Below are 227,947 nucleotides of genomic sequence, written 5' to 3'. Positions count from 1 at the left end.
CGGTGTCGCCGTCGTATGCGTCAACGTACGCCGCACGACACACGTCCCGCAGCGTACTGATGATGCGGCGTCAGGCAGGTGGTTTTCGAGACCCACCCCTACCCGGCGTTCTCTCCTACCCGGTGGTTCTCGCCGCCCGGGCAAACGAGAGGCTGTCCGGGCGGGCTCGTCCCGGAGCGGACCATGCGGGCGCCCTGTCCGGCCACGACGAGCGTCTGACGAAGCTTGCCCCGCGCGCCCGCGCCGGGATCGGTCAGATGTAGCCCTCCCCGAGGGCATAGGCCACGGCGTGGCTTCGATTGCGCAGGTGCAGACGGGTGGTGAGGTTGTGCAGGATGCCCTTGACCGTGCGTTGCGAGTAGGACAGCTTGCTCGCGATCTCGACCGTGTCCAGCCCCTCGGCGATCAGCCGCAGCACGTCGACCTCGCGCGGCCCCAGCCCCGGGGGGGGCGAGGCCGGGGTGGTTGGCGGCGCCGCGGTGCATCATCCCCACCTGGTTCATGAGGCGACCCAGCAGATCCGCCGGAAGATTGCCGTCCCCGCGCGATGCGTCGAGGACAGCCCGCACAAGTCGCTGCGCCGTGGCCTCGCGACGCCAGACCACGGCGCCGACGCCGCACTCGATGGCGCTGAGCAGTTCGTTGCCGCGCAGCAGACTCACCACCAGGACGGGCCGGACACCGTCGCCGCGCACGAGCTTGCGCAGTCCCGCGGCGGTCGCGTCGTCCAGGGTCTCGGCAACCACCACCGCCATCACACCCGGTGGGGCGGTGTACTCCTCGTTCTCCTCGTTCTCCTCGACGAGATCGATCACCGCATGCTCGCACAGTTGGCTGACGACGCCTGCGCGAGAGATGGGGTCCTGGGCATGCACCAGGACCGGAACTCGCTTGCGTCTCGGCTGAGTCGATTCAGCCGCCCTGGTGTCGTCCGAAGTCCCCATCATGTCGTCCCCACCCATCTCCGCCCCGTACCTGGCGAACCTGTTTCATCCGCTGCAACGAGCGCGAGTCGAGGGCGGTTCAATGGGCCGGATGTCTCGGCCGACAGTGAGACGACAGTCACCGCCCCACTAGACAACCGGCAGGGGCGGGAAGTCGGCCGCAGTCACCTGTCCCGGTTGGTTCTGGCCCTTGACCTTGCCCGCGTGGAGGGCGGCGAACATCGCGGCGTCGACCTTGCCCGTCGCCGGAAGACCCAGGTTGCGCTGGTAGGAAGCGACGCGATCGGCGAAGCCACCGTCAGCGGAGTTGCTCGCCCGGTTGTCAGCGCTCTTCAGGTAGTGGATGTTGGCCCGGACGTAGGAGTCCATCGCCTTGACGTCGTTGGTGTCGTACTGCACGTTGTCGGCCCACAGCAGGATGCTGTTCAACCAGACGACCTCGGGGTTCTTCTTCCCCGGCTGAAGGGTCGAAGTGCTGTCGCCGAAGTGGGCCATCAGCAGCGCCGTCATGGTGGCCCGGCCCAGGTTGCCGGCCCCGTCCGTCTTGATCGTGACACCGTCGTTGCGCTCGTCGTTGGCCTTCTGGAAACACTTGATGGCCTGAACCGTCGCCGCGTCCATGACGCCGAGCCGGTGGTCGCCGGTGAGCCGGCACGGATCGGACGCCCTCGCGGTCTCCATCCTCACCTGGGCGAACTGAACGAAGAGGTTGGGACCGTCACCACGGCGAAACGGCAGCGGTCCGCTGGGCGCCGCCTTGTCCTCCTGTTCCGGGGCCGAGCCACCCGAACCACCGGAACCTTCGGAACCACCGCCCTCCCCCGAACTCCCGCCGGGGTCGGCGGCGGTGTCGTCGTCGGCGCCGTCGGGCAGCGCCTCCTGTTCGGCATCCGAAGCGTCCGGGGACGGCAGTTCACTCGCCGGGGGCTCCGGACTGGGGAGAACGGTGGTGGAGACCTCTTCGCTCCACTCCGTCGCGGAGCTGCGTACCTGGGGCTGGTGGCCGAACCACAGGACGGCGAAGGTGATGGCGAGGGCGAGGGCGACGCTGAGGCAGGTGGCGAGCCAGCGGGGAAGGAAGCCCCGCTGGACGAAGGTGCCGTCCACGGTGCGGGGGTCCGTCCCGGAGCGCCGTACGGCGAGGGTGTAGGGCCGTTCTTCCTTCGATCCGAACCAGATCGTCTCGCGGGGCTTCAGCGTGACGTGCACGAAGGCGGCGCGTCCGGGCTCGATCTGGACATTGGCGGGGCGGATGTCGTACGCGAGCTGGTCGTCGTTCTCGGAACCGATGGAGGCCGTCAACTTGGTGTTGCCGAGGTTGTCGATGGCCAGCTGTGGCCGTCCCCGGAAGCGTCCCTTGACGGTGGGCGGCACGAGTTCGGCCCGTACCTCGGTGAACGCGGTGATGCTGAGATTGCCCTCGACGACCGTGGTGGCCTCAGGATGCACGGTGGGGACGATCCGTACGGCGTACGGATTCGCCCCCGCGGTGGCGTCGGGACTGCGGGGCGGTGAGAGAGTCAGCTCCACGGTGCCGGTGGTACCGGGGTAGAGCCGCAGGGTCTGCGGCTCAACGGTCGCCCACGGCGCGACGTCGCCGACCGGTTCGAAACGGTACTCGTCGACGATGTCGCCGGTGTTGCGTACCCGAAGCCGCACCGTCGTGCTGGCGCCGGGGTCGACGAGGGCGGAAGCGGGTTCGAGGGAGGTCCAGAGGCTCACCGGCCGACGATACGACGCCCCCTGAGAGGCAGTCAGCGATCTTGTGGGCAGGATCGCCGGGCTAAAGGGGCGGGTTCCAGAGCCCGTTCGGCCATCAGGCCCTCGCACTGCCCCACCGGCAGGGTCTCCACGTGGTGCCAGGCCCTCGTGGCCGCCTCCTGGACGATGTCCTCCGCCTGGTGCCAGTCGCCTCCCAGGAGACGTGACGCGAACCGCAGCAGATCCTTGCCGTGGTGTTCGTACAGTTCCCGGACGAATGTCTCGCAGTCGGAGCCCTCTCGGGTGGGCGTCATGTCGCCGTCTCCGCCACCAAGTCCATGACCGGTCACCTGCTGGGCGGCGCGGGTGGTATCGAGACGGTCGCCACGGTGCTGGCCCTGCGGCACCGGACGGCGCCCCCGACCATCAACATCACCGACCGCGACGACGAGATCGACCCCTCCCTGCTCTCCTCCCGGCCCCGTCCGCTCCCCGGCGGACCCCTCGTCGCCCTCAACAACTCCTTCGGGTTCGGCGGCCACAACGTGGTCCTCGGCTTCCGCGTCGGAGGCTGACACCACCCCCGCCGGCCGGTGACGGGCGGTGCCCGGGAAGTTCTTCAGTTCCGCGGCCCCGACCCGGCCCTCGGCGAAGACCACGCAGGTCATGGGCCGTTCGCCCCACTTGTCGTCGGGCACTCCGATGACGCAGGCCTCCGCGACGGCGGGGTGGTCGGCGAGCCGGCGCTGAACGGGATGATCAACGGCAGGAGCCAGTTACGTAAGGTGTCCATGGTGGGCTCGAGCCTAGATCGACACGTCGACCGGGTGGATCTACCCGGGGTAGGAGATCATCTCTACCCAGAGATAGGTGCGCCGTTCATGCCGCGGGGCGACGTGATCGCCGGCAGCCGCGGGGAACCTTGTGCCATGACCTTTTCAGCGCCTGTTCCCCTCCCTCCGCCCGCTGTCCCCGCTGCGGGCGAACCTCACCCCTACCATCGGCTGGCCCACGCCACCGGCCGCCACCGCTGGTGGCGGCCTCTTGTCGGCACCGTCATGGTGATCGTGGGCTGGATACTGCTGTTCATCGTGACGGACGCGTTCGCCTACGGGTTCGGCACGGCCAAGGGATATCCCGAAGACGGCGACGGTGGTATCGACTTCGGCCCGGTCGTCAACACCGCTCAAAGTCTCGCTTATCTCGCTGTCGCGATACCGGTCGTCCTGCTGACGGTGCGTTGGGCGGGAAGACGACCGGCCGGCACCATCTCCTCGGTGGAAGGGCGACTGCGCAAGCGCTGGCTGGCGCTGTGCGTCCTGGTGGCCGTGCCCGTGGTGGCGCTGACCATGGCCGCCATGCTGTTCCTGCCCGTCGGCGAGACCTCCGGCACCGGAGACGACGTCTGGGTCGGTCTTTACCGCTACCTGCCCATCCTCGGGATGCTGGTGGTGCTGGTGCCGCTTCAGTCGGCCGCCGAAGAGTACGTGTTCCGTGGCTGGCTGTTGCAGGCGGTGGGCGCGTTCTTCCGTTCCCCCTGGATCGCTGTGCTGCCCCAGGCGGTGCTCTTCGCCGCAGCGCATGGCTGGGGCACCACCGCGGGGTTCCTGGACCTCGTCGTATTCGGTGGGATCGCCGGATGGCTGACCGTCCGTACCGGCGGACTGGAGGCTGCGACAGCCCTGCACGCGCTGAACAACCTGGTGTCGTTCGCGGTGGGCGCGGCCTTCGTCGGCGGGTTGGACTCCGACGAGACGGCGGCCGACCTGCCGTGGCAACTGGCGGCCATCGACACCACCATGATCGTCGTGTACGCCGCGGCAGTGTTGTGGCTCGCCCGGCGCCGCTGGCCGCATGGTGCGTTGTCCTCGCCCTCCGCTCCCCCTGCTGACAAGTTCCCGTACCCCTACCAACTCGCCTATGCGCCCCCGGCACCCGAAGGGCAGCAGCATGGGGGCAGCGCCGGGGAACCGACAGACCCGGCCGTGGCGCAGGCCCACCCGCGGACGGCCTGGCACGCGACGGACGGCACGCGGCCATGAGGACGAACACCGCATACATTCCCCACCGGGCCGACCGGGCCGACCGGGCGACCACACGGGCACCCATGAACGTCATGACCCATACCGAGCTGCGGTTTTCCCTTCTGGGTCACGTCGCGGTGAGCCGCGACGGCACGCCTCTCGAACTGGGGCCGCCTCAGTGCCGCGTGCTGCTCACGCGCCTGATCGTCGCGCAGGGCCGCCCGGTCGGCATGGAGACGCTCTGCGATGACCTGTGGGCCGGTAACCCACCTCGCGCAGCGGCCTCCGCCATCCACGCGCACATCAGCCGCCTGCGCCGACTGCTGGAACCACGAGGGCTGACGTGCGCACCCCATCAACCGCTGACCAGCGGGCCGAACGGATACGCGCTCGTCATTCCCGACCAGGCCCGGTGCCCTGATGCAGACCGGGATCCACACCGGCGCGGTGGCGGCCGCCCAGGACCTGACCGCCGACCAGCCTCTGCGAGAGACAGCGTGGGAGATGCTCATCCGAGCCCTGTACCTGGCAGGTCGCCCCGCGGAAGCGATACACGCCTACGAGCGGGTGGGCCGGCTGCTCATGACGGAACTGGGCCTGCAGCCGTCCCCGGCCCTGCGGGACCTCTCGCTCGCGATCCGCCGCCGCGACCGGCCCGCCGCGACACCGCACGTACGCGGCGTGGGCCAGGGCCTGTTGGGGATGTGCTGGTCATAGCTACTCGTTTCAGGTCTGGTTCTCGCCGCCGTCGACGTACAGGTTGGCTCCGAGAATGAAGCTGCTCTGCCCAGAAGCGAGGAAAGCCACCACGTCGGCGACCTCGTCCGGGCGTCCGATCCGGCCCAGTGGGACAGCTGCGGCGAACTGTGACTTGGTGAGGGGTGTGTCTCCCGCGGCCACGGCGTCGAGTCCAGGAGTGTGCGCCTGAAAACCACACCCGGGTCGAATGTCGAGCAACTCGTGCTCGGCGGATGCGAGTTGCCGACTGTCCGCTGCACCGCCCTCGGCACGGCCCACGTAGTGGCGTTCGACGCCGGCTGCTCACCGAACGATCCACGCAGGGCCGTACGCCCGGGTCCCGCACAGGTAAAGGGCCTGGGCCCGCTCAATCGGCGGCACGGGTACGAGCGCCGCGCCCGCCGTTGCCGATGAAGAAACTCAGTAGTGCGGTGACCGCGCTCACCACCGCAAGCCGTACGCTCCACTCCCCCACGACCCCACCCCCGATGTTGCCGAGTTCAGGCAGTCGGAGCAGCACGGTGCTGAGCGGATAGGTGAACAGACAGACGCTCAATACCATCCAGAACGGCGGTTCATTGGTCATCGTCAAGGTCGTGGAGGCGCAGATCACGACGATGCAGAGGGTGATGATGAATGCGGTGAAGGTCATGACCACCAGCATTCCGGTGACCGTGGGCCCGATCGTCAGCCGTCGGCAGGAAAGGCTTCTCTACCCGAAGGTAGAGAAGACAAGGAGCAGCCGGGCGACGTGCTGTTCAAAACGGAGCGCCAGTGATGCGCAGGGAGGTCGACCGTAACTGGGCCGCCGCTCTGGGATCACGGCATCCTTGCCGGCGCCCCGATCAAGAGTCGTAGCGCTTGGTCACCACCATCGTCGTCCCTGCGAGCACTGTTCCCGTTGGGGTCTCGGCCCACTCAGCAAGCAGCAGCGGCTCTCGTCCACGGACTCAGCAAGCAGCAGCGGCTCTCGTCCACGGACTCAGCAAGTCGGCGATCTCGTCGGCAGCCGGTGCAGCCGGTGCAGCCGGAAGAGCACAGCCGATCAACGGGCTGCCTGTTGCACTGGTGTGGTCTCCGTACTCTTCGTCAGGATCATCCGGCTCCCAACGCCCGATCTCGATCTCCCACGAAGCGTCGTCATCGCCGGGTTCCGGCGCTTGGACCGTCAGGCAGAAGCCATCAGAGTCGTACGGCTCCGCAAAGAGCTGATAGCTCGGGTCATCCAGCGCAGCCCACATGCCGCCGCCCTGGGAGTGCGCCGTGACCAGCAACCGGAGGGGCAGCTCACCATCGGAGAGCGCTGCGGCGGGTGGAGCGACAAGGCAGCCCGGCCGCTCCGGCGGCGCCAAGGGCCTCCGGTACACCAACGCGCCCGCCGCCGAGGGCGGCGAGTAGAGCCCCTCAACCCCGTTTCGGAGCAAGGCTGCGGTTTCACCTCGATCCGAATCCGGTTTCGCCCCCGATATTGTTCCCGCGCTGCAGAGTTTCGAGTTTCGAGCCAACCGCGAGCACCGCACTGCGGGCCCGGAACGGCCACCTCGGAGACCCGTCCGCCGCCGAACTCGCGCGACCCCGGAGGCAAGTGAGGAGCAGTGAGGCCTGCCAGTGCTGACGCTTCAGGGTGATGGAGTCCACGATGATCAACGACAAACTTGACCGTGAGTAAGAGGGTGTCTCACGTGGCAAGTTTCGCGAGCTTCTTGTAGCAGGTCAGGGCGGCGGCCATGGCCAGGCCTCGGCTCTGCCAGTCGTTGCGGACCACGTACGGGATCTTGAGACCACGAGCAGCCCATGGCAGGCTCATGCCGCATGATCGATGAGTTCGCGAAAGACAACCTGCACGGGAGACTGCGGCGGGACCGCAGGGCGCTGCTCTGGAAACTCGACGGCTTGTCCGAATACGACGCCCGCCGACCTTTGACAGCGACCGGGACCAACCTCCTCGGCCTGGTCAAACACGTGGCCACCGTCGAGGCCAGGTACTTCGGCGAGGTCTTCGACCGCCCTTCCCCGGAACCGCTGCCCCGGTGGCAGGACTACAACGGCAGCGATCTGTGGGCGACCGAGGACGAGACCCGCGATCAGATCATCGGGTTCTACCGGCGCACGTGGGAACACGCGGACGCAACGATCAACGAGCTTCCCCTCGACGCCCCCGGCCATGTGCCGTGGTGGCCGGAGCCTTATCCCAACACGAACCTGTTCGCCATCATGGTCCATGTCCTCAGCGAGTCCGTCCGGCATGCCGGGCACGCCGATATCCTGCGCGAGGGCCTCGACGGCCGGACCGGGTTGCGCGCCGAAAACGAGCAGCAGATCGACGAGGAAGCCCGTGCAGCCTACTGCGCGAAGATCGAGCAGGCCGCCAGGTCGGCCGCACCAATCAAGGCTTAGAGGTTGTCTCACGTGACGTGATGTTCGTGCGTCATGATGCCGGTCGTGGGTGCTGATCTATCGAAGCGTCTGGTTCCTGATGAACTCTGGGAGCCGGCCGCCCCGTTGCTGCCGTCGTTCGCTGCCGTCGTTCGCTGCCGTCCGCAAGGTGGTGGGACCGCTCCGTGTGACGAGCGGGCCGTGTTCACGGCAGTGGTGTACGCGCTGACCAGCGACTGTGCCTGGCGGTATCTGCCGCCGACGTTCGGCACGTCGCCCGCCACCGCGCATCGCCGCTTCACGATGGACCGAGGCCGGCCTGTGGCGTCGGCCGCACAGGGCGGTGCTGGACGAACTCGCGGCCCGGGGCGAGGTGGACTGGACCTCGCCGATCGTCGACGCGGCCTCCGTTCGCGCCAAAAGAGGTCCGCGCGATGTACGACAGCGGCAGGACGATGAAGGGCCGCACGATTCGGATGACCGGCTTCGTCACCAAGGACGGCGACACCTGGTACGTGACCCGCCTGCTCATCTCCTGCTGCGCGGCCGACGCACGACCCGACAAGATCGAGATCCGCGGCATCGACGCCCGGCCCACCGACGCCTGGGTGACGGTCACCGGGACCTGGCACCCCAAGGGCAAGCTCGGCTCGATGTGAACTCCGCGAGGGTCAGGTCGACCGGGTCGCCCTTCGGAAGCGCGGGGAACCTGCCGATGCCCTGGGCCGCGTACTCGGCTGCGGCGCGTTCGGCGCTGTACGAGCCGAGGGCGGGCGGTGGGAAGAGGAGCAGGGCGAGAGCGGGGATGGTGAGCAGCCAGGCAACGCGGTGGCCATGGCTGTGGTCGTGGTGGCCGTCGTCTCCCCGTCATCGGAGTCGTGTTGATCGCCGGCTCCGCTCGTGTCGTCGTCGGCGGACGATCGGGCCACCCGGACCGCCGCCGCCAGCCAACCACCACGCCACGAGCACACTGCTCACCAGCGCGACCACAAAGGTCGCCGCCGAGAACCGCCAGAGGAGGAAGGCCAGGGCGGCGGCCGGAGCGACCCCGCGCCGCATCAGGCTGTCTGCCACGGGGACGGACGCGCACTCGCAGCCCGGCAGCACGACACCGGCCGCGCCCGCGACGGGGACGGCGAGGGCGGGGTTGCGGGGCAGGAGCCGAGTGAAGACCCGCTCGGGTACGAAGGCGTCGATCGCCGCCGACACCAGCGTCCCGAGCACCAGCAACGGCACGCCCTGGACGACGATCGCTGTGAAGACCGTCCACCAGGCGGCCACGGCCGGGGTGCAGAGGCCCCCGTCTCATCGCGGCCGTCGGAATCGCGCCAACGTAGCGCCCGCTGGAGGTTACGAGGGCCGACTGCGCCGGGAGAACATGTACGCCGACCGTCGACGTGTGGTGACCCGTCGGCGCAGAGCGAACGGCCCTCGCCGGGAGTGTCCGGTGAGGGCCATCGGAAAGGTGTTCTCAGTGGGGTACGGGCGTTGTCCGGGTGTGACTGGCTCGACTCTGCCGCGCAGATGGAGGGTCGCGTTCTCGCCGTGGCTGCACCCGAAGGCGTACGCACCGCGGTGGTGCGGGCGCTCGGGGCTCCCGACTCGGCGTTCTGGCAGATCGACGTGCCGCCCTTGACCGCGACGGAGTTCAGCGGACGGTTCGAGCACTGGAACGTGCGGCTCGGCCAGCCACTTGGTCAGTCGGCGGCTGATGCGGGGCGGTCGCCGGAGACGTCGTAGCCCAAGGCACCGGTGAGCGTGTCGTGCCACCGGCGGTGAGGGGCTGCGGCCCGCGCGGCCGGCGCCGCGTCAGAAGTTGTCCACGAGCCAGGTCGCCGCAACCAGCAACACGGCAGCGGATGCCAGCACCACGATCGCCTCGGCAACCCGACGGGGAATCCTGTTCATCGCGTCCCACCTCACCTCGGGGCCTGGCAGGTTACTACCCCGAGATGCGGTACCCACCCGCGTCCACATGTCCGCGGGTCCGCCTGGATGAATTGGTCCGATTCGGGTAGCCCAGCCACACGGCGACCCCGAAGGTGGAGTTCCATGACCTCTGCGACAGCACGCATGGCCTCGGCGGTGGTCGCCGCCGCCGCCCTCGCCCTCACCGGTGCCTGCGACAGCGGCGGTGACGGGGGCACACCCGAGACGACACGGCCGCCCGCCTCCGACTCGTCCGGCTCGACGCCGGCCAGCGGATCCCCGTCGGTCTCGGTGTCCCCGACGCCGACCGGTACGGCGCCGGAGGACCCGGAGGAGGCCGAGCAGGAGATCAGGCAAGCCTGGCGGGCCTTCTTCGACCCGGAGTCCTCCCTGGAGGAGAGGAGCGCAGTCGTCGAGAGCGGTGAGCAGAACGCCCTGATGATCGACAACCTCTTCCTCGACCCGCTCGGCAGTCGCCTCCGCGCCGACGTGACCTCGGTGTCGTACACCACGTCCGAGGACGCCACCGTCACCTACACGCTCACCCGCGACGGCCGCCGGCTGGACACCGGCGGCCCGGGGGCCGCGGTCGTCCAGGACGACACCTGGAAGATCGCGCTGGACACGGTCTGCTCACTGACGCGACATGCCGAGGACGCCCCCGAGGCGCCGAGCTGCGAGTGACCTGCCGGGCTACGCCGCCGACGCGTAGTGCGCCGACGCGGCGGCGGCCAGCCGGGGCGAGGCGAACCGCGTGCCGCACACGAACCGCAGCACCGGCCCGAACGACCCGACGGCCGGGAGCCCGGTGAAGTAGCCCGCCGCGTACAGCACCCGCCGTCGGCAGGTGTCCATGCCGCGCAGCAGCGCCGCGGACAGCACGGTCAGCAACAGATGACCGGCCACCCGGCGTGCACCGACGACGGCCACACGCCGTGCGCGGGAACCGTGAGCGCGTCATCGGCCCGGACGAACCAAAAGCCGACGACCGCCTGCGCGGCGACCGCCGGCATCAACTGCCGTATCAGCGGCTTGTCGTGACCGGCCCCCGGCAGCGCGAGGCCGAAGAGGACGAGAGCGGCGAGCGTCCGCACGCTCCACGAGGGGTTGGCATCAAAGGCCAGATGATGCACCGTGCCCGCGACCGCCGTACCGAGCACGGCGAACAGCCCCGCCCGCACAGCCGCCACCGGCACCACACGCGGCCTCCGGCTGTGGCGGCACACACCAGACAGATACACCGAACCCCCCATGACCCGCCATCATGAGGCGTACAGAACGTCCGTGTCACCACCGCGTCCGGTACCGACACGGCCACCGCCCGAGCGTCGCCGGTCAGTTCACCACCAGCCGGGCCAGCGCGGCTGCCAGACCGATCCCGGCACACACGCCCAGGGTGCGCAGGACGCTCCAGCGCAGCCGGAAGATCAGGACGACGGCGACGACCGCGATCCCGAGGGCGACGGGACGGAAGGTCGTCAGGTCCGGGACGGCTAGGGCCCGAAGGTGTGGTCGTCGACGGTGGTGAAGAGGGTGTGCTCGGCGAAGTAGAGCGCGAGGTTGGCGATGACGCCGACGACGGCGGCGGTGATGCCGCTGAGCGCGGCGGAGACATGGCGGTTCCCGCGCAGCCGCTCGATGTGGGGGGCGCCGAGGAAGATGAACAGGAAGCAGGGCACGAAGGTGACCCAGGTCGTCAGCAGCGCGCCGAGCAGGGCGGCCACCCAGGGGTTCAGCGAGCCGGGATCACGGTAGGCGCCGAGGAACGCCACGAACTGGACGACCATGATGAGCGGGCCTGGTGTCGTCTCCGCGAGGGCCGGTCCGCGCACCATCTCCCCGGCGTTCAACCACCCGTACGTCTGCACCGCTTGCTGAGCGACGTAGGCGAGCACCGCGTAGGCGCCACCGAAGGTAACCAGGGCGGTACCGGAGAAGAACAGCCCTTGGGTGGTGAACACGCTGCCGGTGCCGGTGAGTACGGCGACGGCAGCGACCGGAACGGCCCACAGCAGCAGGCCGATCAGCAGGATGCGCGTCGTACGGCCACGGCTCGGACGCTCGTGGTGCAGCGCGTCGTCGGGAATCAGGGGCGCCGGTCCGTCGTCGGCGGAACCGTGCCCGGCGGGTTTGAAGACGCCCGGCGCCCAGCGGGCGATCAGCCACCCGGCCAGACCCACGACGACGATCACCCTGTCCATGATCGGCGAAGACGAGCACACCATGACCGTCACCATGCCGGTCTTCGACGGGCTGTACGAGTACTACCGCCGGGCGGCGCTGCTGGGCCGCGAACCGGCGTGACGGAAACGCAGCAGGGCTTCGGCCTTATCCGCCGCTCCGACAACACTGCACTGACGCCGACGACAGCCTGCGCTATCTAGACGTCGACCACATCAACGGCCTGCGGTACCGCGTCGACCCTGACGTGCTCATTGAGGACGTCAGGGTCGACGCCAGAAAGCTGATCAACGCGAGCAAGGCCATGTGCTTCGCCCTGAGCGAGGCGAGGCTGAGGGCGGTGCGCTGGGCCGTTTTCAGTGCGGGCCGTTGATCTCGCCAACTGGAGAGGACCTCTCCAACTCGCCCGCGGCGGATTCCCCTACCGACGGGCGAGGCTCCACCACCCCGGCCACCTCCCCGTCGGATCAGACCGTGAACTCCCGGATCACCACGTTCCGGAACACCGCCTGCCCGTCGATCGTGAACAGCGCCAGTGCGGTGTCGGACGGGTCGGGGAAGGCCTCGGTCGAGTGCACGTACCGGCCGTCGTCGACGAACATTTCGACGGACGTGCGGTCGACGAGGATCCGCAGGCGGACCGTGCCGGCGGACAGGTCGAACGGCGTGCGGCTCTCCTGCCAGCGGCCGGAGGTGTCGGGGCTCACGGTGTAACCGCGGTTGACGAAGGCGTAGCCGCCGTAGACCCCCGCGTCGATGTGCCGCCCACCGTCCGACGACCGCCGCAACTGGAGGCCAGCGCCCACCAGTTGGTCCCAGGTGATCTCACAGGTCAGCTCGTACGCGGTACCCGTGTAGTCGAGCGGTCGTGTGCCGTCGACCGCGATGTCGCCGAGGTCCACCGTGCGCGACACATGGTCGTCCAGGGCCGCCACCGGCTGGGACGCCAGGTAATACGTACCCGACGCGTGCTTCAGTCGTACCTCGCGGACGATCGAGTCGGTGCCGTTGAAGCCGTCGCACTCGATGGTGGGCGTGGTGTTCGCGTAGTCCCAGTGGTTCATCCAGCCGATCGCATACCGCGCGTCAGGGTCCAGGACCCCGCTCGCGTCACGTTTGTCGAAGGTGACCGCCGCGTACCAGTCCCAGCCGTGGTCCAGCCACTGGGGATCGGACGCGTCGGCGGTGAAGGTCGTGCCGTCGAAGGAACCCGTCCAGTACGCGAACGTGCTCGGCAGCCCGGAGCCCTTGCCGTTGGCGCTGACGCCCAGCACCCACTTCCAGGTCCCGTCGTCCGCCCTGATCCGGAACAGGTCGGGGCACTCCAGGACGCCGATGCCGCCCTTGATGAAGCCGCCGACGTACGTCCACGCCTTGAGGTCGGCGGAGTGGTAGAAGCCGACTTTGTCGTTCTCGGCGAGCAGCATCACCCACCGCCCGCGCTCCTCGTCGCGGATCACCTTGGGGTCGCGGAAGTCCCGTACGCCGGGGTTGGGGAGGACCGGGGCGGTGCCGTGGTTCGTGAAGGTGCGGCCGTCGTCCGTCGAGTAGTACAGGTACTGGGCCTGGGTGACGTCGCCGGGCGCCATGGTGGCGAGGACGATCACCGCGCCCGCGCCGAAGCCCGCCGTGTCGTCCGTGTCGACCACCGCCGAGCCGGACCAGACATCGCCGTTGGGCGTCGTGTCCTTCGGCACGGCGATGCCCCGGTCGGTGAAGGCGACGAGGTCGGTGCTGGTGGCCAGGCGCCAGGTGGTGCCGGCCGTCGTGCCGCCCGTCGAGTAGTCGGGGTTGTAGAGGTAGTAGTAGTGGTACTCGCCGTCGATCCAGATCGGGCGCTGCGGGTCGTTCATCCACTGGTCGGGGACCGTGAAGTGGTACTCGGCGCGGTAGCTGCCCGTGCACGCTGCCGTCGCCTCGCGGGGCACCGCCACCGCCGGTCTCACGAGGTCCGGCAGCAGAACACCGGCGGCGCCGACGGCCGAGGCCGTCAGCAGCGACCGCCTGGACAGTGTCTCCCCCGGTCCGAGCGAACTCCTCTTCATGCCACGCATCGTGCGGCTCCCTTCCCCGACGTCGTCGTCGGGACGCGGCTCATGGGACCGGAACCGTATACCTAACTCGTTAAAGGTCAAGCCCCCGCGCACCGGCCGCTCTTCGTAACCTCCCATCCGCGCACATCCCTTGACAGAGCCGCAGCGGGGTTCTCATCATCATGAATCAAACTTTGGCTAACACGAGTTAGGCTCGCCGATGACCGACTCGCTCCTCTCCCGACGGGCCCTGATGCGCTACGGCGCGTACGGCGCCGGAGCCGCCGCTCTCGCCGGTGTCGCGGCCGGCTGGGACCGCCTCACCGCCGCCGACATCCCCGGCCGCGACGACGGCTCGCTCGTCATCGCCACCCTGGGCTCCGCCTTCAACCCCGAGGCGCAGCGCGCCCTGCGCGACGGATTCCGCGAGGTCCACCCCGACATCAGGATCCGTATCAACCCCGTACAGGCCTACGACTGGTCGGACTTCTTCTCCAAGATCCTCACCCAGATCGCCGCGGGTACGGCACCCGACCTCGTGTACGTCGCCACCGAGGGCGTGCAGCTCTTCGCCCGGCGGCTCGGCGTACCGCTGGACAGGTGGGCGAAGCGGGACGCGGCCGAGCTGCGCACGTACTTCGCCGACGTCCATCCCTCGCTGGTCGAGTCGATGATGTACGAGGGGAGCCTCCACCAGCTGCCGGTCGAGTTCAACGCGGCCGACATGTACCTCAACAGCCGGGTCCTCGAACGCGCGGGTGCCGACCTCCCCGACGACGACTGGACCCACGACGACTTCACCACGCTGCTGCGAGCGATGAAACGCAGCAACGGCGACCGGTTCACCCCGTACTTCTGGACCAACCGGCTGTGGGGCGGAGTGGTCCCCTGGCTCTTCGCCAACGACACCAACCTCCTCACCGAGTCCAAGGCCCCCGGCGGCGACTGGCTCTGGAACTCCTTCTATCCCGAGGCACAGCGGCGCGGCCGGGGCGGCGGCTACCGGTGGACGACACCCCTGGCCGACTCCGACCGCGTCGCGGAGGTCTACGACTACCTCTCCTCCCTCGTCCAGGAGGACCTGTGCACCCGGCCGGAGGGCGGCGACGGCCGCAACCTCGTCGGCGTCTTCTCCACCGGCCGCGTCGGTGTCACGCCCGCGGGCGGCTTCTGGGCGGGCGGCCTGCATCAGGCGGGCATGAAACCGGCCGACTACGACGTGCGGTACTTCCCGCGCCGGCGTACCCGGCGTCACCAGTTCGGCGCCGCCGGGTACGCGATGCTGCGCACGTCGAAGATGCGGGACGAGGCCTGGGAGTTCATCAAGTACACCGCCCGCAAGGACGTGATGACCCAGCTCTTCGCGGCCAACCAGACCACTCCGGCCCGCCGCTCCATGGTCGACGAGGCCCGCTACCGGGAGACAGGACCGGCCCACTGGCAGGTCTTCTACGACACCCTCGACAAGATCCCCACCAGCGGCCCGATCCCGGCCCCGCCGCAGGTCAACGAGGTCGAGCAGCTGCTGATCAAGCACACCGGAACCGCTCTTGCGAGCCCCGGCGCGGTGCGTCCCGCGCTGCGCCGGCTGCAGGGGGACCTGGAGAAGGCCATGGAGCGTGAAGTGTGACGAACACCGAGATCAGGCCCGTAGGACCGGAGCCCGCCCGCACCCGCAAGAGCCGCGGGAACCGCAGGACCGGTCAGACCCGTAAGGCATCCGAGTCCACGGCCGCCACCACCATCCGCACCCGGGGCACCCGCCTCCTCGCCGTACTGTTCCTCGCGCCCACCGTCGTCGGCATCGTCGTCTTCACGGTCGTACCGATCGTCGGCTCGGTCGTCCTCAGCCTCTTCCAGTGGGACGTGATCGACGACCCGCGGTGGGCCGGAGCGGCCAACTACCGGGAGATCCTGACCGATTCGACGGTCCTCGTCTCCTTCCGCAACACGCTCGTCTTCATGGCGCTCGCAGTCGCACTCCAGTTGCTGATCGCGCTCGTGCTGGCGATCGCGGTGAACGGCCGGATGCCCAAGTGGCTGCGGTCCGTGTTCCGTTCGGCGTTCTTCTTCCCGCTGGTACTGTCCGCCGCGTCCATCTCGGTGGTGATGAAGTACCTGTTCAACCAGGACTTCGGCCCCGTGAACTGGCTCCTCGGCACGGTCGGTATCCCCTCGGTCCCCTGGCTGACCTCGGAGAACGGGGCGATGGCGGCCGTGGTCCTGGCGTACGTCTGGCAGCAGTTCGGCTTCTCGTTCCTGCTGTTCGTCGGCGGCCTGAACACCATCCCGAAAGAGGTGCACGAGGCGGCTTCGCTGGACGGCGCGAGCGGGGTGCGCAAGCACCTCGCCATCACCCTGCCGCTGCTGTCGCCCACGCTGCTGGTGGCGTCCGTGGTCGGCATCATCAACGCCCTCCAGGTCTTCGAGCAGCCGTACGTCCTCACGGCGGGCGGTCCCGGCGACTCGACGCGCACGGTCGTGATGGTCATCTACGAGACGGCCTTCGAGCAGCTCCGCTTCGGCGAGGCGTCCGCCGTGGGCGTCCTGCTCTTCGCCCTGATCATGGCGGTCACCGCACTCCAGTTCCGGCTCAGCCGGCGTTACGTCCACTACCAGTGAGCCGGGTGAGTCAGATGAGTACGAGTTCCCTCTCGGGTTCGGTATCGGGTTCGGCAGCGGGTTCGATGCCGGGTCCCCGCACGAGCCCCACCGCGTCACGCGTACGGCACGGCCTGGCGCCCTGGGGCCGGATCGCAGGTCTGGCGCTGTGCGCCCTGTTGACGCTCGGCCCGGTCATCTGGACGGTGTCGACGTCACTGCGCACGCCGGCGGAGTCCTTCGACCTGCCGCCGGAGATCATCCCCACGGACCCCACCGTCGACGCCTACCGCGGGGTCTTCGACCAGATCGACGTCTGGCTGTACGCACTGAACTCCACCCTGGTGACCGCGCTGATCGCGGCCGGCCAGATGATCACCGCGGGCCTGGCGGGCTACGCCTTCGCCCGCCTCGAATTCCGCTTCAAGAAGCCGCTGTTCGCGCTGGTCCTGGCCACGATGATGGTGCCGTTGCAGGTCACGATGGTCCCGGTCTTCCTGGAACTGAAGACGATGGGTCTGACCGACACCCTGCTCGGCCTCATCGTCCCGGCCTTCCCGACGGCCTTCGGCACCTTCCTGATGCGCCAGTACTTCCTGGGCATGCCGAAGGACCTGGGCGAGGCGGCGATGATCGACGGCGCGGGTCCGTGGCGCGTCTTCCGGTCGGTGTACGCCCCCTTGGCGGCCCCCGGTCTCGCCATCGTCGGCGTGCTGGCCTTCAACTACCACTGGAACGAGTTCTTCCGGCCGCTGATCCTCGAAACCTCCACCGAGAACCTCACGCTGCCCCTGGGCCTGGTCTCCCTCCAGGGCAACCTCGGCACCGGCTCGGTCTCCGTCGTCCTCGCCGGAGTCGTCCTCTCCATGATCCCCGCCGTCGTCGTGTTCGTCGTCGGCCAGCGCCCTCTGCGCGAGGGCATCACATCCGCAGGAGTCAATCGTTGAGTTCCGTGAGCCGGTCGACCGACGCCAACAGCCCGCGTTTCAGGGTCCGCCCGCCGGCCAACTGGATGAACGACCCGAACGGCCCGTTCCGCTGGGGCGATCGATACCACCTCTTCTACCAGCACAACCCCGACGCCCCCGTGCACACGAACGTTCACTGGGGCCACGCCTCCAGCCCCGACCTCGCCCACTGGGACGACCACGGGATCGCCCTGCGCCCCACGCCCGACGGCCCGGACGAGGCGGGCTGCTGGTCCGGCTGCGTGGTGGACGACGGTGGTGTACCGACAGCGGTGTACTCCGGGATCGACCACGACCACCAGGGCCTGAGCGCGATCTGTCTCGCCGTGGCCGAGGACGACGGCCTCCAGAAGTGGAAGCAACTGCCGGTGCCGGTGGTCGCCGGCCCACCACCCGGCCTGGACGTGACGATGTTCCGGGACCCTTTCGTCTTCCGCTTCGCCGGACGCCGCTGGGCGCTGATGGGCGCCGGCCACGCCGACGGCACCCCGTCCGTCCTGGTGTACGACTGTGAGGACCTGTACGACTGGCGGTTCGCCGGGGTCCTGCTGGACGGCCGGGACCCGGCGGCGACCCGCGCCTTCGGCAAGCGGGCGATCGGTTGGGAGTGCCCGCAGTTGTGGGCGACCCCCGGGGGCGACTGGGTGCTGGCGGTGGCCCTGTGGGACGGCGACCCGCTGAGCACCGCGTACGTCACGGGCCGTCTGGTGGAGCAGGCGGACGGTGGACCGAGGTTCGCGGCCGGTACGGGCGGCGGCCCGCTGGACCTCGGCCGTGACTTCTACGCCCCCTCCGTCCTCCAGGACACGGAGTCCGGCCGCGCCCTGCTCTGGGGCTGGTCCTGGGAGTCACGCCCACCCGAGGAGGTGGACCGCGCGGGCTGGTCCGGCGTCCTCACGGCACCCCGGGTGATGGACACCCACGAGGACGGCACGCTACGGGTCGTACCGGCTCCGGAGCTCGAACTACTGCGAGCGGCCGTCCCGTTCACGGCCGCACCGGGACCGCACCGGCCACTCCCCCGCGCGTACGACCTGCTGGTGACCGCCCGTTCGGCGGCGACCGTGGGTCTGCTGCGGGCCGCGTCCGGGGCCGAACTGACCGTGCGACTCGATCCGGCATCCGGCGCGGTGACCCTGGACCGCACGGCCTGGCCACGCTCCCGCCCGGACGGCACGGCCCCCCTGGTCCTGCGGACCCCGCCGGGCGAGACCCTCACCGTACGGATCCTCGTGGACGGCTCCCTGCTGGAACTGTTCGCGGGTGACCGGGCGACGGCCACGGAACGGGTGTACCGACGGGACGACGACATCGCGGAGCTGACCGTGACGGGCACGGACGTCGAGGTCACGGGCTGGGAGCTGGTCCCACCGAACCCCGCGTGACGACGGGGCACTCCAGCCGCCGGGTGGTGACCGGCGGCGCGGTCCCGCTGTCGATGGCGTCCAGGAGCAGGCGGACGGCCGTCTCTCCCATCGCGCGATGGGGCAGAGCGACCGTGGTGAGGGGCGGGCTGAGGAAAGCCGCCATGTGTTCCTGGTCGTCATAGCCGACGACGGACAGCTCGGCGGGCACGTCGAGGCCCAGGCGCGCGGCGGCGTGCAGGACGCCCGCGGCGACCCGGTCGTTGTAACAGACGATCCCCGTGGGCCGCCGGTGGGCGGGAACACCGTCCAGCAGCCGCAGCGCGCCCTGGTACCCGGCGGCGATCTCCCCTCCCGTCCGCATGATCCAGTCCTTCTCGGCGGTCAGCCCCACCGTCCGCAGCGCGTCCCGGAAGCCGCGCAGCCGTTCCGCGGTCGCGATGTCGTCCAGACCGCCCACCAGGGCGACACGGCGGTGGCCCGCGTCGAGAAGGACGCGCGCGGCGCTGCGGCCACCGGCCCGCTCGGCGGGGATGACGGCCGGGAGGGAGCCGTCCTCGGGGAGACAGTTGGCGAGCACGGCGTACGTGCGGTGCAGCCCTTCCGGGACTCGGGCGCGGCGCAACGACAGCGCGGCGTAGATGATCCCGTCGACCCTCCGGTCGAGCAGTTCGGCGACAGCCGCGTCCTCGGCGACCGGGTCCTGCCCGGAGTCGACGGTGAGCACCAGGTGCTCACTGCTCCACGCCATGTCCATGGCCCCGCGCAGCAGCAGCCCGGCGAACGGCGAGGTGGCGATCTCGTCCGTGACCAGACCGATCACGGCGGTACGACTCCGACGCAGGCCACGGGCGACCGCGTTCGGCCGGTAGCCGAGCTGTTCGGCCGCCTTGCGGATCTTCTCCTGCGTCTCGGCGGAGAGGTTGCCCTGGGCACGCCCGTTGAAGACGAAGGACACGGCCGTGTGTGACACCCCGGCAAGCCGGGCGACATCCCGCGAGGTCGCCCGCTCGGCCCCGCCACCCCGCGACTTCTCGACCCCGCCCATGCCTCGTCCCCGCCGACTTTGCCTGATCAGGCAAAGCCTACCCGCGGGAGATGCTGCGGAGCCCGCCGCCGCAGACCGAAGGGGACACCGGGGTGGAACAGCCGCTGACCTCGGCACGCCCGGGGTGCAGGTCGCCGTGCGACCGTGGACGTCCGACCGCCGTCCCTCGCAGCTGGCAGCACGCCTCAACGAGACTCGGCCTCGACCGCCCCCGACAACCGTCGAGGGCTCCCTGCGAGCCCGCTTTCTCTCGGGGCCGTCTCCGCACCGCCTACCGGCCATGGCCAAGGCACATCCCGAGCAGTCCACGACCAGAGGACCCCATCGAACTCTTCGACCGCATGCCGCCGCCGGACCGGCGGGCGTTCGACGTACTGAGGGTCGACGTGCGCACCGGAGACGGTACCGAGAAGGCACGCCCGCGCCGTCGGGGTCCACCGCCTGTGGCGCGACGGCGGCTTCGCCGTCGCGCCCTCCTCGCCGGCTTCCTCGCCGACTCCTACGGCATCACCACCGCGATCTGGACCGTCGCCGCCCTCACCGCCGTCTCCGGCCTGACCGTCGCCGTCCGCATGTACCTCGGGCCGGTGACGAGCCGACGGCCGTTACAGTTGCCGTCGAAAGACGGGGGCGGCTGTGGACTTCGGGGTATTGGGCCCGCTGACGGTGTGGCGGGCCGGCGTACCGCTGGAACTGGGCACGCCGAAAGGGCGGGTGCTCCTGGCGGTCCTGCTGTGCCGGCTGGGCCGGTCGGTCGCCGGTGATGCGCTGGCGGAGGCGCTCTGGGGCGAGGGACAGCCGAAGAGTGCCGCCAAGAACGTGCAGACCTACGTCCACCGGCTCCGGCAGCACCTGGGGGATTCGGGACGCATCACCAGGGAGGGCCAGGGCTACCGGCTGCGTGTCGACCGTGACGAGCTGGACGCGGCGCGTTTCGAAGATCTGGCGGGCGTGGCCCGCGCGGCGCTGGCGGCCGGTGATCTCGATCAGTCGCGTCGGCTCTTCGACGAGGCCCTGGGCCTCTGGCGGGGACCCGCGTTCGCCGGGATCGCCGACGTCCCGGCGCTGACCTCGGAGGCCGCTCGCCTCGACGAGCTGCGGCTCGGCGTACTCGAAGAGCGGATCGACGTCGGCCTTCGGCTCGGTCGGCACAGCGAGCTTCTGGGCGAGCTGACCGCGCTGACGATGGAACACCCGTTCCGCGAGCGGATGTGGGCCCAGCTCATGCTCGCGCTGTATCGCTGTGGCCGACGGGCGGACGCGCTCCTGGCTTATCTCCAGGCCCGTGACGTCCTGGCCGAGGAGACCGGTCTGGAGCCCGGGCAGAAGTTGCGGGACCTGCACCAGGCCATCCTCGGCGAGGATCCCGCGCTGGACCCGGCGATCGCGACCGAGGAGCGGGAACGCCGGAACGCCACCAGCGCCCGTATGCTGCCTCCGGCGCTCGGCGACTTCAGCGGGCAACAGACGGAGTTGGCGCGGATCGAGGCAGTGCTCCGCGAGGACCGCGCCGCCGATGAGCCGGCCGCGGTGGTGACGATCTCGGGCCCTGGCGGGGTCGGCAAGACCGCGCTCGCGGTGCAGGCCGGGCATCGCCTCAGGTCCGCGTACCCCGACGGGCAGCTGTTCGCGGCGCTGGCCGGTGCACGTACCCAGCCGGTCGCCCCGGCCACTGTGCTCGGTCGCTTCCTGCGTGCGCTGGGAGTGCCCGCCACCGCCGTGCCGGACGATCCGGAGGAGCGCACCGATCTCTACCGGGGCATGCTCGCGGAACGCCGGATCCTGGTGGTGCTCGACGACGCGTTCGACGAGGAGCAGTTGGCTCCCCTGCTGCCGGCGAGCGGTACGTGCGGTGTGATCGCCACCGGCCGCGTGCGGCTGGGCGGTCTTGGCGGCGCGCACCGGGTCGAGCTCCGCGAGATGTCCGAAGCCGACAGTCTGGCCATGCTGCGCAACAGCTCGGACGACCGGTTGGCCTCGGCTACCCGGGCGGAGCTGTCCGACCTGGTCCGGCTGTGTGCGCGGCTGCCGCTCGCGCTGCGGATCGTCGGGTCGCTCGTGGTGTCACGACCGCATTGGCGCCTGGCGGACCTCGTGTCGCGGTTGGCGGACGAACAGCACCGGCTGGACGCGCTCCGCTATCGCGATCTCGAAGTGCGGGCCAGTTTCGGGCTGAGCTACGAGGGGCTCCGGCCCGAGGCACGGCGGCTGTTCCGGCTCCTCGGTCTCCTGGAGGCACCCGATTTCCCGCTCTGGGCGGCTGCCGCCGCGGTCGACACCGAACTGCGCGCAGCCCAGGAACTCCTCGACGAGCTGGTCGACGTCCACCTGCTCGACGTCACCGGAACGCCGAAGGGTCAGGCGCGTTACGGCTTCCACGACCTGATCCGCGCGTACGCAAGGGAACGCGCGGAGGTGGAGGAGCCGGCGGAGGCCCGGGACGAAGCCGTCGTCCGCGTCCTCAGCGCCCTCCTGGCCCTCACGGACATCGCCGACCGTGACCACATGGGACAGAACATGTTCCAGCGGGACGCCGACCGGTGGCAGCCGGCGCGGGTGGAGGCAAGCCTGCCGCCTTCCGTGCCGCGGATGGAGTTGCTGGATTCGGAGCGTATCCCGTTGGTGGCGGGTGTGCGGCAAGCCGCGGAGCTGGGCAGGGACGAGCTCTGCTGGGAGCTGGCCGTGGGCGGGCACGCGCTGTTCGAGACGGAGCGGTACTTCGACGACTGGCAGGAGTGCTACGAGACGGCGATGGGCCTGGCCAAGGCTGCGGACAACATGCGGGGCCGGGCCAGACTGCTCATCTCGATGGCCGGACTGCGCTACACCCGGCGTCGGTACGGCCCGGCCGAGGAGGCCAACACCGAGGCCATGGGTCTGTTCGAGCGGATCGGGGACGGGCGGGGCTACCTGGAGGCGCTGAGTAACGCACCGTTCTTCCTCGTGCCCAACGGACGTTTGACCGAGGCGATCACGACGGGCCGCGAGGCCTACGAACGGCTCAACGCCAGCGGGCAGGCTGCGGCGGCGCTGCACGCGTACTCACAGGTTGGCCTCGCTCATCTACAGGCGGGCAGGCCAGAGGTCGCGGTAGAGGTCCTCACGGAGATCGTCGCCGGGGCGAGGAAGGAGGGGATCCGGACCCTGATCGCGCGGGACACCTACTGGCTCGGCCAGGCGCAGCTCGCACTCGGCCGTCATGCGGAGGCTGAGGAGTCGTTCACCGAGCTGACCGCGTATGCCCGGGACGTCGGGTCATCGGGCGCGTTCTACACGGCCCACGCCTGGGGCTGTCTCCACCTGGCCCGAGGTGAGTACGCCGACGCGCGCCGCCGTCTCCTCGAAGGCGTCGAGGTCGCGCGTGCACTCCATGACCCCATGTTCGAGACCCGTGTTCTCATCGACCTGCTCGATCCCCGCCTGTACGACCGCCATGATCTGCGAGTCGCGATCGGCCAGGGGGAGCACGCGGTCGAGGTGGCCCGGGGTATCGACTACCCGTACCTGCTCGCGGGTGTGCTGGAAAGGCTCGCCCGGCTGCGGGCCGCGGCGGGAGACGACACCGCCGCGAGGCACCTGGCCGACGAGGCGGCTGCCGTGAGAGCCAAGATCCGCTGAGCCGTACCGCGCAGCTCGTATTCCCGGCGTGTGGCCGCCGTATTCCGGGAGCTGCCACTGTGCGCGTCAACGACGAAACGCCGTCGGGAAGCCGCTCTGGCATGTCCGGCTGTGTGGTCGGTCATTTCTCGAAACCATCGACCGTTCCAAGCTGCCGTATCGGACAGCTCTCGTTACCAGTGAGGTAGTAGTAGTGCACAAGGGACGTATCGTGTTCGCGGCTGCTCTGGCCACCATGGGGCTCGGGCTTTCGGCCTGCGCCGGCGACGGGGAAGAGCCGGTGGCGCAGGATTCGCCGGCGGCGTCAGCCCCGGCCTCGTCCGGGCCGAGCAGCGAGAGCCCGACTGCCGACAGCGGTGACGACAGTGCCACGCCGGCCGAGGGTGACGTCACCGCGCCGGGCACGGAACTGAAGGTCGGCGACAGGGCTGTCCTGCCCTTCGAGTACACGAGCGAGAAGAAGGGCACCATCGCCGTAACCGTCACGGCGATCGAGAAGGGCGCCGAGGCCGACATGGCCGCCTACGGTGAGAAGGCGAAGGGAATGACGCCCTACTTCATCAAGATGAAGGTGGAGAACGTCGGCGGCACCGACCTGTCCTACGCGTCGCTGAAGCTGGACGGTGTGCTGGAAGGTGGCGCCGGGACGGGCGTCGTACTGATCGGTGACATCCCGGGCAAGTGCGACCGCGAGAGCGCGCCCACCGAGTTCACCACCAAGGGTGCGTCGTACGAGACCTGCGCGCTCAGCGCCACGAAAAGCTCGCCCATCATCGGCGCCTCGTTCGAGGAGGGCGACGCGTACCGCGACAGCCCGGTCGTCTGGACCAACTGAGAATCGGCGCCGGCCTGTACCTCGCCGGCCCGACCGCTGCGGCCGGTCCAGGTCGCCCTCGTCCGGCCGGCCGGCCATGTCGTCCGGCCGGCCGCAGCGGCACCCTGACCGCCATGCCGGGCGGCCGGTTGACCGGACACCCGCTCGTTTGACAGGCCCGGGCGTCGCTTGCTTCCAACAGCGGCAGGACGGCGTGCGTGACGCGCACGACGCCGAAGACGTTTGTGACGTCCGTGGTCAGCATGTCGGACCCGGTGACCTCGCCGACCCGATCAAGCTTGCGCGCGCCCACGATCCCGGCGTTGTCGACCAGGACGTCGAGGCGGCCTGCGCCCGCGCGGACGGATTCAGACGGCGGCTTTGACGGAATCCTCGTCGGTGACGTCAAGCCGAACGAAGCGGGCGCCGAGCCTCTCGTCCGCCGTCGGCCGCGGTGGGCATCGCGTGCCCCGACGTAGTTGCGGGATCGCGCCGGTCCAGAGCACCGGCCAGGCGGCCAACCCTCGCGGCCGCATCCCCGCTGACGGGATCGCGGCTATGGTCCGACACAGGACGCCCTGGCACCAAACGCGCGAGCAGCGGATTCAGTCCGTTCAGCCCGAGTTGGCGTTTCCGCGCTCCAACAGGAACGTTTCTACAGGTCAGAGACCTACAGAAGTGGGGCGGGTGGGACTCAAACCCACGGCCGACGGATTATGAGTCCTTTGAGGATATTGGCGGCCCTTGCCGATCAACGCTCATCTTTGCCGTTTTCTCAGGTCAGATGTGCTGATCAGTGTCAGTCCTGAGTGCTGCCTGTCGATCTGTTCCTGTCCTTGTGGCCCCTCGATGGCCCCTGACGGTCTTTGAGGGAGACGCTTACCACCGCAGCAGCCGCGGCCGCCCCGTTCAGCCAATGGAATGGAACCTTCGAACGTCGACTCGATAACCAGCGGATTCGTGGTTCGCAAGTGGATCCCCATGCTCTGCCGGGAAGTCGTAGAACGCCAGCAGCTCCTGCCGATCGTCGGTGATCTTCGCGTTGGTCTTGGGCCACTTCGCGCCATAGCTTTTGGCGAGCGTAGGCCAGGAGCAATCACTCCACCCGGCTTACGACCACAGCTACCCCCCTGGTGGTACACCGTCAACCACCTTGGTTGCAGGCGCAGTTCAACCCCTGGTTGGGCGAGAGGGAGCAGCCCTTCCAGCTAGCTTTCCATGCACCCGGGCAACACCGGGCGGGCAACTGCACCACCGCTGGGGGACGGGCTCTCCTGCATTCGGGAACTGAAGGGACCTAGAAATGAAGCGACAGCTCATGAGTACGTTCGCCATCCTGACCTTGGCCGGCTCCGGCCTCGTGGTCACGGCGAACAGTGCCTCCGCCGCCGCGTCCGCGCTCACGTGCGTGAAGGTGTTCGACGACGGCAACACGGCCGGGATCAAGTGCACCGGCGGCGCCTTCAACGGATTCGCGAAGTGCAGAAACGGCAGATACGCGATTGGCGCCACTGCGGCTTCCGGGACCACGTCCTACGCATACTGCACGAGCTACAACTCCTCACTCGCCAGCCCGCGTGTTTGGGGCGGAAGCCAGGCGTAGTTGTGGGCCAACAGTAGGGCAGCCGACTGCGTGCCGGCTCGCGCGTCAGACGGTGCCCGGCGCTGACGGACGGGGACGCCCGGAGCTCTGCCGGAGCCCTGGTCAGGGAGAATGCGAAGTGCCCTTTCCCGGCAGCTCGAACTCCGGGAAGGGGCACTGTCGTAGGGGAAGTCGTCCATGAGACGGCGTCGGGCCCCGCTTCGATGCGTCGAGGATCACCTCCCACGCCCCGCGCCAGGCCGCGAGGGCCCGGTGGCGGTCGCGCTTCTTGCCGCTCCCGGGCGCCTTTGACGACATGGCAGTTCCAAGAGCTCAGGTGTTGTCCGTGCTCCAGGCTGCGGGGCCGCGGGAGATCAGTCCGGTCTCGTACGCGAAGACGACCGCTTGGGCCCGGCTGTTCAGCGTGAGCTTGCTCATGCAGCGGTGAACGTGTGTCTTGATGGTCGCTGGGCTGAGCACGAGTCGCTTGGCGATGTCGGCGTTGGACATGCCCGCCCCGACCAGCCCGAGGACTTCTAACTCCCTGGGGGTCAGCGTATCCAGCCCGAAGTGCGCCTCGGGCGCGGCCGGGCGGAGGGTGTAGGTCTCGATGAGTCCTTTGATCACTGGGGCACTGAACAGCATGTCGCCGGCGTGCACGGTGTCGATGGCGGCGAGCAGCCGGTCCGGCGGAGTGTCTTTGAGCAGGAAGCCGCAGGCACCGACCTTGAGCGCACCGTAGACGTACTCATCGAGGTCGAAGGTGGTCAGGACGAGGATCTTGGGGAGCGGGGGCGCGGCCTGGGCAAGGATGCGCTCGGTGGCGGTGATCCCGCTGATGCCCGGCATCCGAATGTCCATGAGGATGACGTCGGGTCTGGTCCGCGCGGCGATCTCGATGGCCTCCTCGCCGTCCTGCGCCTCGCCGACGACGTCGATTCCCGGTGCGGCCCGCAGGAGTGCGACAAGTCCCGAGCGGATGAGGAACTGGTCGTCCACAACGAGCACTGTGGGCATGCGTGATGTCGCCTTCCTCCCGGCTGCCCGGCCGGGAGCCGAGGCACTTCCTCACCTGTCGCGGGCCACGGGAACGGTCAGTGCGACTTCGAACCCGCCCTGCGGGCCGGGGCCGGCGGTCACCGTCCCGCCGTAGATACCGGCCCGCTCGCGCATGCCGATCAAACCATGGCCGGCGGGCCCCACGGTAGCGCCTGCCAGAACTGGCGCCTGACCGTCGTCGGCCACCCGGACGCGGACCGCGGCCTCGTCGTAGTGCACCGTGACGCTCGCGTTCGCCGCCGGCGCGTGCTTCATGACGTTGGTGAGAGCTTCCTGGATCACTCGGAAGACACAGAGATCGACGCCCGGCGGCAGCGCGAACGGGGCGCCCGTGATCCGGACGTCGACGGGGACGCCCGCAGCTGTGACGCGCCGGGCCAACTGCTCCAGCCGCCCGAGCCCCGGGGTCGCGGTGGGATCTCCCGTACCCTCCTGGGCGCGCTCGGTCCCTTCCCTGAGCACGACAAGCATGCGGCGCATCTCCGCCATGGCCTCGTGGGCGCTGCCCGCGATGGTCTCCAACGCCTCGCGGGCCGTCCTCGGATCGGACATGAAGACGTATCCGGCCAGGCCTGTCTGCACGGAGATCGCAGACACGTGGTGGGCGACCACGTCGTGCAGTTCACGGGCTATGCTCATGCGCTCGGCCATGACGGCCTGCTGCGCCTTCTCCTCCTGTTCCAGGCGCAGTTGCTCGCTGAGCACCGCGAGGCGCTCGCCGCGCTCCGCGAGCCGACGGGACCGGTCGCCGGTCACCCACAGGACGGCGACCGTCACGGTCACGAAGACCACGCTCTGCGGGCCGATCCCGGGCTCGGCGAGCCGCGTGCCCCACAGCAGCACGAGCAGCGTCCCCGCGGCGGACTTCGCCACGACCCTGCGCGGGCACTGCGCCGCGACGGTGTAGAACGCCAGGCCCAGTCCGCAGACGACGACCACGTGGTAGTACCCCAGGGTCATGTAGCACAGCGTGCAGGCCGCCGTGCCGATGAGCACGGTCAGGGGAGCCCGGCGGCGCACGGCCAGCGGAAGATAGACCAGGGCGATCAGCACGTAGGCCCATACATCGGTTTGCCGCCAGTAGCCGTGCGAGTTCGGCCAGTTGCGCAGCATGGCGCCCATGATGCCGAGCGACACCACCGAGTAGACGATGTCTGCCACCTGTGGGAAGGCCTGGCGAACCGTCCCGCCCCACGTGCGCTGCACGAACATCGTCCGAGCGTAGGCCCCAGGCCACCGCTCCACCCGGCTTTCCACCACAGCTACACCCCAGGTTGTACACCGGCAACCGGTCCGGACGGGCTCCCGGCATTCGCTGGGCCACTGGCCAACCGGGTGGCCCTCCTGGAGCTGCCGGCCGTCAAGCGGCGAAGGCCGAGGTGCACGCTTCCCTGGCCGGAGGCCGGCTTGGACGACTCGTGGTTCCGGATCTCCGCGCACATCAACGAGCACTGTGGGCAGGCGTGGTGTCGCCTTTCTCGCGGCTGCCCGGCCGGGAGCCGAGGCACTTCCTCACCTGTCGCGGGCCACGGGGACGGTCAGTGCGACTTCGAACCCGCCCTGCGGGCCGGGGCCGGCGGTCACCGTCCCGCCGTAGATACCGGCTCGCTCGCGCATGCCGATCAAACCGTGGCCGGCGGGCCCCGCGGTGGTGCCGACCAGAACTGGTTCCTGTCCGTCGTCGGTGACGCGGACGCGGACCGCGGCCTCGTCGTAGTGCACCGTGACGCTCGCGTTCGCCGTCGGCGCGTGCTTCATGACGTTGGTGAGAGCTTCCTGGATGACCCGGTAGACGCACAGGTCGGCGCCCGGCGGCAGTGCGAACGGGGTACCCGTGATCCGGACGTCGACCGAGACACCCGCGGCTTCGACACGCCGGGCCAACTGCTCCAGCCGCCCGAGACCGGGGGCCGCGGTGGGGTCGCCCGCCCCCTCCTGGGCACGCTCGGTCCCTTCCCTGAGCACGACCAACATGCGGCGCATCTCCGCCATGGCCTCGTGGGCACTGCCCGCGATGGTCTCCAGCGCCTCGCGGGCCATCTTCGGATCGGAGGTGAAGACGTAGCCGGCCAGGCCGGTCTGCACGGAGATCACGGACACGTGGTGGGCGATGGCGTCGTGCAGTTCACGGGCTATCTTCATGCGCTCGGCGATGACGGCCCGCTGGGCCCTCTCCTCCTGTTCCAGGCGCAGTTGCTCGGTGAGCACCGCGAGGCGCTCGCCGCGCTCCGCGAGCCGACGGGACCGGTCGCCGGTCACCCAGGTGACGGCGACCATCACGGTCACGAAGGCCACACTGAAGGGGCCGCTCCCTGGCTCGGCGAGCCGCGCGCCCCACAGGAGCACGAGCAGGGATGCGGCGGCGCACTGCGCCGCGACCCTGCGCGGGCACTGCGCCGCGACGGTGTAGAGCGCCAGGCCCAGTCCGCTGACAACGACCACGTGGTAGTAGGCCAGGGTGAAGTAACACAGCACGCAGGCCGCCGTGCCGATGAGCACGGTCAGGGGAGCCCGGCGGCGCACGGCCAGCGGAAGATAGACCAGGGCGATCAGCACGTAGGCCCATACATCGGTTTGCCGCCAGTAGCCGTGCGGGTCGGGCAGGTTGCGCAGCGCGATGCTCGAGATCCAGACCGACACCACCGCGTAGACGATGTCTGCCACCTGCGGGAAGGCCCTGCGAACCGCCGGGCTCCACGTGCGCTGCACGAACATCGTCCGAGCGTAGGCCCCAAGCGATCGCTTCACCCCGCTTTCGACCACAGCTACACCCCAGGTTGTACACCGGCAACCACCCTGGTTGCAGGCGCAGTTCAACCCATGGTGGGGCGAGGGGAAACAGCCGTTCCAGCTAGCTTTCCCTCTACCGGCGGCACCACGGCATCGCAGCTCCCCACCATGTGGCGAGCCGCGATTGGCCGCGTGGTCCGCAACACCAAGGGAAGGAAACCCAAAGTGTCCAGATCGAAGATCCGAACGACGGCCGCGGTGACCGGCTGCGTGATCGCCCTGGGCGGTTTCGCCACAGCCACTCCGGCTTCCGCAGCGCCGTCGGCGCCGCACGGCGGCACGCGGGCCGGCGTTGTGCAGGCAGCCACCGCCGCGTCCTTCACCGGACGAAGCGATTACTGCGACAGCTATGTGTGCGGAAGCGGCACGTTCACCGACTCCAACTCCAAAAGGAACCTCACCGGTTCCATGTCGGTGAAGTTCCCCTGCAACAAGGGTGTGACCAGCGCGCGTATCCGCCTTGTCACCAATGCGCCCAGCGGCAAGCGGTACGGCGGCTGGCACACGACCCAATCGTGCGGCCAGTACGCAGTCTTCGGGAATCTCGCGTGGACCCAGAGCGAACCGATCTACGCCTGGGCCATTCAGGAGAGCCGAAGCGGCGGCGGTACCGCAACCGGGTCCTGGGTCTTCCTCTAGACGTCACAGGGGAAGCCCCAGCGGGACCTTCCCCGTGGTCTGTGCGATTCAGGCGTGAGCGGGGCCCTGCCAGTGTCATGCAGGGGCTGCGAGCGAGGGGACGGCGGCAGACACCTCACGATGCCAACGCGTCAAGCCGCGGCCACGAGTTCGGTGGGGAAAGCAGTGTGTTCGTCGAACAGCTTGCGGTGCTGTCGCATGACGCGGGGGTGAGGCACTGCGGGCCGGAAGCTTGGTAAGCCGGAAGCATCGGGTATCCAGGCATACGGGGCCGATTCTGGTCATCGACGCTACCGGGCAACAGGGTGGCGCGACCGCTCGGTACCTGCTCGAACGCGCTCGGCAATACACGCCCTGGTGAGGGGCGGCGCGTTTTCCGGACAGGCGGAACCGCCCGCCGCCGTCCAGCTGGAGGAATCTCAGGGCAGGTCCTGGGGCGGCGAATGGGAAGCACGACCTCCATTGTCTGCGTGCCGTCACGGCCACGCAGGAACGGGAGTTCAGCGATCTCCTCGCCGCATCATCACATTGGTTGGTCGCGCATTCGGACCACATGACCGCACACGGGGGATGATCATGCGTACTGCGCACAAGAGCTGGAAGACCTACGCCCTGGGAGCCGCGGCCCTCACCGCCCTCCTCTCCGCCACGGCCTGCGAGCCGGACGGCACGAACAACGGCACGGGCACCATCACCTCGTCCGCCACCCCGAGCGCGACCGCCTCCACCCAGCCCGGCGGGGGCACCGGCACGGGCGGCGGCTCGCAGGACTCGGGCGGCGGCTCGCAGGACTCGGGTGGCGGCTCGGGGAACTCCGGTGGGTCGAGCAGCACCGTCGGCGAGAGCGCCACCGCCTGCAGCGGCGCGAACATCTCGGTCGCCACGACGGTGTACCCACATGACTCGGTCCGGCACCTCCTCCTCACGGCCACCAACACCGGCGACAAGGAATGCACTCTCTACCGCTACCCGATCGTCCGCTTCGACAACGGTCGCGAGGATCAGGTCGGCCCGATGGAGTCCGAGATGAAGGCAGTCAAGATCGGGCCGGGCAAGAAGGCATACGCGGGCATGCTCCTCTTCCGTACTGGCGCGCCGACCGAGGCCGTGGAGACGATGACCGTCAGCCTCCAGGGCCGCATCTCCAACGCCGATCCGGACAGCGGGCCGATCGAGGTCCCGCTGCCCGACGAGGCCAACTTCCTGAACATCGACGACAACCCCGCAGTCTCGTACTGGAACGTCAGCCGTGAGAAGGCCGAGAACTACATGTTCAAGGCCGTCGGCGGCAACTGACCCTCGCCCGAAGACCGCTCCCGGCCTCCAACAGGTCGCAGCGACCACGGCTTGCGGCTACAGACGGGGCGGCATCCTCAATGTCGACCTGGGCTGTGTCCCGCTCCTCGATGATGAGCGGATGGACGTGCTCTTTTCCTGGCCGATCGACTGCCTAAAGGACAACGGTTCTACGACTGGGCCGTCGTCGATCTCGTCGCCCCGACGCCGGGCAGCCACCAGCTCCCGATCCGCCGCAGCCGCACCACCGGTGAACTCGCCTATTACCGCTGCCACTCCGCCGAGCCAGTCCCGCTGACTGTGCTGGTCAAGACCGCTGGCTCGAGGTGGCGTGTGGAAGAGACCTTCCAGGCCGAGAAAGGGCTGGCGGGACTCGACGAGCACCAGGTCCGCCGCTGCCGCTCTTGGACCCGCTGGGTCACCCTCGCGATGCTCGCCCACGCCTTCCTCGCGGTAGTCCGTGCCGACGAACACGCCCGCAGCCCCGTCCGGGACGGCCTGGTCCCGCTGTCCTGCAACGAGATCCAGCGCCTGTTCATCACGGTCGCCGTCCAGCCTCGCCACGACATGGCCTACCGGCTCGACTGGTCGCACTGGCGGCGGCTCCATCAGCAGCGATCCCTCACCAGCCATTACCGGCGACAAGCCGCGTCCCAGACATGAAGATCGCGATGTACAGCTGGAGTATTGGATCGCTGATGAGACGTCTGGCCGACCGCGCCTACGGGTGCGTGTCCGTGATCGCGATGACCTCGTCGAGGTGGTCCAGGGCGGCCTGCAGGTCGTCGATCTTGGCCTGGATGCGCTCGCGCTCGGCTCGCAGCATGGCTCGTTGCCCGGCGTCGGTGTGCCCGGCGTCCCAGCACGGCAGGAGTTCGCTGATCCTTCGGCTGGTGAGGCCGGCGGCGAACATCTGCTGGAAGAAGCGGACCAGGGCGATGGCGTCCTGCCGGTACAGGCGCTGGCCGGACGGGCTGCGCTCCGCGACGAGCAGCCCTTGCTGCTCGTAGTAGCGCACCGCGCGCACTGAGACGCCGGCACCTCGTGCCACCTCGCCGATGCGGATCAACCGCTCGGCTGCGGCCACTGTGACAGTCATGGTGATTCCTCTCACCCCTGGCCTGACGACCAGCACTTGCCTCTGACGCCAGCGTCAGGTTTTAGCGTACCGGCCATGGATATCAACAACTCCGTCGCCCTTGTCACCGGAGCCAACCGCGGCCTGGGCCGCGCCTTCGCCCAGCGCCTGCTCGAACGGGGCGCCCGCAAGGTCTACGCGACGGCCCGCCGACCGGAGACCGTGGACCTGCCCGGGGTCGAGGTGCTGCCCCTCGACATCGCCGATCCCGCATCCGTGAGGGCCGCCGCCGAGGCCGCCCCGGACGTCTCGCTACTCATCAACAACGCGGGAATCAGTACGGGGACCGACCTGGTGACCGGTTCGCTGGACGCGGTGCGGCACGAGCTGGAGACCAACATGTTCGGCCACCTGGGAATGATCCGGGAGTTCGCGCCGGCGCTCGCCAGGAACGGCGGGGGCGCGATCGTCAACGTCCTCTCCGCCATGTCGTGGTTCGGGGGCAAGGGCGCCAATGCCTACCACCTGACCAAGGCCGCCGCCTGGGCCATGACCAACGGCGTCCGCCTGGAGCTCGCCGAGCAGGGCACGCTCGTCACAGCGGTACACCTCGGCCTGGCCGACACCGACATGGCGGCGGGCTGGCCCGTGGACAAGATCGCTCCGCCGGACCTGGCCGACGCCGCGCTCGACGGTGTCCAGGCGGGCTCCGCCGAGGTCCTCGCCGACCAGTGGAGTCGGGACGTCAAGTCCCGTCTGCCGCTGACGCCGGAAGAGTTCAACGCCGCAATGGACCGCGCCCTGGCGGCGCTGATGGCGGCCTGAAGGGCCCCTCGGGCCGCACGGACTTCGGTCGGCTGCTTCGAGCGGGACGATCGCAAGGCACCCAGCACGGGGCCAGGCAGTGAGGACCTTCTTCACGTTGACCTTCGATGGACTCGACGACGGCTTCATCGTGAAGATCGTCGGCTGAGCTCGGATGCGCCGGCAGTGGGCCGATGACACCGGCCCACTGCCGCTACGGGCAGCTCACGATTGCGCGGGCCAGAACTGCACGAGGTAGCGCTCGAGACCGTGTCCGGTGCCTTCGCCCTCCGACAGAGCCGCAGCGGCATCCCGGCCCGTACAGCTGACACGCACCCGCCACGATCCGCCGGAATCAGCCAGCGTGATGAGGTCCTCGGAGCGGCCTGTGTGCATGGACCACACGGCGACCTGACCTCTGGTCGATGTGAAGTCGGCGTCTGCTTGCTCGTCCCAGTCGGTCAGATCCTGCTGGGGCGGAGGCCCGTCCCACACTTCGACGTCAACGGTGGCGGTGTGCGTGTGACCGCCGCTGGTGATGTCCAGCCGCCCGGGATGGGTGCTGAGAAAGACGTCGAAGTCGAAGTCGTCCGGAAAGGAAACCGGCAGGTCAGTGTCATCGCTTTCCTGGAGCCCGAAAGCGTGGAACCCCACGTAGGCATCGACCTGCTGCTGCCGGACAAGCTTAGCCACGGACACCCCCTCAGCTCACTCAACAGATCACTCTCAAGACCCCAGCTTGATCCTTAGTGGTCGGCGCCGGAAGCCTTCGGGGTGAGCCGAGTCCCAGGCGGAGGCGGCATTGAAGAGGGTTCCGGCCGCGGTCGTGCGGGCATAGAGGACGGAAGCTGAGTCAAAGACGACTTGCGGTGGCACTCCGGCTGAGCTGAGTCAGCGCCGGCGTCCTAGAGCGCGTCCACGGCGCTCACCTTCCAGCCCTCGGAGGTGCGGGTGAGCGTCATCCGCACCCGGTTCAGATCCATGCGGGACCCCGTCACCTGGGTGCTCGTGGTGACCTGGTTGACGAACAGCAGGACCACGGCCTTGTCCGGTCCGGCCGACACGACGGACGCCGCAGGCCGGCCACCGCCTGTGGGTGCCGTCACCGTCGCCTTCACCACGCCGTGGTACTTCCTGGCGGTCGGTCCCACGACCGTCGTCGTGGTCCTGCGGTACTCGTCGCGAAAGGCGCCGGTCAGATGGGTGCGGGCCCGGGCGAAGTCCCGGTCGAGATGCCGGTAGTCGTACGACAGGACGACGGGCGCCGCCTTCCGCGCGGCCGCGAGCGCCTCTCCCCGCGCCTGTTCCGCGCGCAGCCCCTCCCGGTACTGCCGGCCGAGCACGGCGAGGGCGACCAGACCTCCCACGAGCACGACGCAGAGCGTCATCGTGAGCAGCCGTCGCCAGGGCCGTCGTACGGACGCGCCCTCCTCCGGCACCGCCTCGGACTCAGGCACCTGGTCCGGCTCCGGGGCCGGCTCCGGCGGGTCGTCCCACCCTCCCGGAGCATCGATCACCACCGTGCGCCCGGAGTACCGCTCCTCGGCCCGTGGTGGTGCCTCGTTGGCGGGGTCCTCCACGCGTCGGGTGCGCTTGGCCGCCGCGCGGGCGGCCGCGGTCATGGTGCGGCGGGCGGGGGAGCCGGCGCCGCGGCTTCGCGAGGTCGTGTTCACCACGGTCTTTCTCCTCAACTCTGGTGCCTGCTGTTCGTACGGGAGGCCGGTCGTCAGCCCACGAACTCGACGTCGGAGGTCAGCCATTGGCCGTCCTTGAGTACGAGGTCGAGCTGGAGCCGGTAGGTGCGCGCCTCTCCGTCGGGCACGGCGGTGTTGGTCACCTTGCTGTCGGCGACGACCAGAACCCGGGCGGACCGGGTGTCGGACCGCACGATGCCCGCTTCGAGGACCTGCCCCTCGGACACGGACTTGTTCTCGGCGACCAGTTCGGTCAACTGGTCGGTCTGCGCGGCGAACTGCTCCTTGAAGTCGCCGGTGGCGCTCTTGAGCACGTTCCCGCTGTCCCGGTCGTAGTGGCGGTAGTCGAGCGAGGTGAAGTTCAGCGCCGACTGGCGGGCCGCCGCCAGGACGTCCTGCCGCCGCTGCTCCGCCGCGCGCTGCCCGGACAGCCCCACGGCCAGCCAGACCGACAGCGCGGTCGTCAGGACGGTCGCGACGACGAGTCCGGCGGACAGCGCCCTGTGGCGCCCCCGCTTCCCACCGCCGACGTTCATGCCCTCGGTCTTCCCACCGCCGACGTTCATGCCATCGGTCCGACGAGTAGCCATTGCCACGACTCCTTTCCGAAGACGGTCTGTTCGCCGCCCGTCGAGCCGATCTCGACGGGTGTCCCGTCCGGGCCGGTGGCGGTGCCGGTGTCCGGGTCGTACGGGGTGACGTATGCGGCCCGTTCGGCGCCGTACGAACCCGCCGACGCGCCGGGGGCGTTCTGCGCGCCGCGCACCGAGGTGTCGCTGCCGCGCGGCGCCGTGCAACGTGCGTCGGTGTTCGCCGGGCGCGTGCTGGTGTCGGCGGGGTCGCGCCGCCGTGTCCCGTCGTACCCCTGGGTGCACGGCGGCGGGTCGTCGGCGCCGAGGACGAGGCCGAAGTGGGTGGTGCCGTCGCCCGGGACGACCGTGTAGCTGCCGGCGACGACGACCGGGAAGGTGACCAGGGCCTGTTCGACTCCGGGCAGCCGCGCCACGGTGACCTGGCCGCCGCTGATGAGGTTGGCCAGCAGGACCGGCAGGTCCGGCCGGGTGGACTTCAGCAGGGAGTCGATCTCCTGTGCGGCGGGCACCGCGTTGTCGATCAGCCGGCGCAGGTCCCCGTCACTCGCCTTCAACTCAGCCGTGAGCGCCGCCAGATCGCGGGAGAACGACTTGATGGCCGAACCCTGGTCGGACTGTGTCTTGAGTACCGTCCGCGAGTCCTCGATCAGCGAGATCGTCTCCGGGAGCGTGTCCGACGCCGCCTCGACGAGTTCGTTGCCCGAGTCCACCAGCCGGCTCAGCCGTGGCCCGGTGCCGGAGAAGGCCTTGCCCAACTCGTCGACGGTGGTCCGCAGATCGTCCTTGCCGACCGAGTTGACCAACCGGTCGAGGCTGACGACGAGGTCGGTGGTGGGCAGCGGCACCCGCGTGCGCTCGCGCGGTATCGGGCTGCCGTCGAGCAGGTACGGTCCGCCGGTCCGCCGCGGTTGCAGATCGACGTACTGCTCCCCCACCGCCGAACGGTTGGCGACCACCGCCAGGGTGTCGGCCGGAATACGGGGTGCGTCGTCCTCGATCTCCAGGGCCACCGACACCCCCGAGCCGGACAGCCGCAGCTCGCCCACCCGGCCCACCGGCACCCCTCGGTAGGTGACCTCGGCGCCGGAGAAGATGCCCCCGGACGCGGCGAAGTCGGCCCGCACGGTGTAGCCGCGGTCGAGGACGTCGTCCACCAGGCCCGTGTACTCGGCGCCGACGTACGACACCCCCACGCCGGTGAGGACGGCGAAGGCGAGCAGCTGGGCCTTGACCGTACGTGTGATCACGGCTGTATTCCCTTCAGCATGAGCTCGGCGAGCGCGAGGTCGATCCCCGCCGGGAGGCGGCCGGAGTCCCCTCGGGGGCCGTAGCCCGCGGTGCACACCGGCGGGCACAGCAGGTCGTCGCCGTCCGTGGGCGCCGAAGGCTCGACCGGAACCTCCGGGGCCTTGGGCAGCGCGGTCGGCGTCGGGACACCGGGCACGTCCGGGAGGTCCGGCAGGTCCGGGAGGTCCGGGGTGCCGGAGCCTTCGTCACCCTCACCGGAGCCGCCGGACTCGCCGGGCTTGTCCGTGACGTTGCCGTAGATGCCCGCCAGGTCGAGGTCGGCGGTGACCGCGAGGTTGACGTAGTCGCCCTCGACGGCGTCGACCACGTTGCGCGGGAATGGATAAGTGGTCAGCAGCTCAAGGGAGTTGGGCAGGTCGTCGCCCGCCTTGTCGAGCTGCTGCAGGATCGGCCTCAGCTGCTTGAGGTTGGCGACGGTGTCGTCCCGCGAGGCGTTCACGACGCGGGTGCCGGTCTTGCCCAGCTTCGACAGGGCGGTGAGCATCCGTGTCAGGTCACGGCGCTGGTCGGCGAGGACCTTCAGCGCGGGCGGCAGCGTGTCGACGGCCTCGGCGATCGTCTTCTCCTCCTTCCTCAGCCGCTTGGCCAGCCGGTCGATGCCCTTGAGGGCGCGGACGATGTCCGCGCGCTGCCCGTCGAGGCCGCCGAGGAACGTGTCGAGTTCCGTGAGCAGGGACCTGACCCGGTTCTCGCGGCCCTCCAGGGCCTTGTTGAGCTCGACGGTGATCGTCTTGAGCTGGGCGACGCCGCCGCCGTTGAGAAGCGCGGACAGGGCGGACAGCACCTCCTCGATCTCCGGGTTGCGTCCGCTGCGGGACAGCGGGACGCGGTCGCCGTCGCGGAGCCGTCCGACGGGCGCGGTACCGACCGGCGCGGACAGCGCCACGTACTTCTCGCCGAGCATGCTGGTCTGGCGGAGATCGGCGACCGCGTTGGCGGGCAGCTTCACCGAGTCGGCGACGCGCAGTCGGACCCGGGCGTGCCAGCCGACCAGCTCCACCTTCTCGACCGCGCCCACGGTGACGCCATCGACCTTGACCGCCGACTGCGGCACCAGGTCCAGTACGTCCCTGAACTCGACCGTGACGTGGTAGGCGCGGCCGTCCGCCGCCGCTCCTCCGGGGAGCTGGACGTCGTACCAGCCGTTGAACCCGCAGCCCGACAGCAGCAGCGAACCGGCGGCCGTCCACGCGACCATCCGTCCCCTGCGCGACACGCTCACGTCTCGCCTCGTACGCGGGCTCATGCGTCGGTTCGTAGGCGGGCTCATGCTCGGGCCTCCAGGATTCCGCCGAGCGTTCGGTCGACCGTGCCCGTCGTGGCGGGGGCCGTCGGTACCTCGGGCAGGGAGTCGAAGAGCTTCTTCAGCTCCGCGCAGTCGGGGTTCTTGCCGCCCTCGTCCCCGATCGTCTTCAGAAGGGAGCACAGGAGGGAGGCCGGGTCCTGCGGCTCCTCGGGGTTGTTGCGGGTGTCGAGCGTGCCGGCGGAGGCGTTGTAGGCGTTCTGCAGGTTCGACAGACCCGTGGGGGCGACCTCCAACAGCTCCTCCAGCGCGGCGCGTTGGGTGACCAGGACCTTGGTGACCTTGCTGAGGCCCCGCACGTTCGAGGTCAGTGACTTCTTGTTCTTCTTCACGAACTCCGACACGTCGCCGAGTGCCGCACCCAGGTGCTCCAGCGCCGCCGCGAGGTCCTTGCGCTCCCCGGCGAGCTGCTCCGCCACGTCGGCGAGGCTGCCGTTGAACGACCGGACGCGTCGGTCGTCGGCCGCCAGCGCGGCCGTGAACACCTGGAGGTTCTGTACGGTGCCGAACAGGTCACCCCGCCCGTCGGACAAGGTGGTGACGGCCTGCGAGAGATCCTCGACGGTCTGGTTGAGGTTCTCGCCCTGGCCTTCGAGGTTGTCCGCGCTCACGCCCAGCAGCCGCGACAGGGAGCCGTCCTTGTTCGCGCCCTTCGGGCCGAGCGCCTCGGACGTGGTGTGCAGGCTGTCGAAGATCCGGTCCAGCTCGACGGGGACGGCCGTGCGCGACTCGGGAATGACGTCGCCGTCCCGCAGTACCGGGCCCTTGCGGTACACCGGCAGCAGCTGCACGTAACGGTCGCTGACGACCGAGGAGTTGATGATGGCGGCCTGCGCGTCGGCGGGCAGCCTGCGGCCCTCCTCGTACTCCAGCTCGACGCGCACCCGGCTGCCCTCCGGGGTGATCCGCTTGACCTCGCCGATGCGGACGCCGAGGACACGGACGTCCGAGCCGGGGTAGATACCGACGGTGCGCGGGAAGTACGCCGTGACCCGGACGGCCTGGGGGCGCGGCCACAGTACGACCGCGAGCGCGGCGAGGACCGCGAGCGCGGTGAGCAGTGCCAGGGTGCGCGGGACGGACGGGCGCCTGGTCATCGTGAGCCTCCCGTACGTGGCACCACCGGGGCGGCGACCAGGTTCTGGACGTAGGAGTCGAACCACTGGCCGTTGCCGAGGGTGTTGGTGAAGACCCGGACGTAGGGCGCGAGCAGCTTGACGCTCCGGTCCAGGCTCGCCTGGTTGCGTTCGAGCATCCTGACGAAGGTGTTGAGGTTCTTGAGCGCGGGCCCGATCTCCTCCCGGTTGTCCTCGACCAGGCCGGAGAGCTCGATGCCCAGCAGGGCGGAGTTCTTGAGCAGTTTGTGGATCGCGGCGCGCCGCTTGCTGATCTCCTTGAACAGCTTGTCGCCGTCCTTCACCAGCGCGGAGAAGTCCTCCGAGTGGTCGGCCAGGACCCCGGTGACCCCGTTCGCGTGGTCGAGGAGCCCGCGCAGCGCCTTGTCGCGCGAGGCCACCGTCCGGGAGATCCGTGACAGTCCCTTGATGGAGGCCCGGACCTCCGCGGGCGAGTCCTGGAAGGTGGTGGAGATCGTGTCCAGCGCCTTGGCGAGCTGTTCCGCGTCGACCTCCTCCGTCGTGGTCGTCAGGTCGCTGAAGGCCTGCACGACGTCGTACGCGGACACCGTCCGCCGCAGCGGGATCTCGCTGCCCGGCTCCAGTTGGCCCGGTCCCTTCGGGTGCAGCGCCAGGTACTTCGCGCCGAGGATCGTCTTGACCCGGATGGACGCACCGGTCCCGGTGCCGAAGTCCGGGTCGTGCTTGACCTTGAAGGTCACCTTGACGTGGTCGCCGTCGAGATCGACGTCCTCGACCTTGCCGACCTTGACCCCGGCGATCCGCACCTCGTCGCCCGGCTTGAGGCCGCCCGCCTCCGAGAAGGCGGCGCTGTACGTCTCGCCGCCGCCGATCACCGGCAGGCTGTCGGCGTTGAACGCGGCCACGGTCAGCAGCGCGAGGGTGGTGAGGCCGACCGCGCCGACGACGACGGGGTTGCGGTCCCGGAACGGCTTCAGCCGCGGGCGGCCCGCCTTCCGGGGCAGCCTGATCCTCGGCAGCCTCGGTGGCAGAACGCGCACCTTCACGAGAGGCTCGGGGCGTCGCTTCCCGCGCGGGAGAAGCCGCGGCTTCGGCAGTCCGAGCAGCTTCGACAGCCCGGGCAGCCTCGGTGGCAGGACGCGCACCTTCATCAGGGGCTCGGGGCGGCGGCGCCGCGTCCTGCGCGGCACGATGCGGATCCTCATGCGCCGCACCTCGCCCGCGCCACGTGGAACTCGGGGGTGAGTACCTGCTCCGTCTTCGGCAGCACGATCCGTCCGTCGAAGTCGCAGAGGTAGAAGTTGAACCACGAGCCGTAGGACGCCGTCCCCGTCAGCTCGGTGAGCTTGTTCGGCAGCCGCTTCAGGACGCCCTCCACGGTCTTCTCGTTCCTGTTCAGCGTTCCGGTGAGCTCGCCCAGCCCGGCGATGTCGTCCTTCAGCGGCGGGCGGGCGTCGTGCAGGAGCCCCGACGTGGCCTCCGTGAGGTCGCCGATGCTCACCAGGGACTTCCCGATGGGCTTGCGGTCGGTGGACAGTCCGGAGATCACCCGCCGCAGTTGCTTCAGCAGCCCGGAGAAGCGGGCACCGCGCCGGTCGAGCGTCTTCAGTACGGAGTTGAGGTTGTCGATCACGGAGCCGATCAGCTCGTCGCGGTCGGCGAGCGTCGTGGTGAGCGACGCCGTGTGCGCGAGCAGGCTGTTCACCGTGCCGCCCTCGCCCTGCAGGGTTTTGATGATCTCGGTGGCGAGCTGGTTGACGTCACTCGGGCTGAGCGCGGCGAACAGCGGCTTGAAGCCGTTCAGCAGCGCGTTGAGGTCCAGCGCGGGCTGGGTCCTGGACAGCGGGATGGTGCCGCCGGGCCGCAGCCGGGTGCTGTCGCCGACGCCCTCGGTGAGCGCGATGTACCGCTGCCCGACCAGGTTCCGGTAGCGGACGACCGCGCCGGTACTGGTGAGGAGTGGGCGGTCCGCGATGACCGTGAAGGTGACCTCGGCCAGCGTCCGGTCCTTGATCCGGATGCCCTCGACCTCGCCGACCCGCACCCCGGCCACGCGGATGTCGTCGCCCTCCTCCAGGCCGGTCACATCGCTGAACACCGCCCGGTAGGTGTCCTTCGGCGCGAAGGAGATGTTGACGATGGTGGCGGCGAGCAGGGCCGTCGCCAGGATCGTGACCAGCGCGAAGACGCCGAACTTCACCAGCGGGGCGGCGGCTTGACGGGCTCCTGTGGTCCTCATGCGACGCTCACCGCCGTTCCCCTGGCCAGCGGGCCGAACAACAGGGTCGCGACGGGCGGCACCTCGTCCGCCGGTACGCCCAGGACGGGGGCCACGAGCGAGCCCACGGCCCGCTGCTCGGCCTCGGTGGCGGACACGTGGGCACCTCCGGGCAGGGCGCCGCCCGAACCGCCGGGCGACGTACCGTCGTTGAGCTCCGTGTGGGGTGCGGGCACCGGTGGACGGGGCAGCCCCCGGCAGTCCGGCCCGGACCGCTCGGCGTAGCGCGGCTCCTCGCCGGGCTCGTACGCGGCCTGCGGGCGTACGACTTCGAGGGTGATCCGCATCCGGCCGCCCCGGAACGCCTCCTCGGACGCCTTCTCCTGCCGGACCAGGCCTTCGAGGAGGCAGGGGTACTCGGGTGAGTAGCGGGCGAACAGTTCCAGGGTGGGTCGGGAGACCCGGCCCAGCGTGATCAGCCGGTCGCCGTTCGTGTCGAAGAAGTTCTCACCGGTGCCCGCGACGGTCGCCGTGGTGCGGAGCGCGGCGGCCAGCCGGTCCTTCTTCTCGACGACCGTGCGGCTGGTGGTGACCGTGTTCCGCAGGATCCGCATCAGGTCGGGCGCCGCGTCCCCGTACACCTCGGCGACATCGGCGAAGCGCGAGATGTCCTCCTTGAGGGCCGGCAGATGCGGGTTGAGGCGGCGCAGATAGCTTTCGACGCGGGTGAGGTTGTCTCCGATCCGGTCGCCGCGGCCCTCCAGCGCGGTGGCGAACGCCGAGAGTGTGGCGTTCAGTTCGGCCGGCTCGACCGTGCGCAGCAGCGGCAGCAGGTCGTTCAGCAACCGCTGCAGTTCCATGCCCGCCTTCGTACGGTCCTGGGTGATGACGTCCCCGGCGCGGATGGGCCGGGCCGAGGAGCCGCGCGGTGCGACGAGGTCGACGTACTTCTCGCCGAACAGCGTCTTGGGCAGCAGCCGGGCGTGCACGTCCGCCGGGATGAACGCGACGTGCTCCGGCTTGAGCGCGATGTCGAGGGTCGCCTTCTCGCCGTCCGCGCGCACCGCGCGGACCTCGCCGACCAGCAGCCCGCGCAGCTTGACGTCGGCGCGCGGATCCAGCTGGTTGCCGAGGCTGCCGGCCTCCAGGGTGATGCGCACCACCGAGGTGAACGCCTGCTGGTAGACGGCCACGGCGAGCGACAGCAGCAGCGCGAGCACGGCCACGAAGGCGACGCCGTACAACCGAAGTCTCAGTACTCTCATCGACCTCACCCCGCGATCCGTACGGTCGTGTTGGCGCCCCAGATCGCGAGGCTCAGAAAGAAGTCCAGGACGTTGATGGCGACGATCGAGGTCCGCACCGCACGGCCCACGGCGACGCCGACCCCGGCGGGTCCGCCGCTCGCGTAGTAGCCGTAGTAGCAGTGCACCAGGATGATCAGTACGGCGAAGACGATCACCTTGCCGAAGGACCACAGGACGTCGACGGGCGGCAGGTACTGGTGGAAGTAGTGGTCGTACGTGCCGGTCGACTGCCCGTAGTAGACGGTGGTGATGGTGCGGGCGGCGAGGTAGGAGGACAGCAGGCCGATCACGTACAGCGGGATCACGGCGACGAAACCGGCGACCATCCTGGTGGTCACCAGGAACGGCAGCGAGGGCACGCCCATCACCTCCAGGGCGTCGGTCTCCTCACTGATCCGCATCGCTCCGAGCTGTGCGGTGAAGCCGGCGCCGACCGTGGCGGACAGGGCGAGTCCGGCCACCAGCGGGGCGATCTCCCGGGTGTTGAAGTACGCCGACAGGAAGGCCACGAAGTTGGAGGTGCCGAGCTGGTTGAGGGCCGCGTAGCCCTGGAGGCCCACCTCGGTGCCGGTGAAGAACGACAGGAAGGCGATGACGCCGACCGTGCCGCCGACGACGGCCAGTGCCCCGCGCCCGAAGCTCACCTCGGCGAGCAGCCGCACGATCTCCTTCTTGTAGCGGCGCAGGGTGCGGCCGGTCCACGCGAGCGAGCGGCCGTAGAAGGAGAGTTGGGTGCCCAGCTCCTCCAGCGAGCGGAGCGGGCGGTCGAGGAGTCGTAGAGGTCGCATCGTCGGTTCCCTCAGCCCCTCTGCGGGACGACTTGGAAGTACACCGCGGTCATCACGAAGTTGGTCACGAACAGCAACATGAAGGTGATCACCACGGACTGGTTGACCGCGTCGCCGACGCCCTTGGGTCCGCCCTTCGCGGTGAGCCCCTTGTACGAGGCGACGATCCCGGCGATCGCCCCGAACACCAGCGCCTTCACCTCCGCCGCCCACAGGTCGGAGAGCTGGGCGAGGGTGGTGAAGGACGCCAGATACGCGCCGGGCGTGCCGTTCTGGAGGATCACGTTGAAGAAGTAGCCGCCGGCCACGCCCACGACCGACACCAGGCCGTTGAGCAGCACGGCCACCACCATGGAGGCCAGTACGCGGGGTACGACCAGCCGGTGGATCGGGTCGATGCCGAGTACCTGCATGGCGTCGATCTCGTCCCGGATCTTGCGCGCCCCGAGGTCCGCGCAGATCGCCGTACCGCCCGCGCCCGCGATCAGCAGCGCGGTGACGATCGGCGAGGCCTCCCGCAGGACGGCGAGGACGGAGGCGGCACCCGCGAAGGACTGGGCGCCGAGTTGCCGGGTCAGGCTGCCTATCTGGAGGGCGATGACGGCCCCGAAGGGGATCGACACGAGGGCCGTGGGCAGGATCGTGACGCTCGCGACGAACCACGTCTGCTGGATGAACTCCCGCGCCTGGAACGGCCGTCGGGGGATGGTCCGCACGACGTCCAACGCCATGGCGAAGAGGTTGCCCGAGTGCCGCAGCGCTCCGGTCGGCGACAGGCTCACGCTCCGGCCACCTCCCGCCGACGCGGTTCGGCCTCCCGCTTGGCGATGGCCTCCCAGCGGGGCGGCCTGGTGATGCCCGGACCCGGCAGCAGGCGGGGAGGCAGCTCCTGACTGCCGGGCGTCGTGGTGTGCTCGCCGTCGCCGAGCTGTGCCAGCTCCTGCTCGACCTGGGCGGCGTCCTTCTCCTCCGCCATACCGATCGGCCCCTGCATCCGGCCGTTCAGAAACTGGCGTACGACGGGCTCGTCGCTGGTCAGCAGTTTCTCGCGGGGGCCGAACATCACCAGCTCACGCCGGAACAGCAATCCGATGTTGTCCGGCACCTGGCGGGCCGAGGCGATGTCGTGCGTGACGATCAGGAAGGTGGCGTCGATCTGCGCGTTGAGGTCGATGATCAGCTGGTTGAGGTAGGCGACGCGTACGGGGTCGAGGCCGGAGTCGGGCTCGTCGAAGAGGATGATCTCGGGGTCCAGGACCAGGGCCCGTGCCAGCCCGGCTCGCTTGCGCATACCACCGGAGATCTCGCCGGGCAGTTTCCCCTCGGCGCCGATCAGCCCGACCATGTCCATCTTCTCCAGCACGATGCGCCGGACCTGGCTCTCGGACTTGCGGGTGTGCTCGCGCAGCGGGAAGGCGATGTTGTCGTACAGGTTCATCGAGCCGAACAGCGCGCCGTCCTGGAACAGCACCCCGAACAGCTTCCGCACCTCGTACAGGTCGTGCTCACGGAGCTTCGTGATGTCCCGCCCGGCGACCTTGATCGAGCCGCGTTCCGGCTTCAGCAGCCCGACGAGCGTCTTGAGGAACACCGACTTGCCCGTGCCCGAGGGGCCGAGCATGACCGATACCTCCCCGGCGGGCAGCGTCAGCGAGACGTCCTGCCAGATGACCTGGTGACCGAAGGACTTGGTCAGCCCTTCCACACAGATCTCGACACCCATCCGGTTCACCCTTCAGCCGTGGAGCAGCTCCGACATCTGCTCTACGGGGAGGGGCGGGGCGTCCGTCGCGCGAGGCCGATTTTTTTCGGACGGGTTTGCAGACGGGTCCTCGGACGGGTTCGCGGACGGGTTTGCGGACGGGTCCTCGGACGGGTTCGCGGACGGGTTCCGGACGGCTGGGCAGGCGGTCTTACGAGTCGCCGGACCTGCGCGTTTACGGGAGCGCGGTCGCGGTGGGGAGGGAGAGGGGAGCGGACGGTACGACGGGCGTGTCCGGAACCGACGACATCGACGACACCGACGACACCGACGACACCGACGGCCTCGACGTCACTGAGGGGACGGCGGACTCGACCGGCACATCCGATGCATCCGGCATATCTGGGACATCGGGGACATCGGGGATGTGCGGTATGTCTGGCGTGTCCGGCAGCTCGGGCACGCCCGGGACCTCGGGAACCTCAGGAACCTCGGGCGCCGGCAGCCCCGGAAGCAAGGGCACCGAGGCCTCGGGCAGGGGCGGCACGGACAGCGGCAGCAGCGATCCGTCGTCGGGCGCGGATCCCGCCGGACCGTCGCCGGGAGCCGCGGCCGACTCGGGCGACGACTCGCGGGGCTCCGGCGCGCGCACCCGGCCGTCCCCGTCGGTCGTGAGCGCCTCCGGGGGCCCGGACACGGAGGGCCGCGGAGCAGCCGGACCGTCCCCGCTCCCGTCGAGCGCGTACGGCAGCACGAACCCCGCCACCGCCAGGGTCGCCGCCGTCGAGGCGACGGCCACGGCCTGTGCCCTCCCGCCTCCCCGCGGCCGTCCGCGCCCGAGCAGAAACAGCACCACCCCGAGCGTCCCGGCCAGCGAGGCGCGCAGCGTCCGCCGGGCCCGGGCGAGCAGCGACTCGACGGTCCGGTAGCTCAGCCCCATCTCCGTGGCGACCTGGCCGACGTCCAGGTCCTCGGACTTGAGCCGCAGCGCCTCCGCCTGCCGGGCGGGCAGCTCCCCGCTGCGCACGGCCAGCCACCTCGCCTCGGCCCGGTCGCACACCGCCTCCTCGACGGGCACCGGGCCCGGTGCGATCAGCGTGGGGCTGGTGCGCACCTCGGCCTCACGGTTGACCTGCCGGTACCGGTCGACGCACAGCCGCATGGTCACGGTCGTCAGCCAGGCGCCGAGGCGCTCGTCGTCGAGGTCCGGGCGCTCGGCGGCGCGCAGCATCGCCTCGTGCACGGCGTCCTCGGCGTCCTCCGGGCTCATCGACCTGCGCCGGGCCACCTTGAGCAACTGCTCTCGGTGGCTCCACATGTGCTGCCAACGGTGGTGGTCCGCCTCTGTCCCGGCAGGCAGGGCCGCCTCTGCCCCAGCCGCTGTGGCCGCCTCTGTCTCAGCAGGCATGTCCGTCGCCATGAGGGCCCCTTCGCGCTCACTCCGCCGTCTCGTGCCGTCCGGCGGGGGGCGACATTACCGCCCGGTATCCATGGTTGTGGAGGGGGCCGGGCGCATCGTGTCCCCACCGTTGCCGGTCAGTGGGCCGGCACCGGGCAGTACGTCGTCGCCGGGCAGCTCCACGCCCGGATCGGGTACGGGGAGCGGCGGCTCCTCCCCTCCGGTCGCCGGACGAGACGGGCCGGGAGAGGAGGAGGGGGAGGGTGAGGGCGAGGCGGGCGGTGTGGACGGCGTCGTGGACGGGCCCGCGCCCGGGCGCTCGGACGCCTCCGGCGAGGGTTCGTGTGTGCTGCTCGCTCGCGACGGTTCCGGTCGCGCGGACGACCCGGCGCTCTGGTCCGGCACCACTCGATGCCCCACCAGGAAGTACGCGTACCAGGCCCTGACCGTCCGCAGATAGGCCGCTGAGTGGTTGTATCCGAGGATCGCCCGATCCAGGTCGGCCGGGTCGGAGAGGTCCCGCCCGCCCGCGCACAGATAGCGCCCGGCGGCGAGCGCCGCGTCGAAGACGTTGTTCGGATCGGCCCGTCCGTCGCCGTTGCCGTCCGCGCCCCAGCGGGTCCAGGTCGACGGGATGAACTGCATCGGGCCCACCGCCCGGTCATACGCCGTGTCCCCGTCGTACCGGCCGCCGTCGGTGTCCCGGATGACCGCGAAGGCGCCGCCGTTCAGCCGGGGGCCGAGGATCGGTGTCACGGCCGTGCCGTCCGAGGTCACCCGGCCGCCATGCGCCTGCCCCGACTCCACCTGGCCGATGGCGGCCAGCAACTGCCATTCCAGCCGGCATCCCGGTGCGGTGCCCGCGAGCTCCGACTCCGCGCGCCGGTACGCGGCGAACACGGTCGCGGGCAGTGCACCGCCGACCGGCCCCACGGCCGTGTCCTCGTCGGACTTCGCGGCCCGCAGTGGCGGAAGCTGGGTGCGGTACGGGGCGTCGCCGGACACACTCGGCCCGCGCTCGGCGCGCGCCGCGTTCCGCGCCGGCTCCGCGGCCTGTGCCGAGGTCCCCGGCGCCTGCGAGGCGGTCAGCGCGGCCATCGCCGCCGCCGCGATCGCCGTACATCTGGTCCCTCTGAGTGCCCCTCTCGCCGTACCGACCGTCCTGAACAACCTGCGCACCGCCACTTCGCGGCCCCTCCCTGTGCGGATTCCGTCCTCTGCTCTACGCGGGCGGTCGGCACGTCCGTCGCCGGAGGATGAACAAGAGGAGGAGCAAGCAGGGGAGCAGTGTCGTCCGCCCTGGAGGGTTCGCGACGACCAGTCGGGGCATGCGCCGGCATCGGTGGCCGACCTGCCTCCCTGGAAGGAATCCGGGGATCCGGGCCGACTCACGCCGGAACAGGGAGGGACCAGGACAGCGTCCCGCTGTCCTCGTGAACCCGCGCCGGGCTCTTGGCCCGCGCCGTGGTCCAGGTCCCGCCGTCGGCGAAGACGAACAGGCGTAGCACCAGGAAACGTCCGATTCCGGTGAGCGCGGCGGCGCCGAGGTAGACGGCCTGCTCGAGCAGGATCCCGGCCGACGGCTGCACCGCTTGGAGTACGAGCATCGCGGCGCACGTCACCACGTAGGCGACCGAGGCCGACCCTGCGGACTGCACGTGCTCGCGCCATCCGGCATGCCGCCCGGCCCCGAAAGTGAAACGGGCGTGGAGCTCTGTGGCGAGGAGGGTGGAAGCGACGGTGATCAGCGCGTTCGCCACCACCCAGGGAACCAGCCCGGCCAGCAGCGCCACGGACGGACTGGAGGCGACCCCGACACCGCCGCCGCACAGCACGAACCGGGCGAAGGCGCCGAGCGGACCAGGAACAGCCGGGGGCCGGCACGCGTCGTCCTCGCGGGCCCCCACCTGCTCCGCACGCCGCGCTCTCCTCGTCCGAGCGGCCGTACCGCGTCGCATCGCCTCCGACGCAGCTCTTGCGCTTGATCGGTGCCCCAGCATCTGCTCTCTCCGTTTTCGGTGACAGGAGCACCGTCGCGGAACTTCGTGACAAATCTGTGAGCCGGCAATGATCGACGGCTGAGCTTTCACGGTCGCCGGCACCGGGCCGACCACGAAGGGCGGAAGGTGGCGCGCGGTCGGGGCCCGGCCGGTCGATGACACGCAGCCACAGAAGAATCCCCACGCCGGCTCAGGTAGCGGTCCCGGTGGCCGCCACGGCGGGTGGATCGCTTCTGCGCCCGGGGCGGGACAGCCGGCGCTGCACGGCTTCGGCCAGCTTGGAGAGGCTGAAGTTGACCAGGATGAAGATGGTTCCGATGACGAAGAACATCTGCAGCGGGTTCTCCAGCGTCTGGACGGCGATCTGGCCCCGGCGCAACAGCTCTTCGTAGCTGATGATGAAGCCCAGCGACGTGTCCTTCAGGACGACCACCAACTGCCCGATGAGCACGGGGAGGGTGATCCGGAAGGCCTGCGGGAGCAGAATCAGCCGCAGGGTGGCGCCCCGGGTGAGGCCGATGGCGTACGCGGCCTCCGCCTGTCCCTTGGGCAGGGCCTGGATGCCGGCGCGGATGACCTCGGCGATGACGACCGAGTTGTAGAGCGTCAGGCCGATGACGAGGAACCACATGGTCGGCAGGTCGATGCCGATCTCCGGCAGGACGCGGGCGGCGAAGAAGACGGACAGCACCACGGGGACACCGCGGAAGAGTTCGATGAACCCCACGACCGCCCAGCGATACCACGCCGCGGCCGTGACCCGGGTGACGGCGAGCACGCTGCCCAGGACGAGGGACAGCACGATGGAGACGGCGGCCGCCTGCAGAGTGGCCGTCAGGCCGCCGCCCAGGAAGTCCCAGACCAGCCCGAACTGCGGATCGGAGGGGTTGACCAGAGGACTCCATTTGGCCTCGTCGAGCTGCCCCTGCCGGGAGAGCCTGGCGACGACGAGGGCCAGCACGGCGGCCAGCGCCGTCAGCAGGGCGGCGGTGCCCCGGCGGATCCGCCGACGGGTGCGCGGACCCGGGGCGTCGTACAGGACATGGGTCGCGGTCATCGGGCGATCGCCACCTTGCGCTCCAAACGGCTGAGCAGGAATCCGAAGGGAAGGATCAGCAGGAGGTATCCGGCGACGACGCCGGTGAGGGTGGGCAGTGCGGGAAGGCCCCGGGACGAGGTCAGGGTGTCGGCCACGCTGAAGAGTTCGCCGCCGACGCCGAAGGCGCCGACGATCGCCGAGTTCTTAATCATGGCGATCAGGGCGTTGCCCAGCGGCGGGACCATCGATCGCAGGGCCTGCGGCATGACCACCAGCCGCAGGCCCGCGCCGAAGGTCAGGCCGACGGCGCGCGCCGCCTCGACCTGGCCGGCCGGTACCGCGCCGATCCCGCTGCGTACGGCTTCACAGACGAAGCCGGACGTGTAGCAGATCAGCCCGGCCACCCCGAACCAGAAGTAGCTGCCGTGAAGGCCGACTTCGGGCAGACCGAACGCCATGAAGAACAGCACGACGGTGAGCGGGCAGTTGCGCACGCACTGGACCCACAGGGCGCCCAGGCGTTGTAGCAGCGGCACCGGGGAGACCCGGGCCACGGCGACGGCCATACCGAGGACGAGCGAGCCGATGGCCGCGTAGACGCAGATTTCTATGGTCTTCAGCCAACCGGACCAGAAGAGCCCCGCGTTGTCGACGATCACGTTCATCGGGACTCCTCCGTGGATACCCCGGCCTTCAGACCGGGGAGGAAACGGACTCCTGCGGAGCAGGGCAGAAGAAGCCGGTTCCCCATCAGGGCGGACCGGCGTCCGCCGGTCATCAGTCGACACCTTTGCCTCACATGCAATCTGATAGCGTGTGAGGTGTGACGCAGCAGGTCAAGCGGGCGTTCAAGTACCGCTTCTACCCCACCGACGAGCAGGCAGCTGAGCTGTCGCGCACGTTCGGCTGCGTCCGCCTCGTGTACAACAAGGCGCTGGAGGAGCGCACGCGGGCCTGGTACGGCGAGCAGCGCCGGATCTCCTACGTGCAGTCGTCCGCCGCACTGACGGAGTGGAAGAAGACCGAGGACCTGGCCTTCCTGGCCGAGGTGTCCTCCGTCCCGCTCCAGCAGGCGCTCCGTCACCTCCAGACGGGGTTCACCAACTTCTTCGCCAGGCGCGCGAAGTACCCGCGCTACAAAAGCCGGAAGAAGTCCCGCGCGTCGGCCGAGTACACCCGCAGTGCCTTCACGTGGCGCGAGGGGCACCTGACGCTGGCGAAGATGGCGGAGCCTTTGGACATCCGCTGGTCCCGTCCCCTGCCGGAGGGTGCGGAGCCGACGACGGTGACCGTGTCCCGCGACGCCGCGGGGCGCTGGTTCGTGTCCATGCTGTGCGAGGACACCATCGTCCCCGCCCCGGCCACGGCCGACGCCGTCGGTGTCGACGCGGGTGTGACGTCCCTGGTGACACTGTCCACCGGGGAGAAGATCGCCAACCCCCGGCACGAGCGCCGCGACCGCGTCCGCCTGGCGAAGGCGCAGCGGGAGCTGTCCCGCAAGGCCAAGGGCTCCGCGAACCGGGAGCAGGCCCGCCGGAAGGTCGCCAAGGTGCACGTCCGGATCGCCGACCGGCGCCGGGACTTCCTTCACAAGCTGTCGACTCGACTCGTCCGTGAGAACCAAACGGTCGTGATCGAGGACCTGACCGTCCGCAATCTGCTGAAGAACGGCAGGCTCGCGCGCGCCATCTCTGACGCGGCCTGGACGGAACTCCGGCACATGCTGGAGTACAAGTGCGCCTGGTACGGGCGCGAACTCGTCGTGATCGACCGCTGGTTCCCCAGCTCGAAGCTGTGCGGGGCCTGTGGCACGGTCCGCGGGAAACTGCCGCTGAACGTCCGCGAGTGGACGTGTGAGTGCGGCACCGTGCATGACCGCGACGTGAACGCGGCACGCAACATCCTGGCCGCCGGGCTGGCGGCGTCTGCCTGTGGAGACGGTGTAAGACCTCAACGGGAGTCCTCCCGGACGGGGCAGTCGTCGGTGAAGCAGGAAGCCCAGCGGGCGACCGCTGGAATCCCCCGCCTTTAGGCGGGGGAGGAAGCCAAGTGTCTGCTCCGAATCGCACAGCTAGGCGCGGATCACTCGCAGGGGCCGAGTTGGGGAAGGGCCGGGACCTCCGGAGCCGCGTCGCCGACGGAGTCCTTCCATGCCTTCGCGTAGCTGCCGTCCTCCTCCGCGTCGGTGAGCACATCGTTGACGAACTCGCAGAACTCGACGTCGCCCTTCTTGATGCCGATGCCGAAGGGCTGGTCGTAGAAGGTCTCACCGACGGTCCTGAACTTGCCCTTGGAGGCCGAGACGAAGCCGAGGAGGATGGCGCTGTCGGTGGTGACGGCGTCGACCTGACCGGTGCGCAGGGCGTCGGCGCACTTGCTGTAGACGTCGAACAGGACCAGCTGCTTGCCCGGGTCCTCGAGGTACTGCTTGATGTTCTCGGAGTCGACGGAGCCGGTGGCCGTACACACCTTGAGGCTCGCGTCCTTGAGCGACTCCGGGCCGGTGATGTCCTTGTTGTCGCTCTCGACCATCAGGGTCGAGCCGGCGTCGTAGTAGGGACCGGCGAAGGTCACGCGCTTGCGGCGCTCGTCGTTGATCGTGTAGGTCGCGGTGATCAGGTCGGCCTTGCCCTGCTCCAGATACTCCTCCCGGACCTTGGACGGGGTCTCGACCCAGGTGATGTCTCCGGGGGCGATGCCGAGTTCGCCTGCGATGATCTTGGCTATCTCCACATCGAAGCCGGCCGGCTTGCCGTCCAGGCCCTTGAGGCCGAAGAGCGGCACATCGAACTTCGTACCGATCGTCATCTTGCCGGCGGCGGACAGCTTGGCCATCGTGGTGCCCGCCGCGAACGTGGGCTTGGCCGTGGAGGAGCCGGCGGTGTTCTCCGATCCGCTTCCGCCGCACGCGGAAAGGCCCAGGGCCAGGGCGGCGGTCGTTGCGATCATCGTGAGGGCATGTCTGTGCTGGGTCATCGTGTTTTCCCTTGGGTGATACGAGGGTGTGGTGGACGGGAGCCCGGGATCAGTGGCTGAGGATTTTCGACAGGAAGTCCCTGGCGCGTTCGCTCTTCGGCGCCGAGAAGAAGTGGTCCGGCCGCGCCTCCTCGACGATGCGGCCGTCGGCCATGAAGACCACCCGGTCGGCAGCGCGACGCGCGAAGCCCATCTCGTGGGTGACGACGACCATGGTCATGCCCTCGCGGGCCAGGGACGTCATGACGTCGAGGACCTCGTTGACCATCTCCGGGTCCAGGGCCGAGGTGGGCTCGTCGAACAGCAGTACCTTGGGGTCCATGGCCAGCGCACGAGCGATGGCGACCCGCTGCTGCTGCCCACCTGAGAGCTGGGCGGGGTACTTGTGGGCCTGGGCGGCCACCCCGACCCGCTCCAGCAACTGGAAGGCACGCTGCTCCGCCGCGGCCTTCGCCGCCTTACGGACCTTGACGGGACCGAGCGTCACGTTCTCCAGCACGGTCTTGTGCGCGAAGAGGTTGAAGGACTGGAAGACCATGCCCACGTCGGCCCGCAGTGCGGCCAACTCGCCGCCCTCACTGGGCAGTTCACTCCCGTCCAGGGTGATGCTCCCCGATCCGATCGTCTCCAGTCGGTTGATCGTGCGACACAGCGTCGACTTTCCCGAACCGGAAGGGCCGATCACCACGACGACCTCTCCCCTGGCGACGTCCAGATCGATATCGGCCAGGACGTGAAGCGCCCCGAAGTGCTTGTTGACCCCGCGGAGGGACAGCAGTGGGGACAAGGAAGACATGAGCTGCTACCTAGCTGTGAGGAGGACGGGTCACCAGCAGTGGTGGGACCGGAAGGCCATTGGTCCAACCTGTCGGACCAATGGAAGGTCTGCCAGTCGCCTCTGTCAAGAGTCGCCGTCGAATTGCTCGTGACGCTTGTGTTACAGGTCCGGTCAGAGCGGACCAAATGCGCATGACCCTTACGATGCACCTCTCTCCACAACCAGGAAGCAGACGCCAATTGAGGCCGTTGGCCCTACCGGTCCAGCCAAGCTAGGGACCCAAAACGCTTTGCACAACAGTCGCGCGGATCCGCTTCGCCGCAGCCCTGAACAGGATCAACCGAGCGGCCGTCGCCCACCACTCGATCGAACGCCTGGAGATCGCCCTTGACCTCCGAGGGGACCGTAGGCAGGATTGGTACTACCGGTTGGGCCAATTAGCGAGGTGCCCGGCCCGGAGCAGAGGAAAGAGATCGCCTCAGTGAGTGCCAGAGCAAGCGCGCCCCCGCGTTCCCACTTCCCGGCGGCGGAGCAGTTCCTGTACCTGGACGCCGCTCACCAGACCCCGCTGTCGGTGCCCGTCCGTACCGCCCTCGACGCCTTCTACGACGAGGCACTGGAGTCCGCCGGCCCGAAGAAGCGCTGGCTGGCACGGCTGACGGACGTGCGTGCGCGGCTGGCGGCCTTCCTGGGAGTGGGCGCCGGCGAGATCGCCTTCACCAAGAACACCTCGGAAGGCCTCAACATCGCCGCCCACGGCCTCCACGTGGAGCCGGGTGACAACGTGCTGCTCCTCGAGGGCGAACACCCCAACGTCGCGTACGCCTGGCTCAGCCGGCAACCGGACGGGCTCGAGGTGCGGATGGTCCCGCAGGACAGGCGGAAGAAGTGGGCCGACGCCGACACCTTCGCCGCGTACGTCGACGACCGGACCCGTGCGATCGCCCTCTCGCATGTGATGTTCCACAACGGTCAGCGCAACGATGTGGCGGGCATCGCCCGACTCGCTCGCGCACACGGGGCCGAGGTCGTGGTCGACGCCATGCAGTCCGTCGGTGTCCTCGACGTCGACGCCCGCGCGCTGGGGGTCTCGGCGCTCGCCGCCGGCTGCCACAAGGGCCTGCTGGTGCCCCAGGGGCTCGGTCTGCTCTGCACTCCGTACGGGGCGAAGGGGCTGCGACCCACCTACATGGCGCTGGCCGGTGTCGCCGACCCCGACGAGCACGTCGTCGTCGGAGCGGGACGTGTGGAGCCACGCAGCGACGCCCGACGTTTCGAGATCGGCAACTTCAACCTCCCGGCGATCCACGGGCTCGCCGCCGCACTGGACCTCATCGAAGGCCTGGGCGTCCGTGACATCGAGCGACACGTACTGGATCTGGGCGACCATCTCATCGCGCATCTGGACGACCTCGGCATCGCCCTGGTGGGGCCGCGGGAGCGCGCACACCGCTCGCACATCCACGTCCTGGACCTGCCCGCGTCACGGTGGGCGGATTTCCTCGCCGCCGAGGGCGCCCGGCTCTCCTCCGTACGCGACGGCATCCGGGTCTCCTTCGGCCTGTACAACAACACCGACGACGTTGACCGGTTGGCCGCACTCCTGCGCCGTGGACTGCGGACCCTTCCGCACCGCGGTGCCGCCTGACGTACCCATCCCTTGACCCGAACCAACTGGAGCGATCCCGTGACCGCCCGCTCGAGGACGGCGAGAATTTGGTGCGTCCCCGGGACCCGGCCGACCGGTGAGACCGGCCGGGCCCGGGAGCCTTCCCTATCCCTGGCCCAGCCCCTGCAGCACCGGATAGTCGTGATAGTGCCGGCTCGTCGCCTCGTACACCGCGACCACGTCCTTGTCGCGGATCGCCCTGACCAGCGCCCTGTGCACATCCAGCGAATACGCGCCGATCGCCGGGGTGTACCGGGTGTGCAGCAGCCATTCGTGGCTCTGGTGCTTGATGGTCAGCTCCTTGACCAGGGTGACCAGCAGCGGCGTACGCGATGCTGCGGCGACCGCCCGGTGCAGGTCCATCGTGGTGCGCAGATAGCTCTCGTAGTCGTCCTGCTCCAGATGCTCTTCCATCTCCGCCACGAGAGCATCCATCTTGAGCAGGTCCGACCGGGTCGCCCTGCGGATCGCCGTCAGGGCACTCGCGAGCTCCAGCGCCTCGCGTGCCTGCAGCAACTCGGTGATGTTCAGCGCGGCGACGAGCCCGGCGTCGTTCTCGTCACGGGCCGGGCCTTCCGGCTGCGCGATGTAGCTGCCGTCCCCGAGCCGGGTCTCGACATGGCCGCTGAGCTGGAGCACGGCGAGCGCCTCGCGAATGGCATTCCGGCTCACGCCGTACTCACTCGCCAGGTCCCGCTCCGAGGGCAGTCGCCGGCCGACCGGAAGTTCTCCCTCCCGGATCCTCGCCAGCAACGCCTCCGCGACGAGCTCCGGCTTGCGCCGACGGCCCTGCGACTGCTGTGACGCCATGGACTCCTCGCACCCTGCCATCGGTAGGACCAACTGGTAGGACCAGCTTTCCACGTCGTCCCACCATGGTCAACAGGCGGCCCGGGGAGAGAGCGTGGTCCTCCCGCGCCTGGACGCTGGGCCGTAGCATGCTCGCTGACGTTCGCAGCCGTTGGGACACGCCCAGCCTGGCGTCAGGTCGGCCGCGTGGTGAGCGGCTGCTCCGGGGGGGGAGTCGGTGACCGTGTGGACCACCACACGCCGGAGCCGGCCTTGGCTCAAAGGGGCGCCGTACATGAGTGGGCAGGGAACCGGTGATCCTCGGCTCGACTTCGCGGCGGAGCTCACCCGGCTGCGTCGCCGACTGCCGGACGTCTCGGACGGGGCCCTGGCCCGGCGGGCCGGCGCGGTGGTGCTGCCGTCCGGGCGCCGGGTCGCCGTCAACGCACGTCGGCTCGGCGAATGGACCGGCGGACGATCGGTGCCCCGCCAGTTCGAGGCCGTCATGGCCTTGGTGCGCACCATCGAGCAGGCGGCTGGTGGCCCCGCGGCCGACCGGACCGCGGTGGCGCGCTGGCAGACCCTGTGGCGCGCCGCGCGGGAGTACCGGAGCGGTGGCCCCACCACCGGATCGCCAGAGCCGGCCACCGTGCGGCCGCGGGAGACGGGGGCCCGGTCGTCATCGGGCGTCCGCCTGGCGATGCCGCCGCGCTGCGACGGCGTGACGAGTTCGCCGAGCGCATCGACGAAGGTCTCGCGGACGATTCCGTACGGCGGATCCTGCTCACCGGTGCGGGCGGCGTCGGCAAGTCGCAGCTGGCCGCGGCGGCGTTCCACCGTGCCGAGCGGCGCATCGAGTTTCTGCTCTGGGTCGCCGCCGACAACCGTGCTTCCGTCCTGGACGGTTATGCCCGCGCCTGGAGCGCGCTCTCACGGGCCAGCGTCACCGGCGACGGCGCCACGCCCGGCGTCGGCCCCGGCAGTGACGACGAGACCCAGGCTGACCTGTTCCTCGCCTGGCTGCGGTCGACCGGGACTTCCTGACTGGTGGTCCTCGACGATGTCGACGACCTCGGCGAAGTAGCCGGACTGTGGCCGGCCGGAGACGCGGGCCGGACCCTCGTCACCACCCGCCGACGGGATGCCACGCTGCTCCGCCCGGGCGTCCGGGTGATCGGCGTCGGCGTGTTCACCGTCGATGAGGCCACCGGGTACCTGGCTGACCGGCTGTCGCTGGATCCGGACCCCGCCGCCGGGACGCACGAGCTCCTGACGCACCGTCCGGAGGATGTGGCCGCTCTCACCGCGGTGCTCGGCCGCTTTCCATTGGCCCTCTCCCAGGCGGCGGCCTTCCTCATCGACACCGGCATGGATCTTCCCTCGTATCAGAGCCTTCTGGCCGACGAGCGGGAGAGCCTGGCCGGGCTGCTCCCGTCGTCGTCCCCCGCCGACGAACACGGCGGTACGGTCACGAGTACCCTCCAACTCGCCCTCGTGCGAGCGGAGTCACTGGCTCCGCCCGGGGCCGCCCGTGCCATGCTCGAGTTGATCTCCATGCTGGCGCCCGACGGTATTCCGGAAGCGGTCCTGCTCGGCCCGGCGGCCCGCGCCTGGCTCGGCGGTGACCACCTCGCCTCGCGGGGTGAACACGCCGAGCGGGGAAGCCTTCCCTCGCGAAGCAACCTCCTCGCATTGCGCGCCCTGCACCGGTTGAGTCTCGTCACCCACCGGGGACCGTCCGGCCCAGCCGTCGTCGAGGTGCACTCCCTCGTCCAGCGGGCGGTCCGCGACGGCGTACCGGTGCACCACCGCGCGGGAATCGCCACGGCGGCCGCCGATGCCCTGGAAGAGGTGTGGTCCGCGCCCGACTGCGCGCCCGAGACGACGACCGCGCTGTACCGCTGCGCCGAAGCACTGCTGGCGCACGCCGACGATCACCTCTGGTGCGACGGCGGCATGCACCCCGCTGCTCCGCAGGCTGGGGCCGCACCTGGCCGGCCTGGGCCGCCACGACGCGGCACGGACCATGACGACGGAGCTCGCCGACCGGGCCCGGCTGCGACTCCCCGCCGGACATCGGGATCTGCTGGCGCTGCGGGCTCAGGTGGCCCAGGCGGAAGGTGACTTGGGGAACGCCGCGGCGGCCGTACGGTTGCTGGAGGAGCTCCGGCGCGAGGCGGAGGACGGTCTCGGTCCGGCCGACCCGGACACGCTGTCCATCCGGCTGCACGAGGCCCGCCTGCGGATGGAGTCGGGTCTGATCATCGCCGCACTGGCCGACTTCGTCACCCTGGCCGCCGAGGCGCGAGCGGTGCTCACCGCGGACGATCCCCTGGTGACGGCCGCCGAGGAGCATGTCGCCCTGTGCCGCGGCCTGTCCGGGGACGCCGTCGGCGCCCGCGACGCCTACGCCGCGCTCGCCCGGGTCCTGGAGCGCGGCCTCGGACCGCGGCACCCGTCGACGCTGCGGGTCCTCGCCGACCTCAGCCGGTGGATCGGGGAGACGGGTGACGTGCGGTCGGCCGTCGCCACGTACCAGAGAGCGGTGGACGGACTGGTCTCCGTCCTCGGACGACTGCACCACGACACTCTCATCGCTCGCCACAACCTCGCCTACTGGCACGGGATCGCCCGAGACCACGATCTGGCGATCGAGCAGTTCGTCACGGCGGCCGGCGACGCCGAACTCGCATTGGGCGCCGAGCACCCCACCACCCTGACCTGCCACACCAACCTGGCCTTCTGGCGTGGTGTCGCCGGAGACACCACCGCGGCAGTGGAGCGACTTGAGCAGCATCACCGGACGGTCGAGCGGGTATTCGGCGCCCGACCACCCACGCTCCCTGCGTATCCGGCAGCAGCGGGCCGAACTGCTGTACCGCGGCGGGGGGGCACACCACGGCGGTGGACCAACTCACCACCGTGCTGGCCGACACCGTGCTGCGCCGCCTCCAGGCAGCCCTGGACAACGAAGAGGTGCGGCTGGCCGGACGCGAACAGGTGGAGTGAGCCGAGCCCGACACCCGCCCCCGCCTCGCCCCGCCTCGCCTCGCCTCGCCTCGTTTCAAGCCCTACGAACAGGACCCCAGGTCATGCCCTCCAGCCTCATCGACGTCCACGCCCACCTCCTGCCCGACTTCTACGTCCAGCAGGCGACGGCAGCGGGCCACACCCACCCCGACGGCATGGGCAGTTGGCCGTCATGGTCCGTGCAGGCACACCTGGACCTGATGGACCGCAACGGCATCGAGACCGCGATGCTGTCCATGTCCTCCCCCGGCGTGCACTTCGGCGACGACAAGGCGGCCCGTCCCCTGGCTCGGCGCGTCAACGAGTACACCGCCGGGCTGACCCGGGACCACCCGGGCCGCTTCGGCAACTTCGCCTCGCTCCCCCTCCCGGACGTGGACGGCGCGCTGGAGGAGATCGCATATGCCTTCGACGAACTCGGCGCCGACGGCGTGGCCCTGCTGAGTCACACGCACGGCGTGTACCTGGGCGATCAGCGCCTCGACCCGGTCTTCGCGGAACTCGACCGCAGACAGGCCGTGGTCTTCCTGCACCCCACCTCACCGGTGTGCTGGGAACAGTCCGCGCTCGGCAGACCGCGTCCGATGGTCGAGTACATCTTCGACACGGCCCGCACCGTCATCGACCTGGTGATGGCGGGCGTTTTGACACGTCACCCGAACATGCGGGTGATCGTCCCGCACTGCGGCGGCACGATTCCCGTCCTCGCCGACCGCATCAACGAGTTCATGAAACTCTTCCTGCCTGCGCAGCAGCCGCCCACCCCCGACGCTGTGCAGCAACTGCGCGGCCTGTACTACGACATGGCGGGCACTGCCTTCCCACGCCAGGTCCCGGCGCTCCTCGAACTCGTCGATCCGGACCGCGTGCTGTACGGCAGCGACTACTGCTGGACGCCTCCCCCACTGGCCGACGCCCATATCGCGGCGATCGACGCGGCCGAGTCACCGGTGGACGGGACCACATGGCGTTCCCTGACGACGGCCAACGCCCAGCGCCTGTTTCCGGGGAGGAGACGGTGAACGCAAACCGCCGCCTCATGGATGTGAGACCGGTTGCCGCGGGCACGCCGACAACCCGCTGGACCACTCGCAAAGATAAGGACGGGCAACCACATAAGCCCGGACCCGAGGATCCGCACGAACCAGCGGTGAAGCCGTGAGCAGACCGGCTTCACTGCGGCGGGTGGCCGGAGCTCACCCGCGCCTGCTCGATGCCGCCGTCGCCACGCTCGCGGGTCGTGCCGACCTGCTGCCCCCCAGCTACTGGTCAGGGGAGGCAGGGGTGACACATAGGTCTCGTCACCGAGGGGTGTTGCCGCACCTGAGCGGAGTGCGGGTGGAGCAAGTGAGCCCAGAGGGCGGGGTGTTGCGCATCGTGGCCGCAACCCCGGAGTGGGCTCCGATGCCGGTCGGCACATGAGGCCCTTCGGTCGGATCATTCTGTCGCAAGATCGTTCCTACCAGGGGCCTTACATCTGCCTGAACTTGGGGATGCCGCAGATCGCGCGACGCACCTCGCACTCACGGACGGTGGCCGAGGGTTACCGGGAACAGCTCATTGGAGACGAAGAGTGCGCTCGTTACCTTTCGTCAGCGCGGGCGCGGATCCCTTCATTCGAACAGTATCCGGTTCCGTCTCGCTTCAGGCATAGCAGCCCCAGCAGTCGACCGAAATCATCGACCACCGCCAACCGACGTCGCGCCTCGAATCTCATCGCTGTTGTAGCAGCATCAAGTGGGTACGACGCCTGCACCGTTCTGCCGACGAGAGTTCCGAACTCCGTGACGGCCGCGGAGTTGTAGGCGGCTTCGGGGATGTCCGGTCGCTCGATCGTCGTGATGAGCCGTCCGTCCGAGTTGACGACCAGGGCCATGTGGACGTGATCGTCGCTGAAAAGAGCTCGGAGGTCGTCCACCCTGGAGAGCGGTCCCAGGGTCTTGGGACAGGTGACCATGACATCTGCAACGCGACTCCGCACAGCGGATTCATAGGTCATGGATCTGCCCGTGACGCTGCTCATTACAGGTACCTGTACTTCATCTTCGATTCCTCACCTCACGGTATTGCTCCGAAACTGAAATGTCTTCTTCCGCGACACCCGCAACGGTGTGGGTGCGTGCCCGAACTCGGCGGATCCGAGGACGGTTTCGCGACCCAGCACCGGCTCACCGACTTGACCAGTGGTCGGGTGATCGTCTTCGGTCAGGACCAGTCCGCGCATGGTTCCGGCGGCCGGGCGACTCGGGGTCGCCGGCTGGGTAGCGCCGTCAGCGCGGCGCGGTGACCGTCGACGGAGAGCAGGACCACCGGTGATCATCCGCCACTGATCGGTGGCAGCACAGCGATCTCGTCGCCGTCCTCGCACGGGGCGCCGTGCATCTCGTCGTTCAGCATCTCTCCGTTGAACCACACCCGTGAGTTAGCCAGCACGTGGGCGAACTCACCGCCGTAGCGCCGGCGTGCCTCGTCGAGCACCTCGCCGAGCGTGCCGCCGGGAATCACGTCGCGCCCTCGGCCCGCCGCCTCCCGCGCGGCCGCGAACAGCAGCATTGTGGGCATGAGCCAATCTCCCCTTCGTTCCAGGTCACCCGCCGATGTAAGACATCTCCACCCGATCACCGCGTGAGGGTGCGCGGCGTCCGCGCAACTCCGAATAGCGGTCCTCCCGGGCGCCCCAGAGTGCGCGCACGGCGGAGCACAGTTCCTCGTCGGAGGCGCCCGCTCGCAGCAACGCCCGCAGGTCGGTCCCGCCGGAGGAGAACAGGCACGTGTGGACCTTCCCCTCGGCGGACAGCCGGGCTCGCGTGCAGTCCCCGCAGAACGGCCGCGTCACCGAGCCGATGACACCGATCTCCCCGGCGCCGTCCCGGAAGCGGTAGCGGGTGGCCACCTCACCGACGCCGGTCGCGTCGAGAGGTTCGAGCGGGTAACGGCCGTCGATCAGGCGCACGATCTCGGCGGCGGGCAGCACCTCGCCGAGCTGCCACTCGTTCGTGGCTCCTACGTCCATGTACTCGATGAAGCGCAGGATGTGGCCGCTGCCCCGGAACCGCTCGACCATCGGCAGCACGCACCCGTCGTTGACTCCCCGCTTCACCACCATGTTCACCTTGACGGGGTTGAGGCCGGCGCGTGCGGCCGCGTCGATCCCGTCGAGGACCCGGCGCACCGGCACCGCGGTGTCGGCGACTGCCCGGAACACGGCGTCGTCGAGCGCGTCCAGGCTCACCGTCACCCGGCGCAGCCCGGCCTGTGCGAGGCGCTCCGCGAAGGCCGGCAACAGCAGCCCGTTGGTCGTCATCGCGAGATCGAGCCCGGGTACCGCGGCGAGCAGCGCCACGAGGTCCGCGACGCCGCGACGCAGCAGCGGCTCACCCCCGGTGAGCCGGATCTTGCGCACGCCGAGGGAGGCGAACACCCGCGCCAGGCGTGCGATCTCGTCGAAGGTCAGCAGGTCGGCGGGCTCCAGGTAATGGTGCCCCGGGCCGAAATGCTCGCGCGGCATGCAGTACCGGCATCGGAGGTTGCACCGGTCGGTGATGGAGATCCGCAGGTCGCGAAGGTGACGGTACCGGCGGTCGGTGACAAGCTGGATCATCACGCCGCCGGTTCCGGGTTCCGGGCGAGGCGCCAGCGACTCGCCGCGACGGAGACGTCGTCGATCCGGTTCCCGGTCGCCACCCAGCCGCTCGTACCGTCCCCGCCGTATTCGCGTTTCCACACCGGAACGGACTCCTTGAGGACGTCGATGCAGAAGCGGGCCGCGGTGAACGCCTCGCCGCGGTGCGGTGCGGAGACCACGACCAGGACGCTCGCCTCGGTGACCGGCACCGGCCCGACGCGGTGGAACAACGCCACGCGCCCGAGGGCGGGCCACCGGTCCCGGGCGGCGAGGGCGATCTGCCGCAGGCGCGGCTCGACATGCCGGTCGAACGCCTCGTAGTCGATCCCGACGATCCCGGTGCGGTGGCCCTCCAGGTCGTCGTTGTGGTCGCGCACCGTGCCGGTGAACGTGACGACCGCGCCGCAGTGCGGCACGGTCGCCCATTCGATCGCCTCGGCGACCGGGACGCGGTCCTGGGTCAGGGCCACTCGGACGTCCTCGACCGGTTCTTCCGGACTGCGGATCTGATCATTCACGACGGCTGTCACGATGTGTTCCCTCGCGTTCTGGACCGGCACTGGCGTTCATCCTCACCGGCCCGGGCCTGCCGTACCGGACTCCGTGCGACAGGCATTTGACCGGCGACGACGGGTACGTGCCGCTGAATCAGGGTTTTCCGGTTATTTACACGGCAACAACGATCCGCCTCTGGACATGGCCGACACTCTGGTGCACAAGTACTCGTGCAACGCCGAGCCGAGTGGACACGGGATACGAGCGAGGTAGGCCATGACGGTGGTGGGCTCGAACGAGACGAACACCAGCCGGCGAGAGGTCTGGCGGGAGCTCCTCCGGGACCATTTCGTCAGCCTGGACGTGGACGTCGAGCGGGACGGCGGCACGTTCGACGGCGCCGTGCGCAGCGACTTCCTCGGCCACCTCCGGGTGTCGGGAGTCCGCTCGGTGGACCAGGACGTCCTTCGTACGAAGGAACTGCTGCGGCGCGACGGCGACCGCTACCTCCAGGTCTGCCTGGTCCGCCGCGGTGCGGCACGTGCCGAGCAGGACGGGCACGACGCGGTGCTCCGCCCCGGCGACTTCGTCGTCTACGAGACGGAGCGGCCCTTTCACTGGTCGCTTCGCTCGGGTGCCGGCTCCCCCTGCTGGGACATCGCCGTCTTCACCTGGCCCCGCGACACGATCCGGCTCAGCGACAGCGAGTCGGCCAGGCTGACCTGCCGGACGCTGGACGGCGGCAGCGGTATCACCGGGGTGCTGAGCAGGATGCTGACCGACCTGCTCGTCGAGAAGCCGGTCGTCAGCGAAGGGGGTGCCATCCGGATCGCCGACGAGATCGGCGACCTGGTGGCGACCATCGCGACAGAGGCACACGGCTTCGGCGCCGGCACCGACCGCCGCGCGAGCCTGCTGCGGCAGATCGACACCTACATCGCGGAGCATCTCGGTGATCCGGACCTGTCCCCGGAACGCGTCGCGCAGGCGCACTTCGTGTCGACACGCCAGCTCCAGCGGATGTTCGCCGGCCGGGGACAGATGGTGTCCCAGGTGATCCGGCGGCAGAGGCTGGAGCGGTGCCGGCGCGACCTGCTGACCCACCGGGGAGGCGAAGCCACCCTCACCGAGATCTGCGTCCGCTGGGGGTTCACCGATCTCGCCGTGTTCAGCCGGGCGTTCCGCGAGGTGTACGGCACTTCGCCGACCGCCTACCGCGCTCGGGCCCGCGCGTAGGGGCCGCTCACAGGCCGTCGCTGGAGTGCCCCGGCACGGTGCCCAGCGTGGGATCGACCACGGGCGCGAGGTGGTTCACGGCGAGTGCGGCCTCGCCGAAGCCGACCGAGATCAGCGCGACCTTGCCGTCGTAGTCGGCGATGTCGCCGGCGGCGTACACGCGCGGCCGGCTGGTGCGCATGGTCCGGTCGACCGCGATGTGCCGGCCCCGCATGTCGAGCCCCCACGTCGCGAGCGGGCCGAGGTTCGCGACGAAGCCGAGCGCGGCCACCACGGCGTCCGCCCGCAGGCTCTCGGTCGCGCCGGTCTCGAGGTTGCTCAGCTCCACCTGTTCCACGCGGGTCTCGCCGCTGATCCGCTGTACCTCGTGCGGGGTGTACAGCCGCACCGACGACGTGCGCAGCAGCCGGACGCTGTGCTCGTGTGCCCGGAACCGCGGCCGGCGGTGGACCAGCGCGACCGAGCGGGCGAGGGGTTCGAGCGCCAGCGCCCAGTCCACCGCGGAGTCCCCGCCGCCGACGACCACCACGTCGGCGCCGGTGAGTTCGGTCGGCTTCGGCACGAAGTAGCGCAGGCCGCGGTTCTCGTACTCGGAGCCCGCGGGCAGCGGGCGCGGCGTGAAACTGCCGATCCCGCCGGTGACCAGTACGGCCTTCGCCGTCACCACGATGCCCCGGTGGGTGGTGACGGCGATGCCGTCCGCCGTGTCCTCAAGGGCCTGCGCGGTGTGGCCCAGCAGGTACCGGGGCTTCGCCTGCGACGCCTGCCGGACCAGGGCGTCGACGAGGTCCTGCGCCTTCACGGCGGGGAATCCGGCGACGTCGTAGACCTTCTTCTCGGGATACAGCGCCGCCATCTGGCCGCCGGGCTGTTCGAGCGCGTCGATCACCGTGACCGACATGCCCCGGAACCCGGCGTAGTAGGCCGCGTAGAGACCGACCGGCCCGGCGCCGACGATCAGCAGATCGCTGGCGTACCCGTCGGCGCCGCAGCCGGTCTCGTGCTCAGCCTTCACCGGTGGCACGCCTTTCCCGCAGCAGGGGGTGGTCGACACCGACGGGTCCGCGCGAGGACGCACCGCCGGCCGCGTCCTCGTGCTCTTCGAAGAACTCGACGGCGGCCGTGGTGAACGGGGCCAGTTCCACGGGAATCCTGTGCTCCCAGTGGATCGCGTCGCTGGGGCAGACGGTCATGCACTTCCCGCAGTCGACGCATTCGTCGGGGTGGATGTACATCATCCGGTCCCCCTGGTAGATGCAGTCCACCGGACATTCCTCGACGCAGGACTGGTCGAGGATGTCCACGCAGGCGTCGGTCACGACGTAAGCCATGGTCAGGCCTTCTCTATCTGGACGAGGGTGTCGGAGAACGTGGGCGCGTTGCCCAGGTCGGCGAAGGCGGTGGGGTTCAGGGACGCCATCGTGGACAGCGACTTCGTGTGCATACGCCAGCCGCCGTACGCCGACACGGCGACGCCCGCCAGGACGGACTTGTCCGCCTTCGCCTTCACCACGAACGAGCCGCGGTCGTTGAACACCCGCACGTCGTCGCCGGTGGCGATACCGCGCTCGGCGGCGTCGTCGGGGTGGATGAGGACGGTGGGCTCGCCCTGCACGCGCCGGTGGAGCGGCAGGTTGGCGCTGCTGGAGTTCAGGTAGGCATGCGGCTTCGGGGTGACCAGGTTGAGCGGATGCCGCGCGGCCAGTTCGGGGTTCGCGCGCGCCGATTCGCGAGGCGGGATGTAGTGCGGCAGCGGATCGACCGGCGTGCCCGGCTGGTGGTCGTTGGAGCCTTGCCGGAACAGCGGGACCACGAAGTTCCCTACGGCTTCCGCGATGGAGGACTTGAGCTCCACCTTGCCGGACGGGGTGGGGAAGTTGCCCTCCGCGTAGGGGGCGTACTGGTCCGGCGGCGGCACGGTCAGCCGCTGCCAGCCCTTCTCCCGCAGTGACTCGAGGGTGATGCCCTGCATGGCGGGCGCCGACCAGTCGAACGCCTCGGCGATCATCTCCTCGTCCGTGCGCCGGAACACCGGCTCGGTGAAGCCCATGCGCGCCGCCAGCCGCCGGAACAGCTCCGTGTTGGGCACGGCTTCGCCGAGCGGCTCGATCGAGCGGTGGTTGTAGGTGACGTAGAGGTGGCCCCAGGAGAACATGATGTCGTCCTGCTCCAGCTGCGTGGTGGCGGGCAGCACGATGTCGGCGAACTGGGCGGTGTCGGTCATGAACTGCTCACTGACCACGGTGAACAGGTCGTCGCGCCGCAGCCCCTTGATCAGCCTCTCCTGGTCCGGGCACACGACCACCGGGTTGGAGTTGTAGACCACCAGCGCCTTGATCGGCGGGTCCAGTTCGAGACCGCCGGTCAGCGCCTGCCCCAGCAGATACTGGTTCACGACCCGCTTGCCGGGTTCGAGCATCTCCGGATGCATCATCGCGCCCCAGTTGACCGGGAACGCCCACAGCGGCAACTGCAGAATCCCGCCACCGGGCTTGCGCCACGCGCCGACCAGCCCGGGCAGGCAGGCGAGCGCCCGTACCGTCTGGCCACCGCCGGCGTGCCGCTCGACGGCCACACCGATCCGGATGACGGACGGCTGCGCGGTGGCGTACGCGCGGGCCAGCTTACGGATGTCCTCGGCCGGAACGCCGGTCTCCTCGGCGGCCCACTCCGGTGAGTACTTCCGTACGCGCTCGGCCAACTCCTCATATCCGACGGTGTAGTCGGCGATGTAGTCGTCATCGGTGAGTCCCTCTTCGATGATCACGTTCATCATCGCCAGCGCGAGGGCACCGTCGGTGCCCGGCCGGATCGGGATGTGCCAGTCGGCCGCCTTCGCGGTACGGGTCTTCACCGGGTCCACCACGACCACGGTGGCGCCCCGTTTGCGGGCTTCGGCGATGAAGGGCCACAGGTGAAGATTGGTGCTCATCACGTTGCAGGCCCAGATGAGGATGAACTTGGAGTGGACCAGGCTTTCGGGGTCCACTCCCGCACAGTCGCCGATGGTCATCGTGTACGCGGTGCACGAGCCGGAGTCGCAGTAGGTGCGCTCGGCGATGGTGGCGCCCAGCTTGGCGAAGAAGGGGTCGCCCACGTTGAGGCCGTTGAGGATCCCCTGCGTGCCGAGGTAGCTGCACGGCATGACGGCCTCGGGCCCGAACTCCGCGGAGATCGCCCGGAACCGGTCCGCGATCTCGTCCAGCGCCTGGTCCCAGGTGACCCGCTCGAACTGTCCGCTGCCCTTCGGCCCCGTACGCCGCATCGGGTACAGCACACGGTCCGGGCTGTACACCCGGTCCAGATAGTTGTCGACCTTCACACACAGGCCACCGCGCGTGTACGGGTGCTCCCGGTCGCCGGTCACGCTCACGGCCTTGCCGTCCGTGACGGTGATCCTCATCGCGCAGGTGTCGGGGCAGTCGTGCGGACACGCACCCCGCACCTCGACAGTACCGGTCGCTGCTGTTGCGCTCATCTGTCTTCCCCTCGGATCGTGTCTGTCTCGATCGTCGAAGTTCCGGCAGCCGGCGGGTAGGCAACAGGCGACAGGCTCTTGGCCAGGCGCGACAGACCCGGGTCACGCGTCTGTGCGCTGACGGTCCGTCCGCGGGCAGCGTCGCCACGCCTGGGCCGTGGTTGCCGAGGTGTCCAGTCACCGGCCTGACGAAACCGAGACCGTCCTCGTCGCCTTCGTCGCGCCGCAAGACCCGCTCGCAGCGCCCCTCCGCGCGCCGATCAGCTCGGCTTCGAGTCCGGTGCTCAAGCTGGTCGGCTTCGGCACGGCAGAAGCCGTGGCGGGCGAAGACGACGCGAACATCGCCGCCGACTCTCCCACCCCGCCAGCAACGCTTTCCGCCCCCTCGCCATCCTCCACATCACGTGATCAAACCGGACACAACCCCTTGCGTACCGGTCCTGCGGCGAACAGGCTCTCGAACGTGCATTTGCTCGGTTCGGCAACGAAAAGACCACCAGGCAGAACCCGCGGGAGCACGGTTGGTCCCGCCGCCATCGACACGCTTCCCCGGTACCGTCGGCCTCAGGATGGCCTCAATTCATTGCCCTGTCGCAGCAGAGCCGACCAGAGCACGTCTCACCAGCCACGCATCCGCGCGCATACGTGCAGGTCAGAGGAACGTCAGCCGACGCAGACCAACCTGGCCCCAAACTCGCGAGCAGCGGATTCAGTCCATTCAGGCAAAGTTGCCGATCCGACAGGACAAAATGAACGTTTCCGCAGGTCAGAGCCCTGCTGAAGTGGGGCGGGTGGGACTCGAACCCACGGCCGACGGATTATGAGTCCTTTCGCGATCTTCCATACCCGCTTCAGTCTTGCTTCGATCTTCCTGTTTTCGCAGATCAGAGGGCCGAGGGCGAGCAGACCCTTCTTCGGTCTTCTCGCTCTTTCCCAATCCTTCCGTCCACTACGCGTCCACTGAGCGCCCCTACCCAAGCCCGACCAGGAGCTCTGCACAGAGGCTCCGCCAGGAAGACCCACGTCACGTTGTCGACGACAAGAAGGGTCCAACTGCTGCGCAGCGGATTTCCTTTCCAGCGGGCGGAGGCTCCGCCCCTCCGACCCACCCACCGCCGCCGGAGGCCGGAGGCGGCCGAGGACCTGGATATCCACCCTGGGACGCTGCACAGCTGGGTGTCGCGGGCCCGGCGCAACGAGTCGCCGTCGTCGGACTGGCCGGTGGCCGACATGGATCACCGACCTCTACAACACCGGCAGATCGACGGTGGGTAGCAGGCCGTCGGTGGTGTCCTGTGCGGCGAACAGTGCCGTCAACCGCTGTGCGGAGGCCGCGAGATCAGGACGCACCTCGGCCCGCCGGGCCAGCTCGGCACTCTGCAGGCGGGCGTTCCACTGGACACGCCGTCCTGAGTCGAACAGAGCGAGGGGCCTCCACGTGGTCGGATCAGAAACCGACGGGACTGTTTTGGCGAGCTGGACGGTCCCGCCCGCCAACCTCACCGCACAGCGTCAAATCGAGAGCACCCAGGAGCCGCCAATACCCCACTCCAGCGGACGTGACCTCGACGAACCGAAGATCTGCCCGAATGTGTTCGACCTGCTGCTTCGCTGGCTCGCGGTGGGTCTCTCTCTTCGGAAAGGGCCTCTGTCACAGCAGTGCCACAGTGTCCGTTGGGCTCTCGGTGATGCTCCTGGCAGCGGTAACTTGCCGCTGTCGTCGTGCTGTTGGACATCAAGCCGGGGGCGCACACAGCCGAGCTGCAAGCGTCACCCGCGAGGGAGCCTGGGTGACGCTGTTGAAGGACGATCCCACCGAAGTGGGTGGCTACCGGCTGGATGGTCGGTTGGGCGCGGGCGGGATGGGCGTGGTGTATCTGGCCCGCTCGCCCCGCGGACGCACGGTCGCCTTGAAAGTCGTCCGCCGTGAGTGGGCCGAGGACCGGGAGTTCCGGTCGCGTTTCGAACTTGAGGTGGCTGCGGCACGGATGGTGCACAGCCGTTTCACCGCGCCGGTGGTCGACGCCGACCCGCACGCGCCGGAACCGTGGATGGCCACCCTGTACGTGCCGGGCGAGTCCCTGGCCGAGCGCGTGGACCGGCAGGGCCCGCTGGGGAATGACGAGTTACTCCGTTTAGCCCGGGCTCTGGCCGTTGCGCTGCATGACATCCATCGCGCGGGCGTGGTCCACCGCGATCTCAAACCGGGGAACGTCCTGCTGACCTCGGACGGCCCGCGGGTCATCGACTTCGGCATCGCCCGGGCCTTGGACGGCCACCCGTTGACCGAGACGGGGCAAGTGGTCGGTACGCCGGCGTTCATGGCACCCGAACAGTTCCTCTCCGGCAAGGACGCCGGGCCGGCCGCCGATGTGTTCGCCCTCGGGTGCGTGCTCGCCTTCGCAGCCACCGGGCGCAGCCCGTTCGGTGCCGACAGCCCCTTCGCTGCGGCCTATCAGGTCGTCCACGAAGAGCCGGACCTCGCCGACGTACCTGACGGTATCCGCGCGGTTGTGGCGGACTGTCTGGCCAAGAATCCGGCCGACCGCATCGGCGTCGGCGAGATCCTGGCGGCTCTGGGCGCTGCCTCTACGCCGTCCCCCAGAGCTGCCGCGTGGACGGCTGTGGTGCGCGCGGCGTGCGCGGGAGTGCTGCGGAGGGCGACCCGGCCCGTGCCCGCCTGGGTGGCGGGAGTGACGGCCCTGGCTGTTGCGGCCACCGGCGGGACCATCGTGGTCGCCGACGGGATGCCTGCATCGTGGCTCTCGTCGCAGACCGCCGGCACAGAGCGGGCATACTCGGCGCCCGCCGGGTGGAGGCCATGGGAGACGAAGATCCGCCACGATCTGGGCGCGTCGGAGGACTGTATGCCCGGCCCGGACGCCATCTACTGCGAGGTCGGCGACCGGACTTTGCTGCGCCTCGACGCGGACGACGGCTCGATTTCCTGGCGGCACGCGATCCCCGTCCATGAAAGTGGGGAGGACACGGATGGCGACGGACGGCCGGACGCCCACGTGTACCGCGCCGCCGTGGAGCTCCTGGGCATCTCGGACGACACCCTCCTTTTCACCCAACACGACGGCGACTACAAACGACTCCGCGCCGTGGACACCCGCACTGGAGAGACCCTGTGGACCAGGACGTTCAAGGAAGTCGTCCGGGAGATCCGCCTGTCCGGATCCATGTTCTTCCTTGTCTTCCAACGCAGGGTCGAAGCCGTCGACCTCGCCACGAGGACCGTCCGGTGGTCACGGACGTTCCCCCGCCTCCCGTACCTGTTCGCGACCGCGCACGGCCTCTACCTGACCACAGCAGAAGGCTCGCGCACCACCGTCACCGCGCTGGACAGAAACACCGGCCGGTCGCAGTGGAGCACAACCGCAGACGGTGAACTGCGCTACCAGGCATCGACGCCTGACGCCCTGTACTTCAAGGTCCCGCTTGGCGGGCCCGAAGGCGGCGCTCTGGTCCGCTTGGACACCCGTACCCGCGAGGTCACCATCGCTCTCCCACCTGATCCGACGGCTCGTAACCAGCTCACGCATCGGGCGGTGGCTCAGGACGGCATCGTGTGCCTGGCCCACCACAACGGAACTGTCACCGTGATCGACGACAAGACCGGCGCGAAGCAGTGGCGCACCAGTATCGGCGTTCGTGTCTCCGCACCGCCCACCATCGTCGGCCGTCACATCTACCTCGCCGCTGGGGACGTCAGCGTGGTTGCCCTTGACGCCCGCACTGGAGAACAGCTCTGGCAACACCGCCCCCGCCGCGGCGGCAACGGCATAGGCCCCTGGTACCGCTCGCCGGTCATGGCCACCAGAGACCACCTCTTCGCGGTCTCCCGACAAGGCAGCGTGTACACGGTCGGCGTCACCCAGACACCATGAGGAGAATCCTCATCCCGGCCTGCTCGACAGCTTCATCACCGAGACCGGGCACATCCCACCCCCGACATGACGTCACCCCGGGCCGAAATCCTGACAAGCACGCCTGGGAGGACGCCGAACAGCAGACATGAGCGAACGATCGCGGCGAGCTGAGCGCGGGCTCGCAGCATCGCCTGGCGGCCGCGCTCAGTCCACGGCCGTACGGCCGTGGACTGAGCGCGGCGCGTGGGAGCGGCGTCGGCTGGACGGGGTGTCTTGGCTTGTTGGGTGACAGGGATACCGGGGCAGCGGTAACACGAACCTGAGATTTCCCAGGTGCCGACGGCTATGACCACTTTCGGTTCGGGTTAGGGAGGCGCATCGTGGCCAATGCCTTGGGAACCCGAGCCAAGACGATGTCTTGAGGAGCCCGAGTGGCGTCCGCGAGATCCGGCTCGCCCAGCCAGTTGGTCGCAGGAGGCCCTCCCGCCCGAATCCGCGCCACGGTCCTACTGCGTGTCGGATCGGGATGCGTCGTTGCTGTGATCATGTGACCGACGTGCGAACCCGGCAGGGTAGGGAGGCGATCAGGCGACAGAATGCCAGTGCCAGAGCTGGTTGCCCTTGTTGGCCGGTCCGCACAGCCAGGTCTGGACGACGTTACTCAGGCCGTTGTCCTCCACGTCGAGGCATTGGTTGCTCCAGGTTCGGTTTTGCAGCTGGAACCAACCGTTGGCACGCTGGATGAAGAACCAGTTCTGGTCCCGCAAACCGTTGCAGCCAAGCATCTGCACCTGGGAACTCTCGTTGAAGCCGGTGAGGCATTTGCCCGCCGCGTCCGCGTCGTGGCTCTTGACGGTGTAGTAGCCCCCGCCGACCGATACGAGGTTCCAGCCCTGGTGAGCGTTCTTGTGGCACCCGGCCATGACCACGTCAGCGCCCCTGCCGGTGTTCGTGATCTCGAGGCACTTCCCCGAGGTGTCGCCGTCGCCGTTGATCAGCCGGCCTGCCACTGCCGTCACACCGACCGGGGAGTCGGCGTCGGCAGTGGCCGGGACACCAGCCATCAAGGCGAACAGCGGTGCTGCGGCGAGGGCGATACCGAGTCGCCCTGTAAGACCCTTCATGTGCGTTGAGTCCTTCCTGAGGAGAGTACGTTTTGGCTCCTCCCGGGCAGCCGGCCGCGACAGCGACGCTGCGGGATTGACGGCGAACGTATCGGCGGGCGCATTGTCCAGCGACGACTGGGAGTCCTGGACAAACAAACGGCTGGGGGTGCTGGACAGACCGGGGGAGGCCCGGCTCACCTGGTCGGCTCGTCGAGGTGGATGGCGCGTTCCTCGAGTGCCAGGTCCCAGGTGGTGTGGTCCTGGGAATTGGGAGGACCTTGTCGATCGGTTCGCAGGGTCGGCACTCCCCCATGCGTACAGTGCCGTCGTCGTGTGAGCTGACGCAGCGTGCGCCGGAGACGAAGTTCGCGCTGTCGACGACGCGCCGAAACCGTAGAGGACGAAGGACGGGCTGCTGTCGCAGGGTCTTTCAGATCTGGACGATGGCGTCGTTGCCGCTCGTGGCCAGCAGACGGCCGTCCAGACTGAAGACCACGCTCCACACCGGCATCGCGCCGCCGGCCCGTTCCCCACCGAGACCGTGCCGTCGAGGCTCGCGGCCACCTTCCGCTTCCCGTCCGGGCTGAACACCGGCGTCCACACGTCGTCGTGGTGGCAGGGCAAACCCACCGGTTCCCGCAGGGTCTCCGAACTGCCACGCCCGTATTACGCCGTCCCCATCGCTGGTGGACCCGTACCACCCGTCGGCGCTGAACGAGATGCCACAGATCTTGCCCGTGTGGCGGGAAACCGCCTCCCGCACCTGTGACTCGAACATGGCCTGTCACAACCGACCTCCTTCTCGGGCTACTGCACACACCGGGCGAAGATGTCTGCCCGCGCACCGAGCACACGATCCTGACCCGGTCGTCCTGTCCCGGTGCGGACGCCACTGGTCGAGTGCTGAACTGCTCGCTCCGAACCGTCAAAGCCAGTGCTGGATCGGTCCGCAGGCGTCGCAGTGCCAGAGGCGGACCGTGCCGTCGCCGTGGGACGTGGCCAGGTGCCGGCTGTCGTCGGCGAAGGTGACGCTCTCCACGGATGTGCCGAAGTCCTCGAAGGTGAGGGCTTCTCCTCCGGTGTGGGTGCGCCAAAGGCGTACGGTGCCGTCCTTTCCGGTGCTGGCGATCCAGTCGCCGTCAGGGCTGAAGGCGACGTACCACACGAATCCTTGGTTGCCCCGTAGGACGAGTGGATCCCGGTGCTGTGTGAGATCCCAGATGCGTACGGTGCCGTCGTCGGCGCCGCTGGCCAGGTGGTGGCCGTCGGGGCTGAAGGCGACCGTCCACACCAGCCCCCGGTGCCCGCGCAGGACGTGCAGGTGACGCCCGTTGCGCGCGTCCCGGATCCGCACGGTGCCGTGCGTCTTCTCGTGCCCGCCGGTGGCCACCTTCTGTCCGTCCGGGCTGAAGGCCACGGACCGGAGGTTGGTGCCGTCTGCGGAAGGGCGGACGAATGCCGGGCGGTGGCCTTCGGTGAGATGCCAGACTCTCAGGGTCGCGTCACCGTCGATGCTGGCGACCCGTTGTCCGTCGGAGCTGAGGGCCACGGACCATGCGCCGTCCTTGTGGCCGTTCAGTACCGCCACCGGTTCGGTGCCACCTGTGAGGTCCCAAATCCGTACCGTGCCGTCCGCGCCGGCGCTGGCTGCCCGCCGTCCGTCCTGGCTGACGGCGAGGCCGAGGACCTCCCCGTCGTGCCCACGCAGCACGCGCACGGCGCGCTGTCGCGCCGGATCCCAGATGCGTACGGTGCCGTCCTCGCCGCCACTGACGACGGGCCGTCCGCCCTGGCCGCCCGCGTCCACGGTCCATGCCGCGCCCTTGTGGCCGCGCAGCATCACCGGGTCACCGGGACCGCGCGGATCCCAGATCCGTACAGTGCCGTCCGAACTGGCCGTGGCCAGGTGGCGACCGTCCGGACTGAAGGAGGCGGCCCAGACCACGGCCTTGTGGCCGCGCAGGACGAGCGGATTCCCGCCGCCGGAGGGATTCCAGACCCGGATCGTGGCGTCGTCACTGGCGGTGGCCACCAGCTGTCCATCGCGGCTGAAGGCCGCACCTTCCACCGTGCCGCTGTGCCCGCGCAGCACGACCGGGTCCGCCTTGCCGTCGGTGTCCCACACCCGGGCCGTGCCGTCAATGCTGGCGCTGATGAGCCGTGTGCCGTCGGGGCTGTAGGCGAGGTCATTCGTGTCATGGCCGTGGCCACGCAGCACGGTCAGTACGCGCCGTCCCGACAGATCCCAGATGCGTACCGTGTCGTCGTGGCCGCTGCTGGCGAGCCGTCGCCCCTGCGGATCGAACGCCACGCCCACCGCCGCACCCTTGTGCCCGCGGAGGATGGTCGGGGTGCCCTGGCCCCGGGCGTCCCAGATCCTCACTGTCCCGTCGTCGCCCGCACTGGCTACCTGCCGCCCGTCCGGACTGAACGCGACGGTCCATACCGGACCCTTGTGGCCCTGGAGCACCAGCGGCTTGGCGGTGCCGCCCACGGCCCACACCCGTACCGTGCCGTCCAGGCCCGCGGTGGCCAGGTACCGCCCGTCAGGGCTGAACGCCGGGCTCCACGCCTCGCCTTCGTGCCCACGCAGCACGCGGGGTGTGCTGCCCGTGACCCGGCCGTTGGCCCACTGCCACACCCGCACGGTGCCGTCCGCGCTGGTGTCGGCCAGTTGACGTCCGTCCGGGCTGAAGGTCACGCCGAGGGCCCGGCCGCGGTTGCCGGGGAGCTTGGCGATCAACCGGTCGTCGGCCACGGCCTGACGCAGCACCGACTCAGCCTCCGCGGTCGGCGCCACCGTATAGGCCTGCCGGGCCAGAAGCCGGGCCTGCCGAGGGTCGGCCTCCAGCGCGCTGCGCGCCTCGGCGGCCAGTTGTCGGGACGTGGCTCGGCTGCGCTCCGCCGCCGTCCGCTCCACCTGCATCAGCGTCGCGCCGGCCAGGGCGCCCACCACCGCCACCACTGTCGCCAGCACGGCCGCGCCGAGCCGCACCCGTCTTCGGCGGCTCCTCTGTTCGTGCGCGCGGCGGGAGCGGCAGGCGTCCAGGAAGGCCCGCTCCGCGTCGTTGAACCGCTCCAGACCGCGCCCGTCCCAGGACCGAAGGCGGGCCCCCTGGAACAGATAGCCCTCATCCCTGCCGTGCTGCTCCCACTCGGCCACGGCCTCGGTAAGCCGGCGGTGGGCACGCAGCAGCTCGCGGTCCTCCGCCAGCCAGGCGCGCAGTCGCGGCCAGCTGCGGATGAGAGCCTCGTGCGCGACCGTCACGGATTCCTCGTCGGCCGTCACCAGGCGCGCCGCGATCAGCTGGTCCAGTACGACGGACACCGCCTCCCGATCCGAGCCGCCCAGCAACTCCGCACGGGGTGCCCGCCTGCGTGTGTCCTCCGTACCCTCGCCCAGCGCGGTCAGCCGTACGAACAGATGGCCGCAGAGCCGCTGTTGTACGGCATCGAGCGTGCTGTAGACCCGCTCGGCGCTCTGCGCGATCGCCCCGCGCACCCCGCCCGCTGCCCGGTAACCGGCCGCTGTGAGCGCCGTCCCCCGCCGTCTGCGCCAGGTCTCCAGTAGCGCGTGCGAGACCAGTGGCAACGCCCCGGGCTGGCCGAGGGCGTCGCTCACCACGGCCTCGACCAGTTCGGGCTCGACCTTCACCCCTTCCCGCTTAGCCGGTCGGGTGACGACCTGGCGCAGATCGGCCTCGTCCATGGGTCCGATCAGCACTTGCCGGCCGTCGAGCGCCGCCACGAGGTCGGCATGTTCCGCGCAGCGGGCGTAGAAGTCGGCCCGCACCCCGAGCACGACCCGTGCCCGGGGTTCCCTTGCAGCGGCCAGGAGCAGGGCGACGAATCGTGTGCGTTCCCGCTCGTCCCCGCAGAGTGTGAAGACCTCCTCGAACTGATCGACCACGATCAGCAGGCGCGCCGTCTCGGGGAGACCGGTCAGGATCTGACGGACGGTGAGCCGGATTCCCTCGGGACCGGCGGTCAGCGCGTCACACAGCGAACTCGCCGCGATGTTCTTCAGGTTCGCCAGATGGATGGCCAGTTCCTCCACCGGGCGCTCGCCGGGCACGAGCAGTACGGTCGGCCAGTCCCGGCCGCCCTCGACGGCTCCCGCCCGGACCGCGGGCAAAAGGCCCGCCCTCAGCACCGAGGACTTCCCTGCCCCGGAGGCACCGAACACCGTCAGAAACGCGGTCCCGCCCAGCCGGGCGCACAACTCCCCCACGAGCCGCTCGCGCCCGAAAAAACGATCGGCGTCTCCCGGCTCGAAGGTCGCCAGTCCCAGATACGGCGCGTCTGCCGCCGCGTCAACGGACTCGGCGGACTGGGCAGACTGGGCGGACTGGGCGGAGGCCAACTCGGCGGCCAGCCGCCGCCACCGCTCCTCCCACGCCTCCCGGTCTCCTCCGCACGCCTCCACATACGCCAGCGTGACGGCCAGGCTCGGCACTTCCCGCCCACCGGCCGCCTCGGACAACGCCGTCACCGAGAAATGCGCGCGCCTGGACAATTCCCGGTAACTCAGCCGCCCCGCGGCCACCCGTAACTGCCGCAGCTCCCAAGCGAACTGCTCAAGCGGCCCCGCCTTGGGATCCAGCCCACGCTCAGGACGCCCCACGGCCAACCCCCATGGTCAGGCATTGTTTGTCCACCATGGCATGCCCATGCTGGACAACCTCGTCGCGACTATACCTAGGACGAGCACCACGGGCACCACACCAATCGTCCACATCTTCTACACGCAAGACCGCGCGACGCATCACACGAGGGGAGAAGCGCGGAGGCGATAGGCCGGGATCCCGAAGGGGGTTGGGATGCCGACGGCGAAGGTCTCTACGAGCCACTTACCGGCGGCCGAACGATTCGACTCCTGGCGCGATCTCACGGCCGACACCCGGACGCCCGGCGCGCGCGGCACAGTGATCACGCATCGGATTTCATGGTCCACAGCAGGTGCAACACCTGTACGGGCCTTGGCGGGTAGAACGCCGCGATCCACCCCTCCCACCATCACGAGAAAGGGATAGCCACCCGTGAGGAAGACATCTCGCCGTACAGGTCTCGCCCTGGTCCTGGGGTTATGCCTGTCACTGGCCACAGTCGGCACCTCGGCCGCCTCTCCCGGGGCCGTACCGGCGCAGAACTCGTCCCTGTCTCCGACGTCCGCAGCCGCCTGCCCGACGCAGGGGCAACGGTTCAAGACGCCCACCACTGGCGACAAGGTCTACTTGGTCGGTCCGGACAGGGTGTACCACATCCCCAACTCCACCGTGTACTCCAATCTGTGGGCCAGTTGGGACGGCATCGTCACCGGTGACCGGACATGCTTTGGTACCGAGCGGCCACTGAGGGACGGTCAGCTGATCCAGCCGAGCGGCAGCGCCGCCATCTACATCTGGGACCAATGGGAATACGTGGACGACGAGTATGGCGCTTGGCGCCGGATCGCGAACTGGTCCACCTTCACCACCAAGTACAAGTTCGACCCTGCGGCGATCCGGTCTGCGACGCCCCTAGTCATAGGTCGCGTCTGGACGTAGAAAGCAGATCGGGCGCCCTCCTTCCGGGGAAGCGCCCGATCCACCAACAAGGTCAACGAGGCGCACCTGCGGTTCGGACTGGTCGATCACCGCCTGACGTTAGCCTCGCGCTTTCACGGGGCGAGCTGTCCACCTGGTGATCAAGAAAGTAGAAAGTGCCTATGACCAGCGAGAATTAGGATTGCTGAGGTCCTTGTTCCCGCCACCGCCGGAGGCACTTTCCAGGTGAAGAAGCATATCGGGTCCTACCCGCGTGTCCGTGTCGAGGGCGGCGGCGTCGCGGCCGTCTCACAGGCCGGTGCGATGCTGCTGGTCGAGACGGTCCGCAAGTCGGATCTGGATGCGGCTATATCGGCGGCCTTTGTGCCCTGCGCAAACCGCGGGCGGTGCACGATCCGGGCAAGATTCTGCTGGATGTCGCGCTCGCGGTCGCGCCGGGGGGACTAAACGCACTTTTCCTGCTTGGTATTTATAACCCCAGTGAAGTTTGAGAGTTGGATGCATATTTACCGGGAATTTATTTCTGGTATTTGAGAGCGGATTTGCACGCCCTGGAGATCGATGCTCGCGTAGCGCCGCAGGAGCTGCACACTGCGCGGAGCACGGCCGGAAGGGAGAATCGAGGCGTTCGACTTGCCGGGGCCGAAGGCGCTGCGGCCGGGGAACGCCGGCGGGCCCGGCTTCGGCACCGTCGTGGCGCCGGGCCATTTCGGCATCGGACCAGGGTCGGTGTGCTTGTTCTCGGGCGTCTGGCCGTGGCCGTAGTGCCCGCCTTCGGTCTCCCAGGTGTGCTCGCTGCGGTTCGCCTCCCAGGTCGGGGAGCCCATCGGCCATACGTCCGGGACCCCCCAACTCCGCGCCCAGGCCAGGATCTTGTCGAGACCCTTGGCCGGGGTGTCCCGGACGGTCGCGTACGTCCGGCCGTTCACCCGGCAGTGGGGGAAGAAGAGCGTTCCGACCTGGAGACACACCCGTCCGGTGCGGTTGGTCCGGGTACCGCCTGTGGTGTCGACGAGCGACTTGGACCGGCTGTTCGCGGGATAGAACTGGGCGGTCCTGCCGGTGAAGGGGTCCCAGAGGAGATGCGGTGCAGCTCCCTTGCCGCCGTCGGTGAAGTACTGCACGAGCCTGTCGAACGGCACCAGGTCAGCCGGCTTGGCCGCCGTGGCGTTCTTGTCCCAGGTGATGTGCCAGATGACGCGTGGGTCGTACTGGGTGTCGGTGGGTGCGGTGTCGGTGGGTGCGGTGTCGCTCGGCGCCAGGCAGCCAGAGATCAGGCATGGCGCGTTCCTAGTGCCGCGTCAGCCAAGGTTTGCCCGTCAAGGAGCGGCGTCCGGTGCGTGCTCTCGGCGTGCCGGCCGGAAGTCCTCGTACTGGACGTACTTGGGCTTTCGGCCGGTGCGGCGGTGGGGGCCCCTCCCGTTCGAGCGAAGCCGAGAATGGGGGAGCGTGCCGGGCGTCGCGACGGGGCGAACCTTGGCTGACGCGGCACTAGTTCTCCCCCGCGCCCGATGTGCTGAGCCTACAGTCCGAGCTTGCCGGTCACGATGGCGACGATCACTCCAACCGCTACGGGGGCGACCAGGGCAGTCACGGCCAACCGCCTTACGTTGCGGGCCTCTTGGCGTTCCGTCTCGCGCTCGCGCTTCATGGCGGCGATGTCATCCTCGACGGCCTTGATCTTCAGCTCGTCCGTGCGCCGATCCGCGTCGTACTGGATCTTTGTCACCATTTCGGCGAGCCTCGCGCCGAGAGCGGCGAAGTCGGCGCGCAGGTCATCGCGCATGTGCTGCATGGCCCGCAGCAGTTCCCACGGGGTGGGGTCCTGGCCCTGGGGCTCGGTCACGGTGTCGTCCTCCATCGCGGCCCCGCGCCGTGGAGTTCAGTCTAATACTCCAGCCGTAGATCGTGATCTTGCCGGTGGTGTGACCGTTGTCCGGCTCGGTGGGCGGCGCGGGCCGCGGAGAGACTGCGACTGCTCATCCGACGCAGTCGCCAGTGCCGGGTGCGGCCCCATGCCCCTCTGCAAGAATCGTTCGTGGCAGACCGTGCCCGCCCCGGCCGGGCCTGCAAAACCGTGGGATACGCTGGCATCCCATGGCAATAAGCACCGCACTGTGGTCCTTCGCCCTGGTAGTAGGGCTCCTCACGCTCACCCCCGGACTCGACACCGCCCTCATTTTGCGGACGTCGGCCCTTGGCCGACGGAAGAAGGCCTGGGGAGTCGTCCTGGGTATTCAGACGGGAACGCTCCTGTGGGGCGCTCTCACATCCCTGGGTGTAACCGCACTTCTCACGGCCTCCCATGTCGCCTACACGGCCCTGCGCTGGGCAGGTGCCGCCTACCTGGTGTGGATGGGTGCACGCATGCTCTGGGCCACCCTCAAAGGGCAACCCACGCCGGACGCGGATGAGGTAGCAGTTCTCTCCGGCGTGGACTCGATGGGCGGCGGCTGGCGCCAGGGAGCGCTCACCAACCTCCTGAACCCGAAGATGGGCGCGTTCTACGTCGCCGTTCTGCCTCAGTTCATCCCTCCCGGGACGAATCACTTCAGCATGGGACTCCTGTTCACCGCCGTACACATCGCCGTGGGCCTCGTCTGGTCGACCGTGCTGATCGGCTGCGCCCGCCTCCTGCACGGCTGGCTACGCAAGCCACAGGCGCGCCGCCTGCTGGACCGGCTCACCGGGACCGTCATCGCAGCGTTCGGGATCCGCCTGGCCTTCAGCAACTGAGAGTCCGCTTGCAGATGGGTTCTGAGCGCCGCGCGGGCCGATAGGGGCGCTCAGTCACGGGTGGGCTGCTGCGGGAGCGCGTACGGCCACCGTTGATCATCGTGACTTGTGTGGAGTAACGATGAGACGGTGGCCGCAGGCCACAGCATAGATCCCGCTCGTTGGCGGGAGGCGTTCGAGGTGGCCATGGGCCGTATCGCGGGCCGGTTCGCGCGGGTCGAACCCCGACGCCGGGCCAGGCGGTTGGTGCTGGGCCCGCTCTCGGACCTGCCGCGCAAGAACTGCTGGACGATCGCCGAATGGGCCGGGGACACCACTCCGGACGGACTGCAGCACCTGCTCGGCCGGGCCAAGTGGGACGCCGACGCCGTCCGCGACGACGTGCGCGGCTACGTGGTGGAGCACCTTCACGACGACCAGGTGGTGCTGGTGGTCGACGAGACCGGGGACGTGAAGAAGGGCACCCGCACGGTCGGCGTCCAGCGTCAGTACACCGGCACGGCCGGGCTGATCGAAAACGCTCAGGTCGCTGTCTACCTGGTCTACGCCGGTCGGCGCGGGCACGCCGCGGTGGACCGGGAACTGTACGTTCCGCGTTCTTGGACCTCCGACCCCGACCGCTGCCTCGCTGCCGGACTCGGCAAGGAGACGTCATTCGCCACCAAGCCGGAGCTGGCCGCGCGCATGGTCGCCCGGTTCCAGGACGCCGGCCACCGGGCCGCATGGGTTGCGGGCGACGAAGTCTACGGCGGCAACCCCAAGCTGCGAGGCGTGCTGGAGGAACGCGGCACCGGCTACGTCCTCGCGGTGGCCTGCTCGCACGAAGTCACCACCGGCGCGGGGAAGTTCCGCGCCGACACCCTGGCCCAGAAGATACCCAAGCGGGCCTGGCAGAAGCTGTCCGCAGGGACCGGGGCGAAGGGCCACCGCTTCTCCAACTGGGCCGTCATCGACCTCGCCGACCCCACCCCCGGCAGCCGCCAGTTGCTGATCCGCCGCAACCGCACCACCGGCGAACTGGCCTACTACCGCTGCTACTCTCCCCGCCCGGTGCCGCTGGCCGAGCTGGTGCGCGTCGCTGGATCAAGGTGGCGGGTGGAGGAGTTCTTCCAGGCCGGAAAGGGCCTAGCCGCACTGGACGAGCACCAGGTCCGCCGCTACACGTCCTGGTCCCGCTGGGTCACCCTGGCCATGCTCGCGCACGCCTTCCTCGCCATCGTCCGAGCACACGAACACGCCCGTCACCCCGCATCCGACGCCCGCATACCGCTCACCGGCAACGAGATCCAGCACCTGTTCATCGCGCTCGTGGTCCGCCCCGCCCTGGACGCTGTCCACCGGCTCGGCTGGTCCGACTGGCGACGCCGCCACCAAGCCCGATCCCAGACCAGCCACTACCAGCGACAAGCCGCTCAAGCATGAAGATCACGATCTACGGCTGGAGTACTAAGAGCCGACGCTCGGCCGACGCCCCAACTTCCGCCCCACTAACCCCTGCCATATCGCCATGTTCAGCGACGGCAAGGAGGGGAATCGTTCGTCAACGAGCTTCGGGAACAACACCACGATCAAGCCCCCTGCTCAACGCGATGAGAACTGCGGCTTCTGACATCTGGTAACCCGCGGGTGGCGGAGGTCCAGCTCGGTAGCCTCCCAGGACGGCGAGTTGGGTAACAGCTTTATCGCGGGCTGTAGTTGGAGATAGCTCGGGCGGGTATGGTCTAGATGCCATTTAGGCCAGATTGGAGCGGGCGGTGGAACAGGGACGGTCCTCGGAGGTCACCGCAAAAGGGGACACCGTCGGGGGTGACTTGGTCGATTTCCGCCACAGCACGTTCCACGGACCTGTACTGGGAGTCCAGCACAATTACTACGCGCGGCCCCGGCCTTCAGCTGCGTGGCCACACCAGGTTGGGACAATCCCTCCGGCGGCGGCCAGTTTCCAGGTGCGCGCCGAGGTTGCCCGTCTGGCCGAAGCACTTGAGGAAGGCAACGCCGCAGTTGCTACACAGGCCGCGCCGACGGGGGTGGTAGTCGGCACCGGCGGAGTGGGTAAGACCCAGCTCGCCGCCGACTATGCACGCACCTCCTGGGAGGCTGGCGGCCTTGACATTCTGGTCTGGATCACCGCCAGCGATCGCCTATCTGTGGTGACCAATTACGCCCAGGCAGGCGTCGAACTGTGTCAGGGAGATCCTGAGAACCCTGAAAGTGCCGCGCGGACGTTTCTTGCGTGGCTGGCTCCGAAGGGTGGCCATCGGGCGAGCCGCTGGCTGATCGTCCTGGACGACGTTGCCGACCCGGACCATCTGCGCGGCCTGTGGCCGCCCGCCAGCCCGTACGGCCGAACCCTGGTCACCACCCGCCGCCGGGATGCCGCCTTAAGCGGCCAAGGCCGCCGTCCGATCGAGGTCGGTCTGTTTACCGCGGCCGAATCTGTCGCCTACCTGACCGCCTCCCTGGCCCCACTTGGTCGCAGTGAACCTGTCGATCAGCTCGCCGCTCTTGCCTCAGATCTTGGATACCTGCCCCTGGCCCTAGCCCAGGCCGCCGCCTACCTCATCGACTCCAACGAGACTGTGGCCGCTTACCGCGCCCTGCTGGCCGACCGAACCACTACGCTCACCGACGCCACCCCGGACCGCTTACCCGATGACCAGGTCCTCCCACTCGCCGCCGCTTGGTCCCTGTCCATCGACCGCGCCGACTCCCTCCGCCCCGTCGGCCTGGCCCGCCCCATGCTCCACCTACTTGCCCTATTGGATGCCAACGGCATCCCAGAGGATGTGCTGACCTGCGCCCCCGCCCTGGCTCATCTCTCGCAGTACCGCACGCAAACCAGCCAGAATCTGGCCGCGGAAGCCGTCTCCTCCCGCGACGCGGTGCAAGCACTGCGCGCACTGCACCGACTCAGTCTCATCGATCACGCCCCTACAACGCCGCACCAGACCGTACGTATTCACCAACTCATTCAGCGCGCCACAAGAGACACTCTCATTCCCGAACAGCAACACCAGTTCGCACGCACCGCGGCCGACGCCCTCATGGCCATTTGGCACGACAACGAACGTGACACGGCTCAGGTCCTGCGCGCCAACGCCGAGGCTCTCATCCGGCATGTCGAGGAAGGTTTGTATCGGCCTGATGCACATGACCTGCTGTACCGCTTCGGCCGAAGCATCGGGGACAGCGGGCAGGTAGCCGTCGCCGCCAGCTACTTCGAGCAGCTGTCACGCACCGCCATCCGTCATCTGGGCCCCGACCATCCGGACTCCCTCACAGCCCGGCACAGCTTTGCACGCTGGCGGGGAGAGGCCGGGGACCCCGAGGGTGCTGAGGCTACCCTGGTACACCTCCTCGACGACATGCTGCGAGTACTGGGACCAGACCACCCCCACACCCTCACCACCAGGGCCAGCCTCGCCGACTGGAGAGGCGAGGCATGGGATCCTGTCAGTGCCGCAGCCGCATTCACGGAGCTGCTCGACGACATGCTGCGGGTACTGGGACCAGACCACCCCCACACCCTCACCACCCGAAGCCAACTCGCCCGCTGGACAGGGGAAGCCGGAAACCCCGACAGCGCCGCAGCCGCATTCGCAGAACTCCTCGACGACATGCTGCGGGTACTGGGACCAGACCACCCCCACACCCTCACCACCCGAAGCCAACTCACCCGCTGGCGGGGAGCAGCAGGCGATACAAGGGGTGCCGCAGCCGCATTCACGGAGCTGCTCAACGACATGCTGCGGGTACTGGGACCAGACCACCCCCACACCCTCGCCACCCGAAGCCGACTCGCCCGCTGGACAGGGGAAGCCGGAAACCCAGGCAGCGCCGCAGCCGCGTTCGCAGAACTCCTCGACGACATGCTGCGGGTACTGGGACCAGACCACCCCCACACCCTCTCTACCCAAAGCCAACTCACCCGCTGGCGAGAAGAGGCCGCCGATGCTGTACTCGCCGAGAACAGCGCGAATGTGTCAGCACGTGTTGCCGCCGATGACCAGGACATGCAGACATCGGCACAGCCAGAAGACGACGACGTATTCCAGCGCATCTTCTCCCAGTTCAAAACCCAGCGCCCCCCATGGGCTGCCGCCGACGGCCAGGTCATGGAGACATCGGCGCAATCAGCAAGCGATGAAGTATTCGAGCGTATCTTCTCGCAGTTCAAAACCCAGCACCCCCCATGGGATTTCGCGGATGACCAGGACATGCAGACATCGGCACAGCCAGAAGACGACGACGTATTCGAGCGTATCTTCTCCCAGTTCAAAACCCAGCGCCCCTCATGGGAAGCCTGAATATGAGTTCTCCACACGCACTTGAATGAGACCGGATGAATAACACTCAGCCTGCGAGACGGATCAGCGGTTGGAGGCCGCCAGGCGCAGCCGGTGACCAACACGTAGATACTGGCCGCGAACGGCGTCTCATCACGCGTGGTCGCTGTTCCGCTGCCCTGCGGCTGCACCTTCGACGCAGGGATCAACGGCTCCGCGATCTCCCATAAGTCCATCCGTAACAATCCAACTCCACGCACTTCACCCCATCACACATAGGACACAGTCCTTAACTCGGCGCGATGAAGCGCAGATAGTGATCGGCTGGGCGCATTGCCCGCACTGGCCCCGATAGATGGGAAGTTCGGGGTTCTCGAAGTAGACGCCTTCGAAGGGGATTCCTGCAGCTCGGCAGCCCGCTGTGTGGCAGACGGCGGTGAGCGTCGCGGACGGCCAGTCGGCGACCTCTGTGGGATAAGGCTCGATCATCTTTGTCAGCTCCCGACGATGAGGTACCAGACGGTGGTGTTGGTGGTGTTCGCACGATTGATCCACACGGTCAGACCGCTCGCCGTGACGTTGGTGGCGGAGCATTCCGCTACCGTGCCGGGCACGGCCGAGGAGGCGGTGACGAAGGCGCGATGAATTGTGCCGGAGACGTTCAACCCGCTTACGGTGATCGACGTCGGCGTATTGGCAACGGGGGTGATCGTCACGACGCCGGTGATGATGTTCGGGGCTCGCAGGACCCCATCTGCGAAGGTCATCTGCCGCGTGCTGCTGTACCAGGTGACGCCGGCGCCCTTGATCACCATGGAGTGGTAGCCGCCGCCCGCGTTGCTGCCACGCGCTCCGTACAGGGTGATCGCGGAGTCGTCGTTGAGGCCGCCATTCTGGGCGGTGACGTGCGCGTAGCCGTCGAGTTGGTCGGAGGGCTCCAGTCGTGCGAGGCCCTTGCCGTTCAGTTCCGGGGAGCGGAGGGTGACGTCTGTCCTGGAGCTGGCCACGAGGGGGACTCCAGAACGACCTCGGGCTGCACCCACGTCCCCATGTCGATGACCGAGGCGCGTACCCGGCCGGGGGCCGTCTCGGACGACGAGTCCGAGAACATATCCAAAGCGGGCTGGAAGTCGGACGACGGGTTGAGGACCAGGCGTCTGCCGTTCGCAGCCGTGCGTACGGTCGCGCCGGTAACGACCTTGCCATTGATCGCGTCGGCGTCCAGCTTGTCAGCGGTGATCGCCCCGGCCTTGATGTGGCTTGCCTCGATCGAGCCGGCCGCGATCTTCGTGGCCGTGACCGCGTTGACGGGATCTTGTCGGTGGTAACGGACAAGGCGTTCAGCTTGTCCGTGGTGACGGCGAGCGCGGCTAAGCGGCCCTGGGGAAGTCCCGTGCTGGACGAGGTGGAGTGCGGCCAGGTAGATGGTGGCGGTTTTGCCGCACCCCCGAGCGGGTGCACGAAACGGGCTGTCGGCCTTCCCCTGCGGTCAGCGGCCCATTGTGGTCGGATCCGCGAGGACGGCGGCCGGTCCGGTCATGAACGATCTGACGGCCCCGAGGCGACCTGTATCTCAAGGAGCGGTTCGAGCTGGGCGGCCCACTCCGGGTGCATGGCGGCCTTCTTCTCGTGCAGCGCCATGATCTCGCCGGCCAGCTCCGGAGCCATGTCGTCGGAGAGGTCGGGGCCGATGGAGATCTTGGCCAGGTGCGGGATGATCTCGGGGTCTCCCGCCAGGTGAACCGGGTCGTGCATGTACCGCTCGAGGGCCGCCAGGTCCTCAATGCCCACGCAGTAGGCGTGGGTGAGGCCATCGGCGGGATCGCCCAGGCTCTGCCCGACGGTTGCGAACGAGACCGACTCGACGGACGCCGTTCGCCGCATCAGCGCGAGCACCTGGGCCTTCTGTTCCTCGGTCGTCCCGTCCTTGAAGGCGAAGCGCAGCGTGTGAACGATCATGGTTTCCCGTCCCTTGATTGAACCAGTTAGTTCAGTAAATCTTCCTTATTGGTATTGCACTTAGAATGAACCCATGGGTTCAACAGCGTCAAGCGGGGGCAGTGGCGTCTCGCGCGGGCGGGTCGACAAGCGACAGGCGATCCTGGACGCCGCGTTCGCCGTCTTCGCGCGGCGCGGATACGCACAGGCATGCGTCCAGGAGATCGCGGAGGAGGCGCGCGTCGCCAAACCGACCGTCTACAGCCACCTGAACGACAAGGAGACCCTCTTCCGCCGCACCATCGAGGCAGCGGCCGACACTCTGATGGCGGAGAACCTCGCGGTCGTCGAGCGGCTGCGCGAGCGAGCCCCCGACGATGACCTGCGTGTGGCGCTTGCGGACCTGGCCCAGCGGCTGCTGAGGATTTGCTGCGGTGAACGCGCCCGCGCGCTGCGCTGGTTGACCTACGCGCAGGTGGCGCGATTCCCCGACCTGATCGAGACCGTGCAGGAGCACACCGCGCACCGTCCCCGCGCGGCGCTCGCCGATCGGCTGGCCCGCCTCTCGCTCGCCGGCCGCCTGCGCCCATGCGACCCGGAGCAGGCCGCCGAACACTTCTTCGCCCTGCTCACCGGCCCTTTGGAGTCCCGCTCCCGGCTGGGCACCCGTCGCGTCCCCGCCGCTGAGCTCCGCGTCATCGCGGATGCGGCCGTGGACGCCTTCCTGCGCGCGTACGGGAGCGACTGAGCGGTCTGTCGGTGATGTCGGCTGCAGTTCGGGTACGAGGTGGGCAGGGAGGGGCTGCCATGCCGAAGATCCTGCGCGTGAAGTTGACGCTTGATCAGGAACGTGAGGTGCGTGAGCGTCTGCGGGCGCGTGATCTCGCGCCGCATGCCCGGCTGCGTCTGGAGTGCATCCGGCTGATTGCGCGAAGTATGACCGCGCCCCAGGTTGCTGATCTGCTCGAATGTAACAACGTCACCGTGCGAGATGCGGTCCACCGCTTCGAGGACGGTGGATTCGAAGCCCTGGCCGATGCCCCGCGCCCAGGCCGCCCGCCCTCGATCACCCGCGAGGACCGAGAGGCCCTGGCCGCGTTGCTGGATGAGTCCGCGTGTCATGGCCGTACCTGGACAGCCGCAGCACTGTGCGACTGGCTGCGGGCCGAACGCGGGGTGAGGGTCGGTGCGGCCTGGCTGACCGAGTTGCTCCACCGGGACGGGTTCCGGTGGAAACGAACGCGGGACACCCTGCGGCACAAGGCCGACCCCGTCCTCCAGCAGGCCGCACGGGCCCAGCTGGAGGACTTACGGCCTTACGGCTGGCGGCGGACACCGGCGTAAGCGACTTGTACTTCCTCGACGAGAGCGGGTTCGCGCCGACCATGCCCACTGGATACACCTGGTCACAGGCAGGGCAGCGGGCCGTGGTGCCACGTGAGGACAAGAAGGGCCGGCGCGTGAACGTGCTGGGAGCCCTGTCGGTGGGACAGGGTGCCGACCTGGTGTGGGAGAAGACCTGCGGCAAGATCGACGCGGCCATGCTGCTGGAGTTCGTGTGCACGAAGCTGGCTGGTCTGCCCGGCGGGGCTGCGGGACTGGAGGAACCGCCCGCGGGCTGGAAGCGCGCCCGTCCCTGCACCGTCGTCCTGGACAACGCCTCGGCACACGTGGCCAGGGCGTTCAAAGGCCGCCGCGAGGAGCTGGCCGCGGTCGGTGTCGAACTCTTCTACCTGCCGCCCCGCAGCCCCGAGCTCAACGACATCGAGCGGATATGGCGCTCGGCGAAGTACGAGGACTACCCCGAGCGCGTCCACACCACCGCTGAGGCAGTCGGCAACGCCGTCGACCAGGCTCTCGCCCGACAACGCACACGCATCAAAGGATCAGCAACGAACTTCAGCAAAGCCGCTTAGTTTCTCCGCTGTGACGGCCAAGGCGACAATCTTGTCGGCGGTTATTACTCCGGCGAGCAGTTTGTCGGTGGTGATCGACGCAGCCGCGATCTCGGATGCGGTGATCGCGTTTGCCGCGATCTCTCGGCCTGTGATGGCGTCGGCGGCCACTTTCCCGGCGATCACCGAATCCGCGGCGAGCGACGCGGCTGTGACGGAGCCGCTGACCAGGTTGGTGGAGTCGACCGTGCCGGTCTTGAGCGCCTCGATGGCGACGGTGTCGACCTGCATGACGGCCGTGGAGCCGGAGAGGCCCATCGAGCTGTAGTTGAGCCAGAGGTAGGGGGTGACGTAGCGGACGGCTTCGTGGACGGTCCCGGGCTGGTGTCACCCAACCGAAGCCCCTGGTCTGGACGCCCGAGCGTGTCGAGCACTGGAAGCACACGGGCGAGAAGCCCGGCCCGGTCATGGTCTGGACGCCGGAGCTGACTGGCCAGTTCCTCGACTCCGTCAAGGATGACTGGCTCTACGAGCTCTGGCATACCTTCATCTTCGTCGGCCCCCGCCGCGGCGAGATGGCCGCCCTGCCCTGGACGGAAGTCAGCACCGATGCGCTCTGGATGCGGATCTCACAGCAGATCGTCGAGGTCGCCTACCAGCTGTACGGCGAAGCTCCGAAGGCCGACAGCATCCGCACCGTCACTTTGAGCCTGGAGTCCGGCGACAACCTCGTCCGCTTCCGCGCCAAGCAGGAGCGCAAGCGCCGGGAGTGGGGCGACGCCTACGTCGAGACCGGCCGCGTGTGGACGCTCGAGAACGGCGAGGCACTCCATCCCGACTGGATATCCCGCCGCTTCGCCCGTCTCGTGGAGCTCTCCGGTCTGCCCCCGGTCCGCCTCCATGATCTGCGCCACCTCGCCGCCACTCTGTCTCTGCTCGCTGGGAACGACATCAAGGTGGTCCAGGAGAAGCTCGGCCACTCCTCACGCCAGATCACCTCCGACACCTACACCAGCGCGCTGCCCGAGATGATGCGGGCCGAGGCAGAGTCGGTCATGGCCGTCGTTCCACGTGACGTCCCCTTCAACGTCGGCACCCCTCTGGTGGTCCCGGAGACGGTCTGGCAGGACTGCCTTGCAGTCCTCTTCGCCCACGGCGCCCGCCAGTCGGGCGACACCTGGGCCGTAGGCGCGCAGACCCGGCCGGACTCCGATCTCCTCGGCATGGTCACACTGGCTGGCCGAGGCCAGGACGACGCCGCCAACGCGGCCGTGAGGTGGATTCGCGACCACTGCGCCGCGAACGACCTGGAGCTGGTCCGGGTCGAGAACTTCAACAACCACTACCCGGACGAGCAGCGGTCGGACTTCTCGCTCACGCGCTTCACCGTCGGCCGCTCGTACGTCCCGGGCCCGGACGCCTGGGAGCTGCCGAAGGGCCTGCCGCCCGGAGCGGTGCGCGCTGCCCGCCGGTCTCGCAGCAGCGGCCAGAAGGCCGCTTGAAGCCCCTCAGTCCACTGATCCGGCGTCGTGTCCACTACACGTCCACTGGATCTTGATCTAAGCGGACGAGCGGGGGCCACCACCTCCGGGCGATGACCCCCGCACATACGTTTCCACAGGTGGGAACGGTTCTGCTCGTGTAGTGAGTGGTGGGGCGGGTGGGACTCGAACCCACGGCCGACGGATTATGAGTCCTTTGAGGATCTTGGCGGCCCTTGTCGATCAGTGCTCATCTTGGCCGTTTTCCCAGGTCAGACAGGGTTTGGCGCCTCATTCCTTCTCGGCCCTTGTCAGTCTTTTCCGATCCTTGTCTCCAACCTGCGTCCCGAACGCGTCCCGGGTGGACAAGTCCAGCTGGCGCAACAGCCGTCGTCCCGGCTGAGAGACAGGCACCAGAACCGAGGGCAGCGGATTTCCCTTCCAACGCGCGAAGGCTCCACCCCGGCAGTCGGACGCTGTTGGTTAATTCGGGGGCGGCTCTTACTCGGCCCCGCTGAGCTTTGGCTCTGCGGGGCCGAGTGCTGCGAAGTGGCGGGTGCGGGTGCGGGTGCGGGCCCGGGGCGTTCCGGTGAGATGGGCGTCGATGCGGGCGAGGTTGATCGCGGCGCCGGTGAGCTGGTGCTGGAGGCTGGTCTTTGCGACGCCGCGGTAGCGGGATCTGCGCAGGCCGCAGCGTTGGACGCCCTGGGAGATGGTGCCCTCCACTCCTGCGCGGGTCTTGTAGCGGTCCTTCCAGGCGTCGGGGTCCTAAGCGGGGGCTCCGTGTTGTCCGGAGCTTCCTGCACGCACGCAACCTGAAACATTTCAGGTACACCACGCGACGAAAGCTCTACAGACTGGCGGCCAGCCCAGTGAGATGCACATATGACGCAGCCACACAAATCGGGGGAGTACTCGTGACTGTTGTACGACGTTTGACCGCTCTGACCGGAAGCACCGTTCTGGCAGTAGCGGGTTTGGCCACGCTGTCAGCTACCCCAGCCTCCGCTGCGACGTGTTACGGAGGAGCGAAGTCCTACACCCTGGCTGACGGCAGCTACGCCTACCCGAACGAGAGCCCCAACACATCATCAGGCTGGCTCACGACTTCGAGCCGCTGCGCCGACATCAACATCAAGCCCAAGCGCGACGTCCGCGTCCGTGCCTGCTTCAAGTCGAGTTCGGGCACAATCACCTGCAACGCTCTCAGGGACGCTGACGAGGGCGTGTGGACCGTGGTCGCATCAGATGTGTTGGATGGTACGAAGTTCAGGATCTCGTTCACGACCCATGGACCAGACTCCGGGTCCTACGCCGCCTAACGGCCCCGAGGTTTGTACTGATCTGTTCGTGCAAGCCCCCGCCGGCACCGGATGCTGTTGGCGAATTCGGTCGACGACCACCAATTGGGTTGTGGGTCTCAGCGACACGCCGTGACCGCGGCGTGTCGCTGAGACTGAACGCACAATCGCCGGCGGCTCTACGGGATTCGCCAACAGCATCCGGCAGTCGGGGTGGAGCCTCTATGACCGGTGTCGCTGGCCAAGACGTCTACACAGAGCATAACCAGCCTTCGGGCTGACCGTCCTTCAAGGGGCCCCACGCTATTGGGACGACTCGCTCTCGACGGTGAGTACTCCTTCCACCCCGCGAAATAGTTGCCGCCACACGGATCACCTCCGCTTGAGCGGAGGTGATCCGCGCGCGTCGCCGTAGATAGAGGGGATCAGTGCGTGCTCTCCGCGCGAGCGGAGGTGATCCGGACATCTGGCGCCACATGATCAGGCAGCACTTGTGCTCTCCGCGCAAACGTCGTCGGCCAGGGCCCGGGCGGCGCCCTCCTGGACATCGAGCGCCTCGAGCAGGGGCTGGGTGCTGGCCGGACTCCTTCAGTGCGGAGGGGCCCGCCGCGCGTGCGTGCGGCGGGCCTCTCTCTCGGCTTGCTGGTGGCAGGCTCAGAGCTTGACGATCATCTTCCCTACGCTCTCGCCCCGCATCATCGCGAGGAAGGCGTCCAGGGTGTTGTCGAGGCCGTCCCGCACGGTTTCGCGGTAGCGGAGCTTGCCCTCGGCGAGCCAGCCGCCGACCTCGCGGACGAAGTCGGGCTGGAGGTCCAGCTCTTCGCTGAACATGAATGCCAGGATGTCGGAGCGCGTCACCAGCAGGTTCCACAGGTTGCGCGGCCCGACGACCTTCTCGTCGTTGTACTGGGAGACCATCCCGCACAGGACGATCCGTGCGTGCAGCTTGAGAGCGCCGATCGCCGCCTCCAGGTGCTCGCCCCCGACGTTGTCGAAGAAGACGTCGATGCCATCCGGCGCCGCGTGGGCCAACTGCTCGGCGACCGGCCCGTTCTTGTAGTTGAAGGCCGCGTCGTAGCCGTACTCCTCGATCAGCAGCTTGACCTTGTCGTCGGAGCCCGCGCTGCCTATGACGCGTCCGGCACCCTTCAGCTTGGCGATCTGGCCGACCTGGCTGCCGACTGCGCCCGCCGCGCCGGAGACGAAGACCGTGTCGCCCTCCTTGATCTTCGCGAACCGCTCGAGCCCGATGTACGCGGTGAGGCCGGTGACGCCGAGGGCGCCCAGGTAGGCGGTGAGCGGGGCCAGATTCGGGTCCACCTTCTGGGCGGTCGCCGCGTCGAGGACCGCGTGGTCGCGCCAGCCGAGTACGTGGACCACGTGGTCGCCGGGCGCGAAGCCCTCGGCGTTGGACGCGAGGACGCGGCCGACCGCGGGGCCGTCGAGCGGTGCATCCACGTCGTAGGGCTCGATGTAGGACTTCTTGTCGCTCATCCGGCCGCGCATGTAGGGGTCTACCGAGAGGTACTCGTTGACGACCAGGAGCTGCCCGGGGCCGAGCGCGGGGAGTTCCACCTCGCGCAGCGAGAGGTTCGACGCCGTCGGCCAGCCCTCGGGGCGGGCATCCAGGTGCCAGGCGCGGGCGGTGGTGGGCAGGGTCTGCTCGGACATGTGGATCAAGTCCCTTCGGAGAGAGTGCTACTCGAGGAGGTAGTGGTCGTGGGGGGCGTGGCCGTGATCGCGTCCGACGACGACGGAGCTGTTGCGCCTGGTGGGGGCGCGGGTGCCGCCGCTTTGTCCGTCGGAGCGGCATCGGCTGCGGTAGGCCCGCCTGCACCTGTGTGGCATGTTGTGCGCGCCGTTCGAGCTGATGACGAGCACGGTTTCCTCAAGTCAGGGGTGTGCGGGGTTCAGAAGGCGGCCGGGGCGGCGGTCGAGAGGTCGGCAGCAGGGCCGTCGGCCTTGGACTGGCGGGGCATCAGGAACGCGAGGACCGCGGCCAGGGCGACCGCACCGGCTCCGACCCACAGCGCCGGGACCAGACCGTCGACGAAGCGCGTAGCGGACTCGTAGCCGCCCTGGGCGGAGAAGACCGCCGCCAGCGACGCGACTCCGATGGCTCCGCCGACCTCACGGATGGCGTTGTTGGCGCCGGAGGCGATGCCCTCTTCCTCGGGGCGGACGGTGCTCATGACGAGGTTCGCGGACGGGGCGAAGAACATTCCCATGCCGATTCCGCAGACGATCAGCGCCGGCAGCAGGGAGGTGTACGACACGTCAGGTTCGACAGCCAGCGCCCAGAGCCCCAGGCCCACAGCGTTGAGGGCCATCCCCACCGCGACGACCGGTTGGCCGCCGATGCGGTCGGAGAGCGCGCCTGCGAGCGGCCCGGCGATCATGGGCATGGCGGTCCAGGGCAGCATCCGCACCCCGGCCTCCATCGGCGAGTAGCCGCCGACCGTCTGCAGGTACTGGCTGAGGAGGAAGATCGACCCGAACATGCCCAGGAACATCAGCAGGCTGGCCGCGTTGATGGCACTGAACGAACGATGGCGGAAGAGCCGCATCGGCAGCATCGGGTGCTTGACGCGCTGTTCCCACAACACGAAGCCGACCAGCAGGACCGCGCCGCCGATCAGACCGACCAGGACCGGGGCGCTGGTCCAGCCGTCGATGTTGCCGCGGATCAGGGCGTAGACGATGCCGAACAGGCCGCCGCTGGCCAGGACCGTGCCGACGGGGTCGAGGCTCGGGGTGGGGCCGTGGCTCTCCTTGAGACGCAGCAGGGCGAGCGGCATCAGGATCAGCCCGATCGGGACGTTCACCCAGAAGATCCACTGCCAGGAGATGTGCTCGGTGAGCGTGCCGCCGATGAGGGGTCCGGTGGCGACGGCGATGCCGCTGGCCGCGCCCCAGATACCAAAGGCCACGCCACGCCGCTCGGCCGGGACAGCGGCCGAGAGCAGGGTGAGTGTCAGGGGCGTCACGATGGCGGCACCGACGCCCTGCACCGCTCGGGCGGCGATGAGTTCGTTCATCCCCGGTGCGAGCGCGGCCGCGGCGGAGGCGGCGGTGAAGATGCCGAGCCCGAGGACGAACAGCCGTCGCCGCCCGAACCGGTCACCCAGCGAGGCGCCGAACATCAGCAGGACCGCGAAGGTGAGGGTGTAGGCGCTCACCGTCCATTCGAGGTCCTCAAGTCCGCCACCGAGGTCCTCACGGATCGAGGGCAGGGCAGTGGTGACGATCAGGTTGTCCAGCGCGGTGATGAACCCGGCCACGCTGGTGATGACCACGGCCCAGATGGCGGAGCCTCTCCGGGCGGGCTGCTGGTGTTGCTGCTGTGACATGACTTTCCTAGGTCAGACGGAACGAGTGACAGATCAACAGAGGGCATGGCCCTCGCCATGTCGTCCTCAATCCGGTGGGGGGGCGCGCAGTGATCACGCCCGACGCTACGGGCGGAAGGCCGCAAGCGGATCTGTCACCCCATCTGTCAAGGGGTTGCCAAGCGGCGGTGAACAGGCGGTGTCGTGAGTAGCCCCGGCCGCGGTGGGCCCTTAATATTTCAAGCAAATGAACCTGTATGGACGGCGCCAGGAGCAGGCAGCCCTCGACCGGATCCTTGACGCCGCTCGTCAAGGCGCCGGGGCGGCTCTGATGGTGTGGGGCGAGCCGGGTATCGGCAAGACCGCCCTGCTCGACCACGTGGCCGAAGCAGCTGCCGGCGACTTCACCGTCGTGAGATGCCGGGGTACCCGTCTGGAGTCGGGGGTGGCGTTCGCCGGCCTGCACGAACTGCTGTGGCCGGTGACGGACCGCATCAGCACACTCCCCGAGCCGCAGGCCAACGCCTTGAACGGGGCGCTCGGCATCAGCGGTGACGTGGCGGACCCGTTCCTGATCAGCGTGGCGGTACTGACGCTCGTCGGCGAGCTGGCCGGGCAGCGGCCGGTGCTGATCGCCGTCGACGACGCCCACTGGCTGGACGAGCCCTCCGCAGGATGCCTGGCCTTCGTTGCCCGCCGCCTGCGCGACGAGCCCGTGGCCATGCTCCTGACCGGACACGACGATCCTGTCGAGGGACCGTGGGAGGAGCTGGCGGCGATGGAGGTCCTTGGGCTGGACGACGAGGACGCCCGGCTGCTCGCGGCTGCCGTCGCTCCGCACGCGGACGAGGCGGTGATCCGCCGCACGGTCCGCGCGGCGGCCGGCAATCCGCTCGCGCTCCAGGAACTGCCCACGTCCATGGCGGCGGGCGATATCTCGACGCACCCTCTCGCCGGTGAGCAGATTGCCGTCGGGCCCCGCCTGCGCCGCGCCTTCCGTGCCCGCATCGAGAGGTTGTCCGCGCCCGCCCGCACCGCGCTGCTGCTCATCGCCGCCGATGACCGCAGCGACCGGAACACCGTGTGCCAGGCGAGTCTCGTGCTCGGCCTCGACTCGGTCGCGTGGGACGAGGCCCTGCACTCGGGCCTGCTCACCACGCGTCCGGACGGTCGTATCCGCCTGCGCCACCAGCTGATGGGGGCGGTGGTCTACGAGGAGGCGCCGCCCGCGGACCGGCAGGCGGTTCATCGCGCGCTCGCCTCCGTGCTGACCGGCGAGAACGCCGACGAGTTGCGCCCGTGGCACCTCGCCGCGGCTGTGGAAGCCGCGGGCGGACCTGACGGGGAGGTGGCGCGGCTGCTTGAGGAGTCGGCCGATCGAGCCTGGGCACGCGGCGGCTGCGCCACGGCCGGCCGTGCTCTGCGACGCGCGGCGGCGCTGTCCCCCTCCACGGACGACGCGGCCAGGCGGCTGGCTCTCGGAGCGAAGGCGGCCTGGGCGGCCGGCCAGGCCGATGTGGCGCGGGACATGCTGGCGCGGGCCGAACGGATCTCCTCCGAAGTCGAGGTCGCGGACCTCAGTGAGGGCTTGCGTGGGCTGATCGAGTTCACGCACGGCCATCTCGAAACCGCCTGCGGTCGGCTTGCCCGGGACATGGAGCGGGTGGCCGATCCCGAGCAGGCGTTCACACTCGGCATCATGGCGCTGTGGGCGGCGTGGGCGGCCGGGCACGGCGAACTGCAGCGCGAGGCTCTCCACCGGCTCGAGCGGCGGCTCTCGCAGGGGGACTTCCCGAACGCCAGTCTGCTGCCGTTGCTGCGCGCATGGTGGACGGAGGACCAGGACTGCGGCGCCGATGACCGCGACCAGGTGGTGGCTCTCAGCGGTGAGGGCTTCGGCCGGCTCAGCAACAGTTCCTGGCTTCTGATGCCACCGGCGCCGCTGGGAGTGGCCTGGGGCATCGAGCACGTCCTGGGGGAGGGCCTCCACCGCGGGATCGACACGCTTCGGCACACCGACCAGGTGACGGCCCTGACCCAGGCGCTGGCCCAGACCGTGACGGTCGACCTCGCGCAGGGAGCCTGGGCCCTGGCCGAGGCGAACACCATCGAGGGACTCCGAGTGGCGCAGGAGATCGGCGACGAACACTCGGCGTCGCAGTACCGCAACTGTCTCGGATGGCTGGCCGCCGTGCGAGGCGATGAGCGGACCGTCGCGGACCATGCCGCCCGGACCATGGAGCTCTGGATGCCGCGCGGAGGGCGCGTCTTCAGCGCGGCCGCGCAGTGGAGCCTCGGTATGTCGGCGCTCTTCGGCGGCCGGGCCGAGGAGGCTGTGGGCCGCCTGGTCCGGCTGACCGAGGACGGGCACCACGCGGCGCACCCCACCATCGCGCTGCTGGCCGCGCCGGACACCGCCGAGGCCGCGGTCCAGGCCGGGCAGCGGGCGACGGCCGAGGAACAGGCGCGGCTGCTGCGGCGGTGGGCCGAGCGGTCCAACGCCCCCTGGGCGGTCTCCGCGCTGCACCTTGTCCATGCCCTGCTGGAGTCCGGACCGGAGGCGGAGAAGCACTTCCGGCTCGCGCTGGATGTCCCCGGAGCCCAGTCGCGGCCCTTCGCCTACGCCCGCACCCGCCTGCTCTACGGCGAGTGGCTGCGGCGGGCCCGCCGCCGTACCGACGCCCGGGCACAGCTGGCGGAAGCCGCGGAGACTTTCCGGCGACTCGACGCGGCCCCTCTACTCGCCCGCACCCGGGCCGAACAGGAACTGAGCGGGCAGCACGTGCGCCGCGACCCGGCACCGGACCGGGACGCCGCAACGGTCCTGACCGCGCAGGAGGCGAGAGTCGTACGGCTGGCCGCGGAGGGCCTCACCAACCGGGAGATCGGGACACAGCTGCTGATCAGTCCTCGTACGGTGGGCTATCACTTGGCCAACGTCTTCCCCAAGCTCGGCATCGTCTCGCGCGCCGACCTCGCGCGCGTCGATTTCGGGGACGGGCTGCGTCTGATGGACTGACCGGCTGTCTCTCGGGACCGACTGAGTGGACGGCTGATGCCCGGCACGGCCGCCCTTTGACGGGTGCTGTCGGGCACACCACCGCTGACCGATACGGCCACTGCCATGAAATGAAAACCTGCCGAGCTGCTTGTCGTCAGCGGCCTCGACCAGTTCGTTCACCAGGGCCGCAGCGGTGGTGTGGCGGACGCGGTACCCAGGGCGATCAGCAGGTGGGACTTGTCGGTGCCGGAGTCCCCGATCAGACACAGCGGGTAGCCCTTGGTGATCCAGTCGCAGGTGGCGCGGTTGTGGATGACGGCCGGGTCGACGTTGGGGTTAGCACGGTACCGGGCACGGTTTCACCGTCCAGGCCGAACTCCCTGTAGAACGAGCGTCATGATCCGTGTCCTGCTGATCGACGACCAGCCGCTCATCCGAAGCGGCTTCCGCGCGCTCCTCGACCTCGAAGACGACATCGAGGTCGTGACCGAAGCCGCCGATGACGAAGAGGGCTCGGCGCTCGTCAAGGAGCATCTGCCCGACGTCGCGCTCATCGACATTCAGATGCCGGTCATGGACGGCATCGAGGCGACCCGGCGCATCGCCGCGGATCCGGGCCTGGCCGACGTGCACGTCGGCCTGCTGACCAACCACGGCATGGACGAGTACGTCTTCGAAGCACTGCGCGCCGGCGCCGCCGGGATCCTGGTCAGGGACATCGTGCCGGAGGACTCCGCGCCGACTCCCAGCAGGGCGCTCACCACCCCAAGTTGAACAAGGCCTGTTGGTGACCGGCCCACCGGCCTGGCCAGTCGAACCGCAGGGCTCCACGCAAGAGGGTCGCGTAACCCATCGGGGCAGTTTCCTCTTCGGGCCGTTTCCTATATCCATCGGCACGCAGGCCGCCGACGCCCCTGGACGACATCACTGATCGAGCGATACGAAGGCGACAGTGCCCCACAACACGATGAACAGCCGAGGTCGCCCTACCCGCGCCCACGCACCCGCCGTGCCGGTATCCACACTGCCTCCACTGCCGGCCCGGTGCTCGACTGCCGCGCTGGGGACAACAACCCGTGCCGCGCAACCCGCAAACGGGACAGCGAGTCGGCGTGGAGACACCGTCGGCCTGGACACGGCTGCGTCGTCCCGGTCCCTGTCCGGTCCCTGGACCTTGGTATCGAGCCTCAGGGCAGTCGCCCGGACGGCGAGCGACAACCACGACCACCTACTTCGCCGCAGGTCAGAGGGGTTGGAGCTCCCCCGAGCGCCGGCGGTCTCCAAACTTGCGAGCAGCGGATTCAGTCCGTTCAGGCAAAGTTGACACTCCGACAGCCAAAAATGAACGTTTCCGCAGGTCAGAGCCCTGCAAGGGTGGGGCGGGTGGGACTCGAACCCACGGCCGACGGATTATGAGTCCGCTGCCCTGCTCCACGTCGAAACTCGCTCCTCCCAGGCTTCCCGGTCGTCGGCATGCAGCCAGCCGACCATGAAGCTGCTGACAGACCTCCTGCAGGATTCTGCAGGCGAGCCAAGCCCAGGGGGAACAGTTCCCCAACCTCGCTCCTTGCCCCATTCGGTGCGGCCGGACTTTGCCCCTACAGTCCCACCAGGGCACCTAACCGAGGAAGCTCAATCGGACCTGACGGTTGGGATTGTCCCTGTTCGTATCGACCAGGCACACCGACTGCCAGGTCCCCAGTTCCAGCCTCCCGCTGATGACCGGCAGGGTGGCGTGGGGTGGGACGAGGGCGGGGAGGACGTGGTCGCGGCCGTGGCCGGGGGTGCCGTGGCGGTGCTGCCAGCGGTCGTCGGCGGGGAGGAGGGTGTGGAGGGCGGCGAGGAGGTCGTCGTCGCTGCCGGCGCCCGTTTCGATGATGGCGATGCCGGCCGTGGCGTGCGGGACGAAGACGTTGAGGAGACCGTCCCGGCCGGCGGCAGCCTCGCGGAGGAACGCCTCGCAGTCGTGGGTGAGGTCGACGACCCGTTCACGGGAGCCGGAGGCGACGTTCAGGACTCGGGTGGTGAAGGCATCGGACATGGTTCCATTTTCGCGCACCACGACGGCGTCGCGCGGGAGTGACCGCCCGCGCCGGAGCAGGCCCATCCGGCGAATGACCGCCCGGACCGGGAGCGGCCCACGCGGTGATACGCGGCGTCCACTCCGCGAGACGCCATTGACCATGCACAGGCAGGCTGGCTAATTTCGCCGCATGTTGCGTTCAGCCCTGCTCACTTCGCGCGGTCACATCGACCTGCTGCGGGTGGCCTCCGCCGCGTGTCGCCGCGGCTGCTGACGCCTTTTCATCCCTCTTGGCCTGCGCGCCGAACCACCCGCACGTCTGACGCCGTCCTCGGTCCCCGCTCCTCTCCGCCGGAAGCCCTTGGCTTCCGTCCGGGACCGATCGTCCGTTGAGGCGGATCCACCGAGCGATCCGTTGACCGGCGTCGGACGCGGCGGCGCCGCACGCCACCCCCGCCCTTGTGCCACCGGCGCTCTCCTCCCCCTGGAGCTCTCATGAGCATCAGCCATGCCCCACCCGGCTCACCCGAGCCGGATATTCCGGATAAGCCCCATGACACAAACGACTCTCAGGGCTTTGCCAATTCTGCCGATTCTGCCGGTTCTGCCGGTTCTGCCAGTTCTCTAGGGGTCGGACTCGGTCTCGAACCCCTCGATCTCGAACCCATCGTCCCCAGTTCCTCCCGCCGCACCCGCGTCCCCCGCTGGCTGCGGCGCACCTCCGGCCCCCTCCTGCTGCTCGCCCTGTGGCAACTCCTCAGCACCACCGGCGTGTTGACCGCAGACGTCCTCGCCTCGCCGGGGCGGATCGCGCGGGTGGCGGGTGATCTGATCGGCGACGGTTCGCTGTCCGCAGCGATGGGGACGTCGCTGCAGCGGGTCGCGCTCGGGCTGTTGTTCGGGACCGTCGTCGGCACCGGACTCGCCCTGGTGTCAGGGCTGTTCCGGGTCGGCGAGGACCTCGTGGACGCCAGTGTGCAGATGCTGCGGACCGTCCCGTTCGTCGGTCTGATCCCGCTGTTCATCATCTGGTTCGGCATCGGCGAGGCCCCGAAGGTCGCGATCATCACCCTCGGTGTGTCGTTCCCGCTCTATCTGAACGTGTACGCCGGAATCCGCGGTGTCGACTCCCAGTTGATCGAGGCCGGGGAGTCGCTCGGGCTGTCGCGCTGGGGGCTCGTACGGCATGTGGTGCTCCCCGGCGCGCTGCCGGGCGCCATGACCGGTCTGCGGTACTCCCTCGGCATCGCCTGGCTCGCGCTCGTCTTCGCGGAACAGATCAACGCGGACGCCGGTATCGGCTTCCTCATGGTGCAGGCGCGGGACTTCCTGCGGACCGACGTGATCGTGGTCTGCCTGATCGTCTACGCCTTCCTCGGCCTGCTCGCCGACTTCATCGTCCGCTCCCTCGAAAGGCTGCTGCTGCAATGGCGACCGACGTTCACCGGCCGGTGACCACGAACGAGGCCCACCCGGCCCCCGCCGCGACCACGCACGCCCCCGCCCCCGCCCCCGCCGTGCACGTAGAGGGCCTCACCCGCTCCTTCGACGGCCGTGCCGTCATCGACGATCTCCGACTCGACATCCGGCCGGGCGAGTTCGTCGCCCTCCTCGGCCGCAGCGGCTGCGGCAAGTCCACCCTGCTGCGCATCCTCGCCGGGCTCGACCGCGACATCGAGGGCACCGTCCTGGTGCCGCGTCGCAAGGCGGTCGCGTTCCAGGCGCCGCGGCTGATGCCCTGGAAGAGGGTGTGGCGGAACGTCCTCCTCGGTCTGCCGGGCAGGCCCGCACGCGCCCTCGCCGAGCAGGCGCTCACCGAGGTCGGCCTGGAACATCGCTCCGGCGCCTGGCCGAAGACCCTCTCCGGTGGCGAGGCCCAACGCGCCTCCCTGGCCCGGGCGTTGGTACGCGAGCCCGATCTGCTGCTGCTCGACGAGCCGTTCGGCGCCCTCGACGCGCTCACCCGCATCAAGGCGCAGCGTCTGGTGGGCGAGTTGTGGCAGCGGCGCGGCTGCGCGGTGCTGCTCGTCACCCATGACGTCGAGGAGGCGGTACTGCTCGCCGACCGCGTCCTGGTGATGGACGAGGGCGTGATCGCGTACGAGACCGAGGTCGGCCTGGACCGGCCCCGCGACCTCACCGACCCCCGGTTCGCCGAGCTGCGCGGCCGGCTCCTCGAACGGCTGGGCGTCGACACCGCCGCCGAAGCCGCCTGAACTGCCCCCCGAGTACGGGGGTCGCTCGCTCCCCCGGTGACACCACCTGCCTCCGCTGCCCCACCTGAACCAACCGAACGGAATCCCCATGCGACGAAGTCTCGCGCCCGCCCTGCTCCTCCCCCTGGCCCTGCTCCTCTCCGCCTGCGGCGGTAGCTCCTCGGCCGACACCTCGATCGGTGGCGGAACCGACGGCAAGGGCTCGCTCACGCTCAACGTCGGTGACCAGAAGGGCGGTTCGGAGGCCATCCTGCGGGCCGCCGGAGAGCTCGACGATCTCGACTACAAGATCAAATGGTCGACGTTCTCCTCGGGCCCGCCCCTCCTGGAGGCTGTCAACGCGAAGGCCGTCGACATCGGCGGCGTCGGCAACACCCCGCCGGTCTTCGCGGCCGGGGCCGGCTCCAGGATCACGGTCGTGGCCGCCTGGCACGGTACGTCCCAGGGCGACGCCATCCTCGTACCGAACGACTCGAAGCTGACGAAGCCCGCGCAGCTCAAGGGCAGGTCCATCGCCGTGGCCCAGGGCTCGTCCGCGCACTACCAACTGGTCGCCTCCCTCAAGGACGCCGGGCTGACCTTCGGCGACGTCGAGGTCAAGTACCTCCAGCCGGCCGACGCGCTCGCCGCGTTCACCTCCGGCAAGGTCGACGCGTGGGCGGTGTGGGACCCGTACACCTCGCAGGTGCTCAAGGCGAAGCAGGGGCGCGTGCTGACCACCGGCGACGGGATCACCAACGGCCTCACCTTCCAGGTGGCGGCGCCCACCGCGCTCAAGGACAAGAAGAAGTCAGCGGCCATCCAGGACTATTTGGAGCGGCTGCGGCGCGCCTACACGTGGGTCTACTCCCATGAGGACGAGTGGGCGCAGGTCTGGGCGAAGGAGACCGGGCTGCCCGAGGACGTGGCGCTGGCCGCGGTGAAGCGTACGTACACCACCCGGATCGCGGTGGCCGTCGACAAGCCGCTCATCGCCTCCGAGCAGGAGATCGCCGACGCCTTCACCGAGTTGAAGCTCATTCCGAACGAGGTCGACTTCGGCGACTTCACCGATCCGCGGTTCAGCGGCGGCCTTCCGCCGTCGACCACCGCTCCCCGCCCCTCGGAAGGGTCGTGACATGACCGTCCATCTTCACTGGTTCCTGCCGACGGGCGGCGACGGCCGTACCCTCGTCGACCGGCACGCGTACGCGCCGAACGCCCTCCAGGACGGCCGGTCGTTGCCCGGGGTGCGTCCGCCGGACATCGAGTACCTCGCGCAGATCGCCAAGGCGGCCGAGCAGTTGGGCTTCGAGGCGGTGCTCACGCCTACGGGTACGTGGTGCGAGGACGCCTGGCTGACCACGGTGGCGCTGGCGCAGCACACCGAGCGGCTGAAGTTCCTGGTCGCGTTCCGGCCGGGGGTGATCTCGCCGACGCTCGCCGCGCAGATGGCGGCGACGTACCAGCGCATCACGCGCGGACGGCTGCTGCTCAACGTCGTCACCGGCGGCGACTCCGCCGAGCAGCGCCGTTTCGGCGACCATCTCGACCACGATCAGCGGTACGCCCGTACGGACGAGTTCCTGTCCGTCGTACGAGGGGTGTGGGGCGGGCAGCCGTACGACTTCGACGGCGTCCATTACCAGGTGGAGGGCGGGCTGACCGCGCTGCCGCCCGACCCGGTTCCGCAGGTCTTCTTCGGCGGTTCGTCGGCGGCGGCCGGTCCGGTCGCGGCCCGGCACGCGGATGTGTATCTGACGTGGGGCGAGCCTCCGGCACAGGTCAAGGAGAAGATCGACTGGATCCGGTCGCTGGCCGAGCGGGAGGGGCGTACGGTCCGGTTCGGCATCCGGCTGCACACCATCTCGCGGGACTCGTCGGCGGAGGCGTGGTCGACGGCGAACCGGCTGCTCGACGACCTCGACGCCGACACGGTCGCGGCCGCGCAGTCGGCGCTCGGGCGCAGCGAGTCGGTGGGTCAGCGGCGGATGCTCGCCCTGCACGGCGGCTCCCGGGAGGAGTTGGAGATCCACCCCAATCTCTGGGCGGGGGTCGGTCTCGTCCGTGGCGGTGCGGGAACCGCGCTCGTCGGCAGTCATGCCGAGGTCGCGAACCTGATCGAGGAGTACCACGCACTCGGCGTCGAGCACTTCGTGCTCTCCGGGTATCCGCATCTGGAGGAGGCGTACTGGTTCGGGGAGGGCGTGATTCCGGAGCTGGCGGCGCGCGGTCTGCTGACGGGCGCGGGCACGGCGGCGGGGGCGCCGCTCCTCGTGGCCGGGGGGCGCTGACCGCCGGAACCGCCAGGTCCCACGCCCTTGCGCGAGGCCTTCGCTGCCCGGGGGAAGATGAGAGCCCTTCCCCCGGTTAGTAGAAGCGTGAACAACATGCGCGAGGTCGAGGTAGTCGTCATAGGCGCTGGTCAGGCCGGTCTGGCCGGCGCCTATCACCTGCGGCGATCCGGTTTCGAGCCGGAGCGCGACTTCGTGGTGCTGGACCACTCACCCGGTCCGGGCGGCGCCTGGCAGTTCCGGTGGCCTTCGCTGACGTACGGCAAGGTGCACGGGATGCACGCGCTGCCGGGCATGGAGCTGACGGGTGCCGACCCGGCCCGCCCGTCCGCCGAGGTCATCAGGGAGTACTTCGACGAGTACGAACGCACCTTCGACCTGCGGGTGCGGCGTCCGGTGGACGTCCACGCGGTGCGGGAGGGCGAGGGCGGGCGGCTGCTCGTGGAGACCTCGGACGGCACGTGGTCGACGCGGGCGCTGATCAACGCGACGGGTACGTGGGACCGGCCGTTCTGGCCGCGCTATCCCGGTCAGGAGACCTTCCAGGGGCGGCAGTTGCACACCGCGCAGTATCCGGGGCCGGAGGAGTTCGCCGGGCTGCGGGTGGTCGTGGTGGGCGGGGGCGCTTCCGGGACGCAGCATCTGCTGGAGATCGCGCCGTACGCCGCCGCGACGACGTGGGTGACGAGGCGTCCGCCCGTCTTCCGCGAAGGGCCGTTCGACGAGGGCGTGGGGCGGGCGGCGGTCGCCATGGTGGAGGAGCGGGTGCGGCAGGGGCTGCCGCCGAAGAGTGTCGTGTCGGTGACGGGGCTGCCGCTCAACGACGCGATCCGGCAGGGCATCGCGGACGGCGTCCTGGACCGGCTGCCGATGTTCGACCGGATCACGCCCGACGGCGTGGAGTGGGACGACGGCCGCCGCGTGGACGCGGACGTGATCCTCTGGGCGACCGGCTTCCGCGCCACCATCGACCACCTGGCGCCGCTACGACTGCGCGAACCCGGCGGCGGCATCCGCGTCGACGGCACCCGCGCCGTCGCCGATCCACGGATCCACCTCGTCGGCTACGGCCCGTCGGCGAGCACCATCGGCGCCAACCGCGCCGGCCGCGCGGCGGTGCGCGACATCAGGCGACTGCTGACGGGCGAGCCGGTCGCCGCCGCCTGACGCTGACGTTCTGGACCGACTCGGTACGGCCGCCCTGGTCCTGTACGCACCGGTACTGAGGCCTCCCGGACCCGCCCGGTACGCCCCAGGTACGGCGGCCTCCCCGGACAGCCCGTACACGCCCGGTACGGCGGTCCCCCAATCCCGCGCCCTGTACGCGAAAGCGGTCCCGGTCCTCAGCCGGCCCCCTGCGGGGAGGGCTCGGAGCTCGCCGACGACTTCTTCCGGTTCTGGTTGAACTCCGCGACATTGCGCAGGTGCTCCTCGTAGTTCGCCGTGAAGCGGGTGTCGCCCGGTTTGACGGTGACGAAGTACAGCCAGTCGCCCTGCGCCGGATTGATCGCGGCGCGCATCGCCTCCTCGCCCGGGTTGGCGATCGGCGTGGGCGGCAGGCCCATGCGCTGGTACGAGTTGTAGGGGCTGTCGATCTTCGTGTCGTCGATGCTGGTGTCCAGCGTGGTGCGGTTCAGCGCGTAGTTGATGGTGGAGTCCATCTGCAACGGCATGCCGCGCGCCAGGCGGTTGAAGACGACCCGGGCGACCTTGCCCATGTCCGCCTCGGTGGCCGCCTCGGCCTGGATGATGCTCGCGACGGTGACGGCCTGGTAGACGTTCATCGCGTTGCGCTGGGCCCCGGCCGTGATCTGACCGCCGTTGAACTTCTTGTGCGCGGTTTCGACCATGAACGTCAGCAGGGACTCCGGGGTCGACTTCTCCTTCAAGGAGTACGTCGCCGGGAAGAGATAGCCCTCGGGGTTGCCCTCGGCCTCGGCCGGGAGGGTCAGCTTGGCCTTGGCCAGGGACTTCTTGGTGGATCCGGCGGGCAGGGCGAGGGCCTTGTCGACGGCTTCGTAGACCTGGCCGGAGCGCCAGCCCTCCGGGATCACCAGGGATGTGGGGCGCTCGGCCTCGCCGTCACCGCTCTCCACGATCAGCAGCGGCACCGCCACGGCGGTGGCCGCCACGACGGCTCCGGTCGCGATGAGGGCGGCCCGGCCCCGGCGCGTCAGTCGAATCGTGCTCCGTGGCGGAGTGTTCATCTGCATGCGGGCACGGTAACCCGCATATCACCTCAAAACCGGCATATCTTCATCTTGTCGGCTCCAGTTTCGGTGTCTGGCCCATCTCTCGGGCCGGCTTCACCCGTGCGTCCCGCCGTACGAGTGCCGCGTACCGCCCGCCCCGTTCCAGCAGTTCCTCGTGCGTGCCGCGTTCGACCGCGCGGCCGGCGTCCAGGACCACGATCTGGTCGGCGCCGCGGACGGTGGAGAGCCGGTGGGCGATGGTGACGGTGGTGCGGTTGGCCGAGAGCGCGTCGATGGCCTCCTGAACGGCGTGCTCGGTGCGGGTGTCCAGGGCGCTGGTCGCCTCGTCGAGGATGAGGACCGGCGGGTCGCGCAGGATGGTGCGGGCGATGGCGAGGCGCTGCTTCTCACCACCGGAGAACCGGTGGCCGCGTTCACCGACGACCGTGTCGTAGCCGTCGGGCAGGGCCGCGATGTGGTCGTGGATCTGGGCCGCCCGTGCCGCCGCGTACAACTCCTCGTCGGTGGCGTCCGGCTTGGCGAAGCGCAGGTTGTCGGCGACCGAGGCGTGGAAGAGGTACGTCTCCTGGGAGACGACGCCGATGCCGCGGGCCAGTGTGTCGAAGTCCAGGTCGCGCACGTCGACCCCGTCGAGGGTGACGCGGCCGCCCGTGACGTCGTACAGCCTCGGTACCAGGCAGCCGAGCGTGGACTTGCCGGCGCCGGTCGGCCCGACGACGGCGAGGCTGCCGCCGGCCGGGACGGTGAGGTCGATGCCGTCGAGGATCGGGCGCCCGTTGCTGTCGTTGCCGTGGTCGTCGCCGTCGTAGCGGAATTCGACGTTCTCGAAGCGGACTTCGCCCTTGACCTGGTCGAGGTGGACCGGGCGCTCGGGCTCGGTGATGTCGATGGGCAGGTCGAGATACTCGAAGATGCGCTGGAAGAGGGCGAGCGAGGCCTGGATCTGAACGCCGGTGGACAGCAGGCTCACGGTCGGCCGGAACAGGTTCTGCTGGAGCGAGACGAAGGCGACGAGCGTGCCGACCGAGACGGACGGGCCGCCGAGCTGGAGTGCGACGCCGGCGGTCCAGTAGATGACGGCGGGCATGGCGGCCATGACGACGGTGATGATCGCCATGCGCCACCGCCCGGCCATGTTCGACCTGACCTCCAGGTCGACGAGCCCTTCGGACTCCTCGGCGAAGGACTTGGTGAGCGAGTCGGCGCGGCCCATCGTGCGACCGAGGAGGATGCCGCTGACGGAGAGCGACTCGGTGACCGTCGCGGCCATGGCGGCCATCTGCTTCTGGCGCTGGGTGGTGATCTTCTTGCGTTCGTCGCCGACCCGGCGGCTTATCCACACGAACAGCGGCAGCAGGAGCAGGGTGACCACGGTGAGCCGCCAGTCCAGGGCGACCATGGCGACGACGGTGGCGATCACGCTGGTGGAGTTGGAGACCAGGGAGGTGGCCGTGGAGGTGACGGTCGCCTGCATGCCGCCGATGTCGTTGGCGATGCGGGACTGGACCTCGCCGGTGCGGGTCCGGGTGAAGAAGGCGAGCGACATGCGCTGCAGCCGGCCGTAGACGGCGGTGCGCAGATCGTGCATGACGCGCTGGCCGACGGTCGTGGAGATCAGCGTCTGCAGGACACCGAAGATGCTGGTGAGCACCGCGCTCAGGATCATGCCGAGCGCGAGGAGGCTCAGCAGGCCGGTGCGGCCCTCGGGGATCGCGGTGTCGAGAATCTCCTTGAGGAGGAAGGGCGTGGCGACCGAGGCGAGCGACGCGGCGCCGACGAGCAGGCCCACGATCGCGAGCCGGCCGCGGTAGGGCCGGAACAGCTTCAGGATGCGGGGCACCTGCCGGGGCTGTTCCCGCGGGTCGTCGGGCGATGCCCAGGTGGGTTCGTTGTCGGGGTGCATGGGCTCCTACGGGAGGTGAGGTGAAACGGACTTACGGAGCTTAGCTCATTGTTACCTATGCTCACAATGAACAAGGTCCTGATATTGTTCCCCGCATGACCACCCCCGACGCCGACGGTCTGCTCGCCGAGCAGTTGCTGCGGCTCACCCGCCGTGTGCACCGCATCCAGAGACGCCATCTCCAGCAGAGCGGGCTGGAGATCACCCCGGCGCAGTCACGGCTGCTGCGCGCCCTCGCGCACTACGACACGCCGCCGCGCATGGCCGATCTGGCGGAGCGGCTGGAGGTCGTGCCCCGGGCCGTGACAACCCTGGTCGACGCGCTGGAGGAGAGCGGCCGGGTGCGCCGGGTGCCCGATCCCACCAACCGGCGGGTGATCCGGATAGAGGTCACGGACGAGGGCCGCAAGGTCCTGCGGGAACTGCAGCACGCCCGGCGGTCGGCGGCGGAGGAGATCCTGGCGCCGCTGCGGGACGATCAGCGGGGGGTTCTGGGCGGGTTGCTCGACACGCTGGTCGACGGGGTGCCGGGGGCGGAGCGGCGCTGCTGAATCGATTCCTTGGGCATGCGTATTTCCTTGGGCATGCGGAAGGGGCCCGGCGCGGGGTGCTGCGCCGGGCCCCTTCTCGTCAGGGGGGCCGAGATCAACCGGCCTTGGATCGCCTCGGGGTCGCCTCGGGATCGGGGAGGACCTGTCAGCCGACCTCGGGAGCAGGCTCCTTGGCCTCGGCCTTGGGCTGCGCGGGTATGGCGGCTCCCTTGGTGGTGCTCACGGGAGCGTCGGAGGAGTCGGCGTCGCCGGCCGCGCCTTGCGGAGCCTTGGATCCGCCCTCGGGAGCACTGGATCCGCCCTCGCCGGATTCGCCCTCGCTGGGTTCGTCCTCTTCCTCCACGAACTGGATCTCCCCGTCCAGCATCTTCTTCGCCCGGTCCGTGTCCAGCGCGCCCTCCCACTTCGACACCGCGAAGACGGCGACGCAGTTGCCGAGCAGGTTGGTCACGACGCGCATCGAGTCCATGATGCGGTCGACACCGAGCAGGAGGGCGACCGCGCCGGCGGGGATGGCGCCGAGCGAGGAGGCGGTCGCCGACAGGGCGAGGAAGGCCGAACCGGGGATGCCGGCCATGCCCTTGCTGGTCAGCATCAGGACCAGGATGACGGTGATCTGCTGGCTGAGGCTGAGGTCCACACCCACGGCCTGTGCGATGAACAGGGTGCCGATGGAGAGGTAGATGGACGCGCCGTCGAGGTTGAAGGAGTACCCGGTGGGCAGCACCAGACCCACGGCGTCGTCACGGGCGCCCGCCTGACGGAGCTTCTGCATCATGCGCGGCATGACGCTCTCGCTGGAGGCGGTGCCCAGCGCGAGCAGCATCTCCGCCCGGGTGTAACGGACGAACTTCCACAGGCTCAGCCCGGTCATCAGCTTCAGCGCGACGCTCAGCAGCACGAGGAACACGGCGGCGACGGCGTAGCAGAGGATGATCAGCTTGGCGTAGGTCTTCATCACGCCGAGGCCGTACTCGCCCACCAGGTGGACCATCGCGCCGAACACGGCGAGCGGGGCCAGCTTCATGACGAAGCCGACGATCGCGAAGATGACCTCCTGGGCCTGCTCGATGGCGGGCAGGATCTTGGGCACCTTGGTGTGGCCGAGGTGCAGCAGCGCGGCGCCGGTGAGGCAGGCGAGCACGAGCACCTGGAGCAGCGCGTTCTCGGCGAACGCGCCGATCGCGCTCTGCGGCAGCGCGTTCAGGATGAACTCGCCGGTCGTCGGCAGCTCACCGCCGGCGGTCTTCGCGTCGACCGCCGAGGTGTCGAGCTTCGACGGGTCGACGTTCATGCCCGAGCCGGGGCCGAAGACGTTCGCGGCGATCAGACCGATGAGCAGCGCGGCCGTGGAGGCGACCTCGAACCAGATCAGCGCCTTGAGGCCGATCCGCCCGAAGGCCTTCAGGTTGCCGGCCTTGGCGATGCCGACGACGACCACGCAGAACACCAGGGGCGAGATGACCGTCTTGATGAGACGGATGAAGCCGTCGCCGAGCGGCTGGAAGGTCGTGGCCGTGTCCGGCCACAACCTTCCGACGACGATTCCGAGCACAAGCGCGACACCTACTTGTGCGAACAATGAGGTACGCAGCATGCGTGCGACGCGTCGCGGCAGGGACGGTACGGACTGCGGCACGGGCACTCCTCCGAAGGGACTTTCTGTCATGCGGAAAAGCGCTTCCGCGCCGATCACTATCGGGGAGTTGCCGCTCGTGGGGAAGACCGCCGTGTTTCGTTGAGGTAAATCATCGAACAGACGCCACATCGCACGCATACGGCATCAACAGCCCATTCGATCCTCCGTCAGCACTCCCTGTACGGAGACCAGCGAACGGTCGTAACAGCCGCCCGATCCGTACGCTCGGTAACGCTCACTCGTCGTCCCGACCGCATGCCGCTGGTCGCGCGGTACGAACGCCGTGTACGTGGCGTCACCCGTGTAGGTGTCGTCGAGCCGGGACCACGCCGTGCGCCGTCCGCCGCGCGTCTCCGTGACCGTCGCCCGGTCGCCGAGCGTGAGCACGGTCCGCAGCCGGTCGCCCGCGCCGAGCGTGGTCGTTCCGTCCATCGTGTACGACCGCTGGGTGCGCGTCGTCCGGGCCGGTCCACGTCCGTCGACGGTGACCGTCTCGTCGTCGCTCCACCGCGCGTCGAGAGCGTCGGGGTTCTCGCCGTCCGACCAGGTGTGCGTGGAGGTGTTGCCCAGGTTCCGGCGGACGGTGGTCGTCACCCGGCCGTGCGAGGTGTCCAGGTAGCCGGCGACGGTCAGCCGATGGCCGCCCTCGGTGTCGAGCCGGTGCTCCGTGCCGGGCGTGTACGTGGACGAGTTGACGAAGTCGCCCGCCCGGACCTTCGTCAGGGCGCCGGTGACGTGCTCGCTCTTCGCGTCCTGCCAGACCAGGACGTTGACCGGGGCGCTCCAGCCGGTCTGCCCCTCGGGCACACCGACCACGGAGACCTCGATCCGGTGCGGGCGGCCGTCGTTGAGGATGCCCGCGAAGGGCGTGAGGTCGTAGCGGAGGGGCTGGATGTCGAAGGCTCGGGGCCCGGGCACGACGTACCAGAGGAAGGGGTTGGACCAGCCGCCGGTCCACACGTTCGGGAACGGCGCGGCGATTCCGGCCAGTTGGCCGTCCACCTCGATCCGCACCTCGCGGTACGGCCCGTGATCCGCCTTGCAGGAGTACGGCGCCTCCTCGGGCACCGTCAGATACCAGTACTCCTCGCAGCCGCCGCCGGACCCGGTGGCGTACACCTCGGCGATGACGCGTTCGCTGTTGCGCGGGGTGGTGAGGGTGTTGCCGTCCTGGAGGGTGAGGACGCGGTCGGGGGTGGTCTTCGTGGTCTGCGCGTCGGGCCTGCCCGCGTAGAAGGTCAGCGTGACCTTGACGTCGAGGATGCCGGTGTACGTGTCGTCGACGACGTTGCCGATGAGCATCTCGACGGGCTGCGCGGTGCGCAGGGTGTCGCTGTAGCGCGTGACGTCCTTCTCCACGGACCATTCGATGCCGTCGGGCGAGGGCTGCGGGGTGGACGTCCGGAAGACCTCCACACCGCCGATGTGCAGATGGCCGAGGCGGTCGAACTGACGGCCCTTCACCTTGCCGTCGAGACGCAGTACGACCTTGCTCCACGTCTTGCCGCAGTCGTCCGGGGGCACGTAACTGCCCTCGTACGGCGTGAAGTCCTTGAACTGTGCTTCGGCGACCGTCACTTCGCACGACTTGGTGTGCTCGGGTCTGGTGACGGGCGGGGCGGCCGTGACCGGGTCGTGCCAGTCGCTGCCGAACTCGGCGGGAATGTCGGCGGATTGGGCGGGGGTGACTCCGAGGAGGGTGCTCGCCAGGAGGGTCGCTCCGGCGAGCATGGACATGATGATCCGGCTTCTCATGGCCGGAGTTCTACGGGGAGTCGGCGCCCGCCGCAATGAGGTCTCCGGCCACAACAGTGCTCAGGAGTGCCTGGTGTCTCAGGCCTTCAACTCCGCCTTGTCCCCCATGACGATCACCGGGTGCAGAGCCGGGTCGAGATTGCGCAGCAGGTACTCCATGCCCGACTTGGACAGGCTGACGCAGGCCGACGTGCCGCTGCCGTGGTCCATGTGCAGCCAGATGCTGCCGCCCTTGGACTGTCCCTCGGGCCGCGTCGGGTCGATCGGCGACGTGCCCTTGACGCGGTTGTAGTCGATGGCGATGACGTAATCGAAGTCGTGCCAGTGCGACTTGGCCCAGTAGTGCGGCGCTTGGAACGACGCAGACCGGCTGTACGGAAGCTTGGCACCCGGGTCGGCGAGGACACCTCCCGCGTCGCTGAGCGTGAACACACCGACGGGGCTGCGCCTGTCGCCCTCCCGGTGGTCGGTGGTCCAGCCCTTCTTGCCGTTGTGGCCCTCCCAACTGCGGGTCTTCTTCCAGGTGGCACCGCTCTTCGTGTACAGGACGACCGTGGCGTCGGCGTCGTTCCTGCCCTCGCCGTAGACCGCCACGACCTGGCGGGATTCGGCGGGGATCCGCTTCTGGAGACGGTCGCCGACGTCCGGGATACGGGTCAGGTCGACGGTCTGTGCATCGGCGCGGTCGGCCTTGCCCCCGGACTTCGTGGCGTTCGCGTCGGCCTTGGCACCGTTGTTCGCGTCGCCCGAACCGCCGCACGCCGCCAGGGACATCACCAGGGCACCGCAGACCACCGCCACGAGCCGGACACGGGCCGTACCCTTCACGGCTCCCGCCCCGCCCGCGCTGTCGGCATCGCTCGTCCCGCCGGTTCGTCCGTGCCTCGTACCGCCTATTCGCATGCGCTCCATCGTCGCATCACGCGCCGGACGGATGCGCCCGCCGTCCCGCCCGCCGGGCCTCACGCGGGTGGTCCAGGCCGAAACTTTGCCCGGCGACGGAAAACCGTTTGCTTCCGACCACGCTGCGACGCGAACCTTTCACGGCCGGTCACAGGGCCCCGTCGCCCCTTTGCTCCCGACTTCTCCCCACTTCTCCCCCACTCTGACACAAGCCACTGGGACGTCATGCAGATTCAAGACCTTCCGTACCAAGACCCGGGTGTGCCGGACGCTCGCTCGGGTCCAAAATTCCTGTGGTGGCTCGGCCGGAATCAGCTCGGCGGGCAGTTCAAGGCGCTGGCGTGGGGGCTGTTGCACTTCACCTCCGTGGCTGGGCTGCCGTTCTGCGTCGGCTTCGCCATCCAGGCCGTGGTCGACCGCTCGGGCGCCCGGCTGGCCCTCGCGGGCGGGCTGCTGGTGCTGTGCGGGTTCACCCTCTCGCTGGGCGACACCTTCCTCCACCGGTCGGCGGTCACCAACTGGATCACCGCGGCCGCACGCGTCCAGCAGTTGCTGGCCCGCAAGACGGCCCAGCTCGGCTCCGCGCTGACGAGACGGGTGGCGGCCGGTGAAGTCGTCGCGGTCTCCACGGGTGACGTCGAGAAGATCGGCTGGTTCGTCGAAGCCGTCTCCCGGTTCACCGCGGCTGCCCTGACGGTGGTGCTGGTCTGTGTCGGCCTGGTCGTCTACCAGCCCGCGCTCGGCATCGTCGTCGCCGTGGGCGTCCCGGTCCTCGCCCTCGCCGTCCTGCCGCTGCTGCCCCGCGCGACCCGCCGCGCCGACTTCCAGCGCGAGAAGGCGGGCCGCGCCACCGAGTTGGCCTCGGACACCGTCGCGGGCCTGCGCGTGCTGCGCGGCATCGGCGGCGAGGACCTCTTCCTGGACCGCTACCGCCGGGCCTCTCAGGAGGTCCGCCATGCCGCCGTCCGCAGCGCCCGTATGTGGGCCCTGATCTCCGGCATCCAGGTGCTGCTGCCCGGACTGCTGATGATCGCGGTCGTCTGGCACGGCGTGGGTCTCGCCCGCGAGGGCCGGATCACGGTCGGCGAACTGGTCACCGTGTACAGCGCCGTGATGCTCCTTACATACCCTTTGCGTCACTTCGAAGAGATCGCCATGGCCTACTCCTTCTCCCGTCCGTCCGCCAAGCGGGCCGCCCGGGTGCTGTCGTTGGAGCGGGCCACGGACACCGCGGGGTCCCGCGAGGCCGCCGTGCCCACCGGGGACCTGTACGACCCGGCGACCGGGCTGCTCGCGCCCGCCGGGTGTCTCACCGCGGTGGTGTGCGGCGACCCGGACGCGGCCGGCCGGCTGGCGGAACGGCTGGGCGGCCATGCCCCCGAGGAGGGCACCTCCGTCCTCCTCGGCGGCGTACCGCTCGACGAACTGCCGCTCGACTCCGCCCGCACGGCCGTCCTCGTCCAGGACAAGGACCCTGTGCTGCTCTCCGGCACGCTGCGCGAACTCCTCGACGTGCCCGCCTCCGGCGAGGTCACCGCCGAGGAGGCACTGGCCGCCGCGCAGTGCGGTGATGTGCTGGAGGCGCTGGTCCAGGGGTCGCTGGAGGCCGAGAACCCGATGGACGCGCGGATCACCGAGCGCGGCCGGTCCCTCTCCGGCGGCCAGCGCCAGCGGCTCGCGCTGGCCCGGTCCCTGATCACGGACCCGGGCGTGCTGGTCCTGGACGAGCCGACGTCCGCCGTCGACTCGCACACCGAGGCCCGGGTCGCCGACGGCATCCGGTCGCTGCGGTCGGGCAGCACGACGGTCGTCTTCACCTCCTCGCCCCTCCTGCTGGATCTCGCCGAACGCGTCGTCCTGGTGCACGAGGGCGAGGTCGCGGCGGTCGGCGTGCACCGCGACCTGATCCACAAAGAACCCCGGTACCGGGCCGTCGTCACACGCGAGACCGACGAGGAGGCCGCCTTGGCCGTCGGGGCGGAGGCGAAAGCCGCCGCGGCCGGCCCACCCGACGGGAAGAACGCCTCGGCTGACGGGTCCGCCGGGAAGACCGCGTTGGCCGGCGGGTCCGGCGGGAAGGCGGCCCCGGCCGACGGGACCGACAAGAAGGCCGCCTTCACCGGCGGGCCGCAAGAACGCAAGACCGCCCTCAGCGATGTGCTGGGCGAGCTGGAAGAGATCGAGGAGACCGCATGATCGGCGTGGCGCCACCGGCCTACGACCCGGCCGCCCCGACGACGGCGAACACGCTGCCCGTCGGCGCCCCCGCGACCGTACGCGCCTACGTGGCCGAACTGTTCCGCCGGCACCGCCGGGCCTTCGTCCTGCTCATCACCGTCAACACGGTCGCCGTCGTGGCGTCGATGGCGGGCCCCTACCTGCTGGGCGGCCTCGTCGAGCGCGTCTCGGACGAGGCCCGCGAACTCCATCTGGAACTCACGGCGGCCGTGTTCGTCGTGGCCCTCGTCATCCAGGCCGTGTTCGTACGCGAGGTGCGGCTGCGCGGCGCCATGCTCGGCGAGCGGATGCTGGCCGACCTCCGCGAGGACTTCCTCGTACGGTCGGTCGGCCTGCCGCCGGGCGTCCTGGAACGCGCCGGAACGGGGGATCTGCTCTCCCGCATCACCACGGACATCGACCGGCTCGCCAACGCCATGCGCGAGGCCGTGCCCCAGCTGGCGATCGGTGTCGTGTGGGTCGCGCTGCTCCTCGGCGGACTCGCCGTGACCGCGCCCCCGCTGGCCCTCGCCGTACTGCTGGCCCTGCCGCTGCTGGTGGTCGGCTGCCGCTGGTACTTCAAGCGCGCGCCCTCCGCCTACCGCTCGGAGTCCGCCGGGTACGCCGCCGTGGCCGCCGTCCTCGCGGAGACCGTGGACGCCGGCCGTACCGTCGAGTCCCACCGCCTCGGCACGCGCCGCATCGACCTGTCGAACCAGCGCGTCCGGGAGTGGACCGCGTGGGAGCGGTACACGCTCTGGCTGCGGTCGGTGCTCTTCCCGGTCATCAACCTCACGCACACCATGGTCCTCGGCTCGGTGCTGATCATCGGCGGGGTGTTCGTCCTGCAGGGCTGGCTCGGGCTCGGCCAGCTGACCACGGGCGCACTCATCGCCCAGATGCTCGTCGACCCGATCAACCTGATCCTGCGCTGGTACGACGAGCTGCAGGTCGCCGAGGTGTCGCTGGCCCGCCTGGTCGGTGTGCGGGACATCGAGCCGGACGCCGGCGACCCGGCTGTGGCCCCCGAGGGGCGCCATGTCCACGCCGACCAGGTGCACTTCGGGTACCGCGAGGGCGTCGACGTCCTGCGCAAGGTGTCCCTGGAGGTCGCGCCCGGCACCCGCCTCGCCCTCGTCGGCCCGTCCGGCGCGGGCAAGTCGACCCTGGGCAGGCTTCTCGCCGGGATCTACGCGCCCCGCGACGGCCGCATCACCCTGGGGGGCGCCGAGCTGTCCCGGATGCCCGCCGAGGACGTCCGTTCCCATGTGGCGCTGGTCAACCAGGAGCACCACGTGTTCGTCGGCTCCCTGCGCGACAACCTGCTCCTCGCCCGTACGGGCGCCCAGGACGCCGAGCTGTGGGCGGCGCTGGGCGCGGTCGACGCCGACGCCTGGGCGCGGGCACTGGACGAGGGTCTGGACACCGAGGTCGGCTCCGGCGGATTCACGCTCACCCCGGCGCAGGCCCAGCAGATCGCGCTGGCCCGGCTGGTCCTCGCCGACCCGCACACGCTGGTCCTGGACGAGGCGACCTCGCTCCTCGACCCGCGCGCGGCCCGCCATCTGGAACGCTCCCTCGCCCGGGTCCTCGACGGCCGCACCGTCGTCGCCATCGCCCACCGGCTGCACACCGCCCACGACGCGGACGTCATCGCCGTCGTCGAGAACGGCCGCATCAGCGAACTGGGCAGCCACGACCAACTCGTCGAGGCGGACGGCGCCTACGCCGCGCTGTGGAGGTCGTGGCACGGCTGACGGACACGGGACCAGCACCGATCCGGACGCCGCCGGCCGGTAGGGGGCAGCCACCGTCACGGGCACGGCTGCTCGGCACGGGGCCGCCGCCGTCGCGTGCCTCATGTGCGCGGCTGCTCGGCACAGGGCTACCGCCGCCACGTGCCTCACGTGCACGGCTGCTCGACACAGGGCTACCGCCGTCGCGTGCCTCACGTGCACGGCTGCTCGGCACAGGGCTACCGCCGCCACGTGCCTCACGTGCACGGCTGCTCGACACAGGGCAACCGCCGCCACATGCCAGGCGGACCAGTGCGAAGTCGGCACCGCCCCGTGCACGGCTGGCCGGCGCCGAGCCGCCGGGGGTGCGGGTGCGAGTGCGGGTGCGGCGGCCCTCGCCGGAGCGGCCCCGGCCTGGGCCCGGGGCACGGGCGCTCGTGGGGCCGCCTCGGCGGCGGCCTGCCGCCGAGGCGGGTTCGGCGCCGGCCCGAACGCCCGGTGTCGGCCGGGTCCCGCGGTTGCCTGTCCCCTGCCGTTGCGCGGTGCCGAACGCGAGTGGAAGGCTGGTGGTGGGCACTGATTCGGGGGACGCCCGTGAGCCGCCCGGTTCGCGGGGTTCGGCGCGGCGCCCAGCGGTCCGCGCGCCCACCGTCGCCGAGCGGTGGCAGCGGGCCCGTCCCACCACTGGAGGTACCCGTGGACAGAGCCGGCGGATGGGGAGACGACGTCTACCAGCCAGACGGATCCGAGATCCAGGACGACGCGGGGCTGCTGGACGCCGAGGACACCCTGATCACCGACGGTGTCGCCGACCCCCTCGACCGGGGCTGGTCGCCACCGGAGCGACCCTGGGCGGTGGAGCACGCCGGTGTGACCGCGGCGGAGCGCCTGCACGGCGAGACCCTGGACCAACGGCTCGCCGAGGAGCTCCCGGACATCCCCTACCCCGACGGGGACGGCATCGGCGACTCCCTGGACACCGACGGTGAGCCCCTGGACAACGAGGTGGGGGACTTCCGATCCGGCCGTCTCGTCGCCCCGGACGAGGGGGCGCACGAGGACGAGGAGAGCGGGCTGATCGCCACCGACGTGGGCATCGACGGAGCAGCCGCCTCCGCCGAGGAGGCGGCGATGCACATCGTGGACGAGGACTAGGGCCCTTCGTCCGGCTGACGTGTGAGGATCGCGCCTCAGATGACGTTCAACGCCGCGGCGGCGCCCACTCCCCCGAGCACCATGAACACCGGCATCAGCACCCGCAGCTCCACCCAGCTGCCGGCCCGGAACCGCATCGCCTTCGGCGGACCTATGGGGTACCAGCGCTTGCGTCCGATCGGTATCGGCCACAGGATCGGGCAGCCCGAGACAGTCAGAGAGTCCCCGATGTCGTGCACCAGCGCACCAAGGATGATCGGCAGCCCGAGCCACAGATACTCCTGGCCCGGCTGCGTGAACAGCCAGTCCGCCCCGTTGCCCGGCTTGTCCAGGACACCCGCGAGAATCCAGGCACTGGTCGCGGCCAGCAGCCACACCAGCACATCGCTGCTCGATCCTCGGGCCGCCCGCCACAGCAGCCCCTCGATGGCCAGCACCATGTGCACGAAGAGGATGGCCAGCACGGCCCAGCGGCCACCGGTGATCGCGATGGCGGAGGCGCCGGCGCCGAGCAGTGCTGCCCACAGCCAGGTGTGTGTGAGCGTGCGGTGCCCGCCCGAGCGGCGCGGGTCGCCCTGCTTCTTCGTCGCCTTGTAGACGGCGTAGGACAGCTTGTCGACGATCTCGCAGACCCAGCGCGACAGCGGACCGAAGGACCGCGAGATCGTGGCGGCCTTGTGGTCCAGGTCGGGAGCGAGCGCGGCACCCGCGCAGATCAGCGCACCGACCAGGAGAACCGGCCAGGGCATCGTGTGCCCGGCGGCGGCCGCTGCCGCCCCTACTCCCAGCCAGGCCGCGGCTCCCGACAGTGAGTGTGCTGGTCCCATCATGGCGCTGCCCCGTTCCATTCCGTTCGTGCCGCTGTCCAGTCGCCTTGTGCCGCTGTCCAGTTGTCCATGTGCGCTGACGTTTCGTCGGCGCCACAGCGTAGCGTTCGCGATCTTCGGTCCGGCATCCGATTCCCCCATCGGGTGCCCGGGCAGGCAAGATGGGGGTGTGACCCTCATCGATCAGCTGCCGCGGACCGCCGACCCCGACGCCCTCTACGAAGCCTTCGAGTCGTGGGCGCAGGAACGCGGTCTCACCCTCTACCCGCACCAGGAGGAGGCGCTCATCGAGGTGGTCTCCGGCGCGAACGTGATCGTGTCGACGCCCACCGGCTCCGGCAAGAGCATGATCGCGGCGGGCGCGCACTTCGCGGCCCTCGCCCGGGACGAGGTCACCTTCTACACGGCCCCCATCAAGGCGCTGGTCTCGGAGAAGTTCTTCGAGCTGTGCAAGATCTTCGGCACCGAGAACGTCGGCATGCTCACCGGCGACGCGTCCGTGAACGCCGACGCCCCCGTCATCTGCTGCACCGCCGAGGTGCTGGCGTCCATCGCGCTGCGCGACGGTAAGCACGCCGACGTCGGCCAGGTCGTGATGGACGAGTTCCACTTCTACGCGGAGGCCGACCGCGGCTGGGCCTGGCAGATCCCGATCCTGGAGCTGCCGCAGGCTCAGTTCATCCTGATGTCGGCGACGCTCGGCGACGTCGCGATGTTCGAGAAGGACCTCACGCGGCGCACCGGCCGCCCCACGTCGGTGGTCCGCTCGGCGACCCGTCCGGTACCGCTCTCCTACGAGTACGTGTTGACCCCGCTGACGGAGACGCTCACGGAGCTGCTCGCCACCAAGCAGGCTCCCGTCTACATCGTGCACTTCACTCAGGCGCAGGCCGTGGAGCGGGCGCAGGCGCTGATGAGCATCAACATGTGCACGCGGGAGGAGAAGGACCAGATCGCCGAGCTGATCGGCAACTTCCGCTTCACCACCAAGTTCGGCCGCAACCTCTCCCGTTACGTGCGGCACGGCATCGGTGTGCACCACGCCGGCATGCTGCCCAAGTACCGACGGCTGGTGGAGAAGCTGGCCCAGGCCGGTCTCCTGAAAGTCATCTGCGGCACGGACACGCTCGGCGTCGGTGTCAACGTCCCCATTCGCACAGTGCTGTTCACCGCTCTCACGAAGTACGACGGCAACCGGGTGCGGACGCTGCGGGCCCGTGAGTTCCACCAGATCGCGGGCCGCGCCGGGCGGGCCGGCTTCGACACGGCGGGCTTCGTGGTGGCGCAGGCGCCCGAGCACGTCATCGAGAACGAGAAGGCGCTCGCCAAGGCCGGCGACGACCCGAAGAAGCGCCGCAAGGTGGTCCGTAAGAAGGCCCCCGAGGGGTTCGTCGGCTGGACGGACAACACCTTCGAGAAGCTCATCGCCTCCGACCCGGAACCGCTCACCTCCCGCTTCCGGGTCACCCACACGATGCTGCTGTCGGTGATCGCCCGGCCGGGCAACGCCTTCCAGGCGATGCGCCATCTGCTGGAGGACAACCACGAGCCGCGCAAGCAGCAGCTGCGGCACATCCGCCGCGCGATCGCGATCTACCGTTCGCTTCTCGACGGCGGCATCGTCGAGAAGCTCGACCAGCCCGACGCCGAGGGCCGCATCGTCCGTCTCACGGTCGATCTCCAGCAGGACTTCGCGCTCAACCAGCCGCTGTCCACCTTCGCGCTGGCCGCGTTCGAGCTGCTGGACCCGGAGTCGCCGTCGTACGCCCTGGACATGGTGTCCGTCGTGGAGTCGACGCTGGACGATCCTCGGCAGATCCTCGCCGCCCAGCAGAACAAGGCGCGCGGTGAGGCCGTGGCCGCGATGAAGGCGGACGGCGTCGAGTACGAGGAGCGCATGGAGCGGCTCCAGGACGTCAGCTACCCCAAGCCGCTGGAGGAGCTGCTCTTCCACGCGTACAACACGTACCGCAAGAGTCATCCCTGGGTCGGCGACCATCCGCTGTCGCCGAAGTCGGTGATCCGGGACATGTACGAACGGGCCATGTCCTTCACGGAGTTGGTCTCCCACTACGAGCTGGCGCGCACGGAGGGCATCGTGCTGCGCTACCTCGCGAGCGCCTACAAGACCCTCGACCACAACATCCCGGACGACCTCAAGTCCGAGGACCTGCAGGACCTCATCGAGTGGCTCGGTGAGATGGTCCGCCAGGTCGACTCCAGCCTCCTCGACGAGTGGGAGCAGCTCGCCAACCCGGAGGAGATGACGGCCGAGGAGGCCCAGGAGAAGGCCGACGAGGTCAAGCCGGTCACCTCCAACGCGCGTGCCTTCCGCGTCCTCGTCCGCAACGCCATGTTCCGCCGTGTCGAGCTCGCCGCTCTCGACCAGGTGGACGAGCTGGGCGAGATGGACGCCGAGTCCGGCTGGGACGCCGAGCGGTGGGGTGAGGCGATGGACAAGTACTGGGACGAGTACGAGGAGCTCGGCACCGGTCCCGACGCCCGTGGTCCCCGGCTGCTGATGATCGAGGAGGAGCCGCAGAACGGGCTGTGGCGCGTCCGCCAGACCTTCGCCGACCCGAACGGCGATCATGACTGGGGCATCAGCGCGGAGATCGACCTCGCGGCCTCCGACGCCGAGGGACGCGCCATCGTCAAGGTCACCGACGTCGGTCAGCTGTGAGCACAGGAGAGGCCAGTTCATGACGACCAACCCCGCCGAGCGCCTCGTCGACCTGCTCGACCTGGAGCAGATCGAGGTCAACATCTTCCGTGGGCGCAGCCCGCAGGAGTCCCTGCAGCGGGTCTTCGGCGGCCAGGTCGCCGGCCAGGCGCTGGTCGCGGCCGGGCGCACCACGGAGGGCGACCGGCCGGTGCACTCGCTGCACGCGTACTTCCTGCGCCCGGGCCGTCCGGGGGTGCCGATCGTGTACCAGGTCGAGCGGGTCCGCGACGGGCGGTCGTTCACCACGCGCCGGGTCACCGCCGTGCAGCAGGGCCGCACGATCTTCAATCTGACCGCCTCCTTTCACAAGCCTGAAGAGGGGAGCTTCGAGCACCAGCTGCCGCCGGCCCGTGAGGTGCCGACCCCCGAGTCCCTGCCGACGGTGACGCAGGAGATCACCGAGCATCTGGGCACGCTCCCCGAGCAGTTGGAGCGCATGGCCCGGCGTCAGCCCTTCGACATCCGGTATGTCGACCGGCTGCGCTGGACCCCCGAGGAGGTCGAGAACGCCGAGCCGCGCAGCGCCGTGTGGATGCGGGCCGTGGGCCCCCTCGGCGACGACCCGCTCGTCCACACCTGCGCGCTGACGTACGCCAGCGACATGACCCTTCTGGACGCCGTCCGCATCCCGGTGGAGCCCCTATGGGGACCGCGTGGCTTCGACATGGCGTCGCTGGACCACGCCATGTGGTTCCATCGGCCGTTCCGCGCGGACGAGTGGTTCCTGTACGACCAGGAGTCTCCGATCGCGGTGGGCGGACGCGGGCTGGCGCGCGGCCGCATCTACGACCTGGAGGGGCGTCTGCTCGTGTCGGTCGTCCAGGAGGGGCTGTTCCGGAAGCTCGGCGCCTGACCGACGGAACACTCGGCGGCGGACCTACGAGCTCAGGGGTGTCTGCGCCGGAGCCACCCGAACAGGCCTCGTCGCCTCTCGGCGCCTGTGGTCGTCGTCGGACGCTGTTTCTCGGGACGCCTCACGCCGTCGGGCAGGTGCGGCGCATGCCGTGCGGCCACGACGAGGGGTGCCCCACGCCCGGGGGCAGAGGTCGGCGCCGGCACCTTCCGGCGGGGCCTCGGCGCGAGCCGGTGGGCGCGGGCCACGATGAGGGAGTGCTGGAGATCCGTCCGCAACCACTCGATCTCATCGGGGTCGTCCGCCGTCATGATGCGCGCGGTGATCTGGCCGGCGGGCGAGTCGGGTGGGCCGTGGTCGGCTCGTGCGGGCCGGTGGCGGTTCAAGTGGGCCCGTTCGTAAGGGTCCTGGACGATCTCCGCGACCTGGAGCGGATCGAGGAGGGAGGCCGGAGCTGCGGCGCGCCTCCAGGGGTCGTCGGCCTGCCGCAGCAGGAATCCGAGATGGCGTCCTCGCCAGTTCCGAGGGCGCAGGTCCAGCCCCGAGTCCAGCTGGGCCCGCAGTTCCTCCGGGATCCGGCCCTTCAGCCACCGGGCGTTCGCCTCGTCTGCGGCGAACTGCCGTAGTTCCTCCGCCAGATACAGCCACACCACGGCGCGGTAGCGGTTCAGATGGAACGTGACCGGTGTGACCATCCCCAGGCGCGCGAGACGCATGAACCGAGCGGCCGGCACACCCAGGATCTCGCCGGCCACCTTGGAGCCCACGGTCTCGACCCGCTTCCGCAGCGCTTCCGGAAAGCCCGTCTCGGCGCGGAGCCGGTCGATCTCCGTCCGGGTGATCCGACGGCCTCCGCCTCCGTCGTCGACGACCGTGCGCAGACATCCGAGTTGTACGGCGAGGTCGAGCTCGCCCCGTTTCAGGCCCAGTTCACGTGCGGCACGGCTCAGTGCGAGGGTGCGGCCGCTCCTCCCGGCCGGTGCCGGGACGACGATCGGCGTGGTCGGCGTGTTGGGCTCGGTGGACGTGGCGTGCGTGGCGGATTGCGTGATCGTGTCGCCGGACATGGCGGTTCTCCCCCGTGCGGTGTGGTGCTCGCGCTGGTCTCGCGCTCGCCTCGGGAAAAACCGTAGCCCGTTCGCCGAAAGTCGTGGCGGGCCTGTGGATAACTCGGCCCGCGACAGCGAAACAGCAGGTCAGCGATCCATCGCTGCCGAGCGTTCGGGCTGCCGTGCGTCCACTCGGAGGTGCTCGCCGACGCGGTTCACCAGCAGGGTCATCTCGTAGGCGATCTGACCGATGTCCGCCTCGGCGGCGCTGAGCACGCACAGACAGCTGCCTGGTCCGGCCGCGGTGACGAAGAGCACCGCGTCGTCGAACTCGATCATCGTCTGCCGTACGTCACCGGCGCCGAAGTGGCGGCCGGAGCCCTTGGCCAGGCTGTGCAGACCCGACGAGACAGCGGCGAGGTGCTCGGAGTCCTCGCGCCGCAGCCCGGTGCTCGCCGCAGTGACCAGTCCGTCGTTGGACAGCACCAAGGCGTGCCGTATGGGTTCCACGCGCTCGGTCAGGTCGTCCAGCAGCCAACCGAGTCCCGCGTTCTGCACCATTGTTCGTACTCCCCGTTTCGTCGTTCCCCTGCCTAGGAGGATCCGACGATTCAGCCTTCCCCACTGGTGCCGTCGGAGCAAGCAGGATGGAGACATGGCGAGGAAGATGACCGACAAGGATGGGCGGGCCTTCGTACCTCACGGAACTCGCACCGGCGGAACCGGCGGCCGTCCGCGCTGACGGGCGCCCTCATGTCATGCCGGTCCGGTTCTCCCCGGACAGCGACGACACGTCCTTCGTCACCGGAAACCACAGTGTCAAGGGACGGAAACCGGCCAGGGGCCGTCGTGTCGCCGCCCGTTCATCCCACGGAGTCCAGCAACCGGGCGGTGTGCATCCGTCCGGCGTACTCGACGAGTCGTATCAGCACTTCCTTCCCGGAGTCGCGGTCCCGGGCGTCGCAGAGGACCACGGGAGTGCCCTGGTCGAGGTCGAGGGCGCGGGAGACGTCGTGGGCGCCGTACGCGCGGGCTCCCGAGAAGCAGTTGACGGCGACCACGAACGGGATGTGCCGGTGCTCGAAGTAGTCCACGGCCGGGAAGCAGTCCTGGAGTCGCCGCGTGTCCGCGAGGACGACGGCGCCCAACGCTCCCTGTGCCAACTCGTCCCACAGGAACCAGAACCGGTCCTGCCCCGGTGTGCCGAACAGGTAGAGCGAGAGCCCGGACCTGATGGTGATGCGGCCGAAGTCCATGGCGACGGTGGTGGTGACCTTCTGGTCCACCCCGTCGGTGTCGTCCACCGACTGGCCCACCTCGCTCAGGAGTTCCTCGGTGCGCAGCGGCCTGATCTCGCTGACCGCGCCGACCAGCGTGGTCTTTCCCACGCCGAATCCGCCGGCGACAAGGATCTTCAACGCCAGGGCGCCCGTGTCGCCGTCTGTCGCATCGGACTGCTCGGAGTGTTCGGAGACCATCGATCACTTCTCTCGGGAGTGTCGGCCGCGGTCGACAGCGGTACGGCTGTGCGGAGTCAGCATCATGGCAACTGCCACTCCTCCGCGGGGCGTTGGACCACTATTTCGTGGCACCGACTGATTCGTACCTGTTCGGTGTCCGGTTTGATGCCCAAGTCGGCACGGGACGGGGCCGGGTGGCTGTTCATCTACAGCGCCCTCAGTCCCTCGATCACCTCGCGCAGGATCCGCTCGTCCGGCAGTTGCGCGGGCGGTACGGGGCGGCTGACAGTGACGCAGCCGAGTTCCAGGAGGTCGCCGAGGAGCACGCGCACCACGCCGACGGGCAGGTCGGCGCCCGCGGCGAGTTCGGCGACCGACTGGGTCTCGCTCCGGCACAGTTCGATGAGTGTGCGGTGTTCCGGGCCGAGTGACGTGTCGTCGTCGACGCCGGGTGCGCAGGTGTCGAGCGAGACCAGCGCGATCAGGTCGAAGCGGACCCCGCTCGGACCGGGCTCGGTGCGGCCGCCCGTCATGGCGTAGGGGCGGACGAGCGGCCCGGCCTCGTTGTCGTACCACTGACTGCCCGGCGGCTCGTGCGATGCGCGTGCGCTGCCCTCGGTCATGAGCACGGCCCGTCCCTGGGTCATCCGGCCGCGGGCGGGCGCACGCCGGAGCGGGTCGGTGTGTGCAGGTGCTCGCCGACGCGTTTCACCAGCCGTGCCATCTCGTACGCCACCAGCCCGATGTCGGCGGTGACAGAGGTGAGGACGGCGAGGCAGGAGCCGTCTCCTGCGGCCGCCACGAAGAGGAAGCCGTCGTCCATCTCCACCATGGTCTGGCGTACGCCGCCGGCGCCGAAGTGGCGGCCCGCTCCCTTGGCCAGGCTGTGGAAGCCGGAGGCCACGGCGGCGAGGTGCTCGGCGTCCTCGCGTGCGAGGTCGCTGGAGGCGCCGACCGCGAGTCCGTCGTTGGACAGCACCACGGCGTGCCGTACCTCGTGTACGCCCAGTACGAAGTCGTCCAGCAGCCAGTCGAGTTCACCGGACCGCTCAGTGGCCATGGTGCTCGGGTCCTGGATCATGCGGGGTCTCCTTCGCTGCTGTCGCTGCCCGTCGTGGGGCCGTGGGTGACGGTTCGGCCGGGTGCCCTGCCGCCGCCGCGCGCCCAGCCGTCGCGGTAGGCCGTCATGCGGTCTCGTACGAGTTCCGGAGTGCGTTCGTCGTCCGCCCGGGGGGTCGGTGCCGCCGGCGCGGGTTGCCCGGTGCGCTGTTCGCGCAGCTGGGGCGCGAGGTTCGCCTGGCGTACGCGGCGCGGCAGTTCCTCGGTGGGTTCCGGTTCCGGCGAGGGTCGGTGCGGCCGCAGGGCCGTGACACCGGGCGGCGGTTCGGGTGGGCCGTCCGTCGTGGTCTGCCCGGCGGAGGCGACGGGAGCCATCAGCGCGCGCCGGTCGGTGGACTGCTCGACGACTTCCTGAGCCACGGCTGCGGGCACGCGCGCGTACTCGCGTTCCTCGGGCTGCTGACGAGCTTCGGCAGCAGTCTGGGGGGAACGTTCCGTCACGCCGCTGTGCAGCAGCGTGGTGGGAAGGAGAACCACCGCGGTGGTACCGCCGTAGGGCGAGGTCCGCAGGTGGACCTTGATGCCGTGCCGGGCGGAGAGTCGGCTCACCACGAACAGGCCGAGTTGGTCGCTGTCGAACAGGTCGAGGGCCTCGGACTGCTCGATCCGGCGATTGGCCTCCGCGAGGGTCTCCTTGCCCATGCCGAGCCCCCGGTCCTCGATCTCCACGGCGTAGCCGTTGCCGACCGGTTCCCCGGTGATCCGCACGCGCGTGTGGGGCGGCGAGAACTGGGTGGCGTTCTCCACGAGTTCGGCCAGGAGGTGGGTGAGGTCGGCGATCGCGGTGCCGGCGATCTTCGCCTCGGGGAGTTGTCGTACCTCCACGCGCGCGTAGTCCTCGATTTCGGAGACGGCCGCGCGGACCACGTTCGTCAGCGAGACGGGCATGCGCCAGGCGCGTCCGGGAGCGGCTCCGGAGAGGATGATCAGGCTCTCCGCGTGGCGCCGCATACGGGTGGTGAGGTGGTCGAGCCGGAACAGGTCGCTGAGTTCGTCGGGGTCGTCGGAGCGGCGTTCCATGCTGTCGAGCAGGCTCAGTTGGCGGTGTACGAGGACCTGGCTGCGGCGGGCGAGGTTGACGAAGACCCCGGAGATGCCGCTGGCCAGTTCGGCGCGTTCGACCGCCGCACGGAGGGCCGCTCGATGCACGGTGGCGAGGGCCTCGGCGACCTGGCCGGTCTCGTCCTCCGCGGGTGGCCCGGGCGGCGCCTCGGCGTTGACATCGATCTCCTCGCCGGCGCGCAGTCTCCGCATGGCGTGGGGCAGTTTGCGGCGGGCGATCTCCAGGGCACCGTTGCGCAGGCTCACCAGCTCGACGACCAGGCCGCGCCCGATGCGTACGGAGATGACGAGGGAGGCGGCGACGGCGGCGAGACCGAGGAGCACCGCGGCTCCGGCCGGGGCGAGCAGGGCACGGGTGAACGGGTCGGCCCGGTCGGCGACTCCTCGTCCGGCGTCGGCCTGGATGCCGCGCATGTCGTCCTGCACGCGCGCGTGGGCGGACTTCCAGGCGGCTTCGGGGGCCGCTCGGAGCGCTGGGGCGCCGGGGTGGCTCACAAGCACCTCGTCCTCGACGGCGCGCAGGTCGGAGTAAGCGCTTCCTCCGGCGAGTTCCTGCCAGGCGGCGCGTTCCGGGCCGCGCAGATCGGCGCCGGCGGCTTCGGTCAGGGTGCGGCGGGTGTCGACGGCGCCGGTGAACAGGCGCAGCCGCTCGCGGTCGAAAGTCCCGGCGAGGCGGGCACCGGCCAGGAGCGCGTCTTCCCGGGCCAGGGCCTCGGACGCACGGGAGAACTCGAGCAGCACGCGCGCTTCGGAGCCGAGATCGGCGTCCTGGATACCGGTGAGCGCGCCGCCCACGCCGAAGGCCGTGGAGATGGTCGTGGTGTACCGCTCGTACGTCTCGGCCCAGTCGGCTCGGCGGTCGAGCACCGAGGTCCGCAGGGCACGCAGTTGTTCGGCTCCGGTGACGAAGCCTGCGAGGCGTTCGGCCACTCCGGCGGGCAGGTCGGTGCCGTCGGCGACGGTGTGCCGGTCGCCCAGGCGCAGTACGGAGACGGCACGGTCGGTGCGCTCCGACAGCCTCCGCAGTGTGCTCTCCCGCTCCGGGGAGGGCAGGGTGGCATACCGTACGGCGGCCACGCGCTCGGTCTGGAGTGCGGCGACGGCGTCGGCCACCGGGGCGCGGACGGAGGCGTCGACGCGTTGCGACTGCCGGAAGCGGGCGACGTCCTGGGCGGTGGTGACGGTGGCGTACGCCCACAGGGCGAGCAGGGAGACGACGGGCACCATCAGCAGGCAGACGATCTTGGCCCGGACGGTGCGGGGGCGTATGTGCAGGCGTCCCGCGCGCGTGGGCGGTCCGGCCGTCGGGGCGCCACCGGGCTCGTCGGGGTCGAAGCGCTCGTCGGCCGGGGGTCCGGCGTGGGCGCGGCGGCCGCGTATCGCGGGCTGGGGCGGCGCCTCGGCGCCGGCTGTCGGGGTCCTGCGGACGGTAGGCATGGCCTCCTCGTTCGGAGTGGTTCGGGTCGGTCCTCGACGGCGGTCGAGCGCGGCTAGTGGGCGGCTGCGTTCTCGACCGGCCGCTGGGCCGACGCGGACGCCTCGCGCTCCCCGGCCGTCGGCGACAGCGCGACGAACGCCGAGGTGAGGAAGAGGTAGGACCCGAGGCCGACGGCGAGGGGGAAGATGAACTGCATCGCCGTGGCCCCGAGCAGGACCTCACCGGACGGAGTGACCTCCACGCGCACCGCCCACATCGCGGTGTAGTGCATGCTGCTCACCGCTCCACCCATGACCAGAGAGGCGACGGTGACCGCGAGGGGCGACTTGATGTTGAGTGCCGCCCAGAGGGCCGCGGTCGCCGCGACCACGGCGATCACGACGGAGAGCGCGACGAGCGCCGGATCGTAGGTCACGGCGCCGTGCATGCGTACGGCCGCCATGCCCAGGTAGTGCATGCTCGCGACGCCCAGGCCGGTGGTGAGTCCGCCCAGGAAGAGCGCCCGGGCGCGGTCCCGGCTGTAGCCGACGGCGAAGACGCCGACGCAGACCACGATCATCGCGACGAGGAGGCTCAGGATCGTCAGTGGCACGTTGTAGCGGATCTCGGTGCCGGTGACGCCGAAGCCGAGCATCGCCACGAAGTGCATGGTCCAGATGCCGGTGCCGATCGCCGACGCCGCGGTGACGAGCCAGTTGCGGCGGGACCTGCCGGTGGTGCCGAGCGCGCGGACGGTGCAGCGCAGTCCGAGTGCGGCGCCGATGGAGGCCATGACGTACGACAGCGCGGGGGTCAGCCAGCCGAAGGTGGCGTGGTCCAGGTGTCCCATGGCTCCGGGACGCTAGCGGGGGTACGGGAGCACACAGGGGGCGCATTTCGAAAGGTGGTGGAATATGACGCACATATGCGCTGGAACGATCGCCTCCTGCCCGAACATGCGCGTCACTCCTCATACCGCGCCGGTGAGGGATCATGCGGAGCATGAGCGACGACCACACACACGTCCAGGAATTCTTCGCCGCCCGCGCCGCCGACTGGGACGCCCGGTTTCCCGACGACGGGCCTGCCTACGCCGCCGCGGTCGCCGAGCTCGGCCTGCGCGAGGGTGACCGCGTGCTTGACGCGGGGTGCGGCACGGGACGGGCCCTGACGCCGTTGCGTGCCGCCGTGGGGCCCTCCGGAGTGGTGCTCGGGGCCGACCTGACCCCCGCCATGCTGAAGGCGGCCGTACGGGCCGGCCGGAACCGCGACGGGCAGCTGGTGCTCGCCGACGTGGCCGGGCTGCCGTTGCGCGCGGAGTCGATGGACGCGGTGTTCGCCGCGGGACTCATCGCGCACCTGCCGACCCCCGCCGAGAATCTGCGGGAGTTGGCGCGCGTGGTCCGGCCGGGCGGCACACTGGCGCTCTTCCACCCGATCGGCCGGGCGGCGCTCGCGGCGCGCCAGGGGCGGCAGATCACCCCCGAGGACCTGCGCGCGGAGGCGAACCTCGGTCCGCTGCTGGCCGGTTCGGGCTGGCGCATGACGTCGTACGTCGACGAGGACACCCGTTTCCTCGCGCTCGCCGCGCGCGTCGGCTGAGCCCCGGTGGCGGCGGCCCCGGGAGGGCCACGCCGCGCAGATCCCGAACCCGTCGTTCCAGCGCTTCACCACACCACCCCTCTTCTGTGGCCGCGGCTCCATCTCTACGTTGAGGAGGAACAGACGAACGAGATGTGATACCGACTCGGGGGGTAGGTAGACCATATGTTCGACAGTCTTCGTAAGTTCTTCGGCAGATTCCTCGACTCGTCGCGCGGGGAGACGACCGCGCGGGAGGCGAAGCGCACACACAACCTGTTCGAGGCCGCCGCCGCCTACATCTCGGCGTGTGCCGAGGACGACCAGGACCAGATCGACGAGGCCGTGACCTGGGTGTCGCCCGAGGCCCTGTCGTTCGGGGTGAGCGAGCTGGCGTGCCGGGCGGTCATCGCGCTCGCGCGGGAGCGGGACGAGTCGCCGCAGACGGTGGCACGGTCACTTCTGGGGCTGCCCGCCGCCTGAACGAGTGGGGGTCATCGGTCGATTCGCCCTGTCCACCCGATACCCGCAGCTCCGCACGGGGTTCACGCTCGTGACAAGGGCCCGCCGGGCGCATTAGGGTGCGCCGACGGACGAGCGAGAGCGATGGGAGGCCGGCATGGCCGGGACGGACGACGACGCCGTCATCGCCGGGGACGACGACGCGCTCTATGTGCTGACGGCGGTACTGCTCACGCCCGCGAACTTCCCCAGTGTGCTGGGCGACGACTATCCGGAGGCCTGCGCGGCCCTCGACCTCGCGCCGCTCGCCGACGGGTACGGCATCGTCCTGGGCCAGGACGGTGACGGCGCCCGGTGGACGGTGGCGGTCGACGACGTGTCGCTGGTCGCCGTGGCCATCGCGTCGTGGGACTGCGGCATGGAGTACGACCTGTCGCCCGACGAGGACTCGGTCGTGGCCGCGCTGCCCGGCTGGCCGCTCGCGGTCGCCGTGACGGCCCCGGGGGTGCCCGCTCCGCACGACCCCGACCCGGAGGTCTCGGACCGGCCGCCACTGAGTCCACCGGACACGGGCACCTGGGGTCCCGCCCAGCGGCGTCTGGGTGCCGACGAGATCGCGCTGCAGTGGTCCATGTGGCGGGAGCAGATCGACGACGCCGCGTTCGCCGGACAGGACGGCGCGGGCAGGACGGCGACCGGTGACGCGACGAGGGCCGGGAACACGACCGACGCCGCGCAGGACGACGGCACCCCTCGTACGGGCATTCGCCGCGTTCTCGCGGAGGCACGCGCGTATGTGGAGTCGCCGCCGCCGCTCGGGCGCGTCCGGTCCTCGTTCGCACCGGGCGACGCCCGGACCCTGCGTGCCGACGGTCCCGGCTGGTCGATGGTGGCCAGGACCGACGACATCGCGTTCGTCCTGCTCGACGAGGAACCGGGCGAAGTGCTGCCCGTGGGCCGGGGAACGGAACTGCCCGGCCTCCTGGAATCCCTCGACAAGATCGCGGTACGCCCCAACTGAGTCCGTGTGCCTCACCGGCCCGCACGGGCGGGCCGGTGGCACCTCAGCGACCGATCTCCTTGCGGCCGGCCCGGCGCAGCCTGCGCCGCTGTGAGGGGTCCAGCGCGAGGTACGCGGCCGTGGGGATCCCCAGGACTATCAGGAGATTGGCCCAGAAGGGGAAGGGCAACAGGATCAGCAGGACGATCCCGATTGCCGCACCCCCCGCGACGATCTTCGTGCTCTTCGACATCTCCGTCGCCTCCTTCGCGGCCACCGCCGCTCTCTGTCCTGAAAACGGGATCGAGCTCTCCGCAGTTCCGGCCGCGACCCTGACGCATCCCTGAGTCGAACCCCCGTACAACCCTGAGATGCCCCCGCCACCGAGTGGGAAAAGTGACCCACGTCACTCCATAGCATGCCTCTTGGAGGTTTGAAGTGATGTAGCCTCGGCGATCCTGGCTTAGTAGTCAAATTTGAGGAGTTCAGCATCCCTGTGCCGACGAACCCCGTGGCAACCTCCTTCGATCTCTCCGAGCTGACCGGCTGCCGTGCTGTTTTCGTGGCTTCGGACCCTGCCCGCACCGGTCGCGTCGCCTTCTGGCGAGCGGCCGGCTCGGCACCGGCCATGGTCGCGCCCGGCTCCGCCGAGGAACTGACGGTCGTCCTGCCCGGCGACGAGGGCGTCGAGCCGGTGACGGTGCCCGCCGTGTCGCTCCCGGTGCGTGCGGCACTTCCGGTGCTCACGCGCGCGCGTGCAGCCACGGGCGCCCACCGGTCGACGGTCTTCTGGGGCGCGGCCGCCGTACTGGCGCTGCAACTCGCCGCGAGGGGACTGCTGTTGCCCGGCGTCACGGCGAGCGGCCACGACGCCTGGCGGGCGGGCCCGCTGCGGGCGGAGGACCTGGACCGCGTTCGCGAACTGGCGGCCGCGATGCCACCCGAGGCGCATGCGGTGCCCGTGGACCACCGCGTGCCGTTGCGGCTGCCCGATCCGGAGCGGCTGCTGCGCGCCTTCCTCGACGCGGTCGTGGACTCGCTGCCCCGCTCCCCCGCCGCGAGCGTGGCCGCGGGCGGACCGGCCTTCGCCGCTCGGGAACCCCAGTACGTGCCCGAGCATCGCGCCTGGGCAGCCGATGTCGCCGCCGGTCACGACGCGGGGGTCCGCGTCTCGCTGCGCGTCGAGGTACCGGGCCTCACATCGGCCCGGGCCGACGAGTCGGCCGGGACGAGGCTGTCGTTCCGTGCCGTCCCGCAGGTGCACAGTGTGAGCGACCCGGCGCTCGTCGCCGACGCCTCCGCCGTGTGGGCCGGCGCCGAGGCCTTCGGCCCGCGCGCGCGGATGGACGCTCTGCTCGCACTGCGCCGCGCGGCCCGCGCCTGGGCCCCGCTCACCCCGCTGCTCTCGGCCGCGGTGCCGGACTCGGTGGAGCTCGCCGACGAGGAGGTCACCGAGCTGCTCGGCGAGGGCGGCCGACTGCTGGCGGCGGCCGGCGTCGATGTGCACTGGCCCAAGGAGCTGGCACGCGAGTTGACCGCCCGCGCGGTCATCGGCCCGCCGGACGACAACCAGGGACCTGACAAAGCCGCGTCGGACACCCCGTCGTTCCTGTCCGCCGACGCGCTGCTCGCCTTCGACTGGTGGTTCGCGCTCGGTGACCAGCGGCTCACCCGGCAGGAGCTGGACCGGCTCGCGGAGGCGAACCGCCCGATGGTGCGGCTGCGCGACCAGTGGGTCCTGGTGGATCCGGAGGCGATCCGCCACGCCCGTGCGCAGCAGGACCGCAAGGTCTCACCCGTCGACGCCCTCAGTGCCGCTCTGACGGGCTCCACGGAGGTCGACGGCCGGATGGTCGACGTACGGCCGACGGGGTGGCTGGCGACGCTGCGGGAGCGTCTGTCGGACCCGGAGGGGCAGGAGCCGGTGGGGCAGCCGTCCGGGCTCGCCGCGACACTGCGGGACTACCAGCTGCGGGGCCTGAACTGGCTGGCCCGGATGACCTCGCTGGGGCTGGGCGGTTGTCTGGCCGACGACATGGGGCTCGGCAAGACGATCACCCTGATCGCCCTGCATCTGCACCGGCAGTCCGACGCCTCGTCGGCTGGCCCCACCCTCGTGGTCTGTCCTGCCTCGCTGATGGGCAACTGGCAGCGGGAGATCGAGAAGTTCGCGCCGGGTGTGCCGGTGCGCCGTTTCCACGGGTCACGGCGCAGCCTGGACGGGCTCGCCGACGCGGAGTTCGTCCTCACCACGTACGGCACGATGCGGCTCGACGCGCCGAGGCTCGGCGACGTGCCGTGGGGCATGGTCGTGGCGGACGAGGCACAGCACGTGAAGAACCCGTACTCCGGCACGGCGAAGGAGCTGCGCACGATCGGGGCACGCGCGCGTGTGGCGCTCACCGGCACTCCGGTGGAGAACAACCTGTCCGAGCTGTGGGCGATCCTCGACTGGACCACTCCGGGCCTCCTCGGCAGGCTCGGCACCTTCCGCACCCGGTACGCCCAGGCCATCGAGGGAAGCCGGGATCCCGCGGCGGCGGAGCGGCTCTCCCGTCTCGTGCGGCCGTTCCTGCTGCGCCGCCGCAAGTCGGACCCGGGCATCGCGCCGGAACTCCCGCCGAAGACCGAGACCGACCGCGCCGTGTCGCTCACCAGGGAACAGGTGGGCCTGTACGAGGCGTTGGTCCGCGAGACCATGGCGGAGATCGCCGCCGCCGACGGCATGGAGCGGCGCGGACTGATCGTGAAGCTGCTGACCGGGCTCAAGCAGATCTGCAACCACCCCGCGCAGTTCCTCAAGGAGGAGCGGCCCCGGATCCTGGGCAGATCGGGGAAGTTGGAGCTGCTGGACGAACTGCTGGACACCATCCTCTCCGAGGGAGCGAGCGTTCTGGTGTTCACGCAGTACGTGCAGATGGCACGTATTCTGGAGCGCCACCTCGCGGCGCGCGGAGTGCCGACGCGGTTCCTGCACGGAGGAACGCCGGTCCCCGCGCGCGAGGCGATGGTCGAGCGTTTCCAGGAGGGTGAAGTGCCTGTCTTCCTGCTGTCGTTGAAGGCCGCCGGCACGGGTCTGAACCTGACACGGGCCGAGCATGTCGTGCACTACGACCGCTGGTGGAACCCGGCCGTCGAGGCGCAGGCCACGGACCGGGCGTACCGCATCGGTCAGACGCGGCCGGTGCAGGTGCACCGGCTGATCACGGAGGGAACGATCGAGGACCGCATCGCGGACATGCTGCTGCGCAAGCGGGAGCTGGCCGACGCGGTGCTGGGTGCCGGTGACGCGGCGCTCACCGAGCTGTCCGACGCCGAACTGGCCGATCTGGTGGAGCTTCGAGGGGGCGCGCGATGACGGAACGTACCGGGCAGGACGAAGAGCGCACGTTCGCGGCGCTGGCTCCCGTGCACGGGCGGGGTTTCGCTCAGACGTGGTGGGGCCGGGCCTGGCTGAAGGCCCTGGAGGACGCGGCGTTGGACGGGGAGCAGGTGAAGGCGGGGCGCAGGCTCGCGCGCGCGGGAGCCGTGGGCGCGGTGTCGGTGCGCCCCGGGCGGGTCACGGCCGTCGTCCAGGACCGCGACGGCACCGGCCATCGCGCCGACGTCCTGCTTCAGGAACTGTCCGAAGAGCACTGGGACCGTTTCCTGGGCATGGCGGTCGAGCGGGCCGGGCACATCGCCGCGCTGCTCGACCGTGAGATGCCACCGCATCTGGTCGAGGACGCAGCGGCGGCGGGAGTCGAACTGCTGCCCGGGCTCGGTGATCTGGAGGCGGAGTGCGACTGCGGTGCCTGGGACCACTGCGGGCACACCGCGGCCCTCTGCTACCAGGTGGCCCGGCTGCTCGACCAGGACCCGTTCGTCCTGCTGCTGTTGCGGGGCCGCGCCGAGCGCCCGCTCCTGGACGAACTCCAGGTGCGCAACGTCGCCCCCGTGGCGGATGAGCAGGAGGCGCCGGAAGGCCTCCAGGACGGCCTGGACGCCGCCGAGGCGTACGCGGCCGGGGAGATCCTTCCGCCGCTCCCCGAGCCGCCCCCGCTGCCCGTGGAGCCCGGTCTGCCGCCCTCCCTGGACACCGAGGTCCCGCCCGCGCCCGGCGTGGACCCGGCCGCGCTCGGGTTCCTGGCGGCGCGGACGGCTCTGGAGGCGCACCGGATGCTGGCCGAGGCTCTCCGGCCGGGGCACGAGCAGCACCCCGTGGACGACGAGTTGACGCTCCATCAGGACGCGGTGCGGCTGGCCGCCGGTGATCCGGAGCCGAGCATCGGGGCACGGCTCGCCCAGGGTTCCGGGCGTGACCGGGAAGGACTGGCGCTCGCCGTCCGTGCCTGGCGGTACGGCGGGGTGGCCGGTCTCGCCGTGCTCGACGAGGAATGGCACGTACAGGCGGAATCACTCGCACGCGCGCGTGCCGCTCTGGAGACGGCCTGGGACGAGGACCGGCGGCCTTCGCTGCGTTCCGCGCACAACAGCTGGACCGTGATCGGCGGCTCGGTCCAGCTGCGCCTAGGACGAGACGGCCGGTGGTGGCCCTACCGCAAGGAGAGGGGCCGCTGGGCACCCGCGGGACCGGCCGCCCACGATCCGGCGACGGCACTGGCTTCGGTCAGCGCCGAGGCCGACGCCTGAGGCTCGTCCTGAGCCAGGCCGGATGCCGCACGCGCGCGTGGGCCACCTGTGGTCCACGCGCGCGGAGGCCTCCTCACTCCAGCGCTCGGTGAGCTTGCGCTCGCCGCCCACGTCGGCGTCATGGGGCTCGCCGCACGAGCATGGGGTCTCTTGGCCGGGGCGGCTGTCACCGGTGTCGAAGCAGTCGCCCGTCTGAAGCGTCTAGTACGGCACTTCGTCGCCGGCCGGGGCCGGGAAGAACGAGTCGAGGTCGGTGGGAAACTCGCTCGGCAGTCCGCTGGGGAGGTCCGAGGGGAGCGGCGGAAGGTCGCTGGGCAGAAGCTGGGACGGGAGGCTCAGCGACGGGACGGGCGCAGGGCTCTCCCTGCGGTCGGTCTCACCCGGCGGTTTCTCGTCCGGCGATCCCTCTCCGCCGGTGGCCACCAGCACCACGGCGGCGACGGCCCCGAGGGCGATGATCACGGCCAGCACGATGAGCAGGACGTTGCGGCGCCCGCCGGGAGGGTGCCCCGGTGGAGGCGGGCCACCGCTCTGTGGAGGCGGACCGAAGCCTCCGGGCGGTGTGTATCCCCCGGTCGGGTCGTCCGGTGGCGGGCCGTAGCCCCCTGGCGGCGGCCCGAACCCTCCGCCGTTCGACGGCGGTGTGCCATCCGGCGGCTGAGGAGGCTGGGACGGTAACGGCGGTATGCCCATACCGACCAGAGTCCCCGCGAACCGGTCAAGGCGCGAGCTCTGCGCGGGAGTTGATACGGACTCATGCCATGGACCGCGCGATTCCGGAGAATTCCGTGCAGGGATCGGCCGTGAGAGGCGCGAGAGTCGGCCGGGACGGGCGGAGGCCCCTGCCGCTTCAGCGGAAAGGGGCCTCCCACGCGCGCGTGATCAGCCGCGCGCGCCCAGCAGGTGGTCCATCGCCAGCTGGTCGAGCTGCTCGAAGGCCATGCCGCGAGCGGCGGCGGCCTCGGCGTCGAACTCCTCGAAGGCCGTACGGTCCGCGAGCAGGGCCTGCAGGCCGTCGACGGCCGTCGGCTGGGCCAGCTGGTCCAGCCGTGCGGCACGCAGGGCCTCCTGGACCGCCGGGTCCGCGCGGAACGCGGCCGCACGCTCCTTGAGGATGAGGTAGTTGCGCATGCAGCCCGCGGCCGACGCCCACACACCGTCGAGGTCCTCGGTGCGCGGGGGCTTGAAGTCGAAGTGCTTCGGGCCCGCGTAACCGGCGCTCTCCAGGAGGTCGACCAGCCAGAAGGCCGAGCGCAGGTCGCCCGCGCCGAAGCGGAGGTCCTGGTCGTACTTGATGCCGGACTGGCCGTTCAGGTCGATGTGGAAGAGCTTGCCGGCCCAGAGGGCCTGGGCGATGCCGTGCGGGAAGTTCAGCCCGGCCATCTGCTCGTGGCCGACCTCGGGGTTCACGCCGTACAGCTCCGGGCGCTCCAGGCGCTCGATGAAGGCCAGGGCGTGACCGACCGTGGGGAGCAGGATGTCGCCGCGGGGCTCGTTCGGCTTGGGTTCGATCGCGAACTTCAGGTCGTAGCCCTGGGAGGTCACGTACTCGCCGAGGAGGTCGAAGGCCTCCTTCATCCGGTCGAGCGCGTCCCGGACGTCCTTGGCGGCACCGGACTCCGCGCCCTCGCGGCCGCCCCAGGCGACGTAGATCTTGGCGCCCAGCTCGACCGCCAGGTCGATGTTGCGGATCGTCTTGCGCAGTGCGTACCGGCGCACGTCGCGGTCGTTGGCGGTGAACGCGCCGTCCTTGAAGACGGGGTGCGTGAAGAGGTTGGTGGTGGCCATCGGCACGGTCATGCCGGTCGTGTCGAGGGCCGCGCGGAAGCGCTTGATGTGCTCCTCGCGCTCACTGTCCGAGGACCCGAAGGGGATCAGGTCGTCGTCGTGGAAGGTCACCCCGTAGGCACCTAGTTCCGCCAGACGCTGCACCGACTCGACCGGGTCGAGGGCGCGCCGGGTGGCGTCGCCGAACGGGTCCCTTCCCTGCCAGCCGACGGTCCACAGGCCGAAGGTGAACCTGTCGTCGGGGGTGGGCTGGTAGTTCATGCCGCGGCTCCTTGCGCTCCGACTATTTCGTCATGGCGATTTACAAATTAGTATGCGGACGCGTCTCTGGGAAGACAAGATGTCGCCGAACAGAGGCGTCAGCCGCGTCCGCGGCAGTCACGAGCCGCGTGAGAGGGAGAGCCCGATGTCAGCAGCCGAGGGTCCGCTCGTCGTCGGTGTGGACTCGTCCACACAGTCCACCAAGGCCCTGGTCGTCGACGCGTCGACCGGACGGGTGGTGGCGAGCGGGCAGGCGCCGCACACCGTGTCCTCGGGAGCGGGCCGCGAGAGTGATCCGCGGCAGTGGTGGGACGCGCTGCGCGAGGCGCTGCACCAGTGCGGGGAGGCGGCACACGAGGCCGCGGCGGTGTCGATCGGCGGCCAGCAGCACGGCCTCGTCACCCTCGACGCCCGGGGCGAGCCGGTCCGCCCGGCCCTGCTGTGGAACGACGTGCGCTCGGCACCGCAGGCGGGCCGTCTGGTGGAGGAGCTGGGCGGCGCGAAGGCATGGGCGGAGCGCACCGGCAGTGTGCCCGGCACGTCCTTCACCGTCACGAAGTGGGCCTGGCTGGCCGAGCACGAGCCCGAGGCGATCCGCGCGACCGCGGCCGTACGACTGCCGCACGACTACCTCACCGAGCGCCTCACCGGCCAGGGCACGACCGACCGCGGCGACGCCTCCGGCACGGGCTGGTGGGCGTCCGCGACCGAGGCGTACGACGCGGAGGTCCTCGCCCATGTGGGGCTGGACCCGGCGCTGCTGCCCCGTGTGGTCCGGCCGGGTGAAGTGGCCGGGACCGTACGGGACGCCCATGACCTGCCGTTCTCCAAGGGCACCCTGGTCGCCGCCGGTACCGGTGACAACGCGGCCGCCGCGTTGGGGCTCGGGCTGCGCCCCGGCACCCCGGTGCTGAGCCTCGGCACCTCCGGCACGGTGTACGCCGTGTCCGAGCACCGCCCCGCCGACCCGACCGGCACGGTGGCGGGTTTCGCCGACGCACACGGGGACTGGCTGCCGCTGGCCTGCACCCTGAACTGCACGCAGGCCGTAGACCGTGTCGCCGCCCTGCTGGGCCTGGACCGCGAGGCCGTGGAGCCCGGTACGAGCGTCACTCTGCTCCCCTACCTGGACGGCGAGCGCACCCCGGCCCTGCCGCACGCCTCGGGCCTGCTGCACGGGCTGCGCCACGACACGACCGGCGGGCAGCTGCTCCAGGCCGCGTACGACGGTGCCGTCCACTCACTGCTCGGCGCCCTCGACCTGGTGCTGGACGCCGACGCGGACACCTCCGCGCCGCTGCTGCTCATCGGCGGCGGCGCGCGGGGCACGGCCTGGCAGCAGACCGTGCGCCGGCTGTCGGGGCGTGCCGTGCAGGTCCCCGAGGCCAAGGAACTGGTCGCGCTGGGCGCCGCCGCGCAGGCCGCCGGGCTGCTCACCGGTGAGGATCCGGCCGCGGTCGCCCGCCGCTGGGACACCACCCGTGGGCCGGTGCTGGAGGCGGTGGAGCGGGACGAGGAGACGCTCGCCAGGATCGCCGGAGTACTGTCCGACGCGGCACCGCTGCTGGAGCGCGAACCGGGCGGCCGCTGACCGGACGAGGGGGCGAGGGGCGCCTGAAGTGGGAAAATCCGATTCCGGCATGATCTACAGGACACCCACCAGGGCACACCGACGGGAGCCGAGGGAGGCATGAGCACACCACTGCACGAGGCCCACCCGGGCGGCTCCGGCCGTCGTCTGCCCGACAACCAGCAGGGCATGCGCCGCCGCAACCTCTCCCGGGTCATGCACACCGTCAACGCCGAGGGGCCGCTGTCCCGGGCCGCCGTCGCCCAGCGCATCGGCCTGACCCGAGCCGCGGTGTCGACGCTGGTGGACGAACTCATCCGCTCGGGGCTCCTGGAGGAGCTGGGCCCCGAGCGGCCCGGCCGGGTCGGACGGCCCGGCTCGGCGCTCGCCCTCAGCGGACGCGGTCCCGCCGGAATCGGCGCGGAGATCGGGGTCGACCATCTCGCGGTCTGTGCCGTGGACCTGCGCGGTGAGGTACGGGCACGGGCGGTGCGGCACGGCACCAACCGCAGCAGGTCCCCCGAGCCGGTCATCGACGAGCTGACCGAACTCGTCCGACGGGTCGTCGCCGAGGCAGCGGGCGAAGGCCTGTGGCCCGCGGGTCTCGCGGTCGCCGTGCCCGGGCTGGTGGCGAGCGACGCCCGGACCGTGGTCCGCGCCCCCAACCTCGACTGGCACGACACGGACCTCGGCGCCCTGCTGCCCGGCGATCTGCCGGTGACCGTGGACAACGAGGCCAACTTCGGCGGCCTCGCCGAACTCTGGCTCGGCGACGACGCACCGTCCGACTTCCTGCATGTCTCCGCGGAGATCGGCATCGGTGGGGCGGTCGTCGTGGACGGCCGACTGCTCCGCGGAACGCGCGGTTTCGCGGGCGAGTTGGGGCATGTGCCCGTACACCCCGAGGGTCCCGACTGCGCGTGCGGTGGACGCGGCTGTCTGGAGCAGTACGCCGGTGAGGAGGCCGTGCTGCGAGCGGCCGGGCTGGAACCGGGCGAGCACCGTGTCGAGTTCCTCGCCGAGCGGGCCGCCGCCGGTGACAAGGATGTGCACAGGGCCCTGTGCGGCGCCGGCACCGCACTCGGCATCGCATTGACCGGCGCGGTCAATCTGCTGGACCCGGAGACCGTGGTGCTGGGCGGCGCCCTGGCCGCCCTCGCCCCCTGGCTGCTTCCCTCGCTGGAACGGGAGTTGGCACGGCGGACGGCCGGGCCGGCGTGCGCCGTGACCGTGTCCCGGCTGGGCTCCGAGGGGCCGCTGCTCGGTGCGGCTCATTCGGTGGTGCGGGGTGTGCTGGACGATCCGGCGACGGTCGGGGTGCGGGCGTAGCGCAGCCGACGCACCTCGCAACTCACAGGCCTACCCGGCGACTTCCCCCTTGCGGGTGACGAAGTTATCCACAACAAGCTGCTTTTCCACCGATCTCCACGCGCTCCGACGGCCCGGTCGGCAATCGCCGTACCGTGATTCACGTGAGGCGCAGCCAATCGGCCTGCGGATGCGTCTTCGAGCACGACGTCCACGTACTCCTCCCCATCGGCAGAACGGAGCCCCCATGGAGCGAGCCAGGCCGTTGCCGAGCAGGCGACGGCTGTTGCAGGGCACCGCCCTCGCCGCGATCCCCTACGCGTTGCTCCCGAACCCCCGGGCCGGCGCCCAGGCACCGGACGTCGACCACGCGCACGCCCGGTGGGAGCCGGCGAACCCGGCCAACTACACCGCGGCCGACCGCCCGACCGGCCGGCCCATCGATCTGGTGATCATCCACGTGACGCAGACGACCTACAAGAACACCCTGCCCGTCTTCTGGAACCCGGCGAAGCAGGTGTCCGCGCACTATGTCCTCCGGTCGGCCGACGGGCGGGTCACCCAGTGCGTCCGTGAGCGCGACATCGCCTGGCACGCGGGCAACTGGGACTACAACGCACGGAGCATAGGCATCGAGCACGAGGGCTGGGTGGACCGGCCCGAGTACTTCACCGGTGCCATGTACGAGCAGTCGGCGGCGCTCACCGCCGCGATCTGCGACAAGTACGGCATACCGAAGGACCGCGCCCACATCATCGGTCACCACGAGGTGCCGGGCACGGACCACACGGATCCGGGGCCGCACTGGGACTGGGCTCGCTACATACGTCTGGTCAATGCCGGCTGAGTCCCTCCGAGTCAACGCGGTCTGAGGCCGTCCGAGCCGGGGGGCGTCCGAGGCGAGGGCGTCCGAGGCGAGGGCGTCCAAGGCGAGGGCGTCCGAGCCAGGGAACGGGGTCGCGTGGCTTGTCGGGGTGTGTGTCCGGCGGTGACGATGGTCCCTGGTGTGCATGCTTTTCCCGGGAGGCCGAATTGACGGATCCTTGGGTGGCTCTGGAGCCGGGAGCCGACCCCGTCGAACGAGTGCGGGTGCTGCGCCGCGCCCATGAGGCGTTCACGCAGGGAGGCACGGTGGCGCGACCGGTGCGTTCCGTGGTGGCGGACTCGTGGCGGCGTTCGGCCAAGGCCGGTGTCGGGCCGGAGGGCACCGCGCGTGTGGAGCTGATGGACGGCGACCTCGGTTCCTACCGCGCGGAGCATCCGCTGGCCCGGGTGATGCCGTTGGTCCGGGAGTTGCTGGGCACGTTCGCGGCGGACGGCGAGCATCTGCTGGCCGTGTGCGACGCGCAGGGCAGGCTGCTCTGGGTGGAAGGGGATCCGGCGACCAGACGGCGGGCGGACCGGATGAACTTCGTGCCGGGGGCACACTGGGCGGAGTCCGCGGTGGGTACGAACGCGCCGGGCACCGCGGTCGCCGTGGACCGGCCCGTGCAGGTGTTCGCGGCCGAGCATTTCATACGGCGGGTGCAGCCGTGGACGTGTGCGGCGGCGCCGGTGCACGATCCGCGCACCGGTCGGGTGCTCGGCGCGGTCGACATCACCGGCGGCGACGGCCTCGCGCATCCACACAGCCTCGGCTTCGTGCAGGCGGTGGCCCGGGCCGCCGAGTCCCAGCTCGCATTGCTGGCCCCGCCCGGGGCGTCGGCCGACGCGCTGGAACTGGCCGCGCTGGGCCGTGACGAGGCCCAACTCCTCGTCGGCGGACGGAAGCTCAGGCTCAGCCGTCGGCACAGCGAGATCCTGGTGCTTCTCGCCCGGCACCCGGAGGGCCTGTCCGGCGACGAGTTGCTCTGCGCGCTGTACGAGGACGAGTCGGTGACACCGGTGACACTGCGGGCCGAACTGGCCCGGCTGCGTCGCCTGCTCGGGCCGGCGTGGTTGGGGTCGCGTCCGTACCGGCTCACGGTTCCGGTCGAGTCCGATGTGGCAGTCGTGGAACGGAGGCTGGAGACGGGCGCGGTGACGGCGGCCGTGTCGGCGTACGGGGGCCCGCTGCTGCCCGGTTCGCAGGCGCCGGCCGTCGTACGGCTGCGGCACCGGATCGCCGACGGGCTGCGTACGGCCCTGATAGCCCGCCGTGACCCCGACCTCCTGGCGGACTGGGCGCATGCCCCCTGGGGCGAGGAGGATCTGGAGGTGTGGCGGGCGCTCTCGGCCGTACGCCCCACGGCGGTCGTGCGGGCACGGCTGCGCGAACTGGAGTCGGAACTGGCGGCACCGCGGGGGTGGGGGCGCCAGCGGTGTCCCTGAGGGATGCCCCAGGGTGCCGGCCGAGATTCCCGGTGCGGCGACACACAGCCATTCGGCGGGCGGGGCGGGGCGGGGCGGGGCGGGGCGGGGCGGGGCGGGGCGGGGCGGGGCGGGGCGGGGCGGGGGCGCAACGTCGTTGCAACATTCGGGTTTCTAGCCTCCTCGCGAGAGCTGCCCAATGGCGGGTGGCGCTTCTCGGGAGGCAGGTATTCATGACCCGTTTCGCAGCGCCCGGTACGGACGGCGCGGTCGTCTCCTATGAGGCGCGTTACGACCACTTCATCGGGGGTGAGTACGTGCCGCCGGCGCGCGGGCAGTACTTCGAGAACCCGAGTCCGGTGAACGGGCTGCCGTTCACGGAGATCGCGCGGGGTACGAGCGAGGACGTGGATCGCGCGTTGGACGCGGCGCACGCGGCCGCGCCCGGCTGGGGGCGTATGTCCGTGACCGAGCGTTCGGACATCCTGCGGAAGATCGCCGACCGGATGGAGGCGAATCTGGAGAAGCTGGCGGTCGCAGAGAGCTGGGAGAACGGCAAGCCGGTGCGCGAGACGCTGGCCGCCGACATTCCGCTCGCCATCGACCACTTCCGGTACTTCGCGGGGGCGATCCGCGCGCAGGAGGGTTCGCTGGCGGAACTCGACGACGACACGGTGGCGTACCACTTCCATGAGCCGCTGGGTGTGGTCGCCCAGATCATCCCGTGGAATTTCCCGATCCTCATGGCGACCTGGAAGCTGGCGCCCGCGCTGGCGGCGGGCAACGCGGTCGTGCTCAAGCCGGCCGAGCAGACCCCGGCGTCCATCCATGTCTGGCTGAGCCTGGTGGCGGATCTGCTGCCTCCGGGTGTGGTGAACATCGTCAACGGGTTCGGGGTGGAGGCGGGCAAGCCGCTGGCGTCGAGTCCGCGGGTGGCGAAGGTGGCGTTCACGGGTGAGACGACGACCGGGCGCCTGATCATGCAGTACGCCTCGGAGAACATCACGCCGGTGACCCTGGAGCTGGGCGGCAAGTCGCCGAACATCTTCTTCGACGACGTGTGGTCGGCGAACGACGACTTCCGTGACAAGGCCCTCGAAGGTTTCACGATGTTCGCGCTCAACCAGGGAGAGGTGTGCACCTGCCCGTCGCGGGCGCTGGTGCAGCGAGGCAACTACGCCGAGTTCATGGAGGCGGCCGTCGCCCGCACGGAGCAGATCAAGACCGGGCACCCGCTGGACACCGACACCATGATCGGCGCCCAGGCCTCCAACGACCAGTTGGAGAAGATCCTCTCCTACCTGGACATCGGTCGGCAGGAGGGGGCCAAGGTCCTCACCGGTGGTGAACGCATTGAGCAGGACGGCGAGTTGAAGGGCGGTTACTACGTCCAGCCGACGATCTTCGAGGGCGACAACCGTATGCGGATCTTCCAGGAGGAGATCTTCGGTCCGGTGGTCTCCGTCACCTCGTTCAACGACTTCGACGACGCCATCAAGATCGCCAACGACACGTTGTACGGCCTGGGGGCGGGGGTCTGGACGCGGGACACCAACACGGCCTACCGCGCGGGCCGTTCCATTCAGGCGGGCCGCGTCTGGACGAACTGCTACCACGCCTACCCGGCCCACGCCGCGTTCGGCGGCTACAAGGGCTCGGGCATCGGCCGCGAGACCCACAAGATGATGCTGGACCACTACCAGCAGACGAAGAACCTGCTGGTGTCCTATTCGCCGAAGAAGTTGGGGTTCTTCTAGGCGCCAAAAAAGGGCGCCTGACCTGGGCAAATGCCCGTCAGGCGCCCTCCGGAGCCTCCACTTGGGCAACGAGTCGAAATACGGCTCTGCTCCTGATATCTCCCACCGCTATCCCACCTCTGACCAGCTGTTCCGGGATATATCCGGGCCAGATCCCGGCTGGCGCGCCTTCAACGGCCACTGGCCCCCGGTTCCTCCCAATGCCTCATCGACTCCTCGATCAGCCGGTTGGCGTGGTCTCGTGTTTCGGCAAGAAACTTGGCGTAGTAGCGGAACAGGACATGGATGCTCTGCCCGGCTCGGCGCGCGCACTCTGCGGGGTCGACGCCGGAAGCCAGCCATTCGCCGAGAGGCAGCTATCCGTCCGGTTCTTCATGCACGTCGCCCGCTACGCCTCCGCCTACAACCTCACCTTCGCCCCCGGCCAGAGCCGGGCGGACTTCTTCGGAGAGCGGACCGTCGGCGGTTATGTCGTCGCGGAAGCCAAGGGCCGCTCAGGCCCGCTGACGAAGAAGCTGCGCGAAGCCATGGAGGAACAGAAGAGGACAGTCAAGACCATCAAGGGCGTAGTGCCGAAGATCGCATACGCGAGCGCGGTGCACTTCTCCTCCCTCCATAGCCCCATGCGTCTGACGGCGATCGACCCGGACACAGCCGACCCTCGCGCCGTAGACCTTCCCGTCGACCCGGACCTACATGTGCTGGCCTACTACACGCCGTTCCTGGACGCCTTCGCCCATCAGGAACCACTCATTCTGGGCGACTACGTCGTGGCTGGCTTCGAGGCGCTCGGCGTGACGCTCGGGGTCTTGGCGCCGGTGCTGCAGCGTGTGGAACGGGCAGCTCGACGCAACGAAATCGCGGGCCTTCGCGATGACAGCCTGGGCCTACTCGCCCGCCACCGGCCTCGCCAGGAGCGCACGCTCTACATCGACGGCACTCTTTTCGCGGCAGACTGGACGGTTCCTGAGGACCGGCGCCGCCCGGGCCGTCGGGACAGCGAGGTGCTCCCCGACTTCCTGCACGAGGCGTTCCGCAGCATGAACGAGGAGGACGACTGGCGAGTGGTGTCCGTGGAGGAGGGGGACCTCGACTGGCGGGATCTGTCCCCTGCCAGGGGCTACATGCCGGGAATCCTCCCCCAGGGTGATCTCCTCGAGGGCTGAGGCATGGACGGCCGCCGGGCACCCTACGGCCGCTGCAGATTCACCGCCGCGGTGGACGCCGCCGAGGGCCTGTCAGGCGCTGTCCCGGTCCACGCGCTGTGTAGATCGGCTTGTCCCCGTCGGTCCGGCGACACGAGTTTCGCCGGGCAGCCCAACGTGGTAACTCCACCAGGTCGATGCGCATGTCGACGATGGTGGTGTGCCTGTCCGGGGCGACGATAGAGCCTCCCCGGTTGCACCGAGGGCGCCGAGAGTGGTGCCGATTTCCCAGAGGACTCCCGACCGACGTCACCGCTCACCAGCGAGGTCGAGATCCCCCTTGCTCGTCTCGGCCGCACCCTCAGTACTCCGGTCACACCGCCAGGGGTGCGCGTTCGGCTGCGACACCGCCCGCCACCACGCTTCCATCGGCAGCTTCCCCGCTGGCTCGAACGGCTCACCCGGCCACGGGTGCGTCACCGCCTGGCCGGCCTCCTCGGCCGCATCCTTCATCCACTTCCCCGGCTCCGCCCACGCGTGCAGCGTCAGGTTGAACGTCCCCAGTGGATCGGCAACAGCACCTCACCGGACCAACTTCCTGCTTCGAGAATTGAGACAGTCAGCACTTTCCAACCTCACAGCCCCTATGGGGTCCTGGCTGCAGCTGTCCGACCAAGTGGAAGACCTCCCGGGCCGCGTAGCGCTTGAGGCAAGGGAGGATTTCGCGACGGGACTTGCCCTCCGTGATCGGCGCTCGTAGTAGTCCGGAGCGCGTGGGGTCGACGGCCCCGCAGGAGCGATCACCATCACCATCCGCGGAGCATCCCCGCGGGGCCGACGCGGCTGATCAAAACTACGGTCGACGTGTACGGGCACCTCGTCCACCCCGCCTGGGACCACCGCGAGACGATCCGACGAGCAGCTGTTTGGCCCCCTCCACGTCAGACGAGAAGTCGCATCCGGGAGACGCAACTCGCCCACAGATGCCAGCGCTGACTCCCGTCGCCTCCGGGCGGTCGTTCACCGAGGCTCGCCCATGCCAGGCGGGGAGCGGAAGCGGTTCAAAGCGACAGCTCGGTCGTGGAATCGGGAACGGGACATCCGAGAGACCATCCGCCACATTTCTCTCTCTTCTGCGATGTCCTGTGGCAGGTCAAGGCCCATGGCCTGAGCTAATGGGTGGCGCCCCAGGTTGACCAGTGCGCGGACGGCTGCCGCCCATTCATCAGTTGCTGCAACCGCGGCCCGATACCAAAGCGGGCACAGAGCGCAGAGGACGCCGGCCGTGCCGAGGAGAACTGGAGGATCGGCACTATCAACCGATGTGGCACACAGGGCCATGGCGACGAGGACTGTGTGCCCGTACAGCAGGGCTATGAAGAAGTCGACGCTGGTGCGCGCGGTGTCGACCTGCCTGCGAGCCTGCTCGGGCGCCATCGCGGTGAGCTCGTTCCAAAGCACCTGAGAATCCAGGCGATACCGGTCATAGCCGTACTCCTCCAAGCGCCGAATGGCGTTGCCGAGCCTAGTAGGCGTGACCTGGTCGTCCTGCACCGGATATCTGGCCAGCCGCTCACCAAGCAGCGCCTGCTGCGTCGCTGTTAATACTTCGTCGCGTGGATCTGGTGCGGCCGGGGCTTCTCCGTCAGGGATAGGTGGCCTCTGTGCAGTGCCTGCCGACTGCATCCGCTCAGCTGCAGCCCGACGCGCGCGGCGCGTCCGTGTCAGTTCATCGGCCAGGTCGCTACGGCGCTTGCGGTGGTGGCGACTGCGCCGTGCATAAAGTCGCGCCGGCCAGAGCAGGTACCCCTCCAAAACTCGATAGAGGGGGACTTGCAAGGCATTGAGGATGAGGCCCGTCAATACGGAAGCAATCAGTAACAGCAGCGCCTTCGCACCCGGCGAGGCAGTGAATATCTGGTTCGCCACCGGGACCTGGCGCAGGCTGGGCCCCATGGTGATGGCCAGAATGCCCAAGTTGATGGCTGTCGGCAGGATCCAGCCGACCAACAGGCTCCACCCGCCACCGAGAACACCCTTGGCGATATCCCCCAACTACTCGTCCCATTCATCGTCGTCATCGCCCAATGGAGGGCCCGGCGGGGTGTGACCAAGGGGTATGTCTAGCGGTGGGCTTTCGAGCGCTGCGCGCTCGTCGGCGTCTCTGAACGCGGGCTCCGGGTCCGGCAGTCGCAGATTTTCAAGCTGCCAAGAGTCAGACAGGAGTATCCGCTGGCTGATCCGGAGAAACATCCGAGCATCGCGAAGCAAGTCCTCCGCTTCACGCATGCTCGCCGCGCCCGGGAGGCCGGCCTCGGCGCGAGCGCGCGTTCGAGCCCTGGCCGCGAAGAGAACGCTCCACTCGGTCAGCTCCGGAGCTACTTCAGGAAGCACCTCCCATGCGCTGCGGATCCGCCTGCGGCGCCCATCGCTCGCGCCTTCCGGCGGCCGGCCTCGGGCAGCAAGCACTGCGGCGGCGGTGCGTAATGCTGCCAGATGAGCCGTGGCGAAACGATCATTCGCAGACTCCATCGCAGATGCCTCTTGCAGGCCGGCCTCTGCCTGGGCCAACAGATCCAGCGCAGGACGGGGAACGGTCCCCTGAAGCCTGCGGGCTCTCGCAGCGAGATCCATCAACTCTCGAAGGCGCGATATCAGCGCCTCTGGGACGCTGGTGGCTGCCAAAGCGTCATCCAGCTGGTGTGCGACCGTTCCAACCGTTCGTTCCGCATCGGCGATCTCGTCGAACGCGCGGTATACGAGCGCCACAGCCCTGACGGTCTGGGCGTCCGTACCAGCCGCGAGGTGGAGGCGAATTTCCGCTAGGCACTGTGCGACTGCCGTAGAGGTCCCAGGGACGTCATTGACGTCTTTCCCATAGGTGAAACGGATAACGGTGCCGCCGTGGCCATCCGAAACAGCACCCTCTTTGACCGCAGATCGTCGACTGTTGCCCGACGCCATCACACCCCCGAAGCCCACACGAATGTTGCACACGACGCCCTCACCAGTGGTGGCGTAAGGACGCGCGATCCGCCCGAGGTTATCGCGCGGGGAACCTCCTGGACACGTGCGAGTCGGGCATCTGCAACCGCGACTGCTCTGGTAATACCGGAAAGCGCGGCCTGGTACACGGCCCCGTACAGCGCCCAGGAGCGGCCCAGCGGTGCGTCTGGCTGCCGGGGCGGCGGGGCGGAACCGCCTCTCAACACCAATCTCTTGCACAGGTGTGCAGTCGGACCTCGACGCTGGCTTCGCACAGCAGCGCCGCGCTCTCCTGCGCGGACTGTCCGGCGCCCACCACGACGACATCCCTCCCCGGAGAGCCGCACGTTGGCACACGACCCGCTGGCGGAGTTGGTGACCGAGCCTGCACAGACCGCCACATGCCCGCACGGACAGCCACACAGCCTGCCGCATGACGACCCCCGTCCCGCCGAAATCCGCAGGCGCCACCCCCGCACGCCAGGCAGAATCGCCCTCATGTCGCAGCGCACCGAAGACCTGCTCACAGCCGTCGACCGGCTCGCCTACCCCCACCGCATGCGTGAGTTGGCCTCTGCTGCCCGGCGCGCCGCGGCAATGGGGGCGGTCGACGAGCTTGTAACCGGGCTCGCCGCCCACGGCGTCCACGGGCGGCGGCTCGCCGCCACCGTGGCGGACATGGCGCGTCACGACGCGTATCTGAAGGGCTGCCTCGCGGACCCCGACCGCCTCGTCCGCGCCCCCGCGATCAGGGCGCTGCGGCAGGGGCGGCTCACGGACGCCACCGTGATCGAGGCCATCGAGGATGCACCCGCCGCCGTACGGCAGCAGCTCGTGCACGCCATCGCCGTGGCGGGGCGTACGGGCCTCGCCGAGGCGCTGGTCGAGCCGACGTACCGGCGATGGGGCGCCGAGGCCGCCGCGGAACTGCTCCCCGCCTGCACGCCGGAGACCGCCGCCCGGCTGCTGCCCCGCCTGTTCCGCGGACTGAGCTCCTACCGGCTGCTCGCCGCCCGCCATCCCGCTCTGCTGCTCGCCGAGATGGAGCGGCAGCTCGACACCCTCCCCGCCGTCGTACGGGACGGCTGGCTGGCGTCCCACGCAGACGCGCTCGCGCTCCTCGCCGAACGGGATCCGCTCGGCGTGCTGGCTGTGCTCGAGCGTTACGAGACGCTGCCGATGCCCGTGGACCGCAAGCTGCACCTCCTGGTCGAGGCAGATCCCGGCCGCACGGTGCGGCTGCTGCTACGCCCGAAGCTGCGGTCCCGGCTGAACAGCGGCCGCCTCGAACCCGCCGTGCTGCGCCGCCTCGTCCGCCACGCCCCGGCGGAACTCACCGACCTCGCCTGCGCCTGGAACGACAACGCGGCCGCTCTCGCCCGGCTGCTGGCCTGCCTGCCGCCCTCCCGCCGCGGCGCCCTGTTCGACGCGGCGATGGAGGGCAACGATCTCGCCCACGCGGACCTCAGCCCCGCCCTGCTCGACGTACTGCCGTACGAGCGGCGCACTGCCGAGGCTCGGCGGATAGCGACGCTGGCCCGCGGCAGGGGCGCGCACTGGACGCAGATACTGACGGCAGCCGCCTATCTGCCGCCGGACGAGGTCCGTGACGACCTTCTCACCGCCGTCCGCCGCTCCGCCGCGGACGACCGCGCCACGGCGTACCCGCTGCTCGTCCGCAACGCAGCACGCTCCCGCGACCCACAGGAAGTGAGCCGGTTGCTGCGTGCGCTGCTGCGGCTGCGCAATGAACAGGACCCGGTCCGCAGCGCCGCCCTCTCCGCACTGGCAGAGGTGCGCCCTTCGCTGTTCGCGGAGGACGCCGCCGAGGACCTCGGACGAATCGCCATCGACGCCGTCGAAGCCCGCGACTCCTCCTGGAGCACCCGTCACGCGCTCAGCACGCTCGCCCTGTCCGTGCTGCGCGAGCACGCCGTCACGGGCGGCACGCGGCTCATCGGCTGGGCCCTCGACACCCTCACCCGGCTGTCCGGCCACACCGGCGGCGCGAACGTCGGCCGCCTCGACATCGTGCTGCGGCGCGGCCAGGAGTACGAGGTGCTGGCGGCGCTACGGCCGTGGCTGGAGGCCGCCACCGACAAGGCCGACTACTCGCTCGTCTTCGCACTCGTACGGGCACTCGGGCGGCGCGCGTGGGGGATGGCCGAACTCCAGGAGTACCTGTGGCAGGCCGTCCAGTTCGGAAACGACGCGTCCGTCCGCACCGCCGTCGACCTCTGGCTGGAGCAGCCGAAGGGGCGCGACGAGCGGGTGGAGCGGATCGTGAGGCTGGAGCCGTCCGCCGCCGTCCTGCCGTCCGTTCTGAGAGTCCTGACGGGGCGGCGTACGGACCTGCTCGACCCGGTGCTGGCGGAGACCCCACCGTACGGCCGCTTCCTGACCGCCCGCAGCCACTGGACGCCACCCACCCACCGGGCGCACCGCTGGGTGCCGCGCCAGCAGCGGGCGGCGGCGGAGCTGCTCGCGCGCACGGCGGGCGACGCGGGGCAGCTGGTGCATGTGCGCGTCCAGGCCCTCTCGGCGGCGGCAGTGATTCCGGAGGCGGGCCTGGAAGTCGTCCGCCGCTACACGGGATCGTCGAACGTCCCGCTGGGGGAGGCGGCCCTCGGCGCACTGCCGTGGACGGACCGCCCCGGCGAGGTGCTGCCGCTGCTGCTGGAGCACGCGGGCGGCGACCGCGCCCGGGTCGCGGTCTACGCGGCGACGCGGGCCGCGCAGTACGTCGCGCCGTCGCGGCTCGCCACGGAGCTCCGCAGGCTGCTCACGCCGAAGGACCCGCGGACGGTGAAGGTCACCAGCCGCAAGGAGGCGGTGCGCCTCGCGGCGACGATGCTGCCCCCGGCGCAGGCGGCGCCGCTGCTGCGGGAAGCGTTCGAGCTGCCCGGGCAGCACCACGACGTGCAGTCGGTGTGCGTCGCGTTTGCCCAGGGGATGCTGGCGGAGCCGGCCGGCTGGCCCATGCTGGAGTCGGCCGCGCAGGGACGCACGGAGCTCCGCCGGGAGCTGGCGCGGGCGGCCGTGGCCGAGGTGGACGAGGAGCATCGGGCCAGGTATGCAGGGCTGCTGCATCGCGCCTGCGAGCCGCTCGAACCGGAAACGGCTGCGGCGCTGTTTCCAGCACTGGCGGAATGGGCGCCGTGGCAGCCGGAGATCGCCGAGATGCTGGTGGCCGCCACCACGGACCTTGCCGATCGGGCAGTGTGGGCGATGGCCGGGCAGGAGTTGGTGGAGCTCGCGGCGGACGACGACGGCCCGTACCTTCGGGCCCTGCGGGCGATGCTGGAAGCCACAGGAGACCCGGACCAGCCCGACGCCGAGCCCGAACGCGACCAGCCGGCCCGGCAGCGGGCCGCGAGCCTGCTGCACCACCTCCTGCTCCACCATCGCTACCGGGGCGGGGGCCGGCCGACGGCGGACGTGCTGGTGCGCGCCGCCGACACCGCCGCCGGGCACGAGGATTTCGCGCGCTCCGTCGCCGAACTCCGGCTGTACTCCCTCGAACTGAACAAGGACGCCACCGCGCTGTCCTCGGGCTTGCGCCGACTGGCTGCCGACTGCGAAGGACGTCCGCTGCTCGCCCGGGACATCGCCGAAGGGCTCAGCTCGCGGCTCAGCGCGATCAGCGGCCCCGCGCCAGACGCGTGGTTGGAGACCGCCCGCACGCTGGGTGCGGAACCGGGCCTGGCCCAGGGCCTGTTCGCCATCAGGCTCACCGTCTCCGGCGGCAGCCGCTCTCGGTGGACGGAGCCGTGGCGCGGCCAGCTCCGCACCCTGCGCCGGCACGCACACCCCGACGTCCGCGCGTCGGCACGCGAGACGGTCACGGCACGGGAGGCGCCGCCGTCGGTCCCAGGGACGATCCAGTGGTGACCGGGGCCCGCGCCGTCCGACCAGGTGGAAGACCTCCCGGGCCTCATAGCGCTTGAGGCAACGAACGATTTCACGCCGGCTCTAATCGAGGAGAGGACCTCGCCGTTGAGGAACGCTGAGGGCCCCTGCCGACACCTGCCCGGCGAGGGCCTCAATGACCATCACGCGTCACAGCCCCTATAAGCGTGGACGCCTCACTATCCAGGCGTTCCGGCTTGTCCCCCACCGTGATCAGCAAGGCGACGGCCGTGTCCGGACCGACCCCCACCACGTCGAGCAGCTGCGGGGCGTGACATTTGACGAATCGGGCCAGACGAACGTCCACATCCCGGACCTGCTCGGAGAGCTGGCCGATCCGGTGAGCCAGCAGACCCAGCGTGATCCGAGTGGCCTGCAGCACCGACTCCTCACCGTCCTCCTCGCGACTGCTCACGTCGGCGAACCGCGCACAGGCCCGGAAGAGTTCGGCATTGCCCAGTGCGGCCAGTTCTTCCCGCAAGGCAGGATCGGCAGTAATCAGGACGGACTTGATCTGATTGATGGCCTGCGTGCGCGCTTTGACGGCCGACACCTTCGTGATTTCGTACATTCTCGCGATCTGCACCGGCCCGTCGCCCGCTTTCGCCCGGGCGCGGGCCCGCCCGCTCAGTACGGCTCGCGCCGCGTTCTGGGCATCGAGCGGATCTGATTTGCCGCGCCGACGGCGATCTGCCCGGTCCATCCGATTCACGTCAAACACGTCTATGCCCTGGGCCAGTAGATAGCGCGACGAGGACGCCCCGTAGGAACCGGTCTCCTCCACCCCGGCCCGCCTCACGGCTCCCGACTTCCTGGCCCACTTCAGCAGATCGCAGTACCCGGCCGCGGTGGCCGGGAACTCGTCAGTGGCAAGCACTGTCCCCATCACGGAAAGCACCGCAGCCACCTGGGCATCCCGGTGCGTGTCCACTCCCAACACCACCTCACCCGCAGGGCGACGGCGGCGGGTCTTGGGAGCAGGCGGCGTACTGGACATGGTCGATCTGGACATGTCCGTTCCCCTTTCCAGTCCGACGGCGCGTCGCGTTGCCGGTACCGGGCCGCGTCGGGCGGTCAGAATCGTGGGGACGCCACAACAATCGGCAGGCCCCTATCGGGACACACCTCGCCGGCCCGGCACCGACGACGCACCATCCCCGGCCAGCAGCCGACACCGTGAGATCGGGACACTTCGGTCAGACATGTCATGAGTCAGACCCCAGGCCCGGGACAGAACCCACCCATCCTCCCGCCCCCATCTCACCTCCGCTCAGGGGCCGCAGAACATGCTCAATCCCCCTCACGCAACACCCAGTACTGGATCCCAGCCGACCACAACAGCGCACGAAGGCAAGCGGGGCGTTCAGGGAGCTTGGTTGCTCGTCGACAGAGGCACCGCCACCGACCAGCCCTGCCGCCGCCGCAGCAGCAGCAGCCAACTCTGTTGTCAGAGGCAGGACTTACTCTCAAAGCATGACCCACAAGGTGCTGCATCGCGGTTACGGGATCACCATCGACTTGAGTGCATCAGACCTGGGCAACCCGGACCGACCGGGGCTCCTGCAGGAGATTCACCGCAATTACAAGCCGGACCTTCTCTACTGCCTCGGGGCCCATGAATACGGCACCGTCTGCCCCGGGTTCATGACCATCGTCGAGAAGAACGGGCGCTACCACGCCCGGCACGTGACCAGGGGCGAGGTGTCCGAGACAGCGAGCGAGAGCGAGCTGCACAAGGCACTCAAGAACCACACCGCCGAAACAGCCAGCCGGGAGGGCTTCAACGTCTCCGTCGAAGACCGAGCCGTACATGGTCGCCGTCGTACTGATGTAACGGTCGCCGGGGTCGGCGGTAAGAAGATCGGCTACGAGATCCAGATCTCGCCGATCGCGAGTGGTTCTGTGGACAACAGGACGCGCACTGCAGTGGGCGACGGCCTGACACCGCTGTGGCTCGTGACGAACGAGAACTCGCTCGCCATCGATCGGGCGCCTTGGGCTCGGCTGAACGTCCAGCGATGGCAGGACGTGGGCAGTGGGGACGCCTTGCGCGTACGAGGAGGGGTGAAGGCCTTACGCATGGTCCGCTGCGACTGGAGTACTCAGCGCGAATGCCCCGGAACGGGTACGCGCTGTGGCGGTTGGCACGCCACGTGGGAATCCACGCAGGCGCACTACGACGACATGGTGCGCATGACGGCCGTGGGTGAGCTCGTGACGCTGTTCATGCGAGCGCGCGCCGGGCGGCGGCGCGGCTGGCACATGTGGGTGAAGCCGTCGGACAAGGCGGAGTTCCTCCAAGGCCGTCCGGAACCAGAGCCCTATCTGTCGGCGTCGGCTGCCGGCTCGACCGCCACTCTCCTCCCCGCCGTGCCACTCCCGCCCGACCCGCACTGCCACTATGGCGAGGACACCGGGATTCGCGCGGAACTCGCGCGTCCCCGCGACAGTGGCGATCCCATCGATGCCTCCGACTGGCTGTCGAAGGAGCCGCCGCCCGAGTACAGGTCCACGTGGAACGTGGACGGCTGGGAGATTCCCGGCGATGTAGTGCCGGCGAGGCTGGCGCTGGACTCCGCCCTTCAGCACCTGAAAGCACTCGCCGACACGCTCCCAGCGGGAGCAGACATCGCAGCGGGACGAATCGACATCACGCACGCAGACCGACAGCGGTGGCTCGCGGCCCAGGAAGAGTGCAGGCGACTGGCCGCCGCACTGGCGACCCACCCATGGCTGCCCACGACCCACGACCCGTTCAGTGCCCGCAGGGCTCTCTTCGCCGCCACACGCAAGGCTGAAGCCGTGGACTCCGCCAACGCGACGTATCAACCTTAGAAGAGCTCGCCTTGTCCAGGCTTTTCGGCGTAGGGGAACACGCGGGTCTTCTTGGTGACATTGCGTGGCTCTGTGGCGACGACCCTGCCGTCCCGCATCTTCAGGGGGTTGGTCGGTCGCGTTCGATGCTGGCGGCGAATGCCGCGGCCTGACGGACGCAGGCGGCGGCATCCTTGGTGATCTCCGAGCCGCTGAAGCGCACGATCCGCCAGCCGTCGAGTTCGAGTTCGCGCTGCCTGGCCCGGTCTCGGGTGAAGGCTTCGGGACTGGAGTGCCATGCGTACCCGTCGAGTTCGATGCCGATCTTCTGTTTGGGCAGAGCGAAGTCGATGCGGTACCGACCGCCGAAGACTGGGTGCTGAGCCTCCAGGCCGTTCAACTCACGTGGCGTCTGTTGCACGTAGGCTCCCCAGAACGCCTGCTCAATAGGGGACTCAAGGTTGGGGGATAAGCGAACAACCTCCTTGAGTGCTTCAAGGGGAGTCGCGGCGGCGATGGTGCTGGAGGCGCAAGAGAAGGCGAACCACAGATCGTTGGTGGCGCTGTCCGCGATCCCGATACCAACCTCGCTGGCCTCCGACAACCATCCGAAGGTCTGGGGTGTCTCGGGCGCTGCGATGACAATGGTCTTGCCGCGTCCCTTGGCGTAGCCGATCTCGACCAGCGTGCCGTAGGCAGTGAGGTCGTCGAGCCAGGCGAACACGATGTCTGCTGTGTCGATGGCCGAGAGGCAGAGTTCCCGTACCTGATTCCTCTTGGGCAGGTTTTCGTAGGTGAAACAGGGAACAGCGCCGTCGTTGCCGCAACCGTGGGTATTGGGGCCGTGTCCACAGCCGTGGTCGTCGCTGACGAAGTACGGGCCAACGTAGTCGAAGAGGCCAAGAACGCTGCGCTTCAGGACGGGCCACGGCTCGGAGGGGTGGTCATCGTCGACCTCCCAGGCTCCGCGGAGCCGGTAGCCGATCAGGTCGTAACGCCAGTCGCCTGGGCCGATCTTTCCGGCGAGATAGATGGACGGCATTGGAGCTCCTGGGCGGGTTGGCGCTGGTCTGTGGTGTGACGGTACGACAGGGGTGGTCTGTCCGTCCGGGGTTTGATCACGTCCGTCACCGGATGGCGCGGCCGTCGCGTTGGTGCGGGACGACGTCGACGTATTGCCTGCACCAGATCCTTGAAGCTCTCACGCGGCTGGGCCTCGTCGAGAGATGACAGGGAGCGTGGTCTGGACCTGCTGCTCGACTTGCACGGCGGCCACACTCGGGGAGGGGGCGTACTGGTCATGCTCGTAGCCATGAGATTCACCTGCAATCAGCGAGTCAGTTGGCACACCGGGATCCTTAGCGTCAACTCGCCAATTCGTCAATCCAGCTTATTTGTTCGAAGTCCATCATTCGCGAGTTCGGCACCTCCGCGCGGGGCATGCCGACCGGCAACTTGTTTTTACTAACCACACCATTAGAGCGTGATCTCACTGCCCCTCAATGGGAACAAAAGTACGCCTCTTCACCCGAAGCGAGTATCTACCGGATAAGCATGTCGCTCCTCAGCTTCCTGATGCCAGGATGCTTCCTGTTCCTAACGTGCCGATGCGGGACGTCTGTTGGCCGATGGGTCGACCTACGGCCGCGACTCCCGAAGGGCCTCAGTCATGCCTTCATCCCCGGAATCCGACCGTCCTCTCGACGAATCCACCGAGGAGATCCGACGAAAGGAGCGGGAACTGGCCGAAGCTGAGGTCAAGTTGGCGCGCCGCGAGCGGATTGTGAACCGGCTGCGAATCCTGCAGGTGTTCTTCTCGCTGGTCGCGCTCGCGACAGGCAACCCGGCTTACCGGTGGGCGGCCAGCTGCGCCCAGTGGGTCATGGAACGTTTCCGGGACTCCGAGTGATGTGAGGTAGAGCATGAGCGAGGTCAATGTCGATGGACCGTTTCCGATTCCGGTATCCCGGGAGGATCAAGAGGCATGGATTAAGGCCGTGCTGGCGACCGAGGGGGTGAATCTGCCCCGTGGTGCACTGGAGAACGTCGCCCCCTTCATCGTTGATCCCGATGACACGCTGAGTGAGCCCGACGCCCACGGTGTGCGCACGCTCAAGGCGAGCGCGGTCCGGCGTATCCGCACAGACGCTGGTGACATGGTCGTCGCCGTCGTCCGGATGCACGGCGTCGGCGGTGTGCAGTGGGGACACAACGAACGGATCAGCTCAATCTGGCGCTCCGTCGCGGATCCGACGGTCGGCCGGGAGACCGAGCGGACCTTGGCTTCGGTCCGGCCATGGATGGGTGTCGACGACGATGGATGCAAGAAGTGTTTCGCCGCACTTGAAAGCGTCGTGGCCAACCGGCGCATGTTGATCATGAACGCCGAGGATGCGGCGGACGAACTGAAGAGGCGAGACCGCGTCCGCCCTTACGACCTTGAGGAAGACCTCGTCCTCAACGGGCAACAAGACCCCGGGATGTACGTTCCCCAGCAGGTGAGGATCGAGGAGAACCCGGAGAAGGACTCTGACGGCAACCCTCTTTATCCGGACGCCTATTGGGGGTGGATGGCAGTTCGAGGCAATAATCGCACACAGAAGCGGCAGTCGATCTTCCGTTTGACATCCAGTGAAGTGCTGGCCGGTGTCCCGGCGGAGAAACTGGAGCGAGAGGGGGACGAGATCATCTGCGACCCTCGTGACTGGCTCCCTGAATTCTCCGCCGTACTCAACAGGGAGTTCGCGGAGACGGGCGACGACGAACTGGATCCGACGAACGGCTCACGGGCGCGACGCGCCGCGGCCATCGCCGTGGTGGACGCGCATCTGGTGATCGGCACCCCCACTCCGCAGCGGCTCTACCGCATCGTGCAGATGAACAACCGGCGCGATCACGTCCACCCGCCGCTGGAGTTCGACGCCCTCGACCGCTCGCGCGCGCTGGGGCGGAGCGTTCTCGGGATGTACGTGGCGCAACAGGTTATGGATGAGAAAACGGCAGAGGTCCTTTCCGGACTCGCGCCGATCCGTGAACTCTCGGGCGCGTGGGCGGACATGACGGTCTCAGAGCTGCGAGACCTGCGCTCCATGAGGTTGTTGCAGGAACTGTTTCCGGTGGATCCGCGCAAGCGTCATCTACTGCGGCGCGCGCTCAGCGAGAACCCGCCATCTCAGCTCAAGTCGGGGGAAATCAACCAGCGGGCGCGCACGTGGTCAGCGCTGACCTCCGAGAGCTACCCGGCACCATGGAACCCACGCGTGGGCCAGGTATTCTCGACCCGGGCCCGGGAGGGAATCGTTCTCTCCGGACGCAGGCTGCCAGATCTGCTCGCTGCCGCGGACACCGATGACGACGCATTCGACGAACTGGTGTCCTATCGGGCGGCGCACTGGCTGGCCTCCTTCGGCATCATCGAGGCCGACCGAGGCTCACTCGACGGCCAGGCGGCGATCGGCGACGCAGGGGAACGGATTCGCCGATCTCGCAGGACCGTCATGAACTGCCTGCAGGCCCTGCGGCACGAAAAGAGCCGGATGATGGCAGTCGGCGTACTGAAGTCGCTGGCCGCAGCCATGGACGACGGAGACCGGCGGCCCTGGCGCGTCAGCAGCTCCGGCAAGGAGATGGTGGGGCGGGAAATGACACCGCTCTGGTTCGACAGCGAATTCCCCAAGGACACCGGTACCCGGCCCCGCAAGACCGCAAATTCTGCACCACCCTTGCTCACCACGGCGACGGCGCCCGCCCCCCTCCCTTCGCCTACACTGCCCGCGCTCTCACCCATGACACCAACGCCCTCACTCGTGACATCAGCTCCCGCACACCCCCCCGCGCCGCCGCCCACCCCTGCAGTCTCGGCCCAGTCCGAAGCGCGCGCCACCGAGGAGACCGACGAAGCCGATAGCTCCATGCCCTCCCTCGAGGAACCGCTAACCCTTGAGACACTGATGACCCGTGTCGAAGAACGGATCCGTGGCCTGCACGCGGCCTCCGCCGAAGTCGGCGAACTCCTCGGCCACCTCGCGGACCAGAGCCGGGCGGCGTCTCTCGCCCAACCTATCGGCCGACAGCAGGCCGATAGGACCGTGCGCCTCCTGAACCAGACGCTATCCAGGCTGCGCAGACTGCCCGAGCTGATGGAGGAGATGACGGAACCCGTCTGACGCACTTCGCCCGGCGGGGCCGACCTGGAGTGGGACGGCGAGCGTCGAGGACGCTGCCGAGGCGTTCGGCTTGTCGAGATCGAAGAGCTATCGCCTCGTTCGCCGAGGAGCATTCCCATGCCGCGCGCTACCGATAGGGCTGCACCGCCCGCGTCGTCACCACCTCGCTCCTCCGCGTACTCGAGAGCGGCGAGCCGGAGTACAACGGAGCCTCCAGTGCAAGCCCCAATCCGTCATGACCAACTGCACGAGCACGCCCCGCCGCAGCAAGCCGGCGGGGCGTCGTCGTATCAGGTCCCGTCTACGCAGGGCCCCCGCCGGAGCAAGCCGACGGGGGGTCCTCACGTGTCACGGGCGATCACAAGCGTGTCACCAACCCCGCGGACGCACTCACGTAACAAGGCCCTGACCTTTGACTTACGCGCTCACCCTGGACCAACTGGACGCCCGTGGACGGTTTCTACGACATGTGCCATGTGGTACCGCGGCCCACTCGCTAGCACCACGTACCACTCATCAAGATCCGGACCAGGTGCGGACCGAATCAGCCTGGCACTCGACGTTTCCACTCTTGGTCGCAGGTCAGGAGCGAGGTCAGACGTGTACCACCAGCAGACGAAGAACCTTTATTGCAGCTACTCCCCGAAGGCAGTGGGGTTCTTCTAGCCCGCCAAGTCGAGCTCCAAAAAAGGAAATTGCCCTCCCGAATCCAGATCCACAGAGTCACTCATGGACATCAGGCCGTCACGCTAAGTCTGGAAAGGAGTCACTCAATAGCGCCTCCCGGACCAGTCACGGACCAGACTCCCGCCCAGGGTGAGGCAGGCGACAATCCGCTGACACGTGCGGTGGCACGGCGTAGCGGGACGGCTCAGGTTCTACATCGCGCTCCGCGGACGTGGGCACACGCGTCGTGCCCCACCGCTTTCATCACATGGTCCCCATGGCCATCGTGCTGGCCGCCATGTGCCTGGCTTGGTACGTCAACTCACCCCAGAGTGGAGGGGACCGATTGCCCGGCGGACTGTCAGTGGCTGCACATAACCTGCCGACATGCCCTCGACTCTCGGTGAGCTCCGCCAAGTCATGCTCGGTTCGATCTTCAAGCCCGAGGTTCCCCTGGGGCCGACCTGGGACATCCTCATCACCTGTCACGCCTCTGCAACGGGTAAAGGCAAGCTCCACGGAAGCTCCGAGTGCCGCATACTGCGGTCAGCCTCTTCTATGAACCAGATCGACATCCCATTCGGCGAAGCCATCGAGCGGCTCTGTGCGAACTGCCGGTGGCCTCTGCCCACGGACAGCCCCATCCTGGCGCTCGGCGCAGCGGTGAGCGACGTGGATTCTCTCACCATCTGGCTCGACAGGGATCCCGAAGACGAGGAGGACGTCGAGGCCGAGCGTGACGCCGCCATCGCCCTCTCCACTGGCGACTACCCACCCCACACCAATGACGTCGGCGACGCGGAAGAGGAGGACGACGAGACTGGGCACGCCGAGGAATGGGAGCGCTACGACCGCGCCCGTAACTTCCGCTCCGAACGCCACTCACACTGGCGCCGACTGCACTCCTATCTGACACGCAGCAACGAAGCAGTAGCCGACTACCCGTTCCTCGCCCCGTGGGCCGACGGGCTGCAGAGTCGCCTCACCGCCGTCCTCGATGCCGAGCGTCGCGCCTTCGCGGCCCTCGTCCAGCCTGCCCATCTACTCGAGGCTGCGGCCGTACGCGTCCTGCCCACGCCACAGTTCTCCGGCGATCCCGGCTTCGCCGGATTGGGAGCGGAGGCAGAGAAGACCTTCCGGCGAGCGTGGTACGAGTGGAGTCACCGAGCCACCTGGTCCTGGCAGCGCCTGGAAGATCAGGACTTCTCGGTGTACACCGTCGTCAGCGACGCCTTCGGGCGCCGCCGCAAGGGGAAGCCCGAGGCCCACGCCGCCTTCTGCCAGCTCACCGCCGACTGGATCCGCCAGGCACGCGAAGAAGCCGACCGCCCCGCCACCGCGCCCTGGCAGTTGGTGGCAGTCAAGGCACCCGCCCTCCCCCGAACCCGCCACAGCGAGCCGGAACGCGACCCCCTCACCCCATGGGAGGCATCCGTCATCGCCACCTACCAGGTGGCTTTCAACCGAAAGGCCGGCACCGCAGCCCTGCTCGTTCCCCACCTTGTCGCCGAGCAACTGCTCGCATGTGCCTCCCACGACATGCCAGTCCAGCGCCTTGCCCCCGACGGCAGCGCGCTGCCCGCAGAGGCGCTGCTGGAGCAGTGGGATCACGAGAGCCTCACCCGCACGTGACCTCGCGCTGTCAGGTCACTAGTCGATCACCGGCTGCGACGATCTCGGGAGAAACCGCGCGATTTACAGCCTCGGGGTTACTGCGGCGAGGGCCGCGGTGAAGGCGGTGGCGAGGGTGAGGGTAGTCGCGAAGGCGATCCCAGCGCGGGTGAGAGCGGCGGGATAGGTGGCGCCGTCGAGACGCGCCAGCTTCCCCGCTACTGCGGCGGCCAAGACCGCGACGACGACCACCAAGGCGGTAACGAGCAGGATGAGGGCGAGCGTGGGCACGGTGTTCTCCTTCGGTCACGAGCAGCGGGTGCTGTCGCGGCCCCAAGGTCCCGAAAATGATGGTCGTTGGGGTTCGGCCGGACAATGATGAACACCGACGAACACTGAGGGGGCGGGAGCATGGCGGGCGAGGACACCGACGACCGGGAGGAGGCGCTTACAAAACTGCGGGAGCTGCTGGCCGATGAACTGGCCAATGCCCGTCTGGCCAAAGCTCAGCTCGCGATCCGAGCGAGTTTGGGGCGTACCACGGTCTCCGAGGCATACCAGGTGGGCGGGCCGATGCCGTCGGCGGTCACCGTGGCAGCGCTGGCGCGTGCTCTCAAGCTCCCGAACGAGAAGCGGGACTTGCTGCTGGCGCTGCGGCGCCGTGCTGCCGGCGAAGGCGGTGAGGGTCCGATCGTGCGTGGCGGGCCGGGAAGGCCGGTCGAGGAGTGGGATCCCCACGACCTTGAAGTGCATCCCGCCGGCACCGAGCCCGGGGCCGGAATGCGGGCGACGCGTGCCTTGTCGGGGTATGCGCGGCGCAGGCACGACGAGGTGCTCGCCGAGGTGGTGCGCGCCGCAGTGGCCGCCGGGCGTAGTGGGATGGTGGTGTTGGTCGGGTCATCGTCGACGGGGAAGACACGGGCGTGTTGGGAGGCGGTACGAGCGCTGGCCGGGACGGGGTGGCGACTGTGGCATCCCTTCGAACCGACCCGCGCGGACGCCGCGCTCGCGAATCTGGAGAAGGTCGGGCCTCAGACGGTGGTGTGGCTGAACGAAGCTCAGCACTACCTCGGCGACCCCAACACCGGCGAGCGTGTCGCCGCTGCCCTGCACTCGTTGCTGACTGACCCGGAGCGGGCGCCGGTGGTGGTGTTTGGGACACTATGGCCGGAGTACGTCGAGAAGTACACCGCCTTGCCGCCGCCCGGTGCGCCGGACACCCATAGCCGGCTCCGGGAATTGCTGAGCGGGCGGACCGTGATCGTCCCGGAAGCATTCGACGAGGCAGCCCTCGATACCGCACGGGACCTCGCTGCCGCTGGTGACGAGTTGCTGAGGGACGCGCTCGGCCGCGTAGAAGGGCACGGTCGGCTCGCTCAGGATCTCGCCGGTGGCCCAGAGCTCCTGCGGCGGTATCAGCAAGGCACGCCCTCGGCACGAGCCCTGTTGGAAGCGGCTATGGACGCCCGTCGGCTCGGCGTCGGCCTCCACCTCCCCCAAGCCTTCCTCATCGACGCCGCCGAGGACTACTTCAGCGACCACGACTACAACTACCGCAGCCCCGACTGGGCCGAAGCCGCCTTCGCCGCCCTCGCCGAACCCGTCCACGGCAAACAAGCACCCCTCACTCGAACTGCCACTCGACCCGCACGGCGCCCTCCGGGCGGGTCGGTACCCGCCGAAGTGACGGCGTCGGTGGGTAGGGGCACAGCGTTCCGGCTGGCGGACTACCTCGAACAACACGGCCGCGCGGAACGCTGGTACCTGTGTCCCCCGGCATCGTTCTGGCACTCAGCCCATACCCACCTCACCCACGCCGAAGACCTCACCAACCTCTCCCTCGCCGCGCAACAACGGTGGCGTCGGCAATGGGCCCACCATCTCCGCCAGAGAGCCCTCGCAACCGACACCTCCAACCGCGGACCCCGCCTGATCCGCATGGCGGAGGTGTGGGAGAAGAGCGGGGATAGGGAGATCGCCGAGGCCCTCGCCCGCGAAGCCGCCGCAGATGGAAGCCCGTATTGCCTGACCTCCTTGGCGAAGGCGCGGGCAAAGGCCGGGGATCGCAAAGGTGCTGAAGCCCTCCTCCTCGAAGCCTCCGCAGCCGGGGACTTCGACTCCCTGACATTCTTGCTGGATCTGTGGGAGAGGGGTGAAGGCCCCGGCAGAGCCGAGACCCTCCTCCGCGAAGTGGCCGATGCAGGCAACGCCGACGCCCTGATTCACCTGGCTTCCCTTCGGGAAAGGGCCGGGGACCCCGAGGCCGCTGAAGCCTTCCTTCGCGAAGCCGCCGACGCCGGAAGAACCCACGCCCTGCTCCGCTTGTCGTACCTGCGGATGGAGGTCGGAGACCACGAGGGAGCCGAAACCCTCGCCCACAAAGCAGCCGCTGCTGGCGATTCCATGGCACTGAGCCTCTTGGCCGAGCTGCGGGAAGCGGCCGGGGACCGTGAGGGAGCCGAAGCCCTCGCCCGCGAAGCAGCCGCTGACGGCGACTCAACGGCTGCGTCTCGGATTGTGGAGCGGCGAGAGAACGCAGGCGACCATGAAGAAGCCGAAACCCTCGCCCTCAGAACAGCCAACGCGGGTAGCACGGAAGCCCTAGACCTCCTGTTGGAGCTGCGGGAAGAGGCAGGAGACCGCGAGGGAGCCGAAACCCTCGCCTTCAGAGCAGCTGGCGCCGGGCATGCTTGGGCTCTGCACCTCCTTGCGGAGATCCGGCATGCTGAGGGGGACCACAAGGGAGCCGAACTCCTCGCACGCGAAGCCGCCGATGCCAACGACCCGTTCGCCCTGGCCATGCTGGCCGAGATACGGGAGGACACGGGCGATTGCGAAGAAGCCGAAACGCTCGCCTTCAGAGCGGCTGGCGCCGGAAACGTCTTCGCGCTGCCTCGCCTGGGGCTGCAGCGGGAGCGATCTGGGAACCATGAGGGCGCGGATGCCTTCGCTCGTAAAGTGTCCGACGCCGGGTACACCATGCTCTTGGCCAGCCTGGCCCAGATGCGAGCACGGGCTGGGGACCGCGAAAGCGCCGAAATTCTCGCCCACGAAGCGGCCAGCGCCAGAGACCCAGACGCTCTGGTCCTTCTTGGGGAACTATGCGAGGAAGCGGGTAACCACGAGCGAGCTGAGGCCCTCTTCCGAGCAGCCGCAAACACGGGAGAAGCCAAGTCGCTCAGAGCCTTCGCACGGTGGCCGCACGGCCTGGAACCGGACGGTTCACCGACGCCGCCCTGGTTTAGGGATCTCTGAGCCGGGCCTCTCGACCGACGCCGACGGCCCAGGAGACCTCGCCGTCCCGGTCGTCGGTCCCGGGAGAGGCCAGTCCCGAGCGACTGGGACAACCCACTGCAGCCGCAGCATGACGCGAACCAGCGCCAGCACACCAAGATCCGGACCATTTCCGGACCAGCCCACGCCAAGCGTCCCCGCCAACTCCCGTTTCCGCTGATCAGTATGGGTGCGACTGCTGTACCACCAATAGACCAAGAACCTTTTGGTCAGTTACTCGCCCAAGAAACTGGGCTTCTTTTAGAACGCCGTGAAGGGCGTCTGTCGCGGTTGGGCAGGCGTCCTCGACCACTCACATGAGGGCCTCTCCGGACGCGGGTGCGGATGTCGCAATCCGCACCGAGCCAGAAGGCCCTCACTCATTTCAAGGACACTCATGAAGTGCCCAAAATATTGCAAGGTGAGATAATTTACCTAACAAGGGGACGCGTCACAGGCGTTCCCCACCGACCGTGAAAAGGCGGATCCGACCATGTCGAAGAAACCACGTTCGTCCGAGCCACCGCACGGAAAGGGTCCCAGCCGTCACCAGGGCACCGGACAGCACGGCTGGTCGCCCGATGTGGACGAGACGCGCCAGCAGGACAATCCGAGCGCCCACCGCTCCTTCCGACCCGAGCAGGCCGGCGAAAGAGGTAGGGGCCGGTCGATGTCCCCGGAGGAGACGAAGCCCGTTCCGGGCGACACGGCCAAGAGCCGCAGCGCGAGCGGCGAGAAGTACGGCGACGCGGACGAGAAGGGCAGACGCGACACCGGACGCAAGGGCCGCTCCCAGCGCCCCAGCGGCACCAAGGACGCTTCCGCCACGACCGGCGTGGATCCACAGGACCCACCGTCCGGGCGTCGGCCAGGTTGACGGTCCCATCGCGCCTGGACGGCCTGGCCCGCGCCCGGACGAGCGACGCCCCTGTCAGCAGATCCGCGGCAGTTGCTCCCCGATCGGCAGATCGACCACCCGCGTCCCTCCCAGGCCGGTCCGTGCCACGACCATGCCGGGATGCCCCTCCACGGCCTCACCGATGATCACGGAGTCCGCGCCCAGAGGATGGGCGCGCATCACCCCGAGGACGGCGTCGGCGTGCTCGCGCGGGACGAAGGCGACCAGCTTGCCCTCGTTGGCGATGTACATGGGGTCCAGTCCGAGAATGGCGCAGGCGTTGGCCACGGCCGGCGGGACCGGGACGTCGCGTTCCCGGATGACTACCCCGGTGCCGGAGGCCTGCGCGATCTCATTGAGCGCGGCGGCCAGGCCGCCTCGGGTGGGGTCGCGCAGGACGTGCAGGTCCGGGGTGACGGCGAGCATGGCGTCGACCAGGCCGCCGAGCGCCGCGCAGTCGCTCTTGATCTCCACTCCGAACTCCAGTCCCTCGCGTACGCTCATGACCGCCACCCCGTGGACGCCGATGGCGCCGCTGACGATCACGACGTCACCGGGGACGACCCGCTGAGGGCGCAGATCGACGCCCGCCGGGACGAGACCGATGCCCGCGGTGTTGATGTAGATCCCGTCGCCGTGGCCGGCCTCCACCACCTTGGTGTCGCCGGTGGCGACCTCCACACAGGCGGTGCGCGCGGCCGCGCCCAGCGCCTCGGACACTCGCGTGACCACGTCGAGCTCGACGCCCTCCTCCAGGATGAATCCGCAGGAGAGGTAGGCGGCGCGGGCGCCGCTCATGGCGAGGTCGTTGACAGTGCCGTTGACCGCCAGGTCGCCGATGCTGCCGCCGGGGAAGAACAGTGGCCGCACCACGTAGGAGTCGGTTGAGAACGCCAGCCGGGCACCGCCCACGGAGAGGACGGCGGCGTCACCCATCTGGGCGAGCACCTCGCCCCCGAAGGCAGGCGCGAAGATCTGCTGGACCAGTTCGGCGGAGAGCACTCCGCCGCCGCCGTGGCCCATGACGACACGCGGCCGGTCCCGCAGGGGCGCCGGACACGTCCACGCCTCGACGTCCAGGGCGGGGCCGGGAAGATCGGTGGTGTCAGACAACGGGGGTCGCCTCCTGGGCCTTGGCGGCGGGCATGTCCAGCCGCCGGTAGAGGTAGTACGCGGCGCAGGCTCCCTCGCTGGAGACCATGGTGGCCCCCAGCGGCGTACGAGGCGTGCACAGAGTGCCGAAGGCCTCGCACTCGTGCGGCTTGAGCAGCCCCTGCAGGACCTCTCCGCTGCGGCACTCGGCCGGCTCCTGCGTGCGGATGCCCTCGACGGAGAAGCGGTGCTCGGCGTCGTAGGCGCGGTACTTCGGCGCCAGCCGCCAGCCGCTCTGCGGGATCACCCCGATGCCGCGCCAGGCACGGTCGGTAACGTCGAAGACGTCCTCCAGCATGGCCCGGGCGGCCGGGTTGCCCTCCGCGCGAACGGCACGGGCGTAGGCGTTGTCGACGGTGTGCTCACCGCGTTCCAGCTGCCGGACGGTACGGCGCACGCCTTCGAGGATGTCCAGTGGCTCGAAGCCCGTCACGACGATCGGCACGCGGAAGCGCTCCGCCAGTTCCGGGTACTCCCCCATGCCCATCACGCTGCAGACATGGCCGGCCGCGAGGAAGCCCTGCACCCGGCAGCTCGGCGACGACATGATGGCCTCGATGGCGGGCGGTACGCGGACATGGGACACCAGCATGCTGAAGTTCGGGATGCCCAGCTTCCGGGCCTGATGGACCGTCATGGCGTTGGGGGGTGCGGTCGTCTCGAAGCCGATGCCGAAGAACACCACCTCGCGGTCCGGGTTCTGCTGGGCGATCCGCAGCGCGTCGAGCGGTGAGTAGACGACGCGCACGTCACCGCCCTCTCCGCGGACCTGGAACAGATCCCGTCCGGTGCCCGGCACACGCAGCATGTCACCGAAGGAACAGAAGATCACCTCCGGTCGGGAGGCGATCTCCAGAGCCTTGTCGATGACCTCCAGCGGAGTCACGCACACCGGACAGCCGGGTCCGTGGATCAACTCAATCTTGTCCGGCAGGAGTTGGTCGATGCCGTGCCGGATGATGCTGTGCGTCTGCCCTCCGCACACCTCCATCAGCGCCCACGGCCTGGTCACCGTGGCGTGGATGTCGTCGAGCAGCCGGCGGGCCAGCTCCGGGTCCTGGAACTCGTCGATGTACTTCACTGGTTGCGCACCTCTTCCACCGGTTCCGAGCCCGCCGCCTCCGCCGCCGTTTCCCAGGGGTCGCCGAACTCCTCCTGCAGCAGGCCGAGTTCGGCGAAGAGTTCGAGCGTCTGTCGCGCCGACTCCTCGTCCAGCCGTTGGAGGGCGAACCCGACGTGGACGATGGCGTACTCGCCGACCTTGAGGTCGGGCAGGTACTCCAGGCACACCTCCTTGACCACGCCGCCGAAGTCGACGGTGGCCATTCGGGTGCCGTCCCGTTCCTCGATGTCCAGCACTCTGCCGGGTACCGCCAGGCACATGAGCCTCTCCTCGCTGTGGGTCGCGCGTCTGCTCAGTCGGTGGGCGTGGGAGTGGCGCGGGCGGCCACCATCAGTTGGCCCAGCGCCAGGCCACCGTCGTTGGGCGGCACCAGGTGGTGCCGCAGGACCGTGAAGCCGTCCTCGCGCAGGGTGGCGGCACAGGCCGAGGAGAGCAGCGTGTTGGCGAACACGCCTCCCGTCAGGGCGACCGTGTCCAGCCCGTGCCGCTCTCGCGCCCGCGCGCACATCCGGTGCACCAGGCCGGCCACGCCCCGGTGGAAGCGCGCGGCGACCAGAGCCGGCTCGACGCCCCCGCGCAGGTCGCCGACGATCGCCGCGAGTACGGGCGCCGGATCGGCCCGTACGGCGCCGTCCCGGTTCTCCTCCGACGCGTGCAGGGCGAAGGCGTACGCGGTGGTGTCGTCGGCCGGTGCGTGCAGAGCCGCGCCCTCCAGCTCGACGGCGGCCTGTGCCTCGTATCCGGCTCGGTGGCACACCCCGGCGAGAGAGGACACGGCGTCGAAGAGCCGGCCCATGCTGGACGTGGGAACACAGTTCAGGCCGCGCTCCAACTGCCGTTCCAGGACGTGGAGTTCGTCGGGCGGGCAGGCGGTCGTACAGGCGAGGTCGTCGGACCAGTCGATCCCGGCCGCCCTCAGATGGGCCAGCGCCATGCGGTACGGCCGGCGCACCGCGGCGTCACCACCGGGCAGGGGAACATACGCGAGATGTCCGAACCGGGTGAAGCGGTCGTAGTCCGCGCACAGGAACTCCCCGCCCCACACGGCGCCGTCGTCGCCGTGGCCGGTGCCGTCGAAGGCGACGCCGATCACCGGCCGGGTGCCGTCCAGTCCATGCTCGGCCATGGCGGCGGCGATGTGCGCGTGATGGTGCTGGACGCGTACGACGGGCCGGTGCGCCGCGTTCCGGTCGGCCCATCCGGCGGAGCGGTAGCCAGGATGCCGGTCACAGACCAGGGCCTCGGGCCGCACTCCCGTGATGGACTCCAACTGCGCCGTCGCGCGCTCGAAGACCTGTTGGGTGCCGACGTCGTCCATGTCGCCGATGTGCGCCGACAGCCAGGCTTGACGGCCCGCCCCGAGACAGAAGGCGTTCTTCAGGTCTCCGCCGACAGCGAGGGCCGGCCGCACGGGCAGCGGGAGGGAGACCGGCAACGGGGCGTAGCCACGCGAGCGGCGGATCACCAGTGGCTCCCCGTCGCAGACGCGGACCACGGAGTCGTCGCACGGGACGTGGATCGGCCGGTCGTGCGTGAGCCAGGCGTCGGCCAGGTGCGCGAGTCGCTCCAGCGCCTCGTTGTCGTCGGTGACGATCGGCTCACCGGACAGGTTGCCGCTGGTCATGACGAGCAGCCTGGGGCCGTCCGAGTCTCCGGGCAGACCGAGCAGCAGATGGTGCACGGGCGTGTAGGGCAGCATCACGCCGAGGTCGGGACTGCCGGGTGCCACGGCATCGGCGGGCCGGAGGTCCCCGGGGGCGTACGACGGGTGCGGACGCCGCCTCACCAGGACGACCGGCCTGGCACGGCCTTCGAGCAGGCTCCGCTCCGCCGGGCTCAGCCGGACGAGGTGACGGACGTCGTCCGCGGTCCTGGCCATGACGGCGAACGGCTTGTCCCCGCGCGCCTTTCGCCGGCGCAGGAGGGCGACCGCCTCCTGGTTCGAGGCATCGCAGGCCAGGTGGTAGCCGCCCAGGCCCTTCACGGCGAGGATCGCGCCCCGCTTCAGCAGCGCACGGGCCTCGGTGACCGGGTCTGCCCCCTCGACCTTCCTGAGCCGTGCCTCCTGGGCGAGGACCAGCCGCAGACGGGGCCCGCAGGCCGGGCAGGCGACCGGCTGCGCGTGGAACCGGCGGTCGGCCGGATCCGCGTACTCCCGGGCGCAGTCGGGGCACATCGCGAAGCCGGCCATGGTGGTGTTCGCCCGGTCGTACGGCACGCCGGTGACGATCGTGAAGCGCGGGCCGCAGTGAGTGCAGTTGACGAACGGGTGCCGGTAGCGCCGGTCCGCCGGGGCGGCCAACTCGGCGAGGCAGTCGGCACAGGTGGCGGAGTCGGAGGAGACCAGGGTGCGGGCCGGTCCACCGGTGCGCGAGGTGAGGATGGTGAACGTGGTGCCGCCGGCGGGAGACATCTCCCGGTGGTGGACGGACTCCACGCGGGCCAGCGGCGGTGCCTGGGCGGCGATCAGGTCGCAGAACCGGGCCACGGCCGCGGCGCTGCCCTCGACCTCCGCGACGACGCCCTCCGGGGTGTTGGTCACGTGTCCGGCCAGGGCGAGTTCGGTGGCAAGGCCGTAGAGGTAGGGCCTGAAGCCCACGCCCTGTACCACTCCCCGGACGGTGACCCGGCGGCGGCGTGGGGTGTTCTCGGCGACGGCGGTCGGAGCCTGCGGACCGCTCACGAGTGGATGTGGGCCATGGTGCCGATGGCCTCCGGGTGCGCGTGCGGGTGACTGTGGTGATGAGGCTGCCGGGCCATGACCGGTGAGTGGACAGGTGTGCCGTCCACGGCGGCCAGCGCCCGGTCGAGCAGGGCGCCGACTCCCTGCCCCCGGCGTGCCGAAGTCAGGATCACTTCGACTCCGGGATTGACCTGCTCCACATTCGCGCGGAACGCCGCCTCGTCGAACTCGACGGCCTCCGCGATGTCGGTCTTGGTGACCACCACAAGGTGGGCGAGGCCGAAGGCGGTGGGGTACTTGAGCGGCTTGTCCTCGCCCTCCGTCACGGAGGCGAGGGTGACCCTGAGTGTCTCCCCCAGGTCGTAGGAGGCCGGGCAGACCAGGTTGCCGACGTTCTCCACGAACAGCAGCCGGGTGTCGTCGGGCAGCCACCCGTCCAGGTGCCCGGCGAGCATCCCCGCCTCCAGATGGCACAGTCCGTCGGTGAGTACCTGCTTGACGGGGACCCCCGAACGCGCCAGCCGGGCCACGTCGTTCTCGGTGGCCAGATCGGCGCTCAGCGCCGCGACGGGAACGGCCCGCTCCCGTGCCCGCAGCAGTTCGCGCTCCAGCAGCGCGGTCTTGCCGCTGCCCGGACTGGACAGCAGGTTGACCACCGCGGTGCCTCGCGCCGCGAGGTGCGCGCGCAGTTCGTGGGCGCTCGCGTCGTTCTTCGCGAGTACGGCCTGTCGCAGGTCGACGACACGGCACATGGTTCAGCGCTCCTCGGAGATCGGTTCGCGGGTGGGCGTGTGCGCGGGACCGCCGTCCTCCCAGTGCACGTCGAGGATCTGCAGTTCCCGGCCCGCGAGCAGGTCGGTCTGCGTACCCCCGCACGCGGGGCAGGTCAGCCGGGGAGGCATGCCGACGGCCCATTCGTGTGCGCAGGGGGTGCAGCGGGCCCATCCCGGCACCGCTTCTGTGATCAGTTCGGCGCCTTCAAGCAGGGTTCCGGCGCAGGCCAGTTCGAAGGAGAAGGCGAGCGCATCGGGTACGACGCCGGCCAGTTCGCCCACCTGGAGCCGTACCCATCGCACCGCCGTGACGTCTTTGGCCCGTGTGGCGGCCTCTTCCACCTGGTCGACGACGGCCAGCGCGACGGACATCTCGTGCATGGGTCTCCGTCCTTCCGCAGCCTGCCTCCCGCCGGGCTTCATTAGAGGCGGGCGCCCCCTGGTCGCACGCCCGGCACGCCGTCACCGGCCGGCGGATACACCGTTCGACGCAACCTCACGGCGCACCGGTGGCTCCCCCGTTTCACATCCGTCGGATCCGCAGGTAGCGCCGGAGGTCGGGAAGCACCTCGGCGACGACAGCGACCAGGGCGGCGAGGGCCGCTCCGCCGATGACGATCTTCTTCATCCCGTCTCTCCTCATGTCGAGATCCCACCGGCCGTGGCCCGCGGCGCGGACTCTCCCGGCTTCCCGTGCCTCAGCAGCTTTTCGATCAGCCGGACGGCCTGCGGTACGGCGTCGGACACCGGCGGGCTGAGACCGATGCCCTCGTCCACCGAGGCCGGTTCGCATCCCACGACCAGGACGCGGCGTGGTGGCTCGCCGCCGGTCCCGGCGCACAGGGTGCCCAGCAGAGCCAGGACGGTGTCGGGGGTCATCCGGTGGCCGTCCAGCGCGGGGGCGGCGGATGAAGGGCTCTCTCCGCAGACGTCGTGCTCGATCACGTACAGCGTGCCGGGGACTTCGCCGCGTGCCGTGGCGTCCACGAGGACGAGGGTGTCGTAGCCGTCCAGCAGCTGGTAGGCGAGGTGCACCCCGCGCACTCCGATGTCCACGACCTCGATGTGTCCGGGCAGGCCGTGCTCGGCGAGCCGGCGGGCGGTCTCCACACCGAAGCCGTCGTCCCCGAGAAAGATGTTGCCGATGCCGGCGACCAGGGTCCTGGGGCCTGACCACGGGGAGGGGTTCATACGTCCTCCAGCGGTGTGACCTCGTCGGGCTGGAAGTACAGGAACCGTCCCTGCTCGCGGCGGATGTCGGCGCCCGGGTCGCCCTCGACCGTGACCGCCAGGTGCACCCCCCCGTCGACGTCGTGCAGCACCGCCTCGACCTTCGCGGTGCGGCCCCGCAGGAAAATGTCCTGCGCGTCCGTGCGCCGCAGGCCCGGGTGCAGTTCGACGCGGCTGCCCTGGCCCACCGACCGGCCGTCCACGACCACCCGGTCCCGCGCGGGGTCGAAGCCCGCCTCGCTCGCCGGGTCCCACCAGGGGGTGTCGGGCCGCTGCACCCCGTACTCGTCGGGGAAGCCGCCGTCCGGGGTGGATGGGCCCGGGCCGGTCACTTCACGCAGACTGCGCACCGCCCCGTGCAGCCGCTCCAGAACCTCGGGCGGCATCGAGTCCGCCAGCTCGATCACGGCGGCCGCCCGCTCGTCGGTGCCCCGGGCCTCGCGCTTCTCCTCGTCGGTGAGGGCCGCGGTGCGCAGCGCGAGGATCTCGTCGATCTCGGTGGCGTCGTAGAGCGCGCCGGGGCTCTCCGGTGCGATGGCCGGATGGTCGTCCAGGATGATCGGCGAGGACAGCACCAGGTCGGCGCGGCCGGGTTCGCCGGCGAGTACGGGCCAGGTGTGCAGGTTGCGGCAGGCGGCGACCGCGCCCTTCGCCCACTCAGGGGGATCGGTCATCGACAGGAATGATCCAGCGCTGAGGGCCATGAGGAGGTGGGTGGCCACCAGGGAGTGCGGCAGCGCCGCGTCCCGGTCCGCGCCGCGTTCCTCGGGGGGTGTCCAGTCGCTGGTGTTCTCGACGACGGCGGTCAGCCGCAGGGCCCGGTAGGGGCCGTCGAGTTCGCGGGCGGACAGCCGGACCGTCCCACTGATCTCCTCGGACCGCCGGACCAGTCGGCCGACGGTTCGGCCGGCCGCGTCCAGGACCGGTTCGGTGTCCTCGCGGGCGGGGCGCCGGAAGGGATGGGTCACGCCGTCGCCGAGGAGTTCGTCCACCGACGCGACCACCTCGACACGCTCCTCGCCGCCCTCGTCCCAGGGCACCAGCACCCGGTCCTCGAGGCGGAGTTCGGAGACGGTGTCGTAGCCTCCGTCCGGGCGGGCCCGCTGCACCGTGCGCCGTCGGGCGTGCAGGAAGCGCACCTCGACCGAGAGGGTCGCCCCCGCCTTCGGTTCCATCAGGCACTCGGTGTGCTGGAAGTCGTGCTCCTCGCACTCGGCGCCCCAGCCGGGCGGTACGAGCACCCCGAACTGCCAGCGCAGCCGGTTCTTGGCGGCCGAGGCGCGGTACGGGTAGAGCACGTAGCCCTCGAAGAGGACGGCGTCGGCCACCTGCCGGGCGACGGCGAACCGCTCCTCCGTCCCGGGGGCGAACGCGGTCACGGTCACGGATGGGTCCTTCCGGTGGTGCCGGTGAGGGCGCGCAGCGGGTCGTGCGCGGGCGGGTCCGCACCCTCCAGCAGCGCCGCGACGGTCGCCTCCCAGGAGGGCAGGGCGTGCCGGGAGCGGTAGGCGAGGAGGGCGTCCATGGTGTCGCGGGGCAGCCGGATCCAGCCGCAGCCGGGAAAGTGCTGCTCGACCATCTCCTGCCAGGCGGTGACGGGCATCCGGAAGGCCGCCTCCCGGTCCCACGGGACCGGTTCGACCTGGAAACCGCCGACGCCGGTGAACGCCGTACCGGAGAAGAGCATCAGCAGCGGGACCTCGCCGTCGGTGAGGGCGGTGAGGTAGCGGGTCGCGGCGACGTCCATGTCGTAGGTGCAGGGCACGACGAGGTCGGCTTCGGTCTCCCCCGTGAAGCTGGGGACCATGAGCGAGACCTGGGCGAACTGCACCGGCTGGAGCGTGCTGCCCCAGCGGGAGCGCTCGCCGAAGAGGTCCGCCAGTCCGTCGGCCTCGGCGGATTCGTAGGCTCGGCGGGCGGGTTCGACGCGGATCTGGCAGCGCAGCGCGAGGGCGTGCACGCGGGCATTGCCGGCGGCTGTGACGCGCAGCCGGAAGACGAGGGTCGGTCCGGCGGCGTACCGGTCGGCGCGGACGCCGGTGCAGGCGAAGGAGAACTCCGTCACGGCCGTACCGCCTCGTCCACGGGCCGGACGCGTCGCGCGACGTCCGCGAAGAACGCGTCCAGCGCGGCCCGGGCCTCGGCCCCGCCGTCGAAGCCCTGCCACAACAGGCGCATGCGGCCGACGAGTTCGTAGCAGATGTCGATCGGTACGAGGTGGCACTCGAAGCGGCCGTCGGTGCGGCGGAGCAGCAGCGCCTCCACGTCGGGTTCGAGCAGTTCGGCGAGGCGGCTGCCGCCGAGGACGTCGGTCCATGTGGCCGGTTCGAGTTCGCTCTCGGTTGCTCCGGCCGGGCTCGGGTAGAGGGCGACGAGCCGGTCGAGTGCCGCGTTACGGAAGAGGAAGGCGACGCCGACCGGGATCTGCAACGCGTCCCACGCGCTCTCGTCGAGGCGGTGCCCGGGGTCGGTGAGGTAGCGGGCGGGGACCGTGCGGAAGCGGCCGGCGGCGGCGCCCGGCTGTTCCATCAGCAGCGCACAGGGGGTACAGGCGCAGACGAGGGCGCGTTTCTCGGTGTCGACAAGATGACGGTGGTCCGCCTCCACCGTCACGGCGCACAACTCGCACCGTTCGGGCTGCGGAGGTCTCTCGGTGAGGAACCTCCGCAGGCCGGGCATGCGCGTCGCCGGGGACGCCGTCATCGGGCCCCCGTCGGTGCCGTGCTGATCTGAAGGAGTGTGGGCCCGGCGGGCGCGGTCTGTACGTCGACGGCCCTGACCTCCGGCGCGAAACAGGCGAGCGCGGCCTCCGCGGCCTCCCGGGCGCCCGCACCGGAGCCGGAGCCACATCCGCAGCCACCGGCCTCCCTGGCCCGCAGCGTGAGGGTGCCGCTTTCCTCGTCGAAGTCCACGACGTCCAGGGCGTGTTCCCGTACGACGTCGAGGGCGCGGGCGATACGGGTGTCGCGGTCCTCGGGGTGCAGGTCGTGCAGGACGAGCAGGCTCGCGACCAGTTCGTCACCGAGCAGTGCCGCCGGCGGTCCGCCGGGAGCGGAGGACAGCAGGTCGAGGAGTCGGGCCAGGCCGGCACCGTAGAAGTCCATGAGGGACCGGACGAGTTCCTCCGCCGCTGCGGCGGCGGCCGGGTCGCCGCTCGCGGTCAGTCGCTCCAGCACCTCCTCGACACGGCGTCCGGTCTGCTCCGCGTTCACCGGCGCCGTGGCCGTCGCCGCGCTCATCCGCCCAGTCCGCTCAGGCCGGTGGGCACGTGCATCGACTTCACGGTCTTGCCGCCGCCGACGTACATGTGGACGCCGCAGGGCAGACAGGGGTCAAAGCTGCGGACGGCGCGCATGATGTCGATGCCCTTGAAGTTCTCCGGGGTGTTCTCCTCGAAGATGGGCGTGTTCTGCACGGCGTCCTCGTACGGGCCCGGTGTGCCGAAGGTGTCCCTGGTGCTGGCGTTCCAGGGGGTCGGCGGGTACGGGTGATAGTTGGCGATCTTGCCGTCGCGGATCACCATGTGGTGGGAGAGGACACCGCGGACCGCCTCGGTGAAGCCGACGCCGATGCTCTCGTCCGGGACCTCGAACTTCTCCCAGGTCTGGGTGCGTCCGGCTCGGACCTCCGCGAGTCCCTTCTCCGCGCAGTGCAGGGCGACGGCGGCGGCGTACGCCTGGAAGTAGGTGCGGGCGCGGTTGCGCTCCAGCGCGTTGGACCACTTCGGGATCTTCCACTCGAAGGTGGTCTCCGGCTTGGTCATGGTCCTGGGCAGGTTGATGACCACGCTATGGCCGGTGGCCTTGACGTACCCGATGTCGACGAGACCGGACAGGGCGGTCGACCACAGGCGGGCGATGGGGCCGCCGCCGGTGTCCAGGGCGAGGTGGTCCTTGCCGTCGAACCAGCGCGGGGACATGACCCAGCTGTACTTGTCGTCGAAGTTCCGCTTCTGCGGGGCGGGGATGGTGTGCTGGTTCCACGGGTGGCGCGGGTCCACCGGGTTGCCGAGCGGGTCATGGGTGACGAACTGCTCCTGGCCCTGCCAGTCCTCGTAGTAGGAGCTGCCGAGCAGGATGCGGATGCCGAGGTTGATCTCGGTGAGGTCGTTGGTGACGAGTTTGCCGTCGACGACGATGCCGGGCGTGACGAACATGCGCCGGCCCCAGTCGGTCATGTTGGCGTAGGTGAAGTCGCAGTACTCGGGGTCGTTGAGCGCGCCCCAGCAGCCGAGCATGACCCGGCGGCGGCCGACCTCCTCGTACCCGGGCAGGGCCTCGTAGAAGAAGTCGAACAGGTCGTCGTGGAGGGGCACGACGCGCTTCATGAACTCGACGTAGCGCATCAGCCGGCTGAGGTAGTCCGTGAAGAGCTGCACGGAGGCGATGGTTCCGACGCCGCCCGGGTAGAGCGTGGAGGGGTGCACATGGCGGCCCTCCATCAGGCAGAACATCTCGCGCGTGTAGCGGCTGACCTGGAGGGCCTCGCGGTAGAACTCCCCTTCGAGGGGGTTCAGCGAGCGCATGATGTCGGCGATGGTGCGGTAGCCGTGCTCGGCCGCGTGCGGGGCCTCGGTGCGCTCGGCGAGTTCGAGGACGCCGGGGTTGGTCTCCTTGACCATCTTCTCGCAGTAGTCGACCCCGACCAGGTTCTCCTGGAAGATGTTGTGGTCGAACATGTACTCCGCGGACTCGCCGAGGTTGATGATCCACTCACCGAGGTGCGGGGGCTTCACGCCGTACGCCATGTTCTGCGCGTAGACCGAACAGGTGGCGTGGTTGTCGCCGCAGATCCCGCAGATGCGGCTGGTGATGAAGTGGGCGTCGCGGGGGTCCTTGCCGCACATGAAGACGCTGTAGCCGCGGAAGACCGACGAGGTGCTGTAGCACTCGGCGACTCGCTTCTGCTTGAAGTCGATCTTCGTGTGGATGCCCAGGCTGCCCACGATCCGGGTGATCGGGTCCCAGGCCATCTCCACCAGGCCGCTGCCGTCGCCGGCCGCCTTCGTCGTCGGTGCCATCTGTGTGCCGTGCCCTTCGTTGCGCGGGAGGTTCGTGTGGGGGGTGCATGCACGAAAACGGGGAGCGGATCAACTGCGGCGAATGCTCACCACGGGGGTCGGTATCCGGTGGTGATCCTGTCTCCGGTACGGCGCCACTTGGGTTCCTTGTCCACCGTCTTGGCCGTGATCGACCGCAGCCTGCGGACCACGGCGCCGTAGGCTCCGCTGGCGTTGCTCGACACCTTGGCGCCGGGGGGCTCGTCCATGAACGGCATGAACTTGTCGGGGAAGCCGGGCATGGTGCAGGCGATGCAGATGCCGCCGACGTTGGGGCAGCCGCCGATCCCGTTCATCCAGCCGCGCTTGGGCACGTTGCACTTGACGACCGGGCCCCAGCAGCCGAGCTTGACCAGGCACGTCGGCGAGTCGTACGACATCGCGAACTGGCCCTGTTCGTAGTAGCCCGCACGGTCGCAGCCCTCGTGCACGGTGGCCCCGAACAGCCAGGTGGGACGCAGCTTGTCGTCCAGCGGGATCATCGGGGCGGCGCCGGCCGCCTGGTAGAGCAGGTAGGTGAGCGTCTCGGAGAAGTTGTCGGGCTGGATCGGACAGCCGGGGACGCACACGATGGGGATGCCCGCGTGGGACTTCCAGTCCCAGCCGAGGTAGTCCGGCACGCCCATCGCGCCGGTCGGGTTGCCCGCCATGGCGTGGATGCCGCCGTAGGTGGCGCAGGTGCCGATGGCGACGACCGCCAGTGCCTTCGGGGCGAGCCGGTCGATCCACTCGCTGGTGGTGATCGGCTGGCCGGTCTCCGGGTTGTCGCCGAAGCCGCACCAATAGCCCTCGGGCTTGATCGCCTCATTGGGGACGGAGCCCTCGACGACCAGCACGAACGGGTCGATCTCGCCCCGCTCCCCTTTGAAGAACCACTCGATGAACGTGTCGGAGCCGCCGACCGGACCGCACTCGAAGTCGATGAGCGGCCAGTGGACGGCGATCTTCGGAAGGCCCGGCAGCACACCGAGCACGATCTCCTCGATGCTGGGCTGCATGGCCGCCGTCAACGCGACCGAGTCACCGTCGCAGCTCAGGCCGGCGTTGATCCAGAGAATGTGGATCGTGGGTGTCTCGTCGGCGGGCGCGCCGCTTGCGTCCGCAGCGCCGACCGTGTCCGGCGTCGCCTCAGTCATGGGACCGCCTCCTGGGGAGGTAAGGGATGAAAGCCCAGATTTCGACCATCGCTTTCCTTCGTATCAGCCGTTCGGCCGTGATGAGACGCCGTTGAGGGCCGTTCCGGTGACATCCGCGGCGGAGGGGGTCGGACCGGTTTGCGCAACCTGGGCGGGACCGAGGTGCGGCGGGGTGCACGCCGGCCGCTCCTTGTGGACGAAGGAACGACGCAGCGAGTGGTACGGGGCATCCGGGTCGTCGAAGGTCCGGCGCATCCGGGCCAGCTCCTGCTCACGGAAGCCGGCCAGCGGGGTCACGCTCTCCAGCCGGTCCAGCTCCGTCTTCTTCGCGGTGATCCGTGACGCCGTCGCCGGCAGTGACGCCAGACGGGCCGCCAGGCCGCCGACCTCCCGCGGGAACTCACCAGGAGAGCAGTCGACCACCCGGTCGACGAGCCCGAGGCGCAGTGCGCTCGCCGAGCTCACCGGCAGGGCCTCACGCATGAGCCGTTCGGCCGTCGCGGGACCCACCTTGCGGGGCAGGGTGTGCGTCCAGTACTCCGAGCCGTACAGGCCCATCAGACGGTAGTGGGGGTTCAGCACGGCGCCCGAGCGGCACCACACCTCGTCGGCCGCCAGGGCGAGCATCACCCCGCCCGCCGCGGCGTTGCCCGCGACCGCCGCGACCACCAGCCGGTCCGTCGTCGTCAGGACCGCCTCGACCAGATCGTCGATGGCATTGATGTTCGCCCAGGACTCGGCAGCGGGGTCGTCCGCGGCCTCGATGACGCCCAGGTGGATCCCGTTGGAGAAGAAGTCCCGTTCGCCGCCCAGCACCAGTACGGACGTGGGCCGCTCGCACGCTTCCCGGTAGGCGTCCAGCAGACGTCGGCACTGCTCCGTGCTCATGGCGCCGCCGGGGAAGGAGAACGAGAGGAACCCGACGTTCCCCTCCTCCCGGTAGCGGATGTCCGTCCAGGTACGGTGCCGCACCTCGGGCAGCAGGGGCAGGGCATGATCGGGCAGGGGCGGCAGCCGGTCGCCCAGTGCCCGCACGGCCGGCAGTTTGTACGTGGGCGGCTGCCCGGGCACGCGCCGGGGCCGCAGCTCGGGGATCCACACGGCGCCGTCCTTGGTGGCCCGGCACACCGCCCCGGCCCTGGTGGCCAGCAGCTCGCCCGGGCGGCCTCGCAACACGCTCTCGGGATGACCGCCATGCAGGTACCACTCGCGGCCGAGCAGCACGTCCAGCACACCGGGCTGCGAGTCCGCTGCTCTCAGCTTGCGCAGGACATCCTGCGTGGAGTCCTCGGCCCAGTCGATTCGCCGGACGCTCTGATCGAGGTACGGACGGGGGCGCGGGCGCGAGTCGGCGGTGCCTGCCGCGTCCTGCCTGCGCGGTACGTGTGTGCCCCCGGCGAAGCGCTCCACCGAGAGCATGACGGCTTCGAGCGCGGCGTCGGCGATCTCGCCCCGGTACAGCTCGCTCTTGGACACCTGGGGAATCCGGCACGGTACACAGGCCCACACGTCACCGGCGTCCATCTCCGCGTCGGCCTGCAGGACGGTGACGCCCCACTGGTCGACGCCCTCGTGAATCGCCCAGTCCAGGGAGGAGGGTCCGCGGTCGCCCACGGGCCCCGGATGGACGATGAGGCAGGTGTGCGCTGTCCATACCTCCTCGGGAATCGCCGTCTTCAGCATCGGCGCCACGATGAGCTGTGGTGCATGCCGCTGCACGGTTTCGGGCAACGGGCTGCCGGGCAGGGCGAGTTCCACCGCCACGGCGTGGCCACGGTCGCGCAGCTCGGCGTGGACACGCTGGGTGAGGCTGTTGAACGCACTGGCTAGGAGCAGGATGTGCACGGCTGCCTCCGGGCGGACGAACGGCAGGCAGGGATATCCGCCGACCACGATCCTCGGCCAGGGCGGCCCGCCGTCCCCGACGACAGACGGTGGAGTCATCCGAAAAGCGGGCGCCGATCCGCCGTCCGGCCTCACCGGCCATCGCCCGCGGCGACACCGACGGCCCGGCTCCCCGCGTCACCCGTCGTGAAAGATCAGCGTCGTCGCAGGCCGCTGGTGATGCGCTCCCACGGGGAGCGGGTGGCACCGAAGTGGGTCTCGTGCGTCCAAATGTGAGTGCACGACCGGCACTGCAGGTGGAGCAGGCTGCCGACGTGGGAAAGCAGGTAGCACCAGTGCTCGGAACAGGTGCGCCCCTGCTCGCAGGTGGCGCACCCGCGACGGTCGTCGCAGTTCGGGCAGGCCACCCAGGCGCGACGCCCGATGTCCGCCTGCGGGTCAAGCGGCAGCATCGCTGCCGCCTCTCCGCGGCAGCACACCGGCCGAGACCAGCTCGTCGTACACGCGCTGCTGCTCGGCGCTGAGGCCGGAATACAGCAGCTCATACGCCGCTTCCTCGCCGCGCAGCGCGGCGACGGGGTCCCAGTCGGGGCCGAGAGCGTCCAGGACATGAGCGCGCCGGAGCAGTTCATGTGAGCTCAGGTCGACGTCCAGGTCGACCCTTGGGAACGGGTCGGGTCGGTCCGTCGCGGGCCTGCTTTCCGCGGCGGGTTCGTCCGGTTCACCTGGAAGGGCGCGGCCATGGGAGGACATGGGACCGAACGTAGGCAAGCGCTTCTCGCCCCGGCAAGAGCAGGTGGGAGAAGTCACAGCACGCCCGCGCCCCCAGGGGACGTCCGGAGGCGACCCGTACGTGCCAGGTGGTGCTGGGCGCATTCCCCGCACAGCACGGATACACCCCGGGGAAGAGCTCCGCTGCGGACCTCGGCCCGATCCCGCCGGAACACGTCAGCACGTTCGAGCGACGCTGAACATGAACCCCGCCACAGGACGGGCCCTGGCCGACCGGGCGACTCCGTGTCAACAGTCTCCATCTATGCCTGTTCGTCCCCGCAAAGCCCTGGCCGCGTCTTCGCGCGCCAGGAGACGGTCGCCCATGCGCTGAGGCCCCCTGCATCGGGTTCGAGGATCAAGATCCGGACCATTTACGGGGCGGTCGTCCCGCCGACGACCGCGCCAGGCATCATTCCTGCTGGTCATCCCGGATGCGGCGCGTGTACCACCATGAGACGAAGAACGTTCTTGTTTCATACAGTCCGAAGAAACTTGGGTTCTCTTAGAGTCTAAAGTCGGCTGCCTGGAGGCTTCGTTGGACTCCAGGCAACCCACCACGGATGCCACTCTCCGTCATCAACTCGACACCTGCGCTGCTGTCCGAGCTCCAAAGGATCCGTCCGCCCAGCGGTGGCCGACGCACGACCCGCCGCGAAGTACCTTCGGTGACGAGATACATGAGATTGGAACGTTCAACCGAACCAGCGGCCCAGGGCGTCCAGTTCGAGACCCGGCAGGTCGCTGGTGTCGGCGAGAGAGGCCGAGTGCGTCATGGCGTGACCTCCGCGGCGTCGATCAGTCCGCTGTGTCGCGCTTCGAGGTCACGTTCCCTCGTCCGGTCTCCCTGCCGGCCGCGAGGTCCCGGCCGATGATCTCCTTCATGATCTCGGTGGTCCCGCCGTAGACGGTCTGGATGCGGGAGTCGAGGAAGGCTCGCGCGACGGGGTACTCCTTCATGTAGCCGTAGCCTCCATGGAGTTGGAGGCAGCGGTCCACGGTTTTCGTCTGGAGCTCGGTGGCCCACCACTTCGCCTTGGCCGCGTCGACGGCGGTGAGGGTGCCCTCGTTCAACGCCTCGATGGCACGGTCCAGGTAGACGCGGGTGATGTCGGCCTGGGTCGTCAGCTCAGCCAGCAGGAAGCGGCTGTTCTGGAAGTCCGCGACCGGGCGGCCGAAGGCGGTGCGCTCGGTGCAGTAGTCCAGCGTCTGCTCCAGCACGGTCTCGGTGACGCACTGGGCCGAAACCGCGATGGCCATCCGCTCGCGCGGCAGCCGCTCCATCAGGTGCACGAAGCCGCGGCCCTCCGTGCCCAGGAGGTTGGCCGCCGGTACGCGGACAGAGTCGAAGAACAGTTCGGCGGTGTCCTGCGCGTGCAGACCGATCTTGTCCAGCTTGCGGCCCCGGGTGAAGCCCGGCATGCCTCGTTCGACGACGAACAGGCTCATGCCGCGCGCTCCGGCGGCGGGATCGGTGCGCGCCAGCACGATGACCAGATCGGACAGGATGCCGCTGGTGATGAAGGTCTTGGCGCCGTCGAGCACCCACTCGTCGCCGTCACGGACGGCGGAAGTCCGGATGCCCTGGAGGTCGCTGCCCGCGCCGGGCTCGGTCATGGCGATGGCCGTGATCGTCTCGCCGGCACAGATGCCGGGAAGCCAGCGCCGTTTCTGTTCCTCGGTGCCGAGATCCAGGAGGTACGGCAGCACGATGTCGTCCTGGACACTGAACCCCGAGCCCAGGGACGCCGCGCCCACCTCGGCGAACTCCTCCATCATCACGGTGCGGTAGCGGAAGTCGTCCTGTCCCCCGCCGCCGTACTCCTCGGGCACGGCGAGCCCCAGCAGTCCCTGCTTTCCCGCGGCCGTCCACACCGCCCGGTCGATGAGGTGATCGGCGTCCCAGCGCTCCTGATGCGGGACGACCTCTCGTACGACGAACTCCCGCACGACGTCGCGGAAGTCCTCGTGGTCCTGGTCGTAAAGAGTGCGCTCCACTGTCCTTCTCCTCAGGTGTTCGCTCGGTTCAGGGCCTCGGCGACGGTGGCCAGACAGGCCGCCTTCTCCTCATAGGTGACGCCGTGGGGGATGACGGACAAGGTGGTGACACCGCTTGCGGCGAAGGCGGCGAGCCGGTCGGCGATCCGGTCCACCGGTCCGAGCAGACTGGTCTCGTCGATCAGCCCGAACGGCACCTCGCCGGAGGCGGCTTCGGTCTCGCCCGAGAGATAGAGGTCCTGCACGGTCCGCGCCTCCTTCTCGTAGCCGAGCGCGCGGGCCTGGGCGTTGTAGAAGTTCTTCTCCCGGCTGCCCATGCCGCCGACGTAGAGCGCCGTGTAGGCGCGGATCCGGTCGGCGCAGGCGTCGAGGTCGTCCCCGACCGACGCCGGTACGCTCGCCACGACGTCGAAGCCGGCCAGCCCCCGCTCTCCGCGTCCTTCGCGGAGCTGGGCGAGGTTCTCGTCCGCGTGGGACGGTGCATGGAAGAGGGCGAGCCAGCCGTCCGCGATCTCGCCGGCCAGGCGGATGTTGCGCGGTCCGACGGCCGCCAGGTAGACGGGGATCTCCTCCCGCAGGGGATGGATGATCAGGCGCAGTGGTTTGCCGGGGCTGCCGCCCGGGCCCGGCAGGGGCAGCGGATAGTGCTCGCCCTCGTGACGGACGAGTTCGCGTCGTACGACGGCCCGTACGACGTCGATGTACTCGCGGGTGCGGGCCAGCGGCTTGCCGAATTCGACGCCGTGCCAGCCCGCCGACACCTGCGGACCGGAGACTCCCAGACCCAGATGAAAGCGGCCGTCCGACAGGGCGTCCAGGGTCGCGGCCGTCATGCCGGTCATCGCCGGGGGGCGGGCCGGGATCTGCATCACCGCCGAGCCGAGTCCGATCCGCGTGGTCCGGCCGGCGAGCCAGGACAACACGGTGACGGCATCGGAGCCGTAGGCCTCGGCGGCCCAGACGACGTCATAGCCGAGGCGCTCGGCCTCCAGGGCGAGTGCCAGTGGTTCGGCGCCTCCGTCTCGGCCCCAGTGGCCCATGCTCAGGCCCAGTCTCATCGGTTCTCTCCTGTGTGAGGGTGCTGGACGACGACCGTCGCGGCGAGCAGCCGGTCGGTCTCGGGGGCGTCGACTCCCCAGTGGGCGAGGGCGGTCCGGGTGTCCTGGCCCACCACCGGCGGGGGTCCCTGGATTGCGCCCGGGGTGCGGTCGAAGCGGGGCGCGGGCGCGGGCTGTCGTACGCCGGCCGTCTCGGTGAAGACCGAGCGTGCCGCGTTGTGCGGGTGGAGGTGCGCTTCCCAAGGGCTGAGCACGGGGGCCACACAGGCATCGGTCGGTTCGAACAGGGCGGTCCACTCGTCGCGGGTGCGCTCCTTGAACACGGCGGCCAGGCGCTGGCGCAGCTCGGGCCAGCGTTCGCGGTCGTACTGTGCGGGCAGGTCCGGATCGTCCGACAGACCGAGGCCGGTGAGGAGTTGGGCGTAGAACCGCTCCTCGATCGGTCCGACGGCCATGTGTCCTCCGTCGGCGGTCTCGTACGTCGTGTAGAACGGCGCTCCCCCGTCGAGCAGGTTCTCTCCCCGGTCCCCCTGCCAGTCGCCCGTCGCCCGCAGGCCGTGGAGGGCGGTGGTCAGCAGGGCGGCGCCGTCGACCATGGCCGCGTCGACGACCTGCCCCAGGCCTGAGCGCTCCCGTTCGTACAGTGCGGCCAGGATCCCGAGCGCCAGGAGCATGCCGCCGCCGCCGAAGTCCCCGACCAGGTTGACCGGCGGCACCGGGGGCCGGTCGGGCGGACCGATCAGGCCGAGGGCGCCGGAGACAGCGAGGTAGGTGATGTCGTGCCCGGCGCGCGGCGCGAGCGGACCGCTCTGCCCCCAGCCGGTCATCCGCCCGTACACCAGAGCGGGGTTGACTGCCCGGCAGTCCTCGGGACCGATGCCCAGACGTTCGGCGACCCCGGGCCGGAAGCCTTCCACCAGGACGTCGGCCCGGGCGGCGAGGTGCCTGACGAGCGCGGCGCCGTCGGGGTGCTTCAGGTTGACGGCGAGGGAGCGGCGCCCCCGGGCGAGCGGGTCCGTGGAACCGCGCGTGTCCGGGTCGACGTCCGAGGCACGGTCGACGCGGAGCACCTCCGCGCCGAGGTCGGCCAGGACGGTGCAGGCGAAGGGACCCGGGGCCATGCTGGCGATTTCCAGCACGCGCAGGCCTGCCAGCGGGCCACGTCCGACGGCGTTGGGGACTGTGGTTCCTTCGCGGTTCACGTGTACGTGCCGCCGATCTCGATGGTCATCTCGCCGTCCCGGTACAGCCGCCGGACGGCACGCTTGTCGTACTTGCCGACGCTGGTCTTCGGGATGGCGTCGAGGAACGTCCAGCGCTCGGGGATCCACCAGTGCGCGACCCGTCCTTCGAGGAAGTCCCGCAGCTCGGCCGGCGACACGGCGGCACCCTCGGCGAGCGAGACGCAGGCCAGAGGCCGCTCGTCCCACTGGGGATGGGGTACGCCGACCACCGTGGCCTCGACGACGTCAGGGTGTTCGGCGATGGCGTTCTCCAGCTCGACGGTGGAGATCCACTCACCGCCGCTCTTGATGCCGTCCTTGAGACGGTCGCGTACGACGATCCAGCCGCCGGGCCCGACGGTGCCCAGGTCGCCGGTGCGCAGCCAGCCGTCGTCGAACTTCTCCGCTGTGTTCTCGGCGTGCAGGTAGGATCCGGTCACCCAGGGCCCGCGCAGCTGGAGTTCGCCGACCGACTCTCCGTCCCAGGGCTGCTCGTTGCCGTCCATGCCCATGACGCGGACCTCGACCAACGGCATCACCCGGCCGCTCTTGACCAGCCAGTCGACGTCGTCCTCCGGCGCCGTGCCGCGCGGCGGCGCCGACCAGCTGGCCAGCGGGCTGGTCTCGGTCATGCCCCAGCCCTGGGCGAGCTGGATGCCGTAGCGCTCCTTGAACTCGGCGACGAGGGCCCGCGAGGGGCTGGAGCCGCCGCAGCCGGCGAGCCGGACGCAGGAGAGGTTCAGCGGGTGCTGTCGGCCGTGGTGCAGCAGACCGTTCCAGAGGACGGGGACGGCGGCGACTGCGGTGGGCCGCTCCTCGTCGATGATGCGGGCGAGGTCGGGGACGGTGAGATGCCGTCCGTTCATGATGATGTCGGCGCCGGCCAGCCAGCCGGCGTAGGGCCAGCCCCAGGCGTTGGCGTGGAACATCGGCACGATCGGCAGGATCCGGTCGCGGTCGGACATGGCCGCGGCGTTTCCGCTGGAGATGCCCAGGGTGTGGAGCAGGATCGAGCGGTGGCTGTACGCCACGCCCTTCGGGTCGCCGGTGGTGCCGGTGGTGTAGCACAGGGCGGCGGCGGAGCGTTCGTCGACATCGGGCCAGGCGAAGCCGGGCTCCTCGGCGTCGAGCAGCGCGTCCCAGTCGTGGACCTGGATGTGGTCGGGCAGGTCGGGCGTCGCGCCCTCGCCGACCACGACGACGTGGCGCACGGTGGGGAGATGGTCGCGCACCTGGCCGAGCAGGCCCAGCAGCGTCGAGTCGACGACGATGACCCGGTCCTCGGCGTGCTCGATGATGTAGCCGAGCTGGTTGGGGTGGAGGCGCAGGTTCAGGGTGTGCAGGACGGCGCCCATGGACGGCACCGCGAGGTAGGCGGCCATGTGCTCCAGCGTGTTCCAGCACAGGGTCGCGACCCGGTCGCCGCGCTCGACACCCAGCCGGGTCAGGGCTGCGGCCAGCCGCTCCGCCCGCTCGGCGGTCTCGGCGAAGGTCCAGGACCCGCCGCCGTCCTGGGTACAGCGCACCACACGACTGAGTGCGTGCACCCGCTGCCCGTGCCGTACTAGGTCCCCGACCTGCAGGTCCCGGTCCATCATGGTGCTCTTCATCGGTTCGACTCCTTTGTCGCGACGGCTCTGAGTGCTCGGCGGGCGATCGACCAGCGATGGGTCTCGGACGGGCCGTCGTAGATGCGGAAGGGCCGGACTTCACGCAAATAGGCCGCCAGGGGCAAGTCCGCCGAGATACCGAGAGCGCCGCACACCTGTACGGCGCGGTCGACGATCCGGCCGACGGCCTCGGCGGTGAAGGTCTTGGCGACGGAGGACTCGTGCTTCCCGGAGCGGCCCTGATCGAGGACCCAGGCGGCCTCGCGGACGAGGGCCCGTGAGGCGGCTAGATCGATCTCGTTGTCCGCCAGCTGCTGCTGCACCATGCCGAGTTCACCGAGCCGACTGCCGAACGCGGTGCGCTCGGCCGCGTAACCGAGGGCCAGCTCGTGGGCCCGGTGGGCCAGGCCCAGCCAGCGCATGCAGTGGGTGAGCCGGGCCGGGGCCAGACGCACCTGGGCGTAGGCGAAGCCCTTGCCGACTTCGCCGAGGACGGCGTCGTCCCCGACTTCGCGGCCGTCCAGTTCGATCTCGCAGTGCCCGCCGGTGAAGCCCTGGTCGAGGCTCGGTATGTGCCGGACGAGGCGGAAACCAGGGGTGTCGGTGGGTACGAGGAACATGGTCGCCGCCGGATCGGAGTCCGTGCCGGTGCGCGCCATGACGATGGCGAAGGCGGCTCCGTCGGCGCCGGTGATGAACCACTTGCGGCCGTCCAGCACCCAACCCCGGTCCGTCCGACGAGCGGCTGTGGCCAGCTGGGAGGGATCCGATCCCGCGCCGGGCGCGGGTTCGGTCATCGCGAAGCAGGACCGCACGCCCCCGGCGGCCAGCGGCTTCAGGAAGCGGTCGCGCTGTACGGCGTCGGCGACCTTCTCCAGCAGCAGCATGTTGCCCTCGTCGGGCGCCGCGCAGTGCAGGGCCAGCGGGCCCAGAAGGCTGCGGCCCGCCTCCTCCAGGACCACGGACTGTCCGCGCAGGTCGAGGCCGAGGCCGCCGAGATCCTCCGGGACGGTCGGGGCGAAGATCCCCGCCTCGCGGGCGGCCCGCTGAAGCGTGCGTCGCAGGGCGTCGTCCGGCGCGCTCTGCCCGCGGAGCATCTCCGCTTCGGCGGGGAGCACGGTCGTCCGGACGAACTCCGCGGTGCGGTCTCGCAGTTCGACGAGCTCGGGCTCAAGGGTGAAATCGATCGCCATGGGGTCCTCGCGGCTCTTGGAGTGGCGATTACTTAACGTTCGTTCGAACGCTATGAGCGGATTGCCGCACAGGTCAAGCTCTCGAAGGGAGAAAACGCCCGCACAGAGACGGAAACCTTGACGTCGCCAGCTGGTCGACTCTAGCGTTTCTAACGAGCGTTAAATAGAGCTCTAGCAACCGAAGGAGTCGCGCATCATGCCGACAGCCGAAACGGACGCACCGACGCCGGTGGTCACGCTGGAGCGACGCGGCGCCGTCGCTCTGATCACGCTCAACCGACCCCGAGCCCTCAACGCCGTGAACGCGGACCTCTCGGCAGCCCTGGGTACGGCCCTGGAGGAATTCGACGCCGACCCGGACCTGCGGGTCGCGGTGGTGACCGGCACAGGGCGGGCCTTCTGTGCGGGCATGGACCTCAAGGAAGCGGCGGCGGGGCGCTCCGTGAACGATCCGCTGCATCCCGAATGGGGCTTCGCGGGCATCGTCCGGCACCCGGTCGGCAAACCGCTCGTCGCCGCCGTCAACGGACCCGCGCTGGGTGGCGGCGCCGAGATCGTCCTGGCCTGCGACCTGGTGGTGGCCGACGAGAACGCAACCTTCGGAATGCCCGAGGTGCATCACGGGCTGTTCCCGGCCGCGGGCGGGGTGCTGCGGCTCCAGCACCGGGTGCCGCGCAACATCGCCCGGGAGATCGCGCTCACCGGAACCCCCGTGGACGCCGCCACGGGCGCGCGGTGGGGCCTGTTCAACCAGATCGCGCCGGCGGGCAAGTCGGTCGACGTCGCTCTGGAGCTCGCCGAGCGGGTGGCGTCCGCCGCACCCCTGTCCGTGCACGTGGTGAAACGACTCATGTCCTGGAGCGAAGGCCGGAGCGAGGCCGAGGCCTGGATCGAGAACGACCGCGCTTTCCAGGAGGTCCTGGCCGGCGACGACGCGAAGGAAGGTCCCCTCGCCTTCGCCGAGAAGCGCGCACCCCGATGGGCCGGGCGCTGACCTTCGGCCCCGCCGCACCCACCAGTCGGCCCGTAGCAGTAAAGGATCTCTGATGCCCTACATCAACGACGCCGTCATCGTTGACGTGGTTCGTACCGCGTCCGGCAAGGGAAAGCCGGGCGGCGCCCTGTCCGGCCACCACCCCGTCGACCTCCTGGCCACCGTGCTCGCCGCCCTCGTCGAACGCAACGGTCTCGACCCCGCCCTGGTCGACGACGTGATCGGCGGCTGCGTCTCCCAGTCCGGCGAGCAGGCCCTCAACATCACCCGCACCGCGCTGCTGGCGGCCGGCTTCCCCGAGTCGGTGCCCGCGACGACCGTCGACCGGCAGTGCGGCTCCAGCCAGCAGGCCGGGCACTTCGCGGCTCAGGGCGTGATCGCTGGGGCGTACGACATCGTGATCGCGTGCGGCGTGGAGTCGATGAGCCGGGTGCCGATGGGCTCCAGCTCGGCGGGTGCCGACACCTCCGGCAAGGGGCTGCTTCGCCGCTACCCGGAGGGACTGATATCCCAGGGCCTCTCCGCCGAACTCCTCGCCGTCCGCTGGAAGCTGGAGCGCGAGGAGCTCGACGCCTTCGCGGCCCGCTCCCATCAGCGTGCCTGGGCGGCGACGGAGACCGGCGGCTTCGACAAGGAGATCGTCCCCGTCGGCGGCCACACCGCGGACGAGACGGTCCGGGCGACGACCACCGCGGAGGGCCTGGCCGGCCTCAAGCCCGCCTTCACCGGTGTCCCCGGAGCCGAGCGCTTCCCCGAGATCGACTGGCGCATCACGCCCGGCAACTCCTCCCCGCTCACCGACGGCGCCTCCGCCGCCCTCATCATGAGCGCCGCCACCGCCGAACGCCTCGGTCTGCGCCCCCGTGCCCGCTACCACTCCTTCGCGGTCTCCGGCTCTGACCCACTGCTGATGCTCGACGGAGTCATCCCGGCCACCCACAAGATCCTCGAACGCTCCGGCCTGTCGATCGACGCCATCGACGCCTACGAGGTCAACGAGGCCTTCGCGCCCGTGCCCCTGCTGTGGCAGCGCGAGTTCGACGCCGACCCCGAGCGTCTCAACCCGCGCGGCGGCGCCATCGCGCTCGGCCATCCGCTCGGCGCCTCCGGCACCCGGCTGCTCGCCACCCTGGTCAACCACCTGGAAGCCACAGGCGGCCGCTACGGCCTGCAGACCATGTGCGAGGGCGGCGGCATGGCCAACGCCACGATCATCGAACGCCTCTGAAGGTCCGGAACAACTCCCAGCGCAGGAGAGTCACCATGAACATCGCAGGCAGCGTCGCCCTCATCACCGGCGGGGCCTCTGGCCTCGGTCTGGCTACCGCCCGGCGGCTGCTCGACGCCGGAGCGTCGGTGGTCCTGGCCGACCTTCCCTCCTCCGACGGCAAGGCGGTCGCCGCCCAGTTCGGCGACGAGCGGGCCGTCTTCGCGCCCACCGACGTCACCAGCGAGGCCGACGTGAGTGCCGCCATCGAGGCCGCCGCCGGGCTCGGCGACCTGAGAATCACCGTCAACTGCGCCGGCATCGGCACCGCCGCCCGCACCTTGAGCAAGAGCGGCCCCTTCCCGCTGCCCGACTTCGCCCGCACGATCCAGGTCAACCTGATCGGCACCTTCAACGTGATCCGGCTGGCCGCCGAGAGGATGGCGGCGCAGGAGCCGGCCGAGGGCGGCGAGGAACGCGGAGTGATCGTCAACACCGCTTCCGTGGCCGCGTACGACGGCCAGATCGGACAGGCCGCCTACTCCGCCTCCAAAGGCGGCGTGGTCGGCCTCACCCTGCCCGTGGCCCGGGACCTGGCGGCCCACCGCATCCGCGTCATGACCATCGCCCCGGGACTGTTCGAGACGCCGATGCTCGCAGGGCTGCCCGAGGACGCCAAGGCATCCCTCGGCGCCCAGGTCCCCCACCCCAGCCGCCTCGGCCACCCCTCCGAGTACGCCGCGCTGGTCCAGCACATCGCCGAGAACCCGATGCTGAACGGCGAGGTCATCCGGCTGGACGGAGCGATTCGCATGGCTCCTCGATGACACAGCCACGTTCAGAGCGTATATTCACATATGAATAGTCGTTTAGGAGGCTGTCCGGGCGCGCGGACGAGGCCCGGCAGCCTGCGGACCCCCACGCAGGGAACATGCACATGGACAGCTTCACGGAGCACACCTCCTTCTACATCGACGGCGGCCTGCAGCAGCCGCTCGGCTCAGAGACCTATACGGTCATCGGCGCATCCACCGAGGAACCGATCGGGCGCGTCCCCGTCGCCGGCGGCAAGGACATCGACGCCGCGGTGACCGCGGCCCGCCGCGCACTGGACACCCCCGGCGCCCCCTGGCCCACGGCGAGCCCCGCCGAGCGCGCTGACGCGATGGAGCGGTTCGCCGACGCCATCCAGGCGCGCGCCGACCAGTTCGGCCGACTGGTCTCCCGCGAGAACGGCATGCCGATCGCCATGTCCCCGCAGGCCAACGCCCACAGCACGGCGGCGATCCTCAGGTACTACGCGGGCCTCGCCCGCACCTTCGAGTGGGAGGAACGGCGCCCCTCCTTCACCGGCACCACCACGCTGGTCCGACGGGAACCGGTCGGGGTCGTGGGGGCGATCGTGCCGTGGAACTACCCGCAGACGCTCGCGATCATGAAGGTCGCGCCCGCGCCCGCGGCGGGCTGCGCGATCGTCCTCAAGCCCGCGCTGGAGACCTCGCTGGACGCGTACCTCCTGGCCGAGGCCGCCACCGAGGCGGGCCTGCCGCCCGGCGTACTGAACATCGTGCCCGGCGCCCTCGAAGCAGGTGAGTCCCTCGTCGCCCACCCCGGCGTCGACAAAATCGGCTTCACCGGTTCCACTCCGGCCGGCCGGTCGATCGCCGAGGTCTGCGGGCGACTGCTGCGCCCGGTCACCCTGGAACTGGGCGGCAAGTCGGCGGCGATCGTCCTCGACGACGCCGATCTCGACGCCACCATCAAAGGGCTCCCGGGTGTCTCGTTCTTCAACAACGGCCAGACCTGCTACGGCAGCACCCGGCTTCTCGCACCCGCGAGCCGCTATGCCGAGATCCTCGACGCCGTCTCCGCCATGGCCTCCGGCCTGCAAGTCGGTGACCCCCTCGACCCGGCCACCGAAGTGGGGCCCGTGGTCTCCGCCGCCCAGCGTGAGCGCATCGAGAGGTACATCGCGTCCGGCCACTCCGAGGGCGCCCGGCTCACGGCCGGCGGCGGACGCCCGGCCGGCCTCGACCGCGGGTGGTACGTCGAGCCGACGGTCTTCGCCGACGTGCGGCCCGACATGACCATCTTCCGCGAGGAGATCTTCGGTCCCGTTCTCGTCGTCACCCCCTACAGCTCGGACGACGAGGCGGTCGCTCTCGCCAACGACTCCGACTACGGGCTCGGCGGCACGGTCTGGACCACCGATGAGGAGCGCGGCACGGCCATCGCCCGCCGGGTGCGCACCGGCAGCATCGGCGTCAACGGCTACCGCCTGGACTTCAACTCCCCCTTCGGCGGCCGCCGCGCCAGCGGCCTGGGGCGCGAGCTGGGCCCCGAAGGCCTGAACGCGTACCTGGAGTTGCAGTCGGTGTACCTGCCGGCCTGACGCGACACGCACGGACGGCGCCCAGGAGCCCCTATGCCCCTGGGCGCCGTCCTCGTGTCCGTCGCACGCCCAAGGAACCGTCGAAAACCCGGGCGTTCAGGCCCGCCGGCCGGTCAGCCCTGCTGGCGGCTCGGGATCACCCAGTACCCCTTGTGCACGTCGCGGACTTCCTCGCGCACCGGCAGCTTCGGGTCGACATACGCCCTTATCCACTCGACGGGGGCGTCGTTCTCATCGAGCAGTGTCAGCACGCACACGGACACCGGCGTGTCGAGGTACAGACCCAGGTGGCGGGAGACGATCGGCGGCGCGGTACCGGCGTGCAGCCGTCTGCGGATCGTGGTGACGTCGACACCCTCCGCGGCCAGGATCGACATCATGGGCTTGGTCTTGAGGTCTTCGAGGCTGTGGCGCTCGCCCAGTTCGGGCAACTGCACATTGTGCGAGACGACGTGCGGAAGACCCCGGTAGATCCGCAGCCGGACGCACTGCCACAGCTTGCTGCCCGGCGGCAGCCCGAACACCCGGCAGGCCTCGGCGGGGGCGACATCCACGCCGACCTGCAGCAGCTCATACCCGTACTCCGAGGATTCCTCCTCCGGGTAGAAGACCGGCAGGTCATCCTGGTCGCCAGGGCTCGGGGGCATGTAGACGGCCCGCGGACGCTTGCCGCGACCGCGCTCGACCAAGCCTTCCTCGCCCAGACGCTCGAGCGGGGTCCGGGCCGTCACCACACTGACCTTGAAGCGCTCGGCCAGCTCGCGCTCGCCGGGAAAGTCCGTGCGGCCCACCCACAGCCCGTCGAGGATCTCCGCACGTAGCTGCCGGTAGATCTGCTGCTGCATCGGGACGTCCGGATTGAGGACGTCCCCGTCGTCCGCCGCGGGACTCGCGATCCCGTCAACACCGGACTCGTTCGACATGTACACGGCCTCTCCTGACCACAACTGCGTGAGCGTCTCCAGGCCATTATGGCCGACCCTCACTTGACTTTCCACCTTTCCCATATGAATATGTGATTACGAGCTTTCCCTTGCTGGCGCCTTTGTGAGGACCCGACATGACTGCACAGAGCAGGTACCGACTCCCCGATACTCCGCTTCCCGAGTTGTTCGTCACTCCCGAGCGCCGGGCGCGAGGCAGCGTCAACGCCTACCGGACGGACCAGCTTCCGGCTGGGACGCAGCGTGAGTTCGTCGACATCACGGCTTCCGACGGGGCCTTCTCCTTCGGTCTCCTGCACCTGCCGCCGGGCCCGAAGCCCAAGACCGTCGCGGTGTTCATGCACCCGCGGGAGAACCAGTCCCGGCAGTACCTGAGCCCGTACCTGCTGGAGGCGGGATACGCGGTGTGGGGACAGACCAGCCGTGCACTGAACAACGACAGCGACATGGTGCACGAGGAGGTCGTCCTCGACACCGCGGCAGGCATCCGGATGCTCAAGGACCGCGGCTTCGAGAAGATCGTGCTCATCGGCAGCAGCGGCGGCACCTCCCTGCTGTCCTACTACCAGTGGCAGGCTGCCCTCCCGCCCGAGGAGCGCCACACCCACGGCCCGCACGGCACGCCGACCCGCTTCGCCACGGAGGACATGCCGCCGGCCGACTTCTACGTCGCCCTGGCCCCGCACGCCGGCGAGGGCATCATCATGCTCAACATGCTCGACCCGGCGATCGTCGACGAGTCCAACCCGACGGCGATCGACCCGGCGTTGGACATGTTCAACCCCGACAACGGCTACCAGCCGTTCCCGGAGCCGAGCAAGTACGACACCGAGTGGCTCGCCACCTACCGCGAGGGCCAGCGTGCCCGCGCCCGCCGTCTGGATGTCATCGCCCGCTCCCTGATCGCGGACTACGAAGAGGCGAGGCAGGCCGTCGACCGGGAGAAGCTCGGCTCGCCCACGGCTCGCAGGGCACTGATGTCGCCGTATCTGAGCATCTACGGAACGGTCGCCAACCCGGCACACACGGACCCGAGCATCCACCCCAACCACCGCGTGCCGGGGAGCATCTTCTCGGGCGGCCATCCGTTGCGGGGCTCCTACGGCCCCAACGCGCTGGGCCGGATCCTGACCGCACGTGCCTGGCTGGCGACCTGGAGCGGTCTGTCGGCCCAGGCCGAGTGGGCCCATGCCGCCGAGCACATCGACGTACCCACCCTGGTCGTCGCACCGCTCGGCGACACCGACGCCTACCCGGAGGAGCAGGAGGAGATCTTCTCCCGCATCCCGGCAGGTGACAAGACGTTCACGACCCTCGCCCACGCGCACCACTACCTCTTCCTGCTGCCGAACGCACCGATCGACTACAACCCGCGCGAGGCCGCCGGAGAGATCGTCACCAAGTGGCTGGGCGAGCGCCTCGACGCGTCCTGACGCCCTCACCGCCGAACCAGAGCACCACAGCACCACCCAACCCCCCTGGAGGCAGAAATGCCGTTCTACCGTTCCGTGGGACAGGTGCCCCACAAGCGACACGTCCAGTTCCGTAAGCCCGACGGCGGGCTGTACCGCGAGGAACTGATGGGCACCGAGGGCTTCTCGTCCGACTCCGCGCTGCTCTACCACACCTACGCTCCCACCGACGTTGTCGCGGTCGATGCCTGGGAGATCACGGGGCAGGGCACCACGCCCAACCACCCTCTCAAGCCCCGTCTGGTCCGCACCCACAAAGTGGACGAGGGAGGCGACGCAGTCACCGGCCGCCGTCTGCTGGCCGCCAACCCGGACGTGCGGGTCAGCTACGTCGTCGCCGATCGGCCCAGCCCGCTGTACCGCAACGCCATGGGCGACGAGATGTACTTCGTCGAGTCCGGCACCGCCCGCGTCGAGACCGTCTTCGGCTCGCTGGAGGTCGGCCCGCGCGACTTCGTCATCATGCCGACCTCCGCGACGCACCGGTGGGTGCCGACCGGTGAGGAGCCTGTACGACTCCTCATCGCGGAGTCGACCGGCGGCATCCGCCCGCCCAAGCGCTACCTGTCCGCCCGCGGCCAGTTCCTGGAGCACTCCCCGTACTGCGAGCGGGATCTGCGAGGCCCTTCGGAGCCCCTCGTCGTGGAGGGCGAGAACGTCGACGTGTATGTGCGTCACCGGGCCGGCGGCACGCGCTACACCTACGCCCACCACCCCTTCGACGTCGTGGGCTGGGACGGGCAGCTCTACCCGTACGCGTTCAGCATGGACGACTACGAGCCGATCATCGGCCGGATCCACCAACCGCCGCCGACCTTCCAGACCTTCGAGGCACCGGGCTTCGTCATCTGCTCGTTCGTGCCGCACAAGGTCGAGTACCACCCTGACGCGGTGATCGTCCCCTACAACCACGCCAACGTCGACTCCGACGAGCTGATGTTCTACGTGGAGGCGGCGGGCGGCGCGCGTGCAGGGCACGGCATCGAGACGGGCGCCATCACCTGGCACCCCGCCGGCTTCATCCACGGCCCGCACACGAACGAGCTGGAGAAGTCCGTCGACGCCTACAACGCCGGCCGCATCGAGATCAAGAACCTGCGCGCCGTCATGATCGACACCTTCCGCCCGCTCGACATCGGCGAAGCCGCCCTGGCCAGCGAGGACTCCGACTACCTCGCCAGCTGGCGCAACGCCTGATCGGAGTCCTGTCATGCACGCAGATCAGGTCGTCAGCAGCCTGAACACACCGCTGACCGCGCCCGCCTACCCGACGCCGTCCGGCACCCGGTTCATCGACCGGGAGTACCTCAACATCGTCTACCGCACCGACCCGGAGGCACTGCGGGCCGTCGTACCCGAGCCGCTGACGATCGGCGAACCCCTCGTGCGGTTCGAGGTCATGCACATGGGCGACGTCGGAGGCTTCGGCCCCTACACCGAGGCCGGCATCGCGATCCCGGTGGACTTCGAGGGCGAGCAGGGCGAGTACCTGCACGCCATGTACCTCGACAACTTCCCGGCCACGGCCGGCGGCCGGGAACTGTCCGCCTATCCCAAGGTGCTGGGCACTCCACGCCTGTACGTCGACCACGGCACGCTCGTGGGCACCCTCGACTTCGGGACCCTGAGCGTGGCCACGGCGACCATGGGCTACAAACACCGGCGGCTCGACCCGGAGGAGGCTCTCCGGCAGATCACCGTGCCGACGTACATGGTGAAGATCGTGCCCGGCTATGACTTCAGGCCCCGCGTCGCCGACCTCGTCCGCACCCGGATCACCGACATCACCGTCAAGGAAGCCTGGACGGGCCCCGCCCGCCTCCAGCTCTTCCACCATGTCCTCGCCCCGCTCGCCGACCTGCCGGTCGTCGAAGTGGTCTCGGCGAGCCACATCCTGACCGACCTGTCGCTGGCCCCCGCCGAGCCGGTCTTCGACTACCTCACCCACGTCCCGAACGCCTAGGAGGCGATGACGATGTCACCGGACAACCCTGCGTCGCGTCCCTCCGCAAGCCGCGGACTGCATCTCCGCCACGGTGGGGGGCCCGACGGGCCGGTGCTGGTGCTGCTCCACGGCGGCCTGGGCGACGGCCAGGTCTGGAAGGCCGTCGAGGGCCTCCTGCGGGAACGGTGGCCGGGCAGCTGGCTGGTGCCGGACCTCCCCGGGCACGGGCGCTCGCCGCGTCTGGCCCACTACAGCTACGGCCGGATCGCGGCCGAGGTCGCCGACGCCGTGACCGAACAGGTGCCCCGCGGCGTACCGGTACACATCCTCGGCCACTCCCTCGGCGGCGTGGTCGCCCTCACGCTCGCCAGCGGGTGGTTCGGCATCGACGTGACCACCGTGTGCGCGATAGGCGTGAAACCGGTCTGGTCCACAGAGGAACGGGACCTGATGACCACCGCGGCCGCCGCCCCCGCGCCCGTCTTCGCCACGCGGAACGATGCCCTGGGGTTCGTACTGAGTGCGGCCGCGATGAGCGACGTGGTGACAACGGACTCCCCCTTGTGCGACTCCCTGGTGATCGGCGACGGGGACCAGTGGGAGCCCGTGGCGGACCCCGCTGTCCTGTCCGTCGGTGCCTCGGATCTGCCCGGGCTGATAGCGGCCTGCAAGGCGCAGGAGATCGTGCTCGCCGCCGGGGAACACGACCCGCTCTGCCGGCCGTCCGACCTCGTCAAGGCATATCCCGAGGCCGCCGTGGTCGCCGGAACGGGGCACTATCCCCACCTCCAGAGCCCCGAGGCGATCTGGTCGTCGCTCGACCATCTGCTGCAGTCCACCCTCCACGCGGAGCGAAGCACTCTGCCTACCTGACCCCCCGGTCGCCGGCCTCGCAGCCGGCCGTCCCTCACTCCGTCATCCCCCCGTCATCCCCCGCCGGTCGGCGTCTGCCACGTCGCGGGCCGGCTTACGAAGGAGCAGTCATGTCCAGTCACCGGATCGGCCTGCTGGTGCCGAGTTCGAACACCACCATGGAGACCGAGATCCCGGAGATCCTCCGTCGGCAGAGCGCGCTGACGGGTGATCAGTTCACTTTCCATGCCAGCCGTATGCGGATGAAGACCGTCGAGAAGAGCGAGCTGGCCGCGATGAACGCCGACGCGGGCCGCGCGGCGGTTGAACTCGCCGACGCGCAGGTCGAGGTGATGGCGTACGCGTGCCTCGTCGCGATCATGTCCCAGGGCAACGGCGTGCACCGGGGCATCGAGGCGGACCTGACCCGCACCGCGGCGGAGAACGGCTGCGCGGTGGACGTCCTCTCCAGCGCCGGCGCCCTGGTGGAGGGACTGCACCACCTCGGCGCCAAGAAGGTGTCCATCGTCACGCCCTATATGAAGCCGCTGACCGCCCTGGTGGCCGGCTACATCGAGTCCGAGGGCATCGAGGTCCAGGACTCCATCAGCCTGGAGGTCGACGACAACCTCGCCGTCGGCCGCCTGGACCCGTCCCGGCTGCCGGACATCGCGGCCGGACTCGACACCCGCGGCGTGGACGCCGTCGTGCTCTCCGCCTGCGTCCAGATGCCCTCCCTTCCCGCCATCCCTGACGCGGAGAAGCGTCTCGGTCTGCCTGTCGTCACGGCGGCCGCGGCCACGTCCTGGAAGGTGCTGCGCACCCTCGGCCTGGAGACCGTCGCCGACGGCGCCGGCGCGCTCTTCAAGAAGAACTGACCACCGGGCGAAGCGCTCAGGCGCCCCGCCCGGCCAGCCCCCCACATCCACGCACCAAGCGAAGGAGCACGTCCATGGCCCCCATTCCCATGGAAACCACGATCAACGGCTCTCCCGAGCAGGTCTTCGACATCATCACGCAGGTCCGCTTCTGGCCGCAGTGGCACGTCCTCACCCGGGCCGTCACGGGCACTGTCCAGCGCCCGTTCCTTCCGGGCGACGAGTTCACCGAGTTCATCCGCACCGCCGAGGGGTCCAGGGAACTGACCTGGCAGGTCGCGGCGTACGAGCGCGCCAAGCACGTGACCATCGAGCTCGTGGGTACTCCCGGCTCCATCTCGTACACCTTCGAGCAGGTCCCCGACGGCACCCTGTTCCGACGGATCGTCAACGGCGGCGGTTCGCAGGAATCGCGGGCAGCGACGCCCGAGACCGAGGCGCAGTCCGTGGCGAACCTGAAGGCGCTGGTCGAGGACGTCCTCGCACACGAGAAGAAGGGGCCCGTCTTCCCCTGACCCGGGCATGGTGGCCGACGGCGTCGCAACCGGCGCGGTCGGCCACGGCCTCCTCAACTGTCCGTAAACCCTTGGGAATCCGTGATGCCCCACAGCCGCCCGAACTCCGAACACCGCGGCACCGCCGTCCTCGCCGACCCTCTCCTCAACAAGGGGACGGCGTTCAGCCCGAGCGAACGTGCCCGGCTCAACCTCGACGGTCTGCTGCCGCCCGCCGTGGAAACCCTCAAGGCGCAGGTGGCCCGGGCCTACGAGGCCTATCTCAACTATGCCAAGCCCCTCAACCAGCACATCTACCTGCGACAGCTGCAGGACACCAACGAGGTCCTCTTCTACCGTCTCGTGACGGAGCACCTCGAAGAAGTGCTCCCGGTCGTCTACACCCCGACCGTCGGGGATGCCTGCCGGCAGTTCAGCTCGATATACCGCCGACCGCGCGGCCTGTTCCTCTCCTGGGAGGACCGGCACAGGTTCCGGGAGATCCTGCGCAACCGGCCGCACGACGACCAGGACGTCGACGTCATCGTGGTCACCGACGGGCAGCGCATCCTCGGCCTGGGCGACCTGGGCGTGGGCGGCATGGGCATCCCGATCGGCAAGCTGAGTCTGTACACGGCCATCGGCGGCATCGCCCCGGCACGCACGCTGCCGATCCTTCTGGACGTCGGTACGGACAATGATGAACTGCTCGCCGATCCGCGGTACCTCGGCCGACGCAGCCGCCGCCTCACCGGCGCGGAGTACGACGAGATGATCGAGTCGTTCGTCTCGGCTGTCGAGGCGGAGCTGCCGAACACCCTGCTCCAGTGGGAGGACTTCGCCACCGCCCACGCGCGTCCCATCCTCACCCGCTACCGCGACCGTCTGCTCACCTTCAACGACGACATCCAGGGCACCGCCGCCGTGGCGCTCGGCGACGCCCTGTCCACCGCGGCCGACATCTCCGGCACGCCGCTGGCGCAACAGCGTCTGGTGGTCCTGGGCGCGGGTTCGGCCGCCATCGGTGTCGCCGACATGATCCGCACGGCGATGACCGAGGAAGGAGTCTCCGTAGCCGCGGCCACCGCGCGCTTCTGGGTGGTCGACGTGGACGGACTGCTGGTGCGCTCACGAACCGGCCTGACCGACGAACAGCGGCTCTACGCACGTGACGACGACGAAGTGGCCGAATGGAACGACACCGGCCTCGCCGAGGTGGTGCGCCGCACCGCGCCGACCGCACTCATCGGGCTGTCGACGGCGCGGGGCGCGTTCACCGAGGCGATCGTGCGGCAGATGGCATCCACCTGCGAACGGCCCGTCATCTTCCCGCTCTCCAACCCCACATCGAACGCCGAGGCCGACCCCGCGGACCTGCACCGCTGGACGAACGGCACGGCGCTGATCGCCACCGGCTCGCCGTTCGCACCGCTGAAGGTCGACGGGCACGAGGTGACAGTGGCCCAGGCCAACAACGTGTACGTCTTCCCCGCCATCGGACTTGCGGTGACCGCGAGCCGGGCCGCCCGCGTCACCGACCACATGCTGGTCGCCGCCGCCCGCGCCATCGCACGCTGCGCAACGGAGGTTCAGGACGGCGACGGACCGGCCCGGCTTCTCCCGCCCCTGAGCGGGATGCGAGCGGCCGCCCGGGACATCGCGCTGGCCGCCGCGCTGGCAGCGGTCGAGGACGGCGTGGCACCCAAGGCGACCGAGAAGCAGCTGCGCAAGGCGATCGCCTCGGCGCAATGGAAACCGGACTACGGCGACACAGCCGCCTCGGAGTGACCGAGCGGCCCTGCCCGGCCCACTGACACACAGGAGATTCCCATGCCCGCGATATCCGTTCCAGACCTGCTGGTCCTGCCCCGCGTTCCCGACCTGTCCGAGATCACCGTCGACCGACCGGTCGCCCATCTCAAGACCGGTGTGGACGAGGAACCCACGGAGGGTTTCGGTGTACGTCGGGTATTCCCTACCCCCGGTGCAGGGATGCGGATGTCCGACCCGTTCCTCCTGCTCGACCACCGCGCCGACACCGTCCTCGAGCCGCGGACGGCGAAAGGACGGCCCTGGCATCCGCACCGGGGCTTCGAGACCGTCACCTACCTGATCGACGGCGAGATCGAACACGAGGACACCCACGGCGGTGGTGGGATCATCCGAGGCGGCGACACCCAGTGGATGACGGCGGGCTCAGGCGTCCAGCACCACGAAAGCCCGTCGGAACGCCTGGTCATGGAAGGCGGCGTCGTCCAGGGCGTTCAACTGTGGGTGAACCTCCCGAGCGAACTGAAGATGGCCCCACCGCGCTACCAGGACATCGCCGGCTCCCGGCTGGCGTTGCTGGCCTCGCAGGACGGCGGAGCGCTGCTGCGTGTCATCGCCGGGGAGATCGCCGGACATCGCGGTCCCGGAGCGACGCACACACCGATCACCCTCGTGCACGCCTCGATCGCGCCGGGCGCCCGACTCCGGCTGCCCTGGCGGCCCGACTTCTCCGCCATGGCGTACGTGCTGTCCGGTCAGGGCTCCGTCGGCGCCGAGCGGCGCCCTGTGGACGAAGGCCGCATCGCCTATTTCGGCGCGGGCGGTGCGCTCACCGTGACGGCGGACGACCACCAGACGAATCGCACCGGCGAGATGGAAGTCCTGCTGCTGGGCGGGCTCCCCATCGGCGAACCGCTCGCGGCCTACGGCCCGTTCGTGATGAACACTCACGACGAGATCGTCCAGGCCGTCGAGGACTACCGCAGCGGCCGGATGGGCGTCCTCCCCGCGGCAGCCAACTGACGCTGTCGAACGGCACGAACGCGCGGCAGAACGTAGATCAACCCTCCACTTGAACCCAAGTGGTTCAACAAGTGGGTGATGAAGCGGATACGCCGCAAAGGCGGTGCCAAGCTGAGACCGCGTTTGAGATCTGCTCTGTCTCGTGGACGAGTGAGCCGAAGCACGGTAGTTGTCACATAGGCAGGCTTGTTGTCACCGGCGGGCTGCAAGCCCTTAGGACGGCCTAGTACTCCAGCAGCGTTCGCTATCTGGGCTGGTCAGAGCCATCGCCGGGAGCGTAGTGGGCTGATGGTGTGTCAGGGGCGGTCTTGCCGGACCGCCCCTCCAACGAGTGGCATCGTCGCCGGTAGTGGCAGTGTCTGGCGACGCCTGACGCCTGCGCCGCCACCGCGACCAGCTCATCGCGTGGATGCGAAGCGGCGGGCCGGGTCGGTGCGCGAGGCCAACTGCCAGCAGCCGGCGGACTTCCGCCACGGTGAGCGGAACCAAGGTGGAACCGTTTCTGCAGCCCCTTTGCCGCTGCCTGCGCCACCGTCACCGCGAGAAAGGCGTGCGCAAGCATGGCCAGGGTGATGTGCCGCGTCCAGCCGACGTAACGGCGGACCTCGTACTGATCCAGGCCCCACTCGTTCTTCGCAGCCTGAAAGCACTCCTCGATCGCCCACTGGCACCCCGGCAGTACCGGGTTCTCCAGGGGCAGCACGGTGGAGGTCAGTGCCAGGTCGCCGACGACGCGGCGTGCCGTTGGGATGTGAGGGCATCTTCGGGGTGCCGGCCAGCATCGCCTCGTAGGCTTTGCACAGTCCGCTGTAGCCGGTGCTGGCCGAACCCTGGAAGTACAGGGCACCGATGCGGTCGTACAGCGCGAGCACGCCGTCGGTGTCCCCGGCCTCGGCGCGCTCGAGCCACAGTCGGCCCAGATCCTCGGGCTTGTGCGCCTTTCGCGACCGTGATCGGTGACCGCCGGCTTCTAGGCCTGCCCTGGGCTCTGGGAGAACATGTACTTGTGGATGCGCCACCCGTCCGGGGTGCGACGCAGCACGAACAGCTCGCGGAAGTAGGCCTGGGAGCGAGTGCCGTCGGCCACGGCAATCACCGTGACGGGCTGCTCGGATCGGACGATCGCGATCTCGTCGTAGACCTCGGTCGAGACCACCTCCACGTTGACCTCCATCCCGATGGCGGCGAAGGTGCTGGCGTAGAAGGAGTCAACGGCGTCGCGGCCGCGCAGGCTGGGCAAGTTCTCGGGGATGATCTCGGCCTCGTCGGCGTAGAGCCGCAAGATCGTGTCAGTGTCCTTGATCTGCAGCGCTTTCATGTACGCCTCGACCACGCCGACCGCGTCGGCGGTGCTGTTGTTGTTCGTCATGGGGTGCTCCTCTGATATTTGGTTGGCAACCGACACAACCCGTGCTGGTGACGTGCCAACTTTTCCGTTTGTGTGAGCCGGTCAGTACGCGACGTGGACGAGGCGGCGGGTGAGCTCGCCCCGCTGCAACTCGTCGACGAGGGCGACGGCGTAGTCCTCGGTGCTGATGTGGCTGTTGCCCTCGCCGTCGCTGAGCAGTTGGTGATCGCCTGTCCGGTACGCGCCCGTGCGCTCGCCGGGCGTGATCATCGCGGGCGGGGAGAGGTAGGTCCATTCCAGGTCGTCGGCGTTGTCCCGGACAAGCTCGAACAGCGCCACCTGGGCGCGAACCGGCGGCAGGGCGTCCTCGGGGAACCCGGGGGTGTCGACGACCCGTACACCGGGGGAGACCTCCAGGCTGCCCGCGCCGCCCACCACCACCAGGCGACGCACCCCGGCCCTGCGTACGCCGTCCAGTACGCCGCGGCCCACCTCCAGGAGTGACTCGGTGGCCTCGATGCCGCCTCGTGGCGGTGACACCGTCAGGACCACCGCGTCGTGGCCGGCCGCCAGGCGCGCGACGGTGTCGGCGTCGCTCGCGTCCGCCGCGAGGGTGCCGTCCTTCCCGCTGCGCGTGGCACCGGTCACCTCGTGGCCCCGCTCGCCCGCCTCGGCAGCGATCCGGCTGCCGATCATCCCGGTGGCTCCGAACAGCAAGATGCGCATCCCATGACCTCCTTGTAGTCATCGCGTGTGCAGCGCACACGCCGTCACCTAGAAGGTATCAATGGGATACTGGTTACTTCAAAGATACTGAAGTACCCTTTGGATATGGTGAACGAAGCTGCCGACGAATCCGAGATCTGCTGCCCGTCCCGGCTGGTGCTCGACCGCATCGGTGACAAGTGGTCGGTGCTGATCGTGCTGAACCTGGGCGACGGCCCCAAGCGGTTCAGCGAACTGCGGGGGGTGCTTCATCACGTGACGCCCAAGGTCCTCACCTACACACTGCGGGGGATGGAACGCGACGGCCTGCTCACCCGCACGGTCTTCGCCGAGGTCCCGCCCCGCGTGGAGTACGAACTGACCCCGCTGGGCCACTCCCTGCGGCCCGTCGTGGAGCCGATCAGCACCTGGGCCGCGGAGCACGTGGACGAGGTCCTGTCCTTGCGCAAGGCCCATGACGCCCGCTCCGCGGACGAGTTCGCGGGCTGATCACCGAGTAGCCCGATTGCGAGATACGGCCCGCCATGCACGAGACCATGGCTGAATGAGCGTGTGACAAGTCGCGAGGTGCCGCCGGAGTGACCGGTGCTGTTGAGGGGAGCCACCTGACGGAGGTGGCCGATGAGGTAGTGGTGAAGCAGTGCCTCATCAGCGAGGAAGGCGAACGGCGGCGTAAGAAGCAGCGGTTGCAGAGTCAGCTAATGTCCGAGCATGGCAGAGAAGGACATACTCGGGACAGCACCGGACGACCCTGTGGCAGCCAAGTGGCAGGTCGTGCGCGAGATGGACGCGAACCTCATCGACAAGGCCCTTGTAGAGGCGGCATACGCAAACCCTGCCCTCCGGGCTCTGTTTCCGCTGGTCAGCCATGGATCGCTGCAGTTCAGCCGGTGTACCCGCTTCCCTTGGTCGCAGGACCTGCCCATGATCTTCCCCCTCTTCGGTGGACGATTTCGCGTGCGGGGGCTGCATGAACCGCGATGTGGCCTCGGCCGCCGGAGCGACGAAGAATTCGGCCTGGTACCACAACCTCGCCGCCCGCCTCGGCAAGGTACGGGTGGAGGTCGGAGGCCGCAATGTGGAGGTCGCCGCCGAGCAACTCCACGGCATGGCGCGGGAGGAGGCATGGCAGCAGATCACTGCTGCCGCACCCCGTTTCGCGCAGGACCAGGTGAAGACCGACCGGGAGATTCCGGTCATCCACCTGACGCCCGCACCACCGAGTGAGCTGCGTCGCAGCGCCGTTGGCGCCTGCGCTCGCGACACACGGGACAGGGAGTTGAGGTGATCAACTGACTGGCCGGGAAACGGAGAAGGCCACCTCGCTGCGTCGGAGCAGGGGTGGACTCAGTCGCTTTCTGGGACAGGCGGGAAGGTCTGTGATGCGGGACGGTCTGGTGGACGCCACATCCTCGACGAATCGACCAGGACGGTTCTACCTGCCGCCGGACTCACAAATGGATGTCTGTACGAAGATCTACCGTTGTGGCGCAGGAGTCGGCGCATGGCGCGCAGGCGTCGCGTGACATGGGCGGAGTGGAGCAGGGGTGCAGGTGTCGAGGAACACTTGCCAGTGGGACAATGCTGCTTCGAGGTGGCCATGGGTGAGGAGAGCCTCGGCCAACTCCGACCGCTACCGCGACACGGACGAGCCCGCCGATCTGCCCGACCCCGCTGCAACCGCCCTCACAACGCCCCCACAGCCTCTGCCTGTCGGGAGCATCGCCTGGTAGAGGACCCGCCTCGTAGAAGCACCGGCTTGACCACTGCGTGCCCGCACCTTCGGTCAGAGCGATCTCGCCTGCACGCCGCTCAAGAGGGACGCTGGGGTCCTCGTGCACTGTCCATGTACACGCGAAGATCCACCGCCTCATCTCCCTGCCAACGGAAAACGCTCACCACCGGAACAGCCGGAGTCACCTCGGTCTCGTACTGGTACATCACGGTCGCCTCAGCGATCACCACACCGGGCTCGGGCTCCCACAGGCCGCTGATGTCATGCCGGACGGCGAGAAGGCCGGCGGCTCGCATCTTCTCGACGGCCTCCCGAATCGCGGGTCGCCCCACAATGACCGCCGCCCCGCGGCTCATCCGGACATCCTTGCCCAGACCCTCGACGAAGGCATCGGGGTCCAGCGCAAGAGCCGACTCGGCGTAGTGCCTGCGAACCCATTCCAAACGGTCCATTGCCCCTCCACTACAGAAAGCGAACAGCCGCCAGTCCGTGTGCCCTTGGGGCCCGCCGGCTGTCGGCCGTTCAACTGCTTGGTGCTCGTCGGCGCATCGACTCCGTCAGGCGCTCGCTGCCCGGAAGACGACGTACACGACGGCGAGCAGCCCGAACACCGCGGCCGGGATGATCGCCTTGCCCGAATCCTTGGCCCGGACGTGCGCGCCCACGGCACCGACCATCAGCAGAGCGAGACCGGCGCCGGCCGCGACGCCCAGCCAGGCGAGCCACAGCCCGACCACGGCACCCGCGGCGCCGAGGACTTCGAGGGTGCCGATGACCCGGTTGACACCGTGGGGCACACCCAGTTGGTCGGCCTGCGCCAGGGCTTTGGCCTGACCTGCGACCTTGGGTACGCCTGCGGCCAGAAAGGCGAGGGCCAGCAGGACGGCGATTATGGCGGCGGTGATGAACATGGCTGAACTCCGGGGTGCTGGGGGGAAGGGTAGGCGCGCGAATGTGTCAGAAGCCGATGGCTTCGCGCACCAGGACGACGGTGGCGCGGCCGGGTACGACTTCCCGGCTGCTGATGAGGATCTTGGCGACGACGCTCCGCTGGCCGTAGGCCTGCTGGGCGCGCGTGTCCTCCTTGGGATACGAGTAGCTGTCGATCCGGCGCAGAGCGGTCTCCAGGTCGGGGACGATCTTCTGGGCCCCCACGACCCACACGGCGCGCGCGGCACCGGAGGCGTAGGGTGCGAGCTGGCTGCCGCTGGCGGACGCGGTGGCCAGGCGCCCGTCCTCAGTGACGGCGTGGACGCTGCCGACCACGACGTCGGGGGCGGATCGCGTCCGGCGAACCTCGTCGTAACGTGCACGAAGGTCCCAGGCGGCCTGGCTCGCCCGGACACTCATGAACCGTCCGGAACCGTCGACGTCCTCGGTGATGCCGATGAGCCGCAGCGTCTCGCTGGTGGAGGTGAAGACGGTCTTGTCCGTCGGCAGGATCTCGTTCACGAGCCGGCGCGCGTCCGCGGCCGTGTCCACGATCCGCACAGTGAAGCCGTTCGCGCTCAACGCGTCCGCCGCCCGGTCGATGCTCGCCGCCGACACCGGGATGCCGAAGGAGTCGTCCACGGGCAGCAGTTCGCTGGTGGTGCTCTCAGTCATGGGGGGATTCCTTGTCTTGCGGCTCAGGCAGCCACGTTCTGCTCGTACACGGTCGCGCCCTCGGTGAGGCTCACCAGGAAGCGCCGGGCCTCGATGGTCTCGTTCAGCGCCTGCTGCCAGGCCTCGGGAGACGAGCGCTGCCAGCGCCGGGTCTGCTGATTGTTGCGAGCGAACAGGTCGACCAGGGGGCCGAGTTCGGAGTGGCCCACGCCGAGCCGGTCGCAGAGCTCGTCGCCCAGAATGCGGCGGGCGAAGGCCGCGACGAGTTGCGCGGTCAGGGGCACAGGGGTTTTGAGTGTCATCTGCGAAAGCATCGCGATCAGCACCTCCAGCGTGGCCGAGGTGAGAGCGATGGAGTTCTCGTCCGGCTCGCCGTTGACCGCCTCGATCGCGGCGTACCACTCGCCCGCCTGCTCGTGATCGTTGATGCTCCGGTACAGAGCGGGGTCCACGCCCAGGAGGTAGGCGACGTAGTGCCAGTACTGGTAGATGCTCGCCAGTTCCCCGTCGGTGAAAGTGATCCCCAGCGTCTTCAGGGCGTTCAGCGGGCTGTACGTGAAGTCCAGCCAGGTGCGCACCAGGTCGACCTGGTTGATCGGCGTACCGAGTGTCTCCACGTCCCAGCCGTGCTTCTGCTGGGTCGCGCGCACTCGCGCGTGCATCAGCCGTACTTGAACCGTGTCGAGGTATCCGGGCCCGCCCAGGAGCATTCCTCCGGGCAGCGCAACGCTGTTGAGCCACTTGCCCGTCTCCTGCAGTCGGCGCTGGGTGATGGTCACCAACCGCCCCGTACCGGCGAGAACACCCGCGATACGGGGCGCGCTGTACTCGGGCAGAAGCGAGCCGAGCGCCAGCGCGATCTGGGTCCACTGCACGTCGACGGACAGGTACGCGGTCTCGCCCGCGGCCAGTTTCTCGGCGTCCACCCAGTCGGGGACAGCCTGGACCTCGCGCAACAGGGCGGCGATCGCCTGGGGCGCGTCATCGAGCGAGGAGAGCCCGTTCTTCAGTCCTTCGTTGAAAAAACGTCGGGCGGACGGCCCCAGCTCGTCCATCTCTGCGATCACAGCGTCGGCCAGCGGGTCTCCGGCCTTCAGTGACCGTTCGATGAGAGCCATTCGGTCGTCTGCGGCGGCTTGCGTTGTCATGCCTGACCTCCAAGGAGGCTTGGAATCCTTGACCGGTCGTGCACTGCGCGGGTGTGGCCACCGAGCACCGCCGATCACTTAATCACCTAAGTTACTGTGATTTAGCGAAAGGTCAAGCCGGTGCACCGTCCGAGGACGCTCACGGAGGCTCCCGTCACCGTCTCTCACAGTTGAAAGCTAACGTTCGCTAGAATCGCGTGTACCGGCCTGTCGGCCGCAACACGAGGAGTAGTGGATGTCGGCCACCAAGCCCGGCGGGAGTGCCCCCTCGGCCAGGGACATGCGCATCGACGATTGGCGAACGTTCGCACCGCTCGAACTGCCCCCGATCCTGGCGGCAGCACTGGAGGAGTTCCGCGAACACGGCTACCACGGCACATCAGTGAGGGACGTCGCCCGCCGAGCCGGAGTCAGCCTGCCGATGATCTATTACCGCTTCGAGAACAAGCAAGGGTTGCTCGTCGCACTACTGGAGGACGCGATAAGCGAAGTGCTCCACCGGGCCCGCCTCGCCGACTCAGCGGCCCAAGGCCGGGTACTGGAGCGGTTCGCCAACGTCATCGAGTGCATCGTGCTGCACATGACCCACCGGGCAGCGACAGCCGGCCTGGACTCGGAATTGCGCTACCTGGAACCCGCGAACCGCAAGAAGTACGCGGCTTCGCGCAAGGAACTGGAGGAGCTGCTCCTCGGGATCATCGAGGAGGGCGTGACACAGGGCCTGTTCGAGGTGGACCACGCCCCGGACACCGGTCGCGCACTCCTCGGCATGTGCCAGGCAGTGGCCGCCTGGTTCCACTCCGGAGGCCCCCTCGCGCCGGAAGAGATCGCCGATCGCTATGTCGCGATCTCACTGCGCACGGTGGGAGCACGAGTCCGACCGGCACCTCGCAGCCTGGAGTGACGACCTCACGCGTCGGGCGCACCACACCCAGCAGGTCACACCCTCCGGCAAGTGCTCACAATTGAGTACGCTCATTTTTCTGGTGGTGCGGACTCCATGACCAGCCGCCGAGAGCGCAACAAGCAGGAGAAGCCGGCACGAATCAAGGTCGCAGCGGCCACACTGCTCGACGCCAAGGCATACGAGCAGATGACCACTCGGGAAGTCGCTCCGAGCCCCTGATGCAACGAGCGGATCCATAGCGCCTTGACCAGAGACTGGCGTCCCTCGAGCCGGACAGCACACTGCTCGACCGACCGGGGCGGTTGTACGGCGAGGCGCTGATCGACGTAGCCATCGACAGGAACCTGCGCATGTTCCTCGCCGAAGCAGGGCGACGGGGTACAGGCGAGTACGCCACCCAGGCCGCCGCCACTCGAAGTCGCCCCTGGACGCCACCGCCGACCTCAGCCGGGCGGCACAGCAGCATGGCGAAGCCGGCCGAACCAACGACCCCACGCAAGCAGCATGGTGGAACTTCTACGCCCTACGACAGGCCGCCCTGGACAGCTCGCGCCTGGACAACAACCTCGACCGCGCAGGCGCACTGCTGCAGCGCACCTGCATCACCATCAGTCACACAACAGTCACCCCTCGGAGTAGTCTGCGCTGCCCTTGACACAAGTTGATTCACATAAGAATATGGGATTATGACTTTTGCGGCTCGAGCGAATACGGCCGCGCTCAGAAATCAAGGAAGGGTGCCTCCCGCCTCCTATCGCCGCCCCCTGCGACTGGACGGCGCCACCCTCCGGAGAGGAAATCCCATGGCCGGCAATCCCCGAGCTGTCGTCGTCACCGGTGCTTCCGAGGGCCTCGGCAGGGCCACTGCGACCCTGCTGGCCGAAGAGGGCTATCGCGTCTTCGGCACCACCCTCAGCGAGGCCGAGTCCGACGACCTCTCCTCGGCCACCGAAGGCGGGGTCACTCCCATCGTCATGGACATCACCGATGACGCCCAGGTCGAGGAGATGGCCCGCATTGTCGATGAACAGGTTGGCGATCAGGGGTTGTTCGCCCTGATCAGCAACGCCGGCATCCTCGTTCCCGGGCCGATGGAGATCGTCTCCATGCAGGGGATCCGCCGCCAGTTCGACGTGAATGTCTTCGGGCATGTGGCCACCATCAAAGCGTTGCTTCCTGCCCTCCGGCGCGGCCGCGGTCGCATCGTGGAGATCGGCTCGCTCACCGGACACGTCGCCCTGCCGTACAAGGGCATCCTGGCCGGTTCCAAGTTCGCCATGGAGGGCCTGATGGACCTGCTGCGCCGCGAACTACTGCCCTGGTCCATCCCGGTCACCATCGTCCGCGCCGGAAAGATGCGCACCAACGCGCTCCCCAAGGCGGCACGCAATCAACAGGCTCTCATCGACGGCCTCACACCCGAGCAGGAGGCTCTCTACGGTGAGTCGTTGCGACGGTTCGCCAAAGCGGATCTCGAAGCGGCCGACGGCGGCGTCGACCCGAAGGGCGTGGCCGCCCAGATCGCCGGCCTGTTGGCCGACCCGAACCCGCCCACACGGGTGCTCACCGACCCCGAGGACCAGAAGATCCTCGACCTCGTCGATTCCCTGTCCGACCAGGAAGCCGACCAGAAGATCGCCCACATGATGGGCGTGATCTGACCGGCCACACCAAAGGGGGGTCCCAACAACCTGACTCAGCACGAAAGGCACCACCATGAGTCTGATCCCTGCCACCAGCCTCGACGGCTTCCACTTCACCTGGGAGAACCAACAGGCCGACGTCCTCGTACGGGAGTACATCCAGGCCCTCAACGAAGGCACCGACGACGATGTGGACCACCTGCTGGCCCCGACCTTCGAGAGCCACCGGCGCACCGGAACCACCGGCCGCAACGGCGAGAAGAACCGTCTGCTCACCCTGCGCACCGCTTTCCCCGACCTGTCCTACGAGGTACACGAGAACGTGGGTGTCGTCGTGGAGGACGACATGGTCGCCCTGCGCACCTACGTCTCCGGTACACACGAGGGGCCGTACGCCGGTCATGACCCTACGGGGAAGAGCTTCCGCATCGGCAACCACCACTTCTTCCGGCACCGTAACGGCCGCCTGGTCGAGCACTGGGAGGTGGAGGACAGCTACCGGATCCTCGCCGAGTTGGGCCTGATTCCCGCGAGCATCCCGCTGTTCGACGAGAAGCCCGGCTCCCCCTTCGGCGTCGGCGTCAACCAGCAGACCACCAGGCCGGACTGGCACAAGTCCCAGGTACGCGCCATGTACGAAGGCGTAGTGGCCACTGGCAACGCCGACGACGCCTACGGGATGGCCGACGCCTACATCCAGAACACCGGCCGCGCCCCCGACGGTGCCTCCCACTTCAACGAGGAGTTCGTCGGCTTCCGCAAGGTCTTCCAGAAGGGCCGCGCCTACCAGGTGCAGATCGTGGCCGAGCGGGACCGGGTGATCACCCGCAGCCGCTGGGACGGCTACCACCTCGGAGAGCTGGGCCCTCTCCCCGTCACCGGTCGGGCCGTCGACTTCACCACCGCCGACACCTTCCGTTTCGAGGACGGGGTAATCGTCGAGCACTGGGACACCACGGACTTCCTCGCGATGCTCGGCTCCCTGGGCGTCATGAACAACCACTGATCAATCTGCGGGCCGGGGTGCCGTGCGGTTCACCGCCGCCGCGCCCCGCTCCGCGATCCCGCGACCCTGAGAGCACCCATGACGACCACCGATCAACCGCAGTCCTCAGAGGCCTCCCAGTCCGCCTCCGTCGCACCGGTCATGACCCAACGCCAGGTGATGCAGGCCCTGTCGGGGCTCCTGCTTGGCATGTTCGTGGCAATTCTGTCCTCCACGATCGTCTCCAACGCGCTTCCCCACATCGTCGCGGACCTGGGAGGAAGCCAGTCCTCCTACACCTGGGTCGTCACCTCGACGCTGCTCGCGATGACAGCGTCCACCCCGCTGTGGGGCAAACTCTCGGACCTCTACGACAAGAAACGGCTGGTCCAGACCGCTCTCGTGATCTTCGTGACGGGGTCCGTCCTCGCCGGGCTCGCCCACGGCACCGGACTTCTCATCGCGATGCGCGCCGTTCAGGGCGTGGGCACGGGTGGCATGGTCGCACTGTCCCAGATCGTCCTCGCCTCGATGATCCCGCCGCGTGAGAGGGGACGCTACAACGGCTACCTGGGTGCGGTGTTCGCCGTGGCCACGGTCGCCGGACCGCTGATCGGAGGTGTCATCACCGACACGTCCTGGCTCGGCTGGCGCTGGTGTTTCTACGTGGGTGTGCCGATCGCCGTCGTCGCGCTGGGCGTTCTGCAACGGACCCTGCATCTGCCGGTCGGCGACGGGGGCAAGAAAGTGGACTGGATGGGTGCCGCGCTGATCACCTCCACTGTCAGTCTGCTGCTGGTGTGGCTGACCCTGGCCGGGTACTCGTTCGCCTGGAACTCCTGGCAGACCTACGCCATGATCGGCGGGTCCGTGACCCTGGCGGTCCTGTTCGCCGTCACCGAGACCAAGGCGGCCGATCCGGTGATTCCGCTGCGTCTCTTCCGCAACCGCACCATCGCTCTCGCCAGCTCCGTTTCCTTCTTCGTCGGCGCCGCCATGTTCGCCGCCACGGTCTACCTCAGCCAGTACTTCCAACTCGCCCTGGGCGAATCCGCGACCATGGCCGGGCTCATGACCGCCCCGGTGATCGCCGGCCTGTTCCTGGCCTCCACCGTCTCCGGTCGGTTCATCACCGCAACCGGGCGCTGGAAGGCATGGCTGGTGACGGGCGGAGTCCTGTTGACCGCCGGCCTGGCCCTGTTGGCCCGCCTCCACCACGACACTCCGTACTGGCAGGTCGCGTGCGCGATGGCGTTCACCGGCCTCGGCCTCGGAATGAGCATGCAGAACCTCGTGCTCGCGGCACAGAACCAGACGGACGGTACCGACCTGGGTGCCACGAGTTCCCTGGTGGCCTTCGCCCGCTCACTCGGCGGCACCATCGGCGTCTCCGCACTCGGCGCCCTGCTCTCCAGCCGCGTGACCCACTATCTCGCCGACGGGCTCACCAGGATCGGCGCACCGGCCGGAGGATCGGACACCCAAGGTGCCGTCCCGGACGTGTCCAAGCTCCGCGAGCCGTTGCGCACCGTCGTCACGAGCGCCTACGGGGACGGCATCGCCGACCTGTTCCTGTTCGCAGCTCCCGCCGCTCTACTCGGCCTCGTACTGACTCTGTTCATCCGCGAGACAGCACTGAAGGACCGCACTCCCGAGCCTGGACATCCCACCACCGCACCGGCCGAGGGCCAGGCCTGAAAGGTCACCTTCCCTCGCCTGGTCGCTGCCCGAGCCGATGCGCGCCGTGCCGGGTCAACGACCCGACGCTGCGGGGTGGGCGGCGCAGCCGAAGTTATGGATGGGGTTTCGTTCTGTCCGTTGTCCACTGCGGGCATGGCTCAGGGCCCTCCGGCGTGAAGGGCCCTGGACCAGTGGTGGCGTCGGTTCGGGAGCCGTTAACGAGCGGCGAATCAGCCAAGTAACTCGTGAAGCGCCTCCGAGGTCGCCGCCGCAAAATTTCAGCTGGACGGCGAAGCCCAGCCTGGTAGCGCCGCCTATGTTCCGTAACCAGCCCGCCTCGTCGCAGGACAGGGTGAAGTAGTCCACCACCCCGTCCAGACCCAGATCCCTCCCCACCGACAGCCCCTTTCGTCACCCCCGTTCCCAGCGTTCGGGCTGGACGGTATGGGCGCCGGTGTACAGCGGGGACGGATATCGGCGAAGGACTCCCCTTACGGAAGGCGGACCTGGTGGATGGGCCGCCGCCGGAAAACTGTCATAGGCGTCAGCTGTGGCCGAAGGCCGCCGCGGTGGCCACGCACGAGAGCGATGTGCTCGACGAGGTCACCGAACGCAGGCTGCTGACCAGGAACTTGCGGACCGTCAACGCCCTGACGGACCCGACGGTCCTCGAGCCGGTGATCGCCGGTGTGACCGCGGGCTCAAAGGGCGGACACAGTGTCGCCGGTCGGGCGCCTGTCCATGTGTGAGTGGGGCTGCCGCATGGACAGGCGTGACCGTGGGCCTCAAGCCGCTTCGAGGAAGGGGTAGTCGGTGTAGCCCTCGGCGCCCACCCCGTAGAACAGTTCCGGCCGCGGCTCGTTCTCCGGGTGGCCACCCTGCCAGCGCTCGACCAGGTCGGGGTTGGCGATGAGGGCCCGGCCCACGGCCACGGCATCGGCGTGGTCAGCCGCGATCTGCTGGAGCGCCTGCTCGCGGGTGGTCTGCCCCCCGAAGGGGCCGCTGTTGACAATCAGCTTGCCGTCGAAGCGCCGCCGCAGCTCCTGTACCAGGTCGCCGCCCGGCTCGGCGTGCAGTACGGAGAGGTAGGCCAGGCCCAGCGGGCGCAGTTGGTCCATCAGGGTGCCGTAGGTGGCCAGAACGTCGTCCCGGTCGGTCTCGAAGACGTCCCCGAGGTCGACCTCCGGCGAGATTCGCAGCCCGACCCGCTCGGCACCGACGGCCTGGGCGACCGCCGTGACGACCTCGACGACGAAGCGGGCGCGGTTCTGCGGCGAGCCGCCGTATCCATCGGTGCGCTGGTTGGCCGCCGGGGAGAGGAACTCCTGGAGCAGGTAGCCGTTGGCGCCGTGGATTTCCACGCCGTCCGCTCCCGCCTCGATGGCCCGGCAGGCCGCAGCAACGAAGTCCTCCACTGCTGCCCGGATCTCTGCAGTGGTCATCGCTTCCGGTACGGGGTAGGGCTGCTCGCCCTTCTCGGTGAACGTCTTGTTGTCGATGGCGATCGCGCTGGGGGCGAGGATGCGGCGGCCGCCGTTGATGTCGGGGTGGGTGCCCCGGCCGGCGTGCATGATCTGCAGGACGATACGGCCGCCCTCGGCGTGCACCGCCTCGAACACCCGCTGCCAGCCGGTCGCCTGCTCGTCGGTGGCGATGCCCGGCTCACCGACATACCCCTGCGACGCGTGGTCGGGGTAGGTGCCCTCGGTGATGATCAGCCCGACGCTCGCCCGCTGCCGGTAGTACTCGACCATCAGGTCCCCGGGAATGCCGGAGGAACCGGCCCGGACCCGGGTCATGGGTGCCATGACGACGCGGTTGGCGAGCTCGATCTTCCCTAGGGAGACGGGGGAGAAAAGCGATGGAACGGGCGAAACTTCTGAAATGTTGACAGTCATGGGTTTCTTTCTTTCTTTCTGCAATACGGAGGAAACGGGAGGAAGGTCTGCGACGCAGGGGGTCCACGCTGTCGGCGGAGGCGCGGATGCGGTCCTCGGGCAGGCGCGGGCCCGCTGACGGTGACGCGGTCCATGAAGCGATCGGAGTGTGGGTGGTGTGGGCGGCGAGCGCGGTGAGAACCGCATGCCGTCGGCGTCGACGCCGGTCAAGCGCAACTGCCCGCCGGAGTCGGTACGGATCGGTGTCTGCAGGCCGCGCCGCGACCGGCTCCCTCGTCGCGCCCCCGCGAAGAGGACCGATACACGGCTTCACCTGGAACGCGCTTCCGGCGGTGGCGGGAACAGCGATCTCAGCGCTCCTCATTCTCACCGGCCTGAGGCACTTCCGCCGGCCGATCGCCCATCGGACCGCCTGCTTCACGAAAGCGCGCGACTAGCTGAGCGGCACGTCCGCGACAGCCTTGAGGTGGCTGAACGCCTCGAGGGAATACCGACCGTGGTACCGACCCAAGCCGCTTTCGCCGACGCCGCCGAAAGGCAGTCCCGGCATGAGCAGCTGTATCACCGGCTGGCCCCAGGCGACGCCTCCGGAGGACGTCTCATTCACGAGACGCGACTTGGTGGCCTCGGACTCGGTGAACGCGTAGAGCGCGAGCGGCTTGTCGCGTTCGTTGATGAAGGCGATGGCGGCATCGAGGTCTGCGACTTCGACGACGGCGAGGATCGGACCGAAGATCTCCTCCTGCATGACCGGCGATGCGGGGTCGACGTCGGTGAGCACGGTCGGTGCGATGTACAGGTCGTCACGGTCGTGCTGGCCTCCCACCGCCGCCCGGCCGGAATCCAGCAGAGCGGTGAGCCGGTCGAAGTGCCGCTCGTTGATGATCCGGCCGAAGTCGCCTGAGGTCTGCGGGGTGGTGCCGAACTGGGCTTCGACCGCCACGCGCAGGGCGGGAACCAGCGCGGCGGCGGTGGCCGGATCAGCCAGAACATAGTCCGGGGCTACGCACTGCTGCCCCGCGTTGCCGAACTTGGCACCGACCAGCCGCTTCGCGGTCTCGTCCACGTCGGCGTCGGGCGCCACGAAGACCGGCGACTTGCCCCCGAGTTCGAGCGTGACCGGGGTGAGGTGCTTGGCGGCTGCGGCCATGACGATCCGGCCGACGGTGCCATTGCCGGTGTAGAAGATCTGGTCGAAACGCTGCGCCAGGAGGGCCGTGGTCTCCTCGGCGCCCCCCTCGACGACGGTGAGCACATCGGCGTCGAAGTACTGTCGCAGGAGGCGTGAAGCGACCGCCGAGGTGTGCACCGAGATCTCGCTCGGCTTGGCCACCACGGTGTTCCCGGCGGCCAGCGCGCCGATGATGGGGTCGATGAGAAGGTGGAGCGGGAAATTCCACGGAGCGATCACCAGGACGACCCCGAGCGGGTCGTACGTGGTGTAGGCCGTGGTCGTGGGACCGAAGTGGGCGGGAACCTCCACCGGGCGAGGCTGAAGCCAGTTTTCAAGGTTCGCCAGTGCCTCGTCGATGTCGACGACAGTGAAGTCGATCTCCTGAGTCTTGGCCTCGGCGGCGTTCTTCCTCAGGTCCGCCCAGAGCGCTTCGATCAGCTCCTGCTCGTTCTCGACCAGCAGGGCCCGCAGCCGCTGCAACTGGTTGACGCGCCAGTCCAGTGGGCGGGTGACGCCGGTGTTGAACGTCGCACGAAGGCGGCCGACCACCTCCGCGGCCGTTTCGCTCTGGTGCGTCCTCGACTCGGTCCCCTGTGTTGCGGTCATGGGATGTGCTCCGTTCTTGATGCAAGCCACGCCCCGGCTGCCTTCCGGCCGGGCACGGTGACCAGCGTCCTGGACGGGCTGGCATCCACCCAGGCCACGGCATTGCGTATGCCCGCGATGCCTACCACTGGTTGGGGCAGGCTGGCGTGCGTGCGACCGTGAATACTCGAGACATGGACGAATACCCCGAACCGGTGCACGAGCCCGCCGCCGGCGCGCTGGACCCGCGTGCCGAGCTCAGCGAGTTCCTGCGCACCCGACGCGCCCGGCTGAAGCCGGAGGACGTGGGGCTGCCGGACTACGGGCGGTACCGGCGGGTGCCGGGGCTGCGCCGCGAGGAGCTGGCGCAGCTGGCCGGGGTGTCGGTGGCGTACTACACGCGGCTGGAACAGGGCAACGGGCGGCACGTGTCGGCGGAGGTCCTCGACGCCATCGCCCGCGCGCTCAGGCTGAGCGACGCCGAGCATGCCCACCTCACGCACCTGGCGAAGCCGAAACAGCAGAAGAAGAAGCCGGCCGGCCGCGCCCAGCAGGTGCGGGGCCCCCTGCGGACGCTGCTGGACACCATGGACGGTGTTCCGGCGATCCTCGTGGGGCGGCGCTCGGACATCCTCGTCTGGAACCGGATGGCCGCGGCGGTCTTCGGCGACTGGGCCGAGCTGCCGGCGAGGGAGCAGAACTGGGCGCGCCTGGTGTTCCTGCGTCCCGAGTACCGCGACCTGTTCGTGGACTGGGAGCACAAAGCGAGCGACGTCGTCTCTCAGCTGCGCATGGATGCCGGCTCCCATCCGGACGACCCCCGGCTGTCCGCGCTGGTGGGCGAGCTCTCCGTGAAGAGCGAGGAGTTCAGGCGGCTGTGGGCCACCCACGACGTCAAGGAGAGGTGCCACGGTATCCAGCGCCTGCACCACCCGCTCGTCGGCGAACTCGATCTCCGCCTCGAGTCGTTCCACCAGGCCGACGCCCACGAGCAGATGCTGGTGACCTACCACGCCGAACCGAACTCCCCGTCCGCGGAGGCCCTGCGACTGCTGGCCAGCTGGGGCGCGGATGCGACCCGGGCGGGAACGGGCACGTCGTCGGCACGCACAGCTTGACGAACTCCCCTTGATCATCGGTAGTTGGCTGCGCGCCACGCCCAGCGTCCTTTCGCACGCCAGACGCCTGCGGTGATGGTCCCTCCGGGACGGCGGGCGATGAAATGCACTCGCCAACCGGTGATCACATGACGCTCGACGATAGTCCGTGAACAGCTCAACAGCGCATAACCGAAGTGGGATGGCTACCGTGGGCCGGCCGGTGGATCGACGGCCGTGTCGCCGTCCGCCGGAGATCGAGAAGGCCGTCCGCCGGTTGCCCGACGGTACGGCGGTCGACTGCGAGCTCATCGTGTGGGAGGCGGGCCGGCTCGCATTCGAGCGTCTCCCCGTGAGACGTCGGCGCCACCTGCCTGTACGCCGTCTACGAGCCCGTCTCCCGCACGTGCTCGATGGCCCGCGCCGGCCACCCGCCCCCGATCCTGGTCGGGCCGGACGCAACGGCCCAGGTCGTGGACCTGCCGGCCGGCCCTCCCCTGGGCCTGGGCAGCCTGCCCTTCGAGGCGGCGGAGTTCACGATGCCCGAGGACAGCGTGCTGGCCCTGTTCACCGACGGCCTCATCGAAAGCCGCCATCACGACCTCGACGAAGGCAACCGCATCCTGTGCCGGGCACTCGCCCGGCCAGAATCCTCGCTCGAAGCACTGTGCGACACGGTCATGGACACCCAGCACCCCACGGCCGCCGGCGACGACATCGCCCTGCTGCTGATCCGCGCCCGGGCCCTCGGCCCGCAGAGCCCGGCTAAACGACCCGGACGAAGTCGAGGAAACGAGCGGCGTAGTCGGCCCCGCCGGAGATCCGCAGGTCCCGCTGGCGCCAGTCGGCCCGGTGGGTGGCCCGTTCCGGGAAGCCGACGGCCCGACCGGTGAGCGTAGCCGCCGGCTTGTCCGACGGTCCGGCCCTCACCACGGCGCCCGGTCGCACGGACCAGATGCCACCGCCCGGACCTTCCAGTTCGACCGTGACGGGACGGACGAACCACTCCCGCCGTGCCGACCGCACTTGGTTGCGCACGACGGCGAACATCCACTCCAGCGCCACGGCCATCCGGTTCGCGTCGGATCCCGGGACAGACCGCCCCAACGCGGGGCGATGTCGTGACGCAGTGGGTGTGATGGTCGAACGTCATCGCACCACCGATCATCACCCCGACCGGGAACCAGCCGAGCTCGGCCATCGGCATACGCATCCAGTCGAGCGGCAGCCGGGCCCGTGCCGATCCCCTGATTCTTGCCTGTAGGCGGCGGCCGACGCAGCGGCATGAGTCGCCCGCACCGCGACCTTGTCGATCTTGCCCACCGCGTTCTTGGGGATGGCCTCCACGACGGCGTACGAGGTCGGCCACTTGTAGCCGCTGAGGCTGCGCGCGGCGAGTGCTTCCAACGCCGCCGGATCGACCGTCAGAACCGGCCGTGGCTGCACATAGGCGACGACGACTTCTCCCCATTTCTCGGCGGGGACGCCGATCACAGCGGTCAGCTGTTGTGAAGCTACGCCTTTGTCGGCGCTCAGCCCGATCGTCTTTTCCGGCGAATCGGGGTGGGCCCGTCGCGTCATCGCCTTTTGGGTCCGGCGATCAGAACAGGCCGTTGTCGTGCGGCAGGGTGTCCGGGATGGGGACGACGATGTCCCAGTGCTCGACGATCTTGCCGTCGGCGACACGGAACAGGTCCCAGTACGCGACCGGAACATCGAACTCGCCCTCGGAGACCACCAGCACGAAGTTGCCCTCGGCGATCACGCGGTGAGTCGTCCCGTAGGCGATGTTCTTGCCCTGCTCGGCCCACGCCGCAAAGGCGGCGCCGAGCCCGTCTAGCCCGTCAGCGATCTCCGGGTGGTGCTGGTCGTACTGCTCGGTGGAGATGAAGTCGGTCAGCACGGAGAAGTCACCACCCTTGAGGATCTTCTCGACGAACCCGAGGACCAAGGCACGGTTGGCCTCCGTCTTGTCGAGGTCGCTGACCTCTGCCGGGCCGTCGACCTGCGAGCGGCCCGAGACAGTCTTGGTGACCTGGGGCGTGAGCGCGTCCCAGTGCTCGGCGAGCATGCCGTCGGCGACGCGGAACAGGTCGAGGGCGACCAGCGGGTCCGGACCGAAGCCGTAGTAGACGCCGTGGACCGCGACCAGGTCGCCCTCGGCGATGACCCGGGCGACCTCGTGACGGACGTCGTCGGTGAGTGACCCGATCAGCCCACGCAGGCCTTCGGGGCCGTCGGGCGCGGCCGAGCTGTGCTGGCGGTAGTCAGCGGCCACCCACCGATCGACGGCGGTGACGTCCTTGTCACCGAAGATCTCCTTGACTGCGGTGAGGACGGTGGTCTTGTTGTCGCTCATGTTCGTCGTTCCCTCGTGCTTGTGGCCTGGTGGGCGGCTTGCGGTTTCTGACATCAACATTGGTCCCGAATTCGGTCGGTGCTGCGGTAGGTTCTGGCCTCGTGATGGTGAATATCGGACAGAGCACCCGCGATGCCATCCCGAGGGTGGACTTCCACCCGCGCGTCGGCACTCCGGCCGGCGTCGAGGTGATGTCACTGTCCGAGTTCCGTCGGCGTGGGGGCGGCGGGTTCACGACGCCGCAGCGCCCCGATTTCCACCACCTCATCGCCACGGTCAGCGGGACGCTGAAGCAGGAGGTCGACTTCACCACATACGACGCGACCCCCGGGAGCTGGTTGTGGGTCCGTCCGGGGCAGGTCCACAGGTGGGGAGACCTGAGCGAGGTCGAGGGGCATCTCGTGCTCTTCGAGAGCGACTTCCTCGATCCGACCACGGTGGTCGCGGCGCGCTTGGAGACGCTGGGTGGCCCGGTGCAGTACGACGCCGTCGACGACCATGCCGTCGATCTGGCGATCGAGCACCTCTGTCACGAGTTCGGTGCCGTCGGCGCGAGTCCGCTCGACGTGCACATCGCCATCCTGCGGCACCTGCTGTCCGTGCTGGTGCTCCGGCTGGCCGACCGGCCCGGTGGGCTTCCCAGCACTACGGAAGACAGCGAGACCTTCCGCCGATTCCGCGAGGCAGTCGAGCGTGACTTCACCAAGACCCATCACGTCGCTGACTACGCGAGAGCCCTGGGCTACTCCCCGCGCACGCTGAGGAGGGCAACCGCATCAGCGGTCGGTACCAACGCCAAGGAGTTCATCGACGAACGAGTCATGCTGGAAGCCAAGCGCCGCCTGGCCCACAGCGACGAGACCGCCGTCCGCATTGCCGCACACCTCGGCTTCAGCAGTGCCACCAACTTCAGCAAGTACTTCCAGTCCCGAACCGGACAGAGCCCGATCCAGTTCAGGAACGCGGCCCGACAGGTTTTACATCCGCGAGGTGGGGCCTGACGCCGCGGACGGCACTCGACGACGCGACCTCGGCACGGCCACGACCACCGGACTCACGTTCGAGTAGTGCACTGCGCCTGGGCTTGATCCGCTTTGACGGACATCCGAGATCAGGGGTTCGGCCCCGGAAGGATGTCCATCATGGAGAGCATGGGGAAGAAGGAGCCACGCCCTCGCCGCTCGTTCACGCCGGAGTTCAAGGCCGAGATCGTCGAGCTGTGCCGGCGCGGTGACCGCTCGGTCGGCCAGATCGCCAAGGACTTCGACCTGACCGAGACGGCGGTGCGGCTGTGGGTCAGCCGGGCCGAAGTCGACGCGGGCGAACGCGACGGACTGACCAGCAGCGAACGCGAGGAACTGGCCGCACTGCGGCGGGAGAACCGCCGACTGCGCGAGGACGTCGAGGTCCTCAAGCGTGCGACGGCTTTCTTCGCGAAGGAGACCCGGTGACGGTGCACCCGTTCATCGAGGCGGAAAAGCATGGCGGTCACAGCGTCAAGCGTGCGTGTGAACTGCTGCAGGTCTCCCGAACCGCCTTCTACGCCCGCCGCACCGCCAAGCCGGGGCCGCGAACGGTCCGGGACACCGAACTGACCGAGAAGATCACGGAAGTCCATGAGCGGTCCCGTGGAACCTACGGAGTCCCGCGGGTCCATGCCGCCCTGCAACGACAGGGCGAGGACTGCGGACGACGCCGCGTCGCCAGACTGATGCGCGACGCCGGGCTTAAGGGCCGCCACCGCAGACGACGACGGCTGACGACGATCCCCGACCCGCGGGCCGCCTCCAGGCCCGACCTCATCGTCCGGGACTTCGCTCCCGACCCGGACGGCCTCGACACCCGCTGGTGCGGTGACATCACCTACGTTGCCACTGACGAGGGCTGGCTGTATCTGGCCACCGTCATCGACATCGCCTCCCGCCGCGTGGTCGGCTGGTCCACCGCCGACCACCTGCGGACCGAACTCGTCGCCGACGCCCTCACGGCGGCCTGCCGCGAGCGTCGCCCCGCCCGGCCGGTGATCTTTCACTCGGATCGCGGCTGTCAGTACACCAGTCAGCAATTCGCCACGCTGGCAACGGAGTTCGGCGTCCGCCTGTCCGTCCCCCGCACCGGGCAGTGCTGGGACAACGCGCTCGCCGAGTCGTTCTTCGCCACCATCAAACGGGAGTTGCTCGACACGAGCCCCTGGCCCAGCCGGGCCGCCGCCCGCACCGCGATATTCGACTTCATCGAAGGCTGGTACAACTTGCACCGACTGCACAGCAGCCTCGGTTACCGCAGTCCCGCCGAATACGAGACCGCGCTCGCAGCCTGACCACCACACCGATGGTGTCCGTCAAAGCGGAACAAGCTCACTTTGGGTACTGGTCGCTCCGTTGCTGCCGTCGTTCAACTCCCGTCCGCAGGGCGGCGGGACCGCTCCGTGTGACGAGCGGGCCGTGTTCACAGCGGTCGGGTATGTGCCGACCAGCGGGTGTGCTTGGCGGCATCTGCCGGAGACGTTCGGCGTCTCGCCCGCGACGGCGCATCGCCGGTTCACCGCGTGGACCCGGGCGGGGCTGTGGCGTCGGCTCCACCGGGCGGTCCTGGACGAACTCGGTGCGCGGGGCGAGCTGGACTGGACCTCGGCGATCGTCGATGCCGCCTCGGTCCGGGCCAAAGGGGGGGCACGCTGACCGGGCCGAACCCGGTCGATCGCGGCAAGAAGGGCAGCAAGCTGCACGTGCTGTCCGAGGCCCAGGGCATCCCTCTGGCCGTCGCGGTGTCCGGTGCGAACACCCACGACAGCCTGGCGCTCAAGCCGCTGATCCGCGGTATACCCGCCGTCCGCTCCCGCCGCGGGCCGCGGCGGCGCCGACCCGTCAAACTCCGCGCGGACAAGGCGTATTTCTCCGCCGAACACCTGGTGGCTGCGAGAGCGAGGGCTCCTCCCGCGCATCGCACGTCCCGGGATCGAATCGAGCGAGCGGCTCGGGCGGCACCGCTGGAAGATCGAACGGTCGATCGCCTGGCTGTTCGGCTACCGCCGGCTCACCGTCCGGTACGAGCGAAAGGGCTCCCATTTCCTCGCCTTCCCCGGCCTCGCAGCCACCCTCACCTGCTACAAGAAGCTCGCGAGACTCGCCACATGAGACATCCTCTAAGCCGCGAGTTCGCTCCAACCGCAGTTGTGAACGAGTACGGGCGTAGCCCCCGCCAGCACATAGTACGTGTGCGCATCCGTGACGGTCAGGTTGTGAACCGTCGCCTTCTGCGCAGTCCACGCCTTGACCGCACTGATCTGAACCCAGGTGCCCGAGGACGTCTGGACCCACTGGCCGGGTTCGAGTTCGCCCGCGTCGACCCACTCCCGCAGGGACGGAACCAGAAGGGGTGTCCGGCCGTCGCGGTGACCGTGGTGGTCGCGGTCTTGGCGGTGGAGCCGTCGTGGATCTTCAGCGTGATGCGGACGAGATCCATGCTGCCCTTGCCCACGATCGTCGCCGCGGCCGTCTGGACGGAGGTCTTCCCCGTCTTCGGGTCCGTGGCCACCACCTTGTCGCCCGGCCTGACCTTCTCGATCGGCTTGGTCGAGCCGTCGGCCATGAGGACCTGGGTGCCGGGGACGAAGCTGTTGGCCATGCCCGCGGCCGACTCGCACGCCGCGCCCTGTGCCTCGTCCTTGGCGGTCTTCTGGGCCTCCTCCCGGACTTCCTTGGCGACCTTCTTGACCGCCCGCTTCACTTGTCGGGGCTTGGGCCTCGGCTTCGGCTGGGAGCGGGGCTTGGCGCGCGGCTTCGGCCGGGCGGCCGCCTTGCGGGCCGCGGCTCTGCGAGCCGCCGCCTTCTTGGCCGCCTGGGCCGCGCGGGCCCTCACCTGGGCAGCCGCTCTTCTCGCCGCCGCCCGCTTGGCCGCCGCTCGGGCCGCCGCCCGCTTGGCCGCCGCCGCCTTCCGGGCCGCCTCACGGCGGGCCTTGGCTGCGGCGCGCTTGGCATCAGCCCCGAGCAGGCGGCGCAGGCCATCGTCGAGGGCCTGTGTCGCCGGGATGTGCAGGTGTTTCGTCCGCGCAGATGGACTGTGGTCTCGAAGGTCCGCGGCATCATCGCACCCGGGATGGACTCCGGCCTGGCGCGGGATCGCACCGTCCAGAGCATCCTCGGACGCCTCGACGCGCGTGAGGGCGAGGACTTCCTGACCACCTGATGTCAGGGACAACGCGGTGCCCCGACTACGCACAGGTCAGGAGCCATTGATGACGAGTTCGACCCGGAACGTGTCCGGCCTACTGACCCGCACCGCGTGGGGACGCCCGGCGCGCACGGCGATGTCTTCGGCGGCTTTCTGACATGAGAAGCGGCTTCCAAGCCCACGGCACGGGGCACTTCAAGGCTCCACCCAGTGGGCCTGCTGTGGTGGGCCCGCCTCCTTCGG

Annotated in this window: 196 protein-coding genes and 20 pseudogenes; 97 read left to right on the top strand and 119 right to left on the bottom strand. The window is 69.4% G+C overall.

The features are described from left to right. Window positions 1–253 precede the first annotated feature (253 nt). From JIX56_RS41820 to JIX56_RS41810, 3 genes and pseudogenes are all read right to left on the bottom strand, one after another. Window positions 254–947 (bottom strand): annotated as a pseudogene (locus JIX56_RS41820) (helix-turn-helix domain-containing protein). Between the two features lie 126 nt (window positions 948–1,073). Continuing rightward, window positions 1,074–2,666 (bottom strand): peptidoglycan-binding domain-containing protein, encoded by a 1,593-nt coding sequence (locus JIX56_RS41815; RefSeq protein ID WP_257548923.1) that lies wholly within the window; start codon window positions 2,664–2,666, stop codon window positions 1,074–1,076. Window positions 2,667–2,698: 32 nt separating this feature from the next. After that, window positions 2,699–2,899: pseudogene (locus JIX56_RS41810) on the bottom strand (sigma factor); the annotation flags it as partial. A gap of 57 nt (window positions 2,900–2,956) precedes the next feature. On the opposite strand from JIX56_RS41810, the pseudogene JIX56_RS41805 reads away from it, so the two are divergent. After that, a pseudogene (locus tag JIX56_RS41805) lies at window positions 2,957–3,220 on the top strand (beta-ketoacyl-ACP synthase); the annotation flags it as partial. Between the two features lie 51 nt (window positions 3,221–3,271). Here the strand turns inward: JIX56_RS41805 and JIX56_RS41800 are convergent. Further along, a pseudogene (locus tag JIX56_RS41800) lies at window positions 3,272–3,421 on the bottom strand (AMP-binding enzyme); the annotation flags it as partial. A gap of 153 nt (window positions 3,422–3,574) precedes the next feature. Between JIX56_RS41800 and JIX56_RS41795 the strand changes: the two are divergent. The 3 genes and pseudogenes from JIX56_RS41795 to JIX56_RS41790 all read left to right on the top strand — a co-directional run bounded on the left by JIX56_RS41795 (window position 3,575) and on the right by JIX56_RS41790 (window position 5,386). Beyond that, window positions 3,575–4,687: a CPBP family intramembrane glutamic endopeptidase gene (locus tag JIX56_RS41795; RefSeq protein ID WP_257548912.1), complete on the top strand. Its 1,113-nt coding sequence runs from the start codon at window positions 3,575–3,577 to the stop codon at window positions 4,685–4,687. Beyond that, a pseudogene (locus JIX56_RS48205) lies at window positions 4,684–4,992 on the top strand (AfsR/SARP family transcriptional regulator); the annotation flags it as partial. The gene JIX56_RS41795 and the pseudogene JIX56_RS48205, both read left to right, overlap by 4 nt. Window positions 4,993–5,089: 97 nt before the next feature. Beyond that, entirely contained in the window at window positions 5,090–5,386 is a 297-nt protein-coding gene (locus JIX56_RS41790; protein ID WP_257548910.1) for an AfsR/SARP family transcriptional regulator, read from the top strand. A gap of 9 nt (window positions 5,387–5,395) precedes the next feature. Here JIX56_RS41790 and JIX56_RS41785 read toward each other — a convergent pair. From JIX56_RS41785 to JIX56_RS41775, 3 genes and pseudogenes are all read right to left on the bottom strand, one after another. After that, window positions 5,396–5,542, bottom strand: a pseudogene (locus JIX56_RS41785) (SDR family oxidoreductase); the annotation flags it as partial. Window positions 5,543–5,774: 232 nt separating this feature from the next. Continuing rightward, window positions 5,775–6,059: a hypothetical protein gene (locus JIX56_RS41780; RefSeq protein ID WP_257548909.1), complete on the bottom strand. Its 285-nt coding sequence runs from the start codon at window positions 6,057–6,059 to the stop codon at window positions 5,775–5,777. Between the two features lie 298 nt (window positions 6,060–6,357). Further along, the gene (locus JIX56_RS41775) at window positions 6,358–6,648 is read right to left on the bottom strand and encodes a hypothetical protein (RefSeq protein WP_257548907.1); all 291 of its coding nucleotides are present in this window, start codon (window positions 6,646–6,648) and stop codon (window positions 6,358–6,360) included. Between the two features lie 22 nt (window positions 6,649–6,670). On the opposite strand from JIX56_RS41775, the gene JIX56_RS41770 reads away from it, so the two are divergent. Beyond that, a complete protein-coding gene (locus JIX56_RS41770; RefSeq protein ID WP_257548905.1) occupies window positions 6,671–6,805 on the top strand; it encodes a hypothetical protein in 135 nt (44 codons plus the stop codon). Between the two features lie 280 nt (window positions 6,806–7,085). Here the strand turns inward: JIX56_RS41770 and JIX56_RS41765 are convergent, their stop codons facing one another. Then, entirely contained in the window at window positions 7,086–7,214 is a 129-nt protein-coding gene (locus tag JIX56_RS41765) for a hypothetical protein (protein WP_257548903.1), read from the bottom strand. Window positions 7,215–7,219: 5 nt separating this feature from the next. Between JIX56_RS41765 and JIX56_RS41760 the strand changes: the two genes are divergently transcribed. The 3 genes from JIX56_RS41760 to JIX56_RS41755 are packed head-to-tail and all read left to right on the top strand — an operon-like array spanning window position 7,220 to window position 8,442. After that, window positions 7,220–7,804: a DinB family protein gene (locus JIX56_RS41760; RefSeq protein ID WP_257548900.1), complete on the top strand. Its 585-nt coding sequence runs from the start codon at window positions 7,220–7,222 to the stop codon at window positions 7,802–7,804. 33 nt (window positions 7,805–7,837) lie between these two features. After that, window positions 7,838–8,242 carry a transposase gene (locus JIX56_RS48200; protein WP_443031960.1) on the top strand — a complete coding sequence of 135 codons (405 nt, stop codon included), beginning with the start codon at window positions 7,838–7,840 and terminating at the stop codon, window positions 8,240–8,242. After that, complete coding sequence (locus JIX56_RS41755) at window positions 8,218–8,442, top strand: TIGR03943 family putative permease subunit (protein WP_443031959.1); 225 nt, start codon at window positions 8,218–8,220, stop codon at window positions 8,440–8,442. Before JIX56_RS48200 ends, JIX56_RS41755 begins: the two co-directional genes overlap by 25 nt. Window positions 8,443–8,713: 271 nt before the next feature. On the opposite strand, the pseudogene JIX56_RS41745 reads toward JIX56_RS41755, so the two are convergent. Beyond that, a pseudogene (locus tag JIX56_RS41745) lies at window positions 8,714–9,079 on the bottom strand (permease); the annotation flags it as partial. A gap of 249 nt (window positions 9,080–9,328) precedes the next feature. Between JIX56_RS41745 and JIX56_RS41740 the strand changes: the two are divergent. Beyond that, on the top strand, window positions 9,329–9,523 hold the full coding sequence (locus tag JIX56_RS41740) for a hypothetical protein (RefSeq protein WP_306819909.1): 195 nt from the start codon (window positions 9,329–9,331) through the stop codon (window positions 9,521–9,523). 312 nt (window positions 9,524–9,835) lie between these two features. Beyond that, window positions 9,836–10,396: a hypothetical protein gene (locus JIX56_RS41735; protein ID WP_257548899.1), complete on the top strand. Its 561-nt coding sequence runs from the start codon at window positions 9,836–9,838 to the stop codon at window positions 10,394–10,396. A gap of 9 nt (window positions 10,397–10,405) precedes the next feature. On the opposite strand, the gene JIX56_RS41730 is transcribed toward JIX56_RS41735, so the two are convergent. The 4 genes from JIX56_RS41730 to JIX56_RS41715 form a co-directional block, all read right to left on the bottom strand. Then, complete coding sequence (locus JIX56_RS41730) at window positions 10,406–10,603, bottom strand: hypothetical protein (RefSeq protein WP_257551578.1); 198 nt, start codon at window positions 10,601–10,603, stop codon at window positions 10,406–10,408. Then, window positions 10,597–10,908 carry a hypothetical protein gene (locus JIX56_RS41725; RefSeq protein ID WP_257548897.1) on the bottom strand — a complete coding sequence of 104 codons (312 nt, stop codon included), beginning with the start codon at window positions 10,906–10,908 and terminating at the stop codon, window positions 10,597–10,599. The genes JIX56_RS41730 and JIX56_RS41725 overlap by 7 nt, the downstream gene beginning before the upstream one ends. A gap of 297 nt (window positions 10,909–11,205) precedes the next feature. Further along, a complete protein-coding gene (locus JIX56_RS41720) occupies window positions 11,206–11,904 on the bottom strand; it encodes a chromate transporter (RefSeq protein ID WP_257548895.1) in 699 nt (232 codons plus the stop codon). 456 nt (window positions 11,905–12,360) lie between these two features. After that, entirely contained in the window at window positions 12,361–13,938 is a 1,578-nt protein-coding gene (locus JIX56_RS41715; protein WP_257548893.1) for a glycoside hydrolase family 32 protein, read from the bottom strand. A 208-nt stretch (window positions 13,939–14,146) separates the two neighbouring features. On the opposite strand from JIX56_RS41715, the gene JIX56_RS41710 reads away from it, so the two are divergent. The 4 genes from JIX56_RS41710 (at window position 14,147) to JIX56_RS41695 (ending at window position 18,880) form a co-directional block, all read left to right on the top strand. Then, window positions 14,147–15,556 (top strand): ABC transporter substrate-binding protein, encoded by a 1,410-nt coding sequence (locus JIX56_RS41710; RefSeq protein WP_257548891.1) that lies wholly within the window; start codon window positions 14,147–14,149, stop codon window positions 15,554–15,556. Continuing rightward, window positions 15,553–16,548, top strand: coding sequence for a carbohydrate ABC transporter permease (locus JIX56_RS41705; RefSeq protein WP_257548890.1), 996 nt, complete (start codon window positions 15,553–15,555; stop codon window positions 16,546–16,548). The genes JIX56_RS41710 and JIX56_RS41705 overlap by 4 nt, the downstream gene beginning before the upstream one ends. Before the next feature lie 65 nt (window positions 16,549–16,613). After that, window positions 16,614–17,474, top strand: a complete 861-nt coding sequence (locus JIX56_RS41700; protein WP_257551423.1) for a carbohydrate ABC transporter permease — start codon at window positions 16,614–16,616, stop codon at window positions 17,472–17,474. 5 nt (window positions 17,475–17,479) lie between these two features. Continuing rightward, on the top strand, window positions 17,480–18,880 hold the full coding sequence (locus JIX56_RS41695; protein ID WP_257551421.1) for a glycoside hydrolase family 32 protein: 1,401 nt from the start codon (window positions 17,480–17,482) through the stop codon (window positions 18,878–18,880). Here JIX56_RS41695 and JIX56_RS41690 read toward each other — a convergent pair. Then, a complete protein-coding gene (locus JIX56_RS41690) occupies window positions 18,843–19,907 on the bottom strand; it encodes a LacI family DNA-binding transcriptional regulator (RefSeq protein WP_257548889.1) in 1,065 nt (354 codons plus the stop codon). The two genes, JIX56_RS41695 and JIX56_RS41690, sit on opposite strands and share 38 nt — an antisense overlap. 636 nt (window positions 19,908–20,543) lie before the next feature. Here JIX56_RS41690 and JIX56_RS41685 point away from each other — a divergent pair. Next, complete coding sequence (locus tag JIX56_RS41685; RefSeq protein ID WP_257548888.1) at window positions 20,544–23,525, top strand: AfsR/SARP family transcriptional regulator; 2,982 nt, start codon at window positions 20,544–20,546, stop codon at window positions 23,523–23,525. 235 nt (window positions 23,526–23,760) lie between these two features. Next, window positions 23,761–24,360, top strand: a complete 600-nt coding sequence (locus tag JIX56_RS41680; protein ID WP_257551420.1) for a hypothetical protein — start codon at window positions 23,761–23,763, stop codon at window positions 24,358–24,360. Window positions 24,361–24,520: 160 nt separating this feature from the next. Here JIX56_RS41680 and JIX56_RS41675 read toward each other — a convergent pair. Both JIX56_RS41675 and JIX56_RS41670 read right to left on the bottom strand, forming a co-directional pair. After that, window positions 24,521–24,817, bottom strand: a pseudogene (locus JIX56_RS41675) (SDR family oxidoreductase); the annotation flags it as partial. Between the two features lie 454 nt (window positions 24,818–25,271). Then, window positions 25,272–25,413 (bottom strand): annotated as a pseudogene (locus JIX56_RS41670) (IS256 family transposase); the annotation flags it as partial. Between the two features lie 244 nt (window positions 25,414–25,657). Between JIX56_RS41670 and JIX56_RS41665 the strand changes: the two are divergent. Next, window positions 25,658–25,942 carry a hypothetical protein gene (locus tag JIX56_RS41665; RefSeq protein WP_257548887.1) on the top strand — a complete coding sequence of 95 codons (285 nt, stop codon included), beginning with the start codon at window positions 25,658–25,660 and terminating at the stop codon, window positions 25,940–25,942. 312 nt (window positions 25,943–26,254) lie between these two features. Here JIX56_RS41665 and JIX56_RS41660 read toward each other — a convergent pair whose 3' ends face one another. The 3 genes from JIX56_RS41660 to JIX56_RS41650 form a co-directional block, all read right to left on the bottom strand. Then, a complete protein-coding gene (locus JIX56_RS41660) occupies window positions 26,255–26,938 on the bottom strand; it encodes a response regulator (protein ID WP_257548886.1) in 684 nt (227 codons plus the stop codon). 51 nt (window positions 26,939–26,989) lie between these two features. Then, entirely contained in the window at window positions 26,990–28,192 is a 1,203-nt protein-coding gene (locus JIX56_RS41655) for a sensor histidine kinase (RefSeq protein ID WP_257548885.1), read from the bottom strand. A 300-nt stretch (window positions 28,193–28,492) separates the two neighbouring features. Next, window positions 28,493–29,695, bottom strand: a complete 1,203-nt coding sequence (locus JIX56_RS41650; protein WP_257548884.1) for a sensor histidine kinase — start codon at window positions 29,693–29,695, stop codon at window positions 28,493–28,495. A gap of 207 nt (window positions 29,696–29,902) precedes the next feature. On the opposite strand from JIX56_RS41650, the gene JIX56_RS41645 reads away from it, so the two are divergent. From JIX56_RS41645 to JIX56_RS41635, 3 genes and pseudogenes are all read left to right on the top strand, one after another. Continuing rightward, window positions 29,903–30,409 (top strand): hypothetical protein, encoded by a 507-nt coding sequence (locus JIX56_RS41645; protein WP_257548883.1) that lies wholly within the window; start codon window positions 29,903–29,905, stop codon window positions 30,407–30,409. A gap of 576 nt (window positions 30,410–30,985) precedes the next feature. Beyond that, window positions 30,986–31,705: a DUF4232 domain-containing protein gene (locus tag JIX56_RS41640; RefSeq protein WP_257548882.1), complete on the top strand. Its 720-nt coding sequence runs from the start codon at window positions 30,986–30,988 to the stop codon at window positions 31,703–31,705. A 156-nt stretch (window positions 31,706–31,861) separates the two neighbouring features. After that, a pseudogene (locus JIX56_RS41635) lies at window positions 31,862–32,368 on the top strand (IS701 family transposase); the annotation flags it as partial. A gap of 58 nt (window positions 32,369–32,426) precedes the next feature. Here the strand turns inward: JIX56_RS41635 and JIX56_RS41630 are convergent. Then, window positions 32,427–32,804: a MerR family transcriptional regulator gene (locus JIX56_RS41630; protein ID WP_257548880.1), complete on the bottom strand. Its 378-nt coding sequence runs from the start codon at window positions 32,802–32,804 to the stop codon at window positions 32,427–32,429. A 75-nt stretch (window positions 32,805–32,879) separates the two neighbouring features. Between JIX56_RS41630 and JIX56_RS41625 the strand changes: the two genes are divergently transcribed. Beyond that, window positions 32,880–33,608, top strand: coding sequence for an SDR family oxidoreductase (locus JIX56_RS41625; RefSeq protein WP_257548878.1), 729 nt, complete (start codon window positions 32,880–32,882; stop codon window positions 33,606–33,608). Between the two features lie 204 nt (window positions 33,609–33,812). Here JIX56_RS41625 and JIX56_RS41620 read toward each other — a convergent pair whose 3' ends face one another. The 17 genes from JIX56_RS41620 to JIX56_RS41540 form a co-directional block, all read right to left on the bottom strand. Further along, window positions 33,813–34,280, bottom strand: a complete 468-nt coding sequence (locus JIX56_RS41620; RefSeq protein ID WP_257548876.1) for a hypothetical protein — start codon at window positions 34,278–34,280, stop codon at window positions 33,813–33,815. A 212-nt stretch (window positions 34,281–34,492) separates the two neighbouring features. Further along, window positions 34,493–35,263, bottom strand: a complete 771-nt coding sequence (locus JIX56_RS41615) for a hypothetical protein (protein ID WP_257548874.1) — start codon at window positions 35,261–35,263, stop codon at window positions 34,493–34,495. A gap of 50 nt (window positions 35,264–35,313) precedes the next feature. Then, window positions 35,314–35,817, bottom strand: coding sequence for a hypothetical protein (locus JIX56_RS41610; RefSeq protein ID WP_257551418.1), 504 nt, complete (start codon window positions 35,815–35,817; stop codon window positions 35,314–35,316). Between the two features lie 26 nt (window positions 35,818–35,843). Beyond that, window positions 35,844–37,121 (bottom strand): MCE family protein, encoded by a 1,278-nt coding sequence (locus tag JIX56_RS41605; protein ID WP_257548872.1) that lies wholly within the window; start codon window positions 37,119–37,121, stop codon window positions 35,844–35,846. Continuing rightward, window positions 37,118–38,380, bottom strand: coding sequence for an MCE family protein (locus JIX56_RS41600; RefSeq protein WP_257551417.1), 1,263 nt, complete (start codon window positions 38,378–38,380; stop codon window positions 37,118–37,120). The genes JIX56_RS41605 and JIX56_RS41600 overlap by 4 nt, the downstream gene beginning before the upstream one ends. Window positions 38,381–38,448: 68 nt before the next feature. After that, window positions 38,449–39,582: an MCE family protein gene (locus JIX56_RS41595; protein ID WP_257548870.1), complete on the bottom strand. Its 1,134-nt coding sequence runs from the start codon at window positions 39,580–39,582 to the stop codon at window positions 38,449–38,451. Then, window positions 39,579–40,787 (bottom strand): MCE family protein, encoded by a 1,209-nt coding sequence (locus tag JIX56_RS41590; protein WP_443031958.1) that lies wholly within the window; start codon window positions 40,785–40,787, stop codon window positions 39,579–39,581. Before JIX56_RS41590 ends, JIX56_RS41595 begins: the two co-directional genes overlap by 4 nt. Further along, window positions 40,784–41,821, bottom strand: a complete 1,038-nt coding sequence (locus JIX56_RS41585) for an MCE family protein (RefSeq protein ID WP_257548868.1) — start codon at window positions 41,819–41,821, stop codon at window positions 40,784–40,786. Before JIX56_RS41585 ends, JIX56_RS41590 begins: the two co-directional genes overlap by 4 nt. After that, a complete protein-coding gene (locus JIX56_RS41580; protein WP_257548866.1) occupies window positions 41,818–43,065 on the bottom strand; it encodes an MCE family protein in 1,248 nt (415 codons plus the stop codon). The genes JIX56_RS41585 and JIX56_RS41580 overlap by 4 nt, the downstream gene beginning before the upstream one ends. Window positions 43,066–43,070: 5 nt before the next feature. Next, the gene (locus tag JIX56_RS41575) at window positions 43,071–43,895 is read right to left on the bottom strand and encodes an MlaE family ABC transporter permease (RefSeq protein ID WP_257548865.1); all 825 of its coding nucleotides are present in this window, start codon (window positions 43,893–43,895) and stop codon (window positions 43,071–43,073) included. An 11-nt stretch (window positions 43,896–43,906) separates the two neighbouring features. After that, a complete protein-coding gene (locus tag JIX56_RS41570) occupies window positions 43,907–44,677 on the bottom strand; it encodes an MlaE family ABC transporter permease (protein WP_257548863.1) in 771 nt (256 codons plus the stop codon). Further along, window positions 44,674–45,618, bottom strand: a complete 945-nt coding sequence (locus JIX56_RS41565) for an ABC transporter ATP-binding protein (RefSeq protein ID WP_257548861.1) — start codon at window positions 45,616–45,618, stop codon at window positions 44,674–44,676. Before JIX56_RS41565 ends, JIX56_RS41570 begins: the two co-directional genes overlap by 4 nt. Window positions 45,619–45,832: 214 nt before the next feature. Further along, window positions 45,833–47,005: an RNA polymerase sigma factor gene (locus tag JIX56_RS41560; RefSeq protein ID WP_257548859.1), complete on the bottom strand. Its 1,173-nt coding sequence runs from the start codon at window positions 47,003–47,005 to the stop codon at window positions 45,833–45,835. Window positions 47,006–47,071: 66 nt separating this feature from the next. Then, entirely contained in the window at window positions 47,072–48,094 is a 1,023-nt protein-coding gene (locus tag JIX56_RS41555; protein ID WP_257548858.1) for a lytic transglycosylase domain-containing protein, read from the bottom strand. Window positions 48,095–48,384: 290 nt separating this feature from the next. Beyond that, window positions 48,385–48,903 (bottom strand): GtrA family protein, encoded by a 519-nt coding sequence (locus JIX56_RS41550; RefSeq protein WP_257548856.1) that lies wholly within the window; start codon window positions 48,901–48,903, stop codon window positions 48,385–48,387. Between the two features lie 283 nt (window positions 48,904–49,186). Further along, the gene (locus JIX56_RS41545) at window positions 49,187–50,053 is read right to left on the bottom strand and encodes an amino acid ABC transporter permease (RefSeq protein ID WP_257548854.1); all 867 of its coding nucleotides are present in this window, start codon (window positions 50,051–50,053) and stop codon (window positions 49,187–49,189) included. Then, on the bottom strand, window positions 50,050–50,700 hold the full coding sequence (locus JIX56_RS41540; RefSeq protein ID WP_257548852.1) for an amino acid ABC transporter permease: 651 nt from the start codon (window positions 50,698–50,700) through the stop codon (window positions 50,050–50,052). Before JIX56_RS41540 ends, JIX56_RS41545 begins: the two co-directional genes overlap by 4 nt. 158 nt (window positions 50,701–50,858) lie before the next feature. Here JIX56_RS41540 and JIX56_RS41535 point away from each other — a divergent pair, with 158 nt between their 5' ends. After that, window positions 50,859–52,067, top strand: a complete 1,209-nt coding sequence (locus JIX56_RS41535) for an RNA-guided endonuclease InsQ/TnpB family protein (RefSeq protein WP_257548851.1) — start codon at window positions 50,859–50,861, stop codon at window positions 52,065–52,067. A 50-nt stretch (window positions 52,068–52,117) separates the two neighbouring features. Here JIX56_RS41535 and JIX56_RS41530 read toward each other — a convergent pair whose 3' ends face one another. Beyond that, complete coding sequence (locus JIX56_RS41530; RefSeq protein ID WP_257548850.1) at window positions 52,118–53,011, bottom strand: glutamate ABC transporter substrate-binding protein; 894 nt, start codon at window positions 53,009–53,011, stop codon at window positions 52,118–52,120. A 49-nt stretch (window positions 53,012–53,060) separates the two neighbouring features. Then, a complete protein-coding gene (locus JIX56_RS41525) occupies window positions 53,061–53,807 on the bottom strand; it encodes an amino acid ABC transporter ATP-binding protein (RefSeq protein ID WP_443031957.1) in 747 nt (248 codons plus the stop codon). A gap of 463 nt (window positions 53,808–54,270) precedes the next feature. Between JIX56_RS41525 and JIX56_RS41520 the strand changes: the two genes are divergently transcribed. Continuing rightward, complete coding sequence (locus tag JIX56_RS41520) at window positions 54,271–55,437, top strand: aminotransferase class V-fold PLP-dependent enzyme (RefSeq protein ID WP_257548849.1); 1,167 nt, start codon at window positions 54,271–54,273, stop codon at window positions 55,435–55,437. A gap of 126 nt (window positions 55,438–55,563) precedes the next feature. Here the strand turns inward: JIX56_RS41520 and JIX56_RS41515 are convergent, their stop codons facing one another. Further along, window positions 55,564–56,268, bottom strand: a complete 705-nt coding sequence (locus JIX56_RS41515; protein ID WP_257548848.1) for a FadR/GntR family transcriptional regulator — start codon at window positions 56,266–56,268, stop codon at window positions 55,564–55,566. Between the two features lie 564 nt (window positions 56,269–56,832). Here JIX56_RS41515 and JIX56_RS41510 point away from each other — a divergent pair. The 3 genes from JIX56_RS41510 to JIX56_RS41500 all read left to right on the top strand — a co-directional run bounded on the left by JIX56_RS41510 (window position 56,833) and on the right by JIX56_RS41500 (window position 60,299). Then, window positions 56,833–57,291: a hypothetical protein gene (locus tag JIX56_RS41510; RefSeq protein ID WP_257548847.1), complete on the top strand. Its 459-nt coding sequence runs from the start codon at window positions 56,833–56,835 to the stop codon at window positions 57,289–57,291. Window positions 57,292–57,294: 3 nt separating this feature from the next. Beyond that, window positions 57,295–58,371 carry a hypothetical protein gene (locus JIX56_RS41505; protein ID WP_257548846.1) on the top strand — a complete coding sequence of 359 codons (1,077 nt, stop codon included), beginning with the start codon at window positions 57,295–57,297 and terminating at the stop codon, window positions 58,369–58,371. A gap of 968 nt (window positions 58,372–59,339) precedes the next feature. Continuing rightward, window positions 59,340–60,299: an amidohydrolase family protein gene (locus JIX56_RS41500; protein ID WP_257548845.1), complete on the top strand. Its 960-nt coding sequence runs from the start codon at window positions 59,340–59,342 to the stop codon at window positions 60,297–60,299. A 560-nt stretch (window positions 60,300–60,859) separates the two neighbouring features. On the opposite strand, the gene JIX56_RS41495 is transcribed toward JIX56_RS41500, so the two are convergent. The 4 genes from JIX56_RS41495 to JIX56_RS41480 form a co-directional block, all read right to left on the bottom strand. Next, window positions 60,860–61,300, bottom strand: coding sequence for a CBS domain-containing protein (locus JIX56_RS41495; protein WP_257548844.1), 441 nt, complete (start codon window positions 61,298–61,300; stop codon window positions 60,860–60,862). Between the two features lie 293 nt (window positions 61,301–61,593). After that, window positions 61,594–61,839: a MoaD/ThiS family protein gene (locus JIX56_RS41490; protein WP_257548843.1), complete on the bottom strand. Its 246-nt coding sequence runs from the start codon at window positions 61,837–61,839 to the stop codon at window positions 61,594–61,596. Window positions 61,840–61,864: 25 nt separating this feature from the next. After that, window positions 61,865–62,878 carry a GTP 3',8-cyclase MoaA gene (gene moaA, locus JIX56_RS41485; protein ID WP_257548842.1) on the bottom strand — a complete coding sequence of 338 codons (1,014 nt, stop codon included), beginning with the start codon at window positions 62,876–62,878 and terminating at the stop codon, window positions 61,865–61,867. Then, a complete protein-coding gene (locus JIX56_RS41480; RefSeq protein WP_257548841.1) occupies window positions 62,878–63,432 on the bottom strand; it encodes a molybdenum cofactor biosynthesis protein MoaE in 555 nt (184 codons plus the stop codon). The genes moaA and JIX56_RS41480 overlap by 1 nt, the downstream gene beginning before the upstream one ends. 241 nt (window positions 63,433–63,673) lie before the next feature. Here JIX56_RS41480 and JIX56_RS41475 point away from each other — a divergent pair, with 241 nt between their 5' ends. Further along, on the top strand, window positions 63,674–64,633 hold the full coding sequence (locus JIX56_RS41475; protein WP_257548839.1) for a helix-turn-helix domain-containing protein: 960 nt from the start codon (window positions 63,674–63,676) through the stop codon (window positions 64,631–64,633). Window positions 64,634–64,640: 7 nt separating this feature from the next. Here the strand turns inward: JIX56_RS41475 and JIX56_RS41470 are convergent, their stop codons facing one another. From JIX56_RS41470 to JIX56_RS41460, 3 genes are read right to left on the bottom strand one after another with little or no spacing between them, the layout of a single operon-like run. Further along, window positions 64,641–65,648, bottom strand: coding sequence for an NAD(P)/FAD-dependent oxidoreductase (locus JIX56_RS41470; RefSeq protein WP_257548837.1), 1,008 nt, complete (start codon window positions 65,646–65,648; stop codon window positions 64,641–64,643). Further along, the gene (fdxA, locus tag JIX56_RS41465) at window positions 65,638–65,964 is read right to left on the bottom strand and encodes a ferredoxin (RefSeq protein ID WP_257548836.1); all 327 of its coding nucleotides are present in this window, start codon (window positions 65,962–65,964) and stop codon (window positions 65,638–65,640) included. The genes JIX56_RS41470 and fdxA overlap by 11 nt, the downstream gene beginning before the upstream one ends. 2 nt (window positions 65,965–65,966) lie before the next feature. Further along, the gene (locus tag JIX56_RS41460) at window positions 65,967–68,111 is read right to left on the bottom strand and encodes a molybdopterin-containing oxidoreductase family protein (RefSeq protein WP_257548835.1); all 2,145 of its coding nucleotides are present in this window, start codon (window positions 68,109–68,111) and stop codon (window positions 65,967–65,969) included. Between the two features lie 1,790 nt (window positions 68,112–69,901). Here JIX56_RS41460 and JIX56_RS41455 point away from each other — a divergent pair. Further along, the gene (locus JIX56_RS41455) at window positions 69,902–72,004 is read left to right on the top strand and encodes a serine/threonine-protein kinase (protein ID WP_257548834.1); all 2,103 of its coding nucleotides are present in this window, start codon (window positions 69,902–69,904) and stop codon (window positions 72,002–72,004) included. Window positions 72,005–72,570: 566 nt separating this feature from the next. Here the strand turns inward: JIX56_RS41455 and JIX56_RS41450 are convergent. From JIX56_RS41450 to JIX56_RS41440, 3 genes are all read right to left on the bottom strand, one after another. Further along, on the bottom strand, window positions 72,571–73,290 hold the full coding sequence (locus JIX56_RS41450; RefSeq protein ID WP_257548833.1) for an RICIN domain-containing protein: 720 nt from the start codon (window positions 73,288–73,290) through the stop codon (window positions 72,571–72,573). A 232-nt stretch (window positions 73,291–73,522) separates the two neighbouring features. Further along, a complete protein-coding gene (locus tag JIX56_RS41445) occupies window positions 73,523–73,693 on the bottom strand; it encodes a WD40 repeat domain-containing protein (protein WP_257548832.1) in 171 nt (56 codons plus the stop codon). Between the two features lie 324 nt (window positions 73,694–74,017). Further along, the gene (locus JIX56_RS41440) at window positions 74,018–77,584 is read right to left on the bottom strand and encodes an nSTAND1 domain-containing NTPase (RefSeq protein ID WP_257548831.1); all 3,567 of its coding nucleotides are present in this window, start codon (window positions 77,582–77,584) and stop codon (window positions 74,018–74,020) included. Between the two features lie 547 nt (window positions 77,585–78,131). On the opposite strand from JIX56_RS41440, the gene JIX56_RS41435 reads away from it, so the two are divergent. Continuing rightward, window positions 78,132–78,638, top strand: coding sequence for a hypothetical protein (locus tag JIX56_RS41435; RefSeq protein WP_257548830.1), 507 nt, complete (start codon window positions 78,132–78,134; stop codon window positions 78,636–78,638). 225 nt (window positions 78,639–78,863) lie between these two features. Then, a pseudogene (locus tag JIX56_RS41430) lies at window positions 78,864–79,081 on the top strand (transposase); the annotation flags it as partial. Between the two features lie 63 nt (window positions 79,082–79,144). Here the strand turns inward: JIX56_RS41430 and JIX56_RS41425 are convergent. Continuing rightward, window positions 79,145–79,780 carry a hypothetical protein gene (locus tag JIX56_RS41425; protein WP_257548829.1) on the bottom strand — a complete coding sequence of 212 codons (636 nt, stop codon included), beginning with the start codon at window positions 79,778–79,780 and terminating at the stop codon, window positions 79,145–79,147. Between the two features lie 380 nt (window positions 79,781–80,160). Beyond that, on the bottom strand, window positions 80,161–80,499 hold the full coding sequence (locus JIX56_RS41420; RefSeq protein ID WP_257548828.1) for a hypothetical protein: 339 nt from the start codon (window positions 80,497–80,499) through the stop codon (window positions 80,161–80,163). Window positions 80,500–80,735: 236 nt separating this feature from the next. On the opposite strand from JIX56_RS41420, the gene JIX56_RS41415 reads away from it, so the two are divergent. The 3 genes from JIX56_RS41415 to JIX56_RS41405 all read left to right on the top strand — a co-directional run bounded on the left by JIX56_RS41415 (window position 80,736) and on the right by JIX56_RS41405 (window position 85,681). Then, a complete protein-coding gene (locus JIX56_RS41415) occupies window positions 80,736–81,374 on the top strand; it encodes a LysE family translocator (RefSeq protein ID WP_257548827.1) in 639 nt (212 codons plus the stop codon). 186 nt (window positions 81,375–81,560) lie between these two features. After that, window positions 81,561–82,796, top strand: coding sequence for an IS701 family transposase (locus tag JIX56_RS41410; protein WP_257551411.1), 1,236 nt, complete (start codon window positions 81,561–81,563; stop codon window positions 82,794–82,796). Between the two features lie 524 nt (window positions 82,797–83,320). After that, the gene (locus tag JIX56_RS41405) at window positions 83,321–85,681 is read left to right on the top strand and encodes a tetratricopeptide repeat protein (RefSeq protein WP_257548825.1); all 2,361 of its coding nucleotides are present in this window, start codon (window positions 83,321–83,323) and stop codon (window positions 85,679–85,681) included. 71 nt (window positions 85,682–85,752) lie between these two features. On the opposite strand, the pseudogene JIX56_RS41400 reads toward JIX56_RS41405, so the two are convergent. Both JIX56_RS41400 and JIX56_RS41395 read right to left on the bottom strand, forming a co-directional pair. Beyond that, a pseudogene (locus JIX56_RS41400) lies at window positions 85,753–85,906 on the bottom strand (transposase); the annotation flags it as partial. A 248-nt stretch (window positions 85,907–86,154) separates the two neighbouring features. Beyond that, entirely contained in the window at window positions 86,155–86,667 is a 513-nt protein-coding gene (locus tag JIX56_RS41395; protein ID WP_257548823.1) for a hypothetical protein, read from the bottom strand. A gap of 42 nt (window positions 86,668–86,709) precedes the next feature. On the opposite strand from JIX56_RS41395, the gene JIX56_RS41390 reads away from it, so the two are divergent. Beyond that, window positions 86,710–86,988 (top strand): hypothetical protein, encoded by a 279-nt coding sequence (locus JIX56_RS41390; RefSeq protein WP_257548821.1) that lies wholly within the window; start codon window positions 86,710–86,712, stop codon window positions 86,986–86,988. A gap of 208 nt (window positions 86,989–87,196) precedes the next feature. On the opposite strand, the gene JIX56_RS41385 is transcribed toward JIX56_RS41390, so the two are convergent. Beyond that, a complete protein-coding gene (locus tag JIX56_RS41385; RefSeq protein WP_257548819.1) occupies window positions 87,197–87,619 on the bottom strand; it encodes a Dabb family protein in 423 nt (140 codons plus the stop codon). A gap of 73 nt (window positions 87,620–87,692) precedes the next feature. On the opposite strand from JIX56_RS41385, the gene JIX56_RS41380 reads away from it, so the two are divergent. The 3 genes from JIX56_RS41380 to JIX56_RS41370 are packed head-to-tail and all read left to right on the top strand — an operon-like array spanning window position 87,693 to window position 89,514. Then, window positions 87,693–88,346 carry a TetR/AcrR family transcriptional regulator gene (locus JIX56_RS41380; RefSeq protein WP_257548817.1) on the top strand — a complete coding sequence of 218 codons (654 nt, stop codon included), beginning with the start codon at window positions 87,693–87,695 and terminating at the stop codon, window positions 88,344–88,346. Between the two features lie 59 nt (window positions 88,347–88,405). Further along, complete coding sequence (locus tag JIX56_RS41375) at window positions 88,406–88,942, top strand: helix-turn-helix domain-containing protein (RefSeq protein ID WP_257548815.1); 537 nt, start codon at window positions 88,406–88,408, stop codon at window positions 88,940–88,942. Then, on the top strand, window positions 88,828–89,514 hold the full coding sequence (locus JIX56_RS41370; RefSeq protein ID WP_257548813.1) for a transposase: 687 nt from the start codon (window positions 88,828–88,830) through the stop codon (window positions 89,512–89,514). Before JIX56_RS41375 ends, JIX56_RS41370 begins: the two co-directional genes overlap by 115 nt. On the opposite strand, the gene JIX56_RS41365 is transcribed toward JIX56_RS41370, so the two are convergent. After that, entirely contained in the window at window positions 89,485–89,784 is a 300-nt protein-coding gene (locus tag JIX56_RS41365; protein ID WP_257548812.1) for a hypothetical protein, read from the bottom strand. The two genes, JIX56_RS41370 and JIX56_RS41365, sit on opposite strands and share 30 nt — an antisense overlap. 176 nt (window positions 89,785–89,960) lie before the next feature. Between JIX56_RS41365 and JIX56_RS41360 the strand changes: the two genes are divergently transcribed. Next, complete coding sequence (locus tag JIX56_RS41360; RefSeq protein ID WP_257548810.1) at window positions 89,961–90,995, top strand: tyrosine-type recombinase/integrase; 1,035 nt, start codon at window positions 89,961–89,963, stop codon at window positions 90,993–90,995. Between the two features lie 480 nt (window positions 90,996–91,475). Here JIX56_RS41360 and JIX56_RS41355 read toward each other — a convergent pair. The 3 genes and pseudogenes from JIX56_RS41355 to JIX56_RS41345 all read right to left on the bottom strand — a co-directional run. Next, a pseudogene (locus tag JIX56_RS41355) lies at window positions 91,476–91,736 on the bottom strand (transposase); the annotation flags it as partial. Window positions 91,737–92,929: 1,193 nt separating this feature from the next. Then, the gene (locus tag JIX56_RS41350) at window positions 92,930–93,946 is read right to left on the bottom strand and encodes an NADP-dependent oxidoreductase (RefSeq protein ID WP_257548808.1); all 1,017 of its coding nucleotides are present in this window, start codon (window positions 93,944–93,946) and stop codon (window positions 92,930–92,932) included. Window positions 93,947–94,185: 239 nt separating this feature from the next. Beyond that, entirely contained in the window at window positions 94,186–95,625 is a 1,440-nt protein-coding gene (locus JIX56_RS41345; RefSeq protein ID WP_257548798.1) for a DHA2 family efflux MFS transporter permease subunit, read from the bottom strand. Window positions 95,626–95,851: 226 nt separating this feature from the next. Between JIX56_RS41345 and JIX56_RS41340 the strand changes: the two genes are divergently transcribed. Further along, window positions 95,852–98,623 (top strand): helix-turn-helix transcriptional regulator, encoded by a 2,772-nt coding sequence (locus tag JIX56_RS41340; protein WP_257548796.1) that lies wholly within the window; start codon window positions 95,852–95,854, stop codon window positions 98,621–98,623. 123 nt (window positions 98,624–98,746) lie between these two features. Here the strand turns inward: JIX56_RS41340 and JIX56_RS41335 are convergent. Beyond that, window positions 98,747–98,952, bottom strand: a pseudogene (locus JIX56_RS41335) (ATP-binding protein); the annotation flags it as partial. A gap of 49 nt (window positions 98,953–99,001) precedes the next feature. Here JIX56_RS41335 and JIX56_RS41330 point away from each other — a divergent pair. Beyond that, window positions 99,002–99,337, top strand: a pseudogene (locus tag JIX56_RS41330) (response regulator); the annotation flags it as partial. An 886-nt stretch (window positions 99,338–100,223) separates the two neighbouring features. Here JIX56_RS41330 and JIX56_RS41325 read toward each other — a convergent pair. Further along, window positions 100,224–100,646, bottom strand: a complete 423-nt coding sequence (locus JIX56_RS41325) for a secondary thiamine-phosphate synthase enzyme YjbQ (protein ID WP_257548794.1) — start codon at window positions 100,644–100,646, stop codon at window positions 100,224–100,226. Window positions 100,647–100,818: 172 nt separating this feature from the next. On the opposite strand from JIX56_RS41325, the gene JIX56_RS48195 reads away from it, so the two are divergent. From JIX56_RS48195 to JIX56_RS41300, 6 genes are all read left to right on the top strand, one after another. After that, window positions 100,819–100,902 (top strand): putative leader peptide, encoded by an 84-nt coding sequence (locus JIX56_RS48195; protein WP_383991831.1) that lies wholly within the window; start codon window positions 100,819–100,821, stop codon window positions 100,900–100,902. 221 nt (window positions 100,903–101,123) lie between these two features. Then, window positions 101,124–102,083: an ABC transporter permease gene (locus tag JIX56_RS41320; protein ID WP_257548792.1), complete on the top strand. Its 960-nt coding sequence runs from the start codon at window positions 101,124–101,126 to the stop codon at window positions 102,081–102,083. After that, the gene (locus JIX56_RS41315; protein ID WP_257548791.1) at window positions 102,056–102,844 is read left to right on the top strand and encodes an ABC transporter ATP-binding protein; all 789 of its coding nucleotides are present in this window, start codon (window positions 102,056–102,058) and stop codon (window positions 102,842–102,844) included. Before JIX56_RS41320 ends, JIX56_RS41315 begins: the two co-directional genes overlap by 28 nt. A gap of 88 nt (window positions 102,845–102,932) precedes the next feature. Continuing rightward, a complete protein-coding gene (locus JIX56_RS41310; RefSeq protein ID WP_257548790.1) occupies window positions 102,933–103,961 on the top strand; it encodes an ABC transporter substrate-binding protein in 1,029 nt (342 codons plus the stop codon). A 1-nt stretch (window position 103,962) separates the two neighbouring features. After that, window positions 103,963–105,117 carry an LLM class flavin-dependent oxidoreductase gene (locus tag JIX56_RS41305; protein ID WP_257548789.1) on the top strand — a complete coding sequence of 385 codons (1,155 nt, stop codon included), beginning with the start codon at window positions 103,963–103,965 and terminating at the stop codon, window positions 105,115–105,117. Window positions 105,118–105,204: 87 nt separating this feature from the next. Further along, window positions 105,205–106,284: an NAD(P)/FAD-dependent oxidoreductase gene (locus JIX56_RS41300; RefSeq protein ID WP_257548788.1), complete on the top strand. Its 1,080-nt coding sequence runs from the start codon at window positions 105,205–105,207 to the stop codon at window positions 106,282–106,284. Between the two features lie 176 nt (window positions 106,285–106,460). On the opposite strand, the gene mltG is transcribed toward JIX56_RS41300, so the two are convergent. After that, complete coding sequence (gene mltG, locus JIX56_RS41295) at window positions 106,461–107,330, bottom strand: endolytic transglycosylase MltG (protein ID WP_257548787.1); 870 nt, start codon at window positions 107,328–107,330, stop codon at window positions 106,461–106,463. Between the two features lie 43 nt (window positions 107,331–107,373). Beyond that, a complete protein-coding gene (locus tag JIX56_RS41290) occupies window positions 107,374–109,233 on the bottom strand; it encodes an ABC transporter ATP-binding protein (protein WP_257548786.1) in 1,860 nt (619 codons plus the stop codon). Window positions 109,234–109,328: 95 nt separating this feature from the next. Here JIX56_RS41290 and JIX56_RS41285 point away from each other — a divergent pair, with 95 nt between their 5' ends. Next, complete coding sequence (locus JIX56_RS41285) at window positions 109,329–109,784, top strand: MarR family winged helix-turn-helix transcriptional regulator (RefSeq protein WP_257548785.1); 456 nt, start codon at window positions 109,329–109,331, stop codon at window positions 109,782–109,784. Window positions 109,785–109,929: 145 nt separating this feature from the next. Here JIX56_RS41285 and JIX56_RS41280 read toward each other — a convergent pair whose 3' ends face one another. From JIX56_RS41280 to JIX56_RS41270, 3 genes are all read right to left on the bottom strand, one after another. Next, entirely contained in the window at window positions 109,930–111,423 is a 1,494-nt protein-coding gene (locus JIX56_RS41280; protein WP_257548784.1) for a cation:dicarboxylate symporter family transporter, read from the bottom strand. Between the two features lie 144 nt (window positions 111,424–111,567). Beyond that, window positions 111,568–113,178 carry a peptide-N4-asparagine amidase gene (locus JIX56_RS41275; RefSeq protein WP_257548783.1) on the bottom strand — a complete coding sequence of 537 codons (1,611 nt, stop codon included), beginning with the start codon at window positions 113,176–113,178 and terminating at the stop codon, window positions 111,568–111,570. Window positions 113,179–113,256: 78 nt separating this feature from the next. After that, entirely contained in the window at window positions 113,257–113,952 is a 696-nt protein-coding gene (locus tag JIX56_RS41270; protein WP_257551409.1) for a L,D-transpeptidase family protein, read from the bottom strand. Between the two features lie 354 nt (window positions 113,953–114,306). On the opposite strand from JIX56_RS41270, the gene JIX56_RS41265 reads away from it, so the two are divergent. The 3 genes from JIX56_RS41265 (at window position 114,307) to JIX56_RS41255 (ending at window position 119,189) form a co-directional block, all read left to right on the top strand. Further along, window positions 114,307–116,277, top strand: a complete 1,971-nt coding sequence (locus JIX56_RS41265) for an ABC transporter transmembrane domain-containing protein (protein ID WP_257548782.1) — start codon at window positions 114,307–114,309, stop codon at window positions 116,275–116,277. Further along, a complete protein-coding gene (locus JIX56_RS41260) occupies window positions 116,274–118,055 on the top strand; it encodes an ABC transporter ATP-binding protein (protein ID WP_257548780.1) in 1,782 nt (593 codons plus the stop codon). Before JIX56_RS41265 ends, JIX56_RS41260 begins: the two co-directional genes overlap by 4 nt. A gap of 675 nt (window positions 118,056–118,730) precedes the next feature. Next, complete coding sequence (locus JIX56_RS41255; protein WP_257548778.1) at window positions 118,731–119,189, top strand: DUF5709 domain-containing protein; 459 nt, start codon at window positions 118,731–118,733, stop codon at window positions 119,187–119,189. A gap of 35 nt (window positions 119,190–119,224) precedes the next feature. On the opposite strand, the gene JIX56_RS41250 is transcribed toward JIX56_RS41255, so the two are convergent. Next, window positions 119,225–120,019, bottom strand: a complete 795-nt coding sequence (locus tag JIX56_RS41250) for a metal-dependent hydrolase (RefSeq protein ID WP_257548776.1) — start codon at window positions 120,017–120,019, stop codon at window positions 119,225–119,227. 166 nt (window positions 120,020–120,185) lie between these two features. Here JIX56_RS41250 and JIX56_RS41245 point away from each other — a divergent pair, with 166 nt between their 5' ends. After that, window positions 120,186–122,699, top strand: a complete 2,514-nt coding sequence (locus JIX56_RS41245) for a DEAD/DEAH box helicase (RefSeq protein WP_257548775.1) — start codon at window positions 120,186–120,188, stop codon at window positions 122,697–122,699. Window positions 122,700–122,718: 19 nt separating this feature from the next. Next, window positions 122,719–123,594, top strand: a complete 876-nt coding sequence (locus JIX56_RS41240) for an acyl-CoA thioesterase (protein WP_257548773.1) — start codon at window positions 122,719–122,721, stop codon at window positions 123,592–123,594. Between the two features lie 32 nt (window positions 123,595–123,626). Here JIX56_RS41240 and JIX56_RS41235 read toward each other — a convergent pair whose 3' ends face one another. The 7 genes from JIX56_RS41235 to JIX56_RS41205 all read right to left on the bottom strand — a co-directional run bounded on the left by JIX56_RS41235 (window position 123,627) and on the right by JIX56_RS41205 (window position 130,551). Then, on the bottom strand, window positions 123,627–124,661 hold the full coding sequence (locus tag JIX56_RS41235; RefSeq protein ID WP_257548771.1) for a DUF6397 family protein: 1,035 nt from the start codon (window positions 124,659–124,661) through the stop codon (window positions 123,627–123,629). A gap of 129 nt (window positions 124,662–124,790) precedes the next feature. Continuing rightward, entirely contained in the window at window positions 124,791–125,204 is a 414-nt protein-coding gene (locus JIX56_RS41230) for a roadblock/LC7 domain-containing protein (RefSeq protein ID WP_257548769.1), read from the bottom strand. Between the two features lie 302 nt (window positions 125,205–125,506). Then, window positions 125,507–126,121, bottom strand: a complete 615-nt coding sequence (locus JIX56_RS41225; protein ID WP_257548768.1) for a GTP-binding protein — start codon at window positions 126,119–126,121, stop codon at window positions 125,507–125,509. Window positions 126,122–126,309: 188 nt separating this feature from the next. Next, window positions 126,310–126,750 carry a DUF742 domain-containing protein gene (locus JIX56_RS41220; RefSeq protein ID WP_443031955.1) on the bottom strand — a complete coding sequence of 147 codons (441 nt, stop codon included), beginning with the start codon at window positions 126,748–126,750 and terminating at the stop codon, window positions 126,310–126,312. After that, on the bottom strand, window positions 126,747–127,184 hold the full coding sequence (locus tag JIX56_RS41215) for a roadblock/LC7 domain-containing protein (RefSeq protein ID WP_257548766.1): 438 nt from the start codon (window positions 127,182–127,184) through the stop codon (window positions 126,747–126,749). The genes JIX56_RS41220 and JIX56_RS41215 overlap by 4 nt, the downstream gene beginning before the upstream one ends. Beyond that, window positions 127,181–129,721 (bottom strand): sensor histidine kinase, encoded by a 2,541-nt coding sequence (locus JIX56_RS41210; RefSeq protein WP_257548764.1) that lies wholly within the window; start codon window positions 129,719–129,721, stop codon window positions 127,181–127,183. The genes JIX56_RS41215 and JIX56_RS41210 overlap by 4 nt, the downstream gene beginning before the upstream one ends. Before the next feature lie 53 nt (window positions 129,722–129,774). Next, window positions 129,775–130,551 carry an MHYT domain-containing protein gene (locus tag JIX56_RS41205; RefSeq protein WP_257548762.1) on the bottom strand — a complete coding sequence of 259 codons (777 nt, stop codon included), beginning with the start codon at window positions 130,549–130,551 and terminating at the stop codon, window positions 129,775–129,777. Between the two features lie 152 nt (window positions 130,552–130,703). Here JIX56_RS41205 and JIX56_RS41200 point away from each other — a divergent pair, with 152 nt between their 5' ends. From JIX56_RS41200 to JIX56_RS41190, 3 genes are all read left to right on the top strand, one after another. Further along, complete coding sequence (locus JIX56_RS41200) at window positions 130,704–131,303, top strand: class I SAM-dependent methyltransferase (protein ID WP_257548760.1); 600 nt, start codon at window positions 130,704–130,706, stop codon at window positions 131,301–131,303. 165 nt (window positions 131,304–131,468) lie between these two features. Beyond that, window positions 131,469–131,765, top strand: a complete 297-nt coding sequence (locus JIX56_RS41195; RefSeq protein WP_257548759.1) for a hypothetical protein — start codon at window positions 131,469–131,471, stop codon at window positions 131,763–131,765. Between the two features lie 136 nt (window positions 131,766–131,901). After that, window positions 131,902–132,765: a hypothetical protein gene (locus tag JIX56_RS41190; protein ID WP_257548757.1), complete on the top strand. Its 864-nt coding sequence runs from the start codon at window positions 131,902–131,904 to the stop codon at window positions 132,763–132,765. Window positions 132,766–132,808: 43 nt separating this feature from the next. Here the strand turns inward: JIX56_RS41190 and JIX56_RS41185 are convergent, their stop codons facing one another. After that, the gene (locus tag JIX56_RS41185) at window positions 132,809–133,021 is read right to left on the bottom strand and encodes a hypothetical protein (protein WP_200304952.1); all 213 of its coding nucleotides are present in this window, start codon (window positions 133,019–133,021) and stop codon (window positions 132,809–132,811) included. A 219-nt stretch (window positions 133,022–133,240) separates the two neighbouring features. Between JIX56_RS41185 and JIX56_RS41180 the strand changes: the two genes are divergently transcribed. Further along, window positions 133,241–136,102 carry a DEAD/DEAH box helicase gene (locus tag JIX56_RS41180; RefSeq protein ID WP_257548755.1) on the top strand — a complete coding sequence of 954 codons (2,862 nt, stop codon included), beginning with the start codon at window positions 133,241–133,243 and terminating at the stop codon, window positions 136,100–136,102. Then, window positions 136,099–137,376, top strand: coding sequence for an SWF or SNF family helicase (locus JIX56_RS41175; protein WP_257548749.1), 1,278 nt, complete (start codon window positions 136,099–136,101; stop codon window positions 137,374–137,376). Before JIX56_RS41180 ends, JIX56_RS41175 begins: the two co-directional genes overlap by 4 nt. 201 nt (window positions 137,377–137,577) lie before the next feature. Here JIX56_RS41175 and JIX56_RS41170 read toward each other — a convergent pair whose 3' ends face one another. Continuing rightward, the gene (locus tag JIX56_RS41170) at window positions 137,578–137,838 is read right to left on the bottom strand and encodes a hypothetical protein (protein WP_257548745.1); all 261 of its coding nucleotides are present in this window, start codon (window positions 137,836–137,838) and stop codon (window positions 137,578–137,580) included. Window positions 137,839–138,258: 420 nt separating this feature from the next. After that, entirely contained in the window at window positions 138,259–139,425 is a 1,167-nt protein-coding gene (gene xylA / locus JIX56_RS41165) for a xylose isomerase (protein WP_257548743.1), read from the bottom strand. A 145-nt stretch (window positions 139,426–139,570) separates the two neighbouring features. Here xylA and xylB point away from each other — a divergent pair, with 145 nt between their 5' ends. The 6 genes from xylB to JIX56_RS41135 all read left to right on the top strand — a co-directional run bounded on the left by xylB (window position 139,571) and on the right by JIX56_RS41135 (window position 147,515). Continuing rightward, on the top strand, window positions 139,571–141,016 hold the full coding sequence (xylB, locus tag JIX56_RS41160) for a xylulokinase (RefSeq protein ID WP_257548741.1): 1,446 nt from the start codon (window positions 139,571–139,573) through the stop codon (window positions 141,014–141,016). A gap of 99 nt (window positions 141,017–141,115) precedes the next feature. Then, window positions 141,116–142,324 carry an ROK family transcriptional regulator gene (locus tag JIX56_RS41155; RefSeq protein ID WP_257548739.1) on the top strand — a complete coding sequence of 403 codons (1,209 nt, stop codon included), beginning with the start codon at window positions 141,116–141,118 and terminating at the stop codon, window positions 142,322–142,324. A gap of 226 nt (window positions 142,325–142,550) precedes the next feature. Then, on the top strand, window positions 142,551–143,150 hold the full coding sequence (locus JIX56_RS41150) for an N-acetylmuramoyl-L-alanine amidase (protein WP_257548737.1): 600 nt from the start codon (window positions 142,551–142,553) through the stop codon (window positions 143,148–143,150). A 185-nt stretch (window positions 143,151–143,335) separates the two neighbouring features. Further along, window positions 143,336–144,613, top strand: a complete 1,278-nt coding sequence (locus JIX56_RS41145; protein WP_257548735.1) for a GAF domain-containing protein — start codon at window positions 143,336–143,338, stop codon at window positions 144,611–144,613. A gap of 212 nt (window positions 144,614–144,825) precedes the next feature. Continuing rightward, the gene (exaC, locus tag JIX56_RS41140; protein ID WP_257548733.1) at window positions 144,826–146,349 is read left to right on the top strand and encodes an acetaldehyde dehydrogenase ExaC; all 1,524 of its coding nucleotides are present in this window, start codon (window positions 144,826–144,828) and stop codon (window positions 146,347–146,349) included. Between the two features lie 281 nt (window positions 146,350–146,630). Continuing rightward, window positions 146,631–147,515, top strand: coding sequence for a hypothetical protein (locus tag JIX56_RS41135; protein ID WP_257548731.1), 885 nt, complete (start codon window positions 146,631–146,633; stop codon window positions 147,513–147,515). A gap of 288 nt (window positions 147,516–147,803) precedes the next feature. On the opposite strand, the pseudogene JIX56_RS41130 reads toward JIX56_RS41135, so the two are convergent. From JIX56_RS41130 to JIX56_RS41120, 3 genes and pseudogenes are all read right to left on the bottom strand, one after another. Next, window positions 147,804–148,075, bottom strand: a pseudogene (locus JIX56_RS41130) (MBL fold metallo-hydrolase); the annotation flags it as partial. A 439-nt stretch (window positions 148,076–148,514) separates the two neighbouring features. After that, on the bottom strand, window positions 148,515–149,549 hold the full coding sequence (locus JIX56_RS41125) for a hypothetical protein (protein WP_257548729.1): 1,035 nt from the start codon (window positions 149,547–149,549) through the stop codon (window positions 148,515–148,517). Then, window positions 149,550–150,128, bottom strand: coding sequence for an SAV_6107 family HEPN domain-containing protein (locus tag JIX56_RS41120; RefSeq protein WP_257551407.1), 579 nt, complete (start codon window positions 150,126–150,128; stop codon window positions 149,550–149,552). Between the two features lie 849 nt (window positions 150,129–150,977). Here JIX56_RS41120 and JIX56_RS41115 point away from each other — a divergent pair. Further along, window positions 150,978–154,370 carry a hypothetical protein gene (locus JIX56_RS41115; RefSeq protein ID WP_257548727.1) on the top strand — a complete coding sequence of 1,131 codons (3,393 nt, stop codon included), beginning with the start codon at window positions 150,978–150,980 and terminating at the stop codon, window positions 154,368–154,370. 151 nt (window positions 154,371–154,521) lie between these two features. On the opposite strand, the gene JIX56_RS41110 is transcribed toward JIX56_RS41115, so the two are convergent. Next, the gene (locus JIX56_RS41110) at window positions 154,522–155,400 is read right to left on the bottom strand and encodes an IS110 family transposase (protein ID WP_257548725.1); all 879 of its coding nucleotides are present in this window, start codon (window positions 155,398–155,400) and stop codon (window positions 154,522–154,524) included. Window positions 155,401–155,861: 461 nt separating this feature from the next. Here JIX56_RS41110 and JIX56_RS41105 point away from each other — a divergent pair, with 461 nt between their 5' ends. Beyond that, the gene (locus JIX56_RS41105) at window positions 155,862–157,223 is read left to right on the top strand and encodes a competence protein CoiA family protein (RefSeq protein WP_257548724.1); all 1,362 of its coding nucleotides are present in this window, start codon (window positions 155,862–155,864) and stop codon (window positions 157,221–157,223) included. Between the two features lie 100 nt (window positions 157,224–157,323). Here JIX56_RS41105 and JIX56_RS41100 read toward each other — a convergent pair whose 3' ends face one another. Beyond that, window positions 157,324–158,244, bottom strand: coding sequence for a DUF559 domain-containing protein (locus JIX56_RS41100; RefSeq protein WP_257548723.1), 921 nt, complete (start codon window positions 158,242–158,244; stop codon window positions 157,324–157,326). Window positions 158,245–158,871: 627 nt separating this feature from the next. Here JIX56_RS41100 and JIX56_RS41095 point away from each other — a divergent pair. The 3 genes from JIX56_RS41095 (at window position 158,872) to JIX56_RS41085 (ending at window position 163,666) form a co-directional block, all read left to right on the top strand. Beyond that, on the top strand, window positions 158,872–159,111 hold the full coding sequence (locus tag JIX56_RS41095; protein ID WP_257548722.1) for a hypothetical protein: 240 nt from the start codon (window positions 158,872–158,874) through the stop codon (window positions 159,109–159,111). A 13-nt stretch (window positions 159,112–159,124) separates the two neighbouring features. Continuing rightward, complete coding sequence (locus tag JIX56_RS41090; RefSeq protein ID WP_257548720.1) at window positions 159,125–161,368, top strand: hypothetical protein; 2,244 nt, start codon at window positions 159,125–159,127, stop codon at window positions 161,366–161,368. Between the two features lie 1,053 nt (window positions 161,369–162,421). After that, window positions 162,422–163,666, top strand: coding sequence for a hypothetical protein (locus tag JIX56_RS41085; protein WP_257548718.1), 1,245 nt, complete (start codon window positions 162,422–162,424; stop codon window positions 163,664–163,666). A gap of 63 nt (window positions 163,667–163,729) precedes the next feature. Here the strand turns inward: JIX56_RS41085 and JIX56_RS41080 are convergent, their stop codons facing one another. Then, on the bottom strand, window positions 163,730–163,936 hold the full coding sequence (locus tag JIX56_RS41080; protein ID WP_257548716.1) for a hypothetical protein: 207 nt from the start codon (window positions 163,934–163,936) through the stop codon (window positions 163,730–163,732). A 120-nt stretch (window positions 163,937–164,056) separates the two neighbouring features. Here JIX56_RS41080 and JIX56_RS41075 point away from each other — a divergent pair, with 120 nt between their 5' ends. Together JIX56_RS41075 and JIX56_RS41070 are read left to right on the top strand one after the other, a co-directional pair. Continuing rightward, window positions 164,057–166,900, top strand: a complete 2,844-nt coding sequence (locus JIX56_RS41075; RefSeq protein ID WP_257548714.1) for a tetratricopeptide repeat protein — start codon at window positions 164,057–164,059, stop codon at window positions 166,898–166,900. 511 nt (window positions 166,901–167,411) lie between these two features. Continuing rightward, window positions 167,412–167,795 (top strand): hypothetical protein, encoded by a 384-nt coding sequence (locus JIX56_RS41070; protein ID WP_257548712.1) that lies wholly within the window; start codon window positions 167,412–167,414, stop codon window positions 167,793–167,795. Between the two features lie 54 nt (window positions 167,796–167,849). Here the strand turns inward: JIX56_RS41070 and hypE are convergent, their stop codons facing one another. The 22 genes from hypE to JIX56_RS40965 all read right to left on the bottom strand — a co-directional run bounded on the left by hypE (window position 167,850) and on the right by JIX56_RS40965 (window position 190,670). After that, a complete protein-coding gene (hypE, locus tag JIX56_RS41065; RefSeq protein ID WP_150469764.1) occupies window positions 167,850–168,929 on the bottom strand; it encodes a hydrogenase expression/formation protein HypE in 1,080 nt (359 codons plus the stop codon). After that, window positions 168,922–170,049, bottom strand: a complete 1,128-nt coding sequence (gene hypD / locus JIX56_RS41060) for a hydrogenase formation protein HypD (protein WP_257548710.1) — start codon at window positions 170,047–170,049, stop codon at window positions 168,922–168,924. The genes hypE and hypD overlap by 8 nt, the downstream gene beginning before the upstream one ends. Next, the gene (locus JIX56_RS41055; protein ID WP_257548709.1) at window positions 170,046–170,351 is read right to left on the bottom strand and encodes a HypC/HybG/HupF family hydrogenase formation chaperone; all 306 of its coding nucleotides are present in this window, start codon (window positions 170,349–170,351) and stop codon (window positions 170,046–170,048) included. Before JIX56_RS41055 ends, hypD begins: the two co-directional genes overlap by 4 nt. A gap of 32 nt (window positions 170,352–170,383) precedes the next feature. Then, window positions 170,384–172,774: a carbamoyltransferase HypF gene (hypF, locus tag JIX56_RS41050; RefSeq protein WP_257548707.1), complete on the bottom strand. Its 2,391-nt coding sequence runs from the start codon at window positions 172,772–172,774 to the stop codon at window positions 170,384–170,386. Beyond that, window positions 172,771–173,526, bottom strand: a complete 756-nt coding sequence (gene hypB / locus JIX56_RS41045) for a hydrogenase nickel incorporation protein HypB (RefSeq protein ID WP_257548699.1) — start codon at window positions 173,524–173,526, stop codon at window positions 172,771–172,773. Before hypB ends, hypF begins: the two co-directional genes overlap by 4 nt. Window positions 173,527–173,529: 3 nt before the next feature. Then, on the bottom strand, window positions 173,530–173,928 hold the full coding sequence (locus JIX56_RS41040) for a hydrogenase maturation nickel metallochaperone HypA/HybF (RefSeq protein ID WP_257548697.1): 399 nt from the start codon (window positions 173,926–173,928) through the stop codon (window positions 173,530–173,532). Between the two features lie 142 nt (window positions 173,929–174,070). Next, the gene (locus JIX56_RS48190) at window positions 174,071–174,175 is read right to left on the bottom strand and encodes a DUF6893 family small protein (RefSeq protein WP_373314921.1); all 105 of its coding nucleotides are present in this window, start codon (window positions 174,173–174,175) and stop codon (window positions 174,071–174,073) included. 11 nt (window positions 174,176–174,186) lie between these two features. Then, window positions 174,187–174,738 carry a hydrogenase maturation protease gene (locus JIX56_RS41035; protein WP_257548695.1) on the bottom strand — a complete coding sequence of 184 codons (552 nt, stop codon included), beginning with the start codon at window positions 174,736–174,738 and terminating at the stop codon, window positions 174,187–174,189. Further along, entirely contained in the window at window positions 174,735–176,162 is a 1,428-nt protein-coding gene (locus JIX56_RS41030) for a hypothetical protein (RefSeq protein ID WP_257548693.1), read from the bottom strand. Before JIX56_RS41030 ends, JIX56_RS41035 begins: the two co-directional genes overlap by 4 nt. Next, entirely contained in the window at window positions 176,159–176,842 is a 684-nt protein-coding gene (locus JIX56_RS41025) for a DUF6084 family protein (RefSeq protein ID WP_257548692.1), read from the bottom strand. The genes JIX56_RS41030 and JIX56_RS41025 overlap by 4 nt, the downstream gene beginning before the upstream one ends. Then, the gene (locus JIX56_RS41020; protein ID WP_257548689.1) at window positions 176,839–177,480 is read right to left on the bottom strand and encodes a DUF5947 family protein; all 642 of its coding nucleotides are present in this window, start codon (window positions 177,478–177,480) and stop codon (window positions 176,839–176,841) included. Before JIX56_RS41020 ends, JIX56_RS41025 begins: the two co-directional genes overlap by 4 nt. Further along, complete coding sequence (locus JIX56_RS41015) at window positions 177,477–178,016, bottom strand: hypothetical protein (RefSeq protein WP_257548687.1); 540 nt, start codon at window positions 178,014–178,016, stop codon at window positions 177,477–177,479. The genes JIX56_RS41020 and JIX56_RS41015 overlap by 4 nt, the downstream gene beginning before the upstream one ends. Continuing rightward, window positions 178,013–179,797, bottom strand: coding sequence for a nickel-dependent hydrogenase large subunit (locus tag JIX56_RS41010; protein ID WP_257548685.1), 1,785 nt, complete (start codon window positions 179,795–179,797; stop codon window positions 178,013–178,015). Before JIX56_RS41010 ends, JIX56_RS41015 begins: the two co-directional genes overlap by 4 nt. Before the next feature lie 86 nt (window positions 179,798–179,883). Then, window positions 179,884–180,972 carry a hydrogenase expression protein HypE gene (locus JIX56_RS41005; protein WP_150469776.1) on the bottom strand — a complete coding sequence of 363 codons (1,089 nt, stop codon included), beginning with the start codon at window positions 180,970–180,972 and terminating at the stop codon, window positions 179,884–179,886. Window positions 180,973–181,035: 63 nt separating this feature from the next. After that, window positions 181,036–182,817 (bottom strand): hydrogenase maturation protein, encoded by a 1,782-nt coding sequence (locus JIX56_RS41000; RefSeq protein ID WP_257551405.1) that lies wholly within the window; start codon window positions 182,815–182,817, stop codon window positions 181,036–181,038. A 194-nt stretch (window positions 182,818–183,011) separates the two neighbouring features. Beyond that, the gene (locus tag JIX56_RS40995) at window positions 183,012–183,269 is read right to left on the bottom strand and encodes a hypothetical protein (protein WP_257548683.1); all 258 of its coding nucleotides are present in this window, start codon (window positions 183,267–183,269) and stop codon (window positions 183,012–183,014) included. After that, window positions 183,256–183,570, bottom strand: a complete 315-nt coding sequence (locus JIX56_RS40990; protein WP_150469778.1) for a DUF6400 family protein — start codon at window positions 183,568–183,570, stop codon at window positions 183,256–183,258. The genes JIX56_RS40995 and JIX56_RS40990 overlap by 14 nt, the downstream gene beginning before the upstream one ends. Window positions 183,571–184,386: 816 nt before the next feature. Further along, complete coding sequence (locus JIX56_RS40985) at window positions 184,387–185,586, bottom strand: acyl-CoA dehydrogenase family protein (RefSeq protein ID WP_257548681.1); 1,200 nt, start codon at window positions 185,584–185,586, stop codon at window positions 184,387–184,389. Window positions 185,587–185,597: 11 nt separating this feature from the next. After that, window positions 185,598–186,644: an LLM class F420-dependent oxidoreductase gene (locus JIX56_RS40980; protein ID WP_257548679.1), complete on the bottom strand. Its 1,047-nt coding sequence runs from the start codon at window positions 186,642–186,644 to the stop codon at window positions 185,598–185,600. Then, window positions 186,641–187,765: a CaiB/BaiF CoA transferase family protein gene (locus JIX56_RS40975; protein ID WP_257548677.1), complete on the bottom strand. Its 1,125-nt coding sequence runs from the start codon at window positions 187,763–187,765 to the stop codon at window positions 186,641–186,643. The genes JIX56_RS40980 and JIX56_RS40975 overlap by 4 nt, the downstream gene beginning before the upstream one ends. Before the next feature lie 77 nt (window positions 187,766–187,842). Then, on the bottom strand, window positions 187,843–189,477 hold the full coding sequence (locus JIX56_RS40970) for a long-chain fatty acid--CoA ligase (RefSeq protein WP_257548675.1): 1,635 nt from the start codon (window positions 189,475–189,477) through the stop codon (window positions 187,843–187,845). Then, complete coding sequence (locus JIX56_RS40965; RefSeq protein WP_257548673.1) at window positions 189,474–190,670, bottom strand: acyl-CoA dehydrogenase family protein; 1,197 nt, start codon at window positions 190,668–190,670, stop codon at window positions 189,474–189,476. The genes JIX56_RS40970 and JIX56_RS40965 overlap by 4 nt, the downstream gene beginning before the upstream one ends. Before the next feature lie 196 nt (window positions 190,671–190,866). On the opposite strand from JIX56_RS40965, the gene JIX56_RS40960 reads away from it, so the two are divergent. The 4 genes from JIX56_RS40960 (at window position 190,867) to JIX56_RS40945 (ending at window position 195,263) form a co-directional block, all read left to right on the top strand. After that, window positions 190,867–191,664 (top strand): crotonase/enoyl-CoA hydratase family protein, encoded by a 798-nt coding sequence (locus JIX56_RS40960; RefSeq protein WP_257548671.1) that lies wholly within the window; start codon window positions 190,867–190,869, stop codon window positions 191,662–191,664. 61 nt (window positions 191,665–191,725) lie between these two features. Beyond that, complete coding sequence (locus JIX56_RS40955; RefSeq protein ID WP_257551403.1) at window positions 191,726–192,892, top strand: thiolase family protein; 1,167 nt, start codon at window positions 191,726–191,728, stop codon at window positions 192,890–192,892. A gap of 35 nt (window positions 192,893–192,927) precedes the next feature. After that, window positions 192,928–193,698 carry a 3-hydroxyacyl-CoA dehydrogenase gene (locus JIX56_RS40950; RefSeq protein WP_257548669.1) on the top strand — a complete coding sequence of 257 codons (771 nt, stop codon included), beginning with the start codon at window positions 192,928–192,930 and terminating at the stop codon, window positions 193,696–193,698. Between the two features lie 110 nt (window positions 193,699–193,808). Next, window positions 193,809–195,263 (top strand): aldehyde dehydrogenase, encoded by a 1,455-nt coding sequence (locus JIX56_RS40945; RefSeq protein ID WP_257548667.1) that lies wholly within the window; start codon window positions 193,809–193,811, stop codon window positions 195,261–195,263. A 113-nt stretch (window positions 195,264–195,376) separates the two neighbouring features. On the opposite strand, the gene JIX56_RS40940 is transcribed toward JIX56_RS40945, so the two are convergent. Then, complete coding sequence (locus JIX56_RS40940) at window positions 195,377–196,186, bottom strand: GntR family transcriptional regulator (protein ID WP_257548665.1); 810 nt, start codon at window positions 196,184–196,186, stop codon at window positions 195,377–195,379. A gap of 137 nt (window positions 196,187–196,323) precedes the next feature. Between JIX56_RS40940 and JIX56_RS40935 the strand changes: the two genes are divergently transcribed. The 8 genes from JIX56_RS40935 (at window position 196,324) to JIX56_RS40900 (ending at window position 204,641) form a co-directional block, all read left to right on the top strand. Continuing rightward, entirely contained in the window at window positions 196,324–197,640 is a 1,317-nt protein-coding gene (locus tag JIX56_RS40935; protein WP_257548663.1) for a hypothetical protein, read from the top strand. A 57-nt stretch (window positions 197,641–197,697) separates the two neighbouring features. Further along, on the top strand, window positions 197,698–198,876 hold the full coding sequence (locus JIX56_RS40930; RefSeq protein ID WP_257548661.1) for a homogentisate 1,2-dioxygenase: 1,179 nt from the start codon (window positions 197,698–197,700) through the stop codon (window positions 198,874–198,876). Between the two features lie 13 nt (window positions 198,877–198,889). After that, entirely contained in the window at window positions 198,890–199,642 is a 753-nt protein-coding gene (locus JIX56_RS40925; protein WP_257548659.1) for an acetoacetate decarboxylase, read from the top strand. Between the two features lie 6 nt (window positions 199,643–199,648). Continuing rightward, window positions 199,649–200,497: an alpha/beta fold hydrolase gene (locus JIX56_RS40920; RefSeq protein WP_257548657.1), complete on the top strand. Its 849-nt coding sequence runs from the start codon at window positions 199,649–199,651 to the stop codon at window positions 200,495–200,497. Between the two features lie 110 nt (window positions 200,498–200,607). Next, complete coding sequence (locus JIX56_RS40915; protein ID WP_306819908.1) at window positions 200,608–201,354, top strand: maleate cis-trans isomerase family protein; 747 nt, start codon at window positions 200,608–200,610, stop codon at window positions 201,352–201,354. A 74-nt stretch (window positions 201,355–201,428) separates the two neighbouring features. After that, a complete protein-coding gene (locus JIX56_RS40910; protein ID WP_257548655.1) occupies window positions 201,429–201,869 on the top strand; it encodes an SRPBCC family protein in 441 nt (146 codons plus the stop codon). Between the two features lie 84 nt (window positions 201,870–201,953). After that, complete coding sequence (locus tag JIX56_RS40905) at window positions 201,954–203,636, top strand: NAD-dependent malic enzyme (protein ID WP_257548654.1); 1,683 nt, start codon at window positions 201,954–201,956, stop codon at window positions 203,634–203,636. A 42-nt stretch (window positions 203,637–203,678) separates the two neighbouring features. Next, window positions 203,679–204,641 carry a pirin family protein gene (locus JIX56_RS40900; protein ID WP_257548652.1) on the top strand — a complete coding sequence of 321 codons (963 nt, stop codon included), beginning with the start codon at window positions 203,679–203,681 and terminating at the stop codon, window positions 204,639–204,641. A gap of 398 nt (window positions 204,642–205,039) precedes the next feature. Here JIX56_RS40900 and JIX56_RS48185 read toward each other — a convergent pair. The 3 genes and pseudogenes from JIX56_RS48185 to JIX56_RS40885 all read right to left on the bottom strand — a co-directional run. Next, window positions 205,040–205,314, bottom strand: a pseudogene (locus JIX56_RS48185) (IS701 family transposase); the annotation flags it as partial. Window positions 205,315–205,611: 297 nt separating this feature from the next. After that, entirely contained in the window at window positions 205,612–206,010 is a 399-nt protein-coding gene (locus JIX56_RS40890) for a YybH family protein (protein WP_257548650.1), read from the bottom strand. 81 nt (window positions 206,011–206,091) lie between these two features. Beyond that, window positions 206,092–206,715: an NAD(P)-dependent oxidoreductase gene (locus tag JIX56_RS40885; protein ID WP_257548648.1), complete on the bottom strand. Its 624-nt coding sequence runs from the start codon at window positions 206,713–206,715 to the stop codon at window positions 206,092–206,094. A 105-nt stretch (window positions 206,716–206,820) separates the two neighbouring features. Here JIX56_RS40885 and JIX56_RS40880 point away from each other — a divergent pair, with 105 nt between their 5' ends. From JIX56_RS40880 to JIX56_RS40870, 3 genes and pseudogenes are all read left to right on the top strand, one after another. Next, window positions 206,821–207,204: a winged helix-turn-helix transcriptional regulator gene (locus JIX56_RS40880; RefSeq protein ID WP_181867456.1), complete on the top strand. Its 384-nt coding sequence runs from the start codon at window positions 206,821–206,823 to the stop codon at window positions 207,202–207,204. Between the two features lie 222 nt (window positions 207,205–207,426). Then, window positions 207,427–207,633, top strand: a pseudogene (locus tag JIX56_RS47760) (DUF6193 family natural product biosynthesis protein); the annotation flags it as partial. 52 nt (window positions 207,634–207,685) lie between these two features. Next, a complete protein-coding gene (locus tag JIX56_RS40870; protein WP_257548646.1) occupies window positions 207,686–208,003 on the top strand; it encodes a nitroreductase family deazaflavin-dependent oxidoreductase in 318 nt (105 codons plus the stop codon). 524 nt (window positions 208,004–208,527) lie between these two features. On the opposite strand, the gene JIX56_RS40865 is transcribed toward JIX56_RS40870, so the two are convergent. The 4 genes from JIX56_RS40865 to JIX56_RS40850 all read right to left on the bottom strand — a co-directional run bounded on the left by JIX56_RS40865 (window position 208,528) and on the right by JIX56_RS40850 (window position 211,203). After that, window positions 208,528–208,902, bottom strand: coding sequence for a hypothetical protein (locus tag JIX56_RS40865; protein WP_257548645.1), 375 nt, complete (start codon window positions 208,900–208,902; stop codon window positions 208,528–208,530). Between the two features lie 105 nt (window positions 208,903–209,007). Next, on the bottom strand, window positions 209,008–209,361 hold the full coding sequence (locus JIX56_RS40860) for a DoxX family protein (protein ID WP_257548643.1): 354 nt from the start codon (window positions 209,359–209,361) through the stop codon (window positions 209,008–209,010). Between the two features lie 46 nt (window positions 209,362–209,407). Further along, window positions 209,408–210,055 carry a lactate utilization protein gene (locus JIX56_RS40855; protein ID WP_257548641.1) on the bottom strand — a complete coding sequence of 216 codons (648 nt, stop codon included), beginning with the start codon at window positions 210,053–210,055 and terminating at the stop codon, window positions 209,408–209,410. 23 nt (window positions 210,056–210,078) lie between these two features. Next, window positions 210,079–211,203, bottom strand: a complete 1,125-nt coding sequence (locus JIX56_RS40850; RefSeq protein ID WP_257548639.1) for an oxygenase MpaB family protein — start codon at window positions 211,201–211,203, stop codon at window positions 210,079–210,081. Between the two features lie 235 nt (window positions 211,204–211,438). On the opposite strand from JIX56_RS40850, the gene JIX56_RS40845 reads away from it, so the two are divergent. The 6 genes from JIX56_RS40845 to JIX56_RS40820 all read left to right on the top strand — a co-directional run bounded on the left by JIX56_RS40845 (window position 211,439) and on the right by JIX56_RS40820 (window position 217,167). Further along, on the top strand, window positions 211,439–212,107 hold the full coding sequence (locus tag JIX56_RS40845; RefSeq protein ID WP_257548638.1) for a TetR/AcrR family transcriptional regulator: 669 nt from the start codon (window positions 211,439–211,441) through the stop codon (window positions 212,105–212,107). Window positions 212,108–212,203: 96 nt separating this feature from the next. Continuing rightward, window positions 212,204–212,329, top strand: coding sequence for a hypothetical protein (locus JIX56_RS40840; RefSeq protein WP_257548636.1), 126 nt, complete (start codon window positions 212,204–212,206; stop codon window positions 212,327–212,329). Window positions 212,330–212,913: 584 nt separating this feature from the next. Then, entirely contained in the window at window positions 212,914–213,771 is an 858-nt protein-coding gene (locus JIX56_RS40835) for an SDR family NAD(P)-dependent oxidoreductase (protein WP_257548634.1), read from the top strand. A gap of 55 nt (window positions 213,772–213,826) precedes the next feature. After that, complete coding sequence (locus JIX56_RS40830) at window positions 213,827–214,759, top strand: ester cyclase (protein ID WP_257548632.1); 933 nt, start codon at window positions 213,827–213,829, stop codon at window positions 214,757–214,759. Between the two features lie 78 nt (window positions 214,760–214,837). Then, the gene (locus JIX56_RS40825) at window positions 214,838–216,436 is read left to right on the top strand and encodes an MDR family MFS transporter (protein WP_257548630.1); all 1,599 of its coding nucleotides are present in this window, start codon (window positions 214,838–214,840) and stop codon (window positions 216,434–216,436) included. Between the two features lie 551 nt (window positions 216,437–216,987). Continuing rightward, entirely contained in the window at window positions 216,988–217,167 is a 180-nt protein-coding gene (locus JIX56_RS40820; protein WP_257548628.1) for a hypothetical protein, read from the top strand. A gap of 36 nt (window positions 217,168–217,203) precedes the next feature. On the opposite strand, the gene JIX56_RS40815 is transcribed toward JIX56_RS40820, so the two are convergent. Continuing rightward, window positions 217,204–218,316: an alkene reductase gene (locus JIX56_RS40815; protein WP_257548626.1), complete on the bottom strand. Its 1,113-nt coding sequence runs from the start codon at window positions 218,314–218,316 to the stop codon at window positions 217,204–217,206. A 433-nt stretch (window positions 218,317–218,749) separates the two neighbouring features. Next, the gene (locus JIX56_RS40810; RefSeq protein ID WP_257548624.1) at window positions 218,750–220,096 is read right to left on the bottom strand and encodes an aldehyde dehydrogenase family protein; all 1,347 of its coding nucleotides are present in this window, start codon (window positions 220,094–220,096) and stop codon (window positions 218,750–218,752) included. Window positions 220,097–220,269: 173 nt separating this feature from the next. Here JIX56_RS40810 and JIX56_RS40805 point away from each other — a divergent pair, with 173 nt between their 5' ends. Both JIX56_RS40805 and JIX56_RS40800 read left to right on the top strand, forming a co-directional pair. Further along, window positions 220,270–221,193 carry a helix-turn-helix domain-containing protein gene (locus JIX56_RS40805; RefSeq protein ID WP_257548622.1) on the top strand — a complete coding sequence of 308 codons (924 nt, stop codon included), beginning with the start codon at window positions 220,270–220,272 and terminating at the stop codon, window positions 221,191–221,193. A 392-nt stretch (window positions 221,194–221,585) separates the two neighbouring features. Continuing rightward, a pseudogene (locus JIX56_RS40800) lies at window positions 221,586–221,852 on the top strand (PP2C family protein-serine/threonine phosphatase); the annotation flags it as partial. Window positions 221,853–221,937: 85 nt separating this feature from the next. Here the strand turns inward: JIX56_RS40800 and JIX56_RS40795 are convergent. From JIX56_RS40795 to JIX56_RS40785, 3 genes are all read right to left on the bottom strand, one after another. Next, window positions 221,938–222,243 (bottom strand): hypothetical protein, encoded by a 306-nt coding sequence (locus JIX56_RS40795; RefSeq protein ID WP_257548621.1) that lies wholly within the window; start codon window positions 222,241–222,243, stop codon window positions 221,938–221,940. Between the two features lie 96 nt (window positions 222,244–222,339). Next, window positions 222,340–222,753, bottom strand: coding sequence for an AMP-binding enzyme (locus JIX56_RS40790; protein ID WP_257548619.1), 414 nt, complete (start codon window positions 222,751–222,753; stop codon window positions 222,340–222,342). A 19-nt stretch (window positions 222,754–222,772) separates the two neighbouring features. Beyond that, window positions 222,773–223,531, bottom strand: coding sequence for a nuclear transport factor 2 family protein (locus JIX56_RS40785; RefSeq protein ID WP_257548617.1), 759 nt, complete (start codon window positions 223,529–223,531; stop codon window positions 222,773–222,775). Between the two features lie 38 nt (window positions 223,532–223,569). Between JIX56_RS40785 and JIX56_RS40780 the strand changes: the two genes are divergently transcribed. The 4 genes and pseudogenes from JIX56_RS40780 (at window position 223,570) to JIX56_RS40765 (ending at window position 226,668) form a co-directional block, all read left to right on the top strand. Continuing rightward, window positions 223,570–224,532 carry an AraC family transcriptional regulator gene (locus JIX56_RS40780; protein ID WP_257548606.1) on the top strand — a complete coding sequence of 321 codons (963 nt, stop codon included), beginning with the start codon at window positions 223,570–223,572 and terminating at the stop codon, window positions 224,530–224,532. Window positions 224,533–224,673: 141 nt separating this feature from the next. After that, window positions 224,674–224,982, top strand: coding sequence for a transposase (locus tag JIX56_RS40775; protein ID WP_257548604.1), 309 nt, complete (start codon window positions 224,674–224,676; stop codon window positions 224,980–224,982). Continuing rightward, the gene (locus tag JIX56_RS40770) at window positions 224,979–225,851 is read left to right on the top strand and encodes an IS3 family transposase (RefSeq protein WP_257548602.1); all 873 of its coding nucleotides are present in this window, start codon (window positions 224,979–224,981) and stop codon (window positions 225,849–225,851) included. The genes JIX56_RS40775 and JIX56_RS40770 overlap by 4 nt, the downstream gene beginning before the upstream one ends. Window positions 225,852–225,900: 49 nt before the next feature. Then, a pseudogene (locus JIX56_RS40765) lies at window positions 225,901–226,668 on the top strand (IS5 family transposase). A gap of 8 nt (window positions 226,669–226,676) precedes the next feature. On the opposite strand, the gene JIX56_RS40760 reads toward JIX56_RS40765, so the two are convergent. Beyond that, window positions 226,677–227,177, bottom strand: coding sequence for a polymorphic toxin-type HINT domain-containing protein (locus tag JIX56_RS40760; protein ID WP_257548600.1), 501 nt, complete (start codon window positions 227,175–227,177; stop codon window positions 226,677–226,679). Window positions 227,178–227,947: the final 770 nt, after the last annotated feature.

The organism is Streptomyces sp. CA-210063 (genome assembly GCF_024612015.1).
GTDB lineage: Bacteria > Actinomycetota > Actinomycetes > Streptomycetales > Streptomycetaceae > Streptomyces.
The sequence above is the reverse complement of the archived record's forward strand: the minus strand, read 5'-3'. Positions and strand labels throughout refer to the sequence as shown.

Excerpts from the sequence above, each read along its gene's own strand:
- JIX56_RS40880 (WP_181867456.1), top strand. The coding sequence starts at position 206,821 with ATGGTGAACGAAGCTGCCGACGAATCCGAGATCTGCTGCCCGTCCCGG.
- JIX56_RS41310 (WP_257548790.1), top strand. The coding sequence starts at position 102,933 with ATGCGACGAAGTCTCGCGCCCGCCCTGCTCCTCCCCCTGGCCCTGCTC.
- JIX56_RS41150 (WP_257548737.1), top strand. The coding sequence starts at position 142,551 with ATGGAGCGAGCCAGGCCGTTGCCGAGCAGGCGACGGCTGTTGCAGGGC.
- JIX56_RS41755 (WP_443031959.1), top strand. The coding sequence starts at position 8,218 with ATGTACGACAGCGGCAGGACGATGAAGGGCCGCACGATTCGGATGACC.
- JIX56_RS40845 (WP_257548638.1), top strand. The coding sequence starts at position 211,439 with ATGTCGGCCACCAAGCCCGGCGGGAGTGCCCCCTCGGCCAGGGACATG.
- JIX56_RS41075 (WP_257548714.1), top strand. The coding sequence starts at position 164,057 with ATGGCGGGCGAGGACACCGACGACCGGGAGGAGGCGCTTACAAAACTG.
- JIX56_RS40815 (WP_257548626.1), bottom strand. The coding sequence starts at position 218,316 with ATGACTGTCAACATTTCAGAAGTTTCGCCCGTTCCATCGCTTTTCTCC.
- JIX56_RS41500 (WP_257548845.1), top strand. The coding sequence starts at position 59,340 with ATGCCCTCCAGCCTCATCGACGTCCACGCCCACCTCCTGCCCGACTTC.
- JIX56_RS41010 (WP_257548685.1), bottom strand. The coding sequence starts at position 179,797 with ATGGCACCGACGACGAAGGCGGCCGGCGACGGCAGCGGCCTGGTGGAG.
- JIX56_RS41385 (WP_257548819.1), bottom strand. The coding sequence starts at position 87,619 with ATGATCGTTCACACGCTGCGCTTCGCCTTCAAGGACGGGACGACCGAG.
- JIX56_RS40945 (WP_257548667.1), top strand. The coding sequence starts at position 193,809 with ATGGACAGCTTCACGGAGCACACCTCCTTCTACATCGACGGCGGCCTG.
- JIX56_RS41100 (WP_257548723.1), bottom strand. The coding sequence starts at position 158,244 with ATGCCGTCCATCTATCTCGCCGGAAAGATCGGCCCAGGCGACTGGCGT.
- JIX56_RS40970 (WP_257548675.1), bottom strand. The coding sequence starts at position 189,477 with ATGAAGAGCACCATGATGGACCGGGACCTGCAGGTCGGGGACCTAGTA.
- JIX56_RS41200 (WP_257548760.1), top strand. The coding sequence starts at position 130,704 with ATGAGCGACGACCACACACACGTCCAGGAATTCTTCGCCGCCCGCGCC.
- JIX56_RS41710 (WP_257548891.1), top strand. The coding sequence starts at position 14,147 with ATGACCGACTCGCTCCTCTCCCGACGGGCCCTGATGCGCTACGGCGCG.
- JIX56_RS41655 (WP_257548885.1), bottom strand. The coding sequence starts at position 28,192 with ATGTTCGTGCAGCGCACGTGGGGCGGGACGGTTCGCCAGGCCTTCCCA.
- JIX56_RS48195 (WP_383991831.1), top strand. The coding sequence starts at position 100,819 with ATGTTGCGTTCAGCCCTGCTCACTTCGCGCGGTCACATCGACCTGCTG.
- JIX56_RS41260 (WP_257548780.1), top strand. The coding sequence starts at position 116,274 with ATGATCGGCGTGGCGCCACCGGCCTACGACCCGGCCGCCCCGACGACG.
- JIX56_RS41545 (WP_257548854.1), bottom strand. The coding sequence starts at position 50,053 with ATGACCGCGACCCATGTCCTGTACGACGCCCCGGGTCCGCGCACCCGT.
- JIX56_RS41320 (WP_257548792.1), top strand. The coding sequence starts at position 101,124 with ATGAGCATCAGCCATGCCCCACCCGGCTCACCCGAGCCGGATATTCCG.
- JIX56_RS41095 (WP_257548722.1), top strand. The coding sequence starts at position 158,872 with ATGCCTTCATCCCCGGAATCCGACCGTCCTCTCGACGAATCCACCGAG.
- JIX56_RS41225 (WP_257548768.1), bottom strand. The coding sequence starts at position 126,121 with ATGGTCTCCGAACACTCCGAGCAGTCCGATGCGACAGACGGCGACACG.
- xylB (WP_257548741.1), top strand. The coding sequence starts at position 139,571 with ATGTCAGCAGCCGAGGGTCCGCTCGTCGTCGGTGTGGACTCGTCCACA.
- JIX56_RS40885 (WP_257548648.1), bottom strand. The coding sequence starts at position 206,715 with ATGCGCATCTTGCTGTTCGGAGCCACCGGGATGATCGGCAGCCGGATC.
- JIX56_RS41665 (WP_257548887.1), top strand. The coding sequence starts at position 25,658 with ATGAGTACGTTCGCCATCCTGACCTTGGCCGGCTCCGGCCTCGTGGTC.
- JIX56_RS41135 (WP_257548731.1), top strand. The coding sequence starts at position 146,631 with ATGGATGCTCTGCCCGGCTCGGCGCGCGCACTCTGCGGGGTCGACGCC.
- JIX56_RS41205 (WP_257548762.1), bottom strand. The coding sequence starts at position 130,551 with ATGGGACACCTGGACCACGCCACCTTCGGCTGGCTGACCCCCGCGCTG.
- JIX56_RS40855 (WP_257548641.1), bottom strand. The coding sequence starts at position 210,055 with ATGACTGAGAGCACCACCAGCGAACTGCTGCCCGTGGACGACTCCTTC.
- JIX56_RS41420 (WP_257548828.1), bottom strand. The coding sequence starts at position 80,499 with ATGGAGGACGACACCGTGACCGAGCCCCAGGGCCAGGACCCCACCCCG.
- JIX56_RS41350 (WP_257548808.1), bottom strand. The coding sequence starts at position 93,946 with ATGTCCGAGCAGACCCTGCCCACCACCGCCCGCGCCTGGCACCTGGAT.
- JIX56_RS41735 (WP_257548899.1), top strand. The coding sequence starts at position 9,836 with ATGACCTCTGCGACAGCACGCATGGCCTCGGCGGTGGTCGCCGCCGCC.
- JIX56_RS40910 (WP_257548655.1), top strand. The coding sequence starts at position 201,429 with ATGGCCCCCATTCCCATGGAAACCACGATCAACGGCTCTCCCGAGCAG.
- JIX56_RS40835 (WP_257548634.1), top strand. The coding sequence starts at position 212,914 with ATGGCCGGCAATCCCCGAGCTGTCGTCGTCACCGGTGCTTCCGAGGGC.
- JIX56_RS41630 (WP_257548880.1), bottom strand. The coding sequence starts at position 32,804 with ATGACTGTCACAGTGGCCGCAGCCGAGCGGTTGATCCGCATCGGCGAG.
- JIX56_RS40960 (WP_257548671.1), top strand. The coding sequence starts at position 190,867 with ATGCCGACAGCCGAAACGGACGCACCGACGCCGGTGGTCACGCTGGAG.
- JIX56_RS40995 (WP_257548683.1), bottom strand. The coding sequence starts at position 183,269 with ATGCTGCCGCTTGACCCGCAGGCGGACATCGGGCGTCGCGCCTGGGTG.
- JIX56_RS40825 (WP_257548630.1), top strand. The coding sequence starts at position 214,838 with ATGACGACCACCGATCAACCGCAGTCCTCAGAGGCCTCCCAGTCCGCC.
- JIX56_RS41325 (WP_257548794.1), bottom strand. The coding sequence starts at position 100,646 with ATGTCCGATGCCTTCACCACCCGAGTCCTGAACGTCGCCTCCGGCTCC.
- JIX56_RS41475 (WP_257548839.1), top strand. The coding sequence starts at position 63,674 with ATGACGGTGGTGGGCTCGAACGAGACGAACACCAGCCGGCGAGAGGTC.
- JIX56_RS41040 (WP_257548697.1), bottom strand. The coding sequence starts at position 173,928 with ATGCACGAGATGTCCGTCGCGCTGGCCGTCGTCGACCAGGTGGAAGAG.
- JIX56_RS41575 (WP_257548865.1), bottom strand. The coding sequence starts at position 43,895 with ATGCGACCTCTACGACTCCTCGACCGCCCGCTCCGCTCGCTGGAGGAG.
- JIX56_RS41625 (WP_257548878.1), top strand. The coding sequence starts at position 32,880 with ATGGATATCAACAACTCCGTCGCCCTTGTCACCGGAGCCAACCGCGGC.
- JIX56_RS40840 (WP_257548636.1), top strand. The coding sequence starts at position 212,204 with ATGACCAGCCGCCGAGAGCGCAACAAGCAGGAGAAGCCGGCACGAATC.
- JIX56_RS40950 (WP_257548669.1), top strand. The coding sequence starts at position 192,928 with ATGAACATCGCAGGCAGCGTCGCCCTCATCACCGGCGGGGCCTCTGGC.
- JIX56_RS41560 (WP_257548859.1), bottom strand. The coding sequence starts at position 47,005 with ATGCCTGCTGAGACAGAGGCGGCCACAGCGGCTGGGGCAGAGGCGGCC.
- JIX56_RS41175 (WP_257548749.1), top strand. The coding sequence starts at position 136,099 with ATGACGGAACGTACCGGGCAGGACGAAGAGCGCACGTTCGCGGCGCTG.
- JIX56_RS41070 (WP_257548712.1), top strand. The coding sequence starts at position 167,412 with ATGTCGAAGAAACCACGTTCGTCCGAGCCACCGCACGGAAAGGGTCCC.
- JIX56_RS41595 (WP_257548870.1), bottom strand. The coding sequence starts at position 39,582 with ATGACCAGGCGCCCGTCCGTCCCGCGCACCCTGGCACTGCTCACCGCG.
- moaA (WP_257548842.1), bottom strand. The coding sequence starts at position 62,878 with ATGATCCAGCTTGTCACCGACCGCCGGTACCGTCACCTTCGCGACCTG.
- JIX56_RS41760 (WP_257548900.1), top strand. The coding sequence starts at position 7,220 with ATGATCGATGAGTTCGCGAAAGACAACCTGCACGGGAGACTGCGGCGG.
- JIX56_RS41360 (WP_257548810.1), top strand. The coding sequence starts at position 89,961 with ATGGTCTGGACGCCGGAGCTGACTGGCCAGTTCCTCGACTCCGTCAAG.
- JIX56_RS40940 (WP_257548665.1), bottom strand. The coding sequence starts at position 196,186 with ATGTCGAACGAGTCCGGTGTTGACGGGATCGCGAGTCCCGCGGCGGAC.
- JIX56_RS40915 (WP_306819908.1), top strand. The coding sequence starts at position 200,608 with ATGTCCAGTCACCGGATCGGCCTGCTGGTGCCGAGTTCGAACACCACC.
- JIX56_RS41600 (WP_257551417.1), bottom strand. The coding sequence starts at position 38,380 with ATGGTCGCGTGGACGGCCGCCGGTTCGCTGCTGCTGTCGGGCTGCGGG.
- JIX56_RS41305 (WP_257548789.1), top strand. The coding sequence starts at position 103,963 with ATGACCGTCCATCTTCACTGGTTCCTGCCGACGGGCGGCGACGGCCGT.
- JIX56_RS41525 (WP_443031957.1), bottom strand. The coding sequence starts at position 53,807 with ATGTCTTCCTTGTCCCCACTGCTGTCCCTCCGCGGGGTCAACAAGCAC.
- JIX56_RS40830 (WP_257548632.1), top strand. The coding sequence starts at position 213,827 with ATGAGTCTGATCCCTGCCACCAGCCTCGACGGCTTCCACTTCACCTGG.
- exaC (WP_257548733.1), top strand. The coding sequence starts at position 144,826 with ATGACCCGTTTCGCAGCGCCCGGTACGGACGGCGCGGTCGTCTCCTAT.
- JIX56_RS48190 (WP_373314921.1), bottom strand. The coding sequence starts at position 174,175 with ATGAAGAAGATCGTCATCGGCGGAGCGGCCCTCGCCGCCCTGGTCGCT.
- xylA (WP_257548743.1), bottom strand. The coding sequence starts at position 139,425 with ATGAACTACCAGCCCACCCCCGACGACAGGTTCACCTTCGGCCTGTGG.
- JIX56_RS41315 (WP_257548791.1), top strand. The coding sequence starts at position 102,056 with ATGGCGACCGACGTTCACCGGCCGGTGACCACGAACGAGGCCCACCCG.
- JIX56_RS41020 (WP_257548689.1), bottom strand. The coding sequence starts at position 177,480 with ATGACGGCGTCCCCGGCGACGCGCATGCCCGGCCTGCGGAGGTTCCTC.
- JIX56_RS41195 (WP_257548759.1), top strand. The coding sequence starts at position 131,469 with ATGTTCGACAGTCTTCGTAAGTTCTTCGGCAGATTCCTCGACTCGTCG.
- JIX56_RS41190 (WP_257548757.1), top strand. The coding sequence starts at position 131,902 with ATGGCCGGGACGGACGACGACGCCGTCATCGCCGGGGACGACGACGCG.
- JIX56_RS41390 (WP_257548821.1), top strand. The coding sequence starts at position 86,710 with ATGTCGATGACCGAGGCGCGTACCCGGCCGGGGGCCGTCTCGGACGAC.
- JIX56_RS41220 (WP_443031955.1), bottom strand. The coding sequence starts at position 126,750 with ATGACCCAGGGACGGGCCGTGCTCATGACCGAGGGCAGCGCACGCGCA.
- JIX56_RS40870 (WP_257548646.1), top strand. The coding sequence starts at position 207,686 with ATGAACCGCGATGTGGCCTCGGCCGCCGGAGCGACGAAGAATTCGGCC.
- JIX56_RS40965 (WP_257548673.1), bottom strand. The coding sequence starts at position 190,670 with ATGGCGATCGATTTCACCCTTGAGCCCGAGCTCGTCGAACTGCGAGAC.
- JIX56_RS41780 (WP_257548909.1), bottom strand. The coding sequence starts at position 6,059 with ATGACCTTCACCGCATTCATCATCACCCTCTGCATCGTCGTGATCTGC.
- JIX56_RS41120 (WP_257551407.1), bottom strand. The coding sequence starts at position 150,128 with ATGGATCTCGCTGCGAGAGCCCGCAGGCTTCAGGGGACCGTTCCCCGT.
- JIX56_RS41215 (WP_257548766.1), bottom strand. The coding sequence starts at position 127,184 with ATGATCCAGGACCCGAGCACCATGGCCACTGAGCGGTCCGGTGAACTC.
- JIX56_RS40810 (WP_257548624.1), bottom strand. The coding sequence starts at position 220,096 with ATGACCGCAACACAGGGGACCGAGTCGAGGACGCACCAGAGCGAAACG.
- JIX56_RS40790 (WP_257548619.1), bottom strand. The coding sequence starts at position 222,753 with ATGACGCGACGGGCCCACCCCGATTCGCCGGAAAAGACGATCGGGCTG.
- JIX56_RS40865 (WP_257548645.1), bottom strand. The coding sequence starts at position 208,902 with ATGGACCGTTTGGAATGGGTTCGCAGGCACTACGCCGAGTCGGCTCTT.
- JIX56_RS40905 (WP_257548654.1), top strand. The coding sequence starts at position 201,954 with ATGCCCCACAGCCGCCCGAACTCCGAACACCGCGGCACCGCCGTCCTC.
- JIX56_RS41790 (WP_257548910.1), top strand. The coding sequence starts at position 5,090 with ATGCAGACCGGGATCCACACCGGCGCGGTGGCGGCCGCCCAGGACCTG.
- JIX56_RS41715 (WP_257548893.1), bottom strand. The coding sequence starts at position 13,938 with ATGAAGAGGAGTTCGCTCGGACCGGGGGAGACACTGTCCAGGCGGTCG.
- JIX56_RS40775 (WP_257548604.1), top strand. The coding sequence starts at position 224,674 with ATGGAGAGCATGGGGAAGAAGGAGCCACGCCCTCGCCGCTCGTTCACG.
- JIX56_RS40785 (WP_257548617.1), bottom strand. The coding sequence starts at position 223,531 with ATGAGCGACAACAAGACCACCGTCCTCACCGCAGTCAAGGAGATCTTC.
- JIX56_RS41275 (WP_257548783.1), bottom strand. The coding sequence starts at position 113,178 with ATGAGAAGCCGGATCATCATGTCCATGCTCGCCGGAGCGACCCTCCTG.
- JIX56_RS41585 (WP_257548868.1), bottom strand. The coding sequence starts at position 41,821 with ATGAGGACCACAGGAGCCCGTCAAGCCGCCGCCCCGCTGGTGAAGTTC.
- JIX56_RS41230 (WP_257548769.1), bottom strand. The coding sequence starts at position 125,204 with ATGGTGCAGAACGCGGGACTCGGTTGGCTGCTGGACGACCTGACCGAG.
- JIX56_RS41270 (WP_257551409.1), bottom strand. The coding sequence starts at position 113,952 with ATGTCCCTGGCGGCGTGCGGCGGTTCGGGCGACGCGAACAACGGTGCC.
- JIX56_RS41055 (WP_257548709.1), bottom strand. The coding sequence starts at position 170,351 with ATGTGCCTGGCGGTACCCGGCAGAGTGCTGGACATCGAGGAACGGGAC.
- JIX56_RS41590 (WP_443031958.1), bottom strand. The coding sequence starts at position 40,787 with ATGAGGATCCGCATCGTGCCGCGCAGGACGCGGCGCCGCCGCCCCGAG.
- JIX56_RS41410 (WP_257551411.1), top strand. The coding sequence starts at position 81,561 with ATGGGCCGTATCGCGGGCCGGTTCGCGCGGGTCGAACCCCGACGCCGG.
- JIX56_RS41285 (WP_257548785.1), top strand. The coding sequence starts at position 109,329 with ATGACCACCCCCGACGCCGACGGTCTGCTCGCCGAGCAGTTGCTGCGG.
- JIX56_RS40925 (WP_257548659.1), top strand. The coding sequence starts at position 198,890 with ATGCACGCAGATCAGGTCGTCAGCAGCCTGAACACACCGCTGACCGCG.
- hypB (WP_257548699.1), bottom strand. The coding sequence starts at position 173,526 with ATGTGCCGTGTCGTCGACCTGCGACAGGCCGTACTCGCGAAGAACGAC.
- JIX56_RS40920 (WP_257548657.1), top strand. The coding sequence starts at position 199,649 with ATGACGATGTCACCGGACAACCCTGCGTCGCGTCCCTCCGCAAGCCGC.
- JIX56_RS41515 (WP_257548848.1), bottom strand. The coding sequence starts at position 56,268 with ATGGCGTCACAGCAGTCGCAGGGCCGTCGGCGCAAGCCGGAGCTCGTC.
- JIX56_RS41235 (WP_257548771.1), bottom strand. The coding sequence starts at position 124,661 with ATGTCCGGCGACACGATCACGCAATCCGCCACGCACGCCACGTCCACC.
- JIX56_RS41640 (WP_257548882.1), top strand. The coding sequence starts at position 30,986 with ATGCGTACTGCGCACAAGAGCTGGAAGACCTACGCCCTGGGAGCCGCG.
- JIX56_RS41660 (WP_257548886.1), bottom strand. The coding sequence starts at position 26,938 with ATGCCCACAGTGCTCGTTGTGGACGACCAGTTCCTCATCCGCTCGGGA.
- fdxA (WP_257548836.1), bottom strand. The coding sequence starts at position 65,964 with ATGGCTTACGTCGTGACCGACGCCTGCGTGGACATCCTCGACCAGTCC.
- JIX56_RS41345 (WP_257548798.1), bottom strand. The coding sequence starts at position 95,625 with ATGTCACAGCAGCAACACCAGCAGCCCGCCCGGAGAGGCTCCGCCATC.
- JIX56_RS40990 (WP_150469778.1), bottom strand. The coding sequence starts at position 183,570 with ATGTCCTCCCATGGCCGCGCCCTTCCAGGTGAACCGGACGAACCCGCC.
- JIX56_RS40890 (WP_257548650.1), bottom strand. The coding sequence starts at position 206,010 with ATGACGAACAACAACAGCACCGCCGACGCGGTCGGCGTGGTCGAGGCG.
- JIX56_RS41490 (WP_257548843.1), bottom strand. The coding sequence starts at position 61,839 with ATGCCCACAATGCTGCTGTTCGCGGCCGCGCGGGAGGCGGCGGGCCGA.
- JIX56_RS41555 (WP_257548858.1), bottom strand. The coding sequence starts at position 48,094 with ATGGCCGCGCTGACCGCCTCGCAGGCGCCGGGGACCTCGGCACAGGCC.
- JIX56_RS40930 (WP_257548661.1), top strand. The coding sequence starts at position 197,698 with ATGCCGTTCTACCGTTCCGTGGGACAGGTGCCCCACAAGCGACACGTC.
- JIX56_RS40900 (WP_257548652.1), top strand. The coding sequence starts at position 203,679 with ATGCCCGCGATATCCGTTCCAGACCTGCTGGTCCTGCCCCGCGTTCCC.
- JIX56_RS41035 (WP_257548695.1), bottom strand. The coding sequence starts at position 174,738 with ATGAACCCCTCCCCGTGGTCAGGCCCCAGGACCCTGGTCGCCGGCATC.
- JIX56_RS41085 (WP_257548718.1), top strand. The coding sequence starts at position 162,422 with ATGCCCTCGACTCTCGGTGAGCTCCGCCAAGTCATGCTCGGTTCGATC.
- JIX56_RS41265 (WP_257548782.1), top strand. The coding sequence starts at position 114,307 with ATGCAGATTCAAGACCTTCCGTACCAAGACCCGGGTGTGCCGGACGCT.
- JIX56_RS41005 (WP_150469776.1), bottom strand. The coding sequence starts at position 180,972 with ATGACTGAGGCGACGCCGGACACGGTCGGCGCTGCGGACGCAAGCGGC.
- JIX56_RS41775 (WP_257548907.1), bottom strand. The coding sequence starts at position 6,648 with ATGTGGGCTGCGCTGGATGACCCGAGCTATCAGCTCTTTGCGGAGCCG.
- JIX56_RS41650 (WP_257548884.1), bottom strand. The coding sequence starts at position 29,695 with ATGTTCGTGCAGCGCACGTGGAGCCCGGCGGTTCGCAGGGCCTTCCCG.
- JIX56_RS41680 (WP_257551420.1), top strand. The coding sequence starts at position 23,761 with ATGGGGCTCGGGCTTTCGGCCTGCGCCGGCGACGGGGAAGAGCCGGTG.
- JIX56_RS41380 (WP_257548817.1), top strand. The coding sequence starts at position 87,693 with ATGGGTTCAACAGCGTCAAGCGGGGGCAGTGGCGTCTCGCGCGGGCGG.
- JIX56_RS40860 (WP_257548643.1), bottom strand. The coding sequence starts at position 209,361 with ATGTTCATCACCGCCGCCATAATCGCCGTCCTGCTGGCCCTCGCCTTT.
- JIX56_RS41495 (WP_257548844.1), bottom strand. The coding sequence starts at position 61,300 with ATGAGCAGCGTCACGGGCAGATCCATGACCTATGAATCCGCTGTGCGG.
- JIX56_RS41250 (WP_257548776.1), bottom strand. The coding sequence starts at position 120,019 with ATGATGGGACCAGCACACTCACTGTCGGGAGCCGCGGCCTGGCTGGGA.
- JIX56_RS41365 (WP_257548812.1), bottom strand. The coding sequence starts at position 89,784 with ATGCAGGTCGACACCGTCGCCATCGAGGCGCTCAAGACCGGCACGGTC.
- mltG (WP_257548787.1), bottom strand. The coding sequence starts at position 107,330 with ATGCAGATGAACACTCCGCCACGGAGCACGATTCGACTGACGCGCCGG.
- JIX56_RS41110 (WP_257548725.1), bottom strand. The coding sequence starts at position 155,400 with ATGTCCAGATCGACCATGTCCAGTACGCCGCCTGCTCCCAAGACCCGC.
- JIX56_RS41540 (WP_257548852.1), bottom strand. The coding sequence starts at position 50,700 with ATGAACGTGATCGTCGACAACGCGGGGCTCTTCTGGTCCGGTTGGCTG.
- JIX56_RS41290 (WP_257548786.1), bottom strand. The coding sequence starts at position 109,233 with ATGCACCCCGACAACGAACCCACCTGGGCATCGCCCGACGACCCGCGG.
- JIX56_RS40975 (WP_257548677.1), bottom strand. The coding sequence starts at position 187,765 with ATGGCCCCGGGTCCCTTCGCCTGCACCGTCCTGGCCGACCTCGGCGCG.
- JIX56_RS41580 (WP_257548866.1), bottom strand. The coding sequence starts at position 43,065 with ATGAGAGTACTGAGACTTCGGTTGTACGGCGTCGCCTTCGTGGCCGTG.
- JIX56_RS41155 (WP_257548739.1), top strand. The coding sequence starts at position 141,116 with ATGAGCACACCACTGCACGAGGCCCACCCGGGCGGCTCCGGCCGTCGT.
- JIX56_RS40980 (WP_257548679.1), bottom strand. The coding sequence starts at position 186,644 with ATGAGACTGGGCCTGAGCATGGGCCACTGGGGCCGAGACGGAGGCGCC.
- JIX56_RS41415 (WP_257548827.1), top strand. The coding sequence starts at position 80,736 with ATGGCAATAAGCACCGCACTGTGGTCCTTCGCCCTGGTAGTAGGGCTC.
- JIX56_RS41765 (WP_257548903.1), bottom strand. The coding sequence starts at position 7,214 with ATGAGCCTGCCATGGGCTGCTCGTGGTCTCAAGATCCCGTACGTGGTC.
- JIX56_RS41115 (WP_257548727.1), top strand. The coding sequence starts at position 150,978 with ATGTCGCAGCGCACCGAAGACCTGCTCACAGCCGTCGACCGGCTCGCC.
- JIX56_RS41210 (WP_257548764.1), bottom strand. The coding sequence starts at position 129,721 with ATGCCTACCGTCCGCAGGACCCCGACAGCCGGCGCCGAGGCGCCGCCC.
- JIX56_RS41565 (WP_257548861.1), bottom strand. The coding sequence starts at position 45,618 with ATGGGTGTCGAGATCTGTGTGGAAGGGCTGACCAAGTCCTTCGGTCAC.
- JIX56_RS48200 (WP_443031960.1), top strand. The coding sequence starts at position 7,838 with ATGATGCCGGTCGTGGGTGCTGATCTATCGAAGCGTCTGGTTCCTGAT.
- JIX56_RS41460 (WP_257548835.1), bottom strand. The coding sequence starts at position 68,111 with ATGAGCGCAACAGCAGCGACCGGTACTGTCGAGGTGCGGGGTGCGTGT.
- JIX56_RS40935 (WP_257548663.1), top strand. The coding sequence starts at position 196,324 with ATGACTGCACAGAGCAGGTACCGACTCCCCGATACTCCGCTTCCCGAG.
- JIX56_RS41700 (WP_257551423.1), top strand. The coding sequence starts at position 16,614 with ATGCCGGGTCCCCGCACGAGCCCCACCGCGTCACGCGTACGGCACGGC.
- JIX56_RS41610 (WP_257551418.1), bottom strand. The coding sequence starts at position 35,817 with ATGAACGTCGGCGGTGGGAAGCGGGGGCGCCACAGGGCGCTGTCCGCC.
- JIX56_RS40805 (WP_257548622.1), top strand. The coding sequence starts at position 220,270 with ATGGACGAATACCCCGAACCGGTGCACGAGCCCGCCGCCGGCGCGCTG.
- JIX56_RS41690 (WP_257548889.1), bottom strand. The coding sequence starts at position 19,907 with ATGGGCGGGGTCGAGAAGTCGCGGGGTGGCGGGGCCGAGCGGGCGACC.
- JIX56_RS41530 (WP_257548850.1), bottom strand. The coding sequence starts at position 53,011 with ATGACCCAGCACAGACATGCCCTCACGATGATCGCAACGACCGCCGCC.
- JIX56_RS41375 (WP_257548815.1), top strand. The coding sequence starts at position 88,406 with ATGCCGAAGATCCTGCGCGTGAAGTTGACGCTTGATCAGGAACGTGAG.
- JIX56_RS41015 (WP_257548687.1), bottom strand. The coding sequence starts at position 178,016 with ATGAGCGCGGCGACGGCCACGGCGCCGGTGAACGCGGAGCAGACCGGA.
- JIX56_RS41340 (WP_257548796.1), top strand. The coding sequence starts at position 95,852 with ATGAACCTGTATGGACGGCGCCAGGAGCAGGCAGCCCTCGACCGGATC.
- JIX56_RS41090 (WP_257548720.1), top strand. The coding sequence starts at position 159,125 with ATGAGCGAGGTCAATGTCGATGGACCGTTTCCGATTCCGGTATCCCGG.
- JIX56_RS41105 (WP_257548724.1), top strand. The coding sequence starts at position 155,862 with ATGACCCACAAGGTGCTGCATCGCGGTTACGGGATCACCATCGACTTG.
- JIX56_RS41240 (WP_257548773.1), top strand. The coding sequence starts at position 122,719 with ATGACGACCAACCCCGCCGAGCGCCTCGTCGACCTGCTCGACCTGGAG.
- JIX56_RS40795 (WP_257548621.1), bottom strand. The coding sequence starts at position 222,243 with ATGGCCGTGGCGCTGGAGTGGATGTTCGCCGTCGTGCGCAACCAAGTG.
- JIX56_RS40850 (WP_257548639.1), bottom strand. The coding sequence starts at position 211,203 with ATGACAACGCAAGCCGCCGCAGACGACCGAATGGCTCTCATCGAACGG.
- JIX56_RS41795 (WP_257548912.1), top strand. The coding sequence starts at position 3,575 with ATGACCTTTTCAGCGCCTGTTCCCCTCCCTCCGCCCGCTGTCCCCGCT.